The organism is Pseudomonas tremae (assembly GCF_023278125.1).
Classification (GTDB): domain Bacteria; phylum Pseudomonadota; class Gammaproteobacteria; order Pseudomonadales; family Pseudomonadaceae; genus Aquipseudomonas; species Aquipseudomonas tremae.
Map to the genome: position 1 here is coordinate 4461206 of NZ_CP066270.1, position 230686 is coordinate 4691891.

At 58.7% G+C, this 230686-nt stretch carries 199 protein-coding genes and 8 pseudogenes (2 of these 207 cut by a window edge); 115 read left to right on the forward strand and 92 right to left on the reverse strand.

Annotation, left to right across the window (positions count from 1 at the left end):
• The 3 genes in view from I9H09_RS20215 to I9H09_RS20225 are tightly spaced (at most 10 nt apart) and all read left to right on the forward strand, a layout consistent with a single transcriptional unit that may run on beyond the window.
• Positions 1-530 carry the 3' portion of an ABC transporter permease subunit gene (locus I9H09_RS20215; protein WP_005887019.1) on the forward strand. The gene continues 382 nt to the left of window position 1, outside the view, so the window shows 530 of its 912 coding nt (coding positions 383-912); its start codon lies off the left edge, out of view; its stop codon occupies positions 528-530.
• A gap of 10 nt (positions 531-540) precedes the next feature.
• The gene (locus I9H09_RS20220) at positions 541-1509 is read left to right on the forward strand and encodes an ABC transporter ATP-binding protein (protein WP_122347743.1); all 969 of its coding nucleotides are present in this window, start codon (positions 541-543) and stop codon (positions 1507-1509) included.
• Entirely contained in the window at positions 1509-2483 is a 975-nt protein-coding gene (locus tag I9H09_RS20225; RefSeq protein WP_024670911.1) for a peptide ABC transporter ATP-binding protein, read from the forward strand. Before I9H09_RS20220 ends, I9H09_RS20225 begins: the two co-directional genes overlap by 1 nt.
• Positions 2484-2586: 103 nt before the next feature.
• Here I9H09_RS20225 and I9H09_RS20230 read toward each other — a convergent pair whose 3' ends face one another.
• The 4 genes and pseudogenes from I9H09_RS20230 to I9H09_RS20245 all read right to left on the reverse strand — a co-directional run bounded on the left by I9H09_RS20230 (position 2587) and on the right by I9H09_RS20245 (position 8940).
• The gene (locus I9H09_RS20230; protein ID WP_236502402.1) at positions 2587-5112 is read right to left on the reverse strand and encodes a sulfite reductase flavoprotein subunit alpha; all 2526 of its coding nucleotides are present in this window, start codon (positions 5110-5112) and stop codon (positions 2587-2589) included.
• A 132-nt stretch (positions 5113-5244) separates the two neighbouring features.
• A complete protein-coding gene (locus I9H09_RS20235; protein WP_122346761.1) occupies positions 5245-6258 on the reverse strand; it encodes an alpha-xenorhabdolysin family binary toxin subunit B in 1014 nt (337 codons plus the stop codon).
• A gap of 35 nt (positions 6259-6293) precedes the next feature.
• Positions 6294-7492, reverse strand: a pseudogene (locus I9H09_RS20240) (alpha-xenorhabdolysin family binary toxin subunit A).
• A gap of 284 nt (positions 7493-7776) precedes the next feature.
• A complete protein-coding gene (locus I9H09_RS20245) occupies positions 7777-8940 on the reverse strand; it encodes a type III PLP-dependent enzyme (RefSeq protein WP_003379704.1) in 1164 nt (387 codons plus the stop codon).
• 433 nt (positions 8941-9373) lie between these two features.
• Here I9H09_RS20245 and I9H09_RS20250 point away from each other — a divergent pair, with 433 nt between their 5' ends.
• Positions 9374-11860: a M60 family metallopeptidase gene (locus I9H09_RS20250; protein WP_183142419.1), complete on the forward strand. Its 2487-nt coding sequence runs from the start codon at positions 9374-9376 to the stop codon at positions 11858-11860.
• A gap of 64 nt (positions 11861-11924) precedes the next feature.
• Here I9H09_RS20250 and I9H09_RS20255 read toward each other — a convergent pair whose 3' ends face one another.
• The 4 genes from I9H09_RS20255 to I9H09_RS20270 are packed head-to-tail and all read right to left on the reverse strand — an operon-like array spanning position 11925 to position 15412.
• Positions 11925-13082 carry an osmoprotectant ABC transporter ATP-binding protein OsmV gene (locus tag I9H09_RS20255; RefSeq protein WP_054990274.1) on the reverse strand — a complete coding sequence of 386 codons (1158 nt, stop codon included), beginning with the start codon at positions 13080-13082 and terminating at the stop codon, positions 11925-11927.
• Positions 13079-13732, reverse strand: a complete 654-nt coding sequence (locus tag I9H09_RS20260) for an ABC transporter permease (RefSeq protein ID WP_122346760.1) — start codon at positions 13730-13732, stop codon at positions 13079-13081. Before I9H09_RS20260 ends, I9H09_RS20255 begins: the two co-directional genes overlap by 4 nt.
• Positions 13733-13745: 13 nt before the next feature.
• Complete coding sequence (locus tag I9H09_RS20265; RefSeq protein ID WP_122346759.1) at positions 13746-14639, reverse strand: glycine betaine ABC transporter substrate-binding protein; 894 nt, start codon at positions 14637-14639, stop codon at positions 13746-13748.
• Positions 14640-14653: 14 nt separating this feature from the next.
• Positions 14654-15412 carry an ABC transporter permease gene (locus tag I9H09_RS20270; protein WP_268948630.1) on the reverse strand — a complete coding sequence of 253 codons (759 nt, stop codon included), beginning with the start codon at positions 15410-15412 and terminating at the stop codon, positions 14654-14656.
• A gap of 299 nt (positions 15413-15711) precedes the next feature.
• On the opposite strand from I9H09_RS20270, the gene I9H09_RS20275 reads away from it, so the two are divergent.
• Positions 15712-17295, forward strand: a complete 1584-nt coding sequence (locus I9H09_RS20275; protein ID WP_024670501.1) for a peptide chain release factor 3 — start codon at positions 15712-15714, stop codon at positions 17293-17295.
• Positions 17296-17520: 225 nt separating this feature from the next.
• Positions 17521-17763 (forward strand): PA4570 family protein, encoded by a 243-nt coding sequence (locus tag I9H09_RS20280; protein WP_005894274.1) that lies wholly within the window; start codon positions 17521-17523, stop codon positions 17761-17763.
• A gap of 79 nt (positions 17764-17842) precedes the next feature.
• Here I9H09_RS20280 and bamJ read toward each other — a convergent pair whose 3' ends face one another.
• The 3 genes from bamJ to I9H09_RS20295 form a co-directional block, all read right to left on the reverse strand.
• Positions 17843-18460 (reverse strand): BamJ family beta-barrel-assembly machinery protein, encoded by a 618-nt coding sequence (gene bamJ / locus I9H09_RS20285; protein WP_005894275.1) that lies wholly within the window; start codon positions 18458-18460, stop codon positions 17843-17845.
• Between the two features lie 153 nt (positions 18461-18613).
• Complete coding sequence (locus I9H09_RS20290) at positions 18614-18922, reverse strand: DUF6482 family protein (RefSeq protein ID WP_005894276.1); 309 nt, start codon at positions 18920-18922, stop codon at positions 18614-18616.
• Between the two features lie 109 nt (positions 18923-19031).
• Positions 19032-19520: a TIGR00645 family protein gene (locus tag I9H09_RS20295; RefSeq protein ID WP_054990271.1), complete on the reverse strand. Its 489-nt coding sequence runs from the start codon at positions 19518-19520 to the stop codon at positions 19032-19034.
• Between the two features lie 204 nt (positions 19521-19724).
• Here I9H09_RS20295 and I9H09_RS20300 point away from each other — a divergent pair.
• A protein-coding gene (locus tag I9H09_RS20300; RefSeq protein ID WP_122346372.1) for an IS3 family transposase occupies positions 19725-20887 on the forward strand; the annotation gives its coding sequence in 2 pieces (ribosomal slippage) (positions 19725-19980 and positions 19980-20887; 1164 coding nt in all).
• 9 nt (positions 20888-20896) lie between these two features.
• On the opposite strand, the gene I9H09_RS20305 is transcribed toward I9H09_RS20300, so the two are convergent.
• Together I9H09_RS20305 and I9H09_RS20310 are read right to left on the reverse strand one after the other, a co-directional pair.
• Entirely contained in the window at positions 20897-21226 is a 330-nt protein-coding gene (locus I9H09_RS20305; protein ID WP_032618620.1) for a PA4575 family protein, read from the reverse strand.
• 181 nt (positions 21227-21407) lie between these two features.
• Positions 21408-23843: a Lon protease family protein gene (locus tag I9H09_RS20310; protein WP_122312181.1), complete on the reverse strand. Its 2436-nt coding sequence runs from the start codon at positions 23841-23843 to the stop codon at positions 21408-21410.
• Between the two features lie 288 nt (positions 23844-24131).
• Between I9H09_RS20310 and I9H09_RS20315 the strand changes: the two genes are divergently transcribed.
• The 4 genes from I9H09_RS20315 to I9H09_RS20330 all read left to right on the forward strand — a co-directional run bounded on the left by I9H09_RS20315 (position 24132) and on the right by I9H09_RS20330 (position 27596).
• Positions 24132-24620 (forward strand): DUF3015 domain-containing protein, encoded by a 489-nt coding sequence (locus tag I9H09_RS20315; protein WP_002555221.1) that lies wholly within the window; start codon positions 24132-24134, stop codon positions 24618-24620.
• A gap of 62 nt (positions 24621-24682) precedes the next feature.
• A complete protein-coding gene (locus I9H09_RS20320) occupies positions 24683-26536 on the forward strand; it encodes an Lnb N-terminal periplasmic domain-containing protein (RefSeq protein ID WP_122347961.1) in 1854 nt (617 codons plus the stop codon).
• 132 nt (positions 26537-26668) lie between these two features.
• Complete coding sequence (locus I9H09_RS20325) at positions 26669-27022, forward strand: lipoprotein (RefSeq protein WP_005894284.1); 354 nt, start codon at positions 26669-26671, stop codon at positions 27020-27022.
• 76 nt (positions 27023-27098) lie between these two features.
• Positions 27099-27596, forward strand: coding sequence for a GreA/GreB family elongation factor (locus tag I9H09_RS20330; RefSeq protein ID WP_122323902.1), 498 nt, complete (start codon positions 27099-27101; stop codon positions 27594-27596).
• A 53-nt stretch (positions 27597-27649) separates the two neighbouring features.
• Here the strand turns inward: I9H09_RS20330 and ettA are convergent, their stop codons facing one another.
• The gene (gene ettA / locus I9H09_RS20335) at positions 27650-29341 is read right to left on the reverse strand and encodes an energy-dependent translational throttle protein EttA (RefSeq protein ID WP_122323901.1); all 1692 of its coding nucleotides are present in this window, start codon (positions 29339-29341) and stop codon (positions 27650-27652) included.
• A 148-nt stretch (positions 29342-29489) separates the two neighbouring features.
• On the opposite strand from ettA, the gene I9H09_RS20340 reads away from it, so the two are divergent.
• Genes I9H09_RS20340 through I9H09_RS20350 form a run of 3 tightly spaced genes read left to right on the forward strand, consistent with a single transcriptional unit; the run spans position 29490 to position 34007 of the window.
• On the forward strand, positions 29490-30752 hold the full coding sequence (locus I9H09_RS20340; protein WP_122347960.1) for a site-specific integrase: 1263 nt from the start codon (positions 29490-29492) through the stop codon (positions 30750-30752).
• The gene (locus I9H09_RS20345; protein WP_122347959.1) at positions 30752-32350 is read left to right on the forward strand and encodes a site-specific integrase; all 1599 of its coding nucleotides are present in this window, start codon (positions 30752-30754) and stop codon (positions 32348-32350) included. The genes I9H09_RS20340 and I9H09_RS20345 overlap by 1 nt, the downstream gene beginning before the upstream one ends.
• A complete protein-coding gene (locus I9H09_RS20350; RefSeq protein WP_236502558.1) occupies positions 32334-34007 on the forward strand; it encodes a hypothetical protein in 1674 nt (557 codons plus the stop codon). The genes I9H09_RS20345 and I9H09_RS20350 overlap by 17 nt, the downstream gene beginning before the upstream one ends.
• Here the strand turns inward: I9H09_RS20350 and I9H09_RS20355 are convergent.
• From I9H09_RS20355 to I9H09_RS20380, 6 genes and pseudogenes are all read right to left on the reverse strand, one after another.
• A protein-coding gene (locus I9H09_RS20355) for an IS3 family transposase (protein ID WP_122346372.1) occupies positions 33965-35127 on the reverse strand; the annotation gives its coding sequence in 2 pieces (ribosomal slippage) (positions 33965-34872 and positions 34872-35127; 1164 coding nt in all). The genes I9H09_RS20350 and I9H09_RS20355 overlap by 43 nt on opposite strands.
• On the reverse strand, positions 35127-36818 hold the full coding sequence (locus I9H09_RS20360) for a UvrD-helicase domain-containing protein (protein ID WP_236502408.1): 1692 nt from the start codon (positions 36816-36818) through the stop codon (positions 35127-35129). The genes I9H09_RS20355 and I9H09_RS20360 overlap by 1 nt, the downstream gene beginning before the upstream one ends.
• A 2-nt stretch (positions 36819-36820) precedes the next feature.
• Positions 36821-38539, reverse strand: a complete 1719-nt coding sequence (locus I9H09_RS20365) for an ATP-dependent nuclease (protein WP_122347045.1) — start codon at positions 38537-38539, stop codon at positions 36821-36823.
• A gap of 158 nt (positions 38540-38697) precedes the next feature.
• Positions 38698-39063: pseudogene (locus I9H09_RS20370) on the reverse strand (ATP-binding protein); the annotation flags it as partial.
• Positions 39056-40555: pseudogene (gene istA, locus I9H09_RS20375) on the reverse strand (IS21 family transposase). The pseudogenes istA and I9H09_RS20370, both read right to left, overlap by 8 nt.
• Before the next feature lie 103 nt (positions 40556-40658).
• Complete coding sequence (locus I9H09_RS20380) at positions 40659-40820, reverse strand: hypothetical protein (RefSeq protein ID WP_183142440.1); 162 nt, start codon at positions 40818-40820, stop codon at positions 40659-40661.
• 611 nt (positions 40821-41431) lie between these two features.
• On the opposite strand from I9H09_RS20380, the gene I9H09_RS20385 reads away from it, so the two are divergent.
• From I9H09_RS20385 to I9H09_RS20400, 4 genes are all read left to right on the forward strand, one after another.
• Entirely contained in the window at positions 41432-45268 is a 3837-nt protein-coding gene (locus I9H09_RS20385; protein WP_413469780.1) for a sensor domain-containing protein, read from the forward strand.
• A gap of 156 nt (positions 45269-45424) precedes the next feature.
• On the forward strand, positions 45425-46417 hold the full coding sequence (locus tag I9H09_RS20390; protein WP_122347039.1) for a response regulator transcription factor: 993 nt from the start codon (positions 45425-45427) through the stop codon (positions 46415-46417).
• A 93-nt stretch (positions 46418-46510) separates the two neighbouring features.
• Positions 46511-47446: a SphA family protein gene (locus I9H09_RS20395; RefSeq protein WP_042932739.1), complete on the forward strand. Its 936-nt coding sequence runs from the start codon at positions 46511-46513 to the stop codon at positions 47444-47446.
• A 47-nt stretch (positions 47447-47493) separates the two neighbouring features.
• Positions 47494-48945 carry an amidase gene (locus I9H09_RS20400; RefSeq protein WP_122325001.1) on the forward strand — a complete coding sequence of 484 codons (1452 nt, stop codon included), beginning with the start codon at positions 47494-47496 and terminating at the stop codon, positions 48943-48945.
• Positions 48946-49019: 74 nt separating this feature from the next.
• Here the strand turns inward: I9H09_RS20400 and I9H09_RS20405 are convergent, their stop codons facing one another.
• Complete coding sequence (locus I9H09_RS20405) at positions 49020-51761, reverse strand: HopW family type III effector protein (RefSeq protein WP_183142441.1); 2742 nt, start codon at positions 51759-51761, stop codon at positions 49020-49022.
• A gap of 346 nt (positions 51762-52107) precedes the next feature.
• On the opposite strand from I9H09_RS20405, the gene glyA reads away from it, so the two are divergent.
• Positions 52108-53361, forward strand: coding sequence for a serine hydroxymethyltransferase (glyA, locus tag I9H09_RS20410; RefSeq protein ID WP_005894291.1), 1254 nt, complete (start codon positions 52108-52110; stop codon positions 53359-53361).
• Between the two features lie 108 nt (positions 53362-53469).
• Here the strand turns inward: glyA and yjiA are convergent, their stop codons facing one another.
• The 3 genes from yjiA to I9H09_RS20425 all read right to left on the reverse strand — a co-directional run bounded on the left by yjiA (position 53470) and on the right by I9H09_RS20425 (position 56843).
• Entirely contained in the window at positions 53470-54447 is a 978-nt protein-coding gene (gene yjiA, locus I9H09_RS20415) for a GTPase (protein WP_005894293.1), read from the reverse strand.
• A 95-nt stretch (positions 54448-54542) separates the two neighbouring features.
• Positions 54543-54740 carry a YbdD/YjiX family protein gene (locus tag I9H09_RS20420; RefSeq protein WP_002555232.1) on the reverse strand — a complete coding sequence of 66 codons (198 nt, stop codon included), beginning with the start codon at positions 54738-54740 and terminating at the stop codon, positions 54543-54545.
• A gap of 27 nt (positions 54741-54767) precedes the next feature.
• Positions 54768-56843 carry a carbon starvation CstA family protein gene (locus I9H09_RS20425; RefSeq protein WP_005894294.1) on the reverse strand — a complete coding sequence of 692 codons (2076 nt, stop codon included), beginning with the start codon at positions 56841-56843 and terminating at the stop codon, positions 54768-54770.
• Positions 56844-57127: 284 nt separating this feature from the next.
• On the opposite strand from I9H09_RS20425, the gene I9H09_RS20430 reads away from it, so the two are divergent.
• The gene (locus tag I9H09_RS20430; protein WP_005894295.1) at positions 57128-57502 is read left to right on the forward strand and encodes a PilZ domain-containing protein; all 375 of its coding nucleotides are present in this window, start codon (positions 57128-57130) and stop codon (positions 57500-57502) included.
• A 13-nt stretch (positions 57503-57515) separates the two neighbouring features.
• Here I9H09_RS20430 and radA read toward each other — a convergent pair whose 3' ends face one another.
• Positions 57516-58883: a DNA repair protein RadA gene (gene radA, locus I9H09_RS20435; RefSeq protein ID WP_122325003.1), complete on the reverse strand. Its 1368-nt coding sequence runs from the start codon at positions 58881-58883 to the stop codon at positions 57516-57518.
• Here radA and I9H09_RS20440 point away from each other — a divergent pair.
• Entirely contained in the window at positions 58882-59064 is a 183-nt protein-coding gene (locus I9H09_RS20440) for a hypothetical protein (protein WP_144106539.1), read from the forward strand. The two genes, radA and I9H09_RS20440, sit on opposite strands and share 2 nt — an antisense overlap.
• A gap of 13 nt (positions 59065-59077) precedes the next feature.
• Positions 59078-59524, forward strand: a complete 447-nt coding sequence (gene mscL / locus I9H09_RS20445) for a large-conductance mechanosensitive channel protein MscL (protein WP_005894296.1) — start codon at positions 59078-59080, stop codon at positions 59522-59524.
• Between the two features lie 172 nt (positions 59525-59696).
• On the opposite strand, the gene I9H09_RS20450 is transcribed toward mscL, so the two are convergent.
• Positions 59697-60473, reverse strand: a complete 777-nt coding sequence (locus I9H09_RS20450) for a ferredoxin--NADP reductase (protein WP_122325005.1) — start codon at positions 60471-60473, stop codon at positions 59697-59699.
• 336 nt (positions 60474-60809) lie between these two features.
• Here I9H09_RS20450 and I9H09_RS20455 point away from each other — a divergent pair, with 336 nt between their 5' ends.
• Positions 60810-61043 (forward strand): response regulator transcription factor, encoded by a 234-nt coding sequence (locus tag I9H09_RS20455; RefSeq protein ID WP_005894298.1) that lies wholly within the window; start codon positions 60810-60812, stop codon positions 61041-61043.
• A gap of 128 nt (positions 61044-61171) precedes the next feature.
• Positions 61172-62299 carry a methyltransferase gene (locus I9H09_RS20460; RefSeq protein ID WP_122347040.1) on the forward strand — a complete coding sequence of 376 codons (1128 nt, stop codon included), beginning with the start codon at positions 61172-61174 and terminating at the stop codon, positions 62297-62299.
• Between the two features lie 94 nt (positions 62300-62393).
• On the opposite strand, the gene I9H09_RS20465 is transcribed toward I9H09_RS20460, so the two are convergent.
• The 6 genes from I9H09_RS20465 to I9H09_RS20490 all read right to left on the reverse strand — a co-directional run bounded on the left by I9H09_RS20465 (position 62394) and on the right by I9H09_RS20490 (position 69264).
• Complete coding sequence (locus tag I9H09_RS20465; RefSeq protein ID WP_005894301.1) at positions 62394-62561, reverse strand: DUF2474 domain-containing protein; 168 nt, start codon at positions 62559-62561, stop codon at positions 62394-62396.
• A gap of 21 nt (positions 62562-62582) precedes the next feature.
• Positions 62583-63590, reverse strand: coding sequence for a cytochrome d ubiquinol oxidase subunit II (cydB, locus tag I9H09_RS20470; protein ID WP_024671633.1), 1008 nt, complete (start codon positions 63588-63590; stop codon positions 62583-62585).
• 3 nt (positions 63591-63593) lie between these two features.
• Positions 63594-65033 (reverse strand): cytochrome ubiquinol oxidase subunit I, encoded by a 1440-nt coding sequence (locus I9H09_RS20475; protein WP_024671634.1) that lies wholly within the window; start codon positions 65031-65033, stop codon positions 63594-63596.
• Between the two features lie 516 nt (positions 65034-65549).
• A complete protein-coding gene (locus I9H09_RS20480; RefSeq protein WP_053931549.1) occupies positions 65550-67751 on the reverse strand; it encodes a xanthine dehydrogenase family protein molybdopterin-binding subunit in 2202 nt (733 codons plus the stop codon).
• The gene (locus tag I9H09_RS20485) at positions 67748-68737 is read right to left on the reverse strand and encodes an FAD binding domain-containing protein (RefSeq protein WP_005894307.1); all 990 of its coding nucleotides are present in this window, start codon (positions 68735-68737) and stop codon (positions 67748-67750) included. Before I9H09_RS20485 ends, I9H09_RS20480 begins: the two co-directional genes overlap by 4 nt.
• Positions 68734-69264 carry a (2Fe-2S)-binding protein gene (locus I9H09_RS20490; protein WP_122325546.1) on the reverse strand — a complete coding sequence of 177 codons (531 nt, stop codon included), beginning with the start codon at positions 69262-69264 and terminating at the stop codon, positions 68734-68736. Before I9H09_RS20490 ends, I9H09_RS20485 begins: the two co-directional genes overlap by 4 nt.
• Positions 69265-69529: 265 nt before the next feature.
• Here I9H09_RS20490 and I9H09_RS20495 point away from each other — a divergent pair, with 265 nt between their 5' ends.
• The 5 genes from I9H09_RS20495 (at position 69530) to I9H09_RS20515 (ending at position 75471) form a co-directional block, all read left to right on the forward strand.
• Entirely contained in the window at positions 69530-70825 is a 1296-nt protein-coding gene (locus tag I9H09_RS20495; protein ID WP_122347041.1) for an NCS2 family permease, read from the forward strand.
• Positions 70822-71907: a tRNA (uridine(54)-C5)-methyltransferase TrmA gene (trmA, locus tag I9H09_RS20500; RefSeq protein ID WP_122347042.1), complete on the forward strand. Its 1086-nt coding sequence runs from the start codon at positions 70822-70824 to the stop codon at positions 71905-71907. Before I9H09_RS20495 ends, trmA begins: the two co-directional genes overlap by 4 nt.
• A gap of 231 nt (positions 71908-72138) precedes the next feature.
• Positions 72139-73425, forward strand: a complete 1287-nt coding sequence (locus tag I9H09_RS20505; RefSeq protein ID WP_024671745.1) for an MFS transporter — start codon at positions 72139-72141, stop codon at positions 73423-73425.
• A gap of 164 nt (positions 73426-73589) precedes the next feature.
• Positions 73590-74477: a KPN_02809 family neutral zinc metallopeptidase gene (gene ypfJ / locus I9H09_RS20510; protein WP_122347043.1), complete on the forward strand. Its 888-nt coding sequence runs from the start codon at positions 73590-73592 to the stop codon at positions 74475-74477.
• A 4-nt stretch (positions 74478-74481) separates the two neighbouring features.
• A complete protein-coding gene (locus I9H09_RS20515) occupies positions 74482-75471 on the forward strand; it encodes a hypothetical protein (RefSeq protein ID WP_005894314.1) in 990 nt (329 codons plus the stop codon).
• Between the two features lie 153 nt (positions 75472-75624).
• On the opposite strand, the gene I9H09_RS20520 is transcribed toward I9H09_RS20515, so the two are convergent.
• From I9H09_RS20520 to I9H09_RS20530, 3 genes are all read right to left on the reverse strand, one after another.
• A complete protein-coding gene (locus tag I9H09_RS20520) occupies positions 75625-76215 on the reverse strand; it encodes an HAD family hydrolase (RefSeq protein ID WP_024671747.1) in 591 nt (196 codons plus the stop codon).
• Positions 76212-77081, reverse strand: coding sequence for an acyl-CoA thioesterase II (gene tesB / locus I9H09_RS20525; protein ID WP_122325554.1), 870 nt, complete (start codon positions 77079-77081; stop codon positions 76212-76214). Before tesB ends, I9H09_RS20520 begins: the two co-directional genes overlap by 4 nt.
• 144 nt (positions 77082-77225) lie before the next feature.
• A complete protein-coding gene (locus tag I9H09_RS20530; protein ID WP_005894318.1) occupies positions 77226-77795 on the reverse strand; it encodes a GNAT family N-acetyltransferase in 570 nt (189 codons plus the stop codon).
• A gap of 119 nt (positions 77796-77914) precedes the next feature.
• Here I9H09_RS20530 and I9H09_RS20535 point away from each other — a divergent pair, with 119 nt between their 5' ends.
• On the forward strand, positions 77915-78838 hold the full coding sequence (locus I9H09_RS20535; protein WP_055004144.1) for a histone deacetylase family protein: 924 nt from the start codon (positions 77915-77917) through the stop codon (positions 78836-78838).
• Between the two features lie 70 nt (positions 78839-78908).
• Positions 78909-80147, forward strand: coding sequence for a TIGR03862 family flavoprotein (locus I9H09_RS20540; protein ID WP_122347044.1), 1239 nt, complete (start codon positions 78909-78911; stop codon positions 80145-80147).
• 128 nt (positions 80148-80275) lie between these two features.
• Here I9H09_RS20540 and rhlE1 read toward each other — a convergent pair whose 3' ends face one another.
• Complete coding sequence (gene rhlE1, locus I9H09_RS20545; RefSeq protein ID WP_053480189.1) at positions 80276-81604, reverse strand: RNA helicase RhlE1; 1329 nt, start codon at positions 81602-81604, stop codon at positions 80276-80278.
• A 61-nt stretch (positions 81605-81665) separates the two neighbouring features.
• Entirely contained in the window at positions 81666-82580 is a 915-nt protein-coding gene (gene yedA / locus I9H09_RS20550; protein ID WP_122312164.1) for a drug/metabolite exporter YedA, read from the reverse strand.
• Positions 82581-82745: 165 nt separating this feature from the next.
• On the opposite strand from yedA, the gene I9H09_RS20555 reads away from it, so the two are divergent.
• Entirely contained in the window at positions 82746-83231 is a 486-nt protein-coding gene (locus tag I9H09_RS20555; protein WP_005894329.1) for an Lrp/AsnC family transcriptional regulator, read from the forward strand.
• Here the strand turns inward: I9H09_RS20555 and I9H09_RS20560 are convergent.
• From I9H09_RS20560 to I9H09_RS20570, 3 genes are all read right to left on the reverse strand, one after another.
• Positions 83209-83820 (reverse strand): 3'-5' exonuclease, encoded by a 612-nt coding sequence (locus I9H09_RS20560; RefSeq protein ID WP_005620592.1) that lies wholly within the window; start codon positions 83818-83820, stop codon positions 83209-83211. The two genes, I9H09_RS20555 and I9H09_RS20560, sit on opposite strands and share 23 nt — an antisense overlap.
• 21 nt (positions 83821-83841) lie before the next feature.
• Positions 83842-84318, reverse strand: coding sequence for an NYN domain-containing protein (locus I9H09_RS20565; RefSeq protein WP_024670290.1), 477 nt, complete (start codon positions 84316-84318; stop codon positions 83842-83844).
• 249 nt (positions 84319-84567) lie between these two features.
• Positions 84568-85275, reverse strand: coding sequence for a DUF2076 domain-containing protein (locus I9H09_RS20570; RefSeq protein ID WP_054989208.1), 708 nt, complete (start codon positions 85273-85275; stop codon positions 84568-84570).
• Positions 85276-85474: 199 nt separating this feature from the next.
• On the opposite strand from I9H09_RS20570, the gene I9H09_RS20575 reads away from it, so the two are divergent.
• The gene (locus I9H09_RS20575) at positions 85475-86137 is read left to right on the forward strand and encodes a YciC family protein (protein WP_122312163.1); all 663 of its coding nucleotides are present in this window, start codon (positions 85475-85477) and stop codon (positions 86135-86137) included.
• 39 nt (positions 86138-86176) lie between these two features.
• Positions 86177-87316, forward strand: a complete 1140-nt coding sequence (locus tag I9H09_RS20580; RefSeq protein WP_005894338.1) for an endonuclease/exonuclease/phosphatase family protein — start codon at positions 86177-86179, stop codon at positions 87314-87316.
• A 21-nt stretch (positions 87317-87337) separates the two neighbouring features.
• Here the strand turns inward: I9H09_RS20580 and I9H09_RS20585 are convergent.
• Positions 87338-87958, reverse strand: a pseudogene (locus tag I9H09_RS20585) (hypothetical protein); the annotation flags it as partial.
• 7 nt (positions 87959-87965) lie between these two features.
• A protein-coding gene (locus I9H09_RS20590; protein WP_122346372.1) for an IS3 family transposase occupies positions 87966-89128 on the reverse strand; the annotation gives its coding sequence in 2 pieces (ribosomal slippage) (positions 87966-88873 and positions 88873-89128; 1164 coding nt in all).
• A 67-nt stretch (positions 89129-89195) separates the two neighbouring features.
• Between I9H09_RS20590 and I9H09_RS20595 the strand changes: the two are divergent.
• Positions 89196-90311, forward strand: a pseudogene (locus tag I9H09_RS20595) (aminotransferase-like domain-containing protein); the annotation flags it as partial.
• 98 nt (positions 90312-90409) lie between these two features.
• On the opposite strand, the pseudogene I9H09_RS20600 reads toward I9H09_RS20595, so the two are convergent.
• The 4 genes and pseudogenes from I9H09_RS20600 to I9H09_RS20615 all read right to left on the reverse strand — a co-directional run bounded on the left by I9H09_RS20600 (position 90410) and on the right by I9H09_RS20615 (position 93643).
• A pseudogene (locus I9H09_RS20600) lies at positions 90410-91516 on the reverse strand (J domain-containing protein).
• A 97-nt stretch (positions 91517-91613) separates the two neighbouring features.
• The gene (locus I9H09_RS20605; protein ID WP_235662951.1) at positions 91614-92024 is read right to left on the reverse strand and encodes a hypothetical protein; all 411 of its coding nucleotides are present in this window, start codon (positions 92022-92024) and stop codon (positions 91614-91616) included.
• Positions 92025-92146: 122 nt separating this feature from the next.
• Entirely contained in the window at positions 92147-93136 is a 990-nt protein-coding gene (locus tag I9H09_RS20610; RefSeq protein ID WP_122347149.1) for a DKNYY domain-containing protein, read from the reverse strand.
• A 123-nt stretch (positions 93137-93259) separates the two neighbouring features.
• A complete protein-coding gene (locus I9H09_RS20615) occupies positions 93260-93643 on the reverse strand; it encodes a RidA family protein (protein WP_122347148.1) in 384 nt (127 codons plus the stop codon).
• Between the two features lie 170 nt (positions 93644-93813).
• On the opposite strand from I9H09_RS20615, the gene I9H09_RS20620 reads away from it, so the two are divergent.
• Positions 93814-94509 (forward strand): tRNA (adenine(22)-N(1))-methyltransferase, encoded by a 696-nt coding sequence (locus tag I9H09_RS20620; RefSeq protein WP_005888794.1) that lies wholly within the window; start codon positions 93814-93816, stop codon positions 94507-94509.
• A gap of 107 nt (positions 94510-94616) precedes the next feature.
• The gene (locus tag I9H09_RS20625) at positions 94617-95156 is read left to right on the forward strand and encodes a DsbA family protein (RefSeq protein WP_122347147.1); all 540 of its coding nucleotides are present in this window, start codon (positions 94617-94619) and stop codon (positions 95154-95156) included.
• Between the two features lie 10 nt (positions 95157-95166).
• Here I9H09_RS20625 and I9H09_RS20630 read toward each other — a convergent pair whose 3' ends face one another.
• Positions 95167-96135: an alpha/beta hydrolase gene (locus I9H09_RS20630; RefSeq protein WP_053481336.1), complete on the reverse strand. Its 969-nt coding sequence runs from the start codon at positions 96133-96135 to the stop codon at positions 95167-95169.
• A 73-nt stretch (positions 96136-96208) separates the two neighbouring features.
• Entirely contained in the window at positions 96209-97135 is a 927-nt protein-coding gene (locus I9H09_RS20635) for a Gfo/Idh/MocA family protein (RefSeq protein ID WP_122347146.1), read from the reverse strand.
• A gap of 551 nt (positions 97136-97686) precedes the next feature.
• Here I9H09_RS20635 and I9H09_RS20640 point away from each other — a divergent pair.
• Both I9H09_RS20640 and I9H09_RS20645 read left to right on the forward strand, forming a co-directional pair.
• Positions 97687-98106: a hypothetical protein gene (locus I9H09_RS20640; protein ID WP_005888782.1), complete on the forward strand. Its 420-nt coding sequence runs from the start codon at positions 97687-97689 to the stop codon at positions 98104-98106.
• 27 nt (positions 98107-98133) lie between these two features.
• Entirely contained in the window at positions 98134-99027 is an 894-nt protein-coding gene (locus I9H09_RS20645) for a cation diffusion facilitator family transporter (protein WP_024670307.1), read from the forward strand.
• Positions 99028-99033: 6 nt separating this feature from the next.
• Here the strand turns inward: I9H09_RS20645 and I9H09_RS20650 are convergent, their stop codons facing one another.
• Entirely contained in the window at positions 99034-100107 is a 1074-nt protein-coding gene (locus I9H09_RS20650; RefSeq protein WP_122347145.1) for a DUF6515 family protein, read from the reverse strand.
• A gap of 395 nt (positions 100108-100502) precedes the next feature.
• Here I9H09_RS20650 and I9H09_RS20655 point away from each other — a divergent pair, with 395 nt between their 5' ends.
• Positions 100503-100982: an Lrp/AsnC family transcriptional regulator gene (locus I9H09_RS20655; RefSeq protein WP_005888773.1), complete on the forward strand. Its 480-nt coding sequence runs from the start codon at positions 100503-100505 to the stop codon at positions 100980-100982.
• Position 100983: 1 nt separating this feature from the next.
• On the opposite strand, the gene I9H09_RS20660 is transcribed toward I9H09_RS20655, so the two are convergent.
• The 4 genes from I9H09_RS20660 to I9H09_RS20675 form a co-directional block, all read right to left on the reverse strand.
• Positions 100984-101616, reverse strand: a complete 633-nt coding sequence (locus tag I9H09_RS20660; RefSeq protein WP_024670309.1) for a pseudouridine synthase — start codon at positions 101614-101616, stop codon at positions 100984-100986.
• A 78-nt stretch (positions 101617-101694) separates the two neighbouring features.
• Complete coding sequence (gene amn, locus I9H09_RS20665; protein ID WP_122311376.1) at positions 101695-103158, reverse strand: AMP nucleosidase; 1464 nt, start codon at positions 103156-103158, stop codon at positions 101695-101697.
• Between the two features lie 52 nt (positions 103159-103210).
• On the reverse strand, positions 103211-104860 hold the full coding sequence (locus I9H09_RS20670) for an acyl-CoA dehydrogenase family protein (RefSeq protein ID WP_053931561.1): 1650 nt from the start codon (positions 104858-104860) through the stop codon (positions 103211-103213).
• Positions 104861-104998: 138 nt separating this feature from the next.
• Positions 104999-106993 carry a sensor histidine kinase gene (locus I9H09_RS20675; protein WP_024670312.1) on the reverse strand — a complete coding sequence of 665 codons (1995 nt, stop codon included), beginning with the start codon at positions 106991-106993 and terminating at the stop codon, positions 104999-105001.
• A gap of 374 nt (positions 106994-107367) precedes the next feature.
• Between I9H09_RS20675 and I9H09_RS20680 the strand changes: the two genes are divergently transcribed.
• From I9H09_RS20680 to I9H09_RS20695, 4 genes are all read left to right on the forward strand, one after another.
• Positions 107368-108165 (forward strand): hydroxymethylpyrimidine/phosphomethylpyrimidine kinase, encoded by a 798-nt coding sequence (locus tag I9H09_RS20680; RefSeq protein ID WP_024670313.1) that lies wholly within the window; start codon positions 107368-107370, stop codon positions 108163-108165.
• Between the two features lie 23 nt (positions 108166-108188).
• A complete protein-coding gene (gene thiE / locus I9H09_RS20685; protein ID WP_122311373.1) occupies positions 108189-108806 on the forward strand; it encodes a thiamine phosphate synthase in 618 nt (205 codons plus the stop codon).
• A gap of 420 nt (positions 108807-109226) precedes the next feature.
• Positions 109227-110510 (forward strand): glutamate-1-semialdehyde 2,1-aminomutase, encoded by a 1284-nt coding sequence (gene hemL / locus I9H09_RS20690; protein ID WP_122347144.1) that lies wholly within the window; start codon positions 109227-109229, stop codon positions 110508-110510.
• Positions 110511-110805: 295 nt separating this feature from the next.
• Entirely contained in the window at positions 110806-111354 is a 549-nt protein-coding gene (locus I9H09_RS20695; RefSeq protein WP_005888762.1) for a tetratricopeptide repeat protein, read from the forward strand.
• 41 nt (positions 111355-111395) lie between these two features.
• Here the strand turns inward: I9H09_RS20695 and I9H09_RS20700 are convergent, their stop codons facing one another.
• The gene (locus tag I9H09_RS20700) at positions 111396-111722 is read right to left on the reverse strand and encodes a DUF1820 family protein (RefSeq protein WP_005888761.1); all 327 of its coding nucleotides are present in this window, start codon (positions 111720-111722) and stop codon (positions 111396-111398) included.
• 130 nt (positions 111723-111852) lie between these two features.
• Between I9H09_RS20700 and miaB the strand changes: the two genes are divergently transcribed.
• The 5 genes from miaB to lnt all read left to right on the forward strand — a co-directional run bounded on the left by miaB (position 111853) and on the right by lnt (position 117284).
• Positions 111853-113181 (forward strand): tRNA (N6-isopentenyl adenosine(37)-C2)-methylthiotransferase MiaB, encoded by a 1329-nt coding sequence (miaB, locus tag I9H09_RS20705; RefSeq protein WP_005888760.1) that lies wholly within the window; start codon positions 111853-111855, stop codon positions 113179-113181.
• A gap of 177 nt (positions 113182-113358) precedes the next feature.
• Positions 113359-114381, forward strand: a complete 1023-nt coding sequence (locus I9H09_RS20710) for a PhoH family protein (protein ID WP_005888759.1) — start codon at positions 113359-113361, stop codon at positions 114379-114381.
• A complete protein-coding gene (gene ybeY, locus I9H09_RS20715) occupies positions 114374-114874 on the forward strand; it encodes an rRNA maturation RNase YbeY (RefSeq protein ID WP_005888758.1) in 501 nt (166 codons plus the stop codon). The genes I9H09_RS20710 and ybeY overlap by 8 nt, the downstream gene beginning before the upstream one ends.
• Positions 114875-114879: 5 nt before the next feature.
• Positions 114880-115722, forward strand: coding sequence for a CorC family transporter (locus tag I9H09_RS20720; RefSeq protein ID WP_005888757.1), 843 nt, complete (start codon positions 114880-114882; stop codon positions 115720-115722).
• A 41-nt stretch (positions 115723-115763) separates the two neighbouring features.
• Positions 115764-117284 carry an apolipoprotein N-acyltransferase gene (gene lnt / locus I9H09_RS20725; protein ID WP_054988826.1) on the forward strand — a complete coding sequence of 507 codons (1521 nt, stop codon included), beginning with the start codon at positions 115764-115766 and terminating at the stop codon, positions 117282-117284.
• Positions 117285-117336: 52 nt separating this feature from the next.
• On the opposite strand, the gene I9H09_RS20730 is transcribed toward lnt, so the two are convergent.
• Both I9H09_RS20730 and I9H09_RS20735 read right to left on the reverse strand, forming a co-directional pair.
• Entirely contained in the window at positions 117337-118107 is a 771-nt protein-coding gene (locus I9H09_RS20730; RefSeq protein WP_122347143.1) for a YdcF family protein, read from the reverse strand.
• Between the two features lie 103 nt (positions 118108-118210).
• Complete coding sequence (locus I9H09_RS20735) at positions 118211-118555, reverse strand: hypothetical protein (protein WP_024691625.1); 345 nt, start codon at positions 118553-118555, stop codon at positions 118211-118213.
• Between the two features lie 310 nt (positions 118556-118865).
• On the opposite strand from I9H09_RS20735, the gene leuS reads away from it, so the two are divergent.
• From leuS to I9H09_RS20765, 6 genes are all read left to right on the forward strand, one after another.
• Positions 118866-121472 (forward strand): leucine--tRNA ligase, encoded by a 2607-nt coding sequence (gene leuS / locus I9H09_RS20740; RefSeq protein ID WP_122324301.1) that lies wholly within the window; start codon positions 118866-118868, stop codon positions 121470-121472.
• Positions 121473-121561: 89 nt separating this feature from the next.
• Positions 121562-122167 (forward strand): LPS-assembly lipoprotein LptE, encoded by a 606-nt coding sequence (locus tag I9H09_RS20745; protein WP_005888742.1) that lies wholly within the window; start codon positions 121562-121564, stop codon positions 122165-122167.
• 41 nt (positions 122168-122208) lie between these two features.
• Entirely contained in the window at positions 122209-123246 is a 1038-nt protein-coding gene (gene holA, locus I9H09_RS20750; protein ID WP_122346623.1) for a DNA polymerase III subunit delta, read from the forward strand.
• A 5-nt stretch (positions 123247-123251) separates the two neighbouring features.
• A complete protein-coding gene (locus I9H09_RS20755) occupies positions 123252-123473 on the forward strand; it encodes a hypothetical protein (RefSeq protein ID WP_053481346.1) in 222 nt (73 codons plus the stop codon).
• Between the two features lie 142 nt (positions 123474-123615).
• Positions 123616-123771, forward strand: a complete 156-nt coding sequence (gene arfA / locus I9H09_RS20760; protein WP_003376569.1) for an alternative ribosome rescue factor ArfA — start codon at positions 123616-123618, stop codon at positions 123769-123771.
• A gap of 83 nt (positions 123772-123854) precedes the next feature.
• A complete protein-coding gene (locus I9H09_RS20765) occupies positions 123855-125192 on the forward strand; it encodes a lytic murein transglycosylase (RefSeq protein ID WP_024670319.1) in 1338 nt (445 codons plus the stop codon).
• Between the two features lie 119 nt (positions 125193-125311).
• Here the strand turns inward: I9H09_RS20765 and lipA are convergent, their stop codons facing one another.
• The 12 genes from lipA to I9H09_RS20825 all read right to left on the reverse strand — a co-directional run bounded on the left by lipA (position 125312) and on the right by I9H09_RS20825 (position 136721).
• Complete coding sequence (gene lipA / locus I9H09_RS20770; protein ID WP_005888734.1) at positions 125312-126319, reverse strand: lipoyl synthase; 1008 nt, start codon at positions 126317-126319, stop codon at positions 125312-125314.
• A complete protein-coding gene (gene lipB, locus I9H09_RS20775; RefSeq protein WP_122311366.1) occupies positions 126312-126968 on the reverse strand; it encodes a lipoyl(octanoyl) transferase LipB in 657 nt (218 codons plus the stop codon). Before lipB ends, lipA begins: the two co-directional genes overlap by 8 nt.
• Complete coding sequence (locus I9H09_RS20780; RefSeq protein ID WP_003340907.1) at positions 126968-127243, reverse strand: DUF493 domain-containing protein; 276 nt, start codon at positions 127241-127243, stop codon at positions 126968-126970. Before I9H09_RS20780 ends, lipB begins: the two co-directional genes overlap by 1 nt.
• A gap of 93 nt (positions 127244-127336) precedes the next feature.
• Positions 127337-128497 carry a D-alanyl-D-alanine carboxypeptidase family protein gene (locus I9H09_RS20785; protein WP_005888730.1) on the reverse strand — a complete coding sequence of 387 codons (1161 nt, stop codon included), beginning with the start codon at positions 128495-128497 and terminating at the stop codon, positions 127337-127339.
• A gap of 240 nt (positions 128498-128737) precedes the next feature.
• Complete coding sequence (locus I9H09_RS20790; RefSeq protein WP_005888728.1) at positions 128738-129766, reverse strand: septal ring lytic transglycosylase RlpA family protein; 1029 nt, start codon at positions 129764-129766, stop codon at positions 128738-128740.
• Complete coding sequence (gene mltB, locus I9H09_RS20795) at positions 129766-130773, reverse strand: lytic murein transglycosylase B (RefSeq protein WP_122324298.1); 1008 nt, start codon at positions 130771-130773, stop codon at positions 129766-129768. Before mltB ends, I9H09_RS20790 begins: the two co-directional genes overlap by 1 nt.
• A 17-nt stretch (positions 130774-130790) precedes the next feature.
• A complete protein-coding gene (gene rodA, locus I9H09_RS20800) occupies positions 130791-131894 on the reverse strand; it encodes a rod shape-determining protein RodA (protein WP_005888724.1) in 1104 nt (367 codons plus the stop codon).
• Positions 131895-131925: 31 nt separating this feature from the next.
• Entirely contained in the window at positions 131926-133821 is a 1896-nt protein-coding gene (gene mrdA, locus I9H09_RS20805; protein WP_122324297.1) for a penicillin-binding protein 2, read from the reverse strand.
• 28 nt (positions 133822-133849) lie between these two features.
• Positions 133850-134317 (reverse strand): 23S rRNA (pseudouridine(1915)-N(3))-methyltransferase RlmH, encoded by a 468-nt coding sequence (rlmH, locus tag I9H09_RS20810; RefSeq protein ID WP_002555336.1) that lies wholly within the window; start codon positions 134315-134317, stop codon positions 133850-133852.
• Between the two features lie 9 nt (positions 134318-134326).
• Positions 134327-134713, reverse strand: coding sequence for a ribosome silencing factor (gene rsfS / locus I9H09_RS20815; RefSeq protein ID WP_002555337.1), 387 nt, complete (start codon positions 134711-134713; stop codon positions 134327-134329).
• 60 nt (positions 134714-134773) lie between these two features.
• Positions 134774-135433, reverse strand: coding sequence for a nicotinate-nucleotide adenylyltransferase (nadD, locus tag I9H09_RS20820; protein ID WP_183136727.1), 660 nt, complete (start codon positions 135431-135433; stop codon positions 134774-134776).
• Between the two features lie 22 nt (positions 135434-135455).
• Entirely contained in the window at positions 135456-136721 is a 1266-nt protein-coding gene (locus I9H09_RS20825) for a glutamate-5-semialdehyde dehydrogenase (protein ID WP_122347482.1), read from the reverse strand.
• 316 nt (positions 136722-137037) lie between these two features.
• On the opposite strand from I9H09_RS20825, the gene I9H09_RS20830 reads away from it, so the two are divergent.
• From I9H09_RS20830 to I9H09_RS20840, 3 genes are all read left to right on the forward strand, one after another.
• Positions 137038-137712, forward strand: a complete 675-nt coding sequence (locus I9H09_RS20830; protein ID WP_122347483.1) for a DNA-3-methyladenine glycosylase — start codon at positions 137038-137040, stop codon at positions 137710-137712.
• Positions 137713-137715: 3 nt separating this feature from the next.
• Positions 137716-139032 carry a bifunctional DedA family/phosphatase PAP2 family protein gene (locus I9H09_RS20835; RefSeq protein ID WP_122347484.1) on the forward strand — a complete coding sequence of 439 codons (1317 nt, stop codon included), beginning with the start codon at positions 137716-137718 and terminating at the stop codon, positions 139030-139032.
• Positions 139033-139193: 161 nt separating this feature from the next.
• Complete coding sequence (locus tag I9H09_RS20840; protein ID WP_122324295.1) at positions 139194-141233, forward strand: pilus assembly protein TadG-related protein; 2040 nt, start codon at positions 139194-139196, stop codon at positions 141231-141233.
• A 35-nt stretch (positions 141234-141268) separates the two neighbouring features.
• Here I9H09_RS20840 and I9H09_RS20845 read toward each other — a convergent pair whose 3' ends face one another.
• Both I9H09_RS20845 and I9H09_RS20850 read right to left on the reverse strand, forming a co-directional pair.
• The gene (locus I9H09_RS20845; protein WP_183142482.1) at positions 141269-144037 is read right to left on the reverse strand and encodes a PAS domain-containing sensor histidine kinase; all 2769 of its coding nucleotides are present in this window, start codon (positions 144035-144037) and stop codon (positions 141269-141271) included.
• Complete coding sequence (locus tag I9H09_RS20850; RefSeq protein ID WP_005888708.1) at positions 144027-144482, reverse strand: TadE/TadG family type IV pilus assembly protein; 456 nt, start codon at positions 144480-144482, stop codon at positions 144027-144029. The genes I9H09_RS20845 and I9H09_RS20850 overlap by 11 nt, the downstream gene beginning before the upstream one ends.
• A gap of 72 nt (positions 144483-144554) precedes the next feature.
• Here I9H09_RS20850 and I9H09_RS20855 point away from each other — a divergent pair, with 72 nt between their 5' ends.
• Both I9H09_RS20855 and I9H09_RS20860 read left to right on the forward strand, forming a co-directional pair.
• The gene (locus tag I9H09_RS20855) at positions 144555-145025 is read left to right on the forward strand and encodes a prepilin peptidase (RefSeq protein ID WP_024670326.1); all 471 of its coding nucleotides are present in this window, start codon (positions 144555-144557) and stop codon (positions 145023-145025) included.
• A gap of 146 nt (positions 145026-145171) precedes the next feature.
• Positions 145172-145966 (forward strand): response regulator transcription factor, encoded by a 795-nt coding sequence (locus I9H09_RS20860; protein ID WP_201769831.1) that lies wholly within the window; start codon positions 145172-145174, stop codon positions 145964-145966.
• Between the two features lie 6 nt (positions 145967-145972).
• On the opposite strand, the gene I9H09_RS20865 is transcribed toward I9H09_RS20860, so the two are convergent.
• The gene (locus I9H09_RS20865; RefSeq protein WP_005888704.1) at positions 145973-147628 is read right to left on the reverse strand and encodes a response regulator; all 1656 of its coding nucleotides are present in this window, start codon (positions 147626-147628) and stop codon (positions 145973-145975) included.
• A 295-nt stretch (positions 147629-147923) separates the two neighbouring features.
• On the opposite strand from I9H09_RS20865, the gene I9H09_RS20870 reads away from it, so the two are divergent.
• The 6 genes from I9H09_RS20870 to I9H09_RS20895 all read left to right on the forward strand — a co-directional run bounded on the left by I9H09_RS20870 (position 147924) and on the right by I9H09_RS20895 (position 154720).
• A complete protein-coding gene (locus I9H09_RS20870) occupies positions 147924-149003 on the forward strand; it encodes a DUF2333 family protein (protein WP_005888703.1) in 1080 nt (359 codons plus the stop codon).
• On the forward strand, positions 149003-149548 hold the full coding sequence (locus tag I9H09_RS20875) for an NUDIX hydrolase (protein WP_122347485.1): 546 nt from the start codon (positions 149003-149005) through the stop codon (positions 149546-149548). The genes I9H09_RS20870 and I9H09_RS20875 overlap by 1 nt, the downstream gene beginning before the upstream one ends.
• Before the next feature lie 203 nt (positions 149549-149751).
• Positions 149752-150123, forward strand: coding sequence for a translation initiation factor Sui1 (locus I9H09_RS20880; protein ID WP_005888701.1), 372 nt, complete (start codon positions 149752-149754; stop codon positions 150121-150123).
• Between the two features lie 87 nt (positions 150124-150210).
• On the forward strand, positions 150211-152124 hold the full coding sequence (speA, locus tag I9H09_RS20885; protein ID WP_005888700.1) for an arginine decarboxylase: 1914 nt from the start codon (positions 150211-150213) through the stop codon (positions 152122-152124).
• A 221-nt stretch (positions 152125-152345) separates the two neighbouring features.
• Entirely contained in the window at positions 152346-153737 is a 1392-nt protein-coding gene (locus I9H09_RS20890; RefSeq protein WP_236502265.1) for a type VI secretion system Vgr family protein, read from the forward strand.
• Between the two features lie 80 nt (positions 153738-153817).
• Positions 153818-154720 carry an alpha/beta hydrolase gene (locus I9H09_RS20895; RefSeq protein ID WP_055003147.1) on the forward strand — a complete coding sequence of 301 codons (903 nt, stop codon included), beginning with the start codon at positions 153818-153820 and terminating at the stop codon, positions 154718-154720.
• Here I9H09_RS20895 and I9H09_RS20900 read toward each other — a convergent pair.
• Complete coding sequence (locus I9H09_RS20900) at positions 154714-156054, reverse strand: MATE family efflux transporter (protein ID WP_236502266.1); 1341 nt, start codon at positions 156052-156054, stop codon at positions 154714-154716. The genes I9H09_RS20895 and I9H09_RS20900 overlap by 7 nt on opposite strands.
• Before the next feature lie 226 nt (positions 156055-156280).
• Between I9H09_RS20900 and I9H09_RS20905 the strand changes: the two genes are divergently transcribed.
• Entirely contained in the window at positions 156281-161230 is a 4950-nt protein-coding gene (locus I9H09_RS20905) for an alpha-2-macroglobulin family protein (RefSeq protein WP_122347487.1), read from the forward strand.
• Positions 161231-161398: 168 nt separating this feature from the next.
• Here the strand turns inward: I9H09_RS20905 and I9H09_RS20910 are convergent, their stop codons facing one another.
• Complete coding sequence (locus I9H09_RS20910; RefSeq protein WP_005888694.1) at positions 161399-161692, reverse strand: hypothetical protein; 294 nt, start codon at positions 161690-161692, stop codon at positions 161399-161401.
• A 95-nt stretch (positions 161693-161787) separates the two neighbouring features.
• On the opposite strand from I9H09_RS20910, the gene pbpC reads away from it, so the two are divergent.
• Positions 161788-164136, forward strand: coding sequence for a peptidoglycan glycosyltransferase PbpC (pbpC, locus tag I9H09_RS20915; RefSeq protein WP_122347488.1), 2349 nt, complete (start codon positions 161788-161790; stop codon positions 164134-164136).
• Positions 164137-164281: 145 nt separating this feature from the next.
• Here pbpC and I9H09_RS20920 read toward each other — a convergent pair whose 3' ends face one another.
• Both I9H09_RS20920 and I9H09_RS20925 read right to left on the reverse strand, forming a co-directional pair.
• The gene (locus I9H09_RS20920; RefSeq protein WP_005888690.1) at positions 164282-164689 is read right to left on the reverse strand and encodes a response regulator; all 408 of its coding nucleotides are present in this window, start codon (positions 164687-164689) and stop codon (positions 164282-164284) included.
• Between the two features lie 83 nt (positions 164690-164772).
• Positions 164773-164976: a Flp family type IVb pilin gene (locus I9H09_RS20925; protein WP_024670335.1), complete on the reverse strand. Its 204-nt coding sequence runs from the start codon at positions 164974-164976 to the stop codon at positions 164773-164775.
• Positions 164977-165294: 318 nt separating this feature from the next.
• Here I9H09_RS20925 and cpaB point away from each other — a divergent pair, with 318 nt between their 5' ends.
• The 20 genes from cpaB (at position 165295) to I9H09_RS21025 (ending at position 187916) form a co-directional block, all read left to right on the forward strand.
• Positions 165295-166251: a Flp pilus assembly protein CpaB gene (gene cpaB, locus I9H09_RS20930; RefSeq protein WP_122347489.1), complete on the forward strand. Its 957-nt coding sequence runs from the start codon at positions 165295-165297 to the stop codon at positions 166249-166251.
• Positions 166252-166271: 20 nt separating this feature from the next.
• Entirely contained in the window at positions 166272-167522 is a 1251-nt protein-coding gene (locus tag I9H09_RS20935; protein WP_024670337.1) for a type II and III secretion system protein family protein, read from the forward strand.
• Positions 167519-168709, forward strand: a complete 1191-nt coding sequence (locus I9H09_RS20940; protein WP_122347490.1) for a CpaE/TadZ family protein — start codon at positions 167519-167521, stop codon at positions 168707-168709. The genes I9H09_RS20935 and I9H09_RS20940 overlap by 4 nt, the downstream gene beginning before the upstream one ends.
• Entirely contained in the window at positions 168709-169965 is a 1257-nt protein-coding gene (locus I9H09_RS20945) for a TadA family conjugal transfer-associated ATPase (protein ID WP_005888680.1), read from the forward strand. Before I9H09_RS20940 ends, I9H09_RS20945 begins: the two co-directional genes overlap by 1 nt.
• A 19-nt stretch (positions 169966-169984) precedes the next feature.
• Positions 169985-170869, forward strand: coding sequence for a type II secretion system F family protein (locus I9H09_RS20950; RefSeq protein WP_053931571.1), 885 nt, complete (start codon positions 169985-169987; stop codon positions 170867-170869).
• Complete coding sequence (locus tag I9H09_RS20955) at positions 170870-171757, forward strand: type II secretion system F family protein (protein WP_122311342.1); 888 nt, start codon at positions 170870-170872, stop codon at positions 171755-171757.
• A 30-nt stretch (positions 171758-171787) separates the two neighbouring features.
• On the forward strand, positions 171788-172528 hold the full coding sequence (locus tag I9H09_RS20960; protein WP_122347491.1) for a tetratricopeptide repeat protein: 741 nt from the start codon (positions 171788-171790) through the stop codon (positions 172526-172528).
• Positions 172525-172794 carry a DUF3613 domain-containing protein gene (locus I9H09_RS20965; RefSeq protein WP_005888667.1) on the forward strand — a complete coding sequence of 90 codons (270 nt, stop codon included), beginning with the start codon at positions 172525-172527 and terminating at the stop codon, positions 172792-172794. The genes I9H09_RS20960 and I9H09_RS20965 overlap by 4 nt, the downstream gene beginning before the upstream one ends.
• A gap of 99 nt (positions 172795-172893) precedes the next feature.
• Positions 172894-174678, forward strand: a complete 1785-nt coding sequence (locus tag I9H09_RS20970; protein ID WP_268935261.1) for a protein-disulfide reductase DsbD — start codon at positions 172894-172896, stop codon at positions 174676-174678.
• 129 nt (positions 174679-174807) lie between these two features.
• Entirely contained in the window at positions 174808-175260 is a 453-nt protein-coding gene (gene aroQ, locus I9H09_RS20975) for a type II 3-dehydroquinate dehydratase (protein WP_122347493.1), read from the forward strand.
• 76 nt (positions 175261-175336) lie between these two features.
• The gene (accB, locus tag I9H09_RS20980) at positions 175337-175798 is read left to right on the forward strand and encodes an acetyl-CoA carboxylase biotin carboxyl carrier protein (protein ID WP_024670344.1); all 462 of its coding nucleotides are present in this window, start codon (positions 175337-175339) and stop codon (positions 175796-175798) included.
• A 17-nt stretch (positions 175799-175815) separates the two neighbouring features.
• Complete coding sequence (accC, locus tag I9H09_RS20985) at positions 175816-177159, forward strand: acetyl-CoA carboxylase biotin carboxylase subunit (RefSeq protein WP_005888662.1); 1344 nt, start codon at positions 175816-175818, stop codon at positions 177157-177159.
• A gap of 137 nt (positions 177160-177296) precedes the next feature.
• Complete coding sequence (prmA, locus tag I9H09_RS20990; protein WP_024670345.1) at positions 177297-178175, forward strand: 50S ribosomal protein L11 methyltransferase; 879 nt, start codon at positions 177297-177299, stop codon at positions 178173-178175.
• Between the two features lie 24 nt (positions 178176-178199).
• Positions 178200-179540 (forward strand): DUF3426 domain-containing protein, encoded by a 1341-nt coding sequence (locus tag I9H09_RS20995; protein ID WP_122347494.1) that lies wholly within the window; start codon positions 178200-178202, stop codon positions 179538-179540.
• A gap of 317 nt (positions 179541-179857) precedes the next feature.
• Positions 179858-180871: a tRNA dihydrouridine synthase DusB gene (gene dusB / locus I9H09_RS21000; RefSeq protein WP_055003156.1), complete on the forward strand. Its 1014-nt coding sequence runs from the start codon at positions 179858-179860 to the stop codon at positions 180869-180871.
• Entirely contained in the window at positions 180868-181188 is a 321-nt protein-coding gene (gene fis, locus I9H09_RS21005) for a DNA-binding transcriptional regulator Fis (RefSeq protein ID WP_005888657.1), read from the forward strand. The genes dusB and fis overlap by 4 nt, the downstream gene beginning before the upstream one ends.
• Before the next feature lie 80 nt (positions 181189-181268).
• Positions 181269-182873 (forward strand): bifunctional phosphoribosylaminoimidazolecarboxamide formyltransferase/IMP cyclohydrolase, encoded by a 1605-nt coding sequence (gene purH / locus I9H09_RS21010; protein ID WP_005888656.1) that lies wholly within the window; start codon positions 181269-181271, stop codon positions 182871-182873.
• A 198-nt stretch (positions 182874-183071) separates the two neighbouring features.
• A complete protein-coding gene (gene purD / locus I9H09_RS21015) occupies positions 183072-184367 on the forward strand; it encodes a phosphoribosylamine--glycine ligase (protein ID WP_024690953.1) in 1296 nt (431 codons plus the stop codon).
• A 90-nt stretch (positions 184368-184457) separates the two neighbouring features.
• Entirely contained in the window at positions 184458-187247 is a 2790-nt protein-coding gene (gene retS, locus I9H09_RS21020) for a hybrid sensor histidine kinase/response regulator RetS (RefSeq protein WP_122347495.1), read from the forward strand.
• A 72-nt stretch (positions 187248-187319) separates the two neighbouring features.
• Positions 187320-187916: a MarC family protein gene (locus tag I9H09_RS21025; RefSeq protein WP_122324663.1), complete on the forward strand. Its 597-nt coding sequence runs from the start codon at positions 187320-187322 to the stop codon at positions 187914-187916.
• A 5-nt stretch (positions 187917-187921) separates the two neighbouring features.
• On the opposite strand, the gene I9H09_RS21030 is transcribed toward I9H09_RS21025, so the two are convergent.
• From I9H09_RS21030 to cobG, 8 genes are all read right to left on the reverse strand, one after another.
• On the reverse strand, positions 187922-188557 hold the full coding sequence (locus I9H09_RS21030) for a hypothetical protein (protein WP_053481367.1): 636 nt from the start codon (positions 188555-188557) through the stop codon (positions 187922-187924).
• 37 nt (positions 188558-188594) lie between these two features.
• On the reverse strand, positions 188595-189227 hold the full coding sequence (locus I9H09_RS21035; RefSeq protein ID WP_122324664.1) for a hypothetical protein: 633 nt from the start codon (positions 189225-189227) through the stop codon (positions 188595-188597).
• Positions 189220-189918, reverse strand: coding sequence for a hypothetical protein (locus I9H09_RS21040; RefSeq protein WP_122347496.1), 699 nt, complete (start codon positions 189916-189918; stop codon positions 189220-189222). Before I9H09_RS21040 ends, I9H09_RS21035 begins: the two co-directional genes overlap by 8 nt.
• 57 nt (positions 189919-189975) lie before the next feature.
• On the reverse strand, positions 189976-190800 hold the full coding sequence (locus I9H09_RS21045) for a hypothetical protein (protein WP_122347497.1): 825 nt from the start codon (positions 190798-190800) through the stop codon (positions 189976-189978).
• Between the two features lie 347 nt (positions 190801-191147).
• The gene (gene cobJ / locus I9H09_RS21050; RefSeq protein WP_122347498.1) at positions 191148-192851 is read right to left on the reverse strand and encodes a precorrin-3B C(17)-methyltransferase; all 1704 of its coding nucleotides are present in this window, start codon (positions 192849-192851) and stop codon (positions 191148-191150) included.
• Positions 192851-193582: a precorrin-2 C(20)-methyltransferase gene (locus tag I9H09_RS21055; RefSeq protein WP_005888640.1), complete on the reverse strand. Its 732-nt coding sequence runs from the start codon at positions 193580-193582 to the stop codon at positions 192851-192853. Before I9H09_RS21055 ends, cobJ begins: the two co-directional genes overlap by 1 nt.
• A complete protein-coding gene (locus I9H09_RS21060) occupies positions 193582-194208 on the reverse strand; it encodes a precorrin-8X methylmutase (RefSeq protein WP_003368856.1) in 627 nt (208 codons plus the stop codon). Before I9H09_RS21060 ends, I9H09_RS21055 begins: the two co-directional genes overlap by 1 nt.
• Entirely contained in the window at positions 194205-195545 is a 1341-nt protein-coding gene (cobG, locus tag I9H09_RS21065; protein ID WP_122311326.1) for a precorrin-3B synthase, read from the reverse strand. The genes I9H09_RS21060 and cobG overlap by 4 nt, the downstream gene beginning before the upstream one ends.
• A 135-nt stretch (positions 195546-195680) precedes the next feature.
• Here cobG and I9H09_RS21070 point away from each other — a divergent pair, with 135 nt between their 5' ends.
• The 6 genes from I9H09_RS21070 (at position 195681) to I9H09_RS21095 (ending at position 201295) form a co-directional block, all read left to right on the forward strand.
• Positions 195681-196883: a bifunctional cobalt-precorrin-7 (C(5))-methyltransferase/cobalt-precorrin-6B (C(15))-methyltransferase gene (locus tag I9H09_RS21070; RefSeq protein ID WP_053931576.1), complete on the forward strand. Its 1203-nt coding sequence runs from the start codon at positions 195681-195683 to the stop codon at positions 196881-196883.
• Positions 196883-197995, forward strand: a complete 1113-nt coding sequence (locus tag I9H09_RS21075) for a cobalt-precorrin-5B (C(1))-methyltransferase (RefSeq protein ID WP_122347499.1) — start codon at positions 196883-196885, stop codon at positions 197993-197995. Before I9H09_RS21070 ends, I9H09_RS21075 begins: the two co-directional genes overlap by 1 nt.
• The gene (locus I9H09_RS21080; RefSeq protein WP_122347500.1) at positions 197992-198714 is read left to right on the forward strand and encodes a cobalt-precorrin-6A reductase; all 723 of its coding nucleotides are present in this window, start codon (positions 197992-197994) and stop codon (positions 198712-198714) included. The genes I9H09_RS21075 and I9H09_RS21080 overlap by 4 nt, the downstream gene beginning before the upstream one ends.
• Before the next feature lie 214 nt (positions 198715-198928).
• A complete protein-coding gene (locus I9H09_RS21085; protein ID WP_055002335.1) occupies positions 198929-199390 on the forward strand; it encodes a copper chaperone PCu(A)C in 462 nt (153 codons plus the stop codon).
• 13 nt (positions 199391-199403) lie between these two features.
• Positions 199404-199838, forward strand: a complete 435-nt coding sequence (locus tag I9H09_RS21090; protein ID WP_055002336.1) for a DUF2946 domain-containing protein — start codon at positions 199404-199406, stop codon at positions 199836-199838.
• A gap of 83 nt (positions 199839-199921) precedes the next feature.
• Entirely contained in the window at positions 199922-201295 is a 1374-nt protein-coding gene (locus I9H09_RS21095; RefSeq protein ID WP_122311321.1) for a PepSY-associated TM helix domain-containing protein, read from the forward strand.
• Positions 201296-201711: 416 nt separating this feature from the next.
• On the opposite strand, the gene I9H09_RS21100 is transcribed toward I9H09_RS21095, so the two are convergent.
• Positions 201712-202068, reverse strand: coding sequence for a hypothetical protein (locus I9H09_RS21100; RefSeq protein WP_236502267.1), 357 nt, complete (start codon positions 202066-202068; stop codon positions 201712-201714).
• A 6-nt stretch (positions 202069-202074) separates the two neighbouring features.
• Here I9H09_RS21100 and I9H09_RS21105 point away from each other — a divergent pair, with 6 nt between their 5' ends.
• The 13 genes from I9H09_RS21105 to I9H09_RS21165 all read left to right on the forward strand — a co-directional run bounded on the left by I9H09_RS21105 (position 202075) and on the right by I9H09_RS21165 (position 216872).
• Positions 202075-204966, forward strand: a complete 2892-nt coding sequence (locus I9H09_RS21105) for a dermonecrotic toxin domain-containing protein (RefSeq protein WP_236534545.1) — start codon at positions 202075-202077, stop codon at positions 204964-204966.
• 257 nt (positions 204967-205223) lie between these two features.
• Positions 205224-206489: an urea ABC transporter substrate-binding protein gene (gene urtA / locus I9H09_RS21110; protein ID WP_005888615.1), complete on the forward strand. Its 1266-nt coding sequence runs from the start codon at positions 205224-205226 to the stop codon at positions 206487-206489.
• A gap of 172 nt (positions 206490-206661) precedes the next feature.
• Positions 206662-208251, forward strand: coding sequence for an urea ABC transporter permease subunit UrtB (gene urtB / locus I9H09_RS21115; protein WP_122312905.1), 1590 nt, complete (start codon positions 206662-206664; stop codon positions 208249-208251).
• Positions 208251-209330 (forward strand): urea ABC transporter permease subunit UrtC, encoded by a 1080-nt coding sequence (gene urtC, locus I9H09_RS21120; protein WP_122312906.1) that lies wholly within the window; start codon positions 208251-208253, stop codon positions 209328-209330. The genes urtB and urtC overlap by 1 nt, the downstream gene beginning before the upstream one ends.
• Complete coding sequence (gene urtD / locus I9H09_RS21125) at positions 209327-210187, forward strand: urea ABC transporter ATP-binding protein UrtD (RefSeq protein ID WP_122346547.1); 861 nt, start codon at positions 209327-209329, stop codon at positions 210185-210187. Before urtC ends, urtD begins: the two co-directional genes overlap by 4 nt.
• A 74-nt stretch (positions 210188-210261) precedes the next feature.
• A complete protein-coding gene (gene urtE / locus I9H09_RS21130) occupies positions 210262-210960 on the forward strand; it encodes an urea ABC transporter ATP-binding subunit UrtE (protein WP_053931581.1) in 699 nt (232 codons plus the stop codon).
• A 48-nt stretch (positions 210961-211008) separates the two neighbouring features.
• Entirely contained in the window at positions 211009-211854 is an 846-nt protein-coding gene (locus tag I9H09_RS21135; RefSeq protein ID WP_122346546.1) for an urease accessory protein UreD, read from the forward strand.
• 43 nt (positions 211855-211897) lie between these two features.
• Positions 211898-212200: an urease subunit gamma gene (gene ureA / locus I9H09_RS21140; RefSeq protein ID WP_005888604.1), complete on the forward strand. Its 303-nt coding sequence runs from the start codon at positions 211898-211900 to the stop codon at positions 212198-212200.
• A 10-nt stretch (positions 212201-212210) separates the two neighbouring features.
• A complete protein-coding gene (locus tag I9H09_RS21145; protein ID WP_005888603.1) occupies positions 212211-212753 on the forward strand; it encodes a GNAT family N-acetyltransferase in 543 nt (180 codons plus the stop codon).
• 10 nt (positions 212754-212763) lie between these two features.
• Positions 212764-213297 carry a GNAT family N-acetyltransferase gene (locus I9H09_RS21150; protein ID WP_122312910.1) on the forward strand — a complete coding sequence of 178 codons (534 nt, stop codon included), beginning with the start codon at positions 212764-212766 and terminating at the stop codon, positions 213295-213297.
• The gene (locus I9H09_RS21155; protein ID WP_005888601.1) at positions 213294-213602 is read left to right on the forward strand and encodes an urease subunit beta; all 309 of its coding nucleotides are present in this window, start codon (positions 213294-213296) and stop codon (positions 213600-213602) included. Before I9H09_RS21150 ends, I9H09_RS21155 begins: the two co-directional genes overlap by 4 nt.
• A 113-nt stretch (positions 213603-213715) precedes the next feature.
• Positions 213716-215416 carry an urease subunit alpha gene (gene ureC / locus I9H09_RS21160; RefSeq protein WP_236502269.1) on the forward strand — a complete coding sequence of 567 codons (1701 nt, stop codon included), beginning with the start codon at positions 213716-213718 and terminating at the stop codon, positions 215414-215416.
• A gap of 293 nt (positions 215417-215709) precedes the next feature.
• Positions 215710-216872 (forward strand): IS3 family transposase gene (locus I9H09_RS21165; RefSeq protein WP_122268885.1). Its coding sequence is split into 2 segments (ribosomal slippage): positions 215710-215962 and positions 215962-216872, totalling 1164 coding nucleotides; the frame shifts between segments, so codons are not numbered across the junction.
• 219 nt (positions 216873-217091) lie between these two features.
• Here I9H09_RS21165 and I9H09_RS26980 read toward each other — a convergent pair.
• Together I9H09_RS26980 and I9H09_RS21175 are read right to left on the reverse strand one after the other, a co-directional pair.
• Positions 217092-217328, reverse strand: a pseudogene (locus tag I9H09_RS26980) (thioredoxin); the annotation flags it as partial.
• A 14-nt stretch (positions 217329-217342) separates the two neighbouring features.
• On the reverse strand, positions 217343-217900 hold the full coding sequence (locus tag I9H09_RS21175) for a thioredoxin family protein (RefSeq protein ID WP_230855601.1): 558 nt from the start codon (positions 217898-217900) through the stop codon (positions 217343-217345).
• On the opposite strand from I9H09_RS21175, the gene I9H09_RS21180 reads away from it, so the two are divergent.
• Positions 217871-219001 (forward strand): sensor histidine kinase, encoded by a 1131-nt coding sequence (locus I9H09_RS21180; RefSeq protein ID WP_054997466.1) that lies wholly within the window; start codon positions 217871-217873, stop codon positions 218999-219001. The genes I9H09_RS21175 and I9H09_RS21180 overlap by 30 nt on opposite strands.
• 59 nt (positions 219002-219060) lie before the next feature.
• On the opposite strand, the pseudogene cbpA reads toward I9H09_RS21180, so the two are convergent.
• Positions 219061-220004 (reverse strand): annotated as a pseudogene (gene cbpA / locus I9H09_RS21185) (curved DNA-binding protein).
• A 313-nt stretch (positions 220005-220317) separates the two neighbouring features.
• Between cbpA and I9H09_RS21190 the strand changes: the two are divergent.
• Positions 220318-221583 (forward strand): Hsp70 family protein, encoded by a 1266-nt coding sequence (locus tag I9H09_RS21190; protein ID WP_122347937.1) that lies wholly within the window; start codon positions 220318-220320, stop codon positions 221581-221583.
• Positions 221584-221698: 115 nt separating this feature from the next.
• On the opposite strand, the gene I9H09_RS21195 is transcribed toward I9H09_RS21190, so the two are convergent.
• Together I9H09_RS21195 and I9H09_RS21200 are read right to left on the reverse strand one after the other, a co-directional pair.
• Positions 221699-222709 (reverse strand): AI-2E family transporter, encoded by a 1011-nt coding sequence (locus I9H09_RS21195; protein WP_005888590.1) that lies wholly within the window; start codon positions 222707-222709, stop codon positions 221699-221701.
• Between the two features lie 188 nt (positions 222710-222897).
• Positions 222898-223188, reverse strand: a complete 291-nt coding sequence (locus tag I9H09_RS21200) for a PsiF family protein (RefSeq protein ID WP_024670367.1) — start codon at positions 223186-223188, stop codon at positions 222898-222900.
• 151 nt (positions 223189-223339) lie between these two features.
• Between I9H09_RS21200 and I9H09_RS21205 the strand changes: the two genes are divergently transcribed.
• The gene (locus I9H09_RS21205) at positions 223340-224221 is read left to right on the forward strand and encodes a DMT family transporter (protein WP_024670368.1); all 882 of its coding nucleotides are present in this window, start codon (positions 223340-223342) and stop codon (positions 224219-224221) included.
• Here the strand turns inward: I9H09_RS21205 and I9H09_RS21210 are convergent.
• Complete coding sequence (locus I9H09_RS21210) at positions 224218-224451, reverse strand: hypothetical protein (RefSeq protein WP_005888582.1); 234 nt, start codon at positions 224449-224451, stop codon at positions 224218-224220. The genes I9H09_RS21205 and I9H09_RS21210 overlap by 4 nt on opposite strands.
• A gap of 311 nt (positions 224452-224762) precedes the next feature.
• Between I9H09_RS21210 and osmE the strand changes: the two genes are divergently transcribed.
• The gene (gene osmE / locus I9H09_RS21215; protein WP_005888580.1) at positions 224763-225101 is read left to right on the forward strand and encodes an osmotically-inducible lipoprotein OsmE; all 339 of its coding nucleotides are present in this window, start codon (positions 224763-224765) and stop codon (positions 225099-225101) included.
• A gap of 653 nt (positions 225102-225754) precedes the next feature.
• On the opposite strand, the gene I9H09_RS27340 is transcribed toward osmE, so the two are convergent.
• A complete protein-coding gene (locus I9H09_RS27340; protein ID WP_441344152.1) occupies positions 225755-225841 on the reverse strand; it encodes a small membrane protein YohP in 87 nt (28 codons plus the stop codon).
• Positions 225842-226052: 211 nt separating this feature from the next.
• Between I9H09_RS27340 and I9H09_RS21220 the strand changes: the two genes are divergently transcribed.
• Entirely contained in the window at positions 226053-226592 is a 540-nt protein-coding gene (locus tag I9H09_RS21220) for a ferritin-like domain-containing protein (protein ID WP_005888575.1), read from the forward strand.
• A 243-nt stretch (positions 226593-226835) separates the two neighbouring features.
• On the opposite strand, the gene I9H09_RS21225 is transcribed toward I9H09_RS21220, so the two are convergent.
• Complete coding sequence (locus I9H09_RS21225; protein ID WP_024690941.1) at positions 226836-228902, reverse strand: AsmA family protein; 2067 nt, start codon at positions 228900-228902, stop codon at positions 226836-226838.
• A gap of 222 nt (positions 228903-229124) precedes the next feature.
• Here I9H09_RS21225 and I9H09_RS21230 point away from each other — a divergent pair, with 222 nt between their 5' ends.
• The 3 genes from I9H09_RS21230 to I9H09_RS21240 form a co-directional block, all read left to right on the forward strand.
• On the forward strand, positions 229125-229757 hold the full coding sequence (locus tag I9H09_RS21230; protein ID WP_024670370.1) for a TetR family transcriptional regulator: 633 nt from the start codon (positions 229125-229127) through the stop codon (positions 229755-229757).
• Between the two features lie 238 nt (positions 229758-229995).
• On the forward strand, positions 229996-230496 hold the full coding sequence (gene ureE, locus I9H09_RS21235; protein WP_122347938.1) for an urease accessory protein UreE: 501 nt from the start codon (positions 229996-229998) through the stop codon (positions 230494-230496).
• Positions 230493-230686, forward strand: partial view of an urease accessory protein UreF gene (locus I9H09_RS21240; protein ID WP_005888567.1) — the 5' portion only. 481 nt of this gene lie beyond the right edge of the window; the window shows 194 of its 675 coding nt (coding positions 1-194); it begins with the start codon at positions 230493-230495; its stop codon lies off the right edge, out of view. Before ureE ends, I9H09_RS21240 begins: the two co-directional genes overlap by 4 nt.

The following is a 230686-nucleotide window of genomic DNA, read 5'->3' on the forward strand; positions in this document are numbered from 1 at the left end:
CGCGCGTGTTGGGCCCGTCGGTCATGCGTCTGATGGACATCATGCTGGCCCTGCCATCGCTGCTGCTGGCGGTCGCCATCGTGGCAATTCTCGGCCCTGGCCTGATCAACACCGTCATCGCCATCGCCATCGTGTCGCTGCCGTCCTACGTGCGCCTGACCCGTGCTGCGGTGATGGGCGAACTGAACCGCGACTACGTGACCGCTGCACGTCTGGCCGGTGCCACCCTGCCGCGCCTTATGTTCATCACCGTGCTGCCGAACTGCATGGCGCCGCTGATCGTTCAGGCAACGCTGAGCTTCTCGTCGGCGATTCTCGACGCAGCGGCACTGGGCTTCCTGGGCCTTGGCGTACAACCGCCAACGCCTGAATGGGGCACCATGCTCGCCTCGGCCCGCGACTACATCGAACGTGCCTGGTGGGTCGTAAGCCTGCCTGGTCTGACCATTTTGCTCAGCGTGCTGGCAATCAACCTGATGGGCGACGGTCTGCGCGATGCGCTGGACCCGAAACTCAAAAACGCCGCCTGAGGAGATTCGCATGTCACTTCTTGAAATCAAGAATCTCAATGTCCGCTTCGGCGACACCACGGCCGTACCCGTTGTGGACGGCCTGTCCCTGAGCGTAGACCGGGGTGAAGTACTGGCCATCGTGGGTGAATCGGGTTCCGGTAAATCCGTCACCATGATGGCGCTGATGGGGCTGATCGATTCGCCCGGCATCATCACCGCCGATGCGCTCAACTTCGACGGCAATGACCTGCTCAAGCTCAGCTCGCGGCAGCGTCGTCGCATCATCGGAAAAGACCTGTCGATGGTTTTTCAGGACCCGATGACGGCCTTGAACCCGAGCTACACCGTCGGCTTCCAGATCGAGGAAGTATTGCGCCAGCACCTGAACATGTCGGGCAAGGCTGCACGTCAACGTGCGCTGGAACTGCTGGAAAAGGTTGAAATACCTGGCGCTGCTGCGCGTCTGAATGCCTACCCGCATCAGCTGTCGGGCGGCATGAGCCAGCGTGTGGCGATTGCCATGGCCATTGCCGGCGAGCCAAAACTGTTGATTGCCGACGAACCGACCACCGCACTGGATGTGACCATTCAGGCGCAGATCATGGACCTGCTGCTGAGCCTGCAGAAAGAACAGGACATGGCGCTGGTGCTGATCACCCACGACCTGGCCGTCGTTGCCGAAACAGCGCAGCGTGTCTGCGTGATGTACGCCGGTCAGGCTGTCGAAGTCGGTCAGGTGCCGGGGCTGTTCGACGTACCTGCCCACCCGTACAGCGAGGCGCTGCTCGCCGCCATTCCCGAGCACAGCATGGGCGCCGAACGCCTTGCCACCTTGCCGGGCATGGTCCCGGGCCGCTATGACCGCCCGCAGGGTTGCCTGCTGTCGCCGCGCTGCCCTTACGTGCGCGACAACTGCCGGACCCTGCGTCCGGACCTGGCGCCCAAGGCACATAGCCTGGCACGCTGCTTCTATCCCTTGAACCAGGAGGTGGCGTAATGAGCGTCGTACTTACCGCCCGCGACCTTACCCGTCACTACGAAGTCTCCCGCGGCCTGTTCAAAGGCACAGCGCTGGTGCGTGCGCTCAATGGTGTGTCCTTCGAGCTGGAAGCCGGCAAGACCCTGGCGGTGGTCGGCGAGTCCGGCTGCGGCAAGTCGACACTGGCCCGCGCCCTGACCCTGATCGAAGAGCCTTCCTCCGGTTCACTGAAAATCGCCGGTCAGGAAGTCGCTGGAGCAAGCAAGTCTGAACGTAAGCAACTGCGCAAAGATGTACAGATGGTCTTTCAGAGCCCTTATGCCTCGCTGAATCCGCGTCAGAAGGTCGGTGATCAATTAGGCGAACCGCTGCTGATCAACACCAAACTGTCAGCCGCAGAACGCCGCGAAAAAGTGCAGGCCATGATGGCTCAGGTCGGTTTGCGCCCTGAGCACTACCAGCGCTATCCGCACATGTTTTCCGGTGGTCAGCGTCAGCGTATCGCGCTAGCCCGGGCGATGATGCTGCAGCCCAAAGTGCTGGTGGCGGATGAACCGACTTCAGCGCTGGACGTGTCGATTCAGGCGCAGGTGCTGAACCTGTTCATGGATCTGCAAAAGGAGTTCAACACTGCTTACGTGTTCATCTCCCACAACCTGTCGGTGGTGCGTCATGTCGCCGATACGGTGCTGGTGATGTACCTGGGCCGCCCTGCGGAAATGGGCCCCAAGGAAGAGATCTACAACCGTCCGCTGCACCCTTACACACAAGCGCTACTGTCTGCGACCCCGACCATTCACCCGGACCCGCTCAAACCGAAGATCAAGATCGTCGGCGAACTGCCCAACCCGCTCAACCCGCCAAGCGGCTGCGCCTTCCACAAGCGCTGCCCCTATGCGACCGAGCGTTGCTCCACCGAAGTGCCGGAGCTGCGTCTGGTGGACAACCGCCAGGTGGCCTGCCATTACGCCGAGCAGTTCGTAGCCGCGTAGCTAAAAGCTAAAAGACTATCGTGCCCACGCTCCAGCGTGGGCACGCCTTTCTGGACGCTCCGCGCCTGATCGTCATAAACCGCTCCATTAGCAAGAACCCCTGTCAGTACACATCCCGCCGATAACGTCCCTGCTCGATCAGCTCACTGACTCTCTGCTCTCCCAGCACGTCCTTCAACACCTGATCCACCCCCGCCGCCATACCCAGCAAGCTGCCGCAGATGTAGATAGCTGCACCGTCATCAAGCCATGTGCGCAACTCATCAGCCGTCTCGCGCAAGCGATCCTGCACGTAGACCTTTTCGGCCTGATCACGCGAGAACGCCAGGTCCAGACGGCTCAGACGACCGGCCTCCAGCCAACTCTGCAGTTCTGTAGCGCAATGGAAGTCATATGCCCGGTTACGTTCACCAAATAACAGCCAGTTACGCATCTGCCCTTGGGTAATGCGGGCTTTTAAAAGGCTGCGCAAGCCGGCCAACCCGGTGCCGTTGCCAAGCAAAATCAGCGGCACCGGTTCAACCGGCAGGTGAAAGCTGCTGTTACGCCGCACGCGCAGACTGATAGCGCTGTCGAGAGCGGCATGCTCGGTAAGCCAGCCAGACCCCAGCCCCAGCGTGCCGTCGGGATGAACCTCCTGACGAACAATGAGTTGCAGACAGCCATCTTCGGGAATGGAAGCGATTGAATATTCACGCGCAGACAGAGGCGCCAACGCATCGACCAGCGCTTGCGCATGCAGGCCCACCAGATGCGCACGGTTCTGCGGTAACTGGCATGTGGCCAGCGCCTGTACGAGTGATTCGCGCAACCCGCCGACCTGCACCTGAGTAAACGGATCAATGCCCAACCCATCAAGAAACGGCTCAATGGCAGAAGCTGCGTTACGAGGCATCACCTCGGCCAGGTCACCCGCCTGCCAGCTGGTTGATGCTGGAGCAATCAAGTCCAGCAGATACACCTTCGAACCGCTGCTGCCAGGGTTCAGGTGTTCGCGACGCGTCAAGGTCCAGTTTTCGAAAACCGGTGCTTGCCAACTTCCCGATTGCGGTGCGCTACCGGTCAGTTGCCCGAGTTGCTGCTGCCATCGCTGCAAGGCGGCGGGATCGACCCTGTCGACTTCGATCGGAGCGAACAGGGTGCGTGCGCCACGTTCGGCCAGCCAGTCATTCAAACGATGGGCGAAACCACAGAAATGCGCATACTGCCGGTCGCCCAGCGCCAGTACTGCGTAATTGAGCGTGTCCAGAGCGATCGGGCTGCCCATTAGCTTGCGCTCGAACCCTCGGGCACTGTCCGGGGCTTCTCCGTCTCCGAATGTGCTGACGATAAACAGCGCGTTACGGCTTTGACACAGATCCTGCACGGTCACGTCGCCCAATCGCTGCACGCGCGCAGGCACCCCTGCGACCTGTAACTGGCTCGCCGTCTGCCACGCCAGTTGTTCGGCAAAGCCGCTTTGACTGGCAAAACCGATCAGCCAGGCAGACGTGTCAGCGGATACGTCTTCTGACAACGCCATACGTGCGCTTTTGATGTCACGCTGCTTGCGGCGTCGATCCAGGTACAGCAACCAGCCAGTAACAAAAAACAGCGGCATCATCAACGCCGCAGCAGTCATGACGATTCGACCAAAGAGGCCGAAGTAGCTCCCCACGTGCAGCGCATAGTTGCTGGCCAGCAATTGCTCCCCGATGCTGAGCTTGGCATAGCGCGACACTGAACTGACCTGCCCGCTGGCCGGGTCAAGCGTGATGCTGTTCAGGGCGCGCGAATGCGGCGAGTTCTGCAGCAGGTAAAATACCGTGGCAGGCTGACCACCCGCAGCAGGCAGGCGCAGGTTATAAGCTCGTAAGCCAGGCCCGGCAGTTTTCTGAATACTGTCCCAGATGGCCGCATAGTCCACTGCCAAAGGTTCTTTATTGCCGGTGATAACCGTGGAGACCTTGCGCGGCTCCAGCGACGGGCCGCCCAACAGCTTGTTCAGACCATTGCTCATCCAGTCATAAGACCAGCTCAAGCCAGTAATGGCGAACAGCAGGTAGAACAACAGGCACCATGTGCCAAAAACCGAGTGCAGGTCCCAGTTGAAACTGCGGCCTTTTTTGGCCCAGTCGAGGGTCAGCCAGACACGCCAGTTGCGTGCCTGACGGGGCCAGCGAAGGTAAAGCCCGGACAGGCAGAAGAACACCAGAATCAGCGTACAGGCCGCCGTAATCTGTTTGCCGAACTCGCCCATGGCCAGATAACGATGCAGTTTCAGGACGAAATCGAAAAAACCTTCACCCGCAGCATCGCCCTTCAGCTCGCCCGTGTAAGGATCGAAATTGCGTTTGGGGCCTCGTCTTTCGCCCGGTTCAGGTGTGAAGTACACCTGAGCGGCACGATTCCCGACGGTCTCGACACGCAGGATGGCCACGGTTAGCCCAGTTGCGGCCTCCAGTTTGCGCACAAGCTCGAGGGGCGGCAGCGTCGCGTGGCGCGTTTCAACAAGCAGAGCGTCAGGGTTGAAGGCATCGAGAATTTCGTCCTCGAACGAATACAGTGCGCCGGTGATACCCATCAGGGTCAGAACCAGGCCTGCCGTGATCCCGAAGAACCAGTGCATCTGAAACAGGACTTTCTTCAACACACTCGCTACTCACTCATATTGCGCGGCGCAATTAATGCACTGACGGCCATGGTGTGTCCATCTGTAACGTGCGTTTTGCCATAAGCCGCAAAGCCAGCCGGTGGTGCCAGGCGTTGCAATACCGGGCTATCAGCTACGCCAGTCGCCTCGCAGATCCACCAGGTAAGTGTTCAACGCGTTCGCTTGGCGGCTGAAATGTGTGACACGTTCTTCGCTCGTGTCGGTGGCAGGCAGCAGGCAATTGGACAGGACCTGAGACAGCGCCGCGTGGAGTTTTTCGACCTCTCGAGTGTAGTCGCCCCTGTACCCATGAACCAGTACCAGGCCAGAGAGCTGATCGCGCTTGCCTACTTCGATTGCAAGTGCTGCCCGAGTATCGCCAATCGTTTCCTGTCGGTCGGTCAGCTGTGCTTGCAGCCTGTCTCTAAGGGCCAGCAGATGATCGTAGTCAACGGCAGCGTCCAACAGGTTCAAAATGTTGGACACACCGACGATACCCGCCTTGATTGAACCAATCAGTGGACTTCTGGGATCGATGTCGGCCAGTTTCTCCAGCGACGCAACCAGAGGCTTCAATCTGTCGAAAATATTGAGGTTCTCGAGGTCTGTAATCAACGCGTTAACCACAGCGGCCTGTTCTGACACTTCATCCAGGCGCGTATTTTCAGCCGCCAGTCGAGCGCCGAGCGCAATGATTTCCTGATCAAGAGCGGGCGCAAGATAATCGACGGCGTCAACCTGCACTGCATTCAGATTTGCCAGAGCCTTATCGAGAACTTTGGCGTGGTTAGCCAGATAGGCGATTTTTTCGTCCAGCAGCGTGCTGATGATCTTATTGAACTCTGCAACCGCAGCGTCACGTTTAGTGTCGTCAGACTGGCCCTTGAGTTGTTCGACAGCCTCAAGATAAGGCAGCATCTCATCACTGTTGAAGCCATGCGGGACAAGCGTCAGCGTATCCAGCACGTTCTTGTCGACATTGCCCACTTCGATGAGCAGGCTGCGCAAGGTTTCCATCATCACAGATAAATAAATATCTCCCAGCGCGTCCGCTTGTTGTTTCAGTTTTTCACGACCGGCAACAAGCACTTCCATGTTGGGTGCGGGCAGTTGAAAAGGCGTATCAAGCACGTGAACATTCATCACAGTATTTCCTTGAATATAAGTTATATCCGCACTTAGACAACGGGCTCGTCCAGCGCATTATTGAAAGCGGTCAACAGATCAAAGGCCTGGGCCTGAATCTCTTTCCAGTTGCTCATCAATGTTTGAAAACGGGACACAAAACTGACGAGGTACACGGCATTGCTGGTACTTTTTATGCGGTCGTAGGAAGACTCGACCAATTCTTCCAGCAGTACCCACAGGCTTTCAATGTTGCTGACGCCACTGGCAGCGCCATCAATTCTGGCTTTCAAATCTTGAAGACTGGTTTCGAACGCCAGCAGATCGCTCAACAACCTGTTTTTTTGTTTATCGACAGTTCTATCTGACGCTTCTCTTCAATCAGCGTGTCTTTTTCAAAGAGCGCCGCGGATGCTTTGGGGCCATAGATAGAGTAGGACACAGCCCCGCCAAGAACCCCCCACCAGAAACCGATCCACCTGTAATCACAGTACGCTTCATATTCCGCAAGCTTCTGATTGATGCGCTTGTTGAGCTGCTCGGCTTCACCGGTGAGCCAGGCGATATCGTTACCTGCACTTCCTGAGCTGACCAGGTTTATTTTTAACGCCACTGCAGGAGAGATATCATCCTTGAGGTGACGCTTGAACTCAGTCACGCCGACCCTGGTACGCGTGGTGCTGGCGCTATGCTCCTTGATGTAGACCTTGAGGTCATCAATCAAGGCAAGCAAGCCGGGCATCTTCTTGCTGTCCTGGTCCATCAGCGCGACCGGAGGCATCTGATCGATCTGCGACGGAGTCAAGTCGCCCACTTGAAGGGTCTGATAGGAATCCAGCCCTTTGATGAACCCGACAATCTCGGTTGCGATAGTAATCAGATTGCCCGAGAAGACATAAAGATCGCTGCCGACTTTTTGCATATTGGTTTCAATCGCTGACCAGCTTTTGGCATGGTTCTGGATACCGGTGTGCAACTCGGCAATTGCTTCCGGGCCCAGGCCGGGAATGCCATTGTCACTGCCACCTACTAACTGGCGTACTTCTTCCAGTGCGGTAGGCAGTGCCAGCCCCGTGTTGACATAACGCCTGATGCGTCGAACATCTTCGTTGGTGATCAACAACCCGGGGGCACGCGCAACTTCCGCGCCCTGACCAGTAAGGACGTCCATCAACTCCTTGCTGACACGACTGACCTCTTCCAGCGAGTGTTCATTGCCATCTGTAAATTGCGGTTCAACCGTCGTAACCATTATTAATTTCCTTATTATTGAAGCCCTGTTTTGCGACAATCAAGAACTGCCGCTTCAAGGCCACTGAAAATTAACAGAGGGTGTCAACTTTAAACAGCGAACGGAATGGACGACCCCTGTAGGAATAAGCAGCACACCGCGCTAGAACTTATTACACACCAGAGAATACGATCATTAATACTGTGGCACCTACCGTACTTTCCGCCACACAAAGACTTATATAATTATTTTTTTGCGAACAAAAAAAAAACCCATTTTCATGGGTTTTTTCTTAAGCCGGGAATTTACAGGTAAAACGATTTCAATGGTGGGAAACCGTTGAATTCCACAGCGCTGTAGCTGGTGGTGTAAGCACCGGTCGACAACCAGTACATACGGTCACCAATGGCCAGGTTGAGTGGCAGGCCGTACTTGTAGTTTTCATACATAATGTCGGCGCTGTCGCAGGTCGGCCCCGCGATGACCACTTCTTCCATCTCGCCTTTCTTCTCGGTCCAGATCGGAAACTTGATGGCTTCGTCCATGGTTTCGATAAGGCCGGAGAACTTGCCCACGTCGGTGTATACCCAACGCTCGACCGCCGTACGCGATTTACGCGCGACCAGTACCACTTCGCTGACCAGGATACCGGCGTTGGAGATCAGCGAACGGCCTGGCTCCAGAATGATTTCCGGCAGGTCATCACCGAAGTCTTCCTTCAGGAAGCGGATGATCTCTTCAGCGTAGGTTTCCAGGCTGTTGGTGCGGGTGATGTAGTTGGCCGGGAAGCCACCACCCATGTTGATCAGCTTGAGAACGATGCCGTCTTCTTCTTTCAGGCGCTCGAAGATGACCTTGACCTTGGCGATGGCCGCATCCCAAACGCTGATGTCGCGCTGTTGCGAACCGACGTGGAACGAGATGCCGTAGGGCACCAGACCCAGATCGCGAGCGAGGATCAGCAGGTCCATCGCCATGTCGGTCTGGCAACCGAATTTGCGCGACAGGGGCCAGTCAGCCGTGGTCGAACCTTCGGTCAGGATACGCACATAGACTTTCGAGCCCGGTGCAGCCTTGGCAATGTTGCGCAGGTCCGCTTCGGAGTCGGTTGCGAACAGACGCACGCCCTTCTCGTAGAAGTAGCGAATGTCCTTGGATTTCTTGATGGTGTTGCCGTAGCTCATGCGCTCCGGGCCAACGCCACAGCTCATGACCTTGTCCAGCTCGTAGATCGACGCGATGTCGAAGCTCGACCCCTTGTCCTTGAGCAGATTGATCACTTCAACGGCCGGGTTGGCCTTGACGGCGTAGTAAACCTTGGCGAATTCGAAGCCCGCACGCAGGTCGTCATAAGCCTTGCTGATGATGGCGGTATCAATGACCACGAACGGAGTTTCTTGCTTGTCAGCGAACGCTTTCATTTTCTTGAAGGTGTCGGCTGAGTAGTAGTCTTCGACATTGATCGACATGCTGCGGGAACTCCTGATGGCAAACGGTATTGGTAAATGGGTGCAAATGAACGCCCTCTGTGTCCCCACTTTGGTTCGCCTACTTCCCAAGGCACGTCGCCGAAAGCAAAAAGGCCCTGAAGGGCTGCCTTCCTGGCCTTGCTGTCTCGTCGTCAGTACTTGAGCCGGATGGATCGTTTCCAGCATGGACGTTCGGCGCGAACTTTAGGACCTGAGGGGCCGGAGATCAACAAAAAATGTCGCGTTCTTGCACAAGGCGCTTGAGTTGCCTCGTCAAGGACCTGTTTAACCGACCAGCATGACAGGCAGATGTTCCCCTGGGCCCAGAACACGATGAGGCAAAGAGCAGCCAAACCTGTCAGCTCTGACAGTAGACGGATCGACTGCCCACGCGCCCAATATAAAGCCCAAGCCACCTCATCCGGAAATGATCATGGACGATAGACACGGTGACACCCCAGGCTCGGAGCCTGTCAGCCCCACACCACGTCAAACAAGTTTTACCGTCACAGGGAGAACCTCTGCCTACCTGAACAAGGTTCGGCAGATGCGCCCCAGGGCGCACAGTGACTACCAACCAACCAGTTTCTATGTCACGAAAGGCGAGCGCCTGGAACTCAGCCACTATGAGCAATCAGCAGGGAAAATCTCCGCTGTTATAGGCGTCCCCCGAATCAATACCCCCATCGTTATTGATCTGAAGGTCGGTCTGAATGCCATAGACGTGCCTGAGTCAGGCCTGCTGAGCTTTATCTATCAAGAGGCGGGCAAGTCTGTCCCTATAACCATAAAGGGCGACTACAGCTATGTGCCAGCCTTCACGTTGAAAGAAACAACCAACGCGATGTGGCAGGCAAGGATGGCCCAATACAACAATGCGCCTGTTGTGATGCTTACCAGCGAGCGAGCCATCATCGTCGTCCGCTACGAAAGTGCCCGGCTCTACATCACCGACCCTGAAAAGCTGATGGCTTACTACGATGAAGTCATTCGGTCTCAGGATGACATCTCGGGGGCCTTGGGCGAAGGTGAGACGGAGTGGGCAATAGACCCCAATAAGCATTTCCATGTAGAAGCAGACACAGGCTACATGTTTGCCGCGGATGGACATATGGGCTACAGCGGCGCAGTGGCCCTGAGGTACTTGTTATCAGGCAATATCGCTAAGGAGCGCTGGGGCCCGTGGCATGAAAGTGGTCATCAACGGCAGATAGACCCCATGACATGGGCGGGGATGACGGAGGTAACCGTCAATATATATTCACTTGCAACGCAAGAAAGAATGGACGGCCGTGCCTCTCGCCTGGACAACCAGTACCCGTCCATAAAACAGTACCTGAACAGTTCACACCGCGTTTTTAGTGAGCTGCCCAGTCTTTTTCAGAAAGCCGCCATGTTTTGGCAACTTCACCAAACATTTGGTCCGCCGTTCTACCCTCAATTGCACCAGCGCTACCGGCTCATGCAAGCCCCGCCGCAGCAGAGTGGCGACAAGATTCAACGTTTTATCGTGGAAGCCTCGCTGATTAGCGGCAGGGATCTCTCAACATTTTTTGATAAGTGGGGCATTTATTCGACGCCAGAAACACTGCGACAAATTACCGATTTGCCTTCGCTGGAAAAACCAATCTGGGAGACCGATGCGACAACAACCTTTCCGATTTCTCTGCCTGTTCCGGTGTATTTTCCTGAGCTGACCCATATCCTGTCGGACCTGAAGGCAGATTTCAACCAGACCACCCGCTTCTCTATCAATGAGAAATGGTTCGAGAAATTCCGCTACAACGTGACCAGAAACGGACTGGTTATGGCAACGGTAAATCATGCAGTCTGTACAAATTGCAGCGTCATTCTTGACGGCAACCGTTGCTATATAGAGGTCCACATTCAGATCATGCCGGGTGAGAAATGGGCTGTAAATGTCGTCACCCACGAGCCCAATTCATTGCAGTATGAGGCGGCCAGTACCCGATCCTACCCTTTGCTCTTGGCCACCATAAAAAACCTGTTTACCGATGACCATTGTGCCGAGCTTAGACCGGGGCTTACTCAGCTCGCTTTGAATACGTACTTTTCGGAAGTCAACAGCCTTCAAATCAACGAAATCCATGCTCGCTTACTGCATCGGGCACAGCGCATTTATCTACAAAAAATGATCGCCAGCGTGCAGATAAGTTCGGGATTCATCAGCGTCGCGTTCGCCACCGCAGACTTCAAGAACTACACCTATGCACTCCGCGGCACTTCGTTGGTCTACGCCACGCTTGACAAGGGATACCCAAGCCAATCGGACCTGATCGAGAACATCTGGGTCAAGTATGGAGCTGTAGACCCCAACGACACCTACTCCATTACCGTCAGCATGGATCACTCCAGCACACCCTATGTGCTTTTTTCGGCAACTTTGGCTGAAAGCCGAATAGCGCTCCCGATACGAGCACTTTTCACTGATTACACCATGACGACGCTAACACCATTGGCCGATCAACAAACCATCAATACCCTGTACAGGACCGTCAATGGCGACCCGCTTATCAGTATTACCAATAGAGCGGACTACCAGTCTTATCTGAGCATCGCACAGCGTTTGCTGCTTCAAACAACCATCGCCAAGGTGGTGCGAACAGCAAATAGCCTGTCTGTCTACTTCGAAGGGGACGTCTTCAAAACACACAACTATAAACTTTATGTCAACGACCGATATGCCTCCGAAGTCACTCAAGGGCGCCCGTATTATTCAAGCCTGTCGAACGGAGTCTGGACCAGTAATGCAAAGTTCGACAGCGATGACAACTGCAAAGTCTTTTGCGAGCACAGCGGAATGACGTATACCCTGTATGAAAGCAATACCGCTACTGCAGTACACCTCTCAGCGTTGCAAGACGCAGACTTGACTCACTGCGACCCGAGCGCACTGTAAACAGCCCGCAGTGCCGCCGGCCATGCAGAATGGCGGCACTGCGGTAATCCTGCAACTCCACAAATCAGGAAGCCACTTGCTCCGCTGGCGAGACAATACTGGTCTTCATGCCACGCGAACGGCCCGAGCTCAGATACGCCGCAATGGACTCTTGCGTCACTTCACCCAGGAACACGTTCTCGGCATCCAGCACCGGCAGCCAGGCGCGGTTGAACTCATACATGCGCGACAGCAGGATGCGCAGGTGCTCGTCGTACGCCGCAGTGGCATTGAACTCGCGCAGGAACTGCGCACAGTTGCCTTGCTGACGATGCAGGTCACGACGACGCACATAGCCCATCGCCTTGTTTTCGCTGTCGGTGACGACGATGTAACGACGGTCGTTTTCGTCCATCACTTCCAGCGCATCGGCGACCGGGGTTTCCGGGCTGACTGAAGGTGCGTTGTCTGCGGCGTCTTCTGCCTTGACCAGCAGCAGACGCTTGAGGGTGCTGTCCTGGCCAACGAAACTGCTGACGAAGTCGTCAGCCGGATGCGCGAGCAAGGTGTCCGGGTGATCAATCTGCAGCAGCTTGCCGCCACGGAAGATCGCGATCTTGTCGCCCAGCTTGATGGCTTCGTCGATGTCGTGGCTGACCATGATCACAGTCTTGTTCAGCGCCCGCTGCATCTCGAAGAACTCGTTCTGGATCATCTCGCGGTTGATCGGATCGACCGCACCGAACGGCTCGTCCATCAACAGCAACGGTGCGTCGGCCGCCAAGGCACGGATCACACCGATGCGCTGTTGCTGGCCACCAGACAATTCGCGCGGGTAGCGATGCAGGTACTGCTTGGGCTCCAGCTTGATCATGCTCATCAGTTCGCGCGCACGGTCATGGCAACGCTGCTTGTCCCAGCCGAGCAACTTGGGCACGACCACGATGTTTTCTTCGATGGTCATGTTCGGGAACAGACCGATCTGCTGAATCACGTAGCCGATGTTGCGACGCAGGGTCACTTCGTCCAGGCCTGTGGTGTCTTCGCCGTTGATCAGTACTTTGCCGGAAGTCGGCATGATCAGACGGTTGATCATTTTCAGCGTGGTGCTCTTGCCGCAGCCCGACGGGCCGAGGAAGACACATATCTCGCCTTCATTGACTGTGAGGCTGACCGAATCGACAGCCTTCACTTCTTTGCCGTTGCTCTGGAAAGTCTTGGAGAGGTTCTGGAGTTCGATCATTTCAGTAATCCTTTTGGAGTCAGCGTGCGTTGCAGCAATTGCAGAAGCAGGTCGGCGATGATGGCCAGAATACTGACCAGGACCGCGCCGACGATCAGCATCGACATATCGCTGCGGCTGATGGAAGCAAGAATAAGTACACCCAGACCACCGGCACCGATGGTCGCGGCAATGGTCATGACACCGATGTTCATCACCACCGCGGTGCGCACACCAGCAAGGATCACAGGCACCGCAATAGGCAGCTCGACCATGCGCAGACGCTGGCCGAAGGTCATACCGATGCCTTTGGCTGCTTCGCGAATACCGGGTTCGACGCCAGTCAGCGCCAGGTAGGTGTTACGCATGATCGGCAACAGCGAGTAGAGAAACACTGCAGTAATTGCCGGCATCGGGCCAAGGCCCTGACCGAATTTGGAGTAGAACGGCAGCAACAGGCCGAACAACGCAATGGACGGCACGGTCAGCAGCACGGTGGCGCTGGCTTGCAGCGGGCCGGCCAGCGCCGGAAAGCGGGTCATCAGTACGCCCAGCGGGACGCCGGCCAGAATGGCCAGCGTCACAGCAATGCCGACCAGGGTGATGTGCTGCGTGGTCAGATGCAGCACCTGAGCCCAGTCGATCTGGGAGAAAACGTTAAAAAAACTCATGTCGTCTCCGTCCTTAGTTAAGTGGGTGCTGACGCAGGAAATCTGCGGCAACTTTGGATGGACTCTCGTGACCAACATCGATGTGGGCGTTGAGGTCGATCATGGTCTGGGTGTCCAACAGATCAGCCAAAGGCTTGAGCAACGGGGCAATATCCGGGTGCTTGTCCAAGTAATCCTGACGGATCACCGGCGCGGCGGTGTAGTCCGGGAAGTAACGTTTGTCATCTTCCAGCACCTTGAGCTTGAAGGCATTCAAGCGACCGTCAGTGGTGTACACCAGGCCCGCAAACACCTGGCCGTTCCGTAGCGCGGTGTAAACCAGCCCCGCGTCCATCTGGCGAGTGTTCTCACGACCGAGATTCATGTCGTAATGCTTGACCATGCCGAGCAGACCGTCGGAGCGGTTGGCGAACTCAGTGTCCAGCGCTACGAGATGACCCTCTTTCGCTTCGTCTTTGAGGACTTTGGTCAGGTCGGTCATGGTGTTGACCTGTGGGTACTTGTCAGCGATTTTCTGCGGCAGCGCCAAGGCATAGGTGTTGCTGAATTTCGACGGGGAAAGCCAGACCAAGCCTTTTTTCGCGTCGAGTTCTTTCACCCGAGCGTAGGTTTGTTCGCTGTCGAGCTTTTCATCAACGTGGTTGTAATTCACCAGCGATACGCCGGTGTACTCCCAGATCAGATCCAGTTGAGCACTTTCCTGCGCGCTACGCGCCAGGCTGCTGCCCAGGCCGCCGGTGATTTGAACGTCATAACCCTTTGTACGCAGATATTGCGCAGTGAGTTCAGACAGAATGGTCTGTTCGGTGAACACCCGTGCGCCGACGCGTAGCAGCGGCTTTTCTGCCGCCTGGGCAAATGCCGGAAACAGCAAGGCAAAGCCTAAAAACAAACATATTCTTTTCATGATAATTCCTTCGCTCAGCGAGCCAGACCGCGTTCCAGCCAGATACGACTGGCCAGTGTCACCAGGCCGTCGAGCAGCAGCGCCAGCAGAGCGGTACATGCCGCACCCAGCACCAGTTGCGGCTGATTGTTCAGCGCGATGCCGGGGAAAATCAGGCTGCCAAGGCTGTTGGCACCGATAAGAAACGCCAACGGCGCGGTCCCGACGTTGATCGCCAGCGCGACGCGCACACCACCGATGATGATCGGGACGGCATTAGGCAACTCGACACGCCACAGCACTTGGCGCGGGGTCATGCCGATGCCGACGGCAGCTTCCTTGAGTGAACCCTGGACGTTTTTCAGGCCTTCGTAGGTATTGCGCACGATGGGCAACAACGAGGCGAGGAACAGCGCGAAGATTGCAGGCCCGCTGCCTATCCCGAGAATCCCGAGGGCAATGGCCAGAACGGCGAGAGGCGGAACAGTGTTGCCGATGTTGAATATCTGCATGAAGCGTTCGGCACGGCCAACCATGCTCGGACGGCTGAGTGCGATACCTGCCGGGATACCGACCACCAGGGCCGCCAACATTGAAACCAGAACCAGAATCAGGTGAGCCTGAAGATAGAACAGCAGGTCGTCCTGGTATTGCTTGATAGTACTGATGCCGATCCAGTGGATCAGCAGGGCCAGGAGTGCGATCACAACCGCGCCTCCCAATAGCCCCTTGCCATAGCGATTTGCCACAGGCGGACTCCTTATTTCAGTCGGCGAACGCGTTGACCTGTGCATCCGAAAGGGATGCCGCCAATAACGTTCGCGAAGAGCAGCGGGTGGGTCGCCGGTAAGGGATTAACCTCGGCGAAAACACAAGCCATAAGCGCAGCTTCGTCAAACCAACATGCTGATGATTCAGCCCCCGACGTTGGCCTCCGTAGCGGCCTTGACGGGGGAATGGACGTCTCCACGACCGGAAAGGTTCCCACATGAGACATTATCTAGCCATCGTTTATTGTCTGAACGGTTCGGTTATTGCCGCAAGTTGAGCTATAATCTGCGCCCTTTTTCGATCCCATTCCAGGCGATTTCCCATGACCCAACAGGCCGCCGAAGTCGCGAAACGCCGCACTTTCGCCATTATTTCCCACCCGGATGCGGGTAAAACCACCATCACGGAAAAACTCCTGTTGATGGGCAAGGCAATCTCCATTGCCGGTACGGTCAAGTCGCGTAAATCCGACCGGCACGCCACATCCGACTGGATGGAAATGGAGAAACAGCGTGGTATTTCGATTACCACATCCGTGATGCAGTTTCCGTATCGCGACCACATGATCAACCTGCTCGACACGCCGGGTCACGAAGACTTCTCCGAAGACACCTACCGCACCCTGACGGCAGTCGACTCGGCACTGATGGTCCTTGACGGTGGTAAAGGTGTCGAGCCACGTACCATTGCGCTGATGGACGTCTGCCGCCTGCGCGACACGCCTATCGTGAGCTTCATCAACAAGCTCGACCGCGACATTCGTGACCCTATCGAGCTGCTCGACGAGATCGAAGCGGTCCTGAAGATCAAAGCCGCACCGATCACCTGGCCGATTGGCTGCTATCGCGATTTCAAAGGTGTCTATCACCTGGCCGATGACTACATCATCGTCTACACCGCAGGCCACGGGCACGAGCGCACCGAAACCAAAATCATCGAGAAGCTCGATTCGGACGAAGCCCGCGCCCATTTGGGCGACGAGTACGATCGCTTCGTGGAGCAACTGGAACTGGTGCAAGGCGCCTGTCACGAGTTCAACCAGCAGGAGTTCATCGACGGTCAATTGACCCCGGTTTTTTTCGGTACGGCGCTGGGCAATTTCGGGGTCGATCATGTGCTCGATGCTGTGGTGAACTGGGCGCCGATGCCGCTGGCACGGGTTGCCAACGAGCGCACCGTCGAGCCGGAAGAAGAAAAATTCGCCGGTTTCGTGTTCAAGATTCAGGCGAACATGGACCCCAAGCACCGCGATCGCATTGCGTTCATGCGTATCTGTTCGGGGCGCTACGAGAAAGGCATGAAAATGCGTCACGTGCGCCTGGGCAAGGACGTGCGGATCGGCGACGCGCTGACCTTCTTCTCCTCGGAACGTGAGCAACTCGAAGAAGCCTACGCTGGCGATATCATCGGCTTGCACAACCACGGCACTATCCAGATCGGCGACACCTTCACCGAAGGCGAAGCACTGGGCTTCACCGGTATTCCGCACTTCGCCCCGGAGCTGTTCCGTCGCGTGCGACTGAAAGACCCGCTCAAGTCCAAGCAATTGCGCCAAGGCCTGCAACAGCTGGCCGAAGAAGGCGCCACCCAGGTGTTCTTCCCGCAGCGCAGCAACGACATCATTCTCGGCGCCGTCGGTGTGCTGCAGTTCGACGTGGTCGCCAGCCGCCTGAAGGAAGAATACAAGGTCGAATGCGCCTACGAGCCGATCACCGTCTGGTCAGCTCGCTGGATCGACTGCGCCGACAAGAAGAAGCTCGAGGAGTTTGAAAACAAGGCCGTGGAAAACCTGGCAGTGGACGGTGGCGGTCACCTGACCTACCTCGCCCCTACCCGCGTGAACCTGGCACTGATGGAAGAACGCTGGCCAGACGTTAAATTCCGCGCCACCCGCGAGCACCATTGACAGACCAATAGCGAGGCAGTGTGACGCAGAGCGTGACCCTACTACCGCCTCTATCGTGCCCATGCTCCGCGTGGGCATGTCTTTCTGGACGCTCTGCGTCCGATTCTGAAGGGCATTCACTGACCTGCATCAACCATTCAGCGCAAAATGAGAATTAATCTCAATAGTGCCTTGCTATTATCCCGATAAGAATTATTCTCATCTTACTTGCACAGGAGATGAGACATGACTTATTTGATCGATGCTTGGCTGGACCGCCCACACCCTTATCTTAGAATTCTTCATCGGGAGACAGGTGAGGTGTGTGCCGTTCTGGAAGAGGAAGCGCTCGAAGAGCTGCGCGATCAGGGCGATCTGGACGTGTACAGTCTGAGTTCAAGCGAGCCGATGGTGCTGAAGGAACTGGTGAGAAACCTGTTTCTGTTCTGCTATGCAAGGGCGTTGCGCCCGATGGGTGAGTTGCACTGAGCATGAAGCATCAGCACAACCCCGTCGCTGAACGAATCAGCGCGATTCGTTCAGCGACCCTCTGTATCGACCGGGTCGATTACAGAACGTCCAGCAGTTCCACGTCGAATACCAGCACGCTGTGCGGTGCGATGCTGCCAACGCCCTGGGCGCCGTACGCCAGTTCGCTCGGCACGTAGACGCGCCATTTGCTGCCGCTGTTCATGAGCTGCAGCGCCTCGGTCCAGCCTGCGATCACGCCGCTGACCGGAAATTCTGCAGGTTCGCCACGATCATAGGAGCTGTCGAAGACAGTGCCGTCGATCAGCGTGCCGTGGTAGTGAACGCGTACCTGGTCTTCGCGGGTCGGCTTGGCGCCGTCGCCTGCGGTCAGGACTTCGAACTGAAGACCCGAAGCCAGAGTAGTCACGCCTTCGCGCTTGGCGTTTTCAGCCAGGTAGGCCTTGCCGGCACCCGCAGCCTGCTCAGCCTTGGCGGCTGCTTCAGCCTGCATGATTTCACGGATAACCTTGAAGCTGGCGGACATTTCTTCCTGACCCACACGGCTTGGCTGACCGCCAAAAGCATCGCGCAAGCCCGCCACGATTGCTTCCAGGTTGACGCCCGGCGGCGGGTTTTCGCGCAACTGGTCGCCCAACTGACGGCCAATACCGTAGCTGACGCGGGTTTCGTCGGTAGACAGATTGACTTCGGACATGACACTGCTCCGCAGAGGGGCACGCAGTCGATAATCGCGTGAAAACTGAACGGCAATCACGCTTTACCCTGATGCGCCCCGAACCAAAAGGCCGAGCAGCCTAGCACAGTTGACCCGGCAGGCCCTACTGCGCCTGCGATTGCCCCTTGGCAATCAGGACCATGAAGAGTGGAAAGAGATTGGCAAGCGCATTTCCGAGCGGTCATTAACCGGCATACCGCACAATTCGTCATGGACCACGCAATGCACCAGATAAAACGGCACCACCGGAACATCTTTCAGCAATTCGCGTGCGTGTTCCACTGAGCGCAGGTGCAACGTCTTGCCCGCTGGGTCCTTGAGCATCACCGAAGTGCCGTCCATGCGCACATCCAGCAGATAGATACCGCCTTCGATGGAGATCAGGTTCAGCTCCTCGACGCGCCCTGCCTGGGCGTGCGCGGTAAATTCCTGATAATTCATAATCAAACCTCCTGCGCTGCACGTTAAGCATCGGAACGGACGTTTTACCGCATCATCGAGCAACATGCCAGAAACAGGACCTGCCAGGCCGCCTGATACAGCCTGGGCTTCAATGCTTGGTCAGTTTGTCCAGATAGCCCATCGCAAACGCCGAAATAACGAACGTCATGTGGATGATCACGTACCACATCAGGTATTCCGGCTTGATGTTGGTGGCATCCATAAACACCCGCAGCAGGTGAATAGACGAGATAGCCACGATAGAGGCGGCGACCTTCATCTTCAGCGAGGACGAGTCCATCGTGCCCAGCCAGTTGAGCTTCTCCTTGTCTTCGTCGATGTCCAGTTGTGACACGAAGTTTTCGTAACCGGAGATCATCACCATCACCAGCAAGCCCCCTACCAGGGCCATATCGATCAGCGACAGCAGCACCAGAATCAGGTCCGCTTCAGCCAAGGAAAAGATATTGGGGATGACGTGGAAGATTTCCTGGAAGAACTTCACACACAACGCAAGAAGGCCCAGCGACAACCCGAAGTAAATCGGGGCCAGCAGCCAGCGCGATGCGTACATGGCATTTTCAAAAAAACGTTCCATTGGTACTCGCAAGGTGTTTTGGAGGGACGGGCGAGTATATCAGCGGTTACACGCCGCTCTGGGCGTGCGACAAAATATCGCACAGCGGCCAGACCCGCACCGTTGAGGAACTGAATACACGGAAGCCGGGAGGAACCTATGTAGTGGTCTAATGATTCCGGACACTCATTTAGGCGAGAATATCGCCAGATATAGAGGTGTCTGATGACCAAGCAACGCCGTACCTTCTCCGCTGAATTCAAACGTGAGGCCGCAGGCCTCGTGCTCGATCAAGGTTATAGCCATGTCGAAGCTTCTCGCTCGCTTGGAGTGGTCGAGTCTGCGCTGCGTCGCTGGGTTAGCCAGCTCCAGCAGGAGCGCAATGGCGTGACGCCTCAGAGCAAAGCCCTGACGCCCGAGCAGCAGAAAATTCAGGAGCTGGAAGCGCGCATCGCTCGTCTTGAGCGGGAGAAATCCATTTTAAAAAAGGCTACCGCGCTCTTGATGTCGGAAGAACACGAGCGCTTGCGCTGATCGATCAGCTAGGTGCCCATGAGCCGATCGAATTGCTGTGCGAGATGTTCGAGACACCTCGCTCGTGCTACTACGACCATTGCCAGCGGCGTCGGGCTCCAGACACCGAGCGGGTTCGTTTACTCAGTCGAGTCAATGAGCTGTTCGGGCAAAGTCGAAGCGCTGCTGGCAGCCGCAGTATCGTTTCGGTATTGCAGGAAGATGGCGAGCAAATTGGCCGGTTCAAGGTACGTGGCCTGATGCGGGAACTGGGATTAATCAGCAAGCAACCTGGCTCTCATGCTTATAAAAAAGCAACAGTGGAGAGGCCTGACATTCCGAACATTTTGAATCGGCAGTTCGATGTACCCGCGCCCAATCAGGTTTGGTGTGGCGACATCACCTACATCTGGGCGCAAGGAAAATGGCATTACCTGGCGGTGGTTATGGATCTTTATGCGCGTCGGGTGGTGGGCTGGGCGTTTTCAAACAAACCGGACACGGACTTGGTCATCAAGGCGCTGGACATGGCTTATGAGCAACGCGGCAAGCCTCAGGGCCTGCTGTTTCACTCAGATCAGGGCTCCCAATATGGGAGCCGACAGTTTCGCCAGCGGCTTTGGCGATACCGCATGCGCCAGAGCATGAGTCGCCGAGGTAATTGCTACGACAACTCGCCGATGGAGCGTGTATTCCGCAGCTTGAAAACCGAGTGGATACCCGCCGTGGGCTACATGACGGCCCAAGAGGCACAGCGGGATATCAGTCATTATCTGATGCATCGCTACAACTGGGTTCGGCCACACCAGTTCAATAATGGACTGGCACCCGCTCAGTACGAGAAAAAACTTAACGTCGTGTCCGGGATCAGTTGACCACTACACCTAGAAGGTTGAAGACTTTTGTCGAAGTGCATTATCACTGTTGATGCGCCGTAACTCGGCCTGCATGTGCAAGACCCAGATAGGCACATCGTCGAGGCATTGGTAGCCCTGCACAGAGAGGTTTTCGACAATGGCCGTCAGTACCGACCGGGCGCAGGGCAAGCCCGGAAAAGGACCCTGAAACCTCACTGCAGAAGGCTGTTCTCCAGCCATTCCTGCTGCCAGCAGCACGATCCACTGGGCATTGTCTCTGGGAAGAGGCCGAATGACGCATTCGATTCGAGTCATCAGCCCCATGCATTCTCGGGTGAGGCAAAGGCTACGCTGCATGATGCGCTCCTGATCAGCGAAATTGTTCATCCTTCTCACAAAGCAGGATGTACGCCAATCCGTCTGGCCACTGCGATTAAGGTGAAAGACTAGAAGAAAACCGCCCCTGCGCAAAACATCCCTGATGAACGGAAGAGTGAGGCACCGGGCGGCATCTGAGCTGCCCGGTATCTGGCGTTTATCAGGCTTTCAGCTCGGGCTGCAACTGAGCAGGCTCTTTCTCCAGTTCTTCCTTGAGGTCTTCGTCGCTGAGCATTTCCGCGATGTCGCGCAAACGCTCCACCACGCGCGCGTTCACGCTGCCCTCCGGAAATTCACCGTTCTCGTCAGGCGCACCGGCGGGCTCGCCGACCAGCAGGCTCAAGGCCTCATCCGCCTGACGCACCGCATAGATATGGAATTGCCCGTCACGCACTGCCTGCACCACACGCTCGTCCAGCATCAGCGTAGTGACGTTGGCGTGCGGGATGATCGCGCCCTGCTCGCCCGTAAGACCGCGCGCTTCGCACAGGCGGAAAAAGCCCTCGATCTTCTCGTTGACCCCTCCCACCGCCTGCACTTCGCCGAACTGGTTGATGGAGCCGGTGATCGCGAAGCATTGTTTGAGCGGGGTGCGTGACAACGCGGAAATCAGCGTGCAGGCTTCGCCGAGCGACGCACTGTCGCCATCCACGTAACCGTAGGACTGCTCGAGCGCGATGCTCGCGGAAATCGCCAGCGGGAATTCCTGAGCGTAGCGGCTGCCCAGGTACCCGGTCAGAATCATCACCCCCTTGGAGTGGATCGGCTGGCCGAGGTTGACTTCACGCTCGATGTCGACGATCCCGCTGCCACCCGGGTACACCGTCGCCGATATACGGGCCGGTACACCGAAGGCGGAATCACCGACTTCCAGCACCGTCAGGCCGTTGCATTTGCCGACGGCCGCACCGTCGGTGTCGATCAGGATCACGCCGGCCATCATGTCATCGAGAATGCGTGCCGAGACCCGTCCGGTACGCGTGGCCTTGGCTTTGAGGGCCCGCTCGATATGCCCTGCATCGGTCTTGTCATCATTGGCCAGTTGGCGAATGAAGTCAGCCTCGCTGACCAACTGGAACAGATCGCCGATGCGCGCAGACAAACGCCCCTGATGCTCGGCCAGTCGAGCGCTGTAGGTCGCCAGCCGCGCAACCGCGTCGGCCGTCAATGGCGCCATGCCTTCTTCCGAAGTACGGGTTTTCAGCAACTGGGCGAATTGCTCCAGTGTCTCGTCAACCATGGGGATTTCTTCGTCGAAATCGACCAGCACCCTGAACATCTCCTGGAAGTCAGGATCGAGGTCTTGCAGGGTGTAATACAGCGAGCGCGAACCGATGATGATGATCTTGACGTTCCACGGGATGACCTGCGGCGTCAGGCTCACGGTGGCGACCCGGCCCAACTCACCCAGAGGCGATTCCATCTTCAACTTGCGCGACTGCAGAGTGCGCTTGAGGGCATCCCACACGAAGGGTTCGCCGAGCATTTTATCTGCTTCAAGAATCAGGAAGCCGCCGTTGGCACGGTGCAGGGCGCCAGGTCGCAACTGGCGATAGGTGGTGTACAACGCGCCCTGATCGGTACTGTATTCAATGCGCCCGAACAGGTTGTCATACGTAGGGTGCTGCTCGAAAACCACCGGCGCACCGCCATTGTGGTTGTTACCGACCACCAGGCTCGGGCTGTATTGCTCCTCCAGCAACTTGCGCGCTTGGGCGTCGGTCTTGGCATCGTCGACCAGTTGCTCGACTACGGTTTTCAGCAAGTAAACCTGCATTGCCTGCAAATACGCGCAGACCGCTGCATTTTCGGCGTACTTTTCCGACAGCGGTGCCAATAGCGGCTGCAAGGTCAGGGTGATGGTTTCTTCGTTCAACTGACGCAACTGATTATTGGACTCGCGCTTCCATTGCGGCAGGCTGGCCAATTCTTCATTTAGACGCTCTTCAAGGGCGGAGATGTCTTCATGAAAACGTTCGCGGTCAGCCTCGGGCAACTGTGAAAACTCGGCTTCGTCCAGCGCCTTGCCATCCGCCATCGGGGTGAAGGCGATGTTGGTGCTGTCGCGGTACAGCGCGATGTCTTTCTCCAGAGAAAGGCGCTCGATCACATCCAGCGCACGGTCATAGCGCTGATTGAATGCACGGTCGATCGAGCTTTTCTTCTGCTGGTAGGACGGATGCTCGAACACCGCCGGGAACGTCACCAGCAAATTGTCGATCAGGCCATTGATATCGGCGATGAATGCGTGCGCGCTGCCTGGCGGCAGCTCCAGTGCCTTGGGCTCGCGGGGTTCGTCAAAGTTGTTGACGTAAACCCAGTCCGACGGGGTCTGCATCCGCTTGCCTTCGGCCTTGAGGTAGCGTTTGACGAATGAAAAGCGCCCGGTACCGGGTTCGCCCATGACAAAAACGTTGTAACCGGGACGCGGCATGGCCACGCCGAACTGCAAGGCTTCTACAGCGCGCTCCTGGCCAAGTACACCGCGAAAGGGTTCAAGCTCGTGGGTAGTCGCAAAGCTGAACTGCTCAGCGGAAAACGGACGGGTCAGCGCGTGGGGCGCCAGGCGTAGGTTGGCTGCGACAGAATCGGGCATCAGTGTTCCTTACATCAGGCAGGGCAGATGTCGGCATTCTGGCGCTCGCCGCATGCGACTTGCAAGGCAGGAAAGAACCCGAGGCCTTGCCCGGCAGGAAGTAATGGTCGGGACGATGCCGAACGCAAGATGAAAAAAAAAATTTCAGGTAATAATCTGTGACAGGTCGCGGAACCCTTCGAACCCGCCTACGCTCCAAATTGCACAGGTGGTCGCTGGCAGACCATCTGTCTTGATGTGACGACTCAAGAAACTCGACCCTTGGCTGAACTAAAAAGAGAAAAAGCTATGAAACGGATTCTTCTTGGAACGCTCTTCGCCGCTGTATCCATCAACGCTATGGCACAAGCTCCAGGCGGTCCTGACTGCGGTTGGGGCAACATGTTGTTTGAAGGCCAGCGCGGCACTCCAGCTCACTTCCTGGCTTCGACCACCAACGGCACTTCGGGTAACGCCACGTTCGGCATGACTTCCGGCACCAACGGCTGCTCCACCAATGGCGCACTGACCTACGGTGGTAAATCCTGGCTTGCCATGAATGGCATGATGGATGAACTCTCCAAGGACATGGCGATGGGTCAGGGCGAAGCGCTGACCACCTACGCCGTGGTATTGGGCGTTGCGCCTGAAGACCGCGAGCATTTCGCGGCCGTCACTCACGAACACTTCTCGCAAATCTTCAGCAAGGCCGACGCCACCGCTGAAGACGTTCACACCAACACTGTCAACGTTCTGAAAAACGATCCGACCCTGGCCAAGTACGCTACCCAGGCTTAAAGTCGTTCGCCCGCCTCTCTTTCGTGAGAGGCGGGCTCCTCCTTCCTGACTAGTTGCCCTCTATGCTCAAACGTCTTGTATCGCTGGCGCTGTTTGTCTGTGCCCCCTTGTCTGCGGCCCCTCATGCACCCGCTGACCGTTTGCAGCAACTGGCCGACGAGCCATTCTGGATTTCACTGGGCCACTACGAGGCTGGCAAGCTCGGCGGCTGGCGCAGTTACGTGACCGACCCCAAATTCTTCCTCGCCGCCGACGGTGCTCATGACCCGCAGGCAGAGCTGAGCGCAACCCTGGACGCCATTTACGCGCCAGTCACCGATGAGCAGACCCACGCCCAGTGCGTGTACCCGGCCCGAACCCGCTGGCTGCGCGATCAGTTGCACCTGACCGGCCTGCCGACCCCGGACTGCAAGGAGTTCAAGGCTTGGTACAAGGACGTGGCCCCGGACAGCACCGTGCTGATTTTCCCGGCGGCCTACCTCAACAGCCCGTCCTCCATGTTCGGCCACACGCTGCTGCGCATCGACCCGGCCAGCGCGAAAACCAACAACACCACACTGTTGAGCTATGCGATCAACTTCGGTGCCTACATAGAAGGCATGGACAACAGCATTCTGTATGCCTGGAAAGGCTTGGCGGGCGGCTATCCGGGGCTATTTGCACTGGTCCCTTACCAAGAGAAGCTGTCCGAGTACCGCAGCCTGGAAAACCGCGACTTGTGGGAATACCGGCTGAACCTGACCCCGGAAGAAACCGGGCGCATGGTCGAGCACGTATGGGAACTGAAGCAGATCCGCTTCAGCTACTTTTTCTTCGATGAAAACTGCTCCTATCGCCTGCTGGAATTGCTGCAGGTTGCACGCCCGGGGCTGCATCTGACCGACCAGTTCGAATTGACCGCAATCCCTACCGACACCGTCAAAGCTATCAAGGCCGCCGGGCTGGTCGAAAAAATCGACTATCGCCCGTCCCGCGAGCGCGAACTGCTGAGCCGTGCAGCGCCGCTCGATGCCGACGAACAGCAGTGGGTGTTGAAGGTCAGCGCCGATCAAAAGCAGTTGCAGGATAGCCAGTACCTGGCCCAGCCCAAAGAGCGCCGTGCGCTGATTCAGGATGCGGCCTATCGCCTGGAGCGTTATCGCGCCAACGGGCTTGAGCGCGACACACAGCGCTCGCAACGCAGTTTCGAGTTGCTGCAGGCGATCAACCAGAACCCGCCGCCACAACTGGATATCCAGCGTCCCGGTCTGCCGGAAGAAGGCCATGAGTCGCGCACCTGGCAACTGGGCGCCGGTACACGCGGCGACAAAGCTTTTGCCGAGTACGGCCTGCGCATGGCCTACCACGACCTCAACGACAACGCTTACGGATTCCCGCTGGGCGCACAGATCGAGATACTGCAACTCAAGGTTCGCCAATACGAGGGCAACGACTGGCAGGTTCAGCAACTGGATCTGGCGACCATTCGCTCGCTGACGCCGCGCACCGAGCTGCTCAAGCCGTGGTCATGGCAGGTCACTGGCGGGCTCGAACGGGTGCTCGGCAAGCATGGCGATGAAAACCTCGTCAGCCATGTCAACGGTGGTGGCGGCGGAACCTGGCAACTGGCCGACGAAGTGCTCGGTTTTGCGCTGGGTACGGTGCGCTTAGAGCACAATAACGACTTCGCCGAGTTCATCTCCCCCGCTGCCGGCTTCAATACCGGCGTGCTGTGGCGCAACCCGCTTGGCAACCTGAGCCTGGAAGCCAAGGGCGATTATTTCACCAATGGTGAAGTACGCCGCAGCGTCAGCCTCAATCAGCAATGGGAGCTGTCCCGCAACCTGGGCTTGCGCCTCAGCGCCCAACGCGAATTCAGCCAGATGAGTTCGCCGCAGAACGAAGTAATGCTTGAAGTGAAGTGGTATCACTACTGACTCGGCTGCTAAAACGCTTTCATCGCGCCTGGGGCGATGAAAGCGTGATCACCTGACACATTCCCTACGTCGCTTTTACAAATAACTCACACATTTGCTTCTAGACTCCTCCAATAAGAAGAGGAAGCCATCATGAAGCGGTTTTGGCTGTTGTTGTCGCTGGCCATCGTGCTGGCGGGTTGTCAGTCCACCCGTGACCAGATGCTGGCCGAGGGTTATCCACCCGGTTTTGCCGACGGGTACCAGGACGGTTGTGGCAGCGGCCGTGAAGCGGCAGGCGCCAGCACCGGGCTTTTCAGAAAGAACGTACCTCGTTACCTGAAGGAAAAACTCTACGCCGAAGGCTGGACGGATGGTTTTCGCCAGTGTCAGGCCGCCCAGAACAACCGCGACCGCTTCTACCCCGGGCAGATCCTCAATGATCGTGATCGTGCCTGGGAACAGGAAAAGACCCGCAGCGCCGCCAAGGCCTATCGTCCGAACTGACTCGCGGACAGACTGGAAATCCGACGAAACCAATAACCTGCGCGCGTGGCCTAACCCCTATTAGGGAGGACACTTCATGAGTCGCGCTTTTGTAAACGAAGACAACGCTGCCGCCGATGCCGAACAACCGATAGAACGGCTGGTCAGCGAGCAGACCAATTACGTCACCGCACGCGGTCTGCAGCTGTTGCATGAACACGTGAGTACCCTGCAAGCCCAGCACAGTGCGCAAAGTGCCTTGGGAGACGACTCCGACAAACAGCGACTGGCCGACATTGAACGCGACCTGCGTTACTTCAACCAGCGCTTGCAAAGCGCACAGGTGGTCGCGCCCGCGGTCTCGACCGACAAGGTGCAGATTGGCAGTTTGGTGACGTTCGCCGATGAAGACGACAACCGCCAGCGGGTGCATCTGGTCGGGGAAGATCAGGCTGATGCAGCCAACGGGCTTATCAACTGGGGCTCACCACTGGGTCGCGCATTAATTGGCGCCCGCCAGGGTGACGAGGTGGTGTGGCAGCGGCCGGCAGGGGATCTTTCGATTGAAGTGCTGCTGATCGAAACCGAAGAATGACCCTTCAAAACAGCGCCGCTCCCGGTCGGGAGCGGCGCATGCCTGAACGCTGATCAGGCCAGTTTTTTGTGCCGGACGCGGTGCGGTTGAGCCGCTGCTTCGCCCAGACGCTTCTTGCGGTCGGCTTCGTACTCGGTGTAGTTGCCTTCGAAGAAGATCGCCTGTGAGTCGTCTTCGTACGCCAGAATGTGCGTGGCCACGCGGTCAAGGAACCACCGATCGTGAGAGATCACAATGGCAGCGCCCGGGAAGTCGAGCAGCGCTTCCTCCAGCGAACGCAGGGTTTCCACGTCGAGGTCGTTGGACGGTTCGTCGAGCAGCAGGACGTTGCCACCCTCCTTCAGCGTCAACGCCAGGTGCAGACGACCGCGCTCACCACCGGACAGGTCCTTGACGAACTTCTGCTGATCGCCACCCTTGAAGTTGAAACGACCGACGTAGGTACGCGACGGAATTTCGTAGTTGCCGATACGGATCACATCGGAACCGTCGGAAACAGCCTGGAATACCGACTTGCTGCCGTCCAGATCGTCACGGCTCTGGTCGACACAGGCCAGTTGCACGGTCTCGCCGACTTCGATGCTGCCCGAATCCGGCTGTTCCTTGCCCATCAGCATGCGGAACAGGGTCGACTTACCGGCACCGTTACCACCGATAACGCCGACGATGGCGCCTTTAGGCATGCTGAACGACAGGTTGTCGATCAACACGCGGTCGCCGTAACCCTTGGTGACGTTCTTAAATTCGATGACCTTGTCGCCCAGACGCGGACCGGCAGGGATGTAGATCTCGTTGGTCTCGCTGCGCTTCTGGAATTCCTGCGACTGCATTTCTTCGAAGCGTTGCAGACGTGCCTTGGATTTGGACTGACGCGCCTTGGCGCCCTTGCGGACCCACTCCAGCTCGTCTTTCATGGCCTTTTCATGGGCGGTCTGCTGTTTGGATTCCTGGGCCAGACGATCGGACTTGGCTTCAAGCCAGCCAGAATAGTTGCCCTCGTAAGGAATACCCGCACCACGGTCAAGTTCCAGAATCCAGCCAGCCACGTTATCCAGGAAGTAACGGTCGTGCGTGATCGCTACCACGGTGCCTGGGAAGTCGTGCAGGAAGTGCTCCAGCCAGGCGACGGAATCGGCGTCCAGGTGGTTGGTCGGTTCGTCGAGCAGCAGCATGTCCGGCGCAGACAAAAGCAGACGGCACAGTGCCACGCGGCGCTTTTCACCACCTGACAGAACCGAAACCTTCGCGTCCCAGGCTGGCAGGCGCAACGCATCAGCCGCCACTTCCAGCTGGCGCTCCAGGTTGTGACCGTCGCTGGCTTGCAGGATGGATTCGAGCTTGGCCTGCTCGGCCGCCAGCTTGTCGAAATCGGCATCTGGCTCGGCGTACTCGGCATACACCTGATCAAGACGCGCCTGCGCATCCTTGATGACGCTGACCGCCTCTTCCACGACTTCACGAACCGTCTTGTTCGGATCAAGTTGCGGCTCCTGTGGCAGATAACCCACATTGAGTTCCGGCATCGGGCGAGCTTCGCCATCAAATTCGGTGTCGACACCTGCCATGATCTTCAGCAGCGTGGACTTGCCCGAACCGTTAAGGCCCAGCACGCCGATCTTGGCGCCTGGAAAGAAAGACAGAGAAATGTTTTTCAGGATTTCACGCTTCGGCGGCACAACTTTGCTCAGCCGATGCATGGTGTAGACGTAAGAGCCTGTTTTGCCTGTTTTGTCACTTTTTGACATGGTTTGATTCGCCTTTAATCCTTTGTCTTCAGCGCTTGAATGGTAGCGACCAGCGCTTAAATTCGGGAAAATAAAACGTTAGGTTTTGCGCTGACCAGCCGATACTGCTGACTATACTGAGAAAGGTTATGTTTTGTGAGAGAGTAGCATGGATTTCCAAATCATAGAGCAGGTGGTGAATGCTGCTCGAAGAAAGCTGCTGGTGCAACACTCCATCCCGGCCTACTACCCCAATCTATACATCACCATGGAGCATTCGGGCAGAGCCCTCGAAACGACCAAGAAGTACCTTGAGCATCTGGCTGTGTTTGAGGGTTTTCTGGCTTTTTCCTCCATTGATTTGATTGCTCACCTCGAACAGCGCCCTCACAGCCAATACCTGACAGACAGTGAGCTTTCTAGGTTTGTCTCGGACGCGGGGTTTAGCAAGGAAACCTTGGCCATTAAGTATGCGGGGATGCGCTTGCATCCGACTGCCTACAAATCCGTTGGCAAAGTCCACGCGCAGCAGAGAATCGAGACGGTGCGCGACTATCTAGCCTTCCTCTATGACAAGTTGGGTGATCGCTCAACACGATATGAGGCGGTTGACGATCTGAAGAAGCGCATCAACCGCAAGATCAAAGCGGCCAGACCTGCGTGGAAAGAAACGCGAATGAACGAAATGAAAGGGCTTACCAGCCAAGAGCGAACTCGATTGCTGGAAATCATGCATCCGGATAGCGCCGAGAACCCCTTTTCAGAGGAAGCCATCAGGCTGCGTAATTACATCATTTTACTGCTGGGTCTCGACATGGGGCTTCGACGCTCCGAGATGCTGCTGATCAAGACGAGCGATATTCACTGGCACAATCGTCAACTAGCGGTGGTTAACCTGGAGGATGAGAGCTTCGATCCACGAACGATGGCCCCGCAATTCAAAACCAATGAGCGCATGCTAGTGATGACCGATGACCTGTATGACGCAATAACTAAGTACGAATCGAAATATCGCCACAGAAAGCCCCGTAGCGGCACATCGCAGGCAAGAAAGCATCCGTTTTTGCTGGTGGCACACAAGCGAAATGAGGGCGGACCTTTGACCATCAAGGCAGTGGATGGGGTTCTGTTCAGGGTCCGAGAAATAGCGCCGGAACTGGCCCATGTGCACACGCATATTCTAAGGCATGATTCGGTCTACACGATGTTGGAAAGCATGCGTGAGGAACTGGCAGTGCTTTCGCCGGAGGATCGCACCACACAGGTACAAAAGACCCTCACATGGATGTTCGGCTGGAGTCCCGATTCAAACATGCCCGGCCTCTACGGCGCCAAATTCTGGAAGGAAGAGGCAGACAAAGCGATACAGAAACGGGCCGAGCGGTTTACGGCCAGACGTCAGAAGGCCATCACCACACAGGGAGGTTCATAGTGAACATCGCCGTTGAAGCACTTCAGGCACCCACGAAGGACAGCCTGGATGCATGGCTAAACACGCCTCGCCTAGCGAAATGTGGGGGGTGGTTCACACCCGCACAACCGATGTGGAAACCGGACAAATCGGCTAGTAATTCAGTCAACTGGAAAGCGGCTATTGCTTGCGTCGAGCCGGACTGGCAGCCTTGGTTAAATGCCGCCCTGGCGTACCGAATGGCTGATGCGGCAGCGCGCACGGTTGGTAACACCGCCAGTTTGTTGTCGCTGGCTGCTCAGGCCGGGCTGGACCCGCTCAACGAGGGTCAACTGATCGCTCTACGGGAGCGGTTTAGCTATAGAGAGTTTAGTCTGATTGCCGCTTTCATGGCGTTTTGGCACGACTGCGAATCCCTCGAACAGCGCCCTTCGCAATCCCTGATCGATGCTTACAATGAACTGCCCAGGAAAATAAATTCCGGCAACGATGTGATCCTCAGCTTGGATCCCGAACAAGGACCGCTCACTCAGGTCGAGCAGGATGCGTTGTATCAATGGATACATGAGCAGTTTTGTCACGGACAGTTAGATTTCGAGCATTACATGTACCTGCGCATGTTGATGATTTATGGGCAGCGTGGCCATCAGGTGCGAATGATGGTTTTTGGTGATTTCACAAAGGGCGACGTCAAGTTCCATTGGGCAAAGCTAAAAGGCGACGAGGCGGGTTGGCGAACTAAATCCGAAATATTCAGACTAGATGAGGACCTCTACAACGCCGTGCAGGCCTACAAGGCAGTGATTCTGGCGCAACTCTGGCAAGCGTATCCCAGTGGTGTCAACTGGAACGTCGCCATCCAGAATGTGCCGCTCTTTCGTAAGAAGGTGGATCATGATGAAGCCGGATTTCTGGAGCGGATGACGCCCCCTGTTTTGCTCGATAGCACCCATCAAAAAGACCTCGAAGACGCGCCGCAGCCCATTTTTCATATCGGATCAGCAACGGCCAGACTATGGCTTCATCGCGTCGAACGGATGGGGGGTTTTCCAATTTCGCCTCGCACCCATCAGCCGCTGAAAGTTACGCGGGTGCACCGGTTCAGGCACACCCTCGGCACGGATCTTTCCAATGCAGGGCTGAGTGAGTTTGCGATTGCCCGCGCATTGATGCATAGCGACACTAAGACAGTGCGAAAGTATCGCGCCGTGTCCCCTGAGTTGCTGACGTTAATCGACGCGAAGATGAGCGACCATCTGGCATTGGTTGTGAATGCGTTCACCGGGATCATCGTCTCTGACCGCACCTCAGCGAAAAACGGGAATAGAGCGGATCGACAAATCGAGGATGTGGCAATATGCGGTGCCACCGCCGCCTGCCATCTGGATGCGCCATACACCTGTTACGCATGCGGAAAATTCCAACCCCTTCTGTACGCCGATCACCACGCGGTCCTTGAGCGATTGGAACGTCGCCGGGAGCAAACCATTGCCACGGATAAAACGACCGGTGTGCTCTGGGATCGGGCCATTCTGGCTTGTCGCAAGGTGATTCTGGATTGCGAGGCCATGCGCCGATCAAAAGACCCAAGAAGCCAGAAAAATGACCGAAGCGTTTGACTCTGAATCGCCGGATAACATTGTTGATTTTAAGCCCAAGAGCCAGCTGGATGCGCTGGATAATCTCGCGGCATTTATCGAATGGGCAAAAGAGACTCTGCCCAAGAGCATTCCCAATCGAGTGAACGCGAGCGTTCGCTGGGAAGACAGCAGTTGGCAACCGCATGGCTTCATAGGTGGTAGCTTCACGGCGCTTGGGTCGACGAAATCTGCCCCAAAGACGATGCAGGCCCCCTTCACGGATTTCGCCAAAGCAATGATGGTGTACCGAAGAGTGTATTTGCAGAGAAAGACGGTCGATGATTGGATAACCGCCCTTAGGGGGCTGGAAGTCGCTCTATTCGAATTGACCGGCACGTGGGATGTGACGCGGTTGTCCGCCGCTGTCTGTAATAATGCGTGCCAGCACATGGAGCGTCAATGGACAAAAGGAAACACCGCATATCTTCGTAGTAAGTCACTTGAAGCCATCATCGCCCTGATGCGGGCCAAAAAACTGCTCAAGTCAGATTTCCGGTGGACCTCTCCGCTGAAGCAGCGCCAGAAAGGTACGCTCAAGCAGCAAAAAGAAGATCGGGAACAGAAGCTGCCTAACCCTGAGGCGATCAAAGCCCTTGGGGAAGTCTTCACCAACGAATTGACCAGCGACCTCGACATCGTGGTGACATCCGCCTGTGCGCTGTTACTGAGTGCACCAAGTCGCGTAGGTGAATTGGCGGATCTCCCATTGGATTTCCTGCTATTCAAAGAGGATGCTCAGGGCAACCGGCGCATGTTCCTTCGCTGGTACGCGGAAAAGATGAACCAGGTGACGCTGAAGCCCGTCGTTAGGCCTGAAATGGAGCCGGTCGTCGAGCGGGTCATCACGTTACTGAAACCGATCACCGATGAAGCGCGGGCCTACGCCGCCTGGCTTGAAGACAATCCCGATGATTTCCCCCCCCACGAAGGAGTGCCGCTCAAGAGGCCTGATGAACCGCTCACATACGTCGAAGCCTGTGCAGCGCTGAAACTCGCAGCCCCTAAGGGCTACGCGCGAGCAGTATTCAATGCCAAGTTTCTGAAAAGCCTTGAGAAGAAAAAGGCGTTCAGCCCCGCCGCCCGGGCCCTTTTGGCCGAGATCCGTGACGGGTGGGACTCCAGCAGAGGGAAGGGGATATATATTAAGGGCAAGAATGGAGTCCAGGGTTGGGAATTTGACGACCAATGTGTGATTACGCTGCGCAAACTTAATGTGCTGGTGCGCGAGAAGTATCTTCCAAAAGATTTTCCTTACACCACGCCGTACACGGAGGGTAAACCGCGGGTGAAGTATCGTGATGCGTTGTTCACCGTGCGCACGGGAGCAATGACTGCAAACTCAGATACGTTGAGTGCGCAACACGGGTTTGGCGTGGAGATCGCCGCGACCTCTAGTCGATTGAGTACGCAGTTAGGCGGTACGAACGATCCGACAAGAAAAAGCCTGTTCGAGCGCTATGGCTATCCCGGAGTAAAGGTCAACACGCATGCGTTTCGGCACGAATTGAACACGCGGATGCACGAGGCCGGCCTGTCGCAGCTTCTGATTGACGCCTTCTCTGGACGCACGACGATGGGGTCTATCTGTAGTGGTCAACTGATCCCGGACACGACGTTAAGTTTTTTCTCGTACTGAGCGGGTGCCAGTCCATTATTGAACTGGTGTGGCCGAACCCAGTTGTAGCGATGCATCAGATAATGACTGATATCCCGCTGTGCCTCTTGGGCCGTCATGTAGCCCACGGCGGGTATCCACTCGGTTTTCAAGCTGCGGAATACACGCTCCATCGGCGAGTTGTCGTAGCAATTACCTCGGCGACTCATGCTCTGGCGCATGCGGTATCGCCAAAGCCGCTGGCGAAACTGTCGGCTCCCATATTGGGAGCCCTGATCTGAGTGAAACAGCAGGCCCTGAGGCTTGCCGCGTTGCTCATAAGCCATGTCCAGCGCCTTGATGACCAAGTCCGTGTCCGGTTTGTTTGAAAACGCCCAGCCCACCACCCGACGCGCATAAAGATCCATAACCACCGCCAGGTAATGCCATTTTCCTTGCGCCCAGATGTAGGTGATGTCGCCACACCAAACCTGATTGGGCGCGGGTACATCGAACTGCCGATTCAAAATGTTCGGAATGTCAGGCCTCTCCACTGTTGCTTTTTTATAAGCATGAGAGCCAGGTTGCTTGCTGATTAATCCCAGTTCCCGCATCAGGCCACGTACCTTGAACCGGCCAATTTGCTCGCCATCTTCCTGCAATACCGAAACGATACTGCGGCTGCCAGCAGCGCTTCGACTTTGCCCGAACAGCTCATTGACTCGACTGAGTAAACGAACCCGCTCGGTGTCTGGAGCCCGACGCCGCTGGCAATGGTCGTAGTAGCACGAGCGAGGTGTCTCGAACATCTCGCACAGCAATTCGATCGGCTCATGGGCACCTAGCTGATCGATCAGCGCAAGCGCTCGTGTTCTTCCGACATCAAGAGCGCGGTAGCCTTTTTTAAAATGGATTTCTCCCGCTCAAGACGAGCGATGCGCGCTTCCAGCTCCTGAATTTTCTGCTGCTCGGGCGTCAGGGCTTTGCTCTGAGGCGTCACGCCATTGCGCTCCTGCTGGAGCTGGCTAACCCAGCGACGCAGCGCAGACTCGACCACTCCAAGCGAGCGAGAAGCTTCGACATGGCTATAACCTTGATCGAGCACGAGGCCTGCGGCCTCACGTTTGAATTCAGCGGAGAAGGTACGGCGTTGCTTGGTCATCAGACACCTCTATATCTGGCGATATTCTCGCCTAAATGAGTGTCCGGAATCATTAGACCACTACACCAAGGGATGGGAGTAGCGTTCGCTCCATTCCTCCCGATGAGCTGTGAGGGTGCGCCATCCTTAACCGCTCCCTGCCCGTTGATGCGAAAATTCGATGTTATGAGCACACAAGCTTTGACCGCGCGGGTAACACCTACGTAATGCAGATTTAGGCACTGGATCTCATTTTCAAAGATTACCTGACCGTACGTTCCTGGCGGGTAACGTCGTGTCGGGATCACGTGGTCGTAAAGATCGGCGTGAAAAACCAGGTCGAACTCCAGCCCTTTCGCCTTATGCAGCGTCATGATCTGAATTGCCTCGTGATCTGACTTTTGAAAGTGCCGGAGTTTGCCGGCATCTCTGCAGACAAGACCAAGCTCTGTCGTGCCGTCTACTGACGGCTCACGCCCCAGCAGGCACGTTGCAGCGGTCAGTACGGTCTGAGTCAGGTCGCAATGCAAGCAGGATCTGCAACTCAATATTGCTTTACGTACGGCACGCTGCTCGTTAGCACTCTGCTTGGGCAATCTCATTCGATCAATCAATGCCTCTGCAGTCATCTGCGGGTCATAGCGCAGCCGCAGTAGATCCGAGAACAAACTTGACTCGGCGGCCAGTGTAGCTTCGAAAGGACTGTCCCCGATGAGGCGGTGTTTAAGCTCCAGGTTGTCAGCGATCAATCGCGCAGAGTGCTGATGCCGGCATAAGATTGCGACCTTGCCGGCCGACGCCACTTGGTAATGCTGCATCAGATGAGGGATCGCAATCTTCAACCATGCCCCGATCGCTCTCTGGTCACCCACGACCGTCTTGATGAACACCCTCGTATCCTGGGTCGGCGTAATGGGGTGATTCGGATCGAGCAGTCGAAGCGCAAAATTGTTGATAGAGGGATGGCTGCGGAAGTTCGTGGTGATAGCAAACCGCGCGAAGTCACTGCCTTGCTGCGTTAGCGCAAGCAGATACCTAGGGTCCTTATGCGCGAACCCGTAAATAGACTGATCGCTGTCACCAACGGCAACAGCCAGCAATCTCAGCTCCTTGAGTTTCAGAAACAACTGATGCTGGAAATGTCCGCTGTCCTGATATTCGTCGATGTACACAGCACGGTACCGGGCAGTGATATAACGCTGACAAGCCGGTGAGTGTTCGATTATGTGGTGAGCGAGCGTGCCCACAGCTTCCAGCGGGACGAAGCCCTGTGCCAATGCTTGGTACAGGAATGGCAGGAAGTTGGCGGTGTTGGCGACGGTCGCATCCTGCATAGGAATTGCTGGCAGCGTTTGCGTCAATGGTACAGGTAGTTCCCGGAGCTTCGCGGTCTTCATGTCAGTGGCGACAGGCATCAACTGCCGCGCGAATGGATAAACGATCTCGCGTAGGCAGAAGTCATCGATCGTGCCGAAGAACGAGCTCTTCACGTCAAAAGCGTCGGCTTTACAGCGTCGCTCCAATTCATCGCTTGCCTTGTTGGTGAACGAGATCGCGATGATCCCTTGATAGGGACGCAACCCTGATACAAGTTTGCGAACTTTGCGGGACACGACGCTGGTTTTGCCGCTGCCGGGGCGTGCGACCACGACCATGTTGCCTTCATACTCGATAGCCTGTTCTTGCTCCGCGCTGGGTGTGAAGAGAGTCATCTCTAAGCTTGCCCCGCGGTAGTCAGGCAATAGATCAGCGGTTTCAACAAATTCCCCTCCAATGGCGCAATGAGCCGCCCCCCGCAGTGCTCAACGAATTCCTGCATACGGATAGCTTTCCTGCCCTGAAGGTATTCAATAGCTTCAGGTAATGCCAAGCCCCTAAAGCCTGCAAGCAACGCCGGTAGCTCGATGGCAATGTCGTTCTCTAGATCGATTTGCGAGAGATAGATGCCAAGAGGGGCAACAGCAGCACTGACAGCCTGCCAATTGCCGTCGGCCAAGCAGGCCGCGTGGTCATACGGCACAGGACGGTGGTCTTGAGTAGGCATCCCCGCTAGCGACAGAGCACGGTTGATACCCGCCACATGGCGATGCGGCACTGGTGCATCCCGAGGACCAAGCGAGATGTTGGAGATGTCATTGTCGGTTCTCATGGCCCATGGGATTTCCAAAGCGTCCAACACGTGTTTGTAAACCTGAAAAGCAACTCCATCTACAGACAGAAGCGATACGTTGCTGTGATCGAGATCAATGTTATGTGCGCGTGCCAGGGCAGCATAAAAAAGCATCTCAGACGGACCCTCGACCAGCATCACTGACGAAGCAAAAAATGCTTCTGCAGGGAGTATGCTGATTCGATAGCCAAGGCCTGCCCACGCATCATCAATGCAGGCAGAACATCCTTGACTGGCGGCGCGGGACGCGCCGTTGTCTCTTAGCAGCCTGACGACGGAGTCGGGTCGATAGCTTGCAGCGATCTGCGGAGAGTGCGACGTAACAATGGTCTGGCCAGGGAGCGCACTGATGAGATAGCTGGCCAGCTTGCGTTGCTGATGAGGGTGCAGATGCGCTTCAGGCTCTTCGACGCAATAGATCACCACCTCACTGTTTTGATCGTGCTCAAGCACGCTTTTAGCTTTCCACAAAGCGAGCAGAATCTGGTTATTACGACCGTCACCACCGAGCATCACTCGCGACCCGTTGGTGCTTGCTCCCAACTCCAGCTGCTCGATAAATTGTTCGATGCCAATAGCACCTGTATCAAGCGAGACGTTGTATCCAGCATGATGATGGGAGAGCGCCTTCAATTCATCATTAAGGTCTTTAGTTGCTTCTGCTACGTAGTGCAGGCTTCGGACCCCATCGTTCACAGACTTCAGCAACTCATTAAGCGCCTGCAACTGTTGAGCATCGTCCTCTGTCTCTGGTTCGCTGCGGGCGGCCTGCGCGAGACGCAACAAATGCCGTTTCTCCGAGCGGATGTATCGCACAAGGTCACGCTGGGAATGGATGTATTTCAGATGCAGGTACTTTAGATAGAAACGGCTAGGAAGAACCTCCAGCGCATTAGCATCATGTCCAGCCGCGATTTCATAGCGGTAATCCGTGCTGTGCCCGCGAAACTCAAGGAAAAAATGTCCGTCGGCACTGACGTGCCCCTTGAGCTGAGAGAGCACCGCATCTTGAGTCACCTCGGAGAAGGCAATTCGAATGGAAAACGAGTCAGCCTGGGTTCCGTCCTGAGCGCAATGGAAATCGTGTGTCGTCGGTTCGATGTCCGCGTCCGACAAGCTCTTATCCAGCAGGAGCCGCAACGCATGGATCATGTTTGTTTTACCGACGTCGTTGCTCCCAATCACTAGGCTGTTTTTGGCCAGATTGATGTGAGCGTCAGCAAAGTTTCGGTACTGCTTCAGTTCGACGTAGTCAATTTTCATAAGACGCGGGGAGTGGCCTGATATCGTTATTGTGAGACCCTCAACCATGGAGTCTTGCTACTTGGAAAACCATGATTTGGGAAAAATGGATCCAGATCATGCTAGTCCGCGGAGCACAAAAGAGCGAGCGGGGAGTCTCCAGGGGCGGTGTGCCATTTTGATATGGCCAGCGCGCTGGCCAAGTGTGTTTTGCCGGTTCCAGGCCCGCCAATGAACACCACGTTTTGGGCCGTCTCTGTAAACTCCAGGCTCGATAGCTCCCTAACCAGACGGGCATCAGCGCTGGAAGCGCCGGAAGCGCTGAAGTCAAAGCCAGCCATGTCACGATGCATGGGAAGTTTGGCCATGTTCATCTGATGATTCACGGAGCGCACGGCGCGATCTGCATGTTCTTGCTGGAGTAGATGCTCCAGCAACCATTTTGAGGATGCTGTCGACGCTTCTCCTTGGGCCGCCAGTTCCTCCCAAGCGTGCGCCATAACGTGCAGACGAAGCTCTTTAAGTTCTGCCATCAAGTCACGCATTTCGGCTCTCCTCATCTTTCGCACGCAGTTGGTCATACCTGGCCGTGTTGGCCGCCGGCGCGACCTTGAGCTGAAGACTCGTTTCTACAGAAGGCGGCGGTGCAGTGGACGTCAGTCGAGCCAGGACATTCAGGATGTGATCAGCACTTAAGCTGCCAGACTCAAGCACCAGCTCCACGGCCACCAGAACGGAGTTCAGACCGGTGATGGGCACCGCAGCCAAGACTTGTGTCATGACGCGATCACCGTTCACGTGACGCCGTAGGCCACGTTTGAGAAGGCGTAGTGGTTTTGGCAAATCGGCAAACGGGGCGCCATTGCGAAGTGCGCCAGGCTTGCGCTCGATCAGTGGGATGTAGTGCTGCCAGTCGTAACTGACCTGGTCTCGATCAAAGAGCCGTTCGTGGCTGGCAATAGTGGTCTCATCAGCAACGACCACAACCCGCGAGGGATATAAACGGCTGCTGACCCACTGACCGACGCGCTCGCAAGGCACCGAGTAACGATTGCGCGCCACGCTGATCAGGCAGGTACTGGAGACCCGCACAGTACGTTCGACGTAGCCGTCGAAAGCGCTGGGCATCGGCATCATTTCCACCCGCTCCAGCTCCAGGACATCTGACACCGTAAGCCCCTTGTATTGCGGGTGCGGCAGCTCACTCCATAGAGTTCGGCAGCGTTGGCCGAGCCAGATATTCAGGTCATCGAAGGTATGAAACAGGCAGTCTACAGCATCGAGCCAGAAACGCCGCCGACTGTCTTGGACGTTCTTCTCGACGATCCCTTTTTCTCAGCCCGAAGCCACGTTGCAGAAGTCTGGGTCGAACAGATAATGCGCGCACATCACCGAAAAGCGGGCATTGACCGTCCGGTCTTTACCCTTGCTGACCTTGTCGACAGCCGTTTTCATGTTGTCGTAAATGCCGCGACGAGGCACTCCGCCCAGTGCCCCAAACGAGCGAGTATGGGCATCAAACAGCATCTCGTGACCTTGGCAGGGATAGGCAACCAGCCAAAATGCACGGCTGGCACAGAGCTTCATGTGGGAGACCTGGATCCGCCTGAACAGCCCGCCGATCAGCAGACCTTCTTCACTCCAGTCGAACTGGAAAGCCTCGCCCAACGCGAACGTCAACGGCACAAAGGCTCGCAAGGATTTTCCTTGCTCGCCGCGCCACGCGCGGATAAAGGCGGTCAGCTGGCTGTAACCACCGTCGTAGCCCTCGGCTTTGATCTGCTCGAAGAGAGCCTTTGCGGTTCTGCGGTTGTGTTTTGCCCGAAGCAAATCGGCTTTGAGTGCCTGTTCCAGCGTTTCGTGGAAAGGACTGAGCTTGTTGAAAGCGGCTTGCCGCTGGTACACCGGCTGTTTGGTTTCGGGGACTCTGATCCACTTTCGGATGGTGTTTCTGGACAGCCCGGTACGCTTCGCTATCTGATGAAGCGACAGCTTGTTGCGGAAATACATCCGCCGAATTTTTCCCATCATTTCCATGCTGATCACCTAGTGTTCTCCTGCTCGGAAAGTGAGCAGAAGCAGTTGAACACCTGCGTCAGTTTTCAGTCGGCAGAACAGCCTTTAATGGGTCAGTTTTCGGTCAGCGGCAACAGCCCACGTCGCTGCCAAGCTTAAGAGTATACTCAACCTCTTCTTCACCCAGGCGCAGATGATGCTCGGCGCGCTTGCTCAGGCGGTAGTGGCTCAGTTGCAGTTCGCCCACATCCACGTCGTCTTGTTCCAGGCAATCCACGCGCAGCATTTGCGGGCGATACCTGACTAAAAAGTGATCAAAGGAACGCAACGAAAAAGTTAGGTTTTGATGCCTACATCGGACCCAAAATCAGCAAAATCTAACTAAAATACCTTCCCCAACACAGAATTGGCAGAAAAGAAATACCGGATCGGCTGGAAAGCCAGTAATCGTGAGGGCTCAACTGCAGAGCGCAAAACGTGACTAAAAACTAATAGGGTAGATAGCTCTATTGAGCCATGGAATGAAAACCTAGCGTCTGTGATGAAGACCGATTTGGGCAACGAGCTTAAAGCTCCGGTCGAAAAAAGCTTTATTTGTCCTTGAGACTTGCCGCCTGACCGTTCCGCGCCTTGAATCAGACAAGGCATAAACAGATTGGGGCAGTGCAGGCAATTATAAAGCCGGGTCGATAGTGCAAAAAGTGGGGTCACTCATGCAGGAGTCTGCGGGTAACGCGCGTTGCGCAAAGCTACCGGAATGCAGGCCGCAGGGCAAACAATCCGCCCCCAAAAGGCTGGCACTCTGCCATAACTAAGGGCATGCTAGCCGCCCCTCGGGCAACCGACCTGTTTGCTATAAAGCACCACCGCGTCAGTCCAGCAATCAGGAACAACGATTTGCCCACTACAGCACCTTCGCCGTCACCCAATGTCGCTCCGGAAAGTACGACCAGGCCTCTGCGTGGGTCAGTGAAAGGTGCGCTGGCAGCGCTGGTGCTGGTAATGCTGGCGCTGTTGCTGTGGCAGTTGATCGAGCAGTTCCATCAGACTCAGGAGCGTCAGCGTCAACGCAGTCTGGACTACAGCGTCCAGCTCTCCGACCGATTGAGCCTGAACATGGCGCTCAAGGCGCAGATCGCCATGAACCTGCTGGACGAGGCCCAGGCTTCCGGGGAACTGCCGGGGCAGTCGGCAACGCTGGCGCACCTGCGTACAGCCCTGCCCGCGCTGCGCAGCTTCGCCCGTCTGAACATGAGCGGAGCCGTCGTCAGTGACAGCGCCGAAGCGTCCCGGGACGGAGAATTTCTCAAACAGGCGATGAAACAGGCGCTCGGTCGACCCTACTTCTATACCAGCACTGACGACAGCACACAGGTTTACGCGCTGATTCGCCAGGGTAGCGACGCCAACGGCTACTACTGGGTATTGCGCATGGCCCCGGAAGCCCTGAAGGATCTGGCAAGCCAGCCAGGTCAGAACTTTCAGTACGCCTGGCGCCTGGAGCAGCGCAAGACCCAAAGGGTGATTCTGCGCGAGCCCCTGCCCTCCAACGAGGCAGACAGCGGCCTGTCCGAAACTGTTCTGCTGCAACCGCTCAGCAACAGTGACTGGCAACTGCGGGGCATGTTCGATGCCTACAAGGCCCGCAACGATCTGCTGACGCCATTGATAGGTAAATGCCTGATCGGCCTGCTGCTGTCGATTCTGCCGCTGATCGCACTGATCAGCCTGCGCAGGCGTCAGCGCCAGATGATGCAAAGCCGCCGCCGTTACCGAGACATCTTCGAAGGCGCAGGTGTCGCGATCTGTGTGATGGACATGTCCGGCCTTCAGGAGCAACTCGAGGCGCTTCAGGTCAGCACAGGCGAAGACTTGGAGGTTCTGCTCAAAAGTCAGCCTGCGTCGCTGAAACGGCTGTTACAGCAGTTGCGCATCAATGAAGTCAATGAAGTGGCTCTGGGCCTGCTGGAAATAGAGAGCAGCGAACAGGCATGGCAGCAATTGATCGAAGGCGAACCGCGTTTCCGCCGCGGCATCGGCGTCCAGGTGATTCATGCTGTACTCGCCAGACAATCGCGGCTGGAGCTGGAAATCTGCCTGCCCCGCGCCAGCGGCGAGGATCAGCATCTCTGGCTGGTCATGCGCCTGCCCGAAGCTCGCAGTGACTTCGATGCAGTAATTCTCAGTATCGGCGACATCACCAGCCGCAAACAGGTAGAGCTGTCGCTGCAGGATCGCGAAAGCTTCTGGTCCGATGTGGTCCGGACCGTGCCGGATCACCTGTACGTTCAGGACGTACTCAGCCAGCGCATGATCTACAGCAACCATCATTTTGGCCACACGCTGGGGTACAGCGCGCCGGAACTGCGCGCCATGGGCGAGTTTTTCTGGGAGGTCCTGTTACATCCGGAGGACGCCAAAAGCTATCAGGACATGCGACTGCGTCAACGCCATCATGGGCATAACGAGCTGCTGCAAAGCGTACTGCGCTTTCGCGATAGCCAGAACAACTGGCGTAGTTTCGATGTGCGCGAGCAGGCATTGGCCTGGGATTCAGAGCATCGGGTCACGCGCATCATCGGCATTGCCAAGGACATCACCGAGCAGGTGGCATCCAGCCAGTCGCTGCGTGACAGCGAACAGCGTTATCGCATGCTCGCCGAAAGCATCAGCGACGTGATCTTTTCCACAGATGGCCTGCTGGACATCAACTACGTGAGCCCTTCCGTAGAACGTGCGCTGGGCTACAGCGCCGACTGGATTGTCCAGAATGGCTGGTCGGCAGTACTGGCCAACCGTCAGCAACTGGCTGGCTTCGACGCTCTGATGAGCAGGATCGGCAAGGTACTCAAAAAACCTCGGGAACTGGCCAGGCTGCGTGATGAAGTGCCCACCCGGATGTTTGTGTTCGACTGCCTGCGCGCCGACGGTCGCAAAATCCCGGTGGAGCTGCGCGTCGTGCTGGTATGGGATGAGCACGGTCACTTCGAGGGTATCTTCGGCGTCGGCAGGGACATCAGCCAACAGCGCCGCGCCGAGAAAGACCTGCGCATGGCCGCCACGGTATTCGAACATTCGACATCGGCAATCCTCATCACCGACCCGGCGGGCTATATCGTCCAGGCCAACGAAGCCTTCACCCGCGTCAGCGGCTATGAGGTGGCTCAGGTACTCGATCAGTTGCCCGGCATGCTCACTGTAGAGACCGAGCAGGAAGCGCAAATGCGCCATATCCTCAAGCAGTTGGACGGTCGCGGCACCTGGGAGGGTGAGATCCGGCTGAGAAGACGTAACGGTGAACATTATCCGGCCTGGGTCGGTATAACGGCCGTTGTCGATGATGAAGGCGACCTGGCGAGTTACGTGTGTTTTTTCAGTGATATCAGCGAACGCAAGGCCAGTGAGGACCGTATCCATCGCCTGGCCTATTACGATGCACTGACCCATCTGCCCAATCGCACGCTCTTTCAGGACCGGCTGCATTCGGCGCTGCAGCAGGCCGAACGCCAGCAGGCGTGGGTGGTGCTGATGTTCCTCGACCTTGACCGTTTCAAGCCGATCAATGATTCCCTGGGCCACGCCGCAGGCGACCGGATGCTTCAGGAAATGGCCACCCGTCTGCTTGCCTGTGTAGACATTGATGACACCGTCGCACGCATGGGCGGCGATGAGTTCACGTTGCTGCTGCAACCGGCAATCACTCGCGAAGCTGCGCTGAACCGCGCCATTCATGTTGCAGAGCGGATCCTGACCAGCCTGGTGACTCCGTTTGTGCTTGAAGGCCGGGAGTTTTTCGTGACCGCGAGTATCGGCATCGCGCTCAGCCCACAGGACGGCAATGAGCTGAGCCAACTGATGAAGAACGCCGACACGGCGATGTACCACGCCAAAGAGTGCGGCAAGAACAACTTCCAGTTCTATCAGGCGGACATGAACGCGACGGCGCTTGAACGCCTGGAACTGGAAAGCGATCTGCGTCACGCGCTGGAACAACAGGAATTCACCCTTTATTACCAGCCGCAGTTCAGTGGCGATGGCAAACGTCTGACCGGCGCAGAAGCTTTGCTGCGCTGGCGTCATCCACGCCGCGGGCTGGTCCCGCCGAACGACTTCATCCCGGTGCTCGAAGAGCTGGGGCTGGTCGTCGAAGTCGGCGACTGGGTGCTCGCTGAGGCCTGTCGGCAGCTCAAGCACTGGCATCAGGCCCGGGTGCGAGTCCCCAAAGTGTCAGTCAACATCTCGGCGCGACAGTTTTCGGACGGCCAGCTCGGCAAGCGTATTGCCGGCATTCTGGAGCAGACGGGGCTGTCACCCGCCTGCCTGGAGCTGGAGTTGACCGAGAGCATCCTGATGCGCGAAGTCGAGGAAGCGATGCACATCCTTGATGGCCTGAAAAACCTCGGGTTGAGCATCGCTGTGGACGATTTCGGCACAGGCTATTCATCACTGAATTACCTCAAGCAGTTCCCGATCGACGTTCTGAAGATCGACCGCACCTTCGTGGACGGCCTGCCGTCAGGCGAGCAGGACGCCCAGATCGCCCGCGCCATTATTGCAATGGCCCACAGCCTCAACCTCTCGGTCATCGCCGAGGGCGTGGAAACCCACGAGCAACTGGAATTCCTGCGCCAGCACGGCTGCGACGAAGTTCAGGGCTACCTCTTCGGCCGCCCGATGCCTCCCGGCCAGTTCGAAGCGCAATTTAGCAATGACGCGTTGTTCATGCTCGATTAGCAGGCTGTCTTGCCAGGCGCCCGTTCGAATAATCCCGCCACCATCGTACATTTGAACGATAGCCGAAACCCTGAATATGGGTAGACTTGAGCCACTGCCTCGCACAGCGTTCACGTGCGATTGCTCTACCCATAACAATGAACACAAGGGGGTAGCATGGTCGACGAGATAACATCCCTGAACAGTGTTTCCTGTCAGGTCATAGACGCCTTGAACACGGTGATTCTTGAACTACAGACCGGGGTTCGCAGCGCATCGATCTCCACGTTTCACCATCAGGCGCTTGCGCAGGTAAACACCCTGGTGTCATTCGACAAGGCCTGGTGGGGCCGATCTGCCTGGCGTGACAACTGGCCTGTCGAGCACAGTTCTTTTTTGCTGGGCCTGTCTCCCGATTACCCGGCCGAGTGGGAGAAACTCAAGACCGAAGATGCCAGCCTCGGCAAAATGCACATGAACCGGGGCATCTGTGAGGTCATTCACTGTGTTGCACCAGACGCACCTGCAGCGCTTGCCGGACTCGGCCGCCGTTACGATCTATCGTTCGCACTGGGCATTGTGCTGACAGACCCTCACACACAACTGGGCGTCCATTTGACGCTGTTCCGCTCGGAAGGCGGTGAACCCTTTTCGCCCTTGGAAAAACGCTTGGTCGAGTGGCTGATGCCGCATCTGATAGCCGCCGAACAGGCAAGTTATCTCAGAACACTCGTCACCCTGCGGGAAACTCAAGGGGCCTGCGACGAGACGGCGATGGCCGTAAGCGATCGTTACGGCGTGCTGCTTTCGATGGAGCCTGCGTTTTCTTCGATGCTGAACCCGGAATGGCCTGACAGGCCGTCCAATCGTCTGCCAGGACAGGTCTGCCCTGAAAAAGGCTACCTGAGCCAGAACCTTCAGATCACCGCCCAACCCATAGACGACCTTGTACTGCTGACTGCTCGCCGACGCAGCACCCTGGAACTGTTGAGCCAGCGAGAACTTCAGGTCGCCCAAGGCTTTGCGGTCGGACAAACCTACAAGGAAGTCGCCCGCACGATCGGTGTTTCTCCCTGCACCGTCCGCCATCACCTGAGAAAGATATACAACAAGCTGGGTGTCACCCGTAAAGCGCAGATCACTCAGTTGCTGCATTTGACTGACGGCTGACGTCAGGCACTTAACCCCCGTCGAAATGTTCAATAACGGCCACCCTGCCAGGGAGGCACGTGTTCGCCCATAAAAATAACAAGGCGCATTCCAATGTCATTAAAAAAGCGGATCCTTACAGCGTCAGGACTTGTCATTCTGATCTTTGCACTGGCGCCCGGAACCTACGCTACCGAGAACGCAGCCCCCACCACAGCGGCGGGGGTGTTCGACTTCGGGTCAGGGTTCATGCCACCGTCGACACCCAATGGCACCGTCGGAATGCGCGTCAGCAACTACCGGGCGAACGTCATCACCGACAGCAAAGGCAATAACAGCGGTAACGATTTCCATATCAACGTTCTGGCAATCGGCCTGGCTTACTTGCGCATGACCGGGCAAACGTTTCTGGGCGCCCGCTACGGCTTCGCTGCAGTGCCCGTGTTTTTCAAGATGGATGCAGACCTGGGCGTGAATGCCGGAGGTCAACGCGTCTTCAGCGACAGCGCATCGGTCTTTCGTCCCGCAGACCTGCAAGTGGTGCCGATTATTCTGGAATGGACGCCTGGCCCGGGCCTCGGTATCAATACCCAACTGATGATTCAGGCCCCTACCGGAGACTATGACAAAAACCGTCTGGTCAGCCCCGGAACCAACCACTGGACGCTCTCCCCCTTGCTGAATGCGACCTACATTTCACCCGGCGGATTTGAGGTTTCTTCCAGTTTTCAGATCGATATCAACGCGCGAAACCCCGACACCGACTACCGCAGCGGCGTCGAATATCGCCACGAGTTCGCGGTAGGTCAACACGTTGGCGACTGGACCCTGGGCATCGGCGGTTACTACTACAGACAACTCTCGGATGACGACGCGCCAGGACTGACTCGGGGCAACCGCGCCCGCGTAATCGCCGCAGGTCCCGCCGTGAGTTACTTCAAACCCGGTAGCGGTCTGCCTCCTGTGTGGCTGCACGCCTACAAGGAGTTCGATGCCCGCAATCGGGCCGAGGGCTACACCGTCGCGCTGCGCACCGGCATCAGTTTTTAAGTGGCGTACTCATCACGACCACCTGCTTTAAATCCTGGAGGCAATCAATGAAAGACCTGCACGAATTATTCAATACCCTGGATGGACGTGGCCTGGCAGCGCTGGTACGCAAAGGCGAAGTGAGCCCGAGTGAACTGCTGGAAACCGCAATAGCGCGGGTCGAACAGGTAGAGCCCAGCCTGAATGCGGTCTGCGAAAAGCTCTATGATCAGGCGCGCGGTCAGGCGACCGAAAATAGCGTTCGACAGGGCGTTATGGCAGGGGTCCCTACCCTCGTGAAAGACATGTTCACCCCTATGGCAGGTGCGCGGATGACCTGTGGCTCACGCGCATTGGGCGAGTTCCGCTCGGACATCGACTGCGAAATCGTCAGCCGGCTGCGTCGCGCAGGATGCCAACTGATCGGGACCACCACTGCACCTGAGTTCGGCGTCTCTTACAGCACCGAATCGCAACGTTTCGGGGCGACCCGTAACCCGTGGAATCTGGATTACAGCGCGGGCGGCTCCAGCGGTGGTGCCGCAGCGCTGGTGGCAGCACGCGCCATCCCCTTCGCGCACGGCAACGACGGTGGCGGCTCCCTTCGCGTGCCGGCCTCCTGCTGCGGCGTATTCGGCTTCAAACCATCGCGAGGCCTTTTGCCTTCAGGCCCTATGGTCGGTGAAGGCTGGGCAGGACTGGGAACGGCGCATGCAATTACCCTGTCGGTAGGCGACAGCGCCGCCCTGCTCGATGCCACCGCAGGAATTGATTCAGGTGCTCCCTATGCGGCGCCCATGCCGCCAACCTCCTTCTCGCGGGCAGTAGAACGCGAACCCAAACGGCTGAAAATCGCCTTGGTCTCGACCCTTTCGCCTTGGCATGCAGAACCGGAGGCTCTGGCTGCACTGCAGCACACCGCGGCCTTGCTGGAGTCGCTCGGCCATTACGTTGTGCCGACGACACTGCCGGTCAGGCTGCCTGAATTCCTCGATGCGACGTTCGACATCATCGGCTCCCACACCCAGGGCTACCTTGAGCTGCTCGGAAAAATGCGCGGTTTCCCGGTTGCCATGGACGAACTGGAGCCCCGCACCCGCGTCATTCTGCGCGAGCGTGGCCAACTGCCTGCGACACGCTACATTTCGGCAGTCGAATCAATGCATGCACTGGGCCGGGCCATGGCCGGTTTCTTCGAGGAATACGATATCGTCCTCACCCCGACGCTCAACCGCGCACCACCCCGACTCGGAGAACTGGCGTTCGACGACGACAGCCGTTCGCTGCAGGACTTCATTGCCCTTTCACACAGCTATTCGCCTTACACGGCGCTGTTCAATGCGACAGGGCAACCGGCCATGTCCGTGCCTCTTTACTGGACAGCCGATTCGCTACCTCTGGGTTCTCACTTCGCAGCCCGGTTTGGCGACGAACTGACCTTGTTGAGCCTTGCAGCTCAACTGGAACGCGCCCAACCGTGGGCAGCACGCAGGCCTCCTTGCAGTGCAAAAGGGGATTGATAAGGAGGGATTATTGCCGGAGGCCAGGCGGGACTGCAGCCTGGGTCGCAGGCTGCAGTCTTCAGGCTAAGAACTTATGGCTCGCCAGCCGTTTCCTGTACAGGCTCCGGGTGCGCCCCGGTCATGTACCGGTAGCGGTCATAGAGGCTCGCCACTACTTGCCCACCGGCAACCCTGCCGGGAATTGCAGCCTGCAGAGAGCTGACCGCCCCCCCAAGACGTGAGGTGCCGACGTAATTGCCGGCCCAGGACGCTGCCGCCTTGCCAGCCTGGTGCGCCGCCTTGCCCTTGTCAGTCAGGTAGCTCAACCCCTTGCCGGCTGCGGCGCCTGCCACTTCGCCGACCATACCGGGCAGCGTGAGGTTGGCTGCGGTCAGCACTGCGGCGCCCGAGGCGTAGCCTTTCAAACCCTTGTCGAGGAAATTCCAGGCTTTGTTGACGCCCAAAAACCCCGTCATCACCAGGTTAAGCCCGACGATTTCCTTGAAGACCTGAACCGCCTTTTGCATATCGACTTCGGGATTCATGGCCAGTTTGAGCATCTCCGACACGCACCAGGCGCCGTCCGCCGCATAATCGGCTTTACCGACCATGCTTTTCATCAACATCACCAGCGCCGCACCGATACTCGCAGTGAGAGCAACCAGACCCAGCTTGGTGTAGAAATCAGGGTCCTCCTTGCGCTCGCTCGCAGGCAGTTCCAGCCCTGCACGCATGGCATCGGCGACTTCGAATGTAGCCCGGAACTCGCTGCTCTTGGAGCCGAGATACGTCAGGCTTGAATTCATGATGTCGGTGATGCTTTTGTCCTGCTTGTAAACCTCGGTCGCCACTTTCATCTGCTGAGCGAAATGCTCGCTGACGTCGAAGTGCTTGACCACGGCAAGGTGATCTTCTTCCGAGATGTTCGCGTCCCCGGTGTCTTGCTTTGACTTGCTCTTCACCATCTTGAAAGCGGCTGCAATCGACTCGCGGTTGAACACGCCCAGCGTGGCCGCGCCGGACGCGACAGCCGTTGCGATACCGAAGCCGACCTGATCCAGCAGGTGTTCGTTTTTGGCGAAAGTGGGCTGCGCCACGATGGCGTTGGACAGCAACGTGACGAAGTAGCGGTTGAGGCCGTGATCGACGTTGGTCCGCGCGTTGGTCAGCTCGTTCATCATCAGGCCGGCCATGAACACGGCGTTCTTGGTGTAGTGTGCAACCAGCGATGAGCTGTAGGAGTTGTCATTGCTGACGAACGCCACGGCCAGAGGCAAGGGGGCCAGCGCGAGCAGCATCGCCGGGCTTGCGCCAACGCGGCTGATCAACGAGGCGCCATTCTTGAGCGTGCCCAGTTCGGCATTCATGCTTTTATTGAGGCTGAGCAACTCCTCACGCACGTGGGATGGCAGCCCCGAGCGCTGCAATACCTCAGGCAACTTTTCGTTGTGAGCGCGCCAGGCGTCGAGTTGTCCCTGCGCGTTGGCCTGAACGATTGCGCCAAGCATGTCGTGCTCTGCCTCGGTCAGCGCAGACGATGGTTTTTCCAACAGCGGCTTCAACACGTCGGATGTCGTGGTACTCGCCTTCGGTAACTCATCGAGTTCGGCCAGTTGTTCCTCGGTCAACACCAGCGTGCCTGCGGCCAGCGCCAGCCGCAGTTTTTCATCGAACCCCATGCCGCGCTGGGCCTCGATGTTTTCTTCAGAGGCGACAGGCAATGGTGTTTCGCTGACGATGTTGCGCTGCTCCTGAGTGAGGTGGAGCACATGCCTGTTCAGAAAGGCATGCATCTGATCGGGCGACAGGTGCGGCGCCGGGGTGCGCATCAGGGCCAGCAAGCCCTTGTCATCCATCGGCGCCAACGCCCCGTAGGCATCGAACTTGCGCACCAGATTGCCGCCGGCCATAAGCAGTGCCTGGCTTCGCGTCAGCCTTGGCTCGGCGGGCTCGACAGGCTCCTCACTGTGCACTGATGCCTCTTCGGGTTCACTGGAGATTTCCTGCAACTGCGGCAAAAGATCGTGTACGCGTAATTGCTGCAGCAGCTCCCCGGCCACCTCCGCCAACTCCTGCAGCGCGTTGCGGGCAGACACGTCCGGGCAGTTTTCTGTCAGTGCCTGCAAGGCGCCAGGCAATCCCTCAAGGCTTTTGAGCGTATCGGCATGCGAGCGCAACAGACCGACAGTTTCTGCGGATTGATGCTGAAGGTTGTTAATCAACTCAAGCGTACGATGTTTGGTCGTCTGAACGAAACTGCTGAAGAGCGCGTACGACAAGGCATTGGTGGGCTTTGCGGCCAGAGACTCGGGTTCCAGATGGGCCAGCGCCAGCAGATCCGGGACCGCTAGCGCCAAGGCAGGCGTCCGGGTGGTCAAACAGGCGAGAGACTGATGCAGCCGCGCCGTGCTGAGCCCTTCAAGGGCCTGGGCCAGCGACGCGTGGGATGCGCTGGACCCGGGCTTATCGAACAGACGTTTAGTGCAATGATCAAGCACATTTTTCAGCGCTGGCTGCTGATCTTCGCTTGCCAGCTGATGCCAGCCCTGCTCAGTCATGGCGACCTCCGCGAGGTCCTGCCCGAGCTGGGCAACATCGGGCCAAGACGGGTGTGTCTTGCCCAATTCACGCTGGAGATTAGACAACAGGCGCACAGGGTCCTGCACCGGCACAGCGGAAGTGCGACCAAATGCCACGGCCAGCTCGCCGGAGGCGACAAAGGCCGTGGTACGAGCCTGTTGCGGGGTTTGCTCACAGCTGCTGGCGGCATCGGAGGACGCCGGGGCGGCGTCCGGTAATGAGGAATGAGAGGAGCGCGTGATCTGAGAGGGCATCATGGGCGTTTTCCCTGTGGTTAGTGGGTACAAGCAATTGACCGACTAAGTGGCATCCGACCCGCAACGGTTCCCGGCAGCCAAGGAAGAGTCGACGCATGGCCACTGAAATTTAGAGTGAATGAGCCCATATCAAGCCAGGGATGACGCCATCGAACCGGGCAATCTCATGCGGGTGGGCCCCGCCCAGAGCAGGGCTTGCGCCTGCACAGTGGCAATGATTTCACGCCTTGCAGAGCGCAGCGTGAACGCTGTCACTGGTCAAGATGACTGCCTTTCATATGCCAGATAAAACCCGATGGGGTAGAATAGTCGCCTTTTCCGCCATGCCCCTTTGAGGACTGCCATGTTCAGCCGTGATTTGACTATCGCCAAGTACGACGCCGATCTGTTTGCCGCCATGGAGCAAGAAGCTCTGCGTCAGGAAGAACACATCGAGCTGATTGCCTCGGAAAACTACACCAGTCCGGCCGTCATGGAAGCTCAAGGCTCGGTCCTGACCAACAAGTACGCTGAAGGCTACCCAGGCAAGCGTTACTACGGCGGCTGCGAGTACGTCGACGTTATCGAGCAACTGGCCATCGACCGCGCCAAGGAGCTGTTCGGCGCCGATTACGCCAACGTTCAGCCACACGCAGGCTCGCAGGCCAACTCGGCTGTCTACCTGGCCCTGCTGCAAGGCGGCGACACCATTCTTGGCATGAGCCTGGCCCACGGTGGTCACTTGACCCACGGCGCCAGCGTTTCGTCCTCGGGCAAGCTGTACAACGCCGTCCAGTACGGCATCGATGCCAACGGCATGATCGACTACGACGAAGTCGAGCGCCTGGCTGTTGAACACAAGCCGAAAATGATCGTCGCCGGTTTCTCTGCCTACTCGCAGATCCTCGACTTCCCGCGCTTCCGCGCCATCGCCGACAAGGTCGGTGCCTACCTGTTCGTCGACATGGCTCACGTTGCCGGTCTGGTCGCAGCAGGCGTCTACCCGAACCCGGTGCCATTCGCCGACGTCGTGACCACCACCACGCACAAGACCCTGCGCGGTCCACGTGGCGGCTTGATTCTGGCTCGCGCCAACGCCGACATCGAGAAGAAGCTGAATTCCGCTGTATTCCCTGGCTCGCAGGGCGGCCCGCTGGAGCACGTCATCGCGGCCAAGGCGATCTGCTTCAAGGAAGCGCTGCAACCCGAGTTCAAGGCTTACCAGCAACAGGTGGTCAAGAATGCCAAGGCGATGGCCGGTGTCTTCATCGAGCGCGGCTTCGACGTCGTGTCCGGCGGGACTGAAAACCACCTCTTCCTGCTGTCGCTGATCAAGCAGGACATCTCCGGTAAAGACGCAGACGCCGCCCTGGGTCGCGCCTTCATCACCGTGAACAAGAACTCCGTGCCAAACGACCCACGCTCCCCGTTCGTCACCTCCGGCCTGCGCTTCGGCACCCCGGCAGTGACCACTCGTGGCTTCAAGGAAACAGAGTGCAAGGAACTGGCTGGCTGGATCTGCGACATCCTGGCAGACCTGAACAACGAAGCAGTGATCGACGCTGTCCGTGAAAAGGTCAAGGCCATCTGCGCGAAGTTGCCGGTCTACGGCGCTTGATAGACTTCGTCTAGACGCAACACCGAAAAGCCCCGGTTCGTGAGAGCCGGGGCTTTTTGTTGGGTGGCTCACTAGCGGAGGCAGCTACTCAGATCATAGCCAAATACCTTATGCACAAACCCTCTCGAACCCCGCTCGAATCTTCTCCTCCGGCAACTCATCGGCAATAAACACGATTACGCTCTCGCGCTGCTCGCCTTCAGCCCACTCGGTATCCCAGTCAAAGCCGTACAGTTTCAGCACTCCCTGAAACACCATTTTGCGCGGTTCGTCTTCGATGTTGAGCACGCCTTTGTAGCGCAACAACTGCTTGCCGTGGTCTTCCAGCAGTTCGTTCATGAACTCACTGAGACGGTCCAGGTTCAGGGGTTTGTCGCTGCGCAGGACCAGGCTGGTGATGCGGTCGCCGGAGTTGCCGACCGGGGCCAGTGGTCGCAAGACCATGCCGCCGCCGAGGTCGGCGTTGAGGTTGAAGCCACGCACGTCGAGCAGTTCGGCGAGGTCGATCTTGCCGTGGTCGACGATGCGTATCGGGGCGCGGCGGTTGATGCGCGCAAGACGCGCGCTGAGGGCATCGAAGGCTGCGTCGTCTACGAGGTCACGCTTACTGACCAACAGACGGTCGGCAAAGCCGATCTGTGCCTGGGCGATGGTTTGCGCCAGATGGGTATCTGCGTGGGCAGCGTCCACCAGGGTAATGATGCCGTCGAGGATGTAACGCTCGCGCAGCTCTTCGTCGATGAAAAACGTCTGGGCGACCGGTGCCGGATCGGCCAGCCCGGTGCATTCGATCACCAACCGGTCGAAAGCGATTTCGCCACTGTCCAGGCGCTCCAGCAGCAGATACAGCGCTTTGGTCAGGTCGGTGTGAATGGTGCAGCACACGCAGCCGTTGGACAGGGTCATGATCTGCACCGGGTCGGTGCCGAGCAACTGACTGTCGATACCGGCATCGCTGAATTCGTTTTCGATTACCGCAATCTTCAGGCCGTGCTCGGCCTTGAGCAGATGGCGCAGCAAGGTGGTTTTGCCTGCGCCCAGAAAACCGGTCAGCACGGTCACGGGGATGGGTTGCAACTCAGTCATAAGGCTCCTGGCGTGATGCATTCAGCTGGAATGAAAACGCGCCACAGGTGATGGCCTGTGGCGCGTCGGGTCAGACAATAACGCAGATCAGCATATCAGCAGCACTTCGGCCCGCCCTTGCCGCCGTAACGTGCCTCTTGCCGCTCCCGAAAGAACTGCTCGTAGGTCATCATCGGCTTGTCCGGGTGGGTGTTCTGCATGTGCTCGACATACGTATCGTAGTCAGGCATGCCCACCATCAGGCGCGCGGCCTGACCGAGGTATTTGCCGAGGCGACTCAGGTCATTGAACATGGGCAAATCCTCTGTGGGTGAACATCATCACACCTGCGGCGCTGGCGGCATGGCCTGATAAGGAGCTTCCTTGTCGGAGCGCTCCTTGGTCGTCCAGGCCGCACGACCTACTTTGATGGCATAGAACAGAATGCTGAACACCACAAAAAGGAACAGCATGGTCAGCCCGGCGTTGGTGTAGGCGTTGAAGATCACATGCTGCATCTGGTCCATGGTCTTCGCCGGAGCCAGAATCTGACCGGCATCCGCAGCGGCGCTGTACTTCTTGGCCAGGGCCAGGAAGCCGACCGCTGGGTTGGCGTCGAACAGTTTGATCAGGCCAGCCGTCACGGTGCAGATCAGCAGCCAGACAGCAGGCAACATGGTGACCCAGACGTAGCGCTGACGCTTCATTTTGATCAGCACGACGCTGGCGAGCATCAGCGCGATACCGGCGAGCATCTGGTTGGAGATACCAAACAGCGGCCACAGGGTGTTGATGCCACCCAGCGGGTCGATCACGCCCTGATACAGCAGATACCCCCACAGCGCGACGCAACCACCTGTACCTATAGCGTTGGCGGTCCAGGATTCGGTGCGTTTCAGGGCTGGCACGAAGCTGCCCAGAAGGTCCTGCAGCATGAAGCGTCCGGCCCGTGTACCGGCGTCGACAGCGGTGAGGATGAACAGCGCTTCAAACAGGATCGCGAAGTGGTACCAGAACGCCATGGTGTTCTCGCCCGGCAATACCTGATGGAGAATCTGCGCGATACCGACCGCCAGGGTAGGCGCACCACCGGCGCGGGCCAGAATGGTGTTTTCGCCGATGTCTTTGGCGACCGCTGTCAGTTGTTCGGGCGTGATGGCGAAGCCCCAGCTGGAAACCGTCTGCGCGACCGTCACCACATCGCTGCCAACCACGGCAGCCGGGCTGTTCATCGCAAAATAGACACCTGGTTCGATGACCGAAGCGGCGACCATCGCCATGATCGCCACGAATGACTCCATCAGCATGCCGCCGTAGCCGATGTAACGGGCATTCTTTTCGTTATCCAGCAGCTTGGGCGTGGTACCCGAAGAGATCAGCGCGTGGAAACCCGACACCGCGCCGCAGGCGATGGTGATGAACAGGAACGGGAACAGCGCGCCTTTCCAGACCGGGCCGGTGCCATCGGTGAACTGGGTCAGGGCCGGCATTTTCAGCTCGGGGGCCAGAATCAGGATACCGATTGCCAAGGCCAGAATCGTGCCGATCTTGAGGAAGGTCGACAGGTAGTCACGTGGCGCCAGCAGCAGCCAGACCGGCAGCATGGCTGCGACGAAACCGTAGCCCACCAGCATCCAGGTGATCTGTATGCCGGTGAAGGTGAACATCGGCCCCCAGGTCGGATCAGCCGCTACCGCACCGCCGACCCAGATCGAACCCAGCAGCAGAATGACACCGACAATAGAGATTTCTCCAATGCGTCCCGGACGGATGTAGCGCATGTAAATGCCCATGAACATTGCAATCGGAATCGTCGCCATGACCGTGAACATGCCCCAAGGGCTTTCGGCCAGCGCCTTGACCACAATCAGCGCCAGCACCGCAAGGATGATGATCATGATCAGGAAGCAGCCGAACAAGGCGATGGTACCGGGAATGCGGCCCATTTCCTCGCGAACCATGTCGCCCAGCGAGCGACCGTCGCGGCGCGTGGACAGGAACAGAATCATGAAATCCTGCACCGCTCCTGCCAGCACCACACCGGCGATCAGCCAGAGCGTACCGGGCAGATAGCCCATTTGCGCGGCCAGCACCGGCCCGACCAGCGGCCCCGCGCCAGCGATGGCGGCAAAGTGGTGACCAAACAGGATATGTTTGTTGGTCGGCACGTAGTCCAGACCATCGTTATTGACCACCGCCGGCGTGGCACGCAGCGGATCGAGCTGCATGACGTGCGTGGCGATGAAAAGACTGTAGTAACGATAAGCAACCAGATAGATAGCCACCGCAGCAACCACTATCCACAAGGCATTGATCGCCTCTCCGCGACGCAAGGCCACGACCCCAAGAGCACATGCTCCGACAATTGCAACGATGAGCCAGGGAACGTGGCGCATCAGGCTATTATTATTTTTCATTTTTTATTCCAGCAGAGTTGACTAGAAGGCAAGCAGTGCGAGTTTAGCGTCGGATCCACGAAAGACCACCCCCAACCAAGGTCTAGGTCGAAAAATGATCAATTGCGGCAGATACCCGGCATAGAGGGCTGGAATGGCCTCAAGAGATGGTGGCCGGATCACAAAACGGCAAGGAGGAACTGTTCTGCCATTGCTTTCCGGTCTATCGTGCAGAGACGAAAGAATTGCTCGGAAAACAACCTGCCCGCTGACTGGTTTCAACGGGCGACAAGAGAGTTAACCCGATGACCGACTCACCCGAAGATCGCCGTCGTTTCAAACGCATTGCCTTTGATGCCAAGACCGATCTGAAGCAAGGCGACAAAAGCTGGAAAGTGAAACTGGTCGACCTGTCCCTCAAAGGGTTGCTGATCGAACGGCCTGATCCTTGGAACGGTGATCCGACGCAACCCTTTGAAGTCGACATCATTCTAAGCAACGATGCCCACGTGAAAATGGATGCCGAAGTCACCCATGACAACAACCGGCAACTGGGGTTTGTTTGCCGGCATATAGGGCTGGAGTCGATCAGCTACCTGAGGCGGCTGGTCGAATTGAACCTCGGCGACCCCGAGGAACTCGATCGGGAACTGGCGGCCTTGATCGAGTTGTACGAATAACCCCAAGGGAGGGTTACTCGAACAGCGCATCCAGAGCCTGTTCCAGGCGCGTGACAGCAATGATTTGCAAGCCGGGAGGTGCTTCTTTCGGCGCGTTGCCTTTCGGCACGATGGCCCGTTTGAAACCGTGCTTGGCGGCCTCCTTGAGGCGCTCCTGACCACTGGGCACGGGCCTGACCTCACCCGACAACCCCACTTCGCCAAACACCAGCAGGTCATGCGGCAGAGGCCTATTGCGCAGACTGGACATGACCGCTGCCATCAAGGCCAGGTCTGATGCGGTCTCGAGCACCTTCACGCCACCCACCACGTTGAGGAACACGTCCTGATCGTGGGTCGGAATGCCGCCATGCCGGTGCAATACGGCCAATAGCATCGCCAGACGGTTTTGATCGAGCCCCAGTGTCACCCGGCGCGGATTGGACATGTGGCTGTCATCCACCAGTGCCTGGACTTCCACCAGCATGGGTCGCGTACCTTCCCACGTAGCCATGACCACACTGCCCGGTACTTCTTCCTGCGCACGGGTCAGGAAAATCGCCGACGGATTGGAGACTTCCTTCAAGCCCTTGTCGGTCATGCCGAACACGCCCAGCTCGTTCACGGCACCGAAGCGATTCTTCACGGCCCGCAACAGGCGCAGGCGGCCGTCCGACTCGCCTTCGAAATACAACACAGTGTCGACCATGTGCTCCAGCACGCGTGGACCGGCCAGCGCGCCTTCCTTGGTAACGTGACCCACCAGAAAGATCGCGGTGCCGCTTTGTTTGGCGTAGCGCACCAGCAAGGCGGCGCTTTCACGAACCTGCGATACGCCACCCGGTGCGGATTGCAACTGTTCGGTAAAGATCGTCTGGATCGAGTCGATCACCATCACTTTCGGCTTTTCGACCTTGGCTGTGGCAATGATCGTCTCGATGCAGGTTTCGGTCATGACGCGCAGTTTTTCCTGCGGCAACCCAAGGCGTCGTGCGCGCATGGCCACTTGCTGTTGGGATTCCTCACCAGTGACATACAGGGCAGGCATGCGTTGCGCAATGTTGCACAGTGTCTGAAGCAGAATGGTTGATTTACCGATGCCGGGATCACCGCCGATCAACACCACCGAACCGTCTACCAGACCGCCACCGAGCACGCGATCCAGCTCGGCGGAGTTGGTGGAGAAACGCGGGATCTCTTCGACGCTGACTTCTGCCAGGGTTCTGATCTGCGCCTGCGAACCGGTCCAGCCCGTGCGTCCACTGGGGGGCGCAGCGGCACCACTCTCAATCATGGTTTCGACCAGTGTGTTCCAGGCGCCGCAATCAGCGCACTGGCCCGCCCACTTGGGAAACGTCGCGCCACACTCGGTGCAGCCGTACAAGCGTTTGGCCTTGGCCATGACAACCCCAGTCGTGAAAAACGCCCATCATAGCGCAGGTTTCGGTACCCGCTACTCGCTCGGCGAAGCACAGGTTTCAAAACCGGATAAAACTTACGCAGGCGGCTCCGGTCGATTAAACGTGGTTCAAGCGGCAACACTACGGCTGGGCTACACTCTTCTGGATCAATTTTATCTGTAACAAGGAATTACCCATGAGCGTACTTAGCGAGTTCAAGGCCTTTGCGGTCAAAGGTAACGTGGTCGATATGGCCGTCGGTATCATCATTGGCGCGGCATTCGGCAAGATCGTTTCGTCGTTCGTCGGCGATGTCATCATGCCGCCGTTAGGCCTGTTGATCGGCGGAGTGGACTTCAGTGACCTGGCCGTCACCCTGCGTCCAGCACAGGGCACAGCGCCCGCAGTACTGCTGGCGTATGGCAAGTTCATCCAGACCATCATCGACTTCATCATTGTCGCGTTCGCGATCTTCATGGGCGTCAAGGCGATCAATCGCCTGAAACGCGAAGAAGCCAAGGCGCCTACCCTGCCGCCAACGCCTTCCAGGCAGGAAGTTCTGCTGAGCGAGATCCGCGACCTGCTGAAGGAACAGAACAAGCCGGCAGAACCCGTCACCGTGGACCCTGCCCGCCCACTCTGATTGTGGGTTTGAAACACGAGCTTGTGTTTGTGGGGCGTGGGAGTATCAGAAGGTTACGATAGCTGCGATGGGCTGCGAAGCGGCCCTGAAGCAGCTTGCTGCCGGTTCCCGGCATATCGCGGACGAGTCCGCTCCTACGATCCTTGGGGATTGTGGACGAGCGAAGCGTCGTCTACCAATACGTCTCGACTGCCACCTGCCCTGGCTTACGTGACAGGCTCAGACGCATGTCGCGCTGTTTGAGAATCGCTCGTGTGTCATCGATCATCTGCGGATTACCACATAACATTACGCGCGAATGCTCTGGCGTGAGGGCAATTCCGGCGGCGCGCTCCAGTTCTCCGTTGTCGATCAGTTGCGTGATGCGTCCATTCAATGCGCCCGGATGCTGATCGCGGGTTACCGTGGGCAGAAACAGAAACTTGTCCGCGTACTCAGCCAGATACTCACGCTGCATCAGCTCGGCAATCAGCTGCTGATAGGCCAGCTCGCGGGACTCGCGCACGCTGTAGACAAGGATCACCCGCTCGAACTTCTCCCAGACTTCGAAATCCTGAAGGATCGACAGAAAAGGCGCGACGCCTGTGCCTGTAGACAACAGCCACAGGTCACGGCCATCAACAAATCGATCCAGCGTCAGGTAACCAAATGCCTGCTTTTCCACCATCAGGGTGTCGCCTTCGCGCAGGCGGTTCAGCTCGCTGGTGAACTCGCCGTCGGGCACCACGATGGAGAAGAACTCCAGAAACTCGTCGTAGGGTGAAGACACCATCGAATAGGCACGCCACACGGTCGTGCCATCGGCCTTGGTCACGCCAAGCCGCGCAAACTGGCCGGCACGAAAGCGAAAACCCGGATCGCGTGTAGCGCGCAGGGTGAACAGGTTCTCGGTCAGCGGCGTGACACGCTGCAGTGTCTGTCGGGTGAACTTGTCATCACTGACGGTCATGGTGCGCTTTGAACTCCTGAATATGGAAAGCAGAACCCAGTGTCCCGCAAAGCCGTCGCGATAAACACCGGCTGTTTGTGATGATTTACCTCGAAACCGGCCTGTCGGCTTAGAGCATTTGGTTCTCGAAGACTGCCTGAGCTGGCTGAACGGCTGCGCGACAAATTACCTGAACCGCTCTTGCACAAGGGTTACAGGGTAAACACATATTTCGCGGTGCCAAGTGCCATCAGTCCATCCGTCAGCGCGCCTGCGCAGGCGGCGGGTTGCCGGTGATTTGTTCCTAGACTGGATAAGCGAACAGCAAGGTCTGGATACACACCGCAAGGAGGCTTCATGAACACCATGGAAATCAATTTTCTACAGCCCTCGCCAGCAAAGAACCTGACACAGAGAGAAATCGAAGTCCTCAAGTGGTCCGCAGAAGGGAAAACAGCTGGTGCCATTGCAATCATTCTTTGCCTGAAGGAGCGCACCATTCACTTTCACATCGCCAGTGCCATCCAAAAGATGGGCGTGTGCAACAAGACCGCCGCTGCTGTACGTGCTGCGATGAGCGGCATGTTCTGACAAAAACCGCCGTTGTTCAGCAATAGGCAGATATCTGTCGGAAAACTACGTAAAATCCCGGGTATCGGCGAGTCTGCCTGTCACAGGACTCGCTGATATACCTTCGATTGCACAGAGTTCTCCCGCCAATGCCCCTGCTCATCAGTCCCTTCGCTGAACTTGATCTCATCCGCCAGCCAGAGCAACAGGATGAGCCGCTGCAGGCATTCGATGCCGCTGACGAATACCTGCTCAGCCACGTTGCAGAGACCGGGCTGAGCCTTCAAAGCCGGGTGCTGGTGCTCAACGACAGCTTCGGCGCCCTTGCGGCGAGCCTCGCCCGCCACGCGACAGTGTCAAGCAGTACCGATTCGTACCTGGCGTCGCAAGGGCTGGAAAAGAACCTGGCACGCAACGGCATGGCCTATGACGCAGTGCCTCTGATACCAGCCAGCGAGCCACTGAACGGCCCGTTCGACTGGGTGCTCATCCGCGTCCCCAAGACCCTTGCCCTGCTGGAAGAGCAACTGATACGGCTGCAAGGCCAACTGGCACCCGGCGCGCGGGTGATCGCTGCGGCGATGGTCAAGCATTTGCCGCGCTCGGCCGGAGACTTGCTGGAAGAATATGTGGGGCCGGTGCAAGCCTCGCTGGCGGTGAAAAAAGCTCGATTGCTGTTTGTGACACCGCAGGCGCAGGAGGTGCATGCCTCGCCCTACCCGACGCGTTACCGGCTGGATGAACCGGCCATCGAACTGATCAACCACGCCAATGTGTTCTGTCGCGAGGGGCTGGATATCGGCACTCGGGCCTTTTTGCCTCATTTGCCGAAGAACCTGGGCAGCTCGCGGGTTGCAGACCTGGGTTGCGGCAACGGGGTGCTGGCCATCGCCAGTGCGCTGGACAATCCCGATGCGCACTACACGCTGGTGGACGAGTCATACATGGCTGTGCAATCGGCTGCAGAAAACTGGCGGGCACAGTTGGGCGAGCGAGAAGCCGTCATCCGTGCAGGCGACGGGCTGGACGGCCAGGAACCTGACTCTCTGGATGTGGTGCTGTGTAATCCGCCGTTTCATCAGCAGCAGCAGGTGGTGGGGGATTTCCTCGCCTGGCGCATGTTCCTCCAGGCGCGCGAGGCGTTGGTAACAGGCGGCGCACTGTATATCGTCGGTAATCGACATCTGGGTTATCACACCAAGCTGTCGCGCCTGTTCCGGGGTGTCGAGCAGGTTGCATCCACACCCAAGTTCGTCATCCTCAAAGCACGCAAGTAAGCCGCAGCACGCAAAAAAAGACCCTCTTGCCACACGAGCGGTGACAGAGGGTCGTAAACGTGCACGGAAGGCACGAACGGGAATGCAGTGATGATCAGTGAGTCGTCAGGCCTGCAGCGCTCATGAACATGCGCATCAGGCTGGCGACGATGAACAGCGCAAACACACTGCCCGACCAGATCCCGACCAGCCAGGCCAGTCGTTGCCAGAGCGGTTTGCTCAGTGCCGGATCCGGATCGTGCATGGAATTTTTACCAGACATCGTCATTCTCCTCGGTTCGGGCTAGTGATAACCGTCTTCGGTCGTCACCTTGCCGCGGAACACGTAGTAGCTCCAGAAGGTGTAGCCCAGGATAAACGGAATGATGAACAGCGTGCCGACCAGCATGAAACCCTGGCTCTGTGGCGGCGCGGCGGCCTGCCAGATAGACACTGAAGGCGGAATGATATTCGGCCACAGGCTGATGCCCAGACCGCTATAGCCGAGAAAGATCAGCAACAGGGTCAGCAGAAACGGCGTGTAGTGGGCATTTCGCGCCACAGCCTTGAACAGCCCGTACATGGTCACCAACACCAGAATCGGCACCGGCATGAACCAGAACAGGTTAGGCATGCTGAACCAGCGATGCGCAATATCCGCATGCGCCAGCGGCGTCCACAGGCTGACCACAGCCATGACGGCAAGAACCGCCAGTGCCAGAGGGCGCGCCAGGTCATGCATGGCCTTCTGTAGAGGGCCTTCGGTCTTCATAATCAGCCAGGTGCAGCCCAGCAACGCATAGGCAACGATCAAGGCCAGGCCGCAGAACATCGGGAACGGCGAAAGCCAGTCCAGCGAGCCGCCTGCAAACTGACGATCGACCACCGGAATGCCTTCAATATAGGCACCCAGCGCCACACCCTGAAAGAAGGTCGCCGCGAGCGAGCCGCCAATGAAGGCCTTGTCCCACCAGTGACGCTTCAGCTCGGTCGCCTTGAAGCGGAACTCGAATGCCACGCCGCGGAAGATCAGGCCCATGAGCATGAACATCAGCGGCAGATACAGCGCAGACAGAACCACAGAATAGGCCAGCGGAAACGCGCCAAACAACGCAGCGCCGCCCAGTACCAGCCAGGTTTCGTTACCGTCCCAGACCGGCGCAACAGTGTTCATCATCACGTCGCGGTCGTGACTTTCCTTCATGAACGGGAAGAGAATCCCGATGCCCAGATCGAATCCGTCCATCACTACGTACATCATGATGCCGAAGACGATGATGATGGCCCAGATCAGCGGAAGATCGATGCCCATGGCTTAGTTCCCCTTGCCAAGATGGTCAATATTGTCGCCATCTTCTGCGCCTTCAACAGCGGCGGAGAGCGGACGGGCCGGTGTGCGTTTCTGGCCAGGACCACCGTCAGGTACGTGCTCGACGTAGGCTTTCGGCCCTTTGCGGACCAGCCGCATCATGTAGCCCAGACCTGTGCCGAACAGCACGAAGTACACGACCACGAACAACACCAGGGTGATGCTCATCTGCGCAACGCTGTGACCCGAAGAGGCATCTGCGGTACGCATCAGGCCGTAGACCACCCACGGCTGACGACCGATCTCGGTGGTGAACCAGCCCGCCAGGATCGCGATCAGGCCCGAAGGTCCCATCCACAGCGCCATGTACAGAAACGGACGCGAGTTATACAGGGTGCCGCGTTTGCGCAGCCAGAGGCTCCACAGGCCGGTGAAGATCATCAGCATGCCGAGTGCGACCATGACCCGGAACGACCAGAACACGATCGTCGAATTAGGGCGATCCTCGGGCTTGAATTCCTTGAGCGCAGGCACTTGCTTGTCAAGGCTGTGGGTCAGGATCAGGCTGCCCAGGTACGGGATTTCCACCGCGTACTTGGTACGCTCTTCCTTCATGTCGGGGATGCCGAACAGAATCAGCGGCGTGGGCTTGTCACCCTCGTTTTCCCAGTGGCCTTCGATTGCTGCGATTTTCGCGGGCTGATGCTCGAGCGTGTTCAGACCGTGGAAGTCACCGACCACTGCCTGAACAGGCGCCACCAGGAGGGCCATCCACATGGCCATCGAGAGCATCTTGCGTACCGCCGGTGTATCGCGGCCACGCAGCAGGTGCCAGGCGGCGGAAGAACCGACAAAGAACGCAGTTGCCACGAACGCAGCGATCGCCATGTGTGTCAGGCGATACGGGAACGACGGGTTGAAGATCACGGCGAACCAGTCAGTGGGGATAATCCGACCATCGATGATCTCGAACCCTTGCGGGGTCTGCATCCAGCTGTTGGACGACAGAATCCAGAAGGTGGAAATCAGCGTGCCGATGGCAACCATCACCGTGGAGAAAAAGTGCAGGTTGCGACCGACGCGATTCCAGCCGAACAGCATCACGCCGAGGAAACCGGCCTCCAGGAAGAAGGCGGTCAGCACCTCGTAGGTCAGCAGAGGGCCGGTAACAGCGCCGGCAAAATCAGAGAAGCGGCTCCAGTTGGTGCCGAATTGATAGGCCATGACCAGCCCGGACACTACGCCCATGCCGAAATTGACGGCAAATATCTTGGACCAGAAGTGGTACAGGTCACGGTAGACATCATCGCGGGTCTTCAGCCACAGGCCTTCGAGCACAGCCAGATAACTTGCCAGACCAATGGTGATGGCAGGAAACAGGATGTGAAACGAAATCGTGAATGCGAACTGAATTCGGGCGAGATCGATAGCCTCTAAACCGAACATAAAACGTTCCTCTCTCAGATGAAACCTGCTGCCGACAACAAGCCAACAGCGATTGCCCCCACGGTAATGAGTGCATTTGTTTCTTTTTATGCAGCGTTCTTGAACGAGCAAATGCTGGTCGATTGGTCATCCTGTGCCTTTAAGCAATGACGTAGATCAATCGACAATGAAAGAGTAGTCCTGTTCAGCCCTTTAAGCCGTGTGGTCTATTGTCGCGTGGCGGGATGTCTCACGTGGAGAGCGACGCTCCGCTTCTGTGGGAGCGGAGGGAGAGGAATTGTGTAGGAGAGGAATTGTGTAGGAGCGGACTTGTCCGCGAACTGCCGGGAACCGGCAGCAGGAACGTGAACAGCATCAGGCACAAGCAATGTCGCCCGTTCAGAGCCGTTTAGCAGCACGTCGCAGCCGTCGTAACCTCCTGAAGCCCCCACGCCCTCCGGGAAGAAGCCCTATCTGCGGGCCTCTCAAGACTCGCTTACAACGACGAGCATGGGCGTGGGAACGACAGCCGAAGAATTACAACAGCTTGTCCAGCGTGATCGGAAACTCGCGTATCCGCTTGCCGGTCGCGTGGTAGATGGCGTTGGCAATAGCTGCCGGTACTCCCACGATGCCGATTTCGCCGACGCCTTTGGAGCCCAGCGCATTGACGATCTCGTCATTTTCTTCGACAAACAGCACGTCGATGTCACCAATATCAGCGTTCACCGGGATGTGATACTCGGCAAGGCTGTGGTTCATCGGGCGGCCAAGGTCATGGTCAAGCATCGCTTCTTCATGCAGCGCCATGCCCATCCCCCAGACCACGCCACCCAGAATCTGGCTGCGTGCCATCTTCGGATTCACCACCCGGCCTGCTGCAACCGCGCTGACCACACGGTTCACCTTGACGGTGCCCAGATCTTCATCCACCAGCACTTCAACGAATACCGCCGAGTGCGTTGCCGCCGCGTAGGCTTCGCGCTTCTTGTCCGGCTCGGCGTCCACCTGCACTTCGATCGCGCCATTGGCCTGCGACGCTGCAAGCTCGGCCATCGACAGCACCTGATCACCCAGGTACAGCTTGCCTGCTTCAAAGCGAACCTGATCTGGCGTGGCAGAGGCGAACTGCGGATGCAGACCTTTGGCCACTTCCAGTACTTTACGCTGCAAGGCCTGACAGGCCTGCTGCACCGCTGTACCCACTGAAGACACGGTAAACGAGCCACCCTGCAACGGCGCGGTCGGCAACGACGAATCGCCCAGCAGGAAAGTGACCTTGTCTACATCGACACCCGCAGATTCGGCTGCGATCTGGGTCATGACAGTGTAAGTGCCTGTGCCGATATCGGTGGTGGCACTGCTAACCACCAGCGAACCGTCTGCTCCCAGACGCGCCTTGGCACTGGCTTTCATCTGCATGGCTTCCCAGACACCGCCTGCCATGCCCCAGCCCACCAGTTGGCGGCCCTGGCGCATGCTGCGTGGCTCAGGGTTGCGGCGTTCCCAGCCAAAACGCTCGGCGCCCTGGCTGTAGCATTCGCGCAACTCCTTGCTGGAATAAGGCTTGTCTTCGTTACCATTGCGTTCGGCATAGTTGGTCAGGCGCAGGCGTACCGGGTCGATCGCCAGCGCGCAGGCCAATTCATCCATCGCGCATTCCAGGCCGATCATGCCCAGTGCAGCGCCCGGCGCACGCATGTCCAGCGGCGTGAACACGTCCAGCGGCACCAGCTTGTAAGTCAGTTGCACGTTGTCACACTGATAGAGCATGCCGCTCCATTCCACGACGTGCTCGCTGAAATCCTCGAAACGCGAGGTCTGGCCGATGGCTTCGTGGCCCACAGCCAGCAGGCGGCCATTGGCAGCAGCACCCAGGCGCAGACGCTGAACAGTGCGTGGGCGGTAACCAAAGGTGAACATCTGCTGGCGAGTCAACGTCAGGCGTACCGAACGCTTCAAGTGCAGCGCAGCCATCACCGCCAATGGCAGTTGATACTGCGGTCGCAAGCCGGAACCGAATGCACCGCCGACAAAGGCAGCCAACACACGAATCTTGTCCTTTTCCAGACCGAAGACCTTGTGCAGGTAGTCCTGACAGTTCTGCGTACCTTGGGTCTTGTCGTGGATCTGCAAACTGCCGTCTGCCTGATACAGAACCGTCGAAGCGTGCGGTTCCATCGGGTTGTGGTATTCGCTTGGCGTGCTGTATGTCACATCGACACTCAGCGCAGAACTTGCCAGCTCACCCTCGAAGTTGCCACGCGGCGGCGGCAGTTCGGCAGGTGCGTCGTACGCGGTATCCAGCATGGCCTGCAGATCGGTCTGGTGGCTGGCCTGTTCGTAATCGATGCGTACCAGCGAACCAGCGTGTCGCGCCAGCTCCTGGGTGTCGGCCACAACCAGCGCCAACGGCTGACCGCTGTACAACACTTTATCGTTGTACAGCGGACGGAATGGCGAGCCGTCTGCCGAGTCAGCGTCTTCATAGTTCTCGTCATAGCTGGCCAGCGAAGGACGATTGGTGTGATCAAGTACCGCAACGACACCCGGCACTTTCATGGCTTCGCTGATATCGATGCTGACCACGCGACCGCTGGCGATGGTGCTGGAGACCACACTGCCGAACAGCAGGCCTTCTTCAGGGTACTCGCCGGCATAACGTGCGCCGCCGGTTACTTTCAGACGACCGTCGACGCGATCCACGGGTTTGCCCATTGGCGAAAATGGCTGGTTCATTGGGCGCTCCCTCCTGTTGCGGCGTCGCTCAAGGCACGAATGATCGCGCGGCGGGCCAATCGAACTTTGAAACCGTTGTGCGCAAGCGGCTGCGCGTCTTCCAGCATGGCGTCAGCCACTGCTGCGAAGTTCTCGCGAGTCACGGGCTTTCCGACCAGCAGGCTCTCGACCGCTTTGTCACGCCACGGCTTGTGCGCGACGCCGCCCAAGGCAATGCGCACGTCGCGCACCACGCCATTGTCGAGTTCCAGCGCAGCTGCAACCGACACCAGTGCAAAGGCGTAGGACTGACGGTCACGAACCTTGACGTAGGCGCTGTTGCTGACAAAGCGCGCCGCTGGCAATTCGACAGCAGTGATCAACTCGTCGTCTGCCAGTTGGTTGTCACGCTGCGGCGCATCACCAGGCAGGCGATGGAAGTCTGCAAACTCGATGGTGCGTTTGCCGGCGCGGCCTTCAACATGCACAACGGCCTCGAGCGCAGCCAGGGCTACGCACATGTCAGACGGGTGAGTCGCCACACAGGCATCACTGGCACCGAGAATCGCGTGAATGCGGTTCAGGCCATCGCGGGCCGGGCAACCGGTGCCGGGCTCTCGCTTGTTGCAGGGCACGCCGGTGTCGTAGAAGTAATAACAACGGGTGCGCTGCAACAGATTGCCGCCGGTGCTGGCCATGTTACGAAGCTGCGGCGATGCACCTGCCAGTACGGCCTGACTCAACAGCGGATAATGCTGCTCGATCAAGGGGTGATAGGCCAGATCGGCGTTGCTGACCAGCGCCCCGATCATCAGCCCGCCAGACGCGGTCTCGCTGACTTCACGCAATGGCAGGCCGGTGATATCGATCAAATGCTCAGGCCTGGCAACGTTTTCCTTCATCAGGTCCAGCAGGTTGGTGCCGCCCGCGATAAACCGTGTGGCCGGCCCGCTCAGATTGACCGCTGCACTGACGTCGGTCGGCTTGCTGTAGGTAAACGGGTTCATGCGTTCACCTCCGGCTTGGCTGCGGCATTGTGAAACTGTGGCAGCGCTTCTTCGACGGCAGCAAGGATGTTGCTGTAAGCACCGCAGCGGCACAGGTTACCGCTCATCAGCTCCTGAATTTCGGCGCGGGTGCTGGCACGACCTTCATTGGCGAGGCCCACCGCCGAGCAGATCTGCCCGGGGGTGCAATAGCCACACTGAAAGGCGTCATGCTTGATAAACGCTTGCTGCATTGGATGCAGTTGCTCACCGTCGGCCAGGCCTTCGATGGTAGTCAGCTCAGCGCCGTCGCACATGATCGCCAGCGTCAGGCAGGCATTGATGCGCGTACCATCACGCAGCACGGTACATGCGCCACACTGGCCGTGGTCGCAGCCTTTCTTGGTACCGACCAGGTCGAGCTGATCTCGCAACAGGTCAAGCAGCGTGGTCCAGGGCAGCACATCAAGCTGACGGAGCTGCCCATTCAGGGTCAGGGAAATCGCGTGGGTAGCGAAATCCTGGGGGTTCGGGGTCGTTGCACTCATGGAAACCTCACGGTAGGCGGTCGCTTGGCGCACTTTTTATGCGTCTTAAGGGGTGGGACTTCGCGAGGTTTGCAACGTTCAGGCTTTCTGGATGAGCGTACTTATCGTCGAAAGACCGTCATCCGCGGGCAGCCATCCCGACAAGCTGCTGGTATGATGCGCGGCTTTTTCCGACCCGCAAAAATCGAGCGGGCTGCCCTGCAGTCTGTGCTTTGCTGTTGGAGTCGATCATTCACGACGCACGCCGCGTCACGGAGAGCCAGACATGCTGGAAAGGCTGTTTCAACTCAGGGCACACAACACCAACGTGCGAACCGAGATTCTTGCGGGCGTCACGACTTTCCTGGCGATGGCTTACATCCTGTTCGTCAACCCGAGCATCCTCGGCGAGACCGGCATGGACAAGGGCGCCGTGTTCGTCGCCACCTGTCTGGCGGCAGCCATCGGTTCGACCGTAATGGGCCTGATCGCCAACTACCCGATTGCCCTGGCACCGGGCATGGGCCTGAACGCCTTCTTTACCTACACCGTCGTTCTGCACATGGGCCATAGCTGGCAGGTGGCGCTGGGTGCAGTGTTCATTTCCGCTGTGATGTTCTTCATCCTGTCGATCTTCCGCATCCGCGAATGGATCATCAACAGCATCCCCCTGCCCCTGCGCTCGGCGATTGCCGCCGGTATCGGCCTGTTTCTGGCACTGATTGCCCTGCACAACGCAGGCATCGTGGTCAGCAACCCGGCCACCATGATCGGCATGGGTGATCTCAAGCAGCCTGCTCCGGTGCTTGCCACCCTGGGCTTCTTTCTGATCGTTGCGCTGGACCACCTCAAAGTGCGTGGCGCCGTGCTGATCGGCATTCTGGCGGTCACTCTGGTTTCCATCGCACTGGGCTTCACGCCCTTCGGCGGCGTTGTGTCGATGCCGCCTTCACTCGCACCGACTTTCATGCAACTGGACATTATGGGCGCGCTGGATGTAGGTCTGGTCAGCATCATCTTTGCGTTCCTGTTCGTCGATATCTTCGACAACTCCGGCACCCTGATAGGCGTGGCCAAGCGCGCCGGGTTGATGGGCAAGGACGGGCACATGCCGAAAATGGGCCGTGCACTTATCGCCGACAGTACCGCTGCAATGGCAGGCTCGCTGCTGGGCACCTCGACCACCACCAGCTACATCGAGTCGGCTGCGGGCGTGAGTGCTGGTGGCCGTACCGGCCTGACGGCGGTCGTGGTAGCCGTGCTGTTCCTGTTGGCACTGTTCTTTGCGCCACTGGCGAGCAGCGTGCCAGCCTTCGCGACGGCCCCGGCTCTGCTGTTCGTGGCAGTACTGATGGCTTCGGGCATGGCTGAAATCGACTGGGATGACGTCACCGTGGCAGCACCTGTGGTGATCACGGCCCTGGCGATGCCATTCACCTATTCCATCGCCAACGGCATTGCTTTTGGCTTTATTTCCTGGACCGCGATCAAGCTGCTGTCGGGACGCTGGCGCGAGCTGAATTCGGCGCTGGTGATCCTGTCGATTCTGTTCGTGATCAAGCTGGGCTGGTTCAACGCATGAGTGTTTCCTTCGACCCTGCGAGCTACGACCGTCAGCTCAAAGAAAAAACCGTCCGCCTGCTCGAGCTGTTGGCACCGTTCGATGCGCCCGAGCCGCAGGTGTTCGATTCGCCACGCGAGCATTACCGGCTGCGCGCCGAGTTCCGCCTGTGGCGTGAAGATCAGAAACGCTATTACGCGATGTTCGCGCCGGGCGACAACAAGACGCCGATCCTGCTCGAAGGCTTGCCGATTGCCAGCGAGCGCATCAACGCACTGATGCCAGTGCTGCGTGAACGCTGGGAAGCCAGCCTGACGCTGAACCACAAGCTGTTTCAGGTGGACTTCCTGACCACTCTGGCTGGCGACGCGATGATCACCCTATGCTATCACCGCCCTCTGGACGATCAATGGATGGCTGAAGCCGAGGCGCTGGCAAAAGAGCTGGACGTGAGTGTTATTGGCCGCTCCAAGGGTCAGAAACTGATCATCGGTCACGACTACGTCACTGAAAAGCTCGACGTCGCGGGCCGCACCTTCAGCTATCGCCAGCCGGAAGGTGCGTTCACCCAGCCTAACGGCACCGTGAACGGCAAGATGCTCAACTGGGCCTTCGATGCACTGGGCGAGCGGGAAGATGATCTGCTGGAGCTGTATTGCGGCAACGGCAACTTCACCTTGCCACTCGCAACCCGCGTGCGCAAAGTGCTGGCGACCGAAATCAGCAAGACCTCGGTCAACGCCGCTCTGAGCAACCTGGATGACAACGGCGTCGACAACGTCACGCTGGTGCGCTTGTCAGCAGAGGAACTGACCGAGGCATTGAACGAAGTGCGCCCGTTCCGTCGTCTGCAGGGCGTGGACCTGAAAAGCTACGATTTCGGCAGCGTCTTCGTCGACCCGCCCCGCGCGGGCATGGACGCGGACACCTGCGAGCTGACCCGCCGCTTCGAACGCATCCTGTACATCTCCTGCAACCCGGAAACCCTGGCCGCCAACATCGCCCAGTTGCACGACACCCACCGGGTCGAACGCTGCGCCCTGTTCGATCAATTTCCGTATACCCACCATATGGAATCGGGGGTATTGCTGGTTCGGCGCTGAGGCACCTTTGACTGTCCGTAAGAACACTATCGTGCCCATGCTCCAGCTTGGGCATGCCGTTCCGGATGCTTCGCGTCCGATCTTGACTACGCAGCGCAGGTTTGTGGCATGACAGCGTCGCGCAGAGCCGAATCAGTGAATCGCGAAACTGTCAGATTATTTATTAGCTTCCTATCGATACGCTGAGGTATAAACCGAAAAGTGAATTAGCCGCTTCGATGGGATCCAGTCTTGAGCTCCGAGTCCTCCACGCCTTCTGCCCCGGCCAAGCTGTCCAGCCAGCCGGGTTTCGTCAGTTTTATCCTGTCACGCCTGATGGCGGTGTTTGCCATGCAGATTCAGGCGGTGGTCGTCGCATGGCAGGTTTATGACATGACCCGCGAGCCGATGGCGCTTGCGTATGTCGGCCTGGCTCAGTTCATCCCCATGTTGCTACTGTTGATGCCCGCCGGAGATCTGATCGACCGTTACAACCGCAAAGTCATCCTGATGATCAGCTGGAGCGTGCAAGCGGTCTGCGGTGTCATTCTCTTCGTGTTCTCGGCGCTCAAACTGCAAGACCTGCGGCTTATCTATGGCGCGCTGATGCTCTACGGCTGCGCCCGCGCCTTCACAGGCCCGGCGCTGCAAAGCCTGCTGCCGCAAATCGTCCCGCGAGACCAGTTGCCCTCGGCCATCGCCACCAACAGCGTGATCATGCGCTGCTCGACCGTTGGCGGTCCGTTGATAGGCGGCTACCTCTACTGGCTGGGCGGTGCCGAACTGACCTATTCAGTGTGTGTCGCGGCGTTCATCGCAGGCGTTCTGTTGCTGGCTCCGGTTGCCACGCCCTTTGCCGGCAAGCCGATGGAGCTGGGTTCAAGTGCATGGGGACGATTCACCGCGGGCATCGCCTTCATCCGCTCGCGGCCGATTATTCTTGGCACCATTTCGCTGGACCTGTTCGCCGTGCTGCTGGGCGGCGTGGTGGCCTTGCTGCCGATCTACGCCCATGAAGTGCTGAACCTCGGGCCGCAGGGGCTGGGCATGCTGCGTGCTTCAATGAGCCTGGGCGAGCTGGGGGTCGGCATTTACCTAAGCATGCGCCCGCTACAGCGCAATGTCGGCATGACGATGTTTCTCGCTGTCGGGCTGTTCGGTGTGGCGAACCTGGTGTTTGCCCTGTCCACGCTGTTCTGGCTGTCATGCCTGGCGCTGCTGGTCGCGGGCGCAGCGGACATGGTCAGCGTATTCATTCGCTCGGCGCTGGTGCAGTTCTCGACCCCCGACAACATGCGCGGGCGGGTTAACGCAGTAAACATGCTGTTCATCGGCTCCTCCAATGAATTGGGCGAATTCCGGGCTGGCACCAGTGCCTCGCTGATAGGCGCGATTCCCGCTGCGATCATGGGCGGCGTGTGCACGCTGGGCGTGGTCGGCGCCTGGATGACGTGCTTCAAATCACTGCGTCAGGTCGATCGCTTTGCCGATGCCTCACCTCCAGACTTGCAAACGGCGCAGCCCGTAAAACAGGCCTGACCGCAGCAGGCATCCGGAAAACACAAACGCCGCCTTAACCGGGCAGAACCAATCTGCCCGCCATACCTCTATACTCTCGCATTCTGCACAGCGCTGATCGGACCGCCGCAATGGCCAGCCCTATCAGCAGCAACACTCATTGCAAGAAAAAAGAGGGATCCGACATGCTCTGGAAAAAAGGCCGACGTAGCGACAACGTAGTCGATGCTCGCGATGGCGGCAGCAGTGGGGGTGGCGGAGGCATGCGCATCGGCGGCAAAGGGCTGGGTATCGGCGGTATCGTGATCATTGTCGCGATCGGCCTGCTGACCGGTCAGGACCCGATGCAGATTCTTGGCCAGTTGACCGGCCAGAGCACCGAGCAAAGCGCACCACCCACTGCCCAGACGCGTGAGGCGCCGCCGGCCAATGACCAGCAGGCCGAGTTCGTGCGCAGTATTCTGGGAGACACCGAAGACACCTGGCGTGCAGTGTTCGCGCAAAGCGGTCGCGAGTACAAGGACCCGACACTGGTGCTGTTCAGCGGCCAGGTGAATTCCGCCTGCGGTCGCGCCACCTCGGCAACCGGGCCGTTCTACTGCCCTGCGGACCAGCAGGTCTATCTGGACATGGACTTCTTCCGAGAAATGTCCCAGCGCTTCTCCGCCGCCGGGGACTTTGCCCAGGCTTACGTGATCGCACATGAAGTCGGCCACCACGTGCAGACGTTGCTGGGCATTTCAGCAAAGGTCGACAAGGCTCGTCAGGCCGGTCAAAAAATGGAAGGCAACAACGGTTTGCTGGTGCGTCAGGAGCTTCAAGCCGATTGTTTTGCAGGCGTTTGGGCCTACAACGCACAAAATCGTTTGAACTGGCTCGAGCCGGGTGATATTGAAGAGGCATTGAATGCGGCGAACGCCATCGGCGATGACCGCTTGCAGCAGAGCAGTGGCCGGGTCGCTCCAGACTCCTTCACTCACGGGACTTCTGCACAGCGTGTACGCTGGTTCAAGACCGGCTTCTCCCAAGGCCAAATCAATCAATGCGACACGTTCGCCGCCAAGAGTCTCTGAGCACATGATTAAACCGCTTCTGGTCCTGTTATTGAGTACCGCCTTCGTGAGCCTTGGGGCGCATGCCGAGGATCAAGCGGTCAATTCAATCAGCCCGGATCGCCTGGCGATCAATGGCGCCGAGGCGACACTCGGGCTGAGCCAGGAGTGGGTACACCCCAAACCGAAGATCGAGCGTGTGGTGATCGTCCTGCACGGTCGCCTGCGCAACGCGCAAACGTACCTGCGCAGCATCGAACGTGCTGCCAATCAGTCCAGAGAGCGCAGCAAGACCCTGCTGATCGCGCCGCAATTTCTGGATGAGAAAGACATAGTCGCCCATCACCTGCCTGAGTCGATCCTGCGCTGGCGGCAGAACAGCTGGATGGAGGGCGCAACGGCCAGTAATCCAAAGCCGGTCAGTTCGTTTCTGGTGCTGGACCACATCCTCAAGCGCCTGAGCGACAGCAAACTGTTCCCCAACCTGAAAGAAATCGTCATCGCCGGGCATTCCGGAGGGGCGCAGGTGGTGCAGCGATACGCAATGATCGGTGGCAAGGAAGACGCCCTGCTGCACCGCGAAGGCGTGAAACTGCGCTATGTGATTGCCAACCCGTCGTCCTACGCCTATTTCGATGCAGAACGACCAGAGCCGGTGACCGCGCAAAGCTGCCCGAACTTCAACGACTGGAAATACGGCCTGAACAAGATGCCGTTCTATTCGGGCAAGGAAACGCCGGCTGACATCGAAAAGAACTACGTGAAGCGCGACATCACTTACCTGATGGGTGAGCTGGACACCGACCGTAACCACCCGGCACTGGACAAGACCTGCGCTGCAGAAGCCCAGGGCCCTTACCGTTTGATCCGCGGACAGAACTACTTCAACTACTTGCAGAAGCGCCATCCGGAAGGGCTGAATCAGCGCTTGGTGATCGTGCCGAAAGTCGGCCACAACGGTGACGGGATATTCACCTCGCCGGAAGGTCAGGCGGTGCTGTTCAAGCCGTTTTGAGTGGTATGGATATCGTCCCCATGCTCCGCGTGGGGACGCATTTCTGGACGCTCTGCGTCCAATCTTGAGTGTGCGATGCTGCTCAGCTTTGTGAAGTGGGAGCGTCAACCGGTGCATGCCAACGAACAGCATTGGCATGGGAGCCCGTTCAGATCACCCCAACATCCCGCGCAGCGCCTTGCAATCCACCGCGTGCCAGTCGGTCAGTTCCGGCCAGGGATTATCCGGCAGGTTGACCAGGATGGTTTTCGCCCCTGCGGCACGCCCGCAGCTCAGGTCGTGCAGGTAATCACCGATCATGACCATTCGTTGCGGCTCGACTTCCCAGGCACCCGCCAGCTTCAGCAAGCCTGCAGGGTCCGGTTTGGGCGTGGCTTCGTCGCGGCCCAGCACGTCTTCGACGGCAAAGCAGTCAGCCACGCCGATGGCCTTCAAGGTGATATACGCCAGCTCTTGAGCGTTACGGGTCAGTATCCCCAGCCGATAACCGCGCGCTGACAATTCTCGAACCAGCTCGACCGCGCCGTCGGCAGGCAGCGAACCCAACGCAAGCTCACGCTCGTGCTCCAGCAGCCAGGCATGCTTGGCCGCCGACTCCTCCGCTGGCAACGCGGCAAGATGGCCAAGAATGTCGTGATCCTGCGGGATATCCAGCTCACGCTTGATCGCTGCAAAGTCATGCACAGGGACAGTCAACGTGCCGTCCATGTCAAAGACCCAATGCCGTATGCCGTCGAGTGTCATGCCCAGTCCTCGCGATGGCGGATCAGCCCTTCCTGACTGACCGATGCGACCAGTTGCCCGGCGCGGTTGAAGATACTGCCCCGCGAGAAGCCACGGGAATTGCCTGCCCACGGGCTGTCCATTGCATACAGCAGCCAGTCATCGGCACGCAGGTCGTTATGAAACCACAGCGAATGATCGAGGCTGGCAACCTGCATGTCACGCTGCCAGACGGTCTTGCCGTGGGGCAGCAGCGACGTGGTCAGCAAGTTGAAGTCCGAAGCGTAAGCCAGCATGTAGCGATGCAACGCCTGTATATCCTGCAAACTGCCATCAGCGCGGAACCACACGTACTTGATCGGCTCGCCGGGCTTGGGATCATACGGATCCTCAGCCGTCACCGGGCGAAACTGAATCGGCTTGGGACTCAGAAACTTGTCATGCGCCGCTTCCGGAATCAGGTGCGCGCGACGCGTCAACAGCTCAAGTTCGGAGGGCAGGTTTTCCGGGCCGACGATTTCCGGCATCGTGGCCTGATGTTCGAAGCCTTCTTCGTCGTACTGAAACGAGGCGCTGCACGTGAAGATCGGCTTGCCCTTCTGGATCGCCGTGACGCGACGGGTGCTGAAGCTGCCGCCATCCCGCACGCGGTCAACCTGGTAGACCACAGGCAGAGCAGCATCGCCGGGACGCAAAAAATAGCCATGTAGCGAATGGACGTGCCGAGCCTCCTCGACGGTCTGACTGGCAGCAGAGAGCGACTGGCCCAGCACCTGACCACCAAAGAGCTGGCGAAAGCCCAAGTCCTGACTGCGTCCGCGAAACAGGTTTTCTTCAATGGGTTCCAGCGTCAGCAGTTCAACCAGATCATCCAGCACTTGACTCATTCTCACTCCTGGCGCACATCAAGGCAGGCCCCGCAAGGCAGCTATGGCCGATGTGGTGTGTGGCAAGCCCTTTGGCCCGCAGCATTTAAATGGAATGATACAGATTTTAAGAGGATGAGCCGACGTGCAACTTGATCGGCCCGATCAAGGCTTCAAGGTCTTGAGCCACTGCGCCTGGCTGACCCGGTAAAGCACATGCGGCTTGAGCGGATGGCCGTCCGGCAAGCCGGGGTGCTCGAAACTGCCGGATTCATCCTGTTGCATACCGATCGCCTGCATCACTTTTTGCGAAGGCTCATTGTTGACGGCCGTGAACGACACGATTTCTTTCAGCTTCAAGCGTTCGAAGCCACACCCCAGTGCAGTCCAGGCAGCTTCACTGGCAAACCCAAGGCCCCAATGTTCACGCGCCAGCCGCCAGCCGATTTCGATCGCAGGCGTGAAAGGCGCCTTGAAACCCACCACATGCAACCCGGTGAAACCGATGAACTCGCCCGTGTCCTTGCGCTCGAGCGCCCAGAACCCGAAACCCAGTTCGGCAAAATGCCCACGCAGGCGGCCGATCATGGCCGCACTTTCAAGGCGACTCAGGGGCTCGGGAAAATAGCGCATGACTTGCGGGTCCATACAAAGGGCGGCGAACGCAGGCAGGTCGTCGTCACGCCACTGACGCAACAGCAGTCGGGCGCTCTCCAGCTTGAGTATCGGTTCCATCGATTTCCCCGTGTAACGAGACATGAGTATCAGCCAGCATTCCTACCGGCCCGCCACTTGACTGGGCGTCCGGCTACATTACTGGCACTATCGAGATTCGCCCCTTGAACGGACGCACAATGTCACTGCCGCTCATCTACCACGACGATTACAGCCCGGCCTTCCCGCCGGAACATCGGTTCCCGATGGACAAGTTCCGGTTATTACGTGACTACTTGGTCGACAGCGGCCTGACCAGTGACGTTCAATTAATACGGCCCGATATATGTCCGGCGGACGTTCTGGCGCTTGCTCACGACCCTTCCTACATAAGCCGCTACCTGAGTGGCGACCTGTCGCGAGAAGACCAGCGGCGCCTCGGCCTGCCCTGGAGCGAGGCGCTTGCACGCCGCACGGTGCGCGCTGTTGGTGGCTCACTGCTAACCGCCAACATGGCACTGAAACATGGCCTCGCCTGTCATCTGGCAGGCGGCACCCATCATGCGCACTACGATTACCCGGCCGGTTTCTGCATTTTCAACGACCTGGCGGTGATCAGTCAGTACCTGCTGCAAAGTGGTCGCGTGGATAAAGTATTGATCTTCGATTGTGACGTGCATCAGGGTGACGGCACCGCTCGTATTCTCGCGGATACAGAAGATGCAATCACCGTCTCGCTGCATTGCGAAAAGAACTTTCCTGCCCGCAAGGCCCAGAGCGACTGGGACATCCCGCTGCCGATGGGGATGGGCGACGCCGAATACCTGAACGTTGTCGATGACCTGCTCAATTATCTGCTGCCGTTCTACAAGCCGGATCTGGTGCTGTATGACGCCGGCGTGGATGTTCACAAAGACGATGCCCTCGGCTACCTGCAACTGACCGACCAGGGCGTGGCCAGGCGCGACGAAGCGGTAATGCGCCACTGTCTGGGGCGCGACATTCCGGTCATGGGCGTGATCGGCGGCGGCTACAGCAAGGACCGTCAGGCATTGGCGAGACGCCACGGCATATTGCATCACAGCGCGCAAAAGGTATGGAACGCTATGGGGCTGCGAGCCTGAGCGGCAGTCACACCTGAAAAGAGCGCTCGGGTAGAATGCCTGACCCTTCTGCCGACGACCTCTGCCGACCATGACTGACTTCGCCTCCTCCGCTGCCCGATCCGTTGCCATCATCGGAGGCGGCCCTGCGGGGTTGATGGCAGCTGAAGTGCTGAGTCAGGCCGGAATCAAGGTAGACCTGTATGACGGAATGCCCTCGGTGGGACGCAAGTTTCTGCTGGCAGGCGTGGGTGGAATGAACATCACTCACTCCGAACCCTATACGGCCTTTCTCGGGCGATACTCGGAACGTTCGCCGATGATCGCGCCGATGTTGCGAGATTTTGGCGCCGACGCGCTGTGCCGCTGGATTCATGAGCTAGGCATAGAGACATTTGTCGGCAGCTCTGGCCGGGTGTTCCCCACCGACATGAAAGCCGCGCCACTGCTGCGCGCCTGGCTCAAGCGATTGCGGGATGCGGGCGTTGCCATCCACACCCGACATCGCTGGCTGGGCTGGAATGCCGATGGCAGCCTGCGCATTGGCAGCGTGGAAGGCGAGCTGGCGCTAAAGCCAGCGGCGACGCTGCTGGCACTGGGTGGTGCCAGTTGGGCCAGACTGGGTTCAGATGGTGCCTGGCTGCCGTGGCTGCAAGCAAAGCAGGTAGACGTTGCGCCCCTGCAAGCCGCCAATTGCGGTTTTGAGGTGAGCGCGTGGAGCGATCTGCTGCGCAGCAAGTTTGCCGGTGCGCCACTGAAGAACATCGCCATGGGCCTGACTGGCCTGACGCCGCGGCTGGGTGAATGCGTACTGACTGAAACCGGTGTTGAAGGCAGTCTGGTTTATGCGTTGTCGGCGCAGATACGCGAACAGATCAACCTTCATGGCTCAGCGACTGTGCAAATCGATCTACTGCCCGGTAAAAAGCTGGCAGACATACAGAAAGCACTGAACAAGCCACGCGGCTCACGCTCGATGGCCAAGCACTTGCACAGCCAGCTGGGGCTGGACGGCGTAAAGGCAGCGCTGTTGCGCGAGCTTGCACCTCGTGAAGCGTTTGCCGATCCGCTGATGCTGAGCGAAGCCATCAAGGCCCTGCCACTGCCCTTGCTCAGACCGCGCCCCCTTGATGAGGCAATCAGCACAGCGGGCGGCGTGACATTTGAGGCGATGGACGAGCGCCTGATGCTCAGGCAACTGCCTGGCGTATTCTGCGCAGGCGAAATGCTCGACTGGGAAGCCCCCACTGGCGGCTACCTGCTGACCGCCTGCTTCGCCAGCGGTCGCGCTGCGGGGTTGGGGATGGTGGAGTGGCTGCGCTCGCGATAATCATCGTCCCGGCACCCTGCGATCAGCGGGAGCGCGGGAGGTGTGCGAGATAACACTATCGTGCCCATGCTCCAGCGTGGGCACGCAGTTCTGAACGCTCTGCGTCCGATCCTGGGGTACAACACCTTTCAAGGCTTCTTTTTACGCGGCCCGGTATTGAAAACGGGCACTTTACGCACAGGTTTGACCGCCGGCGTTGGCTCGGACTCGCCGCTGTCGACCCATTTACCAAGGTTGCGCTTGCTGCCTGAGACCTTGGGCTTTTTCGGCTTCTTGGGCTTTTTCAGGATCTGGCCGCTAGCGTCAGTGCTCGGGACCCGGTGCTCCGGCTCAAAGTCCTGCTCTTCCCTGCGCTCCAGGGTCTGGCGGGTCAGCACTTCAATGGCCGACAGCAATTCCACTTCATCGGCACACACCAGCGAAATGGCTTCACCGGTCTGACCCGCACGGCCCGTGCGGCCAATACGGTGGATGTAATCCTCGGCAACGATCGGCAGGTCCAGGTTGACTACGGTCGGCAGGTCGTCGATGTCCAGGCCGCGAGCCGCCACATCGGTTGCGACCAGAATCTTCACTTCGTTGCTCTTGAAGCGGTCCAGCGCACGCTGACGGGTAGCCTGTGGCTTGTCGCCATGAATGCCGTCAGCGTTCAGACCCAGCCCCTGCAAACGGTCCACCAGTTGATCGACGCCAACGCGGGTCTTGGCAAACACCAACACCTGGCCCCAGCGATGCTTTTTCATCAGGTGAATGAACAGATCAGCCTTGCGCTTTTTATCCACCGTAACAACCCATTGCTTGACCGAAGACGCCGCGACGTTGCGCGGGCTGACTTCGATGGTCAGCGGGTCATTCAGCATCTGCGCGGCCAACAGACGAATCTCGTCGGAGAAGGTGGCGGAGAACAGCAGAGTCTGACGCTGCTTGGGCAATACGGCATAAATCCCGCGCAATTCCTCGGCAAAACCCAGATCGAGCATGCGGTCGGCTTCGTCGAGGATCAGGGTCTGCAATTGTGAGAACTTGACTGCCTTCTGACGATGCAGATCAAGCAGGCGACCGGGTGTCGCGACCAGCACATCGACGCCCTTGCGCAGCTTCATCATCTGCGGGTTGATGCTTACGCCACCGTAGGCTGCGTAGGTGCTCAGCGGCAGGTGTTCGGCGTATTGACGAATGCTTTCGTGAACCTGATCGGCCAGCTCGCGAGTCGGTGCCAATACCAGCGCACGAATCGAGTTGGGCGCGACCTTCGGCCCTTCCATGGTCAGGCGTTGCAGCAGCGGCAGGGCAAAGCCGGCGGTCTTGCCGGTGCCGGTCTGGGCTGCAGCCATCAGATCGCGGCCCGCCAGAACCGGGGGAATGGCCTGGGTCTGTACAGGCGTCGGAGTCTGGTAACCGAGCGTTTCAAGGGCGCGCAGCAGGGGTTCGATCAGGCCGAGAGAGGCGAATGTCATGGGGATACCGTAGGAAAAATTCACGCAAGGCGCGCAGTTTAACCTGTCCGGCCTGCCTCGGTTAGCTTGTACGTGTTGATCCGGCTTCGCGCAGTGGCGGTCTGCGCCATTGCGGCAGGCCGATCAGTACCACGCCGCTGATGATCACCACCATCGCCATACACTCCTCGAGGCCAATGGTCTCGCCAGCAAACAGCACACCGAGCATTACCGCCACCGCCGGATTGACGTAGGCATAACTGGTCGCGGCGGCTGGCCGCACATTCTTGAGCAAGTACATGTAGGCGCTGAAAGCGACGATGGAACCGAACACCACCAGATACAGCAGCGCACCCCAGCCCGCAGCTGTCGGCATATGTGCCAGGCGCTCGCCACTGAGCGTGCTGCCGATCAGCAGCACCGCCCCTGCAGTGATCATCTCCGCTGCACTGGCCATCGGACCTTTCGGCAGCGGCAGATGCTTGCTTAGCACCGAACCAAACGCCCAGGCCGCCGCTGCAAAGATCACCACTGCTGCGCCGTACGGACTGGCTTGCAGGTTGGAACCGAGATTCAAAAGGCAGATGCCGATCAGGCCCAACACTATTCCCGCCCACTCGAGACTGGTTGTGCGGTTGCCCCAGAACAGCCCAAACACCAAGGTAAACAGCGGCATGGTCGCCACCGCCAGTGCTGCAACGCCCGACGCAACGCCTGCGTGTTCGGCAAGCGTTACTCCGCCGTTACCACACGTCAGCAGCAGAAACCCGATCACGAAAGCTGCCTTCCACTCGGCCCAGGTCGGTGCGGGCACGCCACGAAAGCGCAAAAAACCGTACATCAGGCTGCCGGCGATCAGAAAGCGTACACCCGCCATCATCAACGGCGGCCACGACTCGACGCCAATGCGGATCATCAGGTAGGTAGACCCCCAGATCAGGTACAAGGCCAGAAAAGCGCCAATGAGCAACGGCGAAACACGAACGGACTGCGGCATGGTCAGGCTCTGGGATCATTGTTATGGTTAACCTATTGTATGAAGGCCATAACTGGATATTAAGCAGTAAAGCCTGTTTAACCAGCCCCACGACTTATGAATCAACGCTTGTTCGGCACCTTTACCTTTCTTTGAAAAAACATGCCACGCAACGAGAGACCCACCATGACGCTCGATAAATATGACCGGATATTGCTGGATGAACTGCTGAAGAACGGCCGGGCTTCTTTTGCGCAATTGGCAAAGCTGGTTAACCTCTCAGCGCCCGCTGTCGCAGAGAGAGTCGCCAAGCTGGAAGCCAGCGGCGTTATTACCGGTTATGAGGCCAAGGTCGACTTGTCAAAAGTCGGCCTGCCGATTCAATGCATCATCGAACTGCGCATGGGCAGCCACGGCAATCAGCAGGCGTACAAGGAATTGTGGAAAGTGCCCGAATTGATTCAGTGCTACCGAGTGACGGGCGACCCGTGTGTGATCATGCGGGCAGCGGTCGACTCGATGCCGCACCTGGAGGACCTGATCAACCGGATTGCCAAGTTCGGTTTCAGCAAAACCTCTATTGTGCTGTCAACCGCGGTCGAGAGAAGCCTGCCGTCCGATTACCTGACCAGGCAGGAAAAACCAGAGATCAAAAACCGCGCTGACGCTTGAGCGTTTCGCCGATCTTCGCAGCCGGGACTTTCTGCAGCGAACACAGCATCTGATGGGAGATCCCGGCGATACCGTGGGTATTGCGCAGTTCGTTGGTGAGGTACGCAGTCAGGTTGGCGGCCATTTCCGCATCGGCCATCGCCCGGTGAGCCTTGCCGGTGTTGGGCAGGCGTGCATAGCTGGTCAGCGTACCGAGCTTGTGGTTTGGAGCACCGGGCATCAGACGCCGGGCCAGCAGCATCGAACAGGCAAAGCTCTGTTCGCGTTTGCGCTGGATACGAGACAGCTCGTAATCCCAGAACTTCTGGTCGAACGACGCGTTGTGCGCCACTAACGGCGTCGAACCTACGAAATCTGCCACATCGCCCATCACCCGTTCGGCACTGGGCGCGGTGCGGATCATGTTGTTGCTGATGCCCGTCAGGCCTTCAATAAAAGCAGGAATGCGTACACCGGCATTCATCAGGCTCTGAAAGCGCTCGACGATACGCCCCTGCTCCATGATGACCACGGCGATCTCGGTCGCCCGGCAACCAGGGTTCGGGGAGATTCCGGTGGTTTCAAAGTCGATGACTGCTACACGTTCCAACACTGGCCCGGCCCTGTAAATTCATTTCAACAGCAACGCGCCTTCGATGGGCACATAACGACTTGCAGCGCGGATCAATGAGTTCGCTGTCAGCCCCGGCACCCCGTAGGCCACCGCTTCGACGCCGTGCTTGCTGATCACACGATCAAGCAGCATATCGAAATCGCCATCACCCGATGCCAGCACCACTTCATCCACCTGCGGTGCAAAGTCCATGATATCGATGGTAATGCCGACATCCCAGTCCCCTTTCGCGGACCCGTCGCTACGCTGGATATAAGGCTTGAGCCTGACCGTGAAGCCCAGATTGCGCAGGATCTGCTGAAACTGCTGTTGCTTGCTGTCGCCACGGTCGATGGCATACGCGAACGCATGAACAATCTCGCCACGCTTGCTGATATCCGCCCACAACGCGGCGTAATTGAAATGACAGCCATGCGCCTGGCGCACGGTGTAATACAGGTTCTGCACGTCGGCGAACACCGCAATCTTCTTCACCGCAATTCCTCATGGCGGGCAACGTGCCCACTGGTTACAGCGATCCGGAATGTGAATCGGCGCCCAGTATGCCAGCTTGAGGAAAGAATTGAGGCCGAGACAAGGATTATCGTTACCACGCTCGGGCGTGGTAACGACTTTCTGGATGCTCAGCGTCCGATCCTGAGTAAACGGCGCTGCGCAGATTTATGGCGACGAGCGTCACCCAGTGCCCCCCACGCTGGAGCGTGAGGAACACGCATCACGTCATCAGACAAACGAATCATCATCGTCCGAAAACATGTCGCCGCCATTATCGAAGCTGTCATCGGCAGTGTATTGCTGATCCGGCTGGCCCCAGCCGCCCTGATCACTGGATGAGCTGGTGTCCTGCACCGGCGGCGCATCATGAATGACTTCGACAATTTCCTGCGGCTGACTATGGTGGCTGAACATGCTGCTGATTCCTTCCGCCAGCAGCACGCCGCCCGCGACACCGGCTGCAGTCTTCAACGCACCGCCCAGAAAACCGCTACCAGCCGCAGCGGCTGCGGGCGCAGCATAGCCGCCCTGCGGCGCTGCAGGTGCCGGAGCAGGATTGAACCCTGCGCCATCACGCCAGCCGCCTCCGGAAGGCTGCCCCTGTTGAGGCTGAGGCGCGCGCGAAGCGTTGCTGCCAAAGATGCTCGACAGAAACCCGCCGCTGGCTGGCGCAGACGATTGCCCCTTGGCCTGCTGAAGCTCAGCCTGCAACTGCTGAATCTGCTCGTCACGCTGTTTCACCTGCTGATTGAGCTGATTGACCGCAGCCTCCTGCACCAGAATCGCCTGCGTCATGTAATACGGCGCTGCCGGCTGACGGGTCAGATGCTCCTTGATGCGTGCCTCGGCCGCTGCATCGCGGGGCGCGGAAGCCGTTTCGGCGTCTTTCAATTTCGTGAAAAGACCATCGATCAGGGTTTGTTCTTCGCTGTTCATGACCACCTCATTGAGTTGCCACTGGAATTCTTCCCTGCCGCAATAGCAGGGCCATGAATAGGAAATGGGGCCTGCGCAACGCGCTTCAATGACATGAAGAAAAAGATAACAAGCCACAAGGCAGCGCCATTGCCGTGCTTGGTTCAGCGGGGGGCATGGGCTAAAGTGGCGACCTGCTTTCAGCCTGTGATCTACCCACATGAACCCGTTGAACATCATCCAGGATTCGCTCTACTTTTTTCGTCGCCATCTGGGCGGCATTCTGGTGCTGTGTCTGCCGCTGGTCATACTCGAAGTCCTCGCCAAACAGGCCCTGACCGGCGCCATGCCGGCCCAGACATCGCCTGCCTACACACTGGTCATAGGGCTGTTCTTCTACCCGATCTACACCGCAGCGCTGATCCTCTTCCTCGACACCCGCAGCCGTGGCGAAGACGTACACACCCGTGAACTGCTGGCAATGGCATTGCGCCTGTGGCCAACCTTCGCAGTGCTTTCGGCCATGAGCACCCTGCTGATCATGTTCGGCCTCTCGCTGTTCATCGTTCCCGGCCTCTGGGTGATGGTCAAACTGGCGTTCAGCGAGTACCTGCTGGTCCTGCGCAAACTCACGCCGTTCATGGCCATGCGCGAAAGCATGCTCATGACCACCGGGCACTTCACCCGCATTCTGGTGTGCGTACTGAGCGTCTACATTCCGCTGTGGCTGCTCGAGGGCGCCAGTCTTTACCTGTTTCCCGAACCGCAAAGCCTGCCGGTTTCAGTGGCCATCGACAGCCTCAGCAGCTTTCTGCAACTGTTCATCAGCATCGTGATGTTTCGTTTGTTCATGCTGGTCAGCGAGCCTGCGCGCAAAGCCTGACCCTGAACCCGGGGCTGACGTCAGGCGCGCTGATTCGGTATGCTCCAACCCGAATCCCTCACCGAGCGCCATGCGCGCCAAGTCGAGCCGATGCCCCGTGTCCTGTTACGCCTGACCCTGTACTGCCTGATCATGATCGCCGTGGCGCTGCTGCTGGTCTACCAGTTGACCTGGCGCCCGCCTGCTCACGAATTGATCACCGCCAGCTGCAACCCGGCGATACAGGCGCCAAAACTTGTGCCCGGTCAGGCCCTGAAAGTCATGACCTGGAACATCCAGTACCTGGCGGGCAAACGCTACGTGTTCTGGTACGACATGGCCGACGGCAGCGGCCCGGACGAACGTCCGACCCACGAAGACCTTGCCTATAACCTGGATGAAGTGGCACGAGTGATCCGCGATGAACAGCCTGATATCGTGTTGCTTCAAGGCGTGGACGATGGCGCGAAGAACTCCGACTATCAAGACCAGTTGAAGCTGCTTGAAGAGCGACTGACCGACCTGTACCCGTGCAGTACCCAGGCGTTCTACTGGAAAGCGGAATTCGTGCCCAACCCGCATATCTGGGGCAGCGTCGGCAGAAAGCTCGCCACCCTCAGCCGCTTCCATATCGACAGCGCCGAACGCCTGCAACTGCCGGTGCCCGACGCCAATATCATCAGCCGCCAGTTCCAGCCAAAGGATGCATTGCTGGTCAGCTACCTGCCCTTGCGCGACGGCGGGGAACTGGCCGTCGTCAACACCAGCCTCAGCACCGCCAAACGCGACGGCACTGCCCAAAAACAGATTGCGGCCACGGAAACACTGCTCGACAAACTGGAAAGCGGCGGCACGCCCTGGCTGATTGGCGGCGACTTCAACCTGCTGCCGCTGGGTCAATACCAGCGCCTGCCGGAACCGCAACGCCAAAGCTACGCCGCCGACAGCGAGCTGCACGCGCTGTGGGAAAAATACCCGATGATCCCCAGTAACGCAGAATCCAGCGGCATCGACCGCAGCAAATGGCTGACCCGCTTCCCCAACGACAGCCGCATCAATGGACCAGACAGGACGGTGGATTACCTGTTTTACAGCCCGAGTTTGAAGCGGGTCAGTGCGAGGGTACGGAGGGATGACACGTTGTTGATCTCTGATCACTTGCCGGTGATTGGGCGGTTTTTGTTGCCGGTTTTGCCTTGAGGGATAATTGGCATCAAGGCTTCACTTGCGCTCAACATCGGTGCCCAGCGTCGCGTCGAGTGCGTGCTCAAGTTTCACTAGTTCCACCTCAAGACCCTTTCTATAAATTGCCGTACCGCGACCGCAGTCGATAATCACCGTTGTTCCGACGCCGGTAAGCCTTCCGGGATATTTGCGCAGGGTCAACTCGACACATGAGGAGTCCAGCCAGCGTGCCTGATCGACTGACCAGCAGTTGTCTTCAAAGGCAAACACACGCATATCGCGCCTGATGTCTATTATCTCGGGTGGATAAATCCACTGTGTGGCAAGTGCCTCGTAAGGCGTCGCCTGGACACGATAGCGAGCACTGGGAGACAGAGCGATCACTTCGATGCGTTCTCGTTGCGTGATCCCGCCTTCATGCTCAGCGCTCGAGAATATAGGTTCATAACCTTTCCCGTTGAGCGTAAAGAATTTCGTTTTTCCATCAGCTTGCAACTGAGCCAGAGCTGCGCTCACCAACGGAAGGGACCGATCGTCAGGCTCAAGCGCCCGGTCATATCCATCAAACTCGATGCCCATAAAATCCGCCCTTTCTGCATCATCCGTGTAGCAGCGAGCGACGAGGGACAAGGTGCCTTCGGTGAAGTAGTACATATTGTAGTGGTCAACTGATCCCGGACACGACGTTAAGTTTTTTCTCGTACTGAGCGGGTGCCAGTCCATTATTGAACTGGTGTGGCCGAACCCAGTTGTAGCGATGCATCAGATAATGACTGATATCCCGCTGTGCCTCTTGGGCCGTCATGTAGCCCACGGCGGGTATCCACTCGGTTTTCAAGCTGCGGAATACACGCTCCATCGGCGAGTTGTCGTAGCAATTACCTCGGCGACTCATGCTCTGGCGCATGCGGTATCGCCAAAGCCGCTGGCGAAACTGTCGGCTCCCATATTGGGAGCCCTGATCTGAGTGAAACAGCAGGCCCTGAGGCTTGCCGCGTTGCTCATAAGCCATGTCCAGCGCCTTGATGACCAAGTCCGTGTCCGGTTTGTTTGAAAACGCCCAGCCCACCACCCGACGCGCATAAAGATCCATAACCACCGCCAGGTAATGCCATTTTCCTTGCGCCCAGATGTAGGTGATGTCGCCACACCAAACCTGATTGGGCGCGGGTACATCGAACTGCCGATTCAAAATGTTCGGAATGTCAGGCCTCTCCACTGTTGCTTTTTTATAAGCATGAGAGCCAGGTTGCTTGCTGATTAATCCCAGTTCCCGCATCAGGCCACGTACCTTGAACCGGCCAATTTGCTCGCCATCTTCCTGCAATACCGAAACGATACTGCGGCTGCCAGCAGCGCTTCGACTTTGCCCGAACAGCTCATTGACTCGACTGAGTAAACGAACCCGCTCGGTGTCTGGAGCCCGACGCCGCTGGCAATGGTCGTAGTAGCACGAGCGAGGTGTCTCGAACATCTCGCACAGCAATTCGATCGGCTCATGGGCACCTAGCTGATCGATCAGCGCAAGCGCTCGTGTTCTTCCGACATCAAGAGCGCGGTAGCCTTTTTTAAAATGGATTTCTCCCGCTCAAGACGAGCGATGCGCGCTTCCAGCTCCTGAATTTTCTGCTGCTCGGGCGTCAGGGCTTTGCTCTGAGGCGTCACGCCATTGCGCTCCTGCTGGAGCTGGCTAACCCAGCGACGCAGCGCAGACTCGACCACTCCAAGCGAGCGAGAAGCTTCGACATGGCTATAACCTTGATCGAGCACGAGGCCTGCGGCCTCACGTTTGAATTCAGCGGAGAAGGTACGGCGTTGCTTGGTCATCAGACACCTCTATATCTGGCGATATTCTCGCCTAAATGAGTGTCCGGAATCATTAGACCACTACACCAATGAGCCCGAATGGGTGGCCGAGGATCCCCTATTCAAGCTTTTGCAAGCCGGGCCCCACTACAACAAATTAGGATGCGGCTGGTTGCCACCGGCATGGCGAGATACAGAATTGCTAGCCAAGGCCATTCGGCGCACAGCGAGGCTGGAACAGAGCTCACTGGCCGAATACGGCGACATTTCCGGATACCTTCCAATGCGCAAGCAACTTTGCGTGCATATAAAGCGCCTGACGCGTATCGATATCAGACCGGGTCAGGTTCTTACTACGCTGGGGGCGACGCAGGGTCTGGACCTGGTGGCAAGGCTGTTGATCAGGCCGGGGGATCATGTATTCGTGGACGAGCCGGGGAATGGAAACCTGATCAGGTTGATCCAGTTGGCAGGCGGTCACGTTGTAGGCGTGCGCCGGACTCAAGACGGTCCCGACATTGCCGAGATGGAAAGTTACTTGGCAAAGCACACTGTTAAAGCCTTCTTCTGCAATAGCACTTTTCACAACCCGACCGGCAGCAACATTAGTCCGCATAACGCTTTCAAGGTATTGCGTCTCGCCGTAGAACACGAGTTTTATGTGGTCGAAGATGACGTATACGGCGACTTCAGCCCGGTGGTTCGCCAGACGTTTGCCGAGCTGGACAACCTGGAGCGAGTGATTTATGTCGGAAGTTTTTCCAAGTGTCTTTCCGCATCGTTGCGCGTGGGCTATATCGCTTGCTCACAAGACCTCATAGAATCCCTGACACGCCTGAAACTATTGACTTGCGTCGCCGTTCCAGCGTTTTGCGAACGGTTCGTCAATACCATTCTGGCAGACGGTACTTACGCACGGCATATGCAGAATGTGCAGCAAAGGCTCATCGGCCAACAGGTACAGACACAGCGCTCATTGCTTGAACGGGGCTGGAAGTTTGATATGGCGCCGCAAGGTGGCATGTTCATATGGGCCTATCACCCGGACATCCCTGACCTGAAGCCATTCATGACGAAACTTGAGCAACACAACATCCTGCTAATGCCGGGCTCGGCGTTTTCGGTGACTCGCGATTACCAGCGTTTTGCCCGGATAAACTGCACGCATTTTTCCGATACAGTGGAAGAGCACTTTTCGGTGTGATCGGCGAAGAGCAGCGTTTAGTTATCTTGACTGCTTACGCGCGGCACCCGCCGCTCAACGGCGCCGCCTTGAGCGTGGAGTCAGACCGGAACATCTACTCATGCCCTATTACCAGCCTCATTGATAAGGCCATTGTCGTAACCCTTGCGCAACTCCGGGTCGGACAAAATCTTGTACGCATTTGAAATGACTTTGAAACGCTAGGCCGCCTCGGCCTCGTTGCCGCGGTTTTTATCAGGGTGGTTCTTCAGCGCGGCATCTCTGTAAGCCTTTTTAACGGCGGATACATCTACCGACATGTCAGTGAGGCCAAGGTGCTCGTACAACGGCTTGACGGGCGGCTTGGCAGGCGCGGAATCGCCTACCCTGGCAGATGCGTCAGCAGCCGATGTGTTATTAGGCTGCGCCGTTGAAGGCCGTTCGCCGCCTGCACTGGGTTCTGCTTTCGGCAGCAGTGGCGGAGTGCTATTGGCCCGCGGTCGAGTACGAGGCGGTGTTTCCGGGCGTGCCTGCTTTTGGTGGCCGTCAGGTCGGCCCGATGCAGGTCGTGGCTCTGCTTTGGGCGGCGGCGCACTGCAGGCTTGTGGGCGAGTGCCAGGAAGCGCTTGCTGCTGAGCACCGTCAGTTCTCCAGGATGGGCCGGGGGTAGGTCGTCGCACGCGAGCACCGTTCGACTGGCGAATCTTGTTGAAAACCTGGTCAGTGAGGTCGCTCATCAACTTGTTCAGTTTCAAGTTGCTGGAGAAATAGGCAAGGCGCGCATTAGTGGCTTCACTGTTGTCCTTGCCAGGCTCAGACTTGGCCATTGCATCCGCCAGCTTCTTGCCCAGAGAGAACAACATCTTGCCCTTGCTGTCGCTGACGCCCAGAAAGCTCATCACGTTATGCATCGACTTGTCGCGCTCCCAGACAACGCTGGCCACGTCGAAGGCGGCTCGCGCCAGATTGAATCGGCCTCCCCCTTCGTGCGTCTCGACATTGTTCAACGGCTCCTTGCCGCTCAAGGCTTTCAGAATCATCGAGAGCCCTTTCTGCTGACGCTCGTTAAGCAGACCTTTCTGCTCCAGTAATGAGCTGGTGATCTGCAGCGCGACTTTGCCAGCGATGTGGCTCGCGACGTTTATCGCGCGCTCCATTTTCGACTTTGTCGAATCGCTGAGCGCTGCCCGCGCCAATGAAGACGCAATGTGGGTGAGGTCGATCATAGGCTTCCCCGGGAACTGATATCGCCTTGATGGCAAGCAACGAGATCTGGTTCCACGGTGGGATCAATATTCGCATCAGACCTTTAGGGGCGGCGATTCAGCGATTGGGCACGTGCGTTTCGATAAGCTCATCGAGCTTTTCCAGCGCTGCCCGAAACTCGTCCAGAGCAAAGCTCACAGGCTCACCGCCAGCGTTCCATCGAGTCGAAATGCCGACTTTCAGTCCATCCGAAACACTCCAGCCAAAACGCACCCAATGCACCGTGTCACCTTTTATAACCTGCTCTGTGACCAGCGTCGTGTTGTCAAAATCCATGTCCTCATTGAATACAAGCAGCGGAACAATTGTCGATGAGCCATCCGCTCCAGGGATAAAACGTCTCTTCACCAAGGCATCTTCTTCGTCATACAACAGCCAAAGCAGCGAAAGACCATATCTGGAGACATCTGCATGATTGAGGTGAACAGCTAGCCACTGTTCAATCCCGACGCCATCAATTATCAGCAATGCACATTTGTCGCGAGCGAAGGTTGCTTCATGATAGGCAGCGTCAATGCGATGAGCAGGTGGGGATTCCTTCTGTTGTCAACGCCGAAAAACGTGTGCCGTTGAAAATGAAAAGAATCGGGTCACCAACGATTATTCTCAAAATCATTCATGTCCATCGGTATCAGTTTCCTATCAAAAGGATATTGGGTACCCAGCTCATAAAACTGTGCCTTGGTGTATAGATACATTTTCTTGCTGGTCGCGAACATAAATGTGTCTAAAGATGCCATATCAGCGAACCGCTCAACGCCGTAGGTATACAGAAATATAACATCATCCCCTACCTGCCCCAGCAGACCTTGATCCCAGTTGCCGTATTCAAAAAAAACGTTCACGTCTTTATAGCTTGTACAGGCAGAGAGTCCATGCCCGGGGCAGGCAACAGGGATAAATAGACGGAAATTATATAAATCAATATTTCCGACGCCCATACCCCCGATAAACTTTTCTTTTCCGCTTACGGCAACAGGGTACTTATACCATCTCTTATCATCACCAAAAGGGAAGATTACCGAAAAGTCATTTGGCTTTGCCCCTTTTAACTTTCGTCCACGGTAGTAAACAGAAGAATCGTCCTTTGCATAATAGGCTAACTGATCAAGCTGCCAATCAGTTAGCCCCTTTAGACTGCCCTCCATCGACTGAAAAGCAGGCGAGTTATGAGCCACCAGATGAAGCTCACGCTCCTCGATCGAGTTGATCTGACCTTGCTTCGAGAACAGGCATGAAAACGACAAATTACTAATCGCTCCTGAGGCATCACCGGCCCCAATAATGCAGGGCTTCTCCTTATAACGCACCTGACTCATCCAATAGACATCGTCGTCAAGAACCACATAATTAGTAGAGATAGCGCGCATACCTGAAGAGCACTTCCGCGTTTTATTTTTGGTGTCATCAATGCTACCGTCGCCATCGAAGCGGCCGATAACAACCTCATTGCAAACGACATTTATATGGTCACTACCCATATCACCGGGCAAGGCCTCATAGACGGCTTTGCCTATGAAACCTGATACGACTACCCCAACAGCGATCACAAACAGCCTGCGGCCCGACCTCACATACATCTCCTTATGTTTACTGTTACTAAACGCTGACAGTCGCGCTAAGCCTCATCAGTTTTGAACAATATTCGCTGAAATGTGTACCAGCGCATTGGCACGAGAGTCACTAATCAGAAACGACGGGCATCAGCCCGCCTTGGCCGCCATCGCTGTCACTTCCACACGCATTCCATCCACTGCCAGCGCAGCCACACCCACCGCTGCCCGAACAGGCCACGGTTTTTTGAAGAAGCGTTTGTACACTTCATTGAATGCCGCGCGATCTGCCATGTCGGTCAGGTAGATGGTCAGGTGCATGACCCGGTCCATCGAACTGCCCGCGCGCTCCAATGCGTCTTTCAAGGCGCGAAGCGTGCATTCGCTTTGTTCGCTGATGTCGCCCAATTCCAGGCTGCCGTCGGGTCGGGTCGGGATCTGGGTGCTGACCAGCAGACCGTTGAAATCGGCAACATCAGAGGAAATGGAGTCCGCATCCGGGTCGGGAGTGAAGGTAATGTCTGCGTTTGCCATGAGGTCTCTGCTCTGCCAAGTACGTAAAACGGCAAGCCTACGCGAGCGATAGGGGCGGGTCGAGTCGTGGGCTTTTTCGTGGAAAGTTGAAATGTGCAGCGTTGCCCGACAGAATCGCGGCCCCGATCCAGCCAACAGTGTCGGATGTTTCCGGTTAAAAGGTGTGGCGATTGAAAGAACAGACATTGTCCATGCGCCTTGAGCGCGTTGCCTTGCATGTGCCGAAAGGCGCGCGGCTGGCTGATATCGGCTCGGATCACGGCTACCTGCCGGTGGCACTGTTGAACCGTGGGGTCATCGCGGCGGCGGTAGCAGGCGAAGTAGCGTTGACGCCGTTTTGCGCTGCCGAGCGCACGGTGCGCGAGAACGACCTGGATCAACAGATCAGCGTACGTCTGGCTGATGGCCTGGCGGCGATCGAGGCGGCAGACGGGATCACTGCAGTCAGCCTCTGTGGCATGGGCGGCGAGACGATTCGCGACATCCTCGAAAGCGGCAAGGCGCGCCTGAGCGGTCAGGAGCGCCTGATCCTGCAACCCAACGGTGGTGAACAGCCGCTGCGCCGCTGGCTGATGGAGAATGGCTACCGCATCGTCGGCGAGGAGGTGCTGCGGGAAAACCGTTTCGATTACGAAATCATCGTCGCCGAATGCACTGGCTCAGTGAAGTACACCGCAAAAGAGCTGTATTTCGGCCCTCTGCAGATGCAGGCGCGCAGCCCCGCATTCTTGCTCAAATGGCAACGGTTGTTGGGTGAAAAACAGAAGACACTGAGCAGCTTTGCCAAAGCACAGAGGGCAGTACCCGAAGAAAAAATGCAGGAGGTTGCGCAGCAGATAAGGTGGATAACCGAGTTGCTGGCCTGAAAATCGAACTCCCCGCCTGAGCAGCTCTCAAAAGCGCAGGGTCGACAGACCGCGTAAATCAGTCTCCACGCGCCTCTTGCGCAATCATCGACAGGAGAAACACAAGCATGCAGTCAGACTCACTTTCCTGGGGCCACGGGCCTCGCCTGTTCGAAGTATTCCTTGAGCCAACCTGCCCTTTTTCGGTGAAGGCCTTCTTCAAGCTCGACGAGCTGCTGGCGCAAGCCGGGGAAGACAGGGTCACTGTCAAAATTCGCCTGCAATCTCAGCCTTGGCACATGTTTTCCCGGGTCATCGTGCGCTGCATTCTGGCGGCAGCAACTCTGGAAGACGGCAAGGAAAGCGCCAAGGCGGTGATGACCGCGGTTGCCTCACATCGCGAAGAGTTCGAGTTTGAACACCATGCTGGCGGGCCAAACCTCGATGCCACGCCCAATGACATCATTGCGCGAATCGAACGTTACAGCGGCTTGGCGCTGGCCGAAGCGTTTGCCAATCCCGAGCTTGAACAGGCTGTAAAGTGGCACACCAAATATGCACGACAGAACGGCATTCACGTCTCGCCGACGTTCATGATCGACGGCCTCGTGCAGCCCGGTTTGAGCAGCGGCGACCCGGTATCGAAGTGGGTCTCGGAGATAGCCTGAGGCAAAGGGCTCAGGCCAGCGCCGCAGTCCGTTCGTTTATCCATTCATGAGTGCGCGCAAGAACCTTGCGCGCCAATGCGGTCGGAAAGTGGATAAACCCATGCGGACACTCAGGCAAAAGATGCATTTCAACGTTCGCCGAGTCTGACCAGCGCTCAGCCATTTGCAGCGTGTCGTCCAGTAGAGGGTCAATCTCCCCGACAAACATCAATGCGCGCGGAAGGTCGGTCAGGTCGCCATAGAGTGGCGATAACGGCGGGGCGCGGCGTTCTTCGTCGCTGATATCGGGGGTGAGCGAGCGCATTGCGCTGACCATTCCCGGGCCGTCCAGCACCAGCGTATCGGGGCCTGCAGTGCGCACGCTCGGTGTTCCGGTCAGGTCGTAGACGCCGTAATACAGCACCGTACCGATGACGCGCTCGAGCAAGTCGGGCCTGGCTTTCAGCCTGAGCAAAGTGGCGGCAGCCAAGTGCCCGCCCGCTGATTCGCCGACGACGATGACGGGCAGCCCGGCAAACTCTTCACAGTCGCCCAACAGCCAGCAAGCAGCAGAGAAACAATCGTCCATCAGGCCTTCGACGGGGGTTGATAACGCGAGACGATAATCAACCGAGACAACAGCTACATCGCACGCATTGACCATGCCGACATTCAGATCGTCATTCATCTGCGCGTTGCCGATCACCCAGCCGCCCCCATGAATATCCAGCACTACGGCCTTGGGCGTGCCCCGCGGCTTGATAATTCGCACCGGCACCGGAACGTTATTGGTGCTGACCACTCTTTTTTCGATTCGCAGGCCATGCCTGGAAGGTTTGAGGGCGCCGCCAACCTGACTCACACGCAACAATGTCTGGATCACCAAAGGCGTGACGCGGTTGCGGATTCGAAAGCGTGGCAGACGTGCGAGGGTTTTGTTGAACCGACGCACTTCCACCAACTCTTGCTCGCTGAATGGCCAAAGCTGTTTGATGTCCACGTTTCACTCTCTAGTCAGGCTGAGGTGGCGAGAACCAGCACGATGCTTGCTCCCGCGTGTACCTGAGAGGCGGTTAATCGTAAAACGGTTCAACCGACACGCGACTGCCGACAAAAAAACTGTCCGCGACCAGTCTCAATGGCTGCAGGTCCATGTCAGTGGCCTTGTCGCTGATCAGGCGTTGAAAGTGACGATATACAGCTGCGTACTCGCCCTCTTCCGAAACGGCCTGACGCACGCCATCGATACTCAACAGCGCGCCGCCGTTATCCAGTCGCAACGTGCCTTCAGCGCAACGAATCTCGATACTCCAGAGCTCATCATGGCCGTGATCGAAGTCGAACTCTGCGCGGACATCGAGTTGACGGGTATCGGACATCTTGATCGAAGCGGCAATTGGCGACTGGCAGTTGCTGGGTACGCGCAGTTCGGCAACCGCTACGAACAATGGAAGCGGCAACAGATGGGTTGCGATCGACAGGGCATTGATACCTGGATCGAATACGCCGAGACCACCAGGTTGCCAGATCCACGCCTGGCCTGGGTGCCACTTGCGCACGTCTTCTTTCCAGTCGATCTGTACGCTGTGCAAGGTACGGGTCGACAACCAGTCACGCGCGGCCTCGATACCGGGCGCGTATCGCGAATGCCAGGCGAAAAAACCGCTGACGCCCTGCTCCGTTGCCTGCTGCACCAATGCCATCGCTTCGCCCAATGTGGCGCAGGGCGGTTTTTCAACCAGCACATGCTTACCTGCGGCCAGCGCCTGCTGCACCAGCGCGAATCGTCCCTGAGGCGGCGTGCAGAACGCGATTGCATCAACGTCCAGGCCGCTTTCAAGCAGTTCGCTCAAGGACTTGAAGTTCTCCACCCCGGCACACGGCTGACCCTGCGTAGCAACAGCCACTAATTGAAACGCTGGATTGGCGTGGATGGCGGGCACGTGCTGGTCCTGAGCGATCTTGCCGTAGCCCACCAGACCGAGACGAATCGGTTGCATACATGACTCCTGGGTTTTTGTAATTATCTTGGGCACAGTAAACCAGATGTTAAACGTGATCGGTAAGGGGCATCGGCAAAGCACAGTTGTTTTCAGTGGATGATCGTCGAGGGCAGTATTGACGCCGTTGAGCGCTTATCCCTGATTTGAGGCGGGAGTACGCCAATCACTATCGTGCCAATGCTCCGCGTTGGCATGCAGTAGGCCTGGCGCGCGCCTGCATCTTGTGCGGCCTGAAACAAGCGTTGCGGCTGATGTGCGACGCGCTGCGTAGCGAACTGCATTCCCACGCAGAGCGTCGGGACGATCTTGATAACTGCCCGGCTCGCTCTTGTGGTAAACGTGCTTCCCATCTGCAGGGGACCGGCAGCAAACGCACTGCGGGCAGAAGCCTGTTTTAAAGGCGTTCAAGGCTTGTGTGTAACGCTCAGCACAGAGGACAGGCACGAGCATCGATATTCATCAGCCACAGAACCACTCCCATCGCTCAATAGTCTTAGCCTTGCAGCCATTGCCTTGTATAGTTGCCCTCTTCATTTCAGGAGCTTTCCATGCGCATTCCTTCTCGCTTGATCGGTGGCGTTCTGGTCGCCACGTTGCTGACTCAGATTTCTGCCTGCGGCAGTATTTTCTATCCGGACCGCCGGGGTCAGATTGATGGCAAGGTTGACCCGGCCATTGCGGCGCTGGATGCGTTCGCGCTGTTGTTCTACATCGTCCCCGGCGTGATCGCGTTCGCGGTGGACTTCGCGACAGGTGCAATCTATTACGCGCCAGGCGAGCACGCGCAGATTGATCCGCAGAAACTGCAAAAAGCGCTCAAGGCCGACGGCAGCGTCGATAACACCAAGCTGCAAGCCATCATCGAAACCGAACTGGGCCGCTCGCTGCCATTGAATGACCCGCGCCTGATTCAGCACAAAGGCAGCGTCGAACAGCTGGCTTCACTGGGTCTGGTCCCGGCGGCCTGATACACATACCGTTCAAGGAAAAGCGTCATGAGCACCACTGCCGAACATTCCCGACTGCTGCGTCTGGCGACCCGGGCCTCGCTGGCGGTTGCCGTGACGCTGATTCTGGCCAAGGGCGTGGCCTGGTGGCTGAGCGGATCGGTAAGCCTGCTGGCCGGTCTGACCGATTCGTTGCTCGACGGTGCAGCGTCGTTCCTCAACCTGCTCGCGGTGCATTACGCGCTGCGTCCCGCCGATGATGATCATCGTTACGGTCATGGCAAGGCGGAAGCGCTTTCAGGCATGGCACAGGCGCTGTTCATCACCGTCAGTGGCGTGCTGATCGCGGTTCAGGCAATCGAGCGCATCCAGAACCCCGAGCCCTTGGGCGCGCCGTTGCTGGGCATGGTGGTCATGGTTATTTCCATCGCACTGACGCTGGCACTGCTCACTCTGCAATCGCGGGTCATCAAGGCGACGGGGTCTGCAGCGATTCGTGCCGACTCGCTGCACTACCGCTCCGACCTGTTACTCAACGCCAGCATTCTGGTGGCCCTGACCCTGGCTTATTTCGGCTGGCAACAGCTGGATGCCTACTTTGGCCTGGGCATCGCGCTTTACATTCTGTGGAGCGCCCTGCAAATCGCCCGCGAAACCGTCTCGGTGCTGATGGACGAGGAATTGCCGGCGGATGTCAGCACCCGCATGCTGGAACTCGCCTGCAGTGTGCCGGGTGTTCTCGGGGCGCACGATCTGCGCACACGAATTTCCGGCAATCACTGGTTCGTGCAGTTGCATCTGGAATTACCGGGGGCGTTGACCCTGTCGGTGGCCCACGCGCTGTGCGACAAGGTCGCCGATGCCATTCACGAGCAGTTCCCGAAAGCCGAAGTGCTGGTCCACGCCGACCCGCAGGAAGTGGTCAGGAACAGTAACGCCTGACGAGCCTCAATTGACGCTGTAGCCGCGCCCTGCCAGACACGCGCCCATCGAGCGGCGATACAGGTCGACCACTTCAGGCGGCGGCTGGCCGGAAAAATTGGCCGGGTCGAAGCCGCTCTGCTTGGCGGCCCAGCGGTAGCACTGGTAACGATCAAGTTCGACCTGTTGCGGGCTTTGACCGTTCTGAGGATAGGCAACCGGGTCGTAGCCGTTGCTCTGCTGCTCGGCCGGGGCCTGATAACCCGCGTCGTTCTGCGGCGGATTGACCACTACATAATCCTGAGTATCAGGCTGATACGCATAATAAGTACCTGCGGCCAGAAACAGCAGGCTGCTGCCGGCCCACACTTCCTGTGAATAGGAAGGCAGTCTGCTCACGCGAACGCCATACGGCGGCGTCACCACAACATAGCGGGGGCCTTGCGGGCGATACCAGTAGCCCTGCGAATAGTAGAAATCCTGTCCGCGATAGGGAATGCGCGAATAGCCGCCCGGGACGCGATCTATCGCATGGCCGGGACGATATTGCGGGCCTGGCCCCCAGCCGTTGCCGCGCCCGTCCGGACGACCTTCCCAGTGATCATTGGGGCGACCGGCCTGCCAGTTGCGGTTATTGCCGCGCGGGATGTCCTGATAGTAACCCTCACGCGGTGGCTGGCTTTGCCAGACCTCTTTCGGCCCGCTCTGGATAGGCAGATTGTCCTGACTCTGGCGCAACTGCTGGCGCTGCTGGTTTTGCTGTTGTTGAATCTGACGTTGCTGATCGCGCTGCTGCTGTTCGATCTGCTGTTGCTGCTGACGTTCGACGTTGCGCTGCTGAAGCTGTTGCTGCTGAATCTGCTGCTGTTGCTGGCGCTCGACCTGACGCTGCTGATTCTGCTGTTGCTGAATCTGGCGCTGCTGATTGTTCTGCTGCTGGTAAAGCTGTTGTTGCTGTTGCTGGCGCTGCTGCCCGTTTTCACCGGGACTGCCATACAGCTGGTTTTGCCGAGATTCATCACGCTCGTCGGCCCATGCATGAGCGCCGATGCTCAGACACAACAGACTTACCCCCGCAAACTGCCAGATGCCAGATTTCATGCTTTCCTCACTCGGACGCGGGTAGACGTTATTAAGACTGCTGAAGCGTAGCGCCGTTCTGCGCACTTTATCAGCAGACAAAGAAAAGGGGACCCTGTGGCCCCCTTGAGATATTTCGTCGTCCTGCGCAACGCTTTTGACGTCGGCTCACCGCATGCCGTCTTCTGGACAGTATGTAGCCCGGGGGCCTTGCACACCCTGTCGGGTGGTAGGCCGCGACCGGCCTGATTGGGCGGGTCGCGCTGGACGCTGTGTCCGGGCAGTGATTACGCTTAAAAGAATAGGCCCGATGCGGTGGCCGAAGATTGCTAATATTGCCGATTAAAACATCACTTGCGCAATTTTTGACTTCAGATGAATAATCCAGCGCAATTGAACTCATTAAGGGATGCACCGTGAGCAAGCTCGACAGATATGACCTGAGCATTTTGGCGGAACTGCAGCGGGATGCGCGCATTTCCAACCAGGAGCTGGCCGAACGAATTGGTCTTTCGCCTTCACCGTGTTCGCGTCGGGTGAAACAGCTGGAGGACGACGGCTACATCGTGCGTCAGGTCGCCCTGCTGGATCGCAAGAAACTCGGCTTGAACCTGACCGCCTACGTATTGATCGGCATGGACCGACACACGCCAGAGCGGTTCGAGAATTTCGAGCAGCACATCCGTAATCTGCCGCAGGTCCTGGAGTGCAGCCTGGTGACCGGCATGGACGCGGACTATCAGCTGAAAGTGGTGGTGCCGGACATGGATCACTATCAGAAGCTGCTGCTGGGACACCTGACGCGTATCGAGGGCGTGACCAGCGTCAAGTCGAGTTTCGTGCTCAATCAGGTGCTGGCCAGCACGGAAATGCCGCTGATTCACCTGCGCAGCTGACTCATAGCTGTGCAGCGACTTCGCGATATTGGCCCTGATCCAGCCCGTCGAGCGTCCAGTTGCCGATTTTGACTCGCACCAGCCGCAAAGTGGGCAACCCGACTGCGGCAGTCATGCGCCTTACCTGCCGGTTGCGCCCTTCCTTGATCACCAGTTCCAGCCAACTGGTCGGCACGCTTTTGCGAAAGCGCACAGGCGGGTTGCGCGGCCAGAGCTGCGGCTCTTCCAGTTGCCGAGCTTCGGCCGGCAAGGTCGGGCCGTCGTTAAGCTGGACACCGTCGCGCAATTGCTGCAATTGGGCTTCGCTCGGCTCGCCCTCGACCTGTACCCAATAGGTTTTGGCCAGCTTGTGCTTCGGATCGGCAATCCGCGCCTGCAACTGACCGTCGTTGGTCAGCAGCAGCAAACCTTCACTGTCGCGGTCCAGCCGCCCTGCCGGATAGATGCCGGGAATGTCGATGAAGTCCTTGAGCGTGGCCCGACCACCTTCGTCACTGAACTGCGTCAGCACGTCGAAAGGCTTGTTGAACAGGATCAGCTTCGGTTCGGCTGGCGGCGCTTTGGCGACACGGCGGGAAGCATTCGCCGGGCCGGGAGTAGCGCGTCGGGAAACAGGGCGTTGAGTGCGGGGCATGGGAATGGGGAATCGGAAAACAGAAAGGGCCACTTTAGTGGCCCTTTCTGCAAATACCAACCTATTAACGAACAGCCATCAACGAAATGGCGGTTCATCGAAGCTGCGCAGTTTGCGCGAGTGCAGCGAGTTCAGTTGAGTGCGCATCAGGTCCAGCGCAGCAATGCCGATCTTCAAGTGCTGGCTGACCGCACGCTCATAAAATGCATTGGCCGAACCCGGCAGCTTGATTTCGCTGTGTAATGGCTTGTCGGAAACGCACAGCAGCGTGCCGTAAGGTACTCGCAGACGATAACCCTGGGCGGCGATGGTGCCGCTTTCCATGTCCACCGCCACCGCGCGGGACAGGTTGATCAACGGCCGTTCCTGCGCCCAGCGCAGCTCCCAGTTGCGATCGTCGTACGTCAGCACGGTGCCGGTGCGCAGACGCTTCTTGAGCTCTTCGCCACGTTCGCCGGTAATCTGCGCAGCAGACTCCTGCAAGGCAAGCTGCACCTCGGCCAGGGCCGGAATCGGAATGTGCGGCGGCAGCACGCGGTCGAGAATACCGTCACGACGCATGTAGGCGTGGGCCAACACGTAATCGCCGATGGTCTGCGACTGACGCAGGCCACCACAGTGACCGATCATCAGCCAGCAGTGCGGACGAAGCACCGCCAGGTGGTCGGTAATGTTCTTGGCGTTGGAAGGGCCTACGCCGATATTGACCAGCGTCACGCCATGGCCGTCTTCGGCGATCAGGTGGTAAGCCGGCATCTGGTAGCGGTGCCAGACCACGCTGGCAACAATCGCCTGGGCTTCGTCAACGCCCATGCTCTTGTCCACTACCACATTGCCCGGCAGGACCATGCGCACGAAGCGCGGGTCTTCACGGAGTTTTTCCAGGCCATGCAGAATGAACTGGTCAACATAACGGTGGTAGTTGGTCAGCAGAATCCACGGCTGAACATGACGCCAGTCGCTGCCGGTGTAATGCACCAGGCGGCGCAGAGAGAAATCCACCCGTGCAGCATCGAACAGCGCCAATGGTAGCGGATCGACATTGGCCCAGTCATAAAGGCCATCGGCAATACCATCGGTCGCGGCGGACAGGTCGGTGCTCGGGAAGACCCGCGCCAGCGCAGCAGCGGTCACGCCGGTGCCCGCCAGCTCGTCACCCTGCTCCACCACGTAGGGATAGGGGATGTTCTGCTCGCTCATACCGACTTCAACCGTCACGGTGAAGTCGCTCATCAGCGGAACCAGTTGCTCCAGCAGATACTTTTTGAATGCCTTGGGCTGCGTGACAGTGACGCTGTAAGTGCCCGGCAGCTGGACCTTGGCGTAAGCGCGGGTCGTCAGCGGGACTTCACCGTGGCATTTGTAGACCAGGCGCAGCTCCGGGTAGCGGAACTGCGCACGTTCTTCGGCGCTCGGCTCGACGCGGTCTTTCAGGTAGCGCTTGAGCGCCTGGCTCAACGCGCTGGTCGCGCGTTCGTGCAGCTCGGCAAGCCGCTCGACGGCTTGCTCGGCGGTGTCTACGACAACAAAGGCTTGGGTCACGTTTCATGTCCTGTCTGATCTTGCAGTCGTGCATCGTAACGGGTTCGCGTGCTCATGCCACCTGCGGCGAAGACCTTCGCAGTAATGTTTCTACGTCGACCCCTCGTGGCAAGGCGCCATATACCCGCCCAACTGACGCGATTCGACCAGCAATAAAACCATCACTGACCGCTGCATTACCAGCTTCCAGCAATAGCTTGCCTTGTACAGCAACGGCGATGTCTTCCGTCAGTTGCCGGGCGCGATACTCAATGTCGCCAGTGTCGTGAAATGCCGTTTTGAGCTTGCTGATATGCAACGCCAGGTGCCGGTCGCCATGCCCGTCGCCCAGTTCGTCGAACAGCGCATCAAGTGCGCCGGGCTCTTTGGACAGTGTGCGCAGCACGTCAAGGCATTGCACATTGCCGGAACCCTCCCACGTCGAATTGACCGGGGCCTCGCGGTACAGCCGGGGCAGAATGCTGTCTTCGACATAGCCCGCGCCGCCCAGACATTCGGCGGCTTCGTTGATCATGGCCGGGGCACGCTTGCAGATCCAGTATTTGCCCACTGCCGTGATTAGCCGGACGAAACGCCTTTCGTGGTCATCATCCAGATGATCCAGCGCACGGCCCAGGCGTAAGGTAAGCGCCAACGCGGCCTCGCTTTCCAACGCCAGGTCAGCCAGCACGTTCTGCATCAACGGTTGCCCGGCCAGCAGTCGACCGCCCACCGCTCGGTGCGCACAATGGTGTGTGGCCTGGGTCAGCGCCTGACGCATCAGGGCGCTCGAGCCGATCATGCAATCGAACCGGGTCATCGCAACCATTTCGATGATGGTCGGCACGCCGCGTCCTTCCTCGCCGATCATCCACGCCAGCGCGCCACGAAACTCTACTTCGCTGGAGGCGTTGGACCAGTTGCCGAGCTTGTCTTTCAGACGCTGAATGTAAAACTCGTTGCGGGTGTCATCAGGCCTGTGGCGGGGCAGCAGAAAGCAACTGAGCCCTTTTCCAGTCTGCGCCAGAGTCAGAAACGCATCGCACATCGGCGCAGAGCAGAACCACTTGTGCCCCACCAGCTCATAGGCCTTGCCTGGGCCGCCGACACCTGCCGGAAAAGCGCGTGTAGTGTTGGCCCGCACATCGGTGCCGCCCTGTTTCTCAGTCATCGCCATGCCAATGGTCGCACCGGCCTTGTGCGCAATACCGACATTGCGGGGGTCGTACTGAGTGGACAGCACCTTGGGCAGCCAGATGTCGGCCAGGCCCGGCTGCTGCCTCAACGCCGGAACACTGGCAAAGGTCATGGTCAGCGGGCAGCCACTGCCGGGGTCGGCCTGCGTGTGCAGATAGCTCATCGCGGCGCGTGCGACGTGAGCGCCGGGCTGCGGTTCGGTCCACGGCAGTGAAGTAATGCCATGCTCGATGGCAGTACTCATCAGTTGGTGATACGCCGGGTGAAATTCGACAAGGTCAATGCGATGCCCGTAACGGTCGTGGCTGGCAAACACAGGCTTGTTCCGATTTGCCAGAAAACCCGCAGCCATCAAGGGCCCGCCCGCCAGCGCACCATAAGCGTCGATCCGCGCCTGCGCCCAACATGCTCCGTATCGCTGGCTCCATTCCTGAAGCGGCAGGTCAATGCGGTAGAGGTTTACGCCGTCCAGCGATGGCGGCTGATTGGTGACCAGATGAGTTTCAGCGAATGGCCTCAGGGTCATGGGTCATCTCCTGCCTGTTTGCATGCGCACCCGGCAGATAGTGAATCACGCACCCGATGCGGGCGACAGTGGCATAGGCGCCGAAACGTCAGAGGTTTCGACGGTCAGCCATACCGGAATGTTATTGCAGCCGCGCGCTCATATGCCCCACTGCGCTTTCAACTGCGGTGCCCTGCGCACAGCGCCCGGCACGACCATCAGCACCGGAATGTTCAACGTGAAGCAACTGCCCTTGCCAGGCTCGGAACGATGGCTCAATTCGCCGCCCTGCAGCTCCGCCAGCTTGCGACAGATCGCCAGACCGATACCCAGCCCGCCATATTCGCGGGTCATCGAGCCATCGACCTGAAAGAAATGCTGATACAGCACGGCGTCATCCAGTTGGCTGAAGCCGATACCGCTGTCCATCACTTCGACGCGCAGGTCCATACGCTCAAGGTCCCGTGGATGACCGCTGAAGCGAACCTGCACCCGGCCCTTGCGAGTGAATTTTATCGCGTTATCCATCAGGCATTCGATGCACTGATAGAGCTTGGCGGCATCGCCGCGAATGCCTGGAGGCAGCTTATCGTCCACATCAAGGGTCAGCATCAAGCCCTTTGACTGAGCCACGCCACTGAAGCGATCACGCAACCTGTCGACCAGATCAAGCGGCGCGAAGGCGTCGCAATGGGCATACAGCACGCCGGCCTGAAGTTCGGTAAGCGTCAGAATGCCGTTGATCATGCACATCATGTCCCGGGCAGAACTGGCCGCCGTCTGCTGATACATCTCGACCTCGTCGTCCATATCGAGGGTCTGCATGACTTCCAGCGAACCGATCACGCCGTTCATTGGCGTGCGCAACTCGTGGGTCAGCGTGGCGAGAAATTCATCTTTCAACCGGTTGCTGGTGGCCAGTTGCAGATTGAGGCGTTCAAGGTCCTGACCGGCAGCCAGCAGTGTCTGTGCCTGTTGACGCCGGTTGTGGTTGATACGGTCTGCCAGCGCCATGGACAGGAATGCCATTTCCAGCACAGTGCCGATGTGCGAGGCATAGAGAGTCAGGAATGTATTGGGGAGGTAGCCCAGCAGCATGAGCATGAAAATCAGCCCGCTGACCAGAAAGACCGACCAGGCGAGCACAAAATAGCGTCCGACGCGCTCGCCCTTCATTACGGCGACGATGCCAGCCAGATAAATCGTGAGCGTGCCCGCCATCACCAGATAGGTTGCCGAGCGCAGCGCCGGTCCATAGCCAAGAAACAGGGCCATGCCCATCACCAGCACCGCTGCACCAATGATCGCCAGCAACAGGCGATCAAGCCAGCGCCCAAGCTGGGCGGTGACCAGAAAGCTGCGCGAGAACTGACAGGCAAACAAAGTGGCCACCGCCATCAGAAACGGCGTGCACGCGTTCGCCCACCAAGGGCTGTCAGGCCACAAGTACTCGATCGCCACGCCATTGATCGACATCTGGTAAAGCCCGAACGAAGCGACATACAGCAGGTAATACAGGTAGTCGCGTTCACGAACGCTGACGTAGATGAACAGGTTATAGACGAGCATCCCCAGCAATACGCCATACATCAGGCCGAAAACGTAAATCTTGGAGGGCTGCGATTCGAGATAGGCGTGCGAGGACCAGAGATTGAGCGGCGCCTGAACGGAGCCTTCGCTGCGAATGCGCAGATACACCGTACGCGTCTGCCCCGCTGGCAAGTCCAGTTGAAAGAGGTAGTTGTTTTGGGCGAACTGGCGGCTGGAGAAAGGCAGCATGTCGCCGGTCTGCCAGGTCAGTCTGGGGTTTCCGTTGGCATCCGGGGCGTAGAAGTCGATGTGGTCCATTGGCGGATAGGCCAGTTCCAGCAGCCATTCGTTATGGGTTTCGGTGCCGACAGGCCGATACGACAGCTCGACTTTCAGCCAGAAAGCCGAACGTGAATAACCGGCATTGAAGGTCCCGCCACGCAAGGGCTTGAACGCATCCGCCAGCGCTGCAGAGCTGACGCTTTCGATAGTAGCTTCACCGGTCGGGTCTTCAAATACCTGAAGGGCACGACCCAGCGGCAGAAAACGAGTGTTTTCATCAAACTCGACTGCATGCACCTGCAACGGCAGCCAAAAAGCCAGAATGATCAACAGATAGCGCATTGAAGCCCCAAGGTAGGTCGTCGCATTCAATCCATCCATTGATGACGACGTCCCGCAAATTTCTATCCTTGAAACAGGCTAATGATTCAAACAGACAGTTGAACGTGAATATGTACCGGCGAAATTCGCCATAAGAAAAGCTGCAGACCGACGATAATCAGCCATACCAGTGAAGCATAGCCGCTAATAGCGCAAAGACAGTACCGCCTCGAAAATCGACTTAACAGCTCTATATCGGACATCTGCGCGCAAACATGAAATTTCTTCACGCTGATTTGTCTGATCTTGCAGTTGGCCGCGCGCCTCACCGGCCTGATAAAAACACGGTATCCGCGAGCGGTCCGTCATAAGGTTTAGTGATAAGCTCGCCCACCATGAATATCTACAGTTCCCGTCCCGTTGTCCTCTGCCTTTCCGGCCACGACCCTAGTGGCGGTGCCGGTATACAGGCCGATATCGAAGCCCTGCTCGCCCAAGGCTGTCATGCCGCTCCCGCCATTACCGCACTCACTGTGCAAGACACGGTAGATGTCAGCGATTTTCGCGTGCTGGATCGCGAATGGGTAATGGCACAGGCCAATGCAATTCTCAACGACTCGTGTGTGGCTGCAGTCAAGCTGGGCATGCTCGGCTCGCTGGAGATGGTCGACACCGTTGTCGAACTGCTGCAAGCCAACCCGCATTTACCAATGGTCTGCGACCCGGTCCTGAGAGCGGGCGGTGGCGGACGGTTGGGCAAGGACGAGGTGGGCTACGCCATGCGTGAGCGGCTACTGCCATTGTGTGCAATTGCCACGCCAAACCTTCCGGAGGCACGCATCCTCGCCGAGCTTGCAGACGGTACAGCAGACGAGTGCGCAGAAAAACTACTGCCTTTCTGTGAATACCTGCTGATCACTGGCGGCCATGGCGACGAGCAGCAAATTCACAATCGTCTTTACATACGCGGTGGGCAGACCCACACCTTTGTCTGCGAACGCCTGCCCGGCAGCTATCACGGTTCGGGCTGCACGCTGGCCAGCGCGTTGGCCGGGCGTCTCGCACAGGGCGAAGAGCGGGTCAGCGCCGTTAAGTCGGCGCTGGACTACACATGGCGCACACTGCGGGACGCCGAGCAGCTGGGCCGAGGGCAGTTTGTGCCTCGTCGCTTACCACTGGATTTCTGTTCGTAACGCACTGCCATGAGGCTCGATGCATGAAACTACGTGGCCTGTATGCCATCACCGACAGCCAGTTGCTGACTGGCAGGTTCCTGTCTTATGTCGAGGCAGCACTGGAAGGCGGCGTTACCCTGCTGCAATACCGTGACAAGACCCACGAAGAATCTCGCCGGCTGCGCGAAGCCACCGAACTGTTGAAGCTGTGTGAACGCTACAAGACCCGCCTGATCATCAACGACGACGCCGAACTCGCGGCGCGCCTGGGGGTTGGGGTACATCTGGGGCAGACTGACGGCTCGTTGCCGGATGCACGCGCCTTGTTGGGGCACAAGGCAATTGTCGGCGCGACCTGTCACGGCAGCCTTGATCTGGCTGAAAGAGCCAAGGCAGACGGCGCGACATACGTTGCCTTTGGCCGATTCTTCAACTCGCAGACCAAACCGGGCGCCCCGGCAGTGCCGCTGGACCTGATCGCTCAGGTGCGCACCAAGGTCCATCTGCCGATAGCGGTAATCGGTGGTATCACCCTGGAAAACGCCCCGCAACTGGTCGAGCACGGTGCAGACCTGCTGGCCGTCGTGCACGGTCTGTTCGGCGCCGAGACTTCCCGGGAAGTCACCCGGCGGGCCAAGGCATTCACGGCGCTGTTGTAAGCATTGCAAGCCCGCTTGAGACACTGGCCGAAGCTGCGGGAGATTCTATGGTGTCGATCAAGCCACGATGGTCCAGACGATGGACTTTAGCCGCTTGACTATCGTGCCAATGCTCCGCGTTGGCATGCAGTTCGTGACGCTCTGCGTCACGAATATTCGGGCTGGTGACACAGTACGCCTAACCGCGCACAAGGCCTCGCAGAGCTTCACGAACGTTATTCCCACGCTCTTGATAACTGCCCGGCTCGCTCTTGTGGGAGCGACCGGGGCAAGCATGCGCTGCCCGGCATTTGATATAGTGCGCGTTCCTGCGCCTTCTCTGGCTCACGCCACCCAATAAAGCAGCCCGGTATAAAGCTGCCCGCCTCGGCTGACCCCAGCGTAGACACGAATTCCCCGTTTCAAAGCAGAGAACCGATCATGTCCCGTTCCGAAACACTCTTCGCCAACGCCCAAAAACACATCCCCGGTGGCGTCAATTCGCCGGTTCGCGCTTTCAAGAGCGTGGGCGGCACGCCACTGTTCTTCAAGCACGCTGCCGGCGCTTACGTGACTGACGAAGACGACAAACGCTATGTCGACTACGTAGGCTCCTGGGGCCCGATGATTCTTGGCCACAGCCACCCGGAAGTGCTCGACGCCGTCCGTAACCAGCTGGAACACGGGCTGTCCTACGGCGCGCCGACGGCCATGGAAACCGAGATGGCCGATCTGGTTTGCGAACTGGTGCCTTCGATGGAAATGGTCCGCATGGTCAGCTCGGGCACTGAAGCCACCATGAGTGCGATTCGTCTGGCCCGCGGCTTCACTGGTCGCGACAGCATCATCAAGTTCGAAGGCTGCTACCACGGTCATTCCGACAGTCTGCTGGTCAAGGCCGGTTCGGGCGCACTGACGCTGGGCGTGCCGAGTTCCCCCGGTGTACCCGCCGCTTTCGCGAAACACACGCTGACCGTACCGTTCAATGACCTGGACGCTGTGCGTGAGCTGCTGGCAGAGGTCGGTCAGGAAGTGGCCTGCATCATCGTCGAACCGGTGGCTGGCAACATGAACTGCGTGCCACCTGCGCCGGGCTATCTGCAAGGGCTGCGCGCCCTGTGCGACGAGCATGGCGTGGTGTTGATTTTCGACGAAGTGATGACCGGTTTCCGTGTCGCCCTCGGCGGCGCACAGGCTTACTACGGCGTGACGCCCGACCTGAGCACCTTCGGCAAGATCATCGGTGGTGGCATGCCGGTCGGTTGCTTCGGTGGCAAACGAGAAATCATGTCGCACATCGCACCGCTGGGCCCGGTTTACCAAGCAGGCACACTGTCGGGCAACCCGTTGGCGATGGCCGCCGGCTTGACCACCTTGCGCCTGATGAGCCGTCCGGGCTTTCATGATGAACTGAGCGATTACACCCGCCGCCTGCTGGAGGGCTTGCAGCAGCGCGCAGATGCAGCGGGCATCCCGTTCGTCACCACACAGGCAGGCGGCATGTTCGGCCTGTACTTCAGCGAGGCCAGCGAAATCGTAACGTTCGAAGACGTGATGACCAGTGATGCCGACCGCTTCAAGCGCTTCTTCCACATGATGCTCGACGGCGGTGTCTACCTGGCGCCAAGTGCTTTCGAAGCCGGTTTCACCTCGATTGCCCACGGCGATGCAGAGCTGAAGCTGACACTGGATGCTGCTGAAAAGGCTTTTGCTGCGTTGAAATAAGTTCGTCAGGCTCACGTGCGCAAGGTGTCATTGAACCGGCGCACGTGAAGCTTGTGAATGAAACGGAACGTTAAGTGTGTATTTTGCTTCTACAATGCAGTGCGCAAACTGCAAATACACGGCACAGGAAGTCTTGTTCAGGGCAATGCCTCACTCAAGACGAGTTTTTTCCAGCCGTGCAGCAGAAAATCCGTAAAGACTTTGTAAGGTTGGCTCAGCTTATTTCATAATGCGCAGCCAGCCCGTTTAGCTGGTCGGGCATGCCCGCACCTTTTTCAGAGGTAAGTCGACTCCCATGAACCGCACCGGCCGCACCCTTGTATTGGGCTGCCTGTTGCTTGTCTATCCTCTGCTGGCCAATGCCGGCGGCAACTCGTTGTTAATTCCGGCGATGGGTCGTTGCACCCTGAATACACAGCCAGAAAACCTGCCCGCAGCACTCGCAGCCTGTCAGCAGGCCGCTCAGGGTGGAGATGCGCAGGCACAATACGAGTTGGGTGAGTTCTATTACGAGGGCAAGAATGCACCTCGCGATTTGCCGCAGGCGCTGAGTTACTTCGAGCAGGCTTCGCTGCAGGGCCATGCCCAGGCGCAGTATCAACTGGGCTTGATGTTCAGCCGTGGCGAAGGTGTGCAGGCCAATAACATTCAGGCGTATATCGTGCTGAAAATGGCCGCCGTCAACGGTTCTGAAGAAGCGCTGGATGCCGCAGACGAAGTATCGGCAAAAATGCAGCGTGACGAGCTGGAAGTGGCGACTCAAGTGCTGGGCCAGATATTCCGCAAATACCTGCTCGAACTGCAGACCGCCGAAGGTCGCAGCCCGTTCTCCCCATTGCCCTGACCTGATTCGCTCAGGGCAATCGCTGTTCATGACCCGTGTTGCTATTTTTCCGGCATCGGCACGGGGAACGGCATCACGTTGCTGGTGCCGCGTGCTTCGCTGATCTTTGGCGTGCCTATGCGCTCGACTTCATCGATACGCACGATAGAATGCATCGGCACAAAACTGCGCACAACGCCCTCAAACTGAGCCTTGAGTTTTTCTTCGCTCGGGTCGACCACGACAGTCGTGCGTTCGCCGAAGACGAATTCTTCCACTTCCAGAAAGCCCCACAGATCACTTTGATAGATCTGCTTGGCATACATTTCAAACACCTGTCCCTGGTTGAGAAAAATCACCTTGTAGATTGGAGCTTCGCGTTTGGTCATAACGGGCGGGTAACGATCAGAGATGAAAAAGGGGCGCGGACTATAGCATGTCCATCGGACAGCCAACGCTAGGAACCCGAGCCCTTCATCCTTATAATGCGCGGTTCACTGAATCGGTTGATGATCACGCATGGCCAAGAAGCTTTACATCGAAACCCACGGTTGCCAGATGAACGAGTACGACAGCTCGCGCATGGTCGATCTGCTGGGCGAACATCAGGCTCTGGAAGTCACCGCTCGCGCGGAAGACGCCGACGTGATTCTGCTCAATACCTGCTCGATTCGCGAACGCGCCCAGGACCGTGTGTATTCACAGCTCGGCCGCTGGCGCGAGCTGAAGCTGGCCAACCCCGAGATGGTAATTGCCGTCGGCGGTTGCGTTGCCAGCCAGGAAGGCGCCGCCATTCGCGACCGCGCGCCCTATGTGGACGTGGTGTTCGGCCCGCAAACCCTGCATCGCTTGCCGGAAATGATCGACGCGGCCCGCATTACCCGATTGCCGCAGGTCGATGTCTCGTTCCCGGAAATCGAAAAATTCGACCATCTGCCAGAGCCTCGTGTCGATGGCCCGAGCGCTTATGTGTCGGTCATGGAAGGCTGCAGCAAGTACTGCACCTTCTGCGTAGTGCCCTACACCCGTGGCGAAGAAGTCAGCCGACCGTTCGATGACGTGCTGAGCGAGGTCACTCACCTGGCCGACTACGGCGTGCGCGAAGTCACCCTGCTGGGCCAGAACGTCAACGGCTATCGCGGCAACACCCATGACGGGCGCGTCGCAGATCTGGCTGACCTGATCCGGGCCGTTGCCGCCGTCGATGGCATTGATCGCATCCGCTACACCACCTCGCACCCGCTGGAGTTCTCCGACAGCCTGATCCAGGCTCATGCCGACGTGCCGCAGCTGGTCAAGCACCTGCACTTGCCGGTGCAGTCAGGCTCCGATCGCATTCTGGCGGCCATGAAGCGCAACCACACCACGCTGGAATATAAATCCAGGCTGCGCAAACTCAGGGCTGCGGTGCCGGGAATCAGCATCAGTTCGGACTTCATCGTCGGCTTCCCGGGCGAGACCGAAAAAGATTTCGAGAACACCATGAAGCTGATCGAGGACGTGGGTTTCGACTTCTCGTTCTCGTTCATCTACAGCCCGCGCCCCGGCACGCCAGCCGCTGACCTGAAGGACGACACGCCGGAAGCCCTCAAGAAAGAGCGCCTGGCAGCCCTGCAACATCGCCTCAACCAGCAGGGTTTCGAGATAAGCCGACAGATGGTAGGCAGCACGCAGCGCATTCTGGTGACCGACTATTCGAAGAAAGACCCGGGCGAACTGCAAGGCCGCACCGAGAACAACCGGATCGTCAACTTCCGCTGCGATAATCCCCAGCTGATCGGGCAGTTTGCCGATGTACACATCGATGATGCACAGCCTCATTCCTTGCGTGGCTCACTGCTACAGTAAGGCGTGCATCCCGCCGCAGAAACGAATCGCCGAATGAATTCGTTTCTGTGCGGTCCCTACCCTTGAGCACGGTGAACTCCTGGCGCGGCCTTTAACGAGGCAAAGCTTTCGCACAACCACCGCCAGAGGGTATTCTTCAATACATTCAAATTGCCGCCGGACGGCCATTAAACGACCTTGAACGCACCCATAGAACCTCATCGCTTCACCCTCGAGCCTTTCGAGGCCCATCGTTTCGCCAACTTGTGCGGGCAACTCGACGAGCACTTGCGCCTGATCGAACAACGCCTGGACATCGAGATCCGCAACCGCGGCAATCAGTTCGAACTCATTGGCGAGACCTCACAAACCCAATCCGCCGAGAACCTTCTGCGCCGCCTGTACCGGGAAACCAAAGGTACCGAGCTGACGCCGGACATGGTGCACCTGTTTCTTCAGGAATCCGGCGTTGACGGCCTGGACAACCACCCTGCCGCCGAAGTCGGCGTCTCGCTGCGCACCAAAAAGGGCATGATTCGCCCGCGCGGCCTGAATCAGCAGCGTTACGTCAAGGAAGTGCTCAGCAACGATATCAACTTCGGTATCGGCCCTGCGGGTACTGGCAAGACGTACCTAGCGGTGGCTTGCGCAGTCGATGCACTGGAGCGCGAGCAGATCCGCCGCATCCTGCTGGTGCGCCCGGCTGTAGAGGCTGGCGAGAAGCTTGGCTTCCTGCCCGGCGATCTGGCGCAGAAGATCGACCCGTACCTGCGCCCGCTGTATGACGCACTGTACGAGATGCTCGGCTTCGAGTACGTCGCCAAACTGATCGAGAAACAGGTCATCGAGGTCGCACCGCTGGCTTACATGCGCGGACGCACCCTTAATAACAGCTTCATCATTCTCGACGAAAGTCAGAACACCACCGTCGAGCAGATGAAGATGTTCCTGACCCGTATTGGCTTTGGCTCCACAGCCGTGATCACCGGTGACATCACCCAGGTCGACCTGCCCAAGGGCACCCGGTCGGGTCTGACGCACGTCATCGATGTGCTCAAGGATGTGCCGGGCATCAGCTTCACGCATTTCAAACCCAAGGATGTGGTTCGCCACCCGCTGGTGCAGCGCATCGTGGAAGCCTACGAGCGCTTCGATGACCGGCTCAGCGATGGCCCGTCGGGCAACAACAGCTACTCACGGGACAAGAACCGCGATGCTTGAGCTGGATCTGCAGGTCGCAAGCGAAACAAGCGCACCCAGCGAAGCCCAGTTCCGCCTCTGGTGTGAAATGGGCCTGCGCCAGCGCAGTGCCGATTCCGAGCTGACTGTCCGGCTGGTTGACGAAACCGAAGGCCGCGAGCTCAATCACACTTGGCGGCACAAGGATTACGCCACCAATGTGCTGTCTTTCCCGGCGGACGTTCCAGATGACATGCTGGACATCCCGTTGCTGGGCGATCTGGTCATCTGCGTACCGGTGGTCAACCGCGAAGCAGCCGAACAGGGCAAGTCCATCGACGCGCACTGGGCGCACATGGTCATTCATGGCTGCCTTCATCTGTTGGGTTACGACCACCTCGATGATGAAGAAGCCGAAGAAATGGAAGCACTGGAACGAACGTTGCTTGAGGAGTTGGGCTACCCCGACCCTTATGCCGACGACGAAAGTGCCGACCTCCCCCATTCAGACACACCCAGCAAGGACCACGAGTAAGGGCTATGAGCGAAGATCGATCGAGCAACGGGCAAAAGTCATGGTTGGGTAAACTGACCCAGGCCTTTGTCCATGAGCCGAAAAACCGCCAGGAGCTGCTTGAGCTGCTGCGCGAAGCCCATCAGAACAAACTGTTGGACAGCGAAGCGCTGGCCATCGTCGAGGGCGCCATTCAGGTGGCTGACCTGCAAGTGCGCGACATCATGGTGCCGCGCTCGCAGATGATCAGCATCAAGGCGACCCAGACACCCCGCGAATTCTTGCCTGCGGTCATCGATGCAGCGCATTCGCGCTATCCGGTGATCGGCGAAAGCCACGACGACGTGCTCGGTGTGCTGCTGGCCAAGGACCTGCTGCCACTTATCCTCAAGGCTGACGGTGACAGCGACGACGTCAAAAAGCTGCTGCGTCCGGCCACCTTCGTGCCCGAATCCAAGCGTCTTAACGTGCTGCTGCGCGAGTTCCGTGCCAACCACAACCACATGGCCATCGTCATCGACGAATATGGCGGCGTGGCAGGCCTGGTGACCATCGAAGACGTGCTGGAACAGATCGTCGGCGACATCGAAGATGAGCACGATGTCGAGGAAGACAGCTATATCAAGCCCCTGCCAAGCGGTGACTTCCTGGTCAAGGCGCTGACGCCGGTCGAGAATTTCAACGAATTTTTTGACAGCAGCTTTTCGGATGACGAGTTCGACACCGTGGGTGGTTTGGTGATGAATGCGTTCGGCCATCTGCCCAAGCGCGCCGAAATCACCGAGATAGGTGCCTATCGTTTCCGCATTTTGAGCGCCGACAGCCGTCGCATTCATTTGCTGCGTGTAAGCCCGATCTCACGCCCGTGATCACCGTCTGCAACAACTTGATACCGTTTTAAGGAATCTACATGCGCTGGATAACCCGCCCCGGCTGGCCCGGTAATCTGCTGGCCCTGGCGGCCGGCGGACTCACGACACTGGCCCTGGCGCCGTTCGACATCTGGCCCTTGGTGCTGGTGGCGGTGGCGATGTTCTATCTGGGGTTGCGCGAGCTGAATCCGCGCCAGGCCCTGGTGCGCGGCTGGTGTTATGGCTTCGGTCTGTATGGCGCTGGCACCAGCTGGATCTACGTGAGCATCCATACCTACGGCGGGGCTTCGGTGCTGCTGGCAGGCTTGCTGATGCTGCTGTTCATCGCCGCCATTGCCTTTTTCTTCGCCCTGCCCGCCTGGGTCTGGGCGCGCTGGCTGCGGCGCAATGAAGCGCCTCTGGCTGATTCACTGGCCTTTGCAGCGCTATGGCTGTGGCAGGAAGCGTTTCGCGGCTGGTTTCTTACCGGTTTCCCTTGGCTTTATTCCGGTTACAGCCAGCTTGACGCACCGCTCGCCGGGCTCGCGCCGCTGGGCGGCGTCTGGCTGATTTCGTTTGCGCTGGGCCTGACTGCGGCATTGCTGTGCAACCTGCACCGCTTACGGGCACGCAAATCGTTTCTGGCCATGGGCGTGCTGCTGTTGCTGGCCCCGTGGGTCACAGGGCTGGCCCTGAAGAATCATGCGTGGACTTCCCCTTCCGGCCCACCGCTGAAGGTCGCGGCGCTGCAAGGCAATATCGAACAGAGCATGAAATGGGACCCGCAAAAGCTCAACGACCAGTTGGCGCTGTATCGGGACATGACATTCCGCTCGCAACAGGCAGACCTGATCGTCTGGCCCGAAACCGCCATACCGGTTCTCAAGGAAAGCGCTGAGGGCTACCTGGCAATGATGGGCAAGTTCGCTTCGGACCGTGGCGCGGCGCTGATCACCGGCGTGCCAGTGCGCGAACCGACAGGGCGTGGCGAGTATCGCTACTACAACGGCATCACTGTAACGGGCCAGGGCGATGGCACTTATTACAAGCAAAAGCTTGTCCCGTTCGGTGAATACGTGCCGCTGCAAGACCTGCTTCGCGGGCTGATCTCTTTCTTCGACCTGCCGATGTCGGACTTCGCTCGAGGCCCTAACGATCAGGCGCTGTTGCAGGCCAAGGGTTATCAGATTGCGCCGTTCATCTGCTACGAAGTGGTTTACCCCGAGTTCGCCGCAGGCCTGTCGGCGCAAAGCGACCTGTTGCTGACAGTCAGCAATGACACCTGGTTCGGCACCTCTATAGGCCCGCTGCAGCACTTGCAGATGGCCCAGATGCGCGCCCTCGAAGCCGGTCGCTGGATGATTCGTGCCACCAATAACGGCGTGACTGCGCTGATCGATCCATTTGGCAAAATCACGGTACAGATTCCGCAATTCGAGCGCGGCGTGCTGTATGGAGAAGTGGTGCCCATGCACCAGCTCACGCCTTACCTGCAATGGCGTTCATGGCCATTGGCAATCGTCTGCCTGTTGCTGTTTGGCTGGGCGTTGATGGCGGCACGGATCTCCAAGACGGTCTGAGTGAAAGGCATGACGCCGGTTTCGCCTGTCTTCAGGTGGAATCGGCTTCAGGTCAGTGCTTGTTTTCGTAGATCCACGGGTACACCAGCAGGCCAGCCGCTTCGTTGAGCAACACCCCACTTTGGGTAAACACCCGGCTCTCGGGAAGCCAGCCGCCAAAAGGCCGGGCATTGTCCACGCCAAGAAAGCCGACCGGCGCACTCACCACGGTAAAACCGGCCTGCTCGAAGCTCCAGCGAGCGCGAGGCATATGCCAGGCCTGAGTAACCAGCACCACACGCTTGATGCCCAACGGCTGCAAAACCCTGGCGGCCATCGTGGCGTTTTCCCATGTCGTGCGGCTCTGCCCTTCCTGCCAGCGCACCGTCACGCCGAAGTCCTCCTGCAGCGATTGCGCCATGATGGACGCCTCGCTAGGCGGTTGATCAAAATGCAGGCCGCCCGCGGTCATGATCGGCAGCCCGGATTCTTTCGCCAGGCGAGCCGCCAGACGCAGCCGCTCCAGCCCCAGACCGGTGGGCGTGTCAGCGCCCCAGGTCGGAGAGTTGCGTTCACGCCCATTGCCCAGCACCACGATAGCGTCGGCCTGCTGCGCCAATATCGGCCATTGCTGTCGGGGTAACGGGGTTGTTTGCTCAAGCTGGCGAGCGGAAAACTCCACCACCACCGGTAGACTCATCAGCCACAGCCCACCCAGCCCGACGATAAAGAAGGCAGCGGCCAGACGCGGGCGGGATCGGTGCAGCCACCAGGCGGCGATCAGCAATAAAAAAAGAATGCCGGGCGGCAGCAAGAGGGTTTTGAGCAAATAGCGCAAAGGCATCAGGACATCTCCAGAGATGTCCGCAGCCTAGAATGTTTGAAGCCTGGCAACAATGCCGGAAGGAGCAGGCCCTCAGCCCGCGTGATAGACAGAAATGTAAAGCTTAGCTGTGACGGCCCAGCCGCACCGTCGCTTTCGCCCGCCGCTTGTCTTTCAGCCAGATGATAGTGGCCGTTGCTTTGGGCGCATTGATCAACCGGCTGTGCTCTGACGATGTCGCGTAGCTGCCCTTGATGCTGGCAGTTGCACTGCTCGCCATCACGTCCTTCTCGAGATAGGCCTTTATCCACTCGAACTCGGCACAACTCAAGCCCTGGAGTTCAAGCTCGGCGGGCAACTCGTTTCGGAGCCGCAACGATGTACGTGCCGTTTCAAGGGCAAGCCCGAGACGATCGATCAAACGTTCGTAAAGCTCAGATGTACTTACCGCGTGCTGCAACTCAGTCATCCGCTCACCTCCTCGAAGATAATCATCACCCTCGACGTTGAGCTTAGCGCTGCTTCGAAAACAGGCCGGGGACTGCGACCAACGGCCAGATAGAGCAGTCAGACGGGCTTTGCCCTTGTCAGAGGCAATCAGGGTTTCCCTCGATAGACGGCCCTCATGTATGCTACGGCGCTTCCTGTAATTCCACTTCCGTGCTCTTGAGCCCGAACGCACCGCACAGACAGTTGCAATTGTCCGTCCCGCGGTGCCGACCTGACTCGGCGAAGCAATGAAGAGGTCAAGGGTCACTAATCTTTAGTCAAAAGTAGCCATGCACGAACTCTATCAGCCCCGCGAAATCGAAGCCGCCGCCCAAACCTTCTGGGATGAGCAAAAGTCTTTTGAAGTCAGTGAACAGCCAGGCAAGGACACCTTCTATTGCCTGTCGATGTTCCCTTACCCGAGCGGCAAGCTGCACATGGGCCATGTGCGCAACTACACCATCGGTGACGTGATCTCCCGCTATCAGCGCATGCTGGGCAAGAACGTCCTGCAACCACTGGGCTGGGACGCATTCGGCATGCCGGCTGAAAACGCCGCGATCGACAACAACGTCGCGCCAGCCAAGTGGACCTACGAAAACATCGCCTACATGAAGAACCAGCTCAAGAGCCTGGGTCTGGCGGTCGACTGGTCACGTGAAGTCACTACCTGCAAGCCCGATTACTATCGCTGGGAACAATGGCTGTTCACTCGCCTGTTCGAAAAAGGCGTGATCTATCGCAAGAACGGCACCGTGAACTGGGACCCGGTCGATCAGACCGTACTGGCCAACGAGCAGGTCATCGACGGCCGTGGCTGGCGTTCCGGCGCGCTGATCGAAAAGCGCGAAATCCCGATGTACTACTTCAAGATCACTGCCTACGCCGACGAGCTGCTGGAAAGCCTCGACGAGCTGCCGGGCTGGCCTGAACAGGTCAAGACCATGCAGCGCAACTGGATCGGCAGGTCGCGCGGCATGGAGGTTCAGTTCCCGTACGATCAGGCCTCCATTGGCGAAGCAGGCGCACTGAAAGTCTTCACCACCCGCCCGGACACCCTGATGGGCGCGACCTATGTTGCCGTTGCCGCTGAACACCCGCTGGCCACCCTGGCTGCGCAGGGCAACCCGGCCCTGCAGGCTTTCATTGATGAGTGCAAAGGCGGCAGCGTTGCTGAAGCAGACGTCGCCACGCAGGAAAAGAAAGGCCAGCCGACCTCGTTGTTCGTCGAGCATCCGCTGACCGGCGAAAAACTGCCGGTGTGGGTCGCCAACTATGTATTGATGCATTACGGCGATGGCGCTGTCATGGCAGTCCCTGCGCACGATGAGCGCGATTTCGAATTTGCCAGCAAATACGACTTGCCGATCAAACCCGTAGTACGCACCAGCGCTGGCGATGAAACGCCTGCGCCGTGGCAAGCCGAGTACAACGAACAAGGCCCGCTGATCAATTCCGGCGAGTTCACCGGCCTGAATTTCCAGGACGCATTCGATGCCATCGAAGCCGCGCTGGTCAAGAAATCCCTTGGGCAGTCGCGCACTCAGTTCCGACTGCGCGACTGGGGCATCAGCCGTCAGCGTTATTGGGGCTGCCCGATCCCTATCGTGCATTGCGACACCTGTGGCGACGTGCCGGTCCCGGAAGACCAGTTGCCGGTTATCCTGCCCGAAGACGTGGTGCCGGACGGCGCAGGCTCACCATTGGCGCGCATGCCCGAGTTCTACGAATGCAGTTGCCCGAAGTGCGGCGCACCGGCCAAGCGTGAAACAGACACCATGGACACGTTCGTCGAGTCTTCCTGGTACTACGCGCGTTATGCTTCGCCGCATTACGAAGGTGGCCTTGTCGAGCCGAACGCTGCCAACCACTGGCTGCCGGTTGATCAGTACATCGGCGGTATCGAACACGCAATCCTGCACCTGCTTTACGCTCGCTTCTTCCACAAATTGATGCGCGATGAAGGCCTGGTGACCTCGAACGAACCGTTCAAGAACCTGCTGACTCAAGGCATGGTCAACGCCGAAACCTACTTCCGCATGGAAACCAGCGGCAAGAAGACCTGGATCAACCCGGCCGACGTCACCCTCGAAAGAGACGCCAAGGCCAAGGTCATCAGTGCCACACTGACCAGCGACGGTCTGCCGGTTGAAATCGGCGGCACTGAAAAGATGTCGAAGTCGAAAAAGAACGGCATCGACCCGCAGACCATGATCGACCAGTACGGTGCCGACACCTGCCGCCTGTTCATGATGTTCGCCTCGCCACCTGACATGAGCCTCGAATGGTCTGATTCTGGCGTAGAAGGTTCGCATCGCTTCCTGCGTCGTGTGTGGCGCCTGGCACAGGCACACGTCGGCCAGGGCGCGCCGGGCTCACTCGACGTTGCAGCACTGACCGACGAACAGAAAGCCGTTCGCCGCTCGATTCATCAGGCCATCAAACAGGCGAGTCAGGATATCGGCCAGAACCAGAAATTCAACACGGCCGTCGCGCAAGTGATGACCTTGATGAACGTGCTGGAAAAAGCCCCACAGGCCACTACGCAGGATCGCGCATTGCTGCAGGAAGGCCTGGAAACGGTCACCCTGTTGCTGGCACCGATTACGCCGCACATCAGCCACGAGCTGTGGACCCAACTGGGCCATGGCGAGCCGGTCATCGATGCGGGCTGGCCAGTGTTCGACGCAGAGGCTCTGGTGCAGGACAGCCTGCAACTGGTCATCCAGGTAAACGGCAAGCTGCGCGGCCATATCGAGATGCCTGCCAGCGCCAGCCGTGAAGAAGTCGAGGCGGCCGCACGCATCAACGAAAACGTATTGCGCTTCACTGATGGCCTGACCATACGCAAGGTGATTGTCGTGCCTGGCAAACTGGTCAACATCGTCGCAAGCTGATTGGATCGGGCGCCCTGCGAATGCTGGGCGCCGACTATATTTCCAGGGCACGCACTGCGTGCCCAAACGGATTCAAGGGGAGCATCAAGATGATCAAACGCAATTTGCTGGTGATGGGCCTGGCTGTTCTGTTGAGTGCCTGTGGCTTCCATCTGCGTGGCACCGGTACGACAGAGCTTGCGCTCAAAGAGCTGGATGTCAGCGCGCGCAACGCCTACGGCGAGACCGTGACCCAACTGACACGCCTGCTGACCAGTTCCGGCGTCAAGGTTTATACCGGCGCGCCTTACAAGCTGATCCTGACCAACGAAGCTGAAACCCAGCGCACCATCAGCTATTCCGGTTCGGGCCGTTCTGCCGAGTACCAGTTGACCACCACCCTGACCTATGAAGTGCATGGCGACCGGGATCGTGTACTGCTGGACAGCAAAGTCAGCGCGGACCGCTCCTACGTACACGACGGCAATAACCTGACCGGTTCCGATCAGGAAGCTTCGCAGGTACGTCAGGAAATGCGCAATGACCTGATCCAGAAGCTGATGGCACGCCTGCAACAGCTGACCCCGGCACGTCTTGACGAACTGCAGGCCAAGGCCGATGCGGTTGCCAAGGCCGAAGCCGACGCACTGGAAGCCGCTCAGCGGATCCGTGACGAGACGCCTCAGCAGTCGCCTGTCGAAGTTCCGGCCAGGTAAGTGTCCGGGGCCAGTGATCTGGCCCCGACATGCTCTGACTCATGAAACTCGCCCCCGCCCAATTGGGTAAGCACCTGCAAGGTGCGCTTGCGCCTGTCTATGTGATCAGCGGCGACGACCCGTTGCTCTGCCAGGAAGCAGCCGACGCAGTTCGCGCCGCCGCACGTCAGCAAGGCGTCGATGAACGCCAGGTCTTCAGCGCTGACGCCAGCTTCGACTGGGGCACCCTGCTGCAGGCAGGCGCGAGCATGTCGCTGTTTGCCGAGCGTCGTCTTCTGGAGCTGCGCCTGCCCTCGGGCAAGCCCGGTGACAAAGGTGCTGCGGCACTCATGGAATACTGCGCACGGCCTGCCGAAGATACGCTGCTGCTAATCAGCCTGCCCAAGCTCGATGGCAGCGCGCAAAAGACCAAATGGGGCAAGGCACTGATCGACGGTGCGCAAACCCAATTCGTGCAAATCTGGCCAGTGGACATCGGCCAGTTGCCGCAATGGATTCGCCAGCGTCTTTCTCAGGCCGGGCTGGCCGCAACCCAGGATGCGGTAGAGCTGATCGCAGCTCGGGTTGAAGGCAATCTGCTCGCCGCCGCGCAGGAAATCGAAAAGCTCAAATTGATGGCCGAAGAAGGCCAGATTACTGTCGAGACGGTGCAGGCTGCCGTCGCTGACAGTGCGCGTTTCGACGTATTCGGCCTGACCGATGCGGTGCTAAACGGCGAAGCAGCCCACGCGTTACGCATGCTCGAAGGCCTGCGCGGCGAAGGCGTAGAAACACCCGTGATCCTTTGGGCGCTGACCCGCGAATTGCGTGCGCTGGCCAACATGTCCCAGCAGTTCAGCCAGGGCGTGCCGCTCGACAAGGTGTTCAGCTCGGCCCGCCCACCGATCTGGGACAAGCGCAAGCCGCTGATGAGCAAAGCCTTGCAACGCCATTCGGCGAAACGCTGGAGCCAGCTGCTGATGGATGCACAGCGCATTGACGCGCAGATCAAAGGCCAGGCGGCAGGTTCGCCGTGGAGCAGCCTGAGCAGACTGGCGCTGCTGATGGCCGGACAGCGACTGGCGTTGCCTGCGGAGTAGGCCTCATGTGCGACATACCTACAGGTCTTTTTGAGGTCGTTGGTCGTGCCATTTTCTATCCGGTCGGATGGCCGATCGTAAAACTCCTGACGCTTGGCAAATACCCTGCAAAAGGCTCCTGGTTTACAGAAACCCCGGCCGCGAACTGGGCAACCGGAGTCGGAATGGCCATCTTGGCCCTGATCATAATGGCGCTGTTTCATCAGTTCAGTCTGCCGCCTGCCTGACTTAGGGCATAGACCTGACACTACGCGTATCCTCTCGTCCCTACGCTCTGCGCTGATCGCCATAGCACACGACTATTAGACACAACCGCGGATCTGCCTGATGATTTGCGGCGCTTTACAACACCCATCAGGAGTACCCGCCATGAGCAAGCCAAAAAGGCCGAACAAGGCCAAATCGATCATCGCCCAGCCATTGTTCCGCAGTCGTCAGGAACAACCCTCCAAGGGCAAAGGCAGCTACCGCCGCGAAGCCTTCCAGTCTAAAAGCTGGGAGGCTTCCTGCTTTATGGCTGCGTGATATAGAGCAACATCTCCGAGGCGCTTTCCACCGCTTAGCCGTGTTATGGTCTGCACCTACCGGTAATACCCTTGGACTCAAGCATGCCTTCTCGTTTTACCCATCGCCCGCAGCTGCGCCAACTCATCGCTGCCTCCAGCCTTATTGCCCTGGTAGCCTGCGCAGAAAAACCCACTGCAGCCGATGCCACGCCTCTTCAATCCAGCAAAGTGCAGACAAACCCTCCTGCCGTGGCGCCCACGCCAGCGCTGGTCGTCGATGACACCCTCACCATTCAGCCCGCCGTCAGCTTCAGCGAATGGCAGGCCGGCTTTCGCGCTCAGGCGTTGAAAGCAGGTATCCGTGCGGACGTATTCGACCTGGCGTTTGCCGGCGTCACACCCGACATGAGCGTAGTGAAGGCAGACCGCAGCCAGCCAGAGTTCAGCCGCCCGGTCTGGGAATACCTGGACGGCGCGATTTCCGCTGTGCGTGTGCGCAAGGGTCAGGCGCTGCTCTCGCAGTACGCCGATGATCTGCAAAAAATCGAGCAACAGTATGGCGTGGACCGTCAGGCATTGGTCGCGGTGTGGGGCATGGAGAGTAACTTCGGCTCGTTCCAGGGTACGCAGTCCGTCATCCGTTCATTGGCGACACTGGCCTATGAGGGGCGTCGCCCAGGTTTCGCACAGAGCCAGTTGCTGGCCGCGCTGGAGATCATCCAGCATGGCGACATTACCCCGGACAAGATGCTCGGTTCATGGGCCGGTGCGATGGGCCAGACCCAGTTCATACCGACCACTTACAACACACACGCCGTGGATTTTGACGGTGATGGCCGCAGGGATATCTGGAATACACCGGCGGACGCCCTCGCCTCCACTGCTCACTACCTGCAAAGCTCTGGCTGGCAGCGTGGTCAGCCATGGGGCTTTGAAGTGGTGCTGGGCACTGGTTTCGATTATTCCCTGGCCGACTCGACCACCCGCAAGAGCCTTGCCGAATGGCAGCAACTGGGCCTGAAACAGCCCGACGGCTCAGCGATCCCGGTTGCGGCCAGCCAGCAGCAGGCCGCTTTGCTGTTGCCTGCCGGCTACCGTGGTCCGGCATTTCTGGTACTGGATAACTTTCGCGCCATCCTCAAGTACAACAATTCCACGTCATACGCGCTGGCGATCAGCCTGCTGTCCGACCGCTTCAAGGGCGCAGGCTATGTGGTAGGCAGCTGGCCGCGCGGAGACCTGCCGCTGAGCCGCTCTGAGCGCATCGAACTGCAAACCCTCCTCACGGCCCGTCAATACGACGCAGGCGCGCCAGACGGCATTATCGGGGCCAATACACGCAAGGCAATCCGCAGCGCCCAGCAATCCTTCGGCTGGCCTGCAGACGGGTACCCGACGCATGAGTTGCTGGAAGCGCTTCGCAAGCCTGTCGGGCAGTAATCGAGACGATGCAGATCGTCCAGAACTGCATGCCCACGCGGAGCATGGGCACGATGATCAGATAAAACAAAAAAGGGCCAGGTATCGCTACCGGGCCCTTCTTATTTTAGCGCTCGCTGTCAGAGCATCGCCTTGGCGATCTTGGCCTGTTCGTCGGCGTGGTACGAAGAGCGTACCAGCGGGCCTGAAGCAACGTTCTTGAAGCCCATCTTGTAGCCTTCTTCGGCGAACCAGGCGAACGTGTCCGGATGGACAAAGCGTTGCACAGGCAGGTGGTTGCGCGAAGGCTGCAGGTACTGACCCAGGGTCAGCATGTCGATGTCGTGCTCACGCATGCGTTGCATGACTTCGATGACTTCTTCGTCGGTCTCGCCCAGCCCCAGCATCAGCCCGGACTTGGTTGGCACGTGCGGGACCATCTGCTTGAAGCGTTGCAGCAGTGTCAGCGACCACTGATAGTCCGACCCCGGACGCGCAGCCTTGTAGAGGCGCGGCACGGTTTCCAGGTTGTGGTTGAACACGTCAGGCGGCTCGGCGGCGGTGATTTCCAGCGCCACGTCCATCCGCCCACGGTAATCGGGTACCAGCGTTTCAAGCTGGACACCCGGTGACAACAGACGGATCTCGCGGATGCAGTCGGCAAAATGCTGAGCACCGCCATCACGCAGGTCGTCGCGGTCTACCGAGGTGATCACCACGTATTTCAGACCCAGGTCGGCAATCGCAATGGCGAGGCTCTTCGGCTCGTCGGCGTCGAGTGCTTTCGGACGGCCGTGGCCCACGTCGCAGAACGGGCAACGACGAGTGCAGATGTCGCCCATGATCATGAAGGTCGCGGTGCCACCGGAGAAGCATTCGCCCAGGTTGGGGCAGGAGGCTTCTTCGCAGACGCTGTGCAGCTTGTGCTTGCGCAGCAACTGTTTGATACGGTCGACTTCCGGAGAAACCGGGATACGAACGCGGATCCAGTCGGGCTTTTTCGGCAGATCGACGGTTGGAATGATCTTGACCGGGATGCGCGCAACCTTTTCCGCTCCGCGCAGCTTGACGCCCGCTTCGACTTTCGGACGGGCCACACGCTCGGAAACGTCAAGCGTCGGGATCAGGGTTTGCACGGTGTCAGTCATAATGGTTTATTCCGCCCGTAAGGGTCGCCTGCTCAGCGTAGTCGAGGTGTTTGACGAGCTGCGTGCGCAGTCGGACACTTACCTCGGAAAATTCTATCTGCTCTGCCTGATCGCTCAGTTGGGTCATGGCCAGCCCGGCGTAGCCGCAAGGATTGATGCGGCGGAACGGCTCCAGATCCATGTCGACGTTCAACGCCAGACCATGAAACGAACAACCGTTGCGGATACGCAGGCCGAGCGACGCGATTTTAGCGCCATCGACGTACACGCCCGGAGCGTCGGCTTTGGCGGCTGCCGCAACGCCATAATCGGCCAGCAGGACAATCAGCGTGTTCTCGATCCGGGTGACCAGATCGCGCACGCCGAAACCAAGGCGCCTGACGTCAAGCATCAGGTAAGCCACCAGTTGGCCCGGGCCATGATAAGTCACTTGGCCGCCACGATCGACCTGTACGACAGGAATATTGCCCGGCAGCAGCAAATGCTCGGGCTTGCCGGACTGTCCCTGGGTGAAGACTGGCGGGTGCTGGACCAGCCAGACCTCATCAGCAGCGTCCCGGCCACGTCCGTCGGTGAAGCGCTGCATGGCGTGCCAGACGGTTTCGTAATCGATCAGCCCCAGATCACGAAAGCCCAAGGCACCGCCCATCACAGCACCATGTGCACGAAACCCGTAGCGCGAAGGGCACTATTGATATCGCGCAGTTGATCTTCGCCAGTGGCGACGATGTGCAACTGGACGGTGGTGTATTTGCCGTTGCTGCTCTGACGTTCGGCGAGCGTCTTGAGGTCGACCGTGGCGTGCTTTTCAAGCACTTCCATCACGGCAGCCGTAAAACCCACACTGGTGTCGCCGATCACCTTGATCGGGTAGTCATTGCAGGGAAATTCGATTTTGTGCGACTTGATGTCGGTATCGGTCATGGCAGTAAAGGTCTCACAAGCCGTGACGACGGACACGCCACCCACTCAGATCATGAGCGGGCGGCGAGAAGGTCGGCAGTAGTTACTGGAAGGTCAGTTGAACAGGCCGTAGAAGAACAGGCGAATGCTATCCCACACGCGGCGGAAAATGCCACCTTCCTCGACGGCTTCAAGCGCGACCAGATTGGAGGTGCGAACCACCTGATCGTCTTTCTTGACTTCAACCTTGCCGATTACGTCGCCCTTGGCGATAGGTGCAACCAGTTGCGGGTTCATGGTCATGCTGGCAGACAGCTTTTTCATGTCGCCCTTCGGCATGGTCATGCTCAGATCTTCAGCCAGACCGGCCTTGACCTGACGCTCGGTGCCTTTCCAGACAGTGGCCTGAGCAAGCTCGGTGCCCTTCTGATAGAAGTTCTGGGTTTCGTAGAAACGGAAGCCGTAAGTCAGCAACTTCTGGGTTTCGGCCGCACGAGCCTGCTCGCTGTTAGTGCCGAACACCACGGCAATCAGACGCATGCCGTCACGAACAGCCGAAGAAACCATGCAGTAACCGGCTTCATCAGTGTGACCGGTCTTCAGACCGTCAACAGTCTTGTCACGCCATAGCAGCAGGTTGCGGTTAGGCTGTTTGATGCCGTTCCAGAAGAACTCCTTCTGCGAATAGATCGCATAGTGAGCCGGGTCTTCGTGAATGATGGCACGGGCCAGAATCGCCATGTCATGAGCCGACGAGTAGTGCTCCGGATTCGGCAGACCGGTCGGGTTCATGAAGTGGCTGTTGGTCATGCCAAGGTCGGCAGCCGTCTTGTTCATCATGTCGGCAAACGCATCTTCGCTACCGGCAATGTGCTCGGAAATAGCGACGCTGGCGTCGTTACCCGACTGGATGATGATGCCGTGCAGCAGATCGCTGACGGTTACCTGGCTGCCCACCTTGATGAACATCCGCGAACCGCCTGTGCGCCAGGCGTTTTCACTGATGGTCACCGGATCGTTTTCACCGATCTGGCCGCGACGGATTTCCAGGGTCGCGATGTAAGCGGTCATCAGCTTGGTCAGACTGGCAGGCGCCAGACGCTGGTCACCGTTGTTCTCGACCAGAACGTTACCGCTGGTGGCGTCCATCAGCACGTAGGCCTTGGCCGCCAGTTGCGGTGCGGCAGGCGTCATCTGCTCAGCAGCCCACGCAGCCGGGGTGATTATCAGTGGAACAAGCAGGCACAAGCGTTTTGCAAAGGTGGTGATGTTCATCCGTCTCTCGAGAATCCTAATGGGCAAACATGCCCTTGCGGGCAAAACTGAACAGACCGGCGAGACGAAAAGGCCTCGGTACGGCTCGTGGCGCCAGGCTGTTACCCTGGCTGACAAAGTCGCCTGTTCGACACACGACCTTGTGGCAGTTACCTGCAACGCCTGCCCTTGGGCAAATGGGCGCCGCCTGCGACTGCATTTCGCCCTCCGATATTGCCGGAGGGCGACTGTCGAAAAAACTTACTGATCCGATGTCACTACGCTTGGCTGACCCAGATTGGCCGACCTGACGCTGTTTTGCAGCTGCTGGGCTTCACCCGGCGTGTCGATCGGTCCCATCCGCACCCGATAGAGCGTTTGCTGATTGCGAGCTATCGAGCTGACGAAGACCGGCGCTCGAACCATCCCGCTCAGTTTCGACCTCAGGAGTTCCGCAGCGTCCGGATTGGCGAAGGCTCCCACCTGGAGAAACAGCCCAGCGGCTTGTCCTGAAGCGTTTTTTTTTGCGTCAACCTGCAAGGGCACGACGGGTGCTGCGTGCTGCTGGGGTGGCGGCGTGTACTGCTCGACGATTCCGGTCGAGGTGGACAGCGCGGGCGGCGTGGCCTGGGCAGTCACCTGCGGCTGATTAAGCAGCAACGGTGCCGGTCGGCCACGTTGTGCCCACCACTCCTGAGGGTCGATACCTTCGACCTTGACCCGTGCAGTGCCGGTTTCGGCATAACCGAGTTTTTTCGCTGCTGCGTAGGACAGATCGATGATCCGGTCCGAATAGAACGGGCCGCGGTCGTTGACGCGCAGAATCACAGTGCGGTTGTTGTCCAGATTGGTCACTTTGACGTAGCTGGGCAACGGCAGGGTCTTGTGTGCGGCACTCATGCCGTAAAGGTCATACACCTCGCCATTGGCGGTATTCTGCCCGTGAAACTTGGTGCCATACCAGGACGCGGTGCCCGTCGCGACGTAGCGCTTGGAATCGCTCATCGGAAAGTAGGTCTTGCCCAGCACGGTATACGGGTTGGCCTTATAGACACCCGTGTGCAGGGTCGGCGTCGCATCGGGGATGCGTGAAACATCCACGTCCCACCACGGCGCGCCGTCCTTGTGGGCACGGTTGATGTCCAGCCCCGGCATCGAGCGCACGACGGCACCGCCTTTCGGCGCTTGCGTACTGGTCGTGCGCGATGGCGAGGAGCAACTGGCAACCAGCAACGCGAGGCCACTCAACGCCAGCAGCTTTAATGATTGACGGATTGGCATTGCCCGCATTACTTGACGCCTCGAGCTTGAACCAACGATTCAGACAGCTGATACACGGCCATGGCGTACATCACACTGCGGTTATAACGGGTAATTGCATAAAAATTGTTCAGACCCAGCCAGTATTCAGGACCATTATCGCCATCAAGACGGAACGCCGTCACCGGCATGTCGTCGCGCAGCGCATCATGACTCGCCCAGCCCAACCCTCGCAACTCCCCAACCGACATTACCGGATCAAGCGCAGGACTCAAGCCCTCGTCAACCCGATCGCCGCGTACAGTGACACGACTGACCACCTGCTGACCCGCGACCCAACCATGCTGCTTGAAGTAGCTGGCGACGCTGCCGATAGCGTCGTCCGGATCGGTCCAGATATTGATATGACCGTCGCCGTCGAAGTCCACTGCGTAAGCGCGAAAACTGCTCGGCATGAACTGCGGCAGCCCCATCGCCCCGGCGTACGAGCCTTTGAGGGTCAGCGGATCAACCTGTTGTTCGCGAGCCAGCAGCAGAAACTCGCGCAGCTCCTTGCGAAAGAACGGAGCGCGTGGCGGGTAATCGAAACCGAGTGTCGACAAGGCGTCGATCACCCGGTAATTGCCGGTGTTGCGACCGAAAAACGTTTCAACGCCAATGATCGAGACGATGATCTGCGCAGGTACGCCGTATTCCTGCTCGGCACGTGCCAGCGCAGCCTCGTGTTGCCGCCAGAAGTCCACGCCTCGGGCGATGCGCGTATCGGTGATGAACATCGGACGATAGTCTTTCCACAGCTTGACCCGTTCGGCCGGGCGGGAAATTGCATCGAGAATGGCCTGCTTGCGCTCGACCTCACGAAACAGGCCCATCAACTGCTCACCGGCAAAGCCATGATCGCGGGTCATTTCACCGACGAACTCAGCCACTTGGGGCGAGCCGTCATAGTCACCGGCCAGCGCTTCCTGCACCGACCCAAGGATGCCCACCAGGCCGACCACCGGAGCATATCGAGCCCAGTTACGCATTACTTGCATTGAGTTGTTCACCTTAATCAAACCTGAGCGATCCATTTACGATGTGTGTGGATCGACATCAAAACCCCAAACGCTGACAGTAGGGTCACAAGCGAAGTTCCGCCATAGCTAATGAAGGGCAACGGCACCCCCACCACGGGCATCAGGCCACTGACCATACCGATGTTGACGAAAACGTAAACAAAAAACGTCATGGTCAACGCCCCGGCCAGCAGTTTTCCGAACAATGTCTGGGCCTGCGCGGTAATGACAAGCCCGCGACCGATCAGCAGCATATAGATGATCAGCAGCGCACAGATCCCCACCAGCCCGAATTCCTCGCCCAGTACCGCAATAATGAAGTCGGTATGGCTTTCCGGCAGGAAGTCGAGGTGCGACTGGGTGCCGAGTAACCAACCCTTGCCGAATACCCCGCCTGAACCGATGGCGGCCTTGGACTGGATGATGTTCCAGCCGGTGCCCAGCGGATCGCTTTCCGGGTCCAGAAACGTCAGTACGCGCTGCTTCTGATAGTCGTGCATGAAGAAGAACCACATGGCGACTGCTGCGGGCACGGCTGCGGCCAGCACACTTAGAATCCAGCGCCAGCGCAGGCCCGCCATGAACAGCACGAAAGCGCCGGAAGCCAGAATCAACAACGACGTGCCAAGGTCGGGCTGACGCACGATAAGAATGAACGGCACGCCAATCAGGGCCAGACTCACCGCTACGTGCTTGAGGTGCGGCGGCAGCGTGCGCTTGGACAAGTACCAGGCAATGGTCGCCGGCATGATGATTTTCAGAAATTCCGAAGGCTGAAAACGGATCACGCCGGGAATATTGATCCATCGGGTCGCCCCCATCGCGTTATGGCCCATTACATCCACAACCACCAGCAACAGAACGCCGATCACATAAAGCACGGGCACCCAGCGCGCCATGAACCTTGGCTCGAGCTGGGCAATTACTACCATCGCGACCAGACCGATACCGAACGAACTGGCCTGCTTGATTAGCAGGTCCCAGTTTTTGCCGCTGGCCGAATACAGCACGAACAGGCTACCTGCCGCGAGGGTCAGCAGCAGAATCAACAACGGACCGTCGATATGAATGCGCTGCAGGAACGTGGCGCGGCGGCGCATCACGTCTTCGCTGGACAGGATGCGGTCGAAATTACTCTTCACGGGCCGCAGCCTCCAGATTCAGGGAACCGGCGTACTCAGGCTTGAGATGGCCGTTTTCGTCAAGCAGCCAGGCGTCCAGGACCTGCCGCACCACAGGCGCCGCAACGCCGGAACCGGACTCGCCGTTCTCGACCATCACCGCGACGACGATTTTAGGGTTGTCGGCTGGAGCAAACCCCACGAACAAGGCGTGGTCGCGGTGACGCTCCTGAACCTTGGTGCGGTCATACTTCTCGCCCTGCTTGATGGCGACGACCTGCGCCGTACCGCTTTTGCCGGCAATCCGGTATTGCGCGCCGACGGCAGCCTTGCGTGCCGTGCCTCGCGCACCGTGCATGACCTGTTGCATGCCGTGGTTGACGCGTTCCCAGTTGGCCGGATCACGCAATACGATGTTCGGCATCGGGTTCTCGTCGACAGGCGCCTTGCCTTCGATGGTTCTGGCCAGATGCGGACGGTTCCACACACCTTTGTTGGCCACCAGCGCAGTTGCCTGGGCCAGTTGTAGCGGTGTCGCCTGCATGTAGCCCTGACCGATCCCGAGAATCAGCGTTTCGCCAGGGAACCAGGCCTGACGGCGCGTGGCGCGCTTCCACTCACGGGAAGGCATGAGGCCTGGCGATTCCTCGAACATGTCCAGCGACACCTTTTGCCCGATGCCAAACTTGTTCATGTAGGTGGCAAGCCGATCAATGCCTACTTTGTGCGCAAGATCGTAGAAGTACGTGTCATTTGAACGCATGATCGCTGTATCAAGATCCACCCAGCCGTCGCCGGTACGGTTCCAGTTGCGGTATTTGTGATCGTAGTTGGGCAACTGGTAATACCCTGGATCGAATACCCGCGAGCCAGGCGTCACAGCGCCGGAGTCCAACCCTGCAATTGCCACGGCAGGCTTGATGGTCGAACCCGGCGGATACAGGCCACGAAGAATGCGGTTGAACAGCGGCCGGTCGATGGAATCGCGCAGCTCGGCGTAAGCCTTGAAGCTGATGCCGGTCACGAACAGGTTGGGATCGAAGCTGGGAGCGCTGACCATCGCCAGCACTTCTCCGGTAGCAGGGTCCAGGGCCACCACTGCACCGCGACGCCCGCCAAGCGCGGCCTCGGCAGCTTCCTGAAGATTGATGTCCAGGCTCAGGACGATGTCCTTGCCGGGAATGGGATCAGTACGTTTGAGCACTCGCAGCACGCGACCACGAGCATTGGTCTCGACCTCTTCGTAGCCGACCTGACCATGCAGCTCAGGCTCGTAGAAGCGCTCGATGCCCGTCTTGCCGATATGGTGGGTGCCGCTGTAGTTGATCGGATCGAGGCTCTTGAGCTCTTTTTCGTTGATCCGCCCCATGTAGCCGACCGAGTGGGCAAAGTGCGGCCCTTGCGGGTAATGCCTGACCAACTGCGCAACCACTTCGACGCCTGGCAGGCGGAACTGATTGACCGCAATCAGCGCGATCTGCTCTTCGCTCAGCTCGAACAGGATCGGCACTGGCTCAAAGGGACGACGCCCCTGCTTCATGCGTTTTTCGAAAATGATCCGGTCATCGGGGGTGAGCTGCAGGATCTCAACAATAGTGTCGAGCACGCTGGACCACTCACCGGAACGCTCGCGGGTCATGGTCAGACTGAAACTGGGCCGGTTGTCTGCCACCACAACGCCGTTGCGGTCGTAGATCAGCCCTCGGCTGGGCGGAATAGGCTGAACGTGAACGCGGTTGTTTTCCGACAGCGTCGAGTGATAGTCGTACTGAATGACCTGCAGGTAATACAGACGCGCGATCAGGACGCACACCAGCAACACGACCGCCACTGCACCGAACACGACCCTGCCGCGCACCAGACGTGCGTCTTTTTCGTGGTCTTTGAGGCGGATCGGTTGAGACATTTAGGCCGTGTTCACAATAAAGACGATGCTACTTGTGATAAGGGTGCCCGGACAGGACTGTCCAGGCGCGATACATCTGCTCGCCAATCAGGATGCGCACCAGCGGATGCGGCAAGGTCAGCGGCGACAGCGACCAGCGCTGCTCACTGCGCGCGCAGACCTCAGGCGCCAGCCCCTCGGGGCCGCCCACCATCAGGTTGACCGTACGTGCATCGAGGCGCCAGCGATCGAGTTCGACCGCAAGCTGTTCGGTGCTCCACGGCTTGCCATGCACTTCCAGTGTGACAATTCGCTCACCCGGCTGCACTTTGGCCAGCATCGCCTCGCCTTCCTGACGGATAAAGCGCGCGACATCAGCGTTCTTGCCACGGGTATTGAGCGGAATTTCCACCAGCTCAAGCGCAAGCTCTGAGGGCATCCGCTTGGCGTACTCATGCCAACCTTCTTCCACCCACTTGGGCATGCGCGAACCGACAGCAATCAGACGCAAACGCACATCAAGGCCTTATTCGTTGCCCGGAGTGTGGTGCGCAGCGCTGGCAGCACGGCTTTGTTCGGCACCCTGCCACAGACGCTCAAGGTCGTAGAACTGGCGTGCTGCAGCGGTCATCACGTGAACGATCACATCACCCAGGTCCAGCAGAACCCAGTCGCTGTCGCCCTTGCCTTCTTCGCTCAGCGATTTCAGGCCGGCAGCCTTGACCTTGTCACGAACGTTGTCGACCAGTGCGTTCAACTGACGGTTGGACGTACCGGTGCAGATCAGCATGTAGTCGGCGATGCTGGTCTTGTCGCGCACGTCGATGGTCAGGATGTCGGCACCCTTGACCTCTTCAAGCGCTGCAATCGCAACATTGATGACTTCTTCACTGCTCATTTTTTGCTTTGTCATATAAAACTCATTCAGCTCGTATGTGTGGGACCGTCCAAACGCTTATCGATCAAAGCAGTTTCAGGACGACCCATCAGTGTTCGGCGCACGGTAAAGCCCGCGCGCATCGATATAGGCCAGTACCGCGTCTGGCACCAGAAAACGTACCGACTTACCGCTGGCCAGCAGTTGACGGATCTGGGTGGCAGACACCGATAAAGGCGTCTGCCAGACGAATGTAATGTGTCCACCCGGCCCTTTCAGGGCCTTCGGGTCGCTGACTGCGCGTGCCGCCAGCAGGTTGCGCATGGCATCCGGCGACTCGCTGTCTGCGTCCGGGCGTTGCAGCACCACGATATGGCAGTGCTCCAGCAGTTCTTCCCACCTGTGCCAGGTTGGCAGCCCGCAAAAGGCATCCCAACCCAGCAACAGGAACAACTGATCCTGAGGCGCCAACTCGGCGCGCATCGATTCCAGTGTGTCGAGGGTATACGACGGCTTGTCCCGCTTCAGTTCACGGTCATCCACCGTCAAGGGCAACACACCTGCAACCGCACTGCGGACCATCGCCAGACGGTCCTCAGCCGTAACGCTCGGCATGTCACGATGCGGTGGCCTGGCGCTGGGCGTCAGGCGCAACTCATCGAGTTCGAGCAATTCGGCCACTTCGAGCGCACCGCGCAAGTGGCCGATATGAACCGGGTCAAACGTGCCCCCGAGCATGCCGATACGTCTGGGCAGCGCTGTCATGGGGCTTTTCAAGTCAGGCTTGTCCGCGCAATTGGCCATCGCCGATCACGATGTACTTCTCGCAGGTCAGGCCCTCCAGCCCCACAGGACCGCGGGCGTGCAGCTTATCAGTAGAGATGCCTATCTCGGCACCCAATCCGTATTCGAAGCCATCCGCGAAACTCGTTGGCGCATTGACCATGACCGAACTGGAATCGACCTCGGCCATGAACCGGCGAATCTGGCTCTGGTGATCGGAAACGATGGCATCGCTGTGATGCGAGCCATAATGATTGATGTGTTCGATGGCTTCGTCCAGCCCGGACACCACGCGAATCGACAGGATGGCCGCCAGATACTCGGTGTGCCAGTCTTCCTCGGTGGCCGGAATGACGTCGATCAGCTCACGGGTGCGCTCGCAGCCGCGCAGCTCGACGCCCTTCTCGCGAAACTGTGCAGCCATCGGCGGCAGGAACTCTGCGGCAACGGTTTGATCGACCAGCAGGGTTTCCATCGCGCCACAGATGCCATAACGGTAGGTCTTGGCGTTGAAGGCAATATTCTGGGCCTTGACCAAGTCGGCGTGGGCACTGACGTAGACGTGACAGATGCCGTCGAGGTGCTTGATAACCGGCACGCGTGCGTCGCGACTGACACGTTCGATCAGCCCCTTGCCGCCACGCGGAACGATCACATCGACGTATTCGGGCAAGGTGATCAACGCACCGACCGCAGCGCGATCAGTGGTTTCGACGACTTGCACCACGGCAGCAGGCAAACCCGCCTCGGCCAGACCGCGCTCGATGCAGGCGGCAATGGCACGATTGGAGTGAATGGCTTCAGAGCCGCCGCGCAGGATGGTCGCATTGCCCGACTTCAGGCACAGGCTGGCCGCATCGATGGTCACGTTCGGACGCGATTCGTAGATGATGCCTACAACGCCAAGCGGCACACGCATCTTGCCGACCTGAATACCTGAAGGCCTATAACTCATGTCGCGGATCGCGCCCACCGGGTCTGCCAGACTGGCGACCTGACGCAACCCGACGATCATGCTGTCGATGCGTGCGGGGGTCAGGGCCAGACGTTCCAGCATGGCAGGCTCAAGGCCATTAGCCTGACCGTTGGCCAGGTCCAGCGCATTGGCCGCGGACAATTCGTCGCGAGCCTCGTCCAGCGCGGCCGCAGTGGCTTGCAGGGCACGGTTCTTCTGCGCAGTACTGGCACGACCGATCACGCGCGATGCTTCGCGGGCGGCGCGACCCAGGCGGGTCATGTAGTCAAGAACGGACTCAGTCATGGTCTCAGAGGTCTTGGCAAAGAGGAAAGCGGCTGATTATAGCTGTCGCAGGGCGCGAACGACAGCGCGGACAGGCGGAAGGTCGATATCAGTGCGCATATTCACTTCGCTCGATAGCGCTCGCCACTTTGGTCCTGCTTCCCGCGTCGGCGGTATGACCAAGCGGCGCTCGTACAGAAGATGCGGAACCAGGCAGGATGGCATGTCACGATTTCGTCATTTAAAGAAACAACAAAGTTTTTAATACCGACACATTCAGCTGCAATTAAAGTTGTGCTTGTTATGATCGGGCACCTTGTCAACGTACTGCCTGATCATGCCCACAGCCCTTCCAGACCTGTTCTTCCAACGCGACGCCCAAATACTTGCCCGTGACCTGCTGGGCAAGGTCATCCGCCACAAGGTAGGCGAACTGTGGCTGGCCGCGCGCATCATTGAGACGGAAGCGTGTTACTGCGCCGAAAAAGGCAGCCACGCATCGCTGGGTTACACCGAAAAGCGCAAAGCCCTGTTCCTCGACGGCGGCCACATCTATATGTACTACGCACGCGGCGGCGACTCCCTGAATTTCAGCGCCGAAGGGCCGGGCAACGCGGTATTGATCAAATCGGCGTTCCCCTGGACCGACGCGACAAGCGACGAAAACGCTCTGGCACAGATGCAACTGAACAATCCTGACGCCAGCGGCGCCATCCGTCCGGCGCAACGGCTCTGCGCTGGCCAGACCCTGCTGTGCAAAGCGCTCGGCCTGAAAGTACCCGAATGGGACGCCAGGCGTTTCGATCCGCAAAAGCTGCTGGTCGAGGATGTCGGCCAAAGGCCCGAACGCATTATCCAGACCACCCGCCTGGGCATCCCCAGCGGTCGCGACGAGCATTTGATGTATCGCTTCGTGGACTCGGGCTATGCCCGTTTCTGCACACGGAACCCTCTCAGACGCGGCCAGGTCGAAGGCCGCGACTATCTATTTCTCGATGATCAAGGAAACTGACCCATGGGCGACCTGCTCAATGGCATGACCGGCTGGCTGACGGCGAACCCCTCTTGGGTGGCGGTGGCGATCTTTTTAGTGGCCTTTGTGGAATGTGTCGCGATTGTCGGGATCGTTGTGCCGGGCACGGTGATCATGTTCGCCATCGCAGCCCTGGCTGGCAGTGGCGTTCTGCCGTTGAGCGAAGTGCTGTTGCTGGGCTTTCTTGGCGGGCTGCTGGGGGATGCGGTCTCTTACTTCATCGGCCGCCGCTTTCATCAGAATATCCGTCAACTACCGGGCCTGCGCACGCACCCCGAATGGATGGCCGGTGCCGAGAGCTACTTCCATCGCTACGGCATAGCCAGCCTGCTGGTTGGCCGCTTTATCGGCCCTTTGCGCCCCATGCTGCCGATGATCGCCGGCATGTGCGACATGCCGCTACCGCGCTTCGCCGCCGTCAGCGTGCTGGCTGCGGCTGGCTGGTCGATTGCCTATCTGATGCCGGGCTGGGCGGCCGGTGCGGCCATTCGCCTGCCATTGCCGGAGGGCTTCTGGCCTGAAGCTGCTGTGGTCGGCACCGGGCTTGCGGTTCTCTTCGGGCTGAGCATTCAAAGCAGCATTCGCCAGAAACGCTACGCCACCAAGCTGATCTCCGCGGTCAGCCTGACACTGGTTGCAGCATTGTTCATCGGCTGGCCTTACTTGGCGGATTTCGACAATGGCCTGATGAAACTCATCCAGGAACACCGCAGCGAAGCCGCGCAGAACATTGTGCTGTTCGTCACCAGCATCGGTGACTTCAAAGCCCAGTTGCTGGCGGCATCCTTGCTAGTCATAGTGCTGGCAGTCGCCAGGCAGTGGCGCCATGCAGCCTTCGCCCTGGCAGCCACATTGGGCACCGCTGCCGCCAACGGCGTACTGAAAACCTTCTTTGCCCGCGCCCGCCCTGAAGTGCTGGTAGACCCGCTGACAACCTACAGCATGCCCAGCGGACACAGCTCTGCGGCCTTTGCGCTGTTCATGACGCTTGCCGTGCTGGCCGGACGTGGCCAGCCGGTCCGCTTGCGCCTGACCTGGATGCTGGTGGGCGGCATCCCGGCACTGGCCATTGCCTTGTCGAGGGTCTACCTGGGGGTTCACTGGCCGACGGACATTCTGGCAGGAATGCTGTTGGCCTTCTGCGTTTGCGCGGCCAGCCTGGCGTTCATTCAGCGAGAGCAGTCCCTGCCCGCCATGTCGGTACGCGTCTGGTGGCTGATCGTGCCGGCAATGACCGCGCTGCTCGGTATATTTGCGGTTCGCGCCCTGTCGCATGCCGTGCTGCGCTACCAGTACTAAGCGGCATTTGAACAGCAACATCGGCTGATTCATTCAGCCAGACGGTGCCCGTGCACCGGGCACTCGTTGGCAAATCCGGCACTTTGCCATTGCTCTTTCGACGCGTTGACTACACTCCCTGAAGCAGGCGAGTGAGCGACAGCGTTGTCGAAGGAGTGCTGATGTCCGACCTGATTCATTACATAGCGACACCCGCCCGACAGCGTGGCGCAATCGGCCTGATGGCGGCGCTGACACTGAGCCTGGCGCTGCTGTGCGCGCTGGTGGTAGTGGACAGCGGCAGGCTGTATCTGGAGAAGCGCTCGCTGCAACGCATCGCGGACATCGCGGCGCTGGAAGCTTCCGGACGCAGAGGCACCTGTGGCAGCGCGGCCACAGCCCCGGAATTCGCCAACCAGAGCGCCACACGCAACGGTTTTACGCCGAATACCGATGGCCGGACTCTTCTGACCCGGTGCGGCGCCCTGGCTCTCGGCCTTTTGAGCAAACGCGTATTTGTTGCTGACTCCACCCAGACTCAGGCCATTCAGGTGGTCGCGGCACACCCGGTGCCACGGAGCATTGCAGCGGGTATCGGTGCACTGTTCGACAGCACGCCGACGCCTGCGGACATCACGCTCAGCGCCACGGCGGTCGCAGTGAGTGCTGCGCCACTGGCGGCGCTGACCATTCGCAGCGCCGCAGTGACAGTGGACAGCACCCGTGCAGCCATTCTGAACCCGGTCATCGGCAGCCTGCTGGGCGGCTCGCTCAACCTCGGCATCGCCAATTGGCAAGGCATCGCCAGTACCGATGTAAGCCTTCTGAACTACTTGAACCGTCTCAAGACCGACCTCAACGTAACGGCTGTGGGCTACAACGATGTACTGGCCACCTCCGTTTCAGTCAGTCAGTTGATCCAGACCGCCATCAATGTGCTTGACCCTGGCGGCACCCTGAGCGGGACGGCAACGATTGCCGGCCTGCAAGCACTGAAGCTGGCCAGCGGCACAACCCGAGTGGTGCTGGGCGATTTGCTGTCGATACAAGGCAGCCCGGACATCGCGGCTCTGAACACCAAGCTGCGCCTGATAGACCTGGTTCAGGGGATCGCGCAACTGGCCAACGATAAAAATGGCATTTCGGCCGCGACGCAGATCAATGTGGCGGGTCTGGCGCAAATAACAACGCGCATTCAAGTGGTTGAGCCGCCTCAGTTGTCTGCCATCGGCGACCCGAGCATGATCGACCCGCTCAATCCCAGGACCGGTGCCAACCGGATCTACGTACGTACCGCACAGATGCGTGCGCTAGTGTCGATCAATCTGCCGGTACTAGGCACTATCACCTCGCTGGTCAATACGGCTGGCTCGGTGGTCGGCAGCCTGACGCCGGTCCTCAACAATGCTCTGGGCCTGAACATTGCCGGCGTGCTGGGCTCAACCTCGTGCGCGCTGGGTCTGACCAGCTGCATGGTCACCGACATCAAGTTTTTGACCTCGAGCACCTCGCCGAGCGCCGGGCCGAAAATCGACCTGAGCCTGTCGCTGGCCAGCGCCGACAGCTACGTCACCGGTTTCACCTGCACCAGCAATACGGTCAAGTCGCTCAAGGTTCACACCGAAGCGGCATTGCTCAGTGCCAAGGTCGGGCAGATCAGCGACAGCAATGCCTTCCCTGCGAGTGTCGACCCTTCGACAGTCACAGCCCTGCCCATCCCGGTGATCGATATCGGCACCCAGGTCTGCCAGAAACCGCTGGGCCTTCCGGGACTGGGAACGTGCGCCGCGCGCGTCCCTTTTGGTGGTGGCGGCATCGGCCTGAGCTTCGACCCGGTCACCCAATCGCCGCTGAGCAGTCCGGCGGCAACCGACAGGACCTTCAGCACGCCCAACCTTCCGGAAATAACCCAGCTCCCGCATTTCCAGACAGGTATCGCAACCACACCACCCAGCAGCGTACTGAACGGCGTGGTATCCAGCGTCAAGGTGAATGTCTACAAGTCTGCAACAGGCACCGTATTAGGCACCGTCATCAACGGCACGGCGTCAATATTGAACAGCCTGACCCTGGCGCTGGACGGCATTGTCGAAAACACCCTCAAGCCGCTGCTGACCTCGGCAGTCGACCCACTGTTTCAAGCCCTCGGCTTAGGTATAGCGCCAGCCGACGTCGGCGCCAACCTGAGTTGTAATCTGGGTCAGGCGACGCTTGTCATCTAGCGTGGTGTTTCTGAAACACCACGCTAGATGACCGTTCAGACGGTATTGAATATCGGCAGTTCGATCCTGAATCGCGCGCCCTCGTCCACATTGCTGACGCTGAGCTGGCCGCCCATCTGATCGACAATCCCGTAACTGACGGACAGCCCCAAGCCGGTCCCGACACCCACCGGCTTGGTGGTGAAAAACGGCTCGAAGATGCGTTCCAGCAAACGCGGATCAATGCCGCCGCCATTGTCCTGGACCACCAGCCGAATGATATTTTCATCACGCTCGGCGTCAACGCTGATCCACGGCTCGAAATTCCGGTCTTTTTCACGGCGTGACAGCAAGGCATCGCGGGCGTTGACCACCAGGTTGATCAGCACCTGCTCGAGCTGATCGACATGCCCGCGAACCTGCACGGCTTCGATCATGCTCCCGACCCGCAACTGCACGCCCTTGCCCTTCATCCCTTCGGCGAGCATGGAGATCGTGCCCTCTACCGCCTGCGCCGGGTCGAACAGCTGCTCCTCGACTTCAGAACGCCTACCGAACACCCTCATGTGATCCACCACCCGCGCAGCACGCTGCACCTGGGTGTCGATACGGTTGAGTTTTTCGGTAAGGTAGTCGATATCCACGTCGCCACGGCCCAGTCGCTTGAGAACGTTGACCACGGCCATGCGCATGACATTGAGCGGCTGATTGATCTCATGAGCCAGACCGGTGGACATCTCCCCTAATGTCGCCATCTTCGCGCTCTGGTTCAACTGCATCCTGGAGCGGCGCACATCGGTGTTGTCGCGGCCCACGGCCTGAACCTCGACCAAAGTGCCTTGCTCATCAAATATCCCCCGGTCGGCCCATACCCACCAGGCGTACTCGCGACCGGGCAACTCGATACAGATCTCCTCGGTGCTCAGCGGTGCTTCCGGCGTCAACTGGCCGATTCGTCGCAGGAACGCCTCGCGCTGCTCTGCCGATAGCCAGTCCCCCAGATTGACGCCGGTCAGTTGCTCGGGGGTGCATTCCATGTAGTTGGCCAACGGCCGGTTGCCGAAACTGAGCACCAGGTCCGGAGAATAGCGGCAGATCATCGCTGGAGAATCCTCGACCAGAATGCGGTAGCGCTCTTCGCTCTGGCGCACTTGCTCGGCCGCCAGCGTTGCTTCGGTCACATCCAGCCACAGACCCACTGCTTCCACCGGCATGCCGAGGTCGTCACGCAGCAATCGCGCCTCGTCCAGCAGCCAGTGATAGTTGCCACTCTTGTCACGCAAACGGTAGCGCCTGCTGACCAACCCTTCTCGCAGCAATTGCCGGGTGCGCTCGAACCAGATGTCCCGGTCCTCGGGGTGAATGTATTCCGCCAGTTGCCCCTCGACGCACTCGGCCAACGTCCAGCCCAGCAGAGGCGTGAGGCTGTCACTGAAAAAGGTTGGTTCCAGATTGCCGTGGTCGTAACGCTGCACGTAAATCACGGCTGGCGAACTGGCGATGAGATTGTCCAGCCTGGCGTGCGCCGCAGCTGCCTCGGTTTCCTGATTTTTTATGTCACTGACATCCAGCATGAAACCGAGTACACGCTGCACCTGCCCGCTGATCAACGCCTGGCCCTGAATCCGGAACCAGAGGATGTCCTGAGCTGGGTCGCTCTGTGCCAGACGAACGCAGAGCAGCAGCGGCGTGCCTTTGTCACGCAACTGCGCCAGACGACTGGACAGCTCCTGACGATCGGCCGGATGAATCAGCGCCAGCCAGTCCGGACGCGACAGGCTCTCGACCCGGTTGCCGAGGCGCAGGCTGCGGGCCAGTTGCGGCGCCAGCAATACTTCGTCGCGGGCCGGTATCAGTTCCCACCAGCCTGTGCCGAGCAAATCCTGAAGTACCGCCAGACGTTCTACATGGTGACGGTTGTGCTGCTCGGACAAGCGGAACAGCACCGGGCCGGCCAGCGCAGAGCACAGATTAAGCCACTCGCGCTCCCCTAGGTCCGGCGCCTGCTGCTGCGGATTGTAGAAGCCGAACATCAGCCAGGCCTTGGCAACGTTGTCGCGGCTGTGGGGGATCAGAAAACCATCAGCGTTACCGAAGGCACTTTGCAGCGGCCCTTGATCGATGCCGTCAGCAAATCTCAATTGGCGGGTGGCATCGGCATCGAACATATCCAGCGCGATGCCCAAGCGCTGCCCGACCTGCCATAACTCAGGCGCTGTATGCGCGCTGTACTGGCAATAGACGCGCCAGCCAACGCCGCTGACCTCGGGTAAAACCAGCGCCACACAGGGGATGCGCCACAACTGCGCCAGCTCTTCCAGTTGCTCGGTGACCACCGCCGTCAAGCGATCGACATTGCAAACACGCACGCGCTCGGCCATCTGCCCGGCAAAACGCAAGCATTGCTGGCGGCTGCGGGCGGCACTGGCCTCTTCCATCAGGTCGCTGATATCAAGCAGTTGCAACAACCAGCTTTTGCCCCGCGCCTGCACCCATCCACGGGCGTGCAAGGTATGTGCGTCAGCACTTTTGAAATCCAGATCGAGCATATGCCCCTGCCAGTCAGACGGCACGCCTTCAACCATCAGCGCGCTGTTGGGCAACAGCAAGTTCATTAACCGTTGCGTCGAAGAGGCCGGCGCAGCCAGGCCCAGTCGCGCCGCGAGGTGCGGGCTGACGCTTTTGATCGCGCCCTCGTCATCGAGCAACACGTAAAGGTCGGCACCGATCGGTTCGGGTTCGCTCGGCGCGGGCACCGCCTGACTTGCGGGCGGCGTTTCGCCACGGCCCAGCCAACGGCTCAGTCGATTTTTTTCAGGGGGCAAGTTGCAGGCTCGCTTGTGCAGTCAGGTAGGTCGGCAGACGCGGGACCTCACCGACGCCGGGCAGCTTCAACAGCGGCAGGACTTGGGTCAATCTGGTTTTGGGATACTGAATACTGACAGTCAACACGCCCGCAGTGTAGGTCACATGAGTGTGATCGGCACTGAAACCCAGCGCGGGCGGTATCCAGGATAACTGGTTCATCACTGCACTCTGCGCCTGACCGACCAGCAGTTCATTGTAATTGGCAGCTGCCGGACTTAGCGCCACACTTCGGCGCACAGCCTCACTGGCAGCAGCATTGAATGACTGCATCATGAGCAACGGCAGGCTGTAACTCACCATCGCGTAGAACACTGAAAAGAACACCACGAACACCACCGCAAATTCAATAGCGGCGGCCCCTCGTTGCTGACGGTACAGTGTATGTATGGGAATGGTTTTCATATCAACGTCTACCCTGACATTGGCGATTAAGCACAGCATAGATTCTTTAGAGAACCCGGTATGTTTTGCGTGATGAAATTATTTCTGCTGCTGGCCTGGTTTGTAATTTGCGCCGAACAGGACGCGCGACGCAAGGAAATTTCCAACCGGCTGACAATAGGCGGCGCGGTGCTGGCCGCCGCGTATCTGAGTTTCACAGGGGTTGCCTGGCTGGGTGCGCCAGCCAGCGAGGCTGGGCTGGCACTGGTGCTGGCGCTGGCCCTGACGCTGCCCGGGTACATGATGGGCAGGCTGGGCGCTGGCGACGTCAAACTGATGACAGCCATGGCGCTTGCCTCCGACAGTGCCTACCTGCTGTGCACTTTTGTTGGCGCAGGCGTCGCCCTGCTGCTGTGGTTTCTTATAGGAAAACACCTATGGCCTCACATGCCACAGCGGGTAACGCAGCGTTACGCCTGCCTGAACCCGAGGACGTCGGACAAACTTCCCTTTTCTCCCTTTTTATTGATCGGCCTGCTACTCAGCGCCGGGCTGCTACATTAATCGAACGTAAAACCAATGCTATGTACATAGTCGGAAAGTAGAGCTACGGTTAATGCATTGCGTTGACGTACGGTCGCGTACAGCAACAACTCTGCGGTGGGTGTTTGCTGAATGGATAAAGGTCACGGTTGACTGAATTTAACAGCATGGAGTCGCACGTGAATAACTTCCCGGACATGAAAGTGCTTGTGGTGGATGACCAGCCGTTAATTGTCGACGAACTCTGCGAGTTTCTGGAAGGCAATGGTTATACATGCGTGCGCTGTTACTCCAGCCTTGAGGCCATCGAGCATTTCATTCATGACAGTACGGTCGGCATCGTGCTTTGTGATCTGGAAATGCCCGGCATGAATGGTATCGAGATGGTCGAAGCCATGAAGATGGCGGGCGGCAAGTCGCACCTGTTCGAAGCCATCATGCTTACCGGGCAAGCCGAGAAAAAGGACGTCATCAAGGCTTTGCGAGCCGGCATAGCCGATTACTATCAGAAGCCGGTGAATCTCGACGAGTTACTGGAGGGCGTCCAGTTGCAGGTCGAAGCGCTCAACGAGCGGCAACGCAATTACCATCAATTAAGCCTGCTTAACGAGAAGTTGCGATTTCTGGCCGCTTCGATCGAGGACATTTATCAAAATATGGATAACGTCCAGAGCAAGCCGCCGCCTGAGAAAAAAATCGCTCCACGCCCGGAAAACGACGCGCAGATGCGCGTAACGCTGGCCAAACTGTCACGCCGCCAGCAGGACGTGGCGCGCCTGGTGAGCACCGGGCTGACCAACTACCAGATTGCCTGCGAGCTGGGTATTACTGAAAATACTGTAAAACTTTATGTATCGCAGGTGTTGCGCCTGACCCACATGCACAACCGTACCCAGCTGGCACTGGCCTTTTCGCCGGGACAGTCCGGTGAACGGCATAACCTGACCGAAAGCCAGGGCTGAGCGGGTTCAGGCCTCTATTTCTGACCGAGCCGTGTGAAACGTCACGCTCGCCAGGGCTGAATGCACCTGATTGCGACCCGCATGCTTGGCCCGATACAGAGCCGTGTCAGCCTGGGATGCCAGGCTAAGACTATCGACATGCGCGCCAAGCGACACCACCCCGGCGCTGAAGGTGCAGGACAGGTCCGCAGGCTGCGCCGGATAATGGATTTCTGCGAAACGCAGGCGGATTTCATCAAGCACCTTGTGAGCGCTATGGATATCGGTGTCCGGCATGACCACAGCGAATTCTTCACCGCCGTAGCGGCCGATAAAATCAGTCTTGCGCAGGCGCTGCTTGAGAAACAGTGAAAGGCTTTTGATCACCCGATCGCCCATCGGGTGACCATGGCTGTCGTTGACCTTCTTGAAGTGATCGATATCGAGCATGGCGAAGCAAAGCGGCTTGCCCTCGCGTCGCGCTCTAAAACTGCAATCTTCCAGCAATTGCAGGATATGCGTGTGGTTATAGAGCCCGGTCAGGCTGTCGCGAACCATCCGCGCCTTGAGGCTTCGCGCTCTGGCGGCACGATTGCGAACCGTGGTGATCAAGTGTCGCGGCTTGATCGGCTTGGTGAGAAAGTCATCGCCGCCTTCGCTCATGGCATCGAGCTGTTTGTCCTGATCGTCTTCTGCCGACAGGTAGATGATCGGCACGCTGACGTAGCGGTCGTTGTGACGAATGACCTTGGCCAGTTCAGTCCCGGTGCAGCCTGGCATGTACATGTCTAGAATGATCAGGTCCGGCTGGAATTCAGCCAGTTCGGACATCGCCTTGATCGGGTCGAGCAGGACCTTCGTGACAATCCCGGCGGCATTCAGCACACGCTCGGTGTGCATCGCCTGAGCGCGGGAGTCATCGATGATCAGCACCTTGTAGGGCTCGTATTGGGCCACGCAGGTAAGCACTTCAATCTTCTCGAGCAGGCTCGAAGCTTCCAGCGTGCCGGTCAAAAACTCTTCACCACCCGCCCGCACAGCCGCCAGCCGGGTGGGCGTGTCCGTTTCATTAAGACTGAAAAACAGCAGAGGCAGCTTGTGCTCTAGCCCTTCCTGGGCCTGCGAGGCCAGTTTGAGCCCCTGACCGGGCCCATTGAAGTCGACATCCATGACGATCGCCGCCGGAAGGCGTTGAGCCATTGCGTGCAAAAAATCGCTAACCGTGTGCAACGACATGGCAGCCAGGCCGAAGAATTCTAGCTGCCTGGCCAGACGCTCGGCGCGCTCATGGTCCTGCAACGCAATATAGACAGGCTTGCGCAATGGAGGCAGCGAGGTTTGCTCAAGCCTGTCACCATGCCGCAGCCCGGTGCGCGACAGCCGCTGCATCAAGCGATTGAGTTCGGTGATGACGTGGCTGTTCAAGCGCCCGCGATTGGCTTCGACGGCGTCCAGCACCTGAGTGATTTCGTTCGCCAGAGCGATGTGTTCAGCCTGTTCGAAACGCTCGGCAAAACGCTGCAGACGCAGTGTCGATTCCTTGAGCTCAGCCATGTGGCATGCCGACCACTCGGCTTTTTGCAGACGCTGCCACGTTTCCAGAATCTGGCGCGCCTGGTGTATGACCCGTTGTGCAAAATGATGCTTGAGGCGATCTCGGCTAGGATCTTCTGGCTCGGTCATATTCGGGCTACTGTGGTTTTGCTGGGCATGATGAAGGATGGCGCTATGCTAGCACCTTGGATACGCATTAAAGATGTCGTGAGCCAGTTATTTGACAACATTTTGATGGCGCTTGGCCATTACTCAAAATCAATGAGCTGATAGGCTTTGACTATAAGAATAATGCTGCAAGTAAATCGCCCTGCCGGCTTGCCACTTCAAGTCTGAAACTCGATACCTTGGCACCTTGAGACAAGGTTGCGGTCGAACACCACGTGAAGCATTAAACTCAAGATCAGATCGAAAGGACCCTACCATGCTGGATTGGAAAAACCGCGCAGGCAGCGCGGGTGAGCGCACCGCTGATACGTCATCGGTCAAACGCCGCGGTTACCTGGGCAACCTGTTCTACAGCCGTGCTCTGGGCGCCCTGATCTTGATTTATCTGCTGGTCGCATTATTGGTCGGTTGGTACTGGAGCAAGGAACCCGCCCTCTTCCCTGTGCAGCAAAATGCACAGGCTGCAGCCGAGCGCGAAGGCAAACAGATGGTCATCGGCTACACCACGGTCGAGACGCTCAAGTCCGTGGCCGGCACCCTGCTCAACAAGCCGGGTGGTTACCTGCTGAATGACAAGCTGCCGCCGGGCGTATGGCTGGATAACATTCCCAGCTGGGAATACGGCGTACTGGTCCAGGTTCGCGACCTGAGCCGTGCGCTGCGCAAGGACTTCGCCCGCTCGCAGTCCCAGTCTGCTGAAGACAGCGATTTGGCCCGCGCCGAACCGCTCTTCAACGTCAAGGACGATACCTGGATGTTCCCGTCAAGCGAGTCTCAGTACGCAGAAGGCATAAAGGCCCTCAGCCGTTATCAGGCGCGGTTGTCCGATCCCAACCAAAAAGGCGCGCTGTTTTATGCTCGTGCCGACAACCTGAACAACTGGCTGGGCGATGTCGGTACCCGCCTGGGTTCGCTGTCGCAACGCCTGTCGGCCAGTGTTGGCAGGGTCAAGCTCAACAGTACGCTGAAGACCGAAAGCAACATCTCGGTCAAGCCGGGTGAAGTGCCGCAGGTGGACGAAGAGATTGTCGAAACACCGTGGCTGCACATTGACAACGTGTTCTACGAAGCACGCGGTCAGGCCTGGGCGCTTTCGCATCTGTTGCGCGCCATCGAAGTCGACTTCGCGGACGTGCTCGCCAAAAAGAACGCGACGGTCAGCGTGCGTCAGATCATCCGTGAGCTGGAGGCCTCGCAGGAACCCATGTGGAGTCCGGTGATCCTCAACGGTAGCCCGTTCGGGATGTTCGCCAACCACTCGCTGGTGATGGCTAACTATATTTCACGCGCCAATGCTGCCGTGATCGACCTTCGCCAGTTGCTGAACCAGGGCTGATGCCTATCCCGCCAAACGAGGCCGCGCATCGCGCCGCCTCGGACGCCGGGCAAATCGCGTGGGTCGATGAGCAGGATCGTCTGCTGGGTTCGATGGTTCGCTCCGATTTGCGCGACCAAGGCCTGATCGGGCGCGGCACGTACATTTTGCTGTTCAACAGTGCAGGCGAACTGTGCGTTCATCGACGCACCCTCAGCAAGGCTATTTATCCCGGTTACTGGGACGTGGCAGCCGGCGGCATGGTCCAGCCTGATGAAAGCTACGCCGAGTCTGCTGCTCGCGAGCTGGAAGAAGAACTGGGTGTACGTGACGTGCCGTTGCAGGCACATGAACGGTTTTTCTTTGATCAACCTGGTAACCGCCTGTGGTGCGCGGTTTTTTCGGCGGTGTGGGACGGCCCTTTGATACTCCAGCCTGAAGAAGTGCAGGAAGCGCGTTTCATGCCTGTTCCTGAAGTGCTGCGTCAGGCCGGGCAAATGCCTTACTGCCCGGACTCGCTGGCTGCGCTGAAGCGTTATCTGGTGCAAGTCCCGGTGGGGCAGTAAAGAAGTGCCCGGTAAAGCAGCGGTTCAGTAAATTGGACCCTGCGCCCCTTAGCAACGGGCCTGTTTGCCGTTACACTGCGCGACCTTTTCAAACTGTATCGGCCCTGCCGTTGCAGTAGCGCTGCCCCTGCCAGAGTGGGGCCTCGCGGTCGATGGCTGTTAAAGGCCCGACCCGTCTTCAGTCCTCAACAAGAGGATGTTACGTGGCTAAAAAAGCCGCTTCCCTCGCTGCCTTGGGTGGCCTGGTATTTTCGACCGACGCAGGGCGTCATTGCCCCGATTGTCGTCATCCCGTTGCCGACTGCACGTGCAAACAGACCGCTCTCCCGGAGGGCGATGGTGTTGCCCGTGTCCGCCGTGAAAGCAAGGGGCGTGGCGGCAAGACTGTCACGACCATTAGCGGCGTGCCCTTGGCCGAAGAGCCGCTCAAGGAGCTGGCCAAGGCCCTCAAGCAGCGCTGCGGTACTGGCGGATCGCTCAAGGACGGTGTGATCGAGATTCAGGGCGACCATGTCGAATTACTGCTGGCAGAGCTGGTCAAGAAAGGCTTCAAGGCTAAAAAGTCCGGCGGCTGAACCCGCGAATCAAATCGTCATTTCAACTCATTACAATGCGCCCAGCCGGCTTGAGGCTGGCGCAACGACTTTTTATAGGGGACTTCGATGTCCGTACGACGCACACGTAAAGACGATGGCAGCCAATGGACCGTTGCAGACAGCCGCAGCGTTTATGGCATTCGCCATTGGGGCGCTGGTTATTTTGCGATCAACGAGGCCGGTCGCGTCGAAGTTCGTCCCAATGGGCCGGACAGCTCGCCGATCGACCTCTACGAGCAGGTCGACAACCTGCGCAAGAGCGGCCTTTCGCTGCCTTTGCTGGTGCGTTTCCCAGACATCCTGCAAGACCGCGTGCGTCAACTGACCGGGGCGTTCGACAGCAACATTGCACGCCTCGAGTACCAGAGCCAGTACACCGCGCTGTACCCGATCAAGGTCAACCAGCAGGAAGCGGTGGTGGAAAACATCATCGCCACGCAAAACGTGTCCATTGGCCTGGAAGCCGGCTCCAAGCCCGAGCTGATGGCCGTGCTGGCACTGGCTCCCAAAGGCGGCACCATCGTCTGCAACGGCTACAAGGACCGCGAGTTCATCCGTCTTGCACTGATGGGCCAGAAGCTGGGCCACAACGTCTTCATCGTCATCGAGAAAGAATCCGAAGTCGAGCTGGTCATCGAAGAAGCCGCCGAGCTGAAAGTCGCCCCGCAGGTCGGCCTTCGCGTGCGCCTGTCTTCTCTGGCGTCCAGCAAGTGGGCCGACACCGGCGGTGAAAAATCCAAATTCGGGCTGTCGGCCGCGCAATTGCTGTCAGTGGTCGAGCGTTTCCGCAAGGCAGGCCTGGATCAGGGCATTCGTCTGTTGCACTTCCACATGGGCTCGCAGATCGCCAACCTGGCGGACTACCAGCACGGCTTCAAGGAAGCGATCCGCTATTACGGCGAACTGCGCAAACTTGGTCTGCCAGTGGATTACATCGATGTCGGCGGTGGTCTGGGCGTCGATTACGACGGCACGCACTCGCGCAACGCCAGCTCGATCAACTACGACATGGACGATTACGCCGGTGTCGTGGTCGGCATGCTCAAGGAGTTCTGCGACGCGCAGGGCCTGCCGCACCCGCACATTTTCTCGGAAAGCGGTCGCTCGCTGACTGCTCACCACGCCATGCTGGTGGTTCAGGTGACCGACGTCGAGAAGCATAACGACGAAGTTCCGGAAATCGCCGACAAGGAAAGCCTGCCGGAAACCGTGCAATGGCTGGTTGATCTGCTGGGCCCGACCGACATCGAGATGGTCACAGAAACCTACTGGCGCGCCACGCACTACATGAGCGACATCGCCGCCCAGTATGCCGACGGCAAGATCAGCCTGGCCGAAAAGGCACTGGGCGAGCAATGCTACTTCGCCGTCTGCCGCCGCCTGTACAACTCGCTGAAAGCCCGTCAGCGCTCGCATCGTCAGGTGCTGGACGAACTCAACGACAAGCTGGCCGACAAGTACATCTGCAACTTCTCGGTGTTCCAGAGCCTGCCGGACACCTGGGCAATCGGCCAGGTGTTGCCGATCCTGCCGCTGCACCGCCTGAACGAAGAGCCCGTACGCCGCGCCGTGCTTCAGGACCTGACCTGCGATTCCGACGGCAAGATCAAGCAATACGTCGACGAGCAGAGCATCGAGACCAGCATGCCGGTGCATTCGCTGAACGAAGGCGAAGACTACCTGCTGGGGATCTTCCTGGTGGGCGCGTATCAGGAAATTCTGGGCGACATGCACAACCTGTTCGGTGACACCGATTCGGTGAACATCTACCAGAACCCGGACGGCAGCGTTTACCACGCCGGTATCGAAACCCACGACACCATCGAAGACATGCTGCGCTACGTGCATTTGTCGCCGGAAGAACTCATGACCCATTACCGGGACAAAGTCGCCAGCGCCAAGATCACCCCGCGCGAGCGCACCTACTTCCTCGACGCCTTGCGTCTGGGGCTGACGCGTTCATCGTACCTGTCGTCCTGACCCCTATTTAAGGGAAAGGCTCGTCATTTCTCGTTCCCATGCCTGATGGGAACGAGAATTCCCCCCCGGACGCTTCTCGTTCGTCCCGCTCGCCAAGCCATTCAGCGTAGTCCCCCCGCCTCCATTTCTGTAGGCAACGTCCTTTTCTACCTCGCTTCACGCTGCACCACCCGCCTTCTCCGCCAGAATCCTCGACCGCATTCCCGGAAGAGACACCTTTTATGATCGACCCAGCCAGCGTGCCGCTCCTTTGCCTGGAAATCGCCCGGCTGCAGCGCCGTTTTGAAGTGCTGTCATTCACTGCGACCGAAGCCATCAGCCAGCCGTTTTTGTTTGAGATAGAGATTATCGGCGACGGCTTCTACCTGGACCTGACCAGCATCATGTACCTGCCTGCCTTCCTGAACTTCGGCAACCAGCACGGCACACACGGGCAGATCCAGGCGGCGACACGCAAGCATTATCAGAGCGGGCCGGTGTGTTACACCGTGAGGCTGGGGCCACGTCTGAACTGCCTCGGGTTACGTCACAACTCGCGCCTGTTCCAGCACATGAGCGCCGTTCGCATCATCACTCAGGTGATGGAAGAACATGGCCTGAAAAAAAGCTTCCGTTTTGACCTGCGGACCGACTGCCACGAACGCGAAAGCTGCGTACAGTATCAAGAGTCCGACCTGCAATTGGTCCAGCGCCTGTGTGCAGAAGAAAACATCCACTACCTCTTTATTCATTCCAGACGCCGCCACGAACTGATTTTCGGCACAGGCCTGCACGGGTTTCAGCGAAGCCCCATCGCACCATGGCGCCAGTTTGCCGGGCAGTCGGGGGTGACGCGCTTTGCCGTCACCGATGCGCACAGCGCTGTTCCCGGCAGCCGCGCAGGCCAGCACGCCACCGGGCGCAGCACCTTGCCATTTGTGTCCTGCGGGCAACTGCTGCCGCTGGCCGGGCACCCGGAAAAACGCTGGAATCGTCTGTGGCTGATAAGCGGGGTCCGGCACCGCTTTACTGCTACTGAAGGCGGAGCCGAACGTTACCTGAACCGGTTTGAAGCCATACCGTGGGAAGCAGGGTTCAGCACGCCGGCACCGCTGCCACGCCATCCGGTTGCGCCCTTGCAGCAGGGCTGGATCGTCGGCACCCGCGATGAACCGACACGGCCTGATACCTCGGGCCGCGTACCGGTGCACCTCGAATGGTGCTCGCAGCCTGCAAGTAAACCCGATAGCTGCTGCTGGCTGCACCTTGCTCCGGGCCTGAGCCTTGAATGCCGGGGCGGCATGGCCGTGCTGATAGGCTTTCCCGACGACGACCGAACGCCGCCACAGATCATCGGTTACCTGCCAGAGCAGGCACTCGAGGTTCCTGTCGAGGCTACTTCAGAATCTATCGACAACCTGCACATGCATCTCGACTGGCCATTGACCTCCGGGACCGAGCTGCAACTGGGCGACGGTCCAACCGTATACCTCGACGAAGGCAGCAGCCTGACGGTAGACACAGGTGCCAGCCATGTACACATCGACCATGACGGCATGACGCTGAGCAGCCCGCGCATCAGTTTCACCAGCAAAACAAACGACATCGAAAGTGATCCGGAAGCCAGCCAATGACGTAGGGGGTAATTGTGTGGCACTGGGGCGCAGAGAGGTTGTCTCAGAACTGTCCGAACTACCTGCCAGAGCCCTTTTACATGATCCGAGCGATTTTCCTGACACTGATGACCGGTGCAGTACTGGCAGCGTTGTCCGGCTGTTCACCGCTGAAGCTGCTTAATTCGTTGAATCCGACAGGTCCGGTCGACCACGTCTACGGCGTCGCCTACGGGCCGGACCCGCGCAATTCGCTTGATATCTACACGCCTAAATCGAAACCGGCCGACGCGCCGGTCGTGGTGTTTTTCTACGGCGGCAGCTGGAACAGCGGTTCGAAAGCCGACTACGCCTTTGTCGGAGAAGCGCTGGCGGCGCGTGGCATGGTGGTTGTGATTGCCGACTACAGGCTCTATCCGCAGGTGCGTTACCCGAGTTTTCTGGAGGACTCGGCCAAGGCCCTGGCCTGGGCTCACAAAAACGCAAAAACCTACGGCGGCGACCCAGACCGGCTATACGTGATGGGCCACAGCGCAGGCGCTTACAACGCTGCAATGCTGGCACTCGATCCTCGCTGGCTGGCTCGTGAAGGATTATCACCCTCCATTCTCAGCGGCTGGATCGGGCTGGCCGGGCCTTACGACTTCCTGCCCATCGAAAACCCGGACGTGAAACCGGTGTTCTTCTTTCCCGCCTCGCCGCCGGATTCGCAGCCCATCAACCACGTTACGGCCAGCGCGCCGCCTGCGCTGCTGATGGCCTCGAACACCGACTCGCTGGTCAACCCCAAGCGCAACACCGGCGGTCTGGCCCAAAAGCTGCGTGCTGCGGGCGTTCCGGTGCGCGATCTGTATTTCTCCCGCACCAATCACGGCACGCTGGTCGGCGCATTCGCCAAACTGTTGAGTCGCCTGGCGCCGGTGGTCGACGAAGTGGACATGTTCGTCAAACACACCCCTCAAACACATGCTGAAGCCGAAGAATCGAAGCCGAAGCCTCAGTGAACGAACCATCCGTCTTTGCGCGTGAGACGCCAAGCGATCATGCCAAGGCTCAGGCCGCGCAGCAGGGTGAATGCCAGGAATGTCAGCCACAGCGCGTGATTGCCGTGGCTCGAAGCCAGCCAGGCGAAGGGCGCGATGCCTGCCGCGCTGAGTAACATCGCGTTGCGCATTTCTCGAGCGCGAGTGGCACCGATGAACAGACCGTCCAGCAAATAGCTCCAGACAGCCAGCAAAGGCATCAGCGCCAGATAAGGCAGGTACGTCATCGCCGTTGCCCGGACCTCGGGAATGTCGGTCTGCAGGCTGACGAAACCGTGCCCGCCAATCAGAAACAGCAAGGCGAACCCCACGCTGGCAATCAGCGACCAGCCCCCCGCCACTACCAGCGAGCGCCGCAAGGTGTCGCGATCACGCGCGCCTATGGCGTGGCCGCACAGCGCTTCGACCGCATGCGCCAGCCCGTCCAGCGCATGAGCCGTCAACAGCAGGCCGTTGAGCAGCAGCGCATTGGCAGCAACCGTTGCGTCACCCAGACGAGCGCCCTGCACGGTAATCAGAAACATCACCGATTGCAGGGCCAGTGTGCGCAAAAAAATATCGCGATTGACCGCCAGCAACGGTCGCCAGTTGCTCCAGAGCTTCAGGGCCGACCATACAATCCGGCCCGGCCAAGCGCGCAGTGTCTTGCGAGCCAGCACCAGACCGAGCACCACACCGGTCCATTCCGCCAGCACGGACGCACGTGCAGAGCCAACCACCCCCCAGTCCAGCCCCATCACGAACCAGAGGTTGAGCACAATATTCACCAGGTTGGTGACGAGCAGAATGGCCAGTGGCGCTCTGGCGTTTTGTGCGCCCAGAAACCAACCAACCAGTGCGTAACTGGCTAACGCCGCAGGCAGACCGAACAGGCGGGTGTGAAAGAAATCCAGGGTCATCTGTTGCAGGTCGGCAGACGGCTGCATCATTGCCAGCGCCAGGTAGCTGAACGGCAAGGCGATAACGCCCAGCAGCAACGCCAGCCCGACGGCCAGCAGCAACCCCTGCAAGAGAATCCGGCGCAGCGCTGCGCTGTCCCCACGCCCCGCCGCCTGCGCGGCAAAACCGGTAGTGCCCATGCGCAGAAAGCCCATCGCCCAGGCGAGAAAGGTATAAAGCGTCGCTCCGACGGCCACGGCACCCAACTGATGAGCATGGGGTAAATGGCCGATCACCGCACTGTCGACCAGCGCCACCAGCGGAACGGAAATATTCGACAGAATCATCGGCGTCGCCAGCGACCAGACACGACGATGGGTTGGACGATGACGCCAGTCAGTGAGCAACGTGGACATAAGAACTCCCGGCAAGGCGGGCATTGTAACGAGGAAGCGCAGATTTGTGACGTAGAGCGTCAGCCAAGGCATTCCTGTGCTGGAGCGCAAGGAAAGATAATCCCGACTACCCTTCCCACGCTCTGCGCAAATGCGTCCGGGCACAGACTGCTGAATCTGACAGTAATACTTGTCATCACGACTGTTATATAGTCGCCTACTCTCCACCGCTGCCGACGAGTGCCCCATGTTAAACAAAGGATTGTTTCTGGCCTGCGCGCTCGCGCTGCTGAGTGCCTGTGATTCTTCCAGCACGGACAAACCGTCCGCCGCCGGGGCGCCTGCGACACAGGCAGCGATCACCGATACAAAGCCCAAACCCGCTGTCGACCTCGCTGCGCTCAGCAAGCGCTACGCGGGTCGTGAGCTGACTGTGATCGACGTATCGGAAATACAGCTGGACGGCGCCAGCGCGCTGTCGGTGAGCTTTTCCGTGCCGCTGGACCCGGAACAGAAGTTCGCTGAAAAACTTCATCTGGTGGACAGCAAGAGCGGCAAGGTCGATGGCGCCTGGGAGCTGTCGGACAACCTCATGGAGCTGCGTCTGCGCCATCTGGAGCCGCAGCGCAAGCTGGTGCTGACCGTCGATGCAGGCCTGCAAGCAGTCAACAAGGCCGGACTGGCAAACGAATACATCAGCCGTCTGGAAACCCGCGACCTGCAAGCCACCGTCGGCTTTGCCAGCCGTGGCAGCCTGTTGCCGACCCGACTGGCCGAAGGTCTGCCGGTCATCGCCTTGAACGTCGACAAAGTGGATGTCGAGTTCTTCCGGGTCAAACCCGACTCGATGCCGAACTTCCTTGCCCAATGGGACGGCGCGTCGAGCCTGTCCAGCTACAGTTCGGAAGAACTGCTGCCCATGGCCGATCTGGTCTATAGCGGCCGTTTCGACCTTAAGCCCGCGCGCAATACCCGCGAAACCGTACTGCTGCCGATTGCCGGTATCAAGGCCCTGCAACAACCAGGCGTCTACCTGGCGGTGATGCGCGCCTCGGGCACGTACAGCTACTCGCAACCGGCCACTCTGCTTACCCTCAGCGATATCGGTCTGTCGGTGCATCGTTACAGCAATCGCCTGGATGTGTTCACTCAGGCGCTTGAGGGCGGCAAGGCCTTGGGCGATATCAACGTCGATGTGTATGACGACAGTGGCAAGGTCGTCGCTCAGGGCAAGACCGACAGCGATGGCCATGCGCAACTGCCGCTGCCTGCCAGGGCTGCGGTGGTGCTGGCGCACAAGGATGAACAGACCAGCATGCTGCGCCTGAACAGCTCGGCGCTGGACCTGGCCGAGTTCGACATCTCCGGCCCGCAGGCACATCCGCTGCAATTCTTCATTTTCGGACCGCGAGACCTCTATCGCCCCGGCGAAACCGTGCTGCTCAACGGCCTGCTGCGCGACGGCGATGGCAAAAACGTCAAACCACAACCGATCACCGTCGAAGTTCGCCGTCCTGACGATCAGGTGAGCCGCAAGTTTGTCTGGGAAGCCGACAGCAATGGTTTCTACCAATATCAATTGCAGCTTGCCGAGGAGGCACCGACCGGACGCTGGCAGCTGGTGTTCGACCTCGGTGATGGCAAGCCTCAGCTCTACGAGTTCAAGGTCGAAGACTTTCTTCCAGAGCGTCTGGCGCTGGAACTCAAAGGCAGCGACGAGCCAGTCGCGCCAGCTGAAAATCCTCAATTCGACGTCACCGGGCGCTACCTGTACGGCGCGCCGGCCTCAGGCAACACCCTGACAGGCCAGGTTTACGTCCGTCCATTGCGCGAAGCGGTGGGCAAACTGCCAGGCTATCAGTTCGGCTCGATCACCGAAGCAGACCTCAAGCACGACCTGGAGCTTGAACCCGTCACACTGGATGCCGAAGGTCACGCGACGCTCTCCGTGCAGAGCCAATGGGCACAGGCCCGGTCTCCGCTGCAACTGATTCTGCAGGCCAGCCTGCAGGAGTCCGGCGGTCGTCCGATTACCCGCCGTCTGGTGCAGCCGATCTGGCCCGCCGAGCATCTACCCGGCGTACGTGCGCTATTCGGCAGCAGCACTGGCGACGACGATTACGACGACGAAGCCGGAAAGGGCGAAGCCCAGACCAATGGCGATGGCCCGGCCGAGTTCGAAATCGTGATGGCTGACGCTGCGGGCAACAAGCTGGCCGCTGATAACGTCAAGGTCAGGCTGATACGTGAACGCCGCGACTACTACTGGAACTACTCGGCCGATGATGGCTGGAGTTACCATTTCAACGAGAAATTCCTCAATCTGAATGAGGAAACCCTTACTGCTGCCAAGGATTCCAGCGCCAAAATCAGCTTCCCGGTCGAATGGGGTCCATACCGCGTAGAAGTGGAAGACCCGTCCACCGGCATGGTCAGCAGCCTGCGCTTCTGGGCAGGCTATCGCTGGCAGGACAACACCGACGGCGGCGCGGTCAGGCCGGATCAGGTCAAGCTGGCGCTAGATAAACCGGCCTACAACGATGGCGATACCGCCAAAGTGACGGTTACGCCTCCGGCCGCGGGCAAGGGCTATCTGTTGATCGAGTCCAGCGAAGGCCCGCTGTGGTGGAAGGAAATCGACGTACCTGCGGAAGGCAAGTCGTATGAAATCCCGCTGGACAAGCAATGGACGCGTCATGACCTGTATGTCACCGCACTGGTGATTCGTCCCGGCGAGCGCAAGGCCAACGTCACGCCGAAGCGTGCTGTGGGCGTGCTGCATCTGCCGCTGGACCGCGCGCAGCGCAAACTGGCGCTGAGTGTCACCGCGCCCGAGAAGATGCGTCCCAAACAGCCGCTCAAGCTCAAGGTTGTCGCCAAAAACGCTGACGGCAGCGTGCCCAAAGAGGTACGAGTACTGGTTTCGGCAGTGGATGTCGGCATTCTCAACATCACCCGCTATGCAACGCCCGATCCGTTTGCCAGCCTGTTCGGGCGCAAGCAGTACGGTGCTGACCAACTGGATATCTATGGCCAGTTGATCGAAGCGGGCCAGGGTCGTCTTGCCAGCATGGCGTTTGGCGGCGATGCGCTGGCCAAGGGCGGTAAACGCCCGGATACCAGTGTCACCATCGTCGCGCTGCAAAGTGCGCCGGTGACATTGAACGAGGCGGGCGAAGGTGAAGCCAGCGTCGATATACCGGACTTCAACGGTGAGCTGCGCATCATGGCTCAGGCCTGGACCGACGACCGTTACGGCATGGCCGAAGCGAAAACTGTGGTAGCTGCGCCGATCATCGCCGAACTGTCGACGCCACGCTTTCTGGCTGGTGGCGACCAGACCAGCGTTGCGCTGGATATTTCGAACCTGTCGGGCAAAGCGCAGAAACTGGACGTAAAAATCAGTGCCGAAGGCCAGTTGAGCATCCCTGAGGGTGATCAGAGCAAGCCCTTGCAGCTCAAACAGGGCCAGCGCATCACCCTGAAAGTGCCAGTGCTGGCGCAAGGCGGCCTGGGTCAGGGCAAAATCAAGGTGCAGGTAGAAGGCCTCGATCTGCCGGGCGAAAACCTGCCGGCCTTTACCCGCGAATGGACCGTCGGCGTGCGTTCTGCCTACCCGGCGATGCTCAAACATTACCGTGCCACTCTCAATGATCAGCCCTGGAGCCTGCCTGAAGGCGCGCTGGAGGCCTTCGAGCCTGCCGGACGTGAAGCGCTGCTGTCGCTGTCAAGCCGTCCGCCGCTGAACCTTGGCGAACAGATCCGGGCACTGAAAGCCTATCCATACGGTTGCCTGGAACAGACCGCCAGCGGCCTATACCCTTCGTTGTATGCCGACGCTGCAACCCTCAAGCGTCTGGGCCTGACTGGCGAGCCGGAGGCCGAGCGCAAGCGCAAAGTCGAGATCGGTATCGAGCGCCTGCTGGGCATGCAGCGCTATAACGGCAGCTTTGGGCTGTGGGGCTCGGACAGCGAAGAAGAGTACTGGCTGACTGCCTACGTCACGGACTTCTTGCTGCGCGCCCGCGATCAGGGCTTTGCCGTGCCGCCGGATGCGCTGAAAAAAGCTAACGAACGCCTGCTGCGCTATTTGCAGGATGCAGGGCAGATTCAGGTCAATTACAGCCAGAACGCCGAACATACGCGCTTTGCGGTCCAGGCGTATGCCGGTCTGGTGCTGTCGCGCAGTCAACAGGCACCGCTGGCGGCGCTGCGCAGCCTGTTCGACCGCCGCAGCGATGCGCGCTCAGGTCTGCCGCTGGTGCAGCTGGCCGTTGCGCTGGAGAAGATGGGCGACAAGCCGCGTGCCGATCTGGCCCTGACTGCAGGTCTGGCGGTTGGTCGCAAGAACGAGTGGCTGGCCGACTATGGCAGTTCGCTACGCGATCAGGCGCTGATTCTTGCATTGCTGGAAGAGAACGACCTTGCCAAGGACAAGCGCGAAGAGCGTCTGTTTGCCCTGGCCGATGAAGTCGCGGCCAACCGCTACCTGTCCACTCAGGAAAGCAACTCGCTGTTCCTCGCAGGTCGTAACCTGCTGAGCAAACCGGAGCAGGACTGGACCGCAAGTATCGCCAGCGGCACCGAAACCCGCGAACTGAGCAACAAGCAGCCAGGCCTCAAGCTGGATGGCGCTCTGCTGGCCTCGCCCCTGTCGGTTCACAACCAGGCCCGCGAGCCGCTCTATCAGCAGCTGACGGTCTCGGGCTATCCGGCCCAGGCACCTGCGTCCGGCGGTGAGAACCTGAGCATTCGTCGAGAATACCTAAACCTGAGCGGCGCGCCGCTGAATGTCGGCGCGTTGAAAACCGGGCAACTGGTGCTGGTGCATCTGGAGATCGGTGCAAAGCAGCGTGTGCCAGATGCCTTGGTAGTGGACTTGCTGCCGGCAGGCCTGGAACTGGAAAACCAGAACCTGGCGCAAAGCTCGGCCAGCCTGGAAGACGCCAGCGAAGAGGTGAAGACCATCCGGGCTTCGATGGAAAACGCCGGAATCAAGCATCAGGAATACCACGGCGATCGCTACGTGGCCGCGCTGGATATCGACGGCAGCAGCAGCGTGCATCTGCTCTACCTGGCACGGGCCGTCACGCCCGGCACTTACCGCGTACCGCCGCCGCAAGTGGAGTCGATGTACCGCCCGAACTGGCAGGCTCTGGGTGAAACGCCTGCGCAGATGGTAGTGAAGGGGAAATGATCGCTAATTTATTTATCCGAATGTGTAACTGAGGGAGCGAACCGGGCGAGGCTTCGCGTGTTCGCGAAAGGGCAGGTACATCTCTGCTGAAGATGTACCGTTGGCAATAGAGCATTCGCGAACACGTTCGCTCCCGCAGAGGGAGCGCACTGGTGAAATCTCAACCCATCAATGAATAATCCAGCTCAGCAACCACAGGCCCAGGGCCAGCCAAATGATCCCGAGGATGATCGAAGCACGCATGAATGCCCTGACGGCCGAATACAGCAGCATCAGACCAATGATCAGCGCAACGATGCTGATCAGCGATGTGTCCATGCCCAGCGTACGCGACAGACCGTCGACAAAGTTTCCGCCGGCATGGGTAAACCCGTTGAACAGCCACGCCAGGCCATCGATAAAGAAGCGAATCACCGCGCCGATGGCTTGTCCGAGCCATTCAAAAAAGCCTTCTACCTGCATATGTGCGTCCTGATTGGGGTCGTGAAGAAGATGATCTGCTCGCTTTGGCCGTCGCCAGGCGTGTCAGGTTCCGTGGATCATAAAGGCTCTTTGTGTTGAAACCTGAATTTCTTCTGCGCCTCATGCAAAAACTCAAATGGCTGGCAGGCGGTACTTTGCTGCTGATCGCGCTGCTCTGGCTGGCTGATCGCGTGTGGCCACTGCCGCTACCCAAGGATGATCTGGCGCGGGTCGTGCTGGCTGAAGACGGCACGCCGCTGTGGCGCTTTGCCGATGCCAGCGGCGTCTGGCGCTATCCGGTCACTCATGAACAGGTTTCGCCGTATTACCTGGAAGCGCTGCTGACCTACGAAGACCGCTGGTTCTACCGCCACCCCGGCGTGAACCCGCTGGCGCTGGGGCGTGCCAGCTGGCAAAACCTCAGTGGGGCCCGGGTTGTTTCAGGGGGCAGCACGCTGTCGATGCAGGTTGCCCGCTTGCTTGATCCGCATTCACGTACCCTGCCCGGCAAGCTTCGCCAGTTATGGCGCACGGTGCAGCTTGAGTGGCATTTATCCAAGGATCAGATCCTTGACCTGTACCTGAACCGGGCGCCGTTCGGCGGCACGCTGCAAGGTGTGGCTGCCGCCAGTTGGGCGTATCTGGGCAAGTCGCCGCAGAACCTGACCCGCGCTGAGGCTGCACTGTTGGCGGTGCTGCCGCAGGCGCCGAGCCGCTTGCGCCCGGACCGTCACCCGCAGCGCGCACAATTGGCGCGCGACAAGGTTCTCAGACGCCTGGCCGAATTCAAGGTATGGCCGCAAAACAGTGTGGACGAGGCGCTGGAAGAGCCGCTGTGGCTGGCGCCGCGGCAGGAACCCAGCCTCGCCCCCTTGCTGGCCCGCCGTTTGAATAGACCAGCCAGCCCGCCGCTGATCCGCACCACACTGGATGCCACATTGCAGCGGCGCATGGAAGACTTGCTGATGGGCTGGCGGGCCCGGCTGCCGGAGCGTACCTCGGCGGCGATTCTGGTGGTCGAGGCAGAAAACATGGCAGTGCGCGCTTATGTGGGCTCGGTGGACATCAACGACGCAAGGCGCTTCGGGCATGTAGACATGGTGACCGCACTGCGCTCGCCAGGCTCGACGCTCAAGCCATTCCTCTACGGCATGGCAATGGACGCCGGGCTGATCCACTCTGAATCATTGATGCAGGACGTGCCGCGTCGCTATGGCGATTACCGGCCTGGCAACTTTTTCACCGGCTTTGGCGGGCCGGTGGCGGCCAGTTCGGCGCTGTCGATGTCCCTCAATCTGCCTGCCGTGCAATTACTGGAAGTCTATGGGCCGAAACGCTTTGCCGCCGAGCTGCGCAACGGCGGCGTGCCGCTGACCCTGCCACCACTGGCCGAGCCCAATCTGGCGCTGATTCTGGGAGGCGCAGGCAGCCGGCTGGAGGATCTGGTGACGGGGTACAGCGCCTTTGCCCGAGGAGGCAGGAGTGCCGACGTTCGACTGCAACCACAGGACCGGCTACGCGAGCGGCGCATGATGTCGCCAGGGGCGGCGTGGATCATCCGGCGTATTCTCAGCGGCCAGTCGCGTCCGGACATCGATCCGCGTGCAGAGTTAGTACAGCGTCCGCAACTGGCCTGGAAGACCGGCACCAGCTACGGCTTCCGTGACGCTTGGGCGATTGGCGTGGGGCCGCGCTTTCTGGTGGGCGTGTGGATTGGCAGGCCGGACGGTACGCCGGTGCCGGGACAGTTTGGACTGGCGTCCGCAGCGCCGCTGATGCTTCAGGTCCATGATGTATTGGTCAATCGTGACAGCCAGCGCGGGATCGCAGCGCCGGTTCAGCCGGTGCCGTTGAATGTTGGTGTGGCAGCGATCTGCTGGCCGCTGGGTCAGCCGATGAGCAAAAGCGATCCGAATTGCCGTCGCCAGCGCTTTGCCTGGACACTGGATGGCACCACGCCGCCAACCCTGCAAGCAGCCGACCAACCGCTGGGGCTGGGTTTGCAGGAACGTATCTGGGTCAATGCCGAGGGGTTACGCGTAGGAGCCGGTTGCCCGAATGCCCAGCCACAGGACATCGCGCTGTGGCCTGCACCCCTGGAGCCCTGGCTGCCCAGAGCAGAACGTCGCGAAGCACGATTGCCGCCGGCCGACCCTCACTGCCCGCCGCAGAACCTGAACATGGCCCCGCCTTTGAGCATCGTCGGCGTGCGCGAAGGCGACAATCTGCGCCTGCCCGCCGCCAGTCGTCAGGCCTTGCGCCTGAAACTCTCGGCCTTGGGCGGCAGCGGTCGGCGCTGGTGGTTCATCGACGGCACGCCAATGGCGGACACCGACACCCGGCAAGATTTCACACCGACGCTGAACAAACCGGGTCGCTACCAACTGAGCGTCCTGGACGAAAGCGGCCAGACCGCGCGCGTTGAATTCAGCGTGGTGGAGTGAGCGCCATACTCAGACGGCCAGCCGACGCAGACGGGTGTGACGCAGAGCGTCACGAAAGGCGTTCCCACGCTAAGCGTGAGGAACGAGAGGTGTCAGGGACAACACCATCGCGTCCGTTCTTCAGCGTAGTGCGTGGTGCCTGTCGTTACTGAACCTGAAAGATCTTCGTTTCGGGAAACAGGTTGTTGAGGGTTTCCAGAAGCCGGACGTGGTAGATGGGCTTGCGGAACAGATCGAGCACATGAAGACGCAGCATGTCGCTGACGTCGTCCATGTCGGCATGGCCAGAGGTGACGATAACCGGCAAGTGCTGCCGCGAGGTGTGGTCGCGAAGGTGCTTTATCAACTGGATGCCGCTCTCCTCCGGCATCCGCAGGTCGGTGATCACCAGCGCAATATCCGGATGAATGGTCAACTGATGCAGGGCCATCTTCACCGAAGACGCCGTGAAACAGCAGAACCCCTCGCCTTCGAGCAGCTCTGCCAGTTCTTCGTTAGCGTCCTCTTCGTCGTCAACCAGAAGCAACTGCTGGCGGGGGGGATGGAGAGCCATGTGGTTATCTCAACAAAATGATCTCAGAACCATGATCATAAACTACCCCCCGGCGGGTGTGGAGGATGTTGTCTTGGAAGAGGTCATGTCTTGGGTGGCGTCAAGGCAGTTTCAATTTTCGTAAAGATATCGCCGACCTTTGAACTGATACCCGGAACAAAAGCAATCAATGCCACTGCAACCATTGCCGCGACTAACGCGTATTCAATACCCGAAGCAGCCTCACGGTCTTTTAGAAAAAACCTGACTCGGGTATAGGCACCTACATACATCTTGGTAAGGAACATCTTGTTTCTCCTTGCGCCTCCGAGGCGCGAACATGCATGACACATGCGAAAACGTCTGCATCGCCAGCATTGTCTGCAATCGCCAAACCCACAATTACAAAAAAGCATTAACCCGAAAGTTATAACCCTGACATGACCTCGTAAACAGGCACTCCTGATGCCCTCCCATCAGAAAAAAACCTTTTATACCAAAGCACTATGGCGCTTTTTAAACAATGAGCTACCGTCACACAAAAGCCTGTATTCCGTTTACCGTTGCTGTTACAAAGTTGATGCGCCGGTTCAAGAGTGTCCTGCAATGACAAAGGGAAAGTTGCCATGAGCAGTCGTATCACCATGGTGCTCGCTGTGCTGTTTTTGCTGGGCGCATTGATCGCCGGGTATCTGGGAATTGTTGTCAGCAGGCAAGCTGAAGTGCCCGCTGCCGTCACTCAGTCAGCACCTTCACCCGCCGAACAAACCCCACAGGCCCCTGCGCCACAGCCTGTTGAAGATGCACTGCGTCACAATGTTGTGGTGGTCGCTCGGGACATCCCCGCTTACACACCCATTACGGCGGATGACGTGGTGATCGAACGGCTCAAGGTCGCACCGCCTGGCAGTTTCGACAGCGTTGAGCGTCTCGTCGGACGCAGCAGTTGGCGCACGCTGAACGCCGGAACCTGGCTCAGCGAAAGCAGCTTTGACGCGGGAGGCACTCTGGCACGGATGATTCGCCCTCATGAGCGGGCGCTGGCCTTGCAGGTGGACGAAGTGATCAGCGCTTCCGGTCAACTCAGCCCCGGCGACTACGTGGATGTGCTGCTGTATCTGCCTGAGGAAACGCTCAACCCAAATCGCTCCAGCCAAGTGGTGGTACCTGCGTTGCGAATCCTCGGCATCGGCGGGCTGCTTGGCACCGACCACGATGGCAAGCCGGCACAGAACATCAGCGCCGACGAACGTCTGAGACAGGAACAACTGCGCGCCAACGCACGAACTGTGACCGTCGCCGTGCCGGAAGCGTTGGTGAGCCGCCTGATGCTCGCCTCGCAAACCGGCGTCCTGCGCCTTGCAGTGCGCAGTGCCGACGAAGGCAATCTGCAGAACTACTGGGCTGCCGAGCCCGGCAGCAGCGACGTGGCCGAGCGGCTGGACTCCGCCAACCGACAATTGGTCGGCTTCAGGCAATTGAGCCTGAGCACGCCCGGTACGCCTGCGTCTGGCGCCGTAACGCGCGCGCCCCGCGCCGTCGAGGTCATACGCGGCAACCAGATCACGCAACAAACTCCCTGATTGAGCAAGGATTGCATTTAATGAGCTGTTGTTCCGTGCCCGTTATAAAGCCCGGATTTCTGGGTGTGCTGATTATCGCCCTGTCGGCGCCCTCGGCCTGGGCTGCATCAGGCAGCTGCAACGGGCTTGCAGCGATGCCGGCCGCCATTGAAATCGACCAGGGCATTCAACAGAACGTGCAGTCTCCTGTGGCGATCACGCGCATTGCGGTGGGTGATCCGAAAATCGCCGACGTACACGTCAGCAACAGTGACGGCTTTCTGCTGACCGGCGTTGCACAGGGCACGACCAGTCTGATGGTGTGGACCGCCTGTTCCAGCGCTCCTCGTCAGAGCATGGTCTTTGTGCGTGGCAGAGCCTCGGCATCGATGGTCGAAACCCTCGCCGCACCGTCCACGGACGCTAATTTACCCAGCCAGGTGCAGACCGATATCCGCTTCATCGAAGTCAGCCGCACCAAACTCAAGGAAGCCAGCACCTCGATCTTCGGCAAGGGTTCGAACAATTTTCTGTTCGGCGCGCCCGGCACGGTTCCCGGTGTCAACGTCACCCCCGGCACGGTAAGTGGTACGCGGCCGAGCATTCCGTTGAATAACAGCAATTTCAATATCGTCTGGGGAGGCGGCAGCAGCAAGGTGCTGGGCATGCTCAACGCCATGGAAAACAGCGGCTATGCCTACACGCTGGCGCGCCCCAGCCTGGTCGCGCTCAATGGTCAGAGCGCCAGCTTCCTGGCCGGTGGCGAGTTCCCGGTGCCGGTCCCCAATGGCGAGGGCAACGGCATTTCCATCGAGTACAAGGAGTTCGGCGTGCGCCTGACCCTGACACCGACCGTCGTGGGACGCGACCGGATTCTGCTCAAGGTCGCCCCGGAAGTCAGTGAACTGGACTTTTCCGCCGGCATCACCATTTCCGGGACCACCGTACCGGCGCTCAATATCCGCCGTACCGACACCAGTATTGCGCTGGCCGATGGCGAAAGTTTCGTGGTCAGCGGGCTGATCAGCTCCAGCAACAGTGGCTCGGTCGACAAGTTTCCCGGGCTGGGCGATATCCCGATTCTCGGCGCGTTTTTTCGCAGTTCGCAAATCCAGCGCGATGAGCGCGAACTGCTGATGATTGTCACCCCGCATCTTGTGCAGCCGCTGGCTGTCGACGCTCGCCTGCCTTCGCTGCCCGGTGAAAGCCTGCGTAATTACGACCCAAGCTTCCCGCGCCTGTACTTTCTGGAAAACGGCGACTTTGATCGCCGCGACGGGTTGTCCCAATGAGCCAGAGCCTGAGCCAGACGTTTCTGGCGATCACCCGCAATAATACCGATCTGGAGTGGCTGCAAAGCGCACTGGGCTCGCTGGGTCAGGTGGTCAGCGCAGGAACCGGCAGCCTCGACGACCTGCTGGCATTGGTGGACGTCACCTTTGCCAGTGTGGTGTTCGTCGGCCTGGACCGCGAACACCTGATGACTCAGAGCGCGCTTATCGAGAGCGCACTGGAAGCCAAGCCGATGCTCGCAATCGTTGCGCTGGGCGACGGCATGGACAACCAATTGGTGCTCAACGCCATGCGCGCCGGCGCTCGCGACTTCGTGGCCTATGGCTCGCGGTCCAGCGAGGTCGCCGGGCTGGTCCGACGCCTGAGCAAGCGGCTGCCCGCCGTCACACCCAACCCGAACATGAGCGGCCTGTCAGTGCTGTATGGCGCACAAAGTGACGACGATGGGGCCTTGATCGCGACGCACCTGGCGATGGTGGTACACAAGACCGGGCAACGCACGCTGCTGCTGGACCTCGGTTTGCCGCGCGGCGACAGCCTGCAAATGCTGGGTCTCGAGTCGACATTCAGCTTCGGCGACGCCCTGCGCCACTTACGCAGGCTAGATGCCACCCTGATCGACAGTGCGTTCACCACCAGCGAAAGCGGCCTGCGGATTCTGGCCTACAGCGAAGCCGACGATCACCTGGAGCAATCCAGCGCCGCAGAGCTTTATATGCTGCTCAGCGCACTGCGCCAGCATTTTCAGCATGTGGTGGTGAACCTGGTGGGCCAGCCGGACAGCGAGGCGCTGCGCTCGCTGGTCAGCCATTGCGACCAGTTGCTGTGGTACGCCGACCAGAGCGTGCTGGGTTGTCGGCGCAACCTTACGGTGCTCAACAACTGGCGCGAAAAAGGCATGAAAATGCAGCATGCCGGCCTGTTGGTCGATCGCTATCAGCGCTCGGTCGCGCCCAACTCGGAAACCGTAGCCAAAACCTTCGGCCTGCCGGTGCTGGCCGTACTGCCGCTCGCCCCCGAGCTGCGCCTCAACGCCAAGAATCAGGGCGTTACCCTATTCGAACTGGCGTCGCGCGACGCCCTGTGTTCCGGGTTGCGGCGCCTCGGCGAACACTTGGCGCGTCATTCCGACGTCCAGGTACAAATCGGTCAAGGCTGGCTCGCGCGGCTATGGAGGAGCAGATAATGGCGGAAAAACTGTTTGGCGTGTCCTCTCGCTCTTCAGGCCAGGACGATGGCGGACAAGGCCTGAAACTGGTACTGCACCGCTACATCATCGACGGCATCGAAGAAAGCGGCAAAAACCTGCTTGAAGGTTCGCGTCCGGCGCTTGCGCAGTTTGTCATCGACAAGGTTGCCGAGTATGTCGCCCGTCTGCGGCTGGCCATCTCTCGCTATGAAATGGAGCGGCTGGCTGAAGAGCTGGTCGACGAACTGACCGGTTTCGGCCCGCTGGAAGTGCTGCTGCGCGACAGTTCGGTTACGGAAATACTGGTCAACGGGCCGAGTAAGGTGTTCGTCGAACGTGACGGCGTGTTGCACCACACGGACCTGCGCTTCATGGATTCGCATCATGTCGAGCGCGTCATGCAGCGCATCCTCGCGCCCCTCGGGCGGCGGCTGGACGAATCATCGCCGATGGTCGACGCCCGCCTGCCGGATGGCAGCCGGGTCAACGCTATCATCCCGCCTATCGCGCTGGACGGTCCTTGTTTGTCGATCCGGAAGTTTCGCAAGGACATGCTCAAAAGCGCTGATCTGGTGGCCATGCAGACCATCGACCAACCGATCTTCGAATTCTTCCAGGAAGCCGTCGGCAAGCGCTGCAACATTCTGGTCAGCGGCGGCACCGGCACCGGCAAGACCACCATGCTCAACGTGCTGAGCCAGCTGATCGACAGCCATCAGCGGCTGGTAACTATCGAAGACGTGGCCGAACTGCAACTCAGCCACCCGCACGTGGTGCGCCTGGAAACACGCCCGCCGAATGCCGAAGGGCATGGCGAAGTGCGTGCCAGCGACCTGATTCGCAACTCGCTGCGGATGCGCCCGGACCGCATCATCCTCGGCGAAATCCGCGGTGTCGAAGTGCTGGATGTACTGACCGCAATGAACACCGGCCACGACGGTTCGATGAGCACGGTTCACGCCAACAATGCTCAGGATGCCCTGCTGCGTCTGGAAACCCTGGTTGGCCTGACCGGACGATTGATCCCGGAAAAGACCCTCCGGCAAATGGTTTGCGCGGCGCTGGACGTGATCATCCAGTTGACCCGGCTGCCAGATGGTCGACGCTGTGTCAGCGAGGTGGTGGAAGTAGTCGGCGTGCGTGATGACATCTATGTCACCAATACGCTGTTTCGCCTGGATCGCCGGACGGGGGTCAGTTTCATGCGCGAAGCCGCCCACGCCGCCGGTGACAAGCTGCGGCCGGGCTACTGAGCTCGCCAAAGGAGGCCTCGTGACAGCATCGTTGGTATTGGGTGTGATTTCCCTCCTGCTGCTGATCGCCTCTGTCCGTATGTTCTATCTGGCGCTCAATCAGGATGCCAAGGAACGGGTCCGCAGACGCCTGACCGCCGGGCAGATCGAGCCTGTGGTCGAGAAGCCCGGCTGGGCCAGACTAGACCGGGCCTTTATCCGCGCGGGGCTGGGCCTGCCGACCGAACGCATGGGCCTGGCATTGACGCTTTATGCGCTGCTGATTCTGATCGGCTACGCGATGGCCGACGGCATTGGCGCGGGCTGTGCGCTGGTCGGTGTTCCTCTGGGCCTGCGTCTGTTCGTGTCCTGGCGATCGCGCGTACGCGTGCGGCGCATGATCGAGCAACTGCCGCAATTGCTTGACCATAGCGTCCGCAGTCTGAAATCAGGCAGGACCCTCGCTGATGCGGTGCTTTTTGGTATCACAGCGGCAAACCAGCCACTCAAGGAGGGCATGAGCCGCATCGAGCGCAACGTGCAATTGGGGGTCAGCCTGCCGGATGCTGCGAGGGATTTCGCTGAACTGTACGAAAGCGACGAATTTCACCTGTTCGCGCTCGGGCTGCGGGTCAACCATCGGTATGGGGGCAATGCCAGCGAGCTGATGGAGAACCTGATCCGGCTGATTCGCGACCGTGAACAGGCCAGTCGCCAGCTACGCGCCATGACCGGAGAAACGCGCATGACGGCACTGGTGCTGGGCTTGCTTCCAGTAGGAATGGCGGGCTACTTCATGGCCGTGAACCCGGCATATCTGATGCACATGTGGAACGACGGCAGTGGACGAATTCTGCTGAGCATGGCGTTTGCCCTCCAACTACTGGGCTGTCTGATGTTGTGGCGCATGCTGAGGAGCATTTGAATGGAGCTGTTGTTCAGTGCCTTGATGCTCGCCGCTGCAGCCTTTCTTCTGTTGTCCGGCCTGGCCCGGCGACGTCGCAACGAGCGTCTGGTGGCGCAACGCCTGCGAGGCAAAGTGGTGCGTGAGAGCCGTATCGGCAGCCTTTTGCGGCTGCTGGGCGACACGCGCATTGGCCAGCGCAGTATCAGCCTTGACTCGGAAACCCAGTTATTACTCAACCGTATCGGCTGGCGACGCGCGAGAAAACGTTCGCTGTTCGCCGCCTGCCAGATTGGCGTGCCCATCGGTCTGATGTGCGTCGTCGCACTGGGCCAGTTGCTGTTTTTCAAAAATATCGAGCAGCCATTGATAGCGCCGGTTTTTGCGCTGGGCGCCGGGTATCTGCTGCCCAAGCGGGCTCTCGCGGCGGTCGCCAAACGCAGGCAGAAGCAGATAGTGGTTGAGATTTCCACGTTCATTCCCCTGCTGCGCATCCTGTTCGAGTCAGGCATGGCCGTCGAACAGGCATTGCGGGTGCTGAGCAACGAGGGCAAGGACCTGCTGCCGGTGCTGTCCGAAGAAATCCGCGTGGTCCTGGCACGGGTAGATTCCGGGCTGGAGCTTGGAGAGGAGCTGCGCAAAATGGCAGCGCTGCTGGACGTCGATGAACTGAGCGACACCTGCATCATCCTCAATCAACTGATTCATCAGGGCGGCGGCGCCCTGAAATCGCTGCTGACGCTCAAGCAACTGATCGATGATCGACGCCTGACCCGTTTGCAGGAATACATTTCCAAGCTGTCAGCCAAAATGTCGATGGTCATGATGGTGTTTCTGTTCCCCGCCTTGCTGATTGTGCTGGCCGGTCCGGGGTTTATCGCTATCAGCCGCGCATTGGGCGGTATGTAAGCTGCGTCGCCACTACAAGGAGTAAAAGGTTTGAAAGCAGCCATTGCGGTTATCGGCATCCTCGCGCTGAGCGGCTGTGCCAGCGACGGTCGGGCACTGTGGGCACAGGCATCGCCACAACAAGCCAGCGTGTGCCCCAAGCTCACCTCCGATCAGGAATTCGCCCTGAATCTGGCGCAGAACATGGCCGACGAAGGGCGCCTGCACGCCAGCCTGGCCAACCTGGAAGGGTTGCCGGACAGCCTCGGCGAGGTGCGTCTGCGCAAGGCTCGCGTATTAAGGCTGCTGGGCAGCAATGAAGCAGAGCCGCTGTATCGCAGCCTGCTGGGTACTTGCCGGGCCGCGCAAGCTGAACATGGATTGGGGCAACTGGCGGCAGCCCGAGGCGACAACGTGTCGGCTCAGCAGCACTTGCTCAAAGCCAGCAAACTGCAGCCAACCGACGAAAAGATCCGCAATGATCTGGGTGTGGTGTACCTCAATCAGTTGCAACTGGAGCAGGCGCGCTTTCAGTTCCTGACCGCGATGGAGCTTAAACAGTCCGACCCGCTGGCAGCGGTCAACCTCGCCACCCTTCTGATCTACCAGAACAACTGGACCCAAGCCGCCGAGCTGGCATCCAGATCAGGGCTGACACCCGCGCAGATCACCGATGCACAGGCCCGCGCCGAAAAACTGAAAAAGAACCTGCGCCCACCGCTGGCCTCAGCCGGCCCAGACCCAGCGCTGCCTGAGCAGCATGTTCGCCAGCCAACAGGAGTACAACCATGAGAAGCCTGATTGTCAGCATTGCCATGCTGCTGAGCGCAAGCAACACGCTGGCCAACGACGACGCGCGCCCACTTACCGAGCAAAAACAGACTGAAACCTGGCTGCAACTGCAGGCCAGCGGCAAGGCTGCATCACCTAAACCGCAGGCTGCCACGGCGGCGGAGCGCGACCTGAGCCTGCAACGCTGGCTTGACACGTATAAAAACAAAATCCCGGAATTCTACGAACAGGACGCTGGTGGCAGTTTTTCCTCGGGCAGCAAATAGCCTGTCCGTTTACCCCCGACACTGCACCTTACAACCTGCGCTCGGCAGGTTGCTGGGCACTCCGTTATCATGCGCATACTTTCGAGACTCGAGACTGCCATGCGTCGCTTGTTATGCCTGATGTTATTGATCCTGGCCCCGCCTGTTTCCGCAGCGGGTCTGCTGGACAGTCGCCCGTCGTCAACGCTGGGCGGTGGCTCGCTGGACAACAGCAAGGACTTCCTGCCTGTGCGTCAGGCCTTTCAGCTGAGCCTGATCGAAACCACACCGGAATCGATCAAGCTGAGGCTGGTCGCCACCGACGGCTACTACCTGTATCGCCATCGCTTCCAGTTCCGCACCGAACCGGCCGACATTGGTCTGGGCGAAGCACAACTGCCCAAAGGTGAACAGAAGCACGATGAATACTTTGGCGATGTCGAGGTCTACCACGGCATTCTCGACATCGATCTGCCACGCAAACCCGGCGAACAGCGTCCCTTCACACTGGCGGTGACGTATCAGGGCTGCGCCGACAAGGGCCTGTGTTACCCGCCGGAAACCGAACGCCTGAGTATCGGTGATGTGGCTGCAAGCCCGGCCGGGGCAGTCTCCAGCCCCGCTCCAGCCAACACCTGGAGCTGGAAAGAACTCGCGCTGTTTTTCCTCGCAGGCGTAGGCCTGACCTTTACCCCTTGCGTACTGCCGATGCTGCCGATTCTGTCAGGCGTGGTGCTGCGCGGCCAGGTCGGCGGGTTGCGCGGCCTCAGCCTGTCGCTGGCCTACGTGTTGCCAATGGCAGCCTGTTTTGCACTGCTTGGCGCGCTGATGGGCGTATTCGGCGCAAGCCTGAATCTGCAGGCGCGTCTGCAATCGGCTTGGGTGCTGGTGCCGTTTGCAGCGTTTTTCGTGATTTTTGCCGTGGCAATGTTCGGGGCTTTCGAGCTGCGCCTGCCACAGTCGATCAGCTCACGCCTGGACCGCATCGCCGGCAAGACTGAAGGCGGTTCATTATGGGGCGCAGCCGTACTGGGCGTGGTCTCCAGCCTGCTGGTTTCGCCATGCGTATCGGCCCCGCTGGCCGGCGCTCTGCTGTACATCAGCGCCAGCGGCGATGCCATTGGTGGCGGGCTGAAACTGTTTGCACTGGGGCTCGGGATGGGTGCGCCACTGCTGTTGATCGCGACGGGTGGAGCCACATGGCTGCCGAAAAGCGGCCCTTGGCTGGTGACGGTGAAGAATGCGATCGGCGTGCTGCTGCTCGGTCTGGCGATCGGCCTGCTGAGTCGCGTGCTGCCGGGGCAAATCACCCTGCTGCTGGTTGGTCTGCTGTCGGCAGGCGTTGCCCTGTTTCTCGGCGCACTGGAGCGCACTGAAAAGACCACGCAGCAAAAACTGGCTCAATTGCTCGGTCTGGCGCTACTGGTCTACGCGCTCGCCTGCTGGTATGGCGCGCTTTCCGGGCAGACTGACCCCATGCGCCCATTGGGCCGCGAGTACGCCACCACAAACAACAGCGCAGTTGCCTCGACCTCATCTCAGTGGCAGACGGTAACCACTTCAGCCGAACTGGACCGCGTCATGCAGGAAGCGCAAAGCGCAGGCAAGCCGCTGCTGCTCGACTGGTACGCCGACTGGTGCATCAGTTGCAAGGTCATCGAACACGAAGTTCTGCCGGATCCTGACGTCGTCGCCAAGTTGGCGGGGTACAGCCTGATACGTTTCGACATGACCGACAGCACCTCAGAGCAGCGCGCACTGCTCGACCGCTACAAATTGTTCGGCCCGCCGGCCTTGCTGTTTTTCGCTAAAAACGGCGAAGAACTCTCCTCCGTTCGGATCGTCGGCGAAATCGACGCTGCAGGGCTGATAGGGCGCCTCAACAGCGCAAATGACCAAAACTAAAAGGCCAGTCACAAACTTTGCGCGAATATCGCTCATCGTGCTGGCTACTGTTGTTAACTGGACAGTCCATTGCCCTTCCGGCATAGTCGCCGGGCGTAAACAGCTCGCAGACAATAAAAGGAACACGCGATGGCGACTATCCTGGTCCTTCACGGGCCCAACCTGAACCTGCTGGGCACTCGGGAACCCGGGGTCTATGGCACCGTCACCCTGTCCCAGATCAACCAGGACCTGGAGCAGCGCGCTCGCGATGCCGGTCACCATCTGATGTACCTGCAAAGCAATGCCGAATACGAACTGATCGACCGCATTCACGCCGCCCGCGACGAAGGTGTGGACTTCATTTTGATCAATCCGGCCGCTTTTACGCACACAAGCGTTGCAATACGTGACGCGCTGATGGGAGTGAGCATCCCATTCATCGAAGTGCATTTATCAAACGTGCACAAACGCGAACCTTTCCGCCATCACTCCTACTTTTCAGACGTCGCTGTAGGAGTGATCTGCGGCCTTGGCGCCAGCGGATACCGCTTGGCTCTGGAAGCCGCCCTGGAACAATTGGCCGTTAGCGCCAGGCCATGACGAGTACAGCCTCAGGCTGTGCCGCATGACTTGAACCGGTCGCCAAAAGCCCTAACAGAACCTTGGGAGTTGATTAATGGATATTCGCAAAGTCAAGAAACTGATCGAATTGCTGGAAGAGTCCGGCATCGACGAATTAGAAATTCGTGAAGGCGAAGAATCCGTGCGGATCAGCCGCCACAGCAAGACTCCGGCGCAGCCTTACTACGCACCTGCCCCGGTTGCCGCGCCAGTCGCTGCACCAGCACCTGCTGCCGCCGCAGCGCCGGCTGCTGCAGAAGCCCCATCGGCTCCGAAACTGAACGGTTTTGTGGTCAAGTCGCCTATGGTCGGTACCTTCTACCTGACCCCGGCGCCTACTTCGCCTGCCTATGTCAAAGTCGGCCAGACCGTGAAGAAAGGCGACACCATCTGCATCGTCGAAGCGATGAAAATGATGAACCACATCACCGCAGAAGCCAGCGGCGTAATCGAATCCATCCTGGTAGAAAACGGTCAGCCGGTTGAGTTCGACCAGCCGCTGTTCACAATCGTTTGACCCGGGGAGAGCCTGCGATGTTGGAAAAAGTTCTGATCGCCAACCGCGGCGAAATTGCCTTGCGCATCTTGCGTGCCTGTAAAGAACTGGGCATCAAGACCGTCGCTGTACACTCAACGGCAGATCGCGAGTTGATGCACCTGGGCCTGGCGGACGAAACAGTCTGCATCGGCCCGGCACCGGCCAATCTGTCCTACCTGAACATTCCGGCGATTATCTCGGCCGCTGAAGTTACCGGCGCCACGGCGATCCACCCTGGCTACGGTTTCCTTGCAGAAAACGCCGATTTCGCCGAACAGGTCGAAAAATCTGGTTTTGCCTTCATCGGCCCCAAAGCAGAAACCATCCGCCTGATGGGCGACAAGGTTTCTGCCAAGGACGCCATGAAGCTGGCCAACGTACCGACCGTTCCGGGTTCCGACGGCCCGCTGCCGGAAGACGAAGAAATCGCTCTGCGCATCGGTCGCGAAGTAGGCTACCCGGTGATCATCAAGGCCGCCGGTGGCGGTGGTGGTCGCGGCATGCGTGTGGTTCATCGCGAGGAAGACCTGATCGAAGCCGCTGCCCAGACCCGCGCCGAAGCGGCTGCCTGGTTCAGCAACCCGATGGTCTACCTGGAAAAATACCTGACCAACCCGCGCCACGTGGAAGTCCAGGTCATTTCCGACGGCCAGGGCCAGGCGATTCATCTGGGCGACCGCGACTGCTCGCTGCAGCGCCGTCACCAGAAGGTTCTGGAAGAAGCACCGGCACCGTTCATCGATGAACAGGCACGTGCGGACGTACTCGCCGCCTGCGTCAAGGCATGTGTCGATATCGGCTACCGTGGCGCTGGCACTTTCGAGTTCCTCTACGAGAACGGCCGCTTCTACTTCATCGAAATGAACACCCGCGTTCAGGTGGAGCATCCGGTTTCGGAAATGGTCACCGGCATCGACATCGTCAAGGAGATGCTCAGCATCGCCGCCGGCAACAAACTGTCGTATACCCAGGATGACGTCGTCATCAAGGGCCATGCGCTGGAATGCCGGATCAACGCCGAAGACCCGAAAACCTTCGTGCCGAGCCCTGGTCTGGTCAAGCATTTCCATGCCCCAGGCGGCAATGGCGTACGGGTCGACTCGCACCTGTACAGCGGTTACAAAGTGCCATCCAACTACGACTCGTTGATCGGCAAAGTGATCACCTGGGGCGCGACCCGCGAAGAAGCCATGGCACGCATGCGCAACGCCCTGGACGAAATCGTGGTTGACGGGATCAAGACCAATATCCCGTTGCACCGTGATCTGACTCGCGATGAAGGCTTCTGCGAAGGCGGCGTCAACATCCACTACCTGGAGCACAAACTGGCCAATCAATAAGCCAGTGTGTTTCAAAACGACAAAGCCGCAGAGATGCGGCTTTGTTGTTTGCAGCGCATAGCAGTAAACTTGCCCGCTTCCTGCGGCCATATCGGCCCTGTCAGCCGCACTCATATTCAGATCGAAGGTAATCCGCCATGCCTTGGCTGCAAGTCCGCCTCGCCATCAGCCCAGAACAAGCCGAAACCTACGAAGATGCGCTTCTTGAAGTCGGCGCCGTGTCCGTGACCTTCATGGACGCCGAAGACCAGCCGATTTTCGAGCCGGAACTCAACACCACGCCGCTGTGGACGCACACTCACCTGCTCGCCCTGTTCGAGGCCGACACCAACGCGCAACTGGCGCTGGCGCACCTGAGCCTGCTGACCGGGGAAGAATTGCCTGAACACAGCGCCGAAGTCATCGAAGATCAGGACTGGGAACGCAGCTGGATGGATAATTTCCAGCCCATGTGTTTCGGCCAGCGCCTGTGGATCGTGCCAAGCTGGCACGCTGCGCCACAACCGGATGCCGTGAACCTGCTGCTCGACCCGGGCCTGGCATTCGGCACCGGCACGCACCCAACCACTGCCCTCTGCCTCGAATGGCTGGACGGCCAGGACCTCCAGGGCTGCCACGTACTGGATTTCGGCTGCGGCTCGGGCATTCTGGCCATCGCTGCGCTGCTGCTGGGCGCCGAGCAGGCCGTCGGCACCGACATTGATGTTCAGGCGCTGGAAGCCTCTCGCGACAATGCCGGACGTAACAACATCGCTGCCGAGCGTTTCCCGCTGTACCTGCCCGAAGACCTGCCGCCTCAGCAGGCTGATGTGCTGGTCGCCAACATTCTGGCTGGCCCGCTGGTTTCTCTCGCACCACAACTGGCAACGCTGATCAGGACCGGTGGTCGCCTGGCTTTGTCAGGCATCCTCGCCGAACAAGGTGAAGAAGTCGCTGCGGCCTATGCTGACAGCTTTGATCTGGACCCGATCGCAAACCGAGATGGCTGGGTACGCATCACGGGACGCCGCCGTTAACCGCCGCTTCAACCGGACAGCCGCATGACCGACAGTTTTGTCACCCAGTGCCCGCACTGCCAGACCAGTTTCAGAGTCAGTCACGCTCAACTGAGCGTGGCCCGGGGCGTAGTGCGTTGCGGAGCCTGCCTGCAGGTTTTCAACGCCGCCCGGCAGTTGCTGGAACAGCGTGCTATCGATGACTCCGAAAAAGCGCCACCGGCCAGCGTGCCGGTCGTGCTCGAGCAACCTCGCCCAGAGCCCCTTCCGGAGCACGAGCCAGTGCCGATTCCGGAACGTGCGCCCGAACCGGGAAAAGCGGTCGAGGAAGACGACCCCTGGCAGGTCAGCGAAATGGACCTCGACAACCTGAACCTGGACGAAGAGCTGGCGCGCCTCGAACGGCGAGAAACACGCCGCCCCGACACCTTTGGACGGTCGATCAGCAAGGTCGACGATGAGCCGGTGAACCTGAGCGCGAAGCGCGATACCCATCAGACCGAAGAAGCGGCCTGGGTTGACACACTGCACAACGACGACGTCGAACATCTGCCAGAGCTGCACGCCGAAGTCATCCCCGATACCGATTCGACCGAAGATGCGGCCCCTCTGTCGCCTGCTGACCGGGACCGTACCGAGCCATCCCTGAGCCTCGACAAGGACCTGGACGACGACGAGCCAGACATGCCGGTCATCATCTCGCGCAAAACACCGCCGGCCGAGAAAGCTGAACGCTGGTCTGCTGTGGATGACGACGAAGACGATGCCCCCCATGACGACGACCACGAGCCAGAGCCGGACCCGCGCAGCAAACGCGGACGCAACGAGCCTGCGGTTCGCGATCAGACACTTCTGGACCTCAGCGATGACCCGCTGCAGCTGGATTGGCAGCGTCCCAAACCCCGCTGGGGCCGCCGTCTGGCCTGGGGCTTGCTGGTAGTGCTGGCGCTGGCTGGGCTGGCTGGGCAGTACGTCTGGTATCACTTTGACCAACTCGCGCGCCAGGATCAGTATCGACCATGGTTTCAGCAGATCTGCCCGCAGATCGGCTGCAAGGTGCCGTCGAAAGTCGATATCTCACAGCTCAAGAGCAGCAACCTCATCGTACGCAGCCACCCTGAATTCCAAGGCGCTCTGGTGGTTGACGCGATCATCTATAACCGTGCGCCGTTTTCACAGCCCTTTCCCCTGCTCGAGCTGCGTTTTTCCGATACCGGCGGTCAGTTGATTGCCAGTCGTCGGTTCAAGCCCAGCGAATACCTGAGCGGTGAAATGGCCGGCAAAGAGGAGATGCCACCGCAGACGCCAATCCATATTGCGCTGGACATCCTTGATCCTGGCGCCAAAGCGGTGAATTACAGCCTGAACTTCCGCTCTCCCGAATGAGCGCTTTACGCCGAAGAGACACACAGCGTCTAAACTGAAAAAGGCGCTCTGCTCACCGGAAGCCTGCACGATCGCCGAAGTTTTTCCTCTGGATGCACCGAAAATGCGCGGCGGATGCCTGCAAAAGAACTGTTCAGATTTTATCCAATTCAGCCTTTATCCAGTCATCGAGAGCGGGTATCATGCCAACCCTTTTTCAAACTCTCGGTTCGATTCGGGAGTGGCGCAGACGGCTGGCTGGACAGGCCGTTGCAGACCGGGTGAAACGGTTTTTTACACGGCCTGCGGATGATTTGGCCTCCACTACAGGTAAGGCTATGTCGGCAGTACGCATCGGCCCATATACAGTGCATAACGGCTTGATTCTCGCCCCGATGGCGGGCGTCACCGACCAGCCTTTCCGTCAGCTGTGCCGACAACTCGGCGCCGGTCTGGTGGTGTCGGAAATGGTCACCAGTGACATGAGCCTGTGGAACAGCCGCAAATCGCGTCTGCGCATGATCCACGAAGGTGATCCCGAGCCACGCTCGGTGCAGATCGCCGGAGGTGATCCGCAGATGCTGGCAAACGCAGCGCGTGCCAATGTCGAACTGGGCGCCCAGATCATCGACATCAACATGGGTTGCCCGGCCAAGAAGGTCTGCAACAAGGCGGCGGGTTCGGCGCTGCTGAAAGACGAGCAACTGGTCAATGACATCCTGCAGGCCGTCGTGGCTGCGGTGGATGTGCCGGTAACGCTGAAGATCCGCACCGGCTGGGATCGCGACAACCGCAATGGCCTGACAGTGGCGAAAATTGCCGAGCAGGCAGGTATTCAGGCGCTGGCGGTACATGGGCGAACCCGTGCCGACCTTTACACCGGCGAAGCCGAATACGACACCATCGCCGCGATCAAGCAGGCGGTGTCGATCCCGGTCTTCGCCAATGGCGACATCGATTCACCGGAAAAGGCCCGGCGCGTGCTTCAGGCCACCGGCGCAGACGGGTTGTTGATTGGCAGGGCCGCTCAGGGGCGTCCCTGGATTTTTCGCGAGATAGAACACTATCTGCTCACCGGAGAAACACTTCCGGCCCTGCAGTTGAGTGAAGTGGAACGCATTCTGCTTGAGCATCTGGCAGCGCTTCACGCGTTCTATGGAGACGTGATGGGTGTGCGCATTGCGCGCAAACACGTCGGCTGGTATCTCGCAACCCTGCCGGGCGCCAGAGAGTTCCGCGCCCGTTTCAATCGTTTGGACGATACAGATGCACAGTGCGCCAACGTTCGGGAGTTCTTCAGCAAAGGCTGCAAGGGCCCGGATAACCAGAATGATAAAGAGGTGGCCGCATGACGTTGATGACCGAGACTTTAGTGAGTGGAACAACACCCGTGAGCGACAATGTCAATTTGAAACAGCACCTCAACACGCCGAGCGAAGAGGGTCAGACCCTGCGCGGAAGTGTCGAGAAGGCGCTGCACAATTATTTCGCCCACCTCGAAGGCGCATCCGTCACTGACGTCTACAACCTGGTGTTGTCGGAGGTCGAGGCGCCACTTCTTGAAAGCGTTATGAACTACGTGAAGGGCAACCAGACGAAAGCCTCCGAGCTGCTGGGCCTGAACCGAGGCACCTTGCGCAAGAAACTCAAACAGTACGATCTGCTTTAAAGCATTCAAAACAGAAAAGGCGACCTTGCACCGTGGTCGCTTTTTTTTGCTGACTTCTTTTGCTTTTGATGGAAATCGAGATGACCGACCAGATTACCCGCCTGCCGATCCGCCGCGCCCTGATCAGCGTATCCGACAAGACCGGAATCCTTGAGTTTGCCCGCGAGCTGGAAGCGCTGGGCGTCGAGATCCTCTCCACTGGCGGTACGTTCAAGCTGCTCAAGGACAATGGCGTTGCGGCAGTCGAAGTGGCCGACTACACCGGCTTCGCTGAAATGATGGACGGTCGGGTCAAGACCCTGCACCCCATGATCCACGGCGGCATTCTGGGTCGTCGCGGTACCGACGACGCGATCATGAACGAACACGGCATCAAGCCGATCGATCTGGTAGCCGTCAATCTGTATCCGTTTGAAGCCACTGTTTCCAAGCCAGGCTGCGACCTGCCGACCGCCATCGAGAACATTGATATCGGCGGCCCGACCATGGTCCGTTCTGCAGCAAAGAACCATAAAGATGTCGCCATCGTGGTCAATGCAGGCGATTACGGCCAGGTACTGGAAAGCCTCAAGGCTGGAGGCCTGACCTACGCACAGCGTTTCGACCTGATGCTCAAGGCCTTCGAACACACTGCGGCCTACGACGGCATGATTGCCAACTACCTGGGCGGCGTCGACCAGACTGCCGACACCCTGAGCACCGAAGGCCGCAGCCAGTTTCCGCGCACTTTCAACACCCAGTTCGTCAAGGCTCAGGAAATGCGCTACGGCGAGAACCCGCACCAGAGCGCGGCGTTCTACGTGGAAGCCAAGCCGGCCGAAGTCGGTATCGCCACTGCGACCCAGCTGCAGGGCAAGGAACTGTCGTTCAACAACGTTGCCGACACCGATGCTGCGCTGGAGTGCGTCAAGAGCTTCGTCAAGCCCGCCTGCGTTATCGTCAAGCACGCCAACCCGTGCGGCGTAGCAGTCTGCCCTGACGACGAAGGCGGCATTCGCCAGGCCTACGAACTGGCCTATGCCACCGACGCCGAATCGGCATTTGGCGGCATCATCGCGTTCAACCGCGAGCTGGACGCTGCAACGGCCAAGGCCATCGTCGAACGCCAGTTCGTTGAAGTCATCATCGCCCCAAGCGTCAGCGCCGAAGCCCGCACTATCGTGGCCAGCAAAGCCAACGTACGTCTGCTGACCAGTGGCCAGTGGAGCGAGCGTCTTCCGGCCTGGGACTACAAACGCGTCAACGGTGGCCTGCTGGTGCAAAGCCGCGACATCGGCATGATCACCTCGGATGACCTTAAGGTCGTTACCCGGCGTGCGCCTACCGAACACGAAATGCATGACCTGATCTTCGCCTGGAAAGTCGCCAAGTACGTGAAGTCCAACGCCATTGTCTACGCCCGTAACCGCCAAACCATCGGCGTCGGCGCAGGTCAGATGAGCCGCGTGAACTCCGCGCGCATCGCCGCGATCAAGGCAGAGCATGCCGGTCTGCAGGTGCAAGGAGCAGTCATGGCGTCCGATGCATTTTTCCCGTTCCGCGATGGTATCGACAACGCGGCCAAGGTCGGCATCACTGCCGTCATCCAGCCAGGCGGCTCGATGCGCGACAACGAAGTGATTGCTGCGGCAGACGAAGCCGGCATTGCGATGGTGTTCACCGGCATGCGCCACTTCAGGCATTAATCAGAAAAACGGTCGCACTGTCACAGGTTTGTGCTTCGCTGGACGGGGCTTCGCTGATGCACATTGCCAACAGGCAATCGGGCTCAGCGAAGTCCGCTCCGCCTCGCATGCACCCGCGCCATTGCGGCCTCGTACTGCGGCACTGGTCGTCATCGACACAGCGCGTACTCCAGAACCAGCGTCATCGAGGTTTTTGAAATGAATGTTTTGATCATCGGCAGCGGCGGTCGTGAACACGCCCTGGCCTGGAAAGTAGCTCAGGACCCACGTATTCAGAAGGTGTTTGTCGCACCTGGCAATGCGGGCACTGCGATCGAGGCAAAGTGCGAGAACGTGGCCATCGACGTTCTGGCACTGGAACAACTGGCGGATTTCGCAGAAAAGAATGTTTCCCTGACCATCGTCGGCCCGGAAGTGCCGCTGGTTGCGGGTGTCGTCGACCTGTTCCGCAGTCGCGGCCTGGATTGCTTTGGTCCGACCGCCGCTGCTGCGCAGCTCGAAGGCTCCAAGGCGTTCACCAAGGATTTCCTGGCACGTCACAAGATCCCCACGGCCGACTACCAGAACTTCACCGACATCGAGCCTGCGCTGGCCTACCTGCGTGAAAAAGGTGCGCCGATCGTCATCAAGGCCGATGGCCTGGCCGCCGGCAAGGGCGTCATCGTCGCCATGACCCTGGCAGAAGCCGAAGATGCAGTTCGCGACATGCTGGCAGGCAATGCTTTCGGCGACGCGGGCTCGCGGGTAGTAATCGAAGAGTTTCTGGACGGCGAGGAAGCCAGCTTCATCGTCATGGTCGACGGCAAGAATGTGCTGCCCATGGCCACCAGCCAGGATCACAAACGGGTCGGCGATGGCGACAGCGGTCCGAACACCGGCGGCATGGGTGCCTACTCCCCTGCCCCGGTAGTGACTGCCGAGGTTCATCAACGTGTCATGGACCTGGTCATCTGGCCGACCGTCCGGGGCATGGCCGAGGAAGGCAACGTCTACACCGGTTTCCTCTATGCTGGTCTGATGATCGACAAGGCTGGCAACCCCAAGGTGATCGAGTTCAACTGCCGCTTTGGCGATCCGGAAACACAGCCGGTCATGTTGCGTCTGCAATCGAGCCTGGTATTGCTGGTCGAAGCAGCTCTGGCGCAGGCGCTGGACAAGGTCGAAGCACAATGGGACCCGCGTCCGAGCCTGGGTATCGTGCTGGCAGCTGGCGGTTATCCTGGCGATTACGCCAAAGGAGCGGTCATCAATGGGCTGGACGCTGCCGCACAACTGCAAGGCAAGATATTCCATGCAGGCACCGCCTTGCAGGATGATCGTGTCGTGACCAGCGGCGGTCGTGTACTGTGTGCCACAGCATTGGGTGACAGCGTGGGCAGTGCGCAAAAAAACGCCTACGCGCTGGCAGCGAAAGTCGATTGGCAAGGTTGTTTTTATCGTAATGACATTGGCTACCGTGCCATTGCCCGCGAGCGTGGCGAAGAACAGGAATAATCGACCGGGCTGGCACCTGATCAAAGGTGCTGGCCGGTTTACCTGGCGTTGCGCGGTTTACCTGGCATTCACTCACGAAGGGATTTCATAGTGCGCTGGCTCAGGATTGCCATAGCCTCAACTGTCGGACTGCTGACCTTGCTGTTCATGCTTTCGGCTCAGGCAGAGCATGGCGCAGGCTGGTCAACGCTGCTCGACGAAAAAGCCAGCCTGACGCTGGATGAAATCCGCTCGGCGCGGTATCAGAATCAGTTCAGCCCCATCGAACTGGAGCGCGTCACGGCGACAGATCACAGCGGTGCGGTCTGGCTGCATTACCGGCTGCATCCCACGCAGCATGAGCAACTCCTGCGCATCTTTGCACCTGACCTTGCCAGCGCAGATATGTACGTCATGGATGGCGACCGACTGGTTGATCACTTGCGCACCGGCAATGAGGTGCCTCTGGAAGATCAACGCCTGCCGTCCAACGATTTCCTGCTGCCAATCCCGCAAAGTGCGGCTTCACTGGATATCTACCTGAGGCTTGTATCGGCTCAGAAAATGCGCCCCAGTATCACCCTGGAGCCAGCCATCGAGAGCGCTGCCAACGAGACCGAACCGTTACTGTTCGGCCTGCTGTTTGGCGCGTTGGCGATGCTGATCGTACAGAACCTGACACGGTCCGGGCATACGCGTTCACGCAGCAATCTGTGGCTGGCGGCCTGCGAATCCCTGCTCGGGCTCAGCGCCCTGCTGCTGCTGAATCTGCTCCGCCCGATCGACCCCTGGCACATTGCGCAGACACCCAGTTCGCATCTGGCGCTGCTGCTGGCCGCTGTCGCAGGTCTGATCTACACCTATTGCTTCTTCATTCATCGTCGGGCGCGCAAGCTGGATCGCCTGTTGCTGGGCATTGCAGCGCTCATGGGCCTCGGCGCTCTGGTGGTGCTGTCCGACAGCAGTCTGCCGATCAATATCCTGACCTTCGTTCTGGTCTCCATCACGACGCTGAGCATTCTTGCCGTATCCATGTGGCACTGGCAAAAGGGCTATCGCTCCGCGCGGCTGTTCGTGTTCGGGATGATCACCTTCAATATCGGTTACATGGTGGTGTTGCCAGGCCTGCTGTGGTTGAGCCTGGTGCCGCCACAATGGCTGATACTCGCGCTGCTCAGCGTCTTCTGCATCAGCGGCCTGCTGATGAGCCTGGCACTCGGCGAACGTCATCGCAGCATCACCGAAGACCGCTTCAGCCTCAGCCGCGATCAGGCAGCCAGTACTGCCGAAATCAATGCCAAGGCAGAGTTTCTGGCCAAGATCAGTCATGAGATCCGTACGCCCATGAACGGCGTGCTGGGCATGACCGAACTGCTGCTCGGCACACCCCTGTCAGTCAAACAGCGCGACTATGTGCAGACTATCCACAGTGCCGGCAATGAACTGCTGACATTGATCAACGAGATTCTGGACATCACCAAGCTGGAGTCAGGGCAGATCGAACTCGATGACGTGCAATTCGATATCGCCGCGCTGGTCGAGGACTGCCTGAACATTTTCCGCGCCAAGGCCGAAAAACAGCAGGTGGAGCTGATCAGTCTGATCCAGCCGCAGGTGCCTCGCGTCATCAATGGCGACCCGACCCGTCTGCGCCAGACGCTGCTGAGCCTGCTGGAAAATGCTCTGAAGAACACCGACGAAGGCGAGATTCTGCTGGCTGTTGCGCTGGATACCTCGAAGTCCGGCAGCCATCGCCTGCGCATATCGGTCCAGGACAGCGGAGAATCGCTCTCCGATGAAGAAAGGGACGAATTGCTGCACGCTGAATTGCACAGCAGGAATTTCCTGGCCAGCAGCAGGCTGGGCGGCCACTTGGGGTTGGTCATCGCGCGTCAGCTGATCGTCCTGATGGACGGCGAATTCGGCATCCAGAGCAGCGGCATTAAAGGCAACATGCTTTGGCTGACGCTGCCAATGGACGCAAGCCTGCTCGAGCAGCCGACCATTGACCTGGACAGCCCTCTGAAGGATGCCCGCGTACTGGTTGTCGATGACAATGACACCTGCCGCAAGGTGCTGGTCCAGCAATGTAGCGCGTGGGGCTTGAATGTCAGCGCTGTCGCTTCCGGCAAGGAAGCGCTGGCGCTGCTCAGGACAAAGGCGCACTTGCGGGATTATTTCGATGTGGTTCTGCTCGATCAGAACATGCCCGGTATGACGGGTATGCAGCTGGCAGCCAAGATCAAGGAAGATCCAAGCCTCAATCATGACATTCTGCTGATCATGCTGACAGGCATCAGCAATGCGCCGAGCAAGATCATCGCGCGCAATTCAGGCATCAAGCGCATTCTGGCCAAACCGGTGGCAGGCTATACGCTCAAGACCACGCTGGCCGATGAGCTGACCCAGCTGAACAAAGGCGTGACTGCCTCCAAGGCCAATAACGTGCCGAACATTCCGGCCAGCGTGCCCGGCGACTTCCGCATTCTGGTGGCGGAAGACAACAGCATTTCGACCAAAGTGATCCGGGGCATGCTCGGCAAGCTCAACCTGAACCCCGACACCGCCAGCAATGGCGAAGAAGCACTGCGCGCCATGAAAGCGCAGCGTTACGACCTGGTACTGATGGACTGTGAAATGCCGATACTGGACGGGTTCTCGGCCACCGAGCAATTGCGTGCATGGGAAGTCGGCAATCAGCGCGTGCGCACACCCGTCGTTGCACTGACCGCGCATATTCTCGCCGAGCACAAGGATCGCGCACGTCAGGCGGGCATGGACGGTCATATGGCCAAGCCCATCGAGCTGTCCCAACTGCGCGAACTCGTGGAGCATTGGGTCGCTCATCGCGAAAAGGCTCGCGGGCTGACCTCGGCTGGCGAACTGTATCAGCAGAACTGACACCGCTACGGGAAGCCGCTAAAGGCCTGATAGACTGGCGGTGCCATCCACCTGCTGCTGTGAGTCGAAGCCATGCTTCACGTGTTGTTCAGCGTTTATCTGAAAATGCTGGTGCTTTACAGTCCGTTCTTCGTCCTTTCCTGTTTCATCAGCCTGACCCGCGGCCACTCGCGCAAGGAGCAAAGGCGTCTGGCCTGGAAAGTAGCGCTCGCCACGCTGGTCTCCAGCGTACTGTTGTACCTGTTCGGAAGAGTGATTTTCGATGTATTCGGGATCACGGTCGACGCATTCAGAATCGGCGCCGGCAGTGTGCTGTTCATCTCGGCATTGGGCATGGCTCAAGGCAAGTCAGCCGTGCAGGCCGATAATGTCCAGCAGGACGTCACCATTGTTCCGTTGACCATCCCCCTGACGGTAGGCCCCGGCACGATTGGCGCACTGCTGGTCATGGGCGTCAGTCAGCCGCATTGGGACGACAAACTCGCGGCTATCCTGAGTATCGCTCTGGCGAGCCTGACAGTCGGGGTCGTGCTGTATCTGGCCAATCGCATCGAACGTATTCTCGGTGATCAAGGTTTGCAGATCGTCAGCCGCCTGATGGGGTTGTTCGTCTGTGCATTGGCCGCACAGATCATATTCACCGGCATCAGGGGCTATTTGTTGCCTTGAGTTGTTCAGATAGAGGCGGCACGTATCAGGCTTTTCGCCCTGCCATCCAGATAGCGCGCCACGTCATTACGATGTTCCGCATAAATCTTTGTGTCGAAGGTGTAACTGCCGCCCTTGAAATGGAACAGCAGCCTTCGTCTGCCTGCACTACGTTCGTCGACGCTCAAGTGCAGACTGCAAAGCAGCAGGAGTATCCGGCCCGGCTCATACTTCTCGCAGGGCACCACTTGAAAACTGCCCAGACGCCCTTGATCGAAGCCGTCTTGAAAGTAGGACGCTGCCGCCTGATTCACGCCCATCGCCGTGAAGGCACGCTGCACCATGCTGCCCAGACGCTTGCGATCCGCAGGATTGCTGACCTTGAAAGTTGCCTGCACCAAATCGTCAACGTTGCTTACGATAAGTGAGTCGCCCAGAACCACGCCTTTTTGCTGTAGGCCACGCGTCCTGAGCCGGCTGCGGTAGTAGTGCATCCAGCTGCTCCACTGCGTCGTGAAATCAAACTGTTTGCCCGCGAACAACTGCGCATCCAGAAGAACGTCCAGAATGTCGTTACGATCCTCGCCCGAAAGCCCGGGAAGAAACGCCACCATACTGTGGATATCACCCAGATACGCTCCATTACCTGTGCCCGAATTCATTTGCATTACTCCCTTCCATGGGGGCTTGGCCGCACTGTTAAAGACTGATGATTTCGGCCCGTGCGCGATCAGCCAGAGCATCTTGAACAGTTTGTCGAAAAGGCTCGAAGCTCTGGCGACTGAAGCGGAACGCTGCACTGATTGCATGCACTCGCATTTCTCCGCCGAGTATCTGCCAGAAATAGACTGCGGGCCTCAACGCTGTGGTCGTCATCTGCAGGCTGCACAAAAGGATCGTCGCCTCATCTTTGTTGTGCATGACACATGGCATGAGTTGAAAGCTTTCAGAGCGCCCAGAGGTAAACCAACTGCTGAAAAAAGTCTTCGCATGGTCACTGGCCAGTAGAGTGTCGAGCGAACGGTGGTACAACCGGCGAAGTTCGACGGCATTATCAACCACCGGAAACCGCAATTTGCCGATGTCCCGGAAACTGTGAATGTTCAACCGTACGTCGTTGCCCCTCGCGCTACGCAGCCCGCCATTGGCAACAATAGATCTCTGGTAAACGTCCAGCCATAAATGCCAGGCCCGCTGAGGAGAGTGTTGATCATCCGCGACAAGTCTGGCGTGCTGCAGGCAGCTTATGATGTCCTGGCGCAAACAAGCGTCGATATTGTGGAAGGACAGCAGGCTGGAGCCTGTCAGCAGGGTTTCATCCGGATCAGACATCAGGCCTGTCTCCAGGCGTCATGATCAGACCGACACGTTTGCTCGACAGCGCTGCGTCTATGCCTGCGCGAAACTGTGAATAGACCTGGTCGATCAATTGCATTGAATAGACAGTCATGGCGATGTTGCCGTAGATGCTCTGCGGTTCGAGTACCTCGAAAAGAAAGCCGGATGCCAGTGGTTGACGGGTGGCGAAATGAAGCTGCGCCAGTGTCAGGTTACGCTGAGCGTCGAAAAACCCGAGTTGCAAGACCACGCTGACCTGCAATCTTCCTGCATGATCCAGACCGCTCTGTAGCGTATGACGACTCAGCAACTTAAGCGCTTCGTTCCCGGCGCGATGATTGCAAACCAAGCGCATATACGCCTCTGCACGCCCTAGCGCATCGGTTGACGCCGTAGGAGCAAGGGCAAGCCTCATGCGATTCCATATTGTCTCTACACTCCCCACCTGCAAAGGCTCGCTGACATGTTCGCTGGCACTCAGCACCCAGCCGAAACGCAGAGTTGCAGCAAGACGGGTTTCATTCCATTTTTCAAAGTCGGCAAACTTTGGGTGTTGCTTTGATGCGGCCAACTGCACGTACAACATCGAGTCCAGCACATCGTTGTTCAGCGCTACCTGCTGCGGCCCGGAAAAAAATAGCAAACAGCCCGCATTAACGACGACAGCATTCAATTCCTGCTTCATGGGAAATTCCTTTTATCCCGAACGCGGAGGCAATCATTGCCTCCGTAAACAACCCGATCAGATTTCAAACTCCTCAATTGCACTTTTGGCGTTGTCGCCGAGCCTTTGCTGAATCAGGTCGCGATGGCGCGAATACAGGCCTGCATTGAGCACCAGATTGTCCTCGCCTTTCCAGGTTTCAACATGGGTGTCCTGCCATTCCCAGAACAGGACATTGGTGACCTCACTATCACTCTTGAAGCTGACCGCGCCCATGGCCAGAATCACAATCTTGTCAGCGGATTCCATGCAAGAGGCAACGCGAAAACTGCCCCCGCGATGTGACTTGGCCTGGCTCTCGAACAGGCGTAAAGGTTCTTTTTTGGCTTTCAGCGCAGCCAAGGCGTCAGCGGCGACCTTGAGCATCAGCAGTGATGCAGGCCCCGGCAAAGCTGCTGCGGTAACAGCCGAAGCAAGGATCTCAAGACCCACCTCATCCATGCTGAAGCGCTGCTGGGCAGCGTGATAGCGTGCATAGTTCCAATGGGTGGAAAGCCAGCCAAGCCTGGAGAGCACTTCGTTGAATTTTTCATACCACTGATCACCTTGAGTTTCAGGGTTGAACGCCTTGTTGGCCACCAGGGTGGCAAACAGAAAGGAGTCCATGACGTCTTCCTTGCTCTGGCGCGACATACCCTCGGCAAATGCCAACAGACTGCTTGCGACAACCGCCCCCTTGGCAGGCTCATCGCCCGGATCAGAGTCAGTCAGATCGTCTGCCAAGAGCAATTCGGGCTTTCTGGCTGCGGAGTAGGCGGTCAACGATGGTGGGCATTCAGCCAGTTCACAGGTGGCAATGTAATGAAGGTTGTCAGCAGTGTTCATTGTATTTTCATGTTTCATTTCATTAGTCCTTTAATTCATGAGCCCTGATGGACTGGAAGAAGACTAACGAAATAAATCAGGCATTTTTTGGCACAGACAAACCGCACATTGCAGGCTTTATGAACTGTTTCTGAAGCCTTCACTGGAATGCACAGGGTTTCCGCACACTCAGCACCCGGTGTGAATAGTGGTCAAACGAAGATTCTCTGGCTGCACAGGGAAACGTCCCTCAAACCTGACAGCACGAAGAGCCCCCGGTCGCTCCAACATCCAGGTAAAAACCTTGACCTGAATGCTTTGCATTGCACAGAAGTTTCAGCACGTTCCCACAACAAGCTCGATGCCGGTATGACAAGCCTGCGGTCTCAGACTGTAGGTTTCTTGCCATACCAACGCGGCGTATAGACCCAGCTGCCGCCTTCGTTACGAGGAAACGTGCAGGTCAGAGACGAGCCGATCAGCACCATCGTTCGCATATCCACCTGTTCCGGCGTCAACTCGTCCAGTGTGATGACACGCAGCGTCTGGCCCGGACGGCCCACGTCACGCCCAAGCGTAACGGGCGTTTGCGGACTGCGATGCTGACGAACGATCTCAAGCGCTTTGCCCAGCTGCCAGGGTCGGGAGCGGGAAATGGGGTTATAGAAAGCCAGCGCCAGATCTGCCTGACATGCAAGGTCCAAGCGTTTCTCGATGATTTCCCACGGTTTGAGATTGTCGGAAAGCGACAGCACGCAGAAGTCATGCCCCAGGGGCGCGCCCGCCTGTGCGGCAGTGGCCAGAGAAGCCGAGACGCCCGGCAGGATTTCCAGTTCGACAGAATGCCAGTGTGGGTCATCGGACTCGTGCAGCGCTTCGAGCACCGCCGACGCCATGGCGAAAACCCCGGGGTCACCCGACGACACCACGACCACCGAGCGCCCCTGCGCAGCCAGCTCGAATGCATGCCGGGCACGCAGCATTTCTTCGCGGTTGTCGGTGCAGTGCAGCACTTGATCGGCGCGGAACGGTCCGGCCATGCGCACGTAGGTTTCATAGCCAAGCACATCATTGGCGCGCGCCAGTTCGGCCTTGACCGCAGGCACCATCAGGTCCGCTGCGCCAGGGCCGAGGCCAATGACCGCGAGACGCCCGCGCCCACGGCCAATGCTCTGCACATCCAGCGGTTGCGCCGCGACGGCGATCGCAATGCCATCGCCCATGCCGAGCAACGCCAGCCGTTGCGGTACTGCACCTGTGGCCATTTCGCTGGCCGATCCGGCCCTTTCAAAGCGTATAGAAACACCCAGCGCCTCTGCCGCCTGATGCAACAGCGCACTGGCCATCTGATCTTCGCTGGCCAGCAGACAAGCCAGAGATTGCTCGGCTATGTTTGCGTCGCGCAATGCAGTGCGCACTTGCGCAGCCAGCTCATGGGTTACTGCGCTGACAGACACCAGCACACTGCGCGGATAGATCAGCAATTCGTTAGACGAAGGCGCGCGCACCGCCGAACCGACATGAATCGTCCGCTCGGCCTGTGGGTCCTCGGGCAGCTGCGCCTGTGCCAGCCACGGAGCCTCGCCTTCGATACGCACACGCTCGCCGGAGAGCAAGTCGGAAACGAAGCGTTTGCCCAGTTCCAGATCGCCCAACGCATAGCCGCTGGGCGGATTAAGCAGGCAGGTGCCAAAGCGCAATTCACCGCTGGTGGTAATTGCCGGCGCGATACCAAGCGCACTGGCAATGCTGCGCGCCATGACATTGACCCCTCCCAGACCGCCAAGCAGCGGCACAACGGCACTGCCGTCTTCAGCCACGGCCAGCACTGGCGGCTCGGCGCCTTTTTCCAACAACAATGGCACCAGCGTGCGGATCACAATGCCCGCAGCACACAGGGCAATGATCGGCGTATTCTGCTGATACAACTGACGCACAGTTGTACCGAACTCGTCGTAGACGTTATCGGCCCCCTGCACACGCTCGGCAAGGCCATGAATCAGCGCTCCGGGATAAAGCTGTTGAATGCGCTTTGCAGTCGCCAGGCTACCGTTGCCGAGAATGACGATGGCGGGAGTTTCGAGAGTCATCAGCCTTGCCACCTGTCGCCGGGAACAATGATCAGTGAGAAGTAAGGCGACGACATCGGGTCGACCTGGTCCAGCGGCACGATCTTCTGATTGGTCATGGTGGCGCGCTCGACGTACAGCGCGCGCCCGGCCATGCCCAGCTCGGTCAGCACTTCACGCACCTTGTGGAAGTTGCGTCCCAGTTTCATGATCACCGCCGCATCGGCGTCCGCCAGCTTGCGTTTCAGGTCGTCGTGGGACAGCACACCGGACAGCACCGACAGGCTCTGGTTGCGATACACCAAAGGTGCGCCCAGCACCGACGCGCCGCCGAGCATCGAACACACACCCGGAATCACTTCGGCCTGATAACGCTCGGCCAGACGATCGTGCAGGTACATGTAAGAGCCGTAGAAGAACGGATCGCCCTCGCAGATCACCGCCACATCACGTCCGGCATCCAAGTGCGCGGCGACCAGAAGGCTCGATTCGTCGTAAAAATCACTGATGACTTTCTCGTAGGACAGCGACGCAGGCAGTGCCTCGGTAGTGACGGGATAGACCAGCGGCATCAGGGTCTGCATGTCCTGCAGATGTGCTTCGATGATGCCGAACGCATTACCTTTTTTGCCCTTGGCCACGAAGTACGCAACCACGGGCGACTCACGCAGCAGGCGCAGCGCCTTGACGGTAATCAGCTCCGGGTCGCCGGGGCCGACGCCCAGGCCAATCAATCGACCGCGTGCCTGCATCATTCGATCTCCGTGGCCAGTGCGTTGACAGCGGCCACGGCCATGGCGCTGCCGCCGCGACGGCCCTGCATGATCACGAATGGCACGCCGCGGCTGTCGGCGGCCAGCATCGCCTTGGACTCGGCCGCGCCAACAAAACCGACCGGAAAGCCGAGAATAAGCGCGGGTTTCGGCGCGCCTGCGTCGAGCATTTCCAGCAGATAGAACAGGGCCGTCGGCGCGTTGCCGATTACCACCACGCTGCCTTCCAGGTGCGGACGCCACAGTTCCAGCGCCACGGCAGAGCGCGTATTGCCAAGCTCGAGAGCCATTTCCCGCACGCCTTCATCATGCAATGTGCAGATGATCGGGTTGTTGGCGGGCAGGCGCGTGCGGGTGATGCCTTCGGAAACCATGCGCGCATCGCACAGGATCGGCGCACCGGCCGCCAGAGCATTGCGCCCGGCTGTACCGGCACCTGGCGAGAAACGCAGGTCTTCGATGACCTCGACCATCCCGCAGGCGTGAATCACACGCACGGCGAGTTTTTCCAGATCGGCGGGGATCGTGTCCAGGCGCGCCTCGGCGCGAATGATCGAGAAGGAATTGCGATATATCTCCTGACCATCGCGGATGTAGTCAATCATGCAATGTTGCTCCGTGAGTCAGCGTTCAACTGCGCGCTGACTGCTTCAATAGTAAGGTCACGCGCGCGCAGCACACCGAAACCGGGATGCGCTGCGTCGCGAAAATAAAGGTCATAACGGCCGGGCGCAACAGCCAGCAAGGTCACCGGGGCAACGTGCGCAGCGGCACACGAACGCTTGCAACCGCTCAGGTGCACGGCCTGACTGTCAGCCAGCCCGGCCGCCAGCTGCAAGGCATCTGCCTTGGTGTCGGCCAGCCCTTTGGCGCAACCGGCGCAACCGGTACACGCCAATATCTGCGCCAAAGGCTGTTCGACCGAACAGATCAGGCCCATCGCGTGTAATTGCGCCATTACCACCGACGCCTGCTCGACTGGCACATTGGGCAGCAACAGGCTTTGCCAAGGCGTCAGGCGTAATGTGCCATCACCCTGATCGACCGCCAGTTGCGCCACCGCAGTCAGCATTGCCGCGTCAAGACGCCCCAACGGCACTACAGCACCGACTGCGACCCTTCCAGCCTGCCGCTGCGGGTAGACACCGATATGCCCGTTTCTCGGAAGGGCCGGACGCTGCCAGCTGGTTACCCTTTGATCAACCCGCAACGCAAGCCCTGGGCGGGCCGACAATTGCTGCAGCAGATCATCCACCGAGACCTCGGCCAGCAAATGCCGCATCCGGGTGTGCTCGGGACGGGCCAGATCGAGGAACAGCTCGAGCAGCGCGATAACCAGTACCTGCCCGGCAGCCAGCGGCACGGCAGCCAGCGGGCGATCACTGGCCGGACAACCTGCCAGGCCGAACGCCAGCAGCACTTCGTCGTCAATTTTCAAAGCCGACAGCCACACATCGTGCGGATGCTCCAGCATCACCAGCGCTTCACCGGCGTCCAGCGACAGCGCGAACTTGGGTGACAGCTCGTGAAAACGCGGGTGACTTTCAAGAGCCTCGAGAATCTGCGTCGCCAGTGGTCGGGCATCGAACAGCATGTGCGGATCAAGCCCGGCGGTGGGGCTGAGCATCAGGTTGCGCACATCATCACTGGCAGGGCTGGCAGGACCGAGTCCTGCGGCCATCAGCGAACGGATCAGACCGTCGTGATCGGCGCCGATGCCGCGAATCTGCAGATTGGCGCGGTTGGTGGCTTCTATTACGCCCCGGCCATACGTCTGCGCCGCTTGCGCGACCGCCAGTGCCTGCGCACTGGAGATGACGCCGCCCGCCAGCTTGATCCGACAGATTCCGCCGTCCAGCGCCGGGACGATACGCAGCAACCCCGGACAGGCCGAGGGGCGTAGCGTTGCGGACGATGTGCGAGCGGCTGGCTGCTCGTTCAAAGGGTCACCCGTTGTGAACTGGCTGGAAACGGAAGCTGTTTAGAGCACTTGTACCCCGTCGGGCGCGGTATTATGCCTGCTTTGTCCGCAGGCATGAAAAGACGCTCTGTCGGAAGTTCGGATCGAGGTAGGTACATGTCGCCGTGGCTGACAGTCGTGGGAATCGGAGAAGACGGTTACAAAGGGCTGGGCAAGAACGCCCGGCATGCTCTGCTGCACGCTGATCAGGTGTTCGGCGGCCCGCGCCAGCTGGCGTTGCTGCCACCTTGCATCCGCGCCGAACGGCGCGCGTGGCCGAGCCCTTTTTCGCTGAACCCAGTGCTGGAACAGCGCGGTGCAGAGATCTGCGTGCTGGCCAGTGGCGATCCCATGCTGTTCGGTGTCGGCGCCAGCCTGACGCGCGTGGTCGCTATCGAAGAAATGCGCATTCTGCCTGCGCCCTCCTCTTACTCGCTGGCTGCGGCTCGCCTGGGCTGGCCGCTGCAGGAAGTGGTCACCCTGTCGGTGGTCGCCCGTCCAGTTGCCGCACTGAATGCCCACTTTCATCATGGCGTGCGCCTGCTGGTACTGAGCAACGACGGCAGCAGCCCTGCAGTTATCGCAGGTTTGCTGCGCGAACGAGGCTTTGGCCCGAGCCGCATGACCGTACTGGAGCATCTGGGTGGCGACGCCGAGCGGCGTGTCGAGGGGCTGGCCAGCGAATGGGGCAACCCTGAGATCGCAGCACTCAACCTGGTTGCCATCGACTGCCGCGCCGCGCCCGATGCCGTTCGTCTGAGTACCTTGGCAGGTTTACCGGACAGCGCCTTTGAACACGACGGGCAACTCACCAAACGCGATGTTCGGGCCATCACCCTGGCCCGCCTTGCTCCGCTGCCGGGCGAACTGTTGTGGGATGTCGGTGCAGGCTGCGGTTCTATCGGCATCGAATGGATGCGCGCCCACCCGACCTGCCGGACCATGGCCATCGAGGCTGATGAAGGCCGTCAGCAACTGATCGAATTCAACCGCGATGCACTGGGCGTGCCCGGCCTGCAATTGGTACGCGGTAGCGCGCCCCAGGCACTGAACGGGCTGGAACGACCGGACGCGGTGTTCATCGGCGGCGGCGTTACGCGTATCGGTGTGCTCGAAACCTGCTGGGAGCAGCTGCGCTCCGGCGGTCGGCTGGTGGCCAACGCTGTGACTCTGCAAAGCGAGGCCGCGCTGATGGCCTGGCGCGAGCGCCACGGCGGCGAACTGACGCGCATCCACGTCGCGCATGCCCAGCCGCTTGGCGAGTTCGACACATGGCGTCAGGCGCTGCCGATCACCCTGCTGGAGGTAGTCAAACCCTGATGCGCGAAGAAACCGCCGAACAACCTGCCCCGCTGCGCAGTGGCCTGACCACTGGCAGTTGCGCGACCGCGACCAGCCTGGCGGCGGCGCGATTGTTGCTCAGCGGGCAGGTCAGCGACGCAGTCGAAATTGTATTGCCCAAAGGCAAACAGGTGCAGATGCGCCTGGAATTCTGCCGCCTTGTGGATAACTTCGCCGAAGCCGGAACGATCAAGGATGCCGGTGACGACCCCGATGTCACCCACGGTGCGCTGGTATTTGCCCGTGTCAGGCTGGAAACGACACCAAGCGTGCGCTTTGTGGCCGGCGCAGGCGTCGGCAGCGTGACCCGGCCCGGTCTAGTGCTGGCGGTGGGCGAACCGGCCATCAATCCGGTGCCGCGCCGCATGATGACCGAACACTTGATTCGGCTGGCGGATGAATCGGGCTATAGCGGTGGTTTCGAGGTAACGATTGGCGTCGAGGGCGGCGAGGCGCTGGCCCTCAAGACCATGAACCCGCGCCTGGGCATTCTCGGCGGGCTGTCGATTCTCGGCACCAGCGGGATCGTCCGGCCCTTTTCCTGTGCGGCCTACATTGCCTCTATTCATCAAGGCATCGATGTCGCTACCGTCAATGGCCATCGACACATCGCCGCCTGCACCGGCAATGCCAGCGAAGACACCATGCGCCGCGTCTACAACATCCCCGACATTGCATTGATCGAAATGGGCGACTTCGTTGGCGCGGTACTCAAACACCTGCGCAAGGTGCCTGTGGATAAATTGAGCCTATGCGGCGGTTTCGGCAAGATCAGCAAACTGGCTGCCGGCCATATGGACCTGCACAGCCGTCACTCCAGCATCGACCTGCCGCAACTGGCGCGCTGGGCAACAAATGTCGGCGCAGATGCCGCCTTGCAGCAAAAGATCCTTCACGCCAACACCAGTCAGCAGGCATTGGCCATGTGCGCTGCGGCCGGGGTGCCACTGGGTGACGAGGTGTGTCGCCATGCCCTGGACTTCGCCCGCAGCGTGGTGCCCGCAAGCGTTCAGGTCGAGGTGTTCGCGATTGATCGCCAGGGCGGCCTGGTGGGTCAGGCAGGTGTCGCATTCCCCAAGGAACCTCTATGAAAAAAATTCTGCTGCTGGGCGGCATCACCGAGGCGCTGGCGATTGCACGCAAGCTTGGCCCTGAGCATATCTACAGCCTGGCGGGTGTAGGCCGGGTGCCGACAGACCTGACTTGCCAGTTGAAAGTCGGTGGGTACGGTGGCGCCAAAGGGATGGCGCAGTACATTCGTGAACACGATATCGATCTGCTGCTGGATGCCACCCATCCGTATGCCGCGCAGATCAGCCACAATGCAGCGCGCGCTGCGCAGCTTGCGGGTATTGCATGCTGGGCCTTGCGTCGCGCTGCCTGGCAAGCCGGTCCGGGTGACGATTGGCGCGAAGTGGCCGACTGGTCTGAACTGGCCACAGCACTGGCGCCGTTCAAGCGACCACTGTTCACTCTGGGCCGTGAGCCCTTGCAACATCTGAATGAAATCCCGGACCACCAGTTCTGGACCCTGCGCGCCCTGGACAGCTACCCCGGCAACGAGCGCTGCGAAGTCATCGGCGCCCGAGGCCCGTTCTTGCTGGAAGACGAACGACAGCTGTTCGAGCAACGTGATATCGACGTGCTGATCAGCAAAAACAGCGGCAGCGGCTCGACCGAACCCAAGCTAGACGTCGCCCGCGAACGCGGCCTGCCGGTTTTGATCCTGAAACGCCCGCATTTGCCTGAAGTGGACCGACTGTTCTGGGCTGTTGATGAGGTGCTGGAGGCGTTGGGACTTGAACCTTGAGAGCGCCCCGTGCGGAAGGCTGCTCACTCAGGGGCCGGTACGTCCGCCGACGCTTTATGCCGCAAGCACTATGGATCGTCGGCGGGGTCACACACGATTGATGTTTTCAGAGCCAGGTTGCGCCACGGCATCTAAAGGTTTAACTGAGTGTTTCGTATGTACAGTCGGTAAGCCCTCCACTCCTTTCCTCGACCACTCCCGGAGAATCCCCTACATGTTCAAAAAAGCACTCCTGCTGGCCGCATTGATGTTGCCGGCCTGCTTCGTCCAGGCCCACGAATATAAGGCCGGGGCGCTGCTGATTGGCCATCCGTGGTCGATGGAGCTACCGCCCAATGCGCCCACTGTGGCGGCGTATTTCAGTATCGAGAACAAGGGTGAAAGCGCCGACCGTCTGCTCGGTGCCGATACGCCCATCGCCGGGCAGGCTCAGCTGCATGAGCACGTACACGCGGATGGCCTGATGAAAATGCAGCACGTAGAGGCTGTCGATATCCCGGCAGGCGGCAAGGTGAGTTTTGCCCCGATGGCATGGCACGTGATGCTACTGGACATCAAGGACCGTTCGAAGCTGGTCGGCGGCCAGCGCTTCCCGATGACCCTGCATTTTGAAAAGGCGGGAGATATCGAGGTGCAGGTCGTGGTACAAAAGCAGGCTTCGGAACACCAGCACTGAGTAGTTTCCCCGATTGAGCACCACCTGCCACCGCGACGGTTCAACCATTCCCCGTGACAAAAGGGGCGCATGGCTGAGCCTGTTCGCCATGTTGATGATTTTTATCGGCCCACTGGTTTCCCAGTCGATGCCGATGAATCAGCACGCCGGCATGTCGATGGCCATGCCCGCAACGATGGACATGACAGCCGACAGCCATGCTCATCATGGTGCAGAACATGCGCGAGCTGCTGACACAGGCATGAGTGATCACGCACTGTGGGCAAAGTGCGGTTATTGCACCTTGCTGTTCAGTTGCCCGGCGCTGCCCCATGTACTTGCGCTGGTGGCTGCCACGCCGCCCGCGCCAGGCAACTTCTTCGCTCTGGCACCGCGACAAGGCCATGCACACAAACCGGTCTTCCCCAATGCCCGAAGCCGGGCCCCTCCGACACTCATGGCTGCCTGACCAGCAACAAGATTCCACGACCGCGCCCGGCCCAGAGCTGTGCGCGTCTCGTGCTGTGTTATCCCTGATAGGGAGCGTTGAACGTGTCCAAACCTGCTGTCTCTTTTTATAACCTGGCCTGGCGATGGCATTTCTATGCCGGGCTGTTTGTCGCGCCATTCATGATCCTGCTTTCATTGACAGGGATCATCTACCTGTTCAAGCCACAGCTGGATAACCTGATGTACAGCGACCTGCTGTACGTCACCCCGACCGAGCATCGCCTCGCTGCCGATGAGCTGCAACAGCGGGTACTGAGTACTTATCCACAGGCCGCCATCGGTAAATATTTCCCGCCGACCAGCGTCGAGGGCAGCGCCCAGTTTGTGATCCGCGAACAGGGCCGCGAGGTCAATGTGTTCGTTGATCCGTATCGCGGCAAAATACTTGGCACTCAAGACGCCAAGGACAATTTGCAAGCGATTGCCCGCGCACTGCATGGCGAGTTGATGATCGGCACTGTGGGTGACCGGCTTGTCGAGCTGGCGGCGGGCTGGGGCATTGTGCTTGTCGTCTCCGGCCTTTATCTGTGGTGGCCACGAGGCCGTTCGGCTGCCGGTGTGTTCTGGCCACGCCTGACTGCCAAAGGCCGCGTGTTGTGGCGGGATCTGCACGCAGTGACAGGTTTCTGGGGCGCGCTGTTACTGCTGTTCATGCTGTTGAGCGGCATGACCTGGACCGGGCTGTGGGGCAAACAGTACGCCGCGGTGTGGAACACCTTCCCGGCCGCCATGTGGACCAACGTCCCCATGTCCGACAAACAGGCTGGCGAACTGAACAATGCCAGCGTGCAGACCGTACCCTGGGCGATGGAAAACACACCGATGCCGGTATCGGGCGGTGATCATGCCGAACACATGGGCCACATGCACATGTCCAGCGCTCCGGCAGCGCCCAAAGTATCGCTGCAGCAAGTCGTCGACATCGCCCGGGCGAGAGAGATCGTACCGGGCTACAGCATTACTCAGCCAAAGAATGCCGACGGTGTGTTCACAGTATCGGTGTTCGCTGACGACCCACGCGACGACGCCACTCTGCACATCGACCAGTACACCGGCAAGGTACTGGCGGACGTGCGCTATGTCGATTACAGCGCGGTGTCCAAGGCAACCGAGCTGGGCGTGATGCTGCATGAGGGCAAGTTTTTTGGCTGGATCAACCAGCTACTGATCTTGCTGGTATGCCTGATGGTACTGCTCAGCTCCGTCAGCGGCCTGGTGATCTGGTGGAAACGCCGACCCGACAGTGGGCTGGGCGTGCCCCCTTTGCGTCACGACCTGCCACGCTGGAAAACCGCGACAGTGGTGATGATTGTTCTGGGCGCGATATTCCCCCTGGTGGGCATTTCGATGCTGATTGTCTGGGTGCTTGATCGAATAGTGATTTCGCGCTTTGCCAAACGGGCGACAACAGCTTAGATTGCACGCTGCGAGGCCTGAAACCGTTGAGTGGCGTTGTGATGAATTCCTCCTCATACCCGGTTTCAGGCCTCGCCCCTTCCTTGCCAGCTCGCGCGCTTCCCCTTCCTACCAGATGCATGGACGATGCCACGAGCATTGAGCAACCCTGCCCGACAGCTATTTGCCGCCCAGACTGACTAGATGCAATGAACCGCCGGCTAAGGCCTTGAGCGGATCATCTTTCATCTAGAAGAATCGGCACCATGAACGCAACCCTCCCGACACCCCCTGACCCTCTAAAGAAGCCGCCCGACAGCGAAACCTGCCTGCCAGACCTGGCTGAAACGGTAGGTGAACTGGTACATGAAGCACTCAGAATGGTAAAGCCTGACCTGAATGTTCATGCCGCCTGGCTTGCTTATCGTGACAGCAGGTTACCGCCTGACGCCGATGACAATGTGCACAGTGCTCCACTGATCGCCAGCCTTATCGAGCATTTCACCGGCAAGCTGAGCTGGAACGACAACGAAGTACAAGGCATCTACCCGACGCCCTCTGTCAGCACACAGACCCTGGTCATCGAACCACTGGGTCGGACGGCGATCCTTACCCTCTACGCTCATGTCAGGAAACAACTGGAAAAACGCTACAGCCAGAAGCTTGCAGATTACTGGGCGGCTGCATTGCCCGATGGCAAGACCCGACGCAGTGAGTTTCTCTCCGACCAGATCCAGTGCCTGAGATCTGAATGCGCAATACGGATAGCGCTGGGAAAGATGACCACCAGTCACTACAGCATGCTGCTGACAGCCCTGAAACGATGCATCACCGAAGCCACTGACGAAACTCAGGCACACAGCGTTTACAACCTCAGGGCAAGCATCGACGGAGCCAAGCCGATTGCACTGCCCGGTGCCTTCGTCATTACTCGCAGGTTTAGAACACAACCGGCGCAAGCAGATGATGACGAACGAGAAGATGTTCTGCTGTTCACCCAAGAGGACGGTCTGGAAGGATTCAACTCGTTCAAACAGATGAATGACAGCCTCATAGAGCGAGGAAACGAGCCTCGATACAGCCAGCGTTTTCAGGCTCTGCTCACTTTGGAAGAACCTGAGCCAACAGCTGACAGCCCGATGCTGTGGAGCTACACATCAATGGCGGGTAACTTCCTGAGCCAACTGTTGACCCTCCAGATCATCAGGCAGCAAGGGCTGTTCGCTATTGCCGTACAGCGCGCCCTGGCAGAGCGAATGGACATGGCCTGTTTTGAGCAACTGATCTGGCAACTGCTCAAACCCGAACTTCAGTTGGATAACTGCCAGCGCCTCGAACAGATGGACAGCGAGCTGATTCAAACCCAGATGCCCGACTGGTGGCAAACCATGGAGCAAAAACAACGCAAGGAATGGTGTGAGCAAGCGCAGCGCTTTGGCGAAGCGGTCGTGAACATACATAGCGTCAGCAAAGACCGCTTCGACCGGCCCGAAGTTGACGGCCGCCTCTACTTTGCTCGCTACATAGACCAACAATTGAATGATGCTCTGAAGCGAGCGTCGGTCGATCTTGCAGCTGAGCGGATCATGGTTTCTCTGACCTATGGAGTCCGCCAAATAAAGCCGGAAATCCCGGGATTTAATGGAACACCTGTCATCGAAACGAGAACAATGTCACTCCGGCATCTGATGCACTCACCCGTCTTCCGGGTCAAAGCCAGGCACGCATTGTTGATCGGCCTTACCGACGACACAGGCAAATCAATAGAGCAACTGGACAAGCTCTTCGTCAAAAATATTGTTGCGGCTATCCACGATCCGCAACACCTCGACAGCTATCTGGACGACCAGTTGAGGTCGTCGGCTTATGCACAACAACTCAAGCGATCGCGACAACAACTGCTGGAATCCCAAATGAGAATGAGGCTGCTGGAGATCGAGCAGCAAGCCTTCCCGTTGAGCGGCTCGACCTGGATCAAAGCAGTGCTCGATGCTCCTGCACCTGAAAGGCGGCGTACCGTCAACAGCGAAAAAATAGAAGTCCGGTTACTCAGTATCAATCAGCTCACGATAAGTAACGTCATGTTGATTGCCCCGGTCGATAAATTCGAAAAAGGCCCCTTGGTGCTCTGCACACTGGATGCGAGTGACGGCGTTGTTTTTCGCTGGTTCAACAGCATGTTTCACCTGACCCAACTCCTTGAAGATGAGCCATTCCAGCGCTATCTGATGCGGCAGATACCCGTTTCCAGACGCATGGAGATGCTGTACGCCATGAAGTACGAGAAGGAGGCAAAGCACTGGCGTCTACCGGAAATAATCACCCGGTTTTCTCCGATAAAATTTCCTGCAGGACTGTTTAGGCCGATAGTTTTCATCCCGCAGAGCAATAACTTTTATGAAGAAAACCATAAGACCAAGATCAACCTTTTGATTCAAGAGGCCAAACAGCGAATGAGCCCTGCGCATGGAACGGGGCAATCCGGCAATGGCTTCGACTTCACCGCCAATATCGTGCTTCTGTTCTTGCCTGACGCAATCCTGATGCCTCTCGCGCTGGGACTGGCGCTTTACAAGACATGGAGCGCTTTTGAAAAAATCGAGGAGAACGACATACGGGGGGCTGCCGATGAATTTCTGAGCGCTATAAGTTACCTTGCCATCGCCTTGCTGGGACACGTAGCACTGGTTCTCAAGCCTGCAGTACGTGCTCGGGCTGCAATCAGACGCCCAAACCTGATACGCCAGATCGGGCGCGACGGTCAGCCACAGATCGGCTACCTGATGTCGCACACCGGCGCCCCAAGATTCGGCGAATCGAAACTCACCGTTGCGCTGGTCCCCAAACGCTTCACAGCTATCGAATTAGAGAATCAAACCTTTTATGTCAGCCGACGTAATAACCTGTTTGGTCATTCTCGCCTTTATCGACAACACCCGATCGATGCAACGCTGCTGGTGCATGAGCACGAGTACGCGTTACGCACCACTAGTGGAGCCTGGAAAGTTGTGAGTGAAGGAATACCGCGCCTAAGTCCTCAGGCAATCCGGAAGGCCAGAGCACGCCTGGCCAGTTTACTGACTGACTGGCCCTCTTCCCTTCAGGAAACTACTGCTGCCGAGCGTATGGCGTTCGAAGCCGACTATATAGCCTTGAGCAAGACATCCAATGCAGAGGGCCTGCCTGCAATCACGGCCTATGCAGAAGGCGGTTCAGGCGAGATCAACCCACTGCTGAGAAGCGGTGTACGCAACGCCACAACACGCGAGTTTCTTGATCAGTTTCACCGTCTGAAGGAATGGCACGGCACTGCGTTTCGCGCCACTTACGTGTCCAGCGAGGGGCTGGCGTGTCTTGAGGGGGAGACAGGCGCAGTCTTTATGGATAACGGTGTGCAATCCGCGTCCGTGTCACGAACCAACGCCCTCGAATGGAGCCAGGACGAGTTTGTCACCCGCAATGCCAACGCTGAAAACCACCCGGTGTTTTTCATCTTTGCACCAGCAGTCCCCAAAAAGAACATGTTCACGGACTTTCTGGGCGACCACGTCGCGATACCACCCTCCACATTCCTGCAACTGGGCGCAACGAGCAGGGTCAATGGCCAGCTATACGCCTATTTCGACATCCCGGAGCAGGTTATGGATCAGGCCTATGACCTTTACAGCGGCGAGAAAGAATTGTGGGTTTAACGCCATCTATACACTGAAAAAAGAGACGGTCGAGACTGGCTTTTCTCGAGCCGCACCACGATAAGGCAACCTTTGCCAGGACCGCCTGACATCGTCCCATGCTGGTGCGCATAACCGGGCACACGCGACACATTCGTTCCATTTTGCGACGTATCAACGTTTGGCCCAGCATTTGCTAAAGCTTGATCAGCGCTATTGTTCGCCTACAACCAGAATCCCCAGACCCGATCCTAAAACCATACGAATGGAGTCCACTGATGAAGCGTCGCAGTCTGATCAAAGCCTTCACCCTGTCCGCATCGATCGCCGCCATGGGGCTGACCTGGACCGTTCAGGCTGCAGAGACCATCAAGGTCGGCATCCTGCATTCGCTGTCGGGAACCATGGCCATTTCCGAAACGTCGTTGAAAGACATGGCGTTGATGACCATCGACGAGATCAATGCCAAGGGCGGCGTAAACGGCAAGATGCTCGAACCCGTAGTTGTGGACCCCGCCTCCAACTGGCCGCTGTTTGCTGAAAAGGGTCGTCAACTGCTGACCCAGGACAAAGTGGCCGTGGTGTTCGGCTGCTGGACGTCGGTCTCCCGCAAGTCGGTTCTGCCAGTGTTCGAGGAACTGAACGGTTTGCTGTTTTACCCGGTGCAGTACGAAGGCGAAGAAATGTCGCCCAACGTGTTCTATACCGGTGCAGCGCCTAACCAGCAGGCCATTCCTGCGGTCGAATATGTCATGAGTGAAGACGGCGGCTCGGCCAAGCGTTTCTTCCTGCTGGGCACCGACTATGTCTACCCGCGTACCACCAACAAGATTCTGCGCGCGTTCCTGCATTCCAAAGGCGTGAAAGATACCGATATCGAAGAGGTCTACACCCCATTCGGTCACTCTGACTATCAAACCATCGTAGCCAACATCAAGAAGTTCTCCGCCGGAGGCAAAACAGCTGTCATTTCCACCGTCAACGGCGACTCCAACGTGCCGTTTTACAAGGAACTGGCCAATCAGGGCCTGAAAGCCACCGACGTTCCCGTGGTGGCATTCTCGGTAGGCGAAGAAGAACTGCGTGGTATCGATGCCAAGCCTCTGGTAGGTCACCTGGCCGCCTGGAACTACTTCCAGTCTGTGGAAAACCCGGTCAACAAGAAGTTCGTTGCCGACTGGAAAGCCTATGCCAAAAAGAAAAACCTGCCGGGCGCTGACAAAGCCGTAACCAACGACCCGATGGAAGCGACTTACGTTGGCATCCACATGTGGGCGCAGGCGGTCGAGAAAGCCAAATCCACCGATGTCGACAAGGTCCGTGAAGCAATGGCCGGGCAGACGTTCGCCGCTCCTTCGGGCTTCACCCTGACCATGGACAAGACCAACCATCACCTGCACAAGCCAGTGATGATCGGCGAAATCCAGGACGATGGGCAGTTCAATGTCGTCTGGGAAACCAAGGACCCGATCCGCGCCCAGCCCTGGAGCCCTTACATTCCCGGCAACGACAAGAAGCCGGATGCTCCGGTGAAGAGCAACTGACCCTCGATTGATGATCGCTCCCACGCTGAACGTCATGCACAGGCCCTGAAGCATCTGAAACAGGGCTTCAAGGCATCTGCCCGAAGGATGTGGGAGCGAACGAGTTCTCTCCCACGGCCTGCGGCCAGGATCAAGAGCAGACGGCGCCCTACCAAATCAAGGCCATATTGATATGCCTTCTTACTTCTACCGCTTTATTCTCGCCATCAGCCTGCTGCTGCCCGTTGTGGCTCAGGCCAGCGACGCCAGTGATTTTGTCGCAGCCAGTTCCTCGAAGCAGGCAGAACTGCTGGAAACCTGGGCCGCCACGCCGACGCCGGAACGTGTCGCACTGCTTGAAGCCCTGCGCGACGGGCGGGTTGGCGCCGACAGCAGCAAGCGCGCCTGGATCGAAACCAACGATCAATACGTCGCCGTCGATGCACAAGCACCCGCAGCGGCGGACGCCCCAAACCCTGACGAACCGCGCAGACTGCGCTTGAACAACCGGTTGCGAGGGCTGGTGGAAACGGCACTTGCCAGCCACCAGCTGCTGGCGTCTGACAGCGCCGTTCGCCTCGCAGCGGCCCAACAGTTACAGCGAAGTGCCCGCCCGGCACAACTGGAGCTGCTCAGCCAGAGAGTGGCCAGCGAAACCGACGCTGGCGTTAAAAGTGCGCTGACGCTGGCCCTGGCTAACCTGCAGATGGTCGACTCAAGCCCCACGGTGCGCCTCGCCGCCGTCAGGCTGCTGGGCGAAACCGGCGACCCGCTGGCCCGCACTCGTCTTGAATCATTGCTGGCGCCAGGTGTGGAAAACGACGCATCGGTCCGCACCGCTGCCGAAACCAGTCTGGCTCAGGTCAAACGCAAGCTGTTGATCGGCGAATTGCTCGGTCAGGCGTTCAGCGGCATGTCGCTGGGCTCGATCCTGCTGCTCGCTGCATTGGGCCTGGCAATCACCTTCGGCCTGCTCGGCGTGATCAACATGGCGCACGGCGAAATGCTCATGCTGGGTGCCTACTCGACTTACATGGTGCAACTGATGTTCCAGCGCTATGCGCCGGGTGCCATCGAGTACTACCCGTTGATCGCACTGCCGGTGGCGTTTTTTGTCACCGCCGCGATCGGCATGGCACTGGAACGAACAGTGATTCGCCACCTGTATGGCCGCCCTCTGGAAACCCTGCTCGCCACTTGGGGCATCAGCCTGATGCTGATTCAGGCAGTGCGACTGGCCTTCGGCGCGCAGAACGTCGAAGTGGCAAACCCCGCATGGTTGTCCGGCGGGATCCAGGTGCTGCCCAACCTGGTGCTGCCCTACAACCGCATCGTCATCATCGCCTTCGCGCTATTCGTGGTGGTGCTGACCTGGCTGCTGCTGAACAAGACCCGACTGGGTCTGAACGTGCGTGCCGTGACCCAGAACCGCAACATGGCCGCCTGCTGTGGCGTGCCGACCGGACGCATCGACATGATGGCCTTCGGGCTGGGGTCGGGCATCGCAGGCCTGGGCGGCGTCGCGCTCAGTCAAATCGGCAACGTCGGTCCTGACCTTGGCCAGAGCTACATCATCGACTCATTCCTGGTGGTGGTGCTTGGCGGTGTCGGGCAACTTGCCGGGAGTGTCACAGCCGCCTTCGGCCTGGGCATCGCCAACAAGATTCTTGAACCGCAGATCGGCGCCGTACTGGGCAAGATCCTGATCCTCGCGCTGATCATTCTGTTTATCCAGAAACGTCCGCAAGGCCTCTTCGCACTGAAAGGACGGGTGATCGACTGATGAGCCAGCCACTGATGATAACCGCCGCGCAAAAAGTCGGCCCCAAAGGCACGCTGACTGTCGGCATGCTGATCCTCGCCGTGCTGCTGGCACTGCCGCTGCTGTCGTTGTTGCCAGCCGGTAACAGCTTTCAGGTCTCGGCCTACACCCTGACGCTGGTCGGCAAGATTCTCTGCTATGCCATCGTCGCCCTCGCCCTGGACCTGGTGTGGGGCTACGCGGGCCTGCTCTCGCTGGGCCACGGCTTGTTCTTCGCACTGGGCGGCTATGCGATGGGCATGTACCTTATGCGCCAGGCAGCCGGTGATGGTTTGCCTGCGTTCATGACATTCCTGTCGTGGACCGAGCTGCCGTGGTACTGGGCGGGCACCGATAACTTTCTCTGGGCGTTGTGCCTGGTGGTTCTGGCGCCGGGATTGCTGGCGTTGGTGTTCGGCTTTTTCGCTTTTCGCTCGCGCATCAAGGGCGTGTACTTTTCGATCATGACCCAGGCCCTGACGTTTGCCGGCATGCTGCTGTTCTTTCGTAACGAAACCGGTTTTGGCGGCAATAACGGCTTCACCAACTTCCGCAGCATCCTGGGCTTCAGCATCAGTTCGCAAGGCACTCGTGCGGTGCTGTTTCTGAGCACTGTCGCGTTGCTGGTCGCGAGCCTGTACATCGGCTGGAAGCTGGCACAGAGCAAGTTTGGCCGGGTACTGACCGCGCTGCGTGATGCCGAAAACCGGTTGATGTTCTGCGGTTACGACCCGCGCGGCTTCAAACTGTTCGTCTGGGTGTTGAGCGCTGTGTTGTGCGGCCTGGCCGGGGCCTTGTACGTGCCGCAGGTCGGCATCATCAACCCCGGCGAAATGTCGCCGACCAACTCCATCGAAGCCGCTGTGTGGGTGGCTCTTGGCGGTCGCGGCACGCTGATCGGCCCGCTGCTCGGTGCAGGCCTGGTCAACGGCATGAAAAGCTGGTTCACGATGGCTTTCCCGGAGTACTGGCTGTTCTTTCTCGGCGCGCTGTTCATCATCGTCACGCTGTACCTGCCCAAGGGCGTGATCGGTCTGCTGAAGAAAAGGAGCGAGCAATGAAAACCACTCCGACGCCCTCGTTCATGCTTGAGCCGATTCTGGCCCCCAACTCCGACGCAGGCACCAGCCGCGACGCGGTAGGCCTTGGCAAAAGTGCCGGCAAGGGCCTGAACACACGTCATGGCACGATCCTGACACTGGAAGACATCAGCGTCAGTTTCGATGGTTTCAAGGCCTTGAATGATCTGAATCTGTACATCGGCGTGGGCGAGCTGCGCTGCATCATCGGCCCCAATGGCGCAGGCAAGACCACGCTGATGGACGTCATCACCGGCAAGACCCGCCCCAGCCAAGGCAAGGCCTGGTTCGGCGAGACACTGGACCTGACGCAGATGAGCGAAGTGCAGATCGCGCAATCAGGGATCGGCCGTAAATTTCAGAAACCCACGGTATTCGAAGCCCTCAGCGTGTTCGAAAATCTGGAGCTGGCGCAGAAGATCGATAAATCGGTGTGGGCCAGTCTGCGTGCGCGCTTGAGCGGCGAGCAACAGGACCGCATCAACGAGGTGCTGGAAACCATCCGTCTGGCCCCTTCCATGCACCGCCCGGCAGGGTTGCTGTCGCATGGCCAGAAGCAGTTTCTGGAAATTGGCATGCTGCTGGTTCAGGACCCGCAACTGCTGTTGCTCGATGAACCGGTGGCAGGCATGACCGATGCCGAAACCGAGTTTACTGCCGAGCTGTTCAAAGGACTTGCAGGCAAGCATTCGCTGATGGTGGTGGAACACGACATGGGCTTCGTCGGCTCGATTGCCGACCACGTCACTGTGCTGCACCAAGGCAGCGTATTGGCCGAAGGCTCACTGAACGACGTACAGGCCGACGAACGCGTGATCGAAGTCTATCTGGGGCGCTGATGAGAGCCCCCCATCGAACCGACACTACGCGTCGCAGAACTGCGATTACGCTGTAACACACGAGAAAATCAACCATGCTCCAGGTCGAAAAGCTCCATCAATATTACGGCGGCAGCCACATCCTGCGCGGGCTGTCTTTTGATGTGAAGGTCGGTGAAGTCACCTGCCTGCTGGGCCGTAACGGCGTCGGCAAAACCACCCTGCTGCGCGTGCTAATGGGCCTGCTGCCCTCGAAAGAAGGCACGGTGCAATGGGAAGGCAAAACCATCACGGGCATCAAGACCCATCAACGAGTGCATGCCGGTATCGCTTACGTACCACAAGGTCGGGAAATTTTCGGACGGCTGACGGTCGAGGAAAACCTGCTGATGGGCCTGTCGCGCTTTCCCGGCTCCGAGGCCAAAGAGGTGCCTGCCTTCATCTACGAGCTGTTCCCGGTGCTGCTGCAAATGAAACATCGTCGCGGCGGCGATCTGTCCGGAGGCCAGCAGCAACAACTGGCAATTGGCCGGGCGCTGGCAAGTCGTCCGCGCCTGCTGATTCTCGATGAGCCCACAGAAGGCATTCAGCCCTCGGTCATCAAGGAGATCGGCGCGGTCATCAAGAAACTGGCCGAGCGTGGCGACATGGCGATTCTGCTGGTCGAGCAGTTCTATGACTTTGCGGCAGAACTGGCAGATCAATACTTGGTGATGTCGCGAGGTGAAATCGTCCAGCAGGGCCGGGGCGAGAACATGGAAGCCGATGGCGTGCGCGGGCTGGTCACCATATGAGGCGCCAATCAGTTATCGTGCAGCCCTTGATCAGCCATTGAAGACGCCATGAATCTGCCTGCACACACTGCCTTGTTCACACCCAGCTGGCACGCCGAGCTGGAACTGGGCTATGGCCGTTTCGACGACTGCACGCGCCCGACCCAACGCCGCCACAAGGGCCCCTTGCGGGTCCAGAAACATTTGTACGCCGAAGGCCCGCATGTGTGTCAGCACATCATCGTCCACCCGCCTGGCGGCATAGCCGGGGGCGACCGCCTGGATATTTCGGCCACCGTCGGCGCCAATGCTTGGGCGCAGCTGACCAGCCCTGGCGCGGCCAAATGGTATCGCGCTGCCAGCCCGGCGTTTCAGCAACTGGAGCTGCATGTCCAGCCCGGAGCGACGCTGGAGTGGCTGCCACAGGAAACCATCGTCTTCAGCAATGCTCAGGCCGAGCTGACCACGCGCATCGAGCTGCACGGTGACGCCCGACTGTGCTACTGGGACGTCGTGGCGCTGGGCCGTCCGGCCAGTGGCGAACGTTTCGAACACGGCCATTTTCAATCGCATCTGGATATTCGTCGCGACGGAACATTGCTCTGGCATGAGCGGCAACGCATTATCGGCGGTGACGGGCTGCTGGATTCGCCTGTCGGCCTGGACGGCAAAACGGTGTTCGCCACCCTGCTGCTGACCGGCGAAGTGGCCAGCGACCTGCTTGAAGACTGCCGCTCGCTGTCGATGCCCAATCCGGTTCGCGGTAACCTGACACAGTTGCCGGGGTTGTTAGTCGCGCGCTGTCTGGCCGACGAGGCCTTGCACGCCAGGGCCTGGCTGATAGAAATCTGGAAACGCCTGCGCCCGGCCCTGCTTGGCCGCGAGGCGGTAACGCCGAGAATCTGGGATACCTGATTCGGGTACGACCCACCACCGAATGTGAAGAAGTAGAAAGCCTATGGACCTGACGCCACGCGAAAAAGACAAGATGTTGATTTTCACCGCCGGACTGGTTGCCGAACGGCGTCTGGCGCGCGGGGTGAAACTCAATTATCCGGAAGCCATGGCCTACATCTCGGCGGCGTTGCTGGAAGGTGCGCGTGACGGCCAGACAGTCGCCGACCTGATGCACTACGGCACTACCCTGCTGAGCCGCGATCAGGTCATGGAAGGCATTCCGGAAATGATCCCGGAAATCCAGGTGGAAGCCACCTTCCCGGACGGTACCAAGCTGGTCACTGTACACCAGCCGATTGCCTGAAGGAGTGATCATGCAAGAGCTGATTCGCGATGCGCTGCCGGGCGATCTGCCGGGCATCCTGGCCATCTACAACGATGCAGTGCTCAATACCACGGCTATCTGGAACGAGCAGCCGGTCGATCTGGCCAACCGCCAGGCGTGGTACGCGTCTCGCCAGGCCCAGGGGTATCCGATCCTGATCGCCATTGACAGTGCCGGCGATGTACTCGGTTATTCATCGTTCGGGGACTGGCGCCCTTTCGAAGGCTTTCGCCATACCGTCGAGCATTCGGTTTATGTGCGCGCCGACCAACGTGGCAAAGGTCTGGGGCCGCGTTTGATGGCTGCTTTGATCGAGCGCGCGCGCACCTGTGACAAACACATGATGGTGGCTGCCATCGAAAGCGGCAACGCGGCTTCCATCGCCCTGCACGATCGTCTGGGCTTCAAGATCACCGGGCAGATGCCGCAGGTCGGTACCAAATTCGGCCGCTGGCTGGACCTGACATTCATGCAGCTTGATCTGTCCCCCGGCGCGGCGGCGCCCGCTTCGCAAGCCCCCGCCCCCCTCTAGAGAGCACGCCATGAACCATGCACAGTTGCGACGCGTCACCGTTGAAAACTTCGCGTATTACCGCCACGGCCTGGCGCAGTTGCTGTTCGACACGGTTCACGGCGGCGCTTCGATCGGCTTCATGGTCGACCTGGACATGGAGCAGGCTTACGCCTGGTGTGATGGCCTAAAAGCCGATATCGCTACAGGCAGCCTGCTGCTTTGGGTGGTGGCTGAAGAAGCGCATGTGCTGGCCAGCGCGCAACTTTCACTGTGCCAGAAGCCCAATGGCCTGAACCGTGCCGAAGTGCAGAAACTCATGGTGCAGCCAGCGGCCCGAGGTCATGGCCTTGGCAGACAACTGATGGAAGAGGTCGAGCAGGCTGCTGTGAAACACAAACGCGGGCTGCTGCATCTGGACACCGAAGCTGGCTCTACGGCTGAAGCCTTCTATCGCTCGCTGGCCTACAACCGCGTCGGCGAGCTGCCGGATTACTGCGCGACACCCGACGGTCGTTATCGACCAACAGCCATTTATTTCAAAACCTTGGGGCAACCGACATGATCCCTGGTCAGTACCAGATCCAGCCCGGCGACATCGAACTCAACGCCGGACGCCGCACCCTAAGTCTGACCGTCGCCAACAGTGGCGACCGGCCGATTCAGGTGGGCTCGCACTTCCACTTTTTTGAAACCAACGACGCCCTGACCTTCGACCGCGCCGCCAGTCGTGGCATGCGCCTGAACATTCCGGCCGGCACCGCCGTGCGCTTCGAACCGGGCCAGTCACGAGAAATCGAACTGGTGGACCTGGCGGGATTGCGCAAGGTTTTCGGCTTTGCCGGGCGAGTAATGGGCGAGCTGGATTGAGTCGTTTTTGAATATTATTCCTACGCGCCGCGTGGGATGCGTGCCAACGCGGAGCATTGGCACGATAGTCATAGTCAGTCGGGGTTGCGCATAACGATGCACAAGGAATCACTATGAAAATCTCCAGACAAGCCTACGCCGACATGTTCGGCCCCACCATTGGCGACAAGGTTCGACTGGCGGATACCGAATTGTGGATCGAGGTCGAGAAGGACTTCACCACTTATGGTGAGGAAGTGAAGTTCGGCGGTGGCAAGGTCATCCGTGATGGCATGGGCCAAGGCCAGCTGCTGGCTGCCGATGTGGTCGATACGCTGATCACCAACGCCTTGATCATTGATCATTGGGGCATCGTGAAGGCCGACGTCGGCATCAAGAATGGCCGTATTGCAGCAATCGGCAAAGCCGGTAATCCGGATATTCAGCCAGACGTGACCATCGCCGTCGGCGCGGCCACCGAAGTCATCGCAGGTGAAGGCATGATCCTCACCGCAGGCGGCGTCGACACACACATCCACTTCATCTGCCCGCAGCAGATCGAAGAAGCGCTGATGAGCGGCGTGACCACGATGATCGGCGGCGGCACCGGCCCCGCAACCGGCACCAACGCCACGACGGTCACCCCAGGCCCTTGGCACATGGCGCGCATGCTGCAGGCCTCGGATTCGTTCCCGATGAACATCGGCTTCACCGGCAAGGGCAACGTCAGCCTGCCCGGCCCACTGATCGAGCAGGTCAAGGCCGGCGCTATCGGTCTGAAACTGCACGAAGACTGGGGCACAACGCCTGCCGCCATCGACAATTGCCTGAGCGTTGCCGATGAATATGACGTACAGGTCGCCATCCATAGCGACACGTTGAACGAGTCAGGTTTTGTCGAAACCACCCTGGCGGCGTTCAAGAATCGTACGATCCACACTTATCACACCGAAGGTGCCGGTGGCGGCCATGCGCCGGACATCATCAAAGCCTGCGGTTCGCCGAACGTGCTGCCGAGTTCGACCAATCCGACCCGGCCCTTCACTCGCAATACCATTGATGAGCACCTGGACATGCTCATGGTCTGCCATCACCTGGACCCAAGCATTGCCGAAGACGTGGCTTTCGCGGAAAGCCGCATTCGCCGTGAAACCATTGCTGCCGAGGACATTCTCCACGACCTGGGCGCGTTCTCCATGCTCAGTTCCGACAGCCAGGCGATGGGCCGGGTCGGCGAAGTGATCATGCGCACCTGGCAAACCGCCGACAAAATGAAAAAACAACGCGGCCCGCTGCCGCAGGATGGCCCCGGCAACGACAACTTCCGCGCCAAGCGTTACATCGCCAAGTACACCATCAACCCGGCAATTACCCACGGCATCAGCCATGAAGTGGGTTCCATCGAGGTCGGCAAGTGGGCAGATCTGGTGCTATGGCGTCCGGCATTTTTCGGCGTCAAACCTACCCTCATTCTCAAAGGCGGGGCCATCGCTGCCAGCCTGATGGGCGACGCCAATGCTTCGATCCCGACACCACAACCGGTCCACTATCGCCCGATGTTCGCCAGCTATGGCAGCTCGCTGCACGCCACCAGCATGACCTTCATCAGCCAGGCAGCCTTTGACGCAGGCGTGCCGGAAACCCTGGGCCTGAAAAAGCAGATCGGCGTGGTAAAAGGCTGCCGCACCGTGCAGAAAAAAGACTTGATCCACAACGACTACCTGCCGGACATCGAAGTCGATCCGCAGACCTATCAGGTAAAGGCAGACGGCGTGTTGCTATGGTGCGAACCGGCCGATGTGCTTCCGATGGCGCAGCGGTATTTTCTGTTCTGAAAAAAATGGCCTTCGACTTCAGAAGGTCCTTCAATATTTCCCGCCAAGTTTACTCTGCGAGGCCAAGCAACTCGTTGATCTTGGCTCTGAACCAGAATTTCAAGTGAAAATTAACGGTTTCATCGATCTTTTTACCGTTCTTGAAAAAGATAACAGTCGGCGCTTTAGTCAAATTGTAGTTTAGCTCTGCAGTGGGGCAGGCGCCCGGCGGCACACGAAGCATGACGACCTGTAGTGGTCTAATGAAACCGGACACCCATTTAGGCGAGAATATCGCCAGAACGAGGTGTCAGATGACCAAACAACGCCGTACCTTTTCCCCTGAATTCAAACGCGAGGCTGCCGACCTCGTTCTTAAGCAGGATTACAGCTTCATTGAGGCCAGCCGCTCGCTTGGTGTCGGCGAGTCGGCTTTGCGCCGATGGGTCGACCAGGTGCAGCAAGAACGCACGGGCGTCACCCCGCAGAGCAAAGCGCTGACCCCGGAGCAGCAGAAAATCCAAGAGCTGGAAGCCCGAATTGCTCGCCTTGAGCGGGAAAAATCAATCTTAAAAAAGGCTACCGCGCTCTTGATGTCGGAAGATCTCGAGCGTTCGCGCTGATTGACCAGTTGAGCATCCACGAGCCGGTTGATTGGCTGTGCAAGGTGTTTGAAGTGACCCGCTCGTGCTACTACGCTCGGCGTCTCAGGCGCCGCACACCGGATGTAGAGCGCCTTCGATTGCGCAGTCGGGTGAACGAGTTGTTCACCCAAGGCCGCAGTGCTCCCGGTAGCCGTAGCATCATGGCCATGATGCAGGACGACGGTGAGCAGATCGGGCGATTCAAGGTACGCAGCCTGATGCGCGAGCTGGAGTTGGTCAGCAAACAACCGGGATCGCATGCTTACAAAAAGGCGACGGTCGAGCGGCCCGACATCCCTAATGTTTTGAACCGGGAGTTTGATGTGTCCGCTCCTGACCACGTCTGGTGTGGCGATATCACTTACATCTGGGCTCAAGGGAAATGGCAGTATCTGGCAGTTGTGCTAGATCTTTTTGCCCGCCGTGTTGTGGGCTGGGCGTTGTCGGGAAAGCCGGATGCCGACTTGGTCATCAAGGCCTTGGACATGGCTTACGAGCAGCGAGGGAAGCCTCAAGGTCTGCTGTTCCACTCCGACCAGGGCTCGCAATATGGAAGCCGGAGTTTTCGCCAGCGCCTTTGGCGATATCGCATGCGTCAGAGCATGAGCCGGCGAGGAAATTGTTGGGATAATGCGCCGATGGAGCGGGTGTTCAGGAGCCTGAAAACCGAGTGGATACCGACCATGGGCTACACGACGGTCCAACAAGCTCAGCGGGATATCAGCCATTTTTTGATGCACAGGTACAACTGGATTCGACCGCACCAATTTAATGGTGGGCTGCCACCGGCTCAGGCCGAGAAAAAACTTAACGTCGTGTCCGGGATCAGTTGACCACTACACCTCCTTCTCTTTCTTCTCTTTCTTCGCCTTCTCTTTCTTCTCCTTTTCCTCCTCTTTCTCGTCCTCTATCTCCTCCTCTTTCTCCTTCTTTTTCTCGCTGCTCGGGGTGCAGAATCCCAGCAACACCAACGGGTTGACTTCGCTCCATTTGCGATTGAAATCGTCATCGTTTTTAACTGTCTGGACGGTGGCTGCTTTTTTCTTGTAATTCAGAAGCGTTTCTTCGGATTTCAATACATCCAGTGCCTGCAGCGAATCGTTGATAGCGTCCAGCATACCCAGATCCTGACTGTTTTTTTCGCCCTGCAACACTCGGCTCAAAGCACTAAAAAACGTGAGCTTTCCTTGCGCTAGATCGCCCAGCTTGTTGGCCTTCTTGTCGGCCAGTATTCCCGAGACCAGCGTGATCTGTTCTTCGACGAACGCTGCGAATTCTGTCTTCAGCATGGTGAATATCTCCTTCATGAGGTGAGCAGCAATTCATCCAGCACGCGCACCATCCGCTCATTGGTCTGCAGCCCGACAATGTCTTCTCTTGCCCTTTTGCCTGCCTTGAAAAAAACGATCGTCGGACCGCAATTTATCTTGTATTCCTTTGAGGCCACGGGGTTCAAAGAGTCCTCGAGATCCAAATCCAGTTCGATATACACCCTGACCAGGATGGCTTTTTCAGCATACTTCTCTGCAAGATCATCAAAGATAACGTCCATTTTGGCGCTGGCTTTTTTTTCCTTCCCTTTCGTTGAGAACTCCACCGCCACAAGCTTGTGGTGGCTGGCCTCGACGACCTCTTTCTGGAAGATTGCATCGGTAACAGTTATTACACTCATGCGCTGGCCCTTCGTTCGATTAATCACAGATCGAACATAGGCCTGTGAAAAAAAGGCGTCTACTGACAGAAATGACAGTAAACGCCCTGTTTGTGGTGCCCTGTAAAGGGGGTAATATGCGCCATCTTTTTTACGTCCCTCCAGCAAGGTAGTCGGCACATGCGCCTTTCCGAATTCATCGTTGTTCATGTGGACCGCATCGTCGATGAATGGGAAGACTTTGCCAGAACGCTGAAACCGGCCGCCGAGAGCATGACCCGGGTTGAACTAAGGGATCACGCCAGGTCGATTCTGCTCGCGGCTGCACGGGACATGAATACCGCACAGAGCAAAAGCGAAGAGGTCGCCAAGGCTCGGGGCGAGGAGCTGAACAAGACGCCGAGCCTGGATGAAGCTGCCAGCAGTCATGGCGAGTTGCGCCATGAGGTAGGTTTTGATCTGGTGCAGATGACGTCCGAGTTCCGCCACCTGCGCGCCAGCGTCATACGTCTCTGGGCCGAGAATATGGCTACGCCGCAACGGGATGACCTTCAGGACGTAATCCGTTTCAACGAAGCCATCGACGAAGCGCTGGCCGAGTCCACCGCCGCCTACGCGGAGCGCGTCGGGCGCTCACGGGATATTTTTCTGGCCATCCTCGGCCATGATCTGCGCGCACCGCTTCAGGCCGTCAGCATGTCTACCGAACTGCTGGCGCGCAAAATATTGCCGGACGAAAAGACCCAGTCCTATGTATCGCGCATCCAGACCAGCACCCGGCACATGGGCGCGATGGTCAGCGATCTGCTGGAGTTCGTGCGCAGCCGGCTGGGCGCAGGGTTGCCGGTGGAGCGCAAATACATGGACCTGGCCGGCGCTTGTCGCGAGGCTATCGAAGAGGCCTGTGCAGGGCGACCGGGCTCGACGCCGGTCCTGAACATCGAAGGAAATACTGAGGGCCATTGGGACACCGGCCGGATCAGCCAGATGCTGCAGAACCTGATCGGCAACGCCCTGCAACATGGCGCGGCCAGTCACGAAATCACGCTCAGCGTCACCGGCAACAATAAAGCCGTGGTGCTGGTGGTACACAACGAAGGCAAGCCGATCGCAGAAGATGCGATCGGCACGATTTTCGATCCGCTGGTGCGCAGCACAGAGGAAGACAGCGAAACACGCGGCACGTCAACCAGCCTTGGGCTTGGCCTGTTCATCGTCAAGGAAGTGGTCAACGCCCACAGCGGTAGCATCACCGTGACCTCAAGCATTGCCGATGGCACCACCTTTACTGTGATGCTGCCAAAAAACTGAGCCCGTCAGGTTGTCGTGCCAATACGCTGCAAAGATGACAACCCGCGTTACATCGGCAATCAGCCCTTCCAGTGAGCCCGTGGATCAAACGAGGCGCTGTCGGCCAGTTTCTGCCAAAGCGCACGGGTCGCTTCATCCGTATGCTTGGGCACGACGATCTTGAGCTGGGCATACAGATCACCGCGTTCGCCACTTTTGGTCATCAGGCCGTTACCTTTTATGCGCAGCCGCTGACCGTTCTGACTGTCGGGACGTATGGTCAGGCTCAGCCTGCTGGTGAGGGTCGGCACGGCAACCTTGGTCCCCAGTACGGCTTCCCATGGCGCCAAGGGCACGGTGATCACCAGATCGTGGCCTTCGACCTCGAACATAGGTGTGGCGCCAGGCGAATAATCAGGTACCAGTCACCAGCGGCTCCGCCCGCCACACCAGGCGCGCCCTGCCCTTTAAGGCGAATACGCTCGCCATCGGTCACGCCCGCAGGAATCTTCACGTTCAGGGTCTTGGTGATGTCACCCATGCGCTGCCCGTTGGGACTGTGCTGAGGCACCTTGAAGCTGACCTGCTTGGATTCGCCCGACAGGGTCTCCTCAAGGAACACCGCCAGTTCCATTTCAACATCCTGCCCGGTGCGACCGGGGTTGCGGGTACGTCCGCCCTGCTGTGGCCGGCCACCGAAAATGGAGCTGAAAAACTCGGAAAAGTCTGCCGTTTCCTCGAATCCGCCAGCACCTGCTCCGGCGCGGCTTTGCCAGCCGGGCGGAGTCTGGAACGGACGCCCTTGTCGACCGTACTTGCGCAGCTCGTCGTACTCGGCCCGTTTGTCGGGGCTGCTGAGCACTTCGTAGGCTTCTGACGCTTCCTTGAACTTGTCTTCCGCGCCGGCTTCCTTGCTGACATCGGGATGATACTTGCGTGCCAGTTTGCGATAGGCGGTCTTTATCGCCTTGTCGTCCGCAGTGGGCTCAACGTCAAGTATCTTGTAGTAGTCTTTGAAATCCATGTAACGATCACCCATCCGATTTATCCGGCAAAGCCAGATACGCTGGCGTCACGCGCCCAGCTCCCTCCCTGTAGAGAGGTATCTGGATTACCTAACGTCGAAAAATGTACCGATAGCCAGCCGCGTTTGCAGGCGGTTCGAGTGTTCGACAACCTGGTCTACCGAGAATCCCTTCAAGATTGGGGGTAATGAGCCTCAGTTCAAGCCTTGGCGGCAAATACCGTCAGGCAAATATAAGCGACGTGTCGCGCTACGCAATTTGCGTGCGCTGACATAAACTGCGCGGCCGTTTTTTGACTGGAACGTAAAAGACATGAATGACCAATCCCCGGCCCGTGCCTGCGGCATCGATTTCGGCACGTCCAACTCCACTGTCGGCTGGCAACGACCCGGCGTGGAATCGTTGATCGCGCTGGAGGACGACAAGATTACCCTGCCATCGGTGGTTTTCTTCAATATGGAAGAACGCCGCCCGGTCTACGGACGCCTCGCGCTTCACGAGTATCTGGAGGGCTACGAAGGCCGCCTGATGCGCTCGCTCAAAAGCCTGCTGGGCTCCAAGCTGATCAAGCACGACACCAGCGTTCTGGGCACCGCGATGCCGTTCAAGGATCTGCTGGCCCTGTTTATCGGCGAACTGAAGAAGCGCGCCGAGCACTTCGCAGGGCGCGAATTCGAGCACGTCGTGCTGGGCCGCCCGGTACACTTTGTCGACGATGACGCGCAGGCTGATCAGGAGGCTGAGGACACGCTGGCCGAGGTAGCACGCAAGATCGGCTTCAAGGAAGTGTCATTTCAGTTCGAGCCCATTGCGGCGGCATTCGATTACGAATCCACCGTCATCGCCGAAGAGCTGGTGCTGATTGTCGACATCGGCGGCGGTACCTCGGACTTCTCGCTGGTGCGCCTGTCACCCGAGCGGCGCGAGCACGATGATCGCCAGCAGGACATCCTGGCCACAGGTGGCGTACACATCGGCGGGACCGACTTCGACAAGCAGTTGAGCCTGCAAGGTGTAATGCCACTGTTCGGCTACGGCAGCCGCATGAAAAGCGGCGCCTACATGCCGACCAGCCATCACATCAACCTGGCGACCTGGCACACCATCAACGCGGTGTACTCGCAGAAATCCCAGCTGGCACTCGGCAGCATGCGCTACGACATCGAAGACACCGGCGGTATCGATCGCCTGTTCAAGCTGATCGAACAGCGCGCCGGGCATTGGCTGGCAATGGAAGTGGAAGAAACCAAGATCCACCTGACCCATGCCGAACACCGTCATTTGCCGATGGACCGGGTCGAGCCCGAGCTGAGTGTGGAGCTGAGTCGGGCCATGTTCGAATCGGCGATCGACGCTCAGCTCGAGCGTGTGCGTAACAGCGTGACAAATTTGCTGAATGACGCAGGCGTGGGTGTCGAGCAGGTCAATACAGTGTTCTTTACCGGCGGTTCAAGTGGCATCCCGGCATTGCGCAACAGCGTCTCTGCGATGCTGCCCAACGCGCGCCATGTCGAAGGCAACATATTCGGCAGCATCGGCAGCGGTCTGGCGATAGAGGCGAAGAAGCGCTACGGCTAGGCGTATGATTCCTTCCCTGAGCATCGGAGCAGGGTTATACACAGGCCCGCTTTTGATTCTGGCCGAAGGCCGTGGGAGGGGGCTCATCCGCGATCTGTCGGGTACAGCCTAGACGCTAGACCAACCCTTCTTTCTGCAGTTCGCTCTTCAGGTACGCATAGTAAATCGGCCCTGCCACCACCCCCGGCAGGCCGAAGGCTGCTTCGAACAGCAGCATCGCCAGCAGCAACTCCCACGACTTGGCGTTAATCTGCCCGCCGACGATTCGCGCATTGAGGAAGTATTCGACCTTGTGGATAACGATCAGGTAACACAGCGCGGCCAACGCGACCCAGATCGAGATCGACATGCCGACGATGAAGATCAGCGTGTTGGACATCAGGTTGCCCACCACCGGCAACAGGCCGAGCAGGAAAGTCATGATGATCAGGGTTTTGGTCAGCGGCAGGTGGATCCCGCACAGCGGCAACACGATGGCCAGGAACACCGAAGTGAATGCGGTGTTCAGCAGGGATATCTTGATCTGGGCGAAGACGATATTGCGAAACGCCCGGCTGAGCAGGTACAGGCGGTCAAACAGCGCGGCTGCCAGGGGCTTGCGAACGTGGTCTGCGGAAATTCGCTGCAAGGCGATGATTGCGCCTAGCACCATGCCTATCAGCATGGTGACGAACATATGCGCCGCGCCCTTGCCGATCAATTGCAACTCGCCCACGTGCTTCTGCAGCCACAACCCGAGGGAAACCCGAAACTCTGCAGCACTGGCCGGCAGGTAAGCATCAATGAAAGGAGGCAACTGCCCGCGTGCGCGGTCTACCAGAACCATGAACTTGTCCAGCGAAGCACCGGGGTTCTCGGCCTCATGCAGCACAAAGCTGATGACGCCAGCAAAAATCAGCGTCAGCAGACTGACGACGACAGTGCCCAACAGCGCGACGGCCAGCCAGCGAGCACGTTCGCCGGAAATAAGACGCTGCAACTTGGGAGTCAGCATGTTGACCAGTTCAAACACCAACAGACCGGCTAGCAGGCTGGGCAACAACTTGAAAGGCAACACCATCAACAGGCCGCCAAACACAAGGATCCAGCTGGCGATTAACACCTGACGCGCAGAAAACGTTGGCATAGACCCTCAAAGGGCAACACTAGGAAGGTGGGCAGTCTGCCAGCCTTCTCAGCCGAGAACCAGTGATGCGAAGGGTGTAAAAAGCCAGGCGCAATTGTCCGCCCGATGATCGGCCCTTCAACTGCGCGAAAGTGCAGTGTTTACTGCACCCGCGCTGACCTCTGGCAGGAGCCGCCAGCGTCGGAAAATTATTTCTTCTTGAGACAATCACTCATGAAACTCTTGCGGGCATCGCCCTTGAGTGCCTCTGCGCTGGCCGTCGCATTACAGGTTTTCATCTTTTCCTGCTGAGTGGCAGCAGGCGCCGGCGCAGCTTTCAGGCAGGTACTCATGAACGTCTTGCGCTCGTCGCCCTTGAGCGATCTGGCACTGGCGTCGGCATTGCAGGTGGTCATCTTGTTCTGCTGCGTGGTGGCAGCAAAACCCTGGGCGGAACACATCAGGCCAACGAGCAACAAAGGGATACCTAACTTGTTCATCGATTGACTCTCCACATACCCTGCGCCGGACGGCACAGGCTGTGATTCAGTGTAGTCAGCATCGCAATACATGAAGGCTTAAGGTACATCGCCGCTGGCCTTTGCGAGAAACAAGCGGATAATTACCCCTCGTTTTAATGATGATGCCCTCATGCAATACGCTTTCCCGCTGATTACAGTCCTCATCTGGGCGATCAATACAGCTGTCACCAAGGCATCCGCCGGCGTGATCTTCCCGGCTGAAATAGGCTTTTATCGCTGGGCACTTGCTGCACTGCTGTTCACGCCGTTCATGCTCAGGCCCGTCTGGGCAAACCGTGCCGCCATCAGGCCGGTGCTGGGGAAAATCTTCATTCTGGCCGTACTGGGCACCGCGCTTTATCAAAGCCTGGCGTACTTCGCTGCCGGCCTGACTACGGCCACCAACATGGGCATCATTCAGTCGCTGGTGCCCATGATGGCGCTAGGGCTGTCGATTGCCTGCCTGGGCACTCGGCTGACCTCTGGCGCGCTGTGGGGGGCCGTTCTTTCATTCGCGGGGGTGGTCGTGGTGGTCTCGGCGGGGAATCCGGCCCAGTTGATCGAGCATGGTCTGAACCGTGGAGATGCGATGGTGCTGGTGGCAGCGACGTCCTATGCGATCTACAGCACGCTGCTGAAGAAATGGCAGTTGCGTCTACCGCCCCTGCAATTGCTGTATGTGCAGATCCTGCTGGCAATCATTGTGCTGTTGCCACCGTTTCTGCTGTCGCCTAAAACCGGCTTGAACGCGAGCAATATTCCGATGGTGTTATATGCCGCCATCCCCACCTCGATGCTCGCGCCGTGGCTGTGGATGACATCGATCATGCGCCTGGGGCCCAGCCGCACGACCTTGTTCTTCAACCTGATGCCCATTGCCACCGCATTGATCGCCGCGGCGACACTGGGCGAACAGCTGGCGCTCTATCACCTGGCTGGCGGAGCGCTGACCCTGTGCGGAGTCGTCCTCGCAGAACGCTGGACGACTCCGCTGCGGTCCAGGGCAGCCTAAGCAGTCGCGCTGCTTTCAACGCCCTCCAGGCTATGAATCGACACATCGGTGATACCGGCTGCGTGAGGCATGCCGGTATCGCCGCCGGGAAGCTCGTCCAGCTCTACGTGATGCTTGAGCGCCAGCTCGTGCACCACTTCGATGATGGGTACGTCCAGATTCTCGATAACGTCTACGTGGTGCTCGCCGAGCAGTGTGTACTCGATCTCATACAGCTCTTTATCGCTCATCGCATCTTCCTGGCCGTCACTGAGGATCGGCTGATTAACGAACTACGGTCTGAAAAACCTGACGATGACCTGACCCAAGGTCGAACCAGACGCTCGACCATGCCATCAGATTGACCTCAGTGTTTCATGAACGTGCCAGCAATTATTCGGCGAGCTGCTTTTCAGTCTCGGTCGAGGTATTTAGTCGCGGAAAAGCATCAGCGCGCAAGCAAATGCTGCCTCATCGCCATCTTTTTTTCGAACTCTCACCCCTCTTCCCTGCTCCAAGGCATACCGGGCCAAAACCGGCTCTGACTTGTGGAGCAATAACGATGTACAAGAAAATCCTCGCAGCGACCTTTGTATTGGCAACGATGGCTGGCTGCAGCAATACAACCGTGCAGAACCCGGTGGACTATGTCACTTATCGCAACGAACCACTGGTCAAGCAGGTCGAGAACGGCATGACCCGCCAGCAGGTCCGGACCATCGGCGGCGAGCCGTCGACCACGATCGAGCGCAAGGTCAATCCGGGGACGTGCAACAACTACGTGATGTACAAGGATGGCCATAAACAGGTCTACCACGTCAGCTTCAACAGTGATGGCCGCGTGACCAACAAAGGTTTCATGACCTGCGAACAGCGCGAGCAGAACGAAAAAGCGATGTAACCGAAATAACGCATAGAACTATCGTATAAAAGCCCGACGTGCAATGCGTCGGGCTTTTCCATGTTTAATGCTTAAACAATCAACGCACAATTAAACATTGCGTTTTAAATCACCTTTGACGCTTTGTAACTTATGTAAAGATTTGATGTTATAGCCGCTCACCGCAAACTATCCACGCTCCACCACTGATGGCCAAGTAACGGCTCATATGGCTTTTGATGCTTTTATTCAAATCGCAGACATCCCGGGCGAGGCACTGAGTGGGAAGTACAACAAATGGATCGTCGATGGCACGGCGGGCGGTAACGTGACAGGCGGTTGGGACCGAATCAATGATAAAAAGTGTTCGTGAGGCACGATCCTGCTATTAAGCTGAAGTGGATACTGCTTACGCCATGGATCACGCAGCTTACGCCATACACAGTTCTTATTCTATTTCAACTATAGACATTCTTTAGCACGCACACATAAATAGCTGGGCGGCGCAGATTACGGTGCTAATCGAACTGATCTGTTTCACTCAGACCGTGATTCCCAACGCCTGAACGATCTTGCGCTGCACATGACAGCAAACGCTCTGAAAAAGAAAACAATCACCGCGCCCCGAAGAATCCCCCAGGGCGCAGTGGCAAGGCCAACCATCAGGTTGACGCTTAGAAAACCAGCTTGAACAGGGCGATAACCACGACCAGGCCGATCAGAAAGATGATGCCGACGGTGCTTCCCAGGAATTTAAGCATTGTATGTATCTCCACGATTTATTTGGGTCTCTTGCTTGGGACCGCAGGGGATCGCGCTCGTTTCTTATATTTTTACATTTAGTCACACCCGTTCTGGCCAGCAAAAATCCGATAAAACTTTTTGGCCCTCTTGTACTCACAACCCTTGCTGATCTTGCCGGGCAACACACAGAGCGAGACCGCAAAACCTGATGAGTCCTGGAGATAAATGATGAATTCTGCACCGCAATCACAGCTATCCGATGTAACTACCCTGCGCCAGCGTGCGCGCCAGAATGTTGAGAATGGTGCGGTCACTGAAGGCTACAGCGCCGACCGTGAGACTGTATTGCGTCTGCTCAACGAGTCGCTGGCCACCGAGCTGGTGTGCGTGCTGCGCTACAAGCGCCACTACTTCATGGCATCCGGCCTGAAAGCCAGTGTCGCTGCGGATGAGTTTCTCGAGCATGCAACTCAGGAAGCCGAGCACGCCGACAAGCTGGCCGAGCGTATCGTGCAACTGGGTGGCGAACCGGAATTCAACCCGGACCTGCTGTCGAAGAACTCCCACGCACAGTACGTTGCGGGCAACACCCTGAAAGAAATGGTCTACGAAGACTTGGTAGCCGAGCGCATTGCCGTCGACAGCTATCGCGAGATCATTCAGTACATCGGTGACAGCGACCCGACGACTCGCCGTATCTTTGAGGAAATCCTGGCTCAGGAAGAAGAGCACGCCGATGACATGGCGGACATTCTCGAAGGCCTGTAACACGCGGCAAAAAGCGAAAAGCCAGGACCTGTGTCCTGGCTTTTTTGTGGGCGATGGATTATCGCGCTGGAGCGTGCGGAACGATGCTCTCTGGCGCTACGCAGATTCTCGTTCCCCACGCTCTGCGTGGTAACGCATCTCGTGACGCTTTGCGTCATCCGTCGCAGCCTTGACGCTCACTTCAGACCGAACGAGGTCCGGTTCCATTGAAGCCAGAGCGTGAAGAACCAGACGGCCCCCAGGTTACTTCACCGTCTTCGGCGCCTTGCCGGTGCGCATCTGTTCCAGCAGCGGCCCGCACTGATTCGGCGCACTGTCGCCAGTCGCCACCAGCGCCAGCAAGCCTGCCGCCGGGCCTACGGTTGCACCGAGCAGGACCATGCCCGCCCCGCGCAGCAGCAACGGACCGGAATGCACGCCGGCGTTAGGCTTGGCGAACGGGCCGTTGACGTACAGTGGCGAACGCAGCGAAAAGATGCGGAAGCCCTTGGACTCAGGGTTGATCTGCAAATCAAGCTGCTCGGTCTTCATGTTCGCGGTGCCGTCGATGTAGATGATGGCGTTCTCGGTATCGAAGACGAACAACTTACTGGTCGCCAACCCGTCCTTGATGCCGAAGTCGGAAGCCGCGCAATTGATCTTCACGTCCTTGTCGCCAAACAATTTGCCGACCACGTAATTACCAACGTTGAGCCCGGCAATTTCCATCAGGCCGCGACTGATAGCACCGTCGTTGACCAGCATTTTCATTTCGCCATTGGCGGTGCCCAGCAAGGCAGCGATGGAGTTGCCCCGCCCACTGATGTCAGCATCACCGTTCAACTCACCAAAACTGGTCTTCATCGGCTCGAAGGTCGGGAACAGCTGTTTGAGTTTGAAGTTGCGCGCAGACAGCTTTGCCCGACCCAGCAAGGGTTTGTTGCGCCCGTCGAGCCGGATGTCGCCATCCAGCTTGCCGCCCGCAACGCCGAAGCGCAGCGGCTCGAGGCTCAACTGGCCGTCGTCGAGAATCAAGTGCGTATAGAGGTCAGTGAACGGCAGATCAGGGCTTTGCACGATGCGCTTGCCGGTGAACTCCACGTCCGCATCCATTGCACGCCAGCGGTCGGTCTGGAACTCTTCTACCGGCAGGACCTTGCCCGAAGGCTGTTTGCTCTCGCCGCCACGTTTTTTCTGCGCGGCGTTGGAGTCGGCGCCGATCAGCGGCGCAAGGTCGCTAAACAGCAGTTGATTGGAGACCAGCACACCACTCAGCTTGGGCCGAGGCTGGCTGGCGACGTAACCCAGGTCGCCGTGAATATCGCTGTTACCGATCTTGCCGTTGAAGCCTTCGTAACGAAAACTCGCGCCCGCAGGGTCGTGCAGCTTGGCAATCAGCCGGCCGTCAGTGGCATAGGCAGGCGAATCCGGCAGCGTCACGCCAGTCAGCGGGTAAAGATTGCTCAGGCTCGCGCCGGACAATTTCAGGCGCAGGTCCAGCGCGCCGAGGTTCTGCGGGTCAGTCAGGGTGCCGGCAATCACCGCATGGGTGTCGCCGATCTTGACGTCTGCCTGTACCGGAAAGGGCTGATTGGCATCCTTGAGCGCCAGCAGGCCACCGATCTTGCCAGTGCCGTTCAGCTTCTGGCCGTGGTACTGGCCTTTGACAGCCAGCCCAAAGGCATAGTCCTGTGGCACAGCGCCTTTTTCCTGCGCCTTTTGCGCCTCTTTGCTGCCGACGATTTCGCCGAACGGAATTGGCTTGCCCAGCATGTCGATCACGACATCGAGATTGGCATTCAGCGTCTGATCATTGAAGCTCACCAGCCCCTTGTCGAACTTGATCGCGCCGATATCCACCACCCACTTGGACGGCTCGGCATCCGGATCGGACTTGGGCAGGTCAAAGACCCAGTTGGCACGACCGTCGGCGAGGCGCTCAAGTTTGGCTTCCGGACCGGTCAGGTCAATACGCGGAATGACCACTTGCTGCACCAGCAACGGCAGCAGCGAGAGACGAAATTCAACGTGCTTGAGTGTCACCATCTGCGGGGTTTTCGACCATTCCGGGTTGCCCAGCATCAAATCATCGGCCACAAAATGCGGCGAAGGCACCCAGGCACGCCAGCCACCCAGTTCAGGTTCGCGCGTCCAGCGCACATCCAGATCCCCGTTGATTGCAAACGGACGATGCAACGCCTCGCTGACTTTCTCGTTGAGAGTGGGTTTGATGCGGTTCCAGTCGAAAGTGACGATCACGATGACCAATAGGGCCAGCACCAGTAACAGCGTGGCGCCCGTCCAGGCGAAAATCTTGCGGCTGCGCGTCATGCGTGACTCTCCAGAAAACAGCGCCCCGACCCTGGCGCGCTGAATATGACTTGAATGTTCGACTGAAAAACGCGCCGAGGGTTTGATTTGAATATGAATCCGTGGCAAAAACCAGCACCAATGCTGTGCAGGCAATCAAAGACGCACCTTAAAACCCCTTCGACGTAAGCGAAGCGCATTTGCTAAAGTGCTGCACAGCCTAATCCAAGAAACATTTGAGCCATGCTGCCCCGCGCCGAACAGAAACAACAAACCCGCAGAGCCTTGCTGGACGCCGCCCACCAGTTGATGGAGAGCGGGCGTGGTTTCGGCAGCCTGAGCCTGCGAGAGGTGGCGCGCACGGCGGGCATCGTGCCGACCGGGTTCTATCGACATTTTGAAGACATGGACCAGTTGGGCCTCGCACTGGTCAGCGAGGTCGGTCAGACCTTCCGCGAGACCATCCGGCTGGTGCGGCAAAACGAATTCGCAGTGGGCGGCCTTATCCGCGCCTCGGTGAAGATATTTCTGGAGCGCGTGGCTGCCAACCGTTCACAGTTTCTGTTCCTTGCCCGCGAGCAATATGGCGGCTCGCTAAAGGTGCGGCAGGCGCTCGGGGCCTTGCGCGAAGGCATCAGCGCCGACCTGACCGCCGACCTGGCGAAAATGCCCAAATGGCGACATCTGAATGCTGATGCACTGTCGATCATCGCCGACCTGGTGGTGAAAAGCGTCTTTGCCATGCTGCCGGAACTGATCGACCCCCCACCCGCCTCGCTCGCCCCGCACCTGACCCCGCAGGCGAAAATCACCCAGCAGTTGCGTTTCATCTTTATAGGCGCGCGACACTGGCGAGGGCTTGGCAGCCACGATTGAAAGCGGTGCATCGCTCTGCACGTTCTAGCTTGAAACCGCTTTCGCAGGCTGGCCCATCATCCGGCGAAAAATTAATGCACCAAACTGAAGCAAACCCCTAAATTCGCACCACAATGAATCGCAGCCATGCTCGTGGAGCGCGTTTTCAGCCACGTCTTTCAGCCATTTCCTACACCTTGCTCTGTTGGCAAGCACCTTGCTCTGCTTTGAAGCATCGCAATTGGCTGGAAGCTATCTGATGCTGGTGATTCACACACGAATCGAACCTCAGGCCGAATGGGCCGCCGAACTGCATTTGAATTTCGAAGCGCGCAGCAAGAGCCGTTTGCGCTGCTTCAGTGCAGAAAACGAAGACGTCGGGCTGTTCCTGCAGCGCGGCCAGTCACCTTTGCGTGATGGCGAGTTTCTGCGGGCGGAGGACGGGCGCATCGTACGGGTCTGTGCGCGGCCCGAAAAACTGTTGCATGTCACCTGTAGCAGCACCTTCGAACTGACGCGCGCCGCCTACCATCTGGGTAACCGGCACGTCGCCTTGCAGGTCGGTGATGGCTGGCTGCGCTTGCTCGACGATTACGTGCTCAAGGCCATGCTTGATCAACTGGGCGCTACCACTGAAACCATCGAAGCGCCATTCCAGCCGGAACATGGCGCTTACGGCGGCGGTCACCACCACTTACGCGCCGGGGAAGAAGACTTCAATTACCCGCCGCGCATGCACCAGTTTGGCGTGCGCACGTGAACAGCGCCTGGGCGCTCTTGCGCCTGGCCAGTCCGCAGTTGCCGATTGGCGGTTACAGCTACTCGCAAGGACTGGAAATGGCGGTAGAGCAGGCCATTGTGGTGGACCCGCAGACTGCGGGGCGCTGGATCGGTGATCAGTTGCTGCTCAATCTTGCCCGTTTCGAGGCGCCTCTGTTGCTGGCTCATTG

Excerpts from the sequence above, each read along its gene's own strand:
- I9H09_RS20220 (WP_122347743.1), top strand. The coding sequence starts at position 541 with ATGTCACTTCTTGAAATCAAGAATCTCAATGTCCGCTTCGGCGACACC.
- I9H09_RS20225 (WP_024670911.1), top strand. The coding sequence starts at position 1,509 with ATGAGCGTCGTACTTACCGCCCGCGACCTTACCCGTCACTACGAAGTC.
- I9H09_RS20235 (WP_122346761.1), bottom strand. The coding sequence starts at position 6,258 with ATGAATGTTCACGTGCTTGATACGCCTTTTCAACTGCCCGCACCCAAC.
- I9H09_RS20245 (WP_003379704.1), bottom strand. The coding sequence starts at position 8,940 with ATGTCGATCAATGTCGAAGACTACTACTCAGCCGACACCTTCAAGAAA.
- I9H09_RS20250 (WP_183142419.1), top strand. The coding sequence starts at position 9,374 with ATGGACGATAGACACGGTGACACCCCAGGCTCGGAGCCTGTCAGCCCC.
- I9H09_RS20255 (WP_054990274.1), bottom strand. The coding sequence starts at position 13,082 with ATGATCGAACTCCAGAACCTCTCCAAGACTTTCCAGAGCAACGGCAAA.
- I9H09_RS20260 (WP_122346760.1), bottom strand. The coding sequence starts at position 13,732 with ATGAGTTTTTTTAACGTTTTCTCCCAGATCGACTGGGCTCAGGTGCTG.
- I9H09_RS20265 (WP_122346759.1), bottom strand. The coding sequence starts at position 14,639 with ATGAAAAGAATATGTTTGTTTTTAGGCTTTGCCTTGCTGTTTCCGGCA.
- I9H09_RS20270 (WP_268948630.1), bottom strand. The coding sequence starts at position 15,412 with ATGCACAGGTCAACGCGTTCGCCGACTGAAATAAGGAGTCCGCCTGTG.
- I9H09_RS20275 (WP_024670501.1), top strand. The coding sequence starts at position 15,712 with ATGACCCAACAGGCCGCCGAAGTCGCGAAACGCCGCACTTTCGCCATT.
- I9H09_RS20280 (WP_005894274.1), top strand. The coding sequence starts at position 17,521 with ATGACTTATTTGATCGATGCTTGGCTGGACCGCCCACACCCTTATCTT.
- bamJ (WP_005894275.1), bottom strand. The coding sequence starts at position 18,460 with ATGTCCGAAGTCAATCTGTCTACCGACGAAACCCGCGTCAGCTACGGT.
- I9H09_RS20290 (WP_005894276.1), bottom strand. The coding sequence starts at position 18,922 with ATGAATTATCAGGAATTTACCGCGCACGCCCAGGCAGGGCGCGTCGAG.
- I9H09_RS20295 (WP_054990271.1), bottom strand. The coding sequence starts at position 19,520 with ATGGAACGTTTTTTTGAAAATGCCATGTACGCATCGCGCTGGCTGCTG.
- I9H09_RS20305 (WP_032618620.1), bottom strand. The coding sequence starts at position 21,226 with ATGCAGCGTAGCCTTTGCCTCACCCGAGAATGCATGGGGCTGATGACT.
- I9H09_RS20310 (WP_122312181.1), bottom strand. The coding sequence starts at position 23,843 with ATGCCCGATTCTGTCGCAGCCAACCTACGCCTGGCGCCCCACGCGCTG.
- I9H09_RS20315 (WP_002555221.1), top strand. The coding sequence starts at position 24,132 with ATGAAACGGATTCTTCTTGGAACGCTCTTCGCCGCTGTATCCATCAAC.
- I9H09_RS20320 (WP_122347961.1), top strand. The coding sequence starts at position 24,683 with ATGCTCAAACGTCTTGTATCGCTGGCGCTGTTTGTCTGTGCCCCCTTG.
- I9H09_RS20325 (WP_005894284.1), top strand. The coding sequence starts at position 26,669 with ATGAAGCGGTTTTGGCTGTTGTTGTCGCTGGCCATCGTGCTGGCGGGT.
- I9H09_RS20330 (WP_122323902.1), top strand. The coding sequence starts at position 27,099 with ATGAGTCGCGCTTTTGTAAACGAAGACAACGCTGCCGCCGATGCCGAA.
- ettA (WP_122323901.1), bottom strand. The coding sequence starts at position 29,341 with ATGTCAAAAAGTGACAAAACAGGCAAAACAGGCTCTTACGTCTACACC.
- I9H09_RS20340 (WP_122347960.1), top strand. The coding sequence starts at position 29,490 with ATGGATTTCCAAATCATAGAGCAGGTGGTGAATGCTGCTCGAAGAAAG.
- I9H09_RS20350 (WP_236502558.1), top strand. The coding sequence starts at position 32,334 with ATGACCGAAGCGTTTGACTCTGAATCGCCGGATAACATTGTTGATTTT.
- I9H09_RS20360 (WP_236502408.1), bottom strand. The coding sequence starts at position 36,818 with ATGACTCTCTTCACACCCAGCGCGGAGCAAGAACAGGCTATCGAGTAT.
- I9H09_RS20365 (WP_122347045.1), bottom strand. The coding sequence starts at position 38,539 with ATGAAAATTGACTACGTCGAACTGAAGCAGTACCGAAACTTTGCTGAC.
- I9H09_RS20380 (WP_183142440.1), bottom strand. The coding sequence starts at position 40,820 with ATGCTGCGCGTGGATTGCCTGGAACAAGACGACGTGGATGTGGGCGAA.
- I9H09_RS20390 (WP_122347039.1), top strand. The coding sequence starts at position 45,425 with ATGGTCGACGAGATAACATCCCTGAACAGTGTTTCCTGTCAGGTCATA.
- I9H09_RS20395 (WP_042932739.1), top strand. The coding sequence starts at position 46,511 with ATGTCATTAAAAAAGCGGATCCTTACAGCGTCAGGACTTGTCATTCTG.
- I9H09_RS20400 (WP_122325001.1), top strand. The coding sequence starts at position 47,494 with ATGAAAGACCTGCACGAATTATTCAATACCCTGGATGGACGTGGCCTG.
- I9H09_RS20405 (WP_183142441.1), bottom strand. The coding sequence starts at position 51,761 with ATGCCCTCTCAGATCACGCGCTCCTCTCATTCCTCATTACCGGACGCC.
- glyA (WP_005894291.1), top strand. The coding sequence starts at position 52,108 with ATGTTCAGCCGTGATTTGACTATCGCCAAGTACGACGCCGATCTGTTT.
- yjiA (WP_005894293.1), bottom strand. The coding sequence starts at position 54,447 with ATGACTGAGTTGCAACCCATCCCCGTGACCGTGCTGACCGGTTTTCTG.
- I9H09_RS20420 (WP_002555232.1), bottom strand. The coding sequence starts at position 54,740 with ATGTTCAATGACCTGAGTCGCCTCGGCAAATACCTCGGTCAGGCCGCG.
- I9H09_RS20425 (WP_005894294.1), bottom strand. The coding sequence starts at position 56,843 with ATGAAAAATAATAATAGCCTGATGCGCCACGTTCCCTGGCTCATCGTT.
- I9H09_RS20430 (WP_005894295.1), top strand. The coding sequence starts at position 57,128 with ATGACCGACTCACCCGAAGATCGCCGTCGTTTCAAACGCATTGCCTTT.
- I9H09_RS20440 (WP_144106539.1), top strand. The coding sequence starts at position 58,882 with ATGACAACCCCAGTCGTGAAAAACGCCCATCATAGCGCAGGTTTCGGT.
- radA (WP_122325003.1), bottom strand. The coding sequence starts at position 58,883 with ATGGCCAAGGCCAAACGCTTGTACGGCTGCACCGAGTGTGGCGCGACG.
- mscL (WP_005894296.1), top strand. The coding sequence starts at position 59,078 with ATGAGCGTACTTAGCGAGTTCAAGGCCTTTGCGGTCAAAGGTAACGTG.
- I9H09_RS20450 (WP_122325005.1), bottom strand. The coding sequence starts at position 60,473 with ATGACCGTCAGTGATGACAAGTTCACCCGACAGACACTGCAGCGTGTC.
- I9H09_RS20455 (WP_005894298.1), top strand. The coding sequence starts at position 60,810 with ATGAACACCATGGAAATCAATTTTCTACAGCCCTCGCCAGCAAAGAAC.
- I9H09_RS20460 (WP_122347040.1), top strand. The coding sequence starts at position 61,172 with ATGCCCCTGCTCATCAGTCCCTTCGCTGAACTTGATCTCATCCGCCAG.
- I9H09_RS20465 (WP_005894301.1), bottom strand. The coding sequence starts at position 62,561 with ATGTCTGGTAAAAATTCCATGCACGATCCGGATCCGGCACTGAGCAAA.
- cydB (WP_024671633.1), bottom strand. The coding sequence starts at position 63,590 with ATGGGCATCGATCTTCCGCTGATCTGGGCCATCATCATCGTCTTCGGC.
- I9H09_RS20475 (WP_024671634.1), bottom strand. The coding sequence starts at position 65,033 with ATGTTCGGTTTAGAGGCTATCGATCTCGCCCGAATTCAGTTCGCATTC.
- I9H09_RS20480 (WP_053931549.1), bottom strand. The coding sequence starts at position 67,751 with ATGAACCAGCCATTTTCGCCAATGGGCAAACCCGTGGATCGCGTCGAC.
- I9H09_RS20485 (WP_005894307.1), bottom strand. The coding sequence starts at position 68,737 with ATGAACCCGTTTACCTACAGCAAGCCGACCGACGTCAGTGCAGCGGTC.
- I9H09_RS20490 (WP_122325546.1), bottom strand. The coding sequence starts at position 69,264 with ATGAGTGCAACGACCCCGAACCCCCAGGATTTCGCTACCCACGCGATT.
- I9H09_RS20495 (WP_122347041.1), top strand. The coding sequence starts at position 69,530 with ATGCTGGAAAGGCTGTTTCAACTCAGGGCACACAACACCAACGTGCGA.
- trmA (WP_122347042.1), top strand. The coding sequence starts at position 70,822 with ATGAGTGTTTCCTTCGACCCTGCGAGCTACGACCGTCAGCTCAAAGAA.
- ypfJ (WP_122347043.1), top strand. The coding sequence starts at position 73,590 with ATGCTCTGGAAAAAAGGCCGACGTAGCGACAACGTAGTCGATGCTCGC.
- I9H09_RS20515 (WP_005894314.1), top strand. The coding sequence starts at position 74,482 with ATGATTAAACCGCTTCTGGTCCTGTTATTGAGTACCGCCTTCGTGAGC.
- I9H09_RS20520 (WP_024671747.1), bottom strand. The coding sequence starts at position 76,215 with ATGACACTCGACGGCATACGGCATTGGGTCTTTGACATGGACGGCACG.
- tesB (WP_122325554.1), bottom strand. The coding sequence starts at position 77,081 with ATGAGTCAAGTGCTGGATGATCTGGTTGAACTGCTGACGCTGGAACCC.
- I9H09_RS20530 (WP_005894318.1), bottom strand. The coding sequence starts at position 77,795 with ATGGAACCGATACTCAAGCTGGAGAGCGCCCGACTGCTGTTGCGTCAG.
- I9H09_RS20535 (WP_055004144.1), top strand. The coding sequence starts at position 77,915 with ATGTCACTGCCGCTCATCTACCACGACGATTACAGCCCGGCCTTCCCG.
- I9H09_RS20540 (WP_122347044.1), top strand. The coding sequence starts at position 78,909 with ATGACTGACTTCGCCTCCTCCGCTGCCCGATCCGTTGCCATCATCGGA.
- rhlE1 (WP_053480189.1), bottom strand. The coding sequence starts at position 81,604 with ATGACATTCGCCTCTCTCGGCCTGATCGAACCCCTGCTGCGCGCCCTT.
- yedA (WP_122312164.1), bottom strand. The coding sequence starts at position 82,580 with ATGCCGCAGTCCGTTCGTGTTTCGCCGTTGCTCATTGGCGCTTTTCTG.
- I9H09_RS20555 (WP_005894329.1), top strand. The coding sequence starts at position 82,746 with ATGACGCTCGATAAATATGACCGGATATTGCTGGATGAACTGCTGAAG.
- I9H09_RS20570 (WP_054989208.1), bottom strand. The coding sequence starts at position 85,275 with ATGAACAGCGAAGAACAAACCCTGATCGATGGTCTTTTCACGAAATTG.
- I9H09_RS20575 (WP_122312163.1), top strand. The coding sequence starts at position 85,475 with ATGAACCCGTTGAACATCATCCAGGATTCGCTCTACTTTTTTCGTCGC.
- I9H09_RS20580 (WP_005894338.1), top strand. The coding sequence starts at position 86,177 with ATGCTCCAACCCGAATCCCTCACCGAGCGCCATGCGCGCCAAGTCGAG.
- I9H09_RS20610 (WP_122347149.1), bottom strand. The coding sequence starts at position 93,136 with ATGTATGTGAGGTCGGGCCGCAGGCTGTTTGTGATCGCTGTTGGGGTA.
- I9H09_RS20615 (WP_122347148.1), bottom strand. The coding sequence starts at position 93,643 with ATGGCAAACGCAGACATTACCTTCACTCCCGACCCGGATGCGGACTCC.
- I9H09_RS20625 (WP_122347147.1), top strand. The coding sequence starts at position 94,617 with ATGCAGTCAGACTCACTTTCCTGGGGCCACGGGCCTCGCCTGTTCGAA.
- I9H09_RS20635 (WP_122347146.1), bottom strand. The coding sequence starts at position 97,135 with ATGCAACCGATTCGTCTCGGTCTGGTGGGCTACGGCAAGATCGCTCAG.
- I9H09_RS20640 (WP_005888782.1), top strand. The coding sequence starts at position 97,687 with ATGCGCATTCCTTCTCGCTTGATCGGTGGCGTTCTGGTCGCCACGTTG.
- I9H09_RS20645 (WP_024670307.1), top strand. The coding sequence starts at position 98,134 with ATGAGCACCACTGCCGAACATTCCCGACTGCTGCGTCTGGCGACCCGG.
- I9H09_RS20650 (WP_122347145.1), bottom strand. The coding sequence starts at position 100,107 with ATGAAATCTGGCATCTGGCAGTTTGCGGGGGTAAGTCTGTTGTGTCTG.
- I9H09_RS20660 (WP_024670309.1), bottom strand. The coding sequence starts at position 101,616 with ATGCCCCGCACTCAACGCCCTGTTTCCCGACGCGCTACTCCCGGCCCG.
- I9H09_RS20670 (WP_053931561.1), bottom strand. The coding sequence starts at position 104,860 with ATGACCCTGAGGCCATTCGCTGAAACTCATCTGGTCACCAATCAGCCG.
- I9H09_RS20675 (WP_024670312.1), bottom strand. The coding sequence starts at position 106,993 with ATGCGCTATCTGTTGATCATTCTGGCTTTTTGGCTGCCGTTGCAGGTG.
- I9H09_RS20680 (WP_024670313.1), top strand. The coding sequence starts at position 107,368 with ATGAATATCTACAGTTCCCGTCCCGTTGTCCTCTGCCTTTCCGGCCAC.
- thiE (WP_122311373.1), top strand. The coding sequence starts at position 108,189 with ATGAAACTACGTGGCCTGTATGCCATCACCGACAGCCAGTTGCTGACT.
- hemL (WP_122347144.1), top strand. The coding sequence starts at position 109,227 with ATGTCCCGTTCCGAAACACTCTTCGCCAACGCCCAAAAACACATCCCC.
- I9H09_RS20695 (WP_005888762.1), top strand. The coding sequence starts at position 110,806 with ATGAACCGCACCGGCCGCACCCTTGTATTGGGCTGCCTGTTGCTTGTC.
- I9H09_RS20700 (WP_005888761.1), bottom strand. The coding sequence starts at position 111,722 with ATGACCAAACGCGAAGCTCCAATCTACAAGGTGATTTTTCTCAACCAG.
- miaB (WP_005888760.1), top strand. The coding sequence starts at position 111,853 with ATGGCCAAGAAGCTTTACATCGAAACCCACGGTTGCCAGATGAACGAG.
- ybeY (WP_005888758.1), top strand. The coding sequence starts at position 114,374 with ATGCTTGAGCTGGATCTGCAGGTCGCAAGCGAAACAAGCGCACCCAGC.
- I9H09_RS20720 (WP_005888757.1), top strand. The coding sequence starts at position 114,880 with ATGAGCGAAGATCGATCGAGCAACGGGCAAAAGTCATGGTTGGGTAAA.
- lnt (WP_054988826.1), top strand. The coding sequence starts at position 115,764 with ATGCGCTGGATAACCCGCCCCGGCTGGCCCGGTAATCTGCTGGCCCTG.
- I9H09_RS20730 (WP_122347143.1), bottom strand. The coding sequence starts at position 118,107 with ATGCCTTTGCGCTATTTGCTCAAAACCCTCTTGCTGCCGCCCGGCATT.
- I9H09_RS20735 (WP_024691625.1), bottom strand. The coding sequence starts at position 118,555 with ATGACTGAGTTGCAGCACGCGGTAAGTACATCTGAGCTTTACGAACGT.
- leuS (WP_122324301.1), top strand. The coding sequence starts at position 118,866 with ATGCACGAACTCTATCAGCCCCGCGAAATCGAAGCCGCCGCCCAAACC.
- I9H09_RS20745 (WP_005888742.1), top strand. The coding sequence starts at position 121,562 with ATGATCAAACGCAATTTGCTGGTGATGGGCCTGGCTGTTCTGTTGAGT.
- holA (WP_122346623.1), top strand. The coding sequence starts at position 122,209 with ATGAAACTCGCCCCCGCCCAATTGGGTAAGCACCTGCAAGGTGCGCTT.
- I9H09_RS20755 (WP_053481346.1), top strand. The coding sequence starts at position 123,252 with ATGTGCGACATACCTACAGGTCTTTTTGAGGTCGTTGGTCGTGCCATT.
- arfA (WP_003376569.1), top strand. The coding sequence starts at position 123,616 with ATGAGCAAGCCAAAAAGGCCGAACAAGGCCAAATCGATCATCGCCCAG.
- I9H09_RS20765 (WP_024670319.1), top strand. The coding sequence starts at position 123,855 with ATGCCTTCTCGTTTTACCCATCGCCCGCAGCTGCGCCAACTCATCGCT.
- lipA (WP_005888734.1), bottom strand. The coding sequence starts at position 126,319 with ATGACTGACACCGTGCAAACCCTGATCCCGACGCTTGACGTTTCCGAG.
- lipB (WP_122311366.1), bottom strand. The coding sequence starts at position 126,968 with ATGGGCGGTGCCTTGGGCTTTCGTGATCTGGGGCTGATCGATTACGAA.
- I9H09_RS20780 (WP_003340907.1), bottom strand. The coding sequence starts at position 127,243 with ATGACCGATACCGACATCAAGTCGCACAAAATCGAATTTCCCTGCAAT.
- I9H09_RS20785 (WP_005888730.1), bottom strand. The coding sequence starts at position 128,497 with ATGAACATCACCACCTTTGCAAAACGCTTGTGCCTGCTTGTTCCACTG.
- I9H09_RS20790 (WP_005888728.1), bottom strand. The coding sequence starts at position 129,766 with ATGCGGGCAATGCCAATCCGTCAATCATTAAAGCTGCTGGCGTTGAGT.
- mltB (WP_122324298.1), bottom strand. The coding sequence starts at position 130,773 with ATGCAAGTAATGCGTAACTGGGCTCGATATGCTCCGGTGGTCGGCCTG.
- rodA (WP_005888724.1), bottom strand. The coding sequence starts at position 131,894 with ATGCGCCGCCGCGCCACGTTCCTGCAGCGCATTCATATCGACGGTCCG.
- mrdA (WP_122324297.1), bottom strand. The coding sequence starts at position 133,821 with ATGTCTCAACCGATCCGCCTCAAAGACCACGAAAAAGACGCACGTCTG.
- rsfS (WP_002555337.1), bottom strand. The coding sequence starts at position 134,713 with ATGACAAAGCAAAAAATGAGCAGTGAAGAAGTCATCAATGTTGCGATT.
- I9H09_RS20825 (WP_122347482.1), bottom strand. The coding sequence starts at position 136,721 with ATGACTGAGTCCGTTCTTGACTACATGACCCGCCTGGGTCGCGCCGCC.
- I9H09_RS20830 (WP_122347483.1), top strand. The coding sequence starts at position 137,038 with ATGCCCACAGCCCTTCCAGACCTGTTCTTCCAACGCGACGCCCAAATA.
- I9H09_RS20835 (WP_122347484.1), top strand. The coding sequence starts at position 137,716 with ATGGGCGACCTGCTCAATGGCATGACCGGCTGGCTGACGGCGAACCCC.
- I9H09_RS20840 (WP_122324295.1), top strand. The coding sequence starts at position 139,194 with ATGTCCGACCTGATTCATTACATAGCGACACCCGCCCGACAGCGTGGC.
- I9H09_RS20850 (WP_005888708.1), bottom strand. The coding sequence starts at position 144,482 with ATGAAAACCATTCCCATACATACACTGTACCGTCAGCAACGAGGGGCC.
- I9H09_RS20855 (WP_024670326.1), top strand. The coding sequence starts at position 144,555 with ATGAAATTATTTCTGCTGCTGGCCTGGTTTGTAATTTGCGCCGAACAG.
- I9H09_RS20860 (WP_201769831.1), top strand. The coding sequence starts at position 145,172 with ATGGAGTCGCACGTGAATAACTTCCCGGACATGAAAGTGCTTGTGGTG.
- I9H09_RS20865 (WP_005888704.1), bottom strand. The coding sequence starts at position 147,628 with ATGACCGAGCCAGAAGATCCTAGCCGAGATCGCCTCAAGCATCATTTT.
- I9H09_RS20870 (WP_005888703.1), top strand. The coding sequence starts at position 147,924 with ATGCTGGATTGGAAAAACCGCGCAGGCAGCGCGGGTGAGCGCACCGCT.
- I9H09_RS20875 (WP_122347485.1), top strand. The coding sequence starts at position 149,003 with ATGCCTATCCCGCCAAACGAGGCCGCGCATCGCGCCGCCTCGGACGCC.
- speA (WP_005888700.1), top strand. The coding sequence starts at position 150,211 with ATGTCCGTACGACGCACACGTAAAGACGATGGCAGCCAATGGACCGTT.
- I9H09_RS20890 (WP_236502265.1), top strand. The coding sequence starts at position 152,346 with ATGATCGACCCAGCCAGCGTGCCGCTCCTTTGCCTGGAAATCGCCCGG.
- I9H09_RS20895 (WP_055003147.1), top strand. The coding sequence starts at position 153,818 with ATGATCCGAGCGATTTTCCTGACACTGATGACCGGTGCAGTACTGGCA.
- I9H09_RS20900 (WP_236502266.1), bottom strand. The coding sequence starts at position 156,054 with ATGTCCACGTTGCTCACTGACTGGCGTCATCGTCCAACCCATCGTCGT.
- I9H09_RS20905 (WP_122347487.1), top strand. The coding sequence starts at position 156,281 with ATGTTAAACAAAGGATTGTTTCTGGCCTGCGCGCTCGCGCTGCTGAGT.
- I9H09_RS20910 (WP_005888694.1), bottom strand. The coding sequence starts at position 161,692 with ATGCAGGTAGAAGGCTTTTTTGAATGGCTCGGACAAGCCATCGGCGCG.
- I9H09_RS20920 (WP_005888690.1), bottom strand. The coding sequence starts at position 164,689 with ATGGCTCTCCATCCCCCCCGCCAGCAGTTGCTTCTGGTTGACGACGAA.
- I9H09_RS20925 (WP_024670335.1), bottom strand. The coding sequence starts at position 164,976 with ATGTTCCTTACCAAGATGTATGTAGGTGCCTATACCCGAGTCAGGTTT.
- cpaB (WP_122347489.1), top strand. The coding sequence starts at position 165,295 with ATGAGCAGTCGTATCACCATGGTGCTCGCTGTGCTGTTTTTGCTGGGC.
- I9H09_RS20935 (WP_024670337.1), top strand. The coding sequence starts at position 166,272 with ATGAGCTGTTGTTCCGTGCCCGTTATAAAGCCCGGATTTCTGGGTGTG.
- I9H09_RS20940 (WP_122347490.1), top strand. The coding sequence starts at position 167,519 with ATGAGCCAGAGCCTGAGCCAGACGTTTCTGGCGATCACCCGCAATAAT.
- I9H09_RS20945 (WP_005888680.1), top strand. The coding sequence starts at position 168,709 with ATGGCGGAAAAACTGTTTGGCGTGTCCTCTCGCTCTTCAGGCCAGGAC.
- I9H09_RS20955 (WP_122311342.1), top strand. The coding sequence starts at position 170,870 with ATGGAGCTGTTGTTCAGTGCCTTGATGCTCGCCGCTGCAGCCTTTCTT.
- I9H09_RS20965 (WP_005888667.1), top strand. The coding sequence starts at position 172,525 with ATGAGAAGCCTGATTGTCAGCATTGCCATGCTGCTGAGCGCAAGCAAC.
- I9H09_RS20970 (WP_268935261.1), top strand. The coding sequence starts at position 172,894 with ATGCGTCGCTTGTTATGCCTGATGTTATTGATCCTGGCCCCGCCTGTT.
- aroQ (WP_122347493.1), top strand. The coding sequence starts at position 174,808 with ATGGCGACTATCCTGGTCCTTCACGGGCCCAACCTGAACCTGCTGGGC.
- accB (WP_024670344.1), top strand. The coding sequence starts at position 175,337 with ATGGATATTCGCAAAGTCAAGAAACTGATCGAATTGCTGGAAGAGTCC.
- accC (WP_005888662.1), top strand. The coding sequence starts at position 175,816 with ATGTTGGAAAAAGTTCTGATCGCCAACCGCGGCGAAATTGCCTTGCGC.
- prmA (WP_024670345.1), top strand. The coding sequence starts at position 177,297 with ATGCCTTGGCTGCAAGTCCGCCTCGCCATCAGCCCAGAACAAGCCGAA.
- I9H09_RS20995 (WP_122347494.1), top strand. The coding sequence starts at position 178,200 with ATGACCGACAGTTTTGTCACCCAGTGCCCGCACTGCCAGACCAGTTTC.
- dusB (WP_055003156.1), top strand. The coding sequence starts at position 179,858 with ATGTCGGCAGTACGCATCGGCCCATATACAGTGCATAACGGCTTGATT.
- fis (WP_005888657.1), top strand. The coding sequence starts at position 180,868 with ATGACGTTGATGACCGAGACTTTAGTGAGTGGAACAACACCCGTGAGC.
- purH (WP_005888656.1), top strand. The coding sequence starts at position 181,269 with ATGACCGACCAGATTACCCGCCTGCCGATCCGCCGCGCCCTGATCAGC.
- purD (WP_024690953.1), top strand. The coding sequence starts at position 183,072 with ATGAATGTTTTGATCATCGGCAGCGGCGGTCGTGAACACGCCCTGGCC.
- I9H09_RS21025 (WP_122324663.1), top strand. The coding sequence starts at position 187,320 with ATGCTTCACGTGTTGTTCAGCGTTTATCTGAAAATGCTGGTGCTTTAC.
- I9H09_RS21030 (WP_053481367.1), bottom strand. The coding sequence starts at position 188,557 with ATGAATTCGGGCACAGGTAATGGAGCGTATCTGGGTGATATCCACAGT.
- I9H09_RS21035 (WP_122324664.1), bottom strand. The coding sequence starts at position 189,227 with ATGTCTGATCCGGATGAAACCCTGCTGACAGGCTCCAGCCTGCTGTCC.
- I9H09_RS21040 (WP_122347496.1), bottom strand. The coding sequence starts at position 189,918 with ATGAAGCAGGAATTGAATGCTGTCGTCGTTAATGCGGGCTGTTTGCTA.
- I9H09_RS21045 (WP_122347497.1), bottom strand. The coding sequence starts at position 190,800 with ATGAAACATGAAAATACAATGAACACTGCTGACAACCTTCATTACATT.
- cobJ (WP_122347498.1), bottom strand. The coding sequence starts at position 192,851 with ATGACTCTCGAAACTCCCGCCATCGTCATTCTCGGCAACGGTAGCCTG.
- I9H09_RS21055 (WP_005888640.1), bottom strand. The coding sequence starts at position 193,582 with ATGCAGGCACGCGGTCGATTGATTGGCCTGGGCGTCGGCCCCGGCGAC.
- I9H09_RS21060 (WP_003368856.1), bottom strand. The coding sequence starts at position 194,208 with ATGATTGACTACATCCGCGATGGTCAGGAGATATATCGCAATTCCTTC.
- I9H09_RS21070 (WP_053931576.1), top strand. The coding sequence starts at position 195,681 with ATGTCGCCGTGGCTGACAGTCGTGGGAATCGGAGAAGACGGTTACAAA.
- I9H09_RS21075 (WP_122347499.1), top strand. The coding sequence starts at position 196,883 with ATGCGCGAAGAAACCGCCGAACAACCTGCCCCGCTGCGCAGTGGCCTG.
- I9H09_RS21080 (WP_122347500.1), top strand. The coding sequence starts at position 197,992 with ATGAAAAAAATTCTGCTGCTGGGCGGCATCACCGAGGCGCTGGCGATT.
- I9H09_RS21085 (WP_055002335.1), top strand. The coding sequence starts at position 198,929 with ATGTTCAAAAAAGCACTCCTGCTGGCCGCATTGATGTTGCCGGCCTGC.
- I9H09_RS21105 (WP_236534545.1), top strand. The coding sequence starts at position 202,075 with ATGCTGCTGACAGCCCTGAAACGATGCATCACCGAAGCCACTGACGAA.
- urtA (WP_005888615.1), top strand. The coding sequence starts at position 205,224 with ATGAAGCGTCGCAGTCTGATCAAAGCCTTCACCCTGTCCGCATCGATC.
- urtB (WP_122312905.1), top strand. The coding sequence starts at position 206,662 with ATGCCTTCTTACTTCTACCGCTTTATTCTCGCCATCAGCCTGCTGCTG.
- urtC (WP_122312906.1), top strand. The coding sequence starts at position 208,251 with ATGAGCCAGCCACTGATGATAACCGCCGCGCAAAAAGTCGGCCCCAAA.
- urtD (WP_122346547.1), top strand. The coding sequence starts at position 209,327 with ATGAAAACCACTCCGACGCCCTCGTTCATGCTTGAGCCGATTCTGGCC.
- urtE (WP_053931581.1), top strand. The coding sequence starts at position 210,262 with ATGCTCCAGGTCGAAAAGCTCCATCAATATTACGGCGGCAGCCACATC.
- I9H09_RS21135 (WP_122346546.1), top strand. The coding sequence starts at position 211,009 with ATGAATCTGCCTGCACACACTGCCTTGTTCACACCCAGCTGGCACGCC.
- ureA (WP_005888604.1), top strand. The coding sequence starts at position 211,898 with ATGGACCTGACGCCACGCGAAAAAGACAAGATGTTGATTTTCACCGCC.
- I9H09_RS21145 (WP_005888603.1), top strand. The coding sequence starts at position 212,211 with ATGCAAGAGCTGATTCGCGATGCGCTGCCGGGCGATCTGCCGGGCATC.
- I9H09_RS21150 (WP_122312910.1), top strand. The coding sequence starts at position 212,764 with ATGAACCATGCACAGTTGCGACGCGTCACCGTTGAAAACTTCGCGTAT.
- I9H09_RS21155 (WP_005888601.1), top strand. The coding sequence starts at position 213,294 with ATGATCCCTGGTCAGTACCAGATCCAGCCCGGCGACATCGAACTCAAC.
- ureC (WP_236502269.1), top strand. The coding sequence starts at position 213,716 with ATGAAAATCTCCAGACAAGCCTACGCCGACATGTTCGGCCCCACCATT.
- I9H09_RS21180 (WP_054997466.1), top strand. The coding sequence starts at position 217,871 with ATGCGCCTTTCCGAATTCATCGTTGTTCATGTGGACCGCATCGTCGAT.
- I9H09_RS21175 (WP_230855601.1), bottom strand. The coding sequence starts at position 217,900 with ATGAACAACGATGAATTCGGAAAGGCGCATGTGCCGACTACCTTGCTG.
- I9H09_RS21190 (WP_122347937.1), top strand. The coding sequence starts at position 220,318 with ATGAATGACCAATCCCCGGCCCGTGCCTGCGGCATCGATTTCGGCACG.
- I9H09_RS21195 (WP_005888590.1), bottom strand. The coding sequence starts at position 222,709 with ATGCCAACGTTTTCTGCGCGTCAGGTGTTAATCGCCAGCTGGATCCTT.
- I9H09_RS21200 (WP_024670367.1), bottom strand. The coding sequence starts at position 223,188 with ATGAACAAGTTAGGTATCCCTTTGTTGCTCGTTGGCCTGATGTGTTCC.
- I9H09_RS21205 (WP_024670368.1), top strand. The coding sequence starts at position 223,340 with ATGCAATACGCTTTCCCGCTGATTACAGTCCTCATCTGGGCGATCAAT.
- I9H09_RS21210 (WP_005888582.1), bottom strand. The coding sequence starts at position 224,451 with ATGAGCGATAAAGAGCTGTATGAGATCGAGTACACACTGCTCGGCGAG.
- osmE (WP_005888580.1), top strand. The coding sequence starts at position 224,763 with ATGTACAAGAAAATCCTCGCAGCGACCTTTGTATTGGCAACGATGGCT.
- I9H09_RS27340 (WP_441344152.1), bottom strand. The coding sequence starts at position 225,841 with ATGCTTAAATTCCTGGGAAGCACCGTCGGCATCATCTTTCTGATCGGC.
- I9H09_RS21220 (WP_005888575.1), top strand. The coding sequence starts at position 226,053 with ATGAATTCTGCACCGCAATCACAGCTATCCGATGTAACTACCCTGCGC.
- I9H09_RS21225 (WP_024690941.1), bottom strand. The coding sequence starts at position 228,902 with ATGACGCGCAGCCGCAAGATTTTCGCCTGGACGGGCGCCACGCTGTTA.
- I9H09_RS21230 (WP_024670370.1), top strand. The coding sequence starts at position 229,125 with ATGCTGCCCCGCGCCGAACAGAAACAACAAACCCGCAGAGCCTTGCTG.
- ureE (WP_122347938.1), top strand. The coding sequence starts at position 229,996 with ATGCTGGTGATTCACACACGAATCGAACCTCAGGCCGAATGGGCCGCC.